This is a genomic window from Serratia sp. 22278 (genome assembly GCF_052045405.1).
Lineage (GTDB): Bacteria > Pseudomonadota > Gammaproteobacteria > Enterobacterales > Enterobacteriaceae > Serratia > Serratia marcescens.
In genome coordinates, this window is record NZ_JBQEOW010000001.1 from 55,580 (window position 1) to 283,867 (window position 228,288).

At 58.4% G+C, this 228,288-nt stretch carries 202 protein-coding genes, 1 pseudogene and 1 other annotated feature (1 of these 204 running past the window's edge); of the genes and pseudogenes, 110 read left to right on the forward strand and 93 right to left on the reverse strand.

Annotated features, from left to right (window positions below; all coding sequences use genetic code 11):
• Positions 1–1,199, forward strand: the 3' portion of a protein-coding gene (betA, locus tag ACTJJ6_RS00275; protein WP_049299841.1) for a choline dehydrogenase. 469 nt of this gene lie to the left of the window's left edge; only the last 1,199 of its 1,668 coding nucleotides appear in the window; its start codon lies beyond the left edge, outside the window; it ends in the stop codon at positions 1,197–1,199.
• 107 nt (positions 1,200–1,306) lie between these two features.
• Here the strand turns inward: betA and ACTJJ6_RS00280 are convergent, their stop codons facing one another.
• The 3 genes from ACTJJ6_RS00280 to ACTJJ6_RS00290 all read right to left on the reverse strand — a co-directional run bounded on the left by ACTJJ6_RS00280 (position 1,307) and on the right by ACTJJ6_RS00290 (position 4,441).
• Positions 1,307–2,932 carry an FMN-binding glutamate synthase family protein gene (locus ACTJJ6_RS00280; RefSeq protein WP_015377182.1) on the reverse strand — a complete coding sequence of 542 codons (1,626 nt, stop codon included), beginning with the start codon at positions 2,930–2,932 and terminating at the stop codon, positions 1,307–1,309.
• A 180-nt stretch (positions 2,933–3,112) separates the two neighbouring features.
• The gene (locus ACTJJ6_RS00285; protein ID WP_004939094.1) at positions 3,113–3,703 is read right to left on the reverse strand and encodes a LuxR family transcriptional regulator; all 591 of its coding nucleotides are present in this window, start codon (positions 3,701–3,703) and stop codon (positions 3,113–3,115) included.
• Between the two features lie 21 nt (positions 3,704–3,724).
• Entirely contained in the window at positions 3,725–4,441 is a 717-nt protein-coding gene (locus ACTJJ6_RS00290; RefSeq protein WP_016928483.1) for an EAL domain-containing protein, read from the reverse strand.
• 514 nt (positions 4,442–4,955) lie between these two features.
• Between ACTJJ6_RS00290 and ACTJJ6_RS00295 the strand changes: the two genes are divergently transcribed.
• The 4 genes from ACTJJ6_RS00295 (at position 4,956) to ACTJJ6_RS00310 (ending at position 9,928) form a co-directional block, all read left to right on the forward strand.
• A complete protein-coding gene (locus tag ACTJJ6_RS00295; protein WP_004939088.1) occupies positions 4,956–5,483 on the forward strand; it encodes a fimbrial protein in 528 nt (175 codons plus the stop codon).
• A 66-nt stretch (positions 5,484–5,549) separates the two neighbouring features.
• Positions 5,550–6,233, forward strand: a complete 684-nt coding sequence (locus ACTJJ6_RS00300; RefSeq protein WP_016928482.1) for a fimbrial biogenesis chaperone — start codon at positions 5,550–5,552, stop codon at positions 6,231–6,233.
• Positions 6,234–6,260: 27 nt separating this feature from the next.
• On the forward strand, positions 6,261–8,876 hold the full coding sequence (locus ACTJJ6_RS00305; protein ID WP_028127938.1) for a fimbria/pilus outer membrane usher protein: 2,616 nt from the start codon (positions 6,261–6,263) through the stop codon (positions 8,874–8,876).
• A gap of 11 nt (positions 8,877–8,887) precedes the next feature.
• The gene (locus ACTJJ6_RS00310; RefSeq protein WP_016928480.1) at positions 8,888–9,928 is read left to right on the forward strand and encodes a fimbrial protein; all 1,041 of its coding nucleotides are present in this window, start codon (positions 8,888–8,890) and stop codon (positions 9,926–9,928) included.
• 76 nt (positions 9,929–10,004) lie between these two features.
• Here ACTJJ6_RS00310 and ACTJJ6_RS00315 read toward each other — a convergent pair whose 3' ends face one another.
• The 5 genes from ACTJJ6_RS00315 to ACTJJ6_RS00335 all read right to left on the reverse strand — a co-directional run bounded on the left by ACTJJ6_RS00315 (position 10,005) and on the right by ACTJJ6_RS00335 (position 15,736).
• Positions 10,005–10,463: a helix-turn-helix domain-containing protein gene (locus tag ACTJJ6_RS00315; RefSeq protein ID WP_004939075.1), complete on the reverse strand. Its 459-nt coding sequence runs from the start codon at positions 10,461–10,463 to the stop codon at positions 10,005–10,007.
• A gap of 205 nt (positions 10,464–10,668) precedes the next feature.
• On the reverse strand, positions 10,669–12,249 hold the full coding sequence (mqo, locus tag ACTJJ6_RS00320; protein ID WP_016928479.1) for a malate dehydrogenase (quinone): 1,581 nt from the start codon (positions 12,247–12,249) through the stop codon (positions 10,669–10,671).
• Positions 12,250–12,710: 461 nt separating this feature from the next.
• Positions 12,711–14,138, reverse strand: coding sequence for an alkaline phosphatase (gene phoA / locus ACTJJ6_RS00325; RefSeq protein ID WP_016928478.1), 1,428 nt, complete (start codon positions 14,136–14,138; stop codon positions 12,711–12,713).
• Positions 14,139–14,270: 132 nt separating this feature from the next.
• Complete coding sequence (locus ACTJJ6_RS00330) at positions 14,271–14,978, reverse strand: glutathione S-transferase N-terminal domain-containing protein (RefSeq protein ID WP_016928477.1); 708 nt, start codon at positions 14,976–14,978, stop codon at positions 14,271–14,273.
• 74 nt (positions 14,979–15,052) lie between these two features.
• On the reverse strand, positions 15,053–15,736 hold the full coding sequence (locus ACTJJ6_RS00335) for an ArsR/SmtB family transcription factor (protein ID WP_440801664.1): 684 nt from the start codon (positions 15,734–15,736) through the stop codon (positions 15,053–15,055).
• Positions 15,737–15,898: 162 nt separating this feature from the next.
• On the opposite strand from ACTJJ6_RS00335, the gene ACTJJ6_RS00340 reads away from it, so the two are divergent.
• Positions 15,899–16,246, forward strand: a complete 348-nt coding sequence (locus tag ACTJJ6_RS00340; protein WP_049299838.1) for an antibiotic biosynthesis monooxygenase family protein — start codon at positions 15,899–15,901, stop codon at positions 16,244–16,246.
• A 34-nt stretch (positions 16,247–16,280) separates the two neighbouring features.
• Here the strand turns inward: ACTJJ6_RS00340 and ACTJJ6_RS00345 are convergent, their stop codons facing one another.
• Positions 16,281–17,012, reverse strand: coding sequence for an isochorismatase family protein (locus ACTJJ6_RS00345; RefSeq protein ID WP_049299837.1), 732 nt, complete (start codon positions 17,010–17,012; stop codon positions 16,281–16,283).
• Between the two features lie 132 nt (positions 17,013–17,144).
• Between ACTJJ6_RS00345 and ACTJJ6_RS00350 the strand changes: the two genes are divergently transcribed.
• Both ACTJJ6_RS00350 and ACTJJ6_RS00355 read left to right on the forward strand, forming a co-directional pair.
• Positions 17,145–18,041: a LysR family transcriptional regulator gene (locus ACTJJ6_RS00350; RefSeq protein ID WP_143778760.1), complete on the forward strand. Its 897-nt coding sequence runs from the start codon at positions 17,145–17,147 to the stop codon at positions 18,039–18,041.
• A gap of 168 nt (positions 18,042–18,209) precedes the next feature.
• Entirely contained in the window at positions 18,210–18,707 is a 498-nt protein-coding gene (locus tag ACTJJ6_RS00355) for an AAA family ATPase (protein WP_440801667.1), read from the forward strand.
• Between the two features lie 32 nt (positions 18,708–18,739).
• Here ACTJJ6_RS00355 and ACTJJ6_RS00360 read toward each other — a convergent pair whose 3' ends face one another.
• The 4 genes from ACTJJ6_RS00360 to ACTJJ6_RS00375 form a co-directional block, all read right to left on the reverse strand.
• The gene (locus tag ACTJJ6_RS00360) at positions 18,740–19,246 is read right to left on the reverse strand and encodes a GNAT family N-acetyltransferase (RefSeq protein ID WP_280630761.1); all 507 of its coding nucleotides are present in this window, start codon (positions 19,244–19,246) and stop codon (positions 18,740–18,742) included.
• 62 nt (positions 19,247–19,308) lie between these two features.
• Positions 19,309–19,566: a YjhX family toxin gene (locus ACTJJ6_RS00365; RefSeq protein WP_004939031.1), complete on the reverse strand. Its 258-nt coding sequence runs from the start codon at positions 19,564–19,566 to the stop codon at positions 19,309–19,311.
• Positions 19,567–19,799: 233 nt separating this feature from the next.
• Entirely contained in the window at positions 19,800–20,270 is a 471-nt protein-coding gene (cynS, locus tag ACTJJ6_RS00370) for a cyanase (RefSeq protein WP_004939029.1), read from the reverse strand.
• A gap of 20 nt (positions 20,271–20,290) precedes the next feature.
• Entirely contained in the window at positions 20,291–20,944 is a 654-nt protein-coding gene (locus ACTJJ6_RS00375; RefSeq protein WP_016928470.1) for a carbonic anhydrase, read from the reverse strand.
• Between the two features lie 114 nt (positions 20,945–21,058).
• On the opposite strand from ACTJJ6_RS00375, the gene cynR reads away from it, so the two are divergent.
• Positions 21,059–22,009: a transcriptional regulator CynR gene (cynR, locus tag ACTJJ6_RS00380; protein WP_342148866.1), complete on the forward strand. Its 951-nt coding sequence runs from the start codon at positions 21,059–21,061 to the stop codon at positions 22,007–22,009.
• Here the strand turns inward: cynR and ACTJJ6_RS00385 are convergent.
• Together ACTJJ6_RS00385 and ACTJJ6_RS00390 are read right to left on the reverse strand one after the other, a co-directional pair.
• Positions 21,933–22,364 (reverse strand): hypothetical protein, encoded by a 432-nt coding sequence (locus tag ACTJJ6_RS00385; protein WP_171453636.1) that lies wholly within the window; start codon positions 22,362–22,364, stop codon positions 21,933–21,935. The genes cynR and ACTJJ6_RS00385 overlap by 77 nt on opposite strands.
• A gap of 58 nt (positions 22,365–22,422) precedes the next feature.
• Positions 22,423–22,890: a winged helix-turn-helix transcriptional regulator gene (locus ACTJJ6_RS00390; RefSeq protein WP_156865363.1), complete on the reverse strand. Its 468-nt coding sequence runs from the start codon at positions 22,888–22,890 to the stop codon at positions 22,423–22,425.
• A gap of 63 nt (positions 22,891–22,953) precedes the next feature.
• Here ACTJJ6_RS00390 and ACTJJ6_RS00395 point away from each other — a divergent pair, with 63 nt between their 5' ends.
• Together ACTJJ6_RS00395 and ACTJJ6_RS00400 are read left to right on the forward strand one after the other, a co-directional pair.
• A complete protein-coding gene (locus ACTJJ6_RS00395) occupies positions 22,954–23,181 on the forward strand; it encodes a tautomerase family protein (protein WP_004939015.1) in 228 nt (75 codons plus the stop codon).
• Positions 23,182–23,317: 136 nt separating this feature from the next.
• Positions 23,318–24,910, forward strand: coding sequence for an ABC-F family ATPase (locus ACTJJ6_RS00400; RefSeq protein WP_028127944.1), 1,593 nt, complete (start codon positions 23,318–23,320; stop codon positions 24,908–24,910).
• A gap of 51 nt (positions 24,911–24,961) precedes the next feature.
• Here ACTJJ6_RS00400 and moeB read toward each other — a convergent pair whose 3' ends face one another.
• Both moeB and moeA read right to left on the reverse strand, forming a co-directional pair.
• Positions 24,962–25,717, reverse strand: coding sequence for a molybdopterin-synthase adenylyltransferase MoeB (moeB, locus tag ACTJJ6_RS00405; RefSeq protein ID WP_440801676.1), 756 nt, complete (start codon positions 25,715–25,717; stop codon positions 24,962–24,964).
• Between the two features lie 2 nt (positions 25,718–25,719).
• Positions 25,720–26,958, reverse strand: a complete 1,239-nt coding sequence (gene moeA / locus ACTJJ6_RS00410) for a molybdopterin molybdotransferase MoeA (protein ID WP_337055440.1) — start codon at positions 26,956–26,958, stop codon at positions 25,720–25,722.
• 157 nt (positions 26,959–27,115) lie between these two features.
• On the opposite strand from moeA, the gene ACTJJ6_RS00415 reads away from it, so the two are divergent.
• The 8 genes and pseudogenes from ACTJJ6_RS00415 to ACTJJ6_RS00450 all read left to right on the forward strand — a co-directional run bounded on the left by ACTJJ6_RS00415 (position 27,116) and on the right by ACTJJ6_RS00450 (position 34,952).
• A complete protein-coding gene (locus tag ACTJJ6_RS00415) occupies positions 27,116–27,652 on the forward strand; it encodes a DUF924 family protein (protein ID WP_016928462.1) in 537 nt (178 codons plus the stop codon).
• A gap of 357 nt (positions 27,653–28,009) precedes the next feature.
• Positions 28,010–28,966 carry an isoaspartyl peptidase/L-asparaginase family protein gene (locus tag ACTJJ6_RS00420; RefSeq protein ID WP_015377209.1) on the forward strand — a complete coding sequence of 319 codons (957 nt, stop codon included), beginning with the start codon at positions 28,010–28,012 and terminating at the stop codon, positions 28,964–28,966.
• Positions 28,967–28,985: 19 nt separating this feature from the next.
• Entirely contained in the window at positions 28,986–30,860 is a 1,875-nt protein-coding gene (locus ACTJJ6_RS00425; RefSeq protein WP_049299830.1) for a dipeptide ABC transporter ATP-binding protein, read from the forward strand.
• A 23-nt stretch (positions 30,861–30,883) separates the two neighbouring features.
• Complete coding sequence (gsiB, locus tag ACTJJ6_RS00430; protein WP_016928459.1) at positions 30,884–32,419, forward strand: glutathione ABC transporter substrate-binding protein GsiB; 1,536 nt, start codon at positions 30,884–30,886, stop codon at positions 32,417–32,419.
• Between the two features lie 52 nt (positions 32,420–32,471).
• Positions 32,472–33,392 (forward strand): glutathione ABC transporter permease GsiC, encoded by a 921-nt coding sequence (gsiC, locus tag ACTJJ6_RS00435; protein WP_016928458.1) that lies wholly within the window; start codon positions 32,472–32,474, stop codon positions 33,390–33,392.
• 9 nt (positions 33,393–33,401) lie between these two features.
• Entirely contained in the window at positions 33,402–34,310 is a 909-nt protein-coding gene (gene gsiD, locus ACTJJ6_RS00440) for a glutathione ABC transporter permease GsiD (RefSeq protein ID WP_004938994.1), read from the forward strand.
• Positions 34,311–34,391: 81 nt separating this feature from the next.
• Positions 34,392–34,634, forward strand: coding sequence for a type II toxin-antitoxin system CcdA family antitoxin (locus ACTJJ6_RS00445; RefSeq protein ID WP_080116084.1), 243 nt, complete (start codon positions 34,392–34,394; stop codon positions 34,632–34,634).
• A gap of 2 nt (positions 34,635–34,636) precedes the next feature.
• A pseudogene (locus tag ACTJJ6_RS00450) lies at positions 34,637–34,952 on the forward strand (CcdB family protein).
• Positions 34,953–34,988: 36 nt separating this feature from the next.
• Here the strand turns inward: ACTJJ6_RS00450 and fghA are convergent.
• From fghA to ptrR, 3 genes are read right to left on the reverse strand one after another with little or no spacing between them, the layout of a single operon-like run.
• A complete protein-coding gene (gene fghA / locus ACTJJ6_RS00455; protein ID WP_015377214.1) occupies positions 34,989–35,831 on the reverse strand; it encodes an S-formylglutathione hydrolase in 843 nt (280 codons plus the stop codon).
• Between the two features lie 14 nt (positions 35,832–35,845).
• Positions 35,846–36,970 (reverse strand): S-(hydroxymethyl)glutathione dehydrogenase/class III alcohol dehydrogenase, encoded by a 1,125-nt coding sequence (locus ACTJJ6_RS00460; RefSeq protein WP_440802061.1) that lies wholly within the window; start codon positions 36,968–36,970, stop codon positions 35,846–35,848.
• 30 nt (positions 36,971–37,000) lie between these two features.
• Positions 37,001–37,921 carry a putrescine utilization regulator PtrR gene (gene ptrR, locus ACTJJ6_RS00465; RefSeq protein ID WP_116403718.1) on the reverse strand — a complete coding sequence of 307 codons (921 nt, stop codon included), beginning with the start codon at positions 37,919–37,921 and terminating at the stop codon, positions 37,001–37,003.
• Positions 37,922–38,026: 105 nt separating this feature from the next.
• Between ptrR and ACTJJ6_RS00470 the strand changes: the two genes are divergently transcribed.
• The 8 genes from ACTJJ6_RS00470 to ACTJJ6_RS00505 all read left to right on the forward strand — a co-directional run bounded on the left by ACTJJ6_RS00470 (position 38,027) and on the right by ACTJJ6_RS00505 (position 47,022).
• Complete coding sequence (locus ACTJJ6_RS00470; protein WP_033640883.1) at positions 38,027–39,184, forward strand: YbfB/YjiJ family MFS transporter; 1,158 nt, start codon at positions 38,027–38,029, stop codon at positions 39,182–39,184.
• Between the two features lie 244 nt (positions 39,185–39,428).
• Positions 39,429–40,094 (forward strand): GTP cyclohydrolase I FolE, encoded by a 666-nt coding sequence (folE, locus tag ACTJJ6_RS00475; protein WP_004938969.1) that lies wholly within the window; start codon positions 39,429–39,431, stop codon positions 40,092–40,094.
• A gap of 79 nt (positions 40,095–40,173) precedes the next feature.
• Positions 40,174–41,346 carry a DUF418 domain-containing protein YeiB gene (gene yeiB, locus ACTJJ6_RS00480; RefSeq protein ID WP_440801682.1) on the forward strand — a complete coding sequence of 391 codons (1,173 nt, stop codon included), beginning with the start codon at positions 40,174–40,176 and terminating at the stop codon, positions 41,344–41,346.
• A 127-nt stretch (positions 41,347–41,473) separates the two neighbouring features.
• Complete coding sequence (gene galS, locus ACTJJ6_RS00485) at positions 41,474–42,511, forward strand: HTH-type transcriptional regulator GalS (protein WP_049299827.1); 1,038 nt, start codon at positions 41,474–41,476, stop codon at positions 42,509–42,511.
• Between the two features lie 264 nt (positions 42,512–42,775).
• Positions 42,776–43,768: a galactose/glucose ABC transporter substrate-binding protein MglB gene (gene mglB / locus ACTJJ6_RS00490; RefSeq protein ID WP_004938962.1), complete on the forward strand. Its 993-nt coding sequence runs from the start codon at positions 42,776–42,778 to the stop codon at positions 43,766–43,768.
• Positions 43,769–43,867: 99 nt separating this feature from the next.
• The gene (gene mglA, locus ACTJJ6_RS00495; RefSeq protein ID WP_004938959.1) at positions 43,868–45,376 is read left to right on the forward strand and encodes a galactose/methyl galactoside ABC transporter ATP-binding protein MglA; all 1,509 of its coding nucleotides are present in this window, start codon (positions 43,868–43,870) and stop codon (positions 45,374–45,376) included.
• Positions 45,377–45,387: 11 nt separating this feature from the next.
• The gene (gene mglC, locus ACTJJ6_RS00500) at positions 45,388–46,398 is read left to right on the forward strand and encodes a galactose/methyl galactoside ABC transporter permease MglC (RefSeq protein ID WP_004938953.1); all 1,011 of its coding nucleotides are present in this window, start codon (positions 45,388–45,390) and stop codon (positions 46,396–46,398) included.
• Positions 46,399–46,629: 231 nt separating this feature from the next.
• On the forward strand, positions 46,630–47,022 hold the full coding sequence (locus ACTJJ6_RS00505) for a tautomerase family protein (protein ID WP_049299825.1): 393 nt from the start codon (positions 46,630–46,632) through the stop codon (positions 47,020–47,022).
• Between the two features lie 126 nt (positions 47,023–47,148).
• On the opposite strand, the gene sanA is transcribed toward ACTJJ6_RS00505, so the two are convergent.
• From sanA to metG, 8 genes are all read right to left on the reverse strand, one after another.
• Positions 47,149–47,892 (reverse strand): outer membrane permeability protein SanA, encoded by a 744-nt coding sequence (gene sanA / locus ACTJJ6_RS00510; RefSeq protein ID WP_440801691.1) that lies wholly within the window; start codon positions 47,890–47,892, stop codon positions 47,149–47,151.
• A gap of 169 nt (positions 47,893–48,061) precedes the next feature.
• Complete coding sequence (locus tag ACTJJ6_RS00515) at positions 48,062–49,759, reverse strand: NAD-dependent malic enzyme (RefSeq protein ID WP_004938945.1); 1,698 nt, start codon at positions 49,757–49,759, stop codon at positions 48,062–48,064.
• A 221-nt stretch (positions 49,760–49,980) separates the two neighbouring features.
• Entirely contained in the window at positions 49,981–50,865 is an 885-nt protein-coding gene (gene cdd / locus ACTJJ6_RS00520; protein WP_440801694.1) for a cytidine deaminase, read from the reverse strand.
• Between the two features lie 137 nt (positions 50,866–51,002).
• Positions 51,003–51,698, reverse strand: a complete 696-nt coding sequence (locus ACTJJ6_RS00525) for a CidB/LrgB family autolysis modulator (protein ID WP_440801696.1) — start codon at positions 51,696–51,698, stop codon at positions 51,003–51,005.
• Positions 51,695–52,102, reverse strand: coding sequence for a CidA/LrgA family protein (locus ACTJJ6_RS00530; RefSeq protein WP_115435788.1), 408 nt, complete (start codon positions 52,100–52,102; stop codon positions 51,695–51,697). Before ACTJJ6_RS00530 ends, ACTJJ6_RS00525 begins: the two co-directional genes overlap by 4 nt.
• A 138-nt stretch (positions 52,103–52,240) precedes the next feature.
• Positions 52,241–53,452, reverse strand: coding sequence for an MFS transporter (locus tag ACTJJ6_RS00535; protein ID WP_240429752.1), 1,212 nt, complete (start codon positions 53,450–53,452; stop codon positions 52,241–52,243).
• Positions 53,453–53,583: 131 nt separating this feature from the next.
• Positions 53,584–54,651 carry a sugar ABC transporter substrate-binding protein gene (locus ACTJJ6_RS00540; RefSeq protein ID WP_049299821.1) on the reverse strand — a complete coding sequence of 356 codons (1,068 nt, stop codon included), beginning with the start codon at positions 54,649–54,651 and terminating at the stop codon, positions 53,584–53,586.
• Positions 54,652–54,874: 223 nt separating this feature from the next.
• Entirely contained in the window at positions 54,875–56,902 is a 2,028-nt protein-coding gene (gene metG / locus ACTJJ6_RS00545) for a methionine--tRNA ligase (RefSeq protein ID WP_028127949.1), read from the reverse strand.
• Positions 56,903–57,061: 159 nt separating this feature from the next.
• On the opposite strand from metG, the gene apbC reads away from it, so the two are divergent.
• Positions 57,062–58,174: an iron-sulfur cluster carrier protein ApbC gene (apbC, locus tag ACTJJ6_RS00550; RefSeq protein ID WP_016928441.1), complete on the forward strand. Its 1,113-nt coding sequence runs from the start codon at positions 57,062–57,064 to the stop codon at positions 58,172–58,174.
• A 44-nt stretch (positions 58,175–58,218) separates the two neighbouring features.
• Here the strand turns inward: apbC and ACTJJ6_RS00555 are convergent, their stop codons facing one another.
• Complete coding sequence (locus ACTJJ6_RS00555) at positions 58,219–58,848, reverse strand: phosphatase PAP2 family protein (protein WP_016928440.1); 630 nt, start codon at positions 58,846–58,848, stop codon at positions 58,219–58,221.
• Positions 58,849–59,076: 228 nt separating this feature from the next.
• Here ACTJJ6_RS00555 and udk point away from each other — a divergent pair, with 228 nt between their 5' ends.
• The 4 genes from udk to dcuC all read left to right on the forward strand — a co-directional run bounded on the left by udk (position 59,077) and on the right by dcuC (position 63,830).
• On the forward strand, positions 59,077–59,718 hold the full coding sequence (gene udk / locus ACTJJ6_RS00560; RefSeq protein WP_004938922.1) for a uridine kinase: 642 nt from the start codon (positions 59,077–59,079) through the stop codon (positions 59,716–59,718).
• Positions 59,719–59,843: 125 nt separating this feature from the next.
• A complete protein-coding gene (gene dcd, locus ACTJJ6_RS00565) occupies positions 59,844–60,425 on the forward strand; it encodes a dCTP deaminase (RefSeq protein ID WP_004938917.1) in 582 nt (193 codons plus the stop codon).
• Between the two features lie 44 nt (positions 60,426–60,469).
• Positions 60,470–62,302, forward strand: coding sequence for an outer membrane assembly protein AsmA (gene asmA, locus ACTJJ6_RS00570; protein WP_440801704.1), 1,833 nt, complete (start codon positions 60,470–60,472; stop codon positions 62,300–62,302).
• A gap of 175 nt (positions 62,303–62,477) precedes the next feature.
• The gene (gene dcuC, locus ACTJJ6_RS00575) at positions 62,478–63,830 is read left to right on the forward strand and encodes an anaerobic C4-dicarboxylate transporter DcuC (RefSeq protein ID WP_015377222.1); all 1,353 of its coding nucleotides are present in this window, start codon (positions 62,478–62,480) and stop codon (positions 63,828–63,830) included.
• Between the two features lie 31 nt (positions 63,831–63,861).
• Here dcuC and ACTJJ6_RS00580 read toward each other — a convergent pair whose 3' ends face one another.
• Complete coding sequence (locus ACTJJ6_RS00580) at positions 63,862–65,445, reverse strand: TerC family protein (protein WP_016928437.1); 1,584 nt, start codon at positions 65,443–65,445, stop codon at positions 63,862–63,864.
• A 611-nt stretch (positions 65,446–66,056) separates the two neighbouring features.
• On the opposite strand from ACTJJ6_RS00580, the gene galU (ACTJJ6_RS00585) reads away from it, so the two are divergent.
• The 18 genes from galU (ACTJJ6_RS00585) to ACTJJ6_RS00670 all read left to right on the forward strand — a co-directional run bounded on the left by galU (ACTJJ6_RS00585) (position 66,057) and on the right by ACTJJ6_RS00670 (position 88,441).
• Positions 66,057–66,953 (forward strand): UTP--glucose-1-phosphate uridylyltransferase GalU, encoded by an 897-nt coding sequence (gene galU / locus ACTJJ6_RS00585; protein ID WP_028127951.1) that lies wholly within the window; start codon positions 66,057–66,059, stop codon positions 66,951–66,953.
• A 53-nt stretch (positions 66,954–67,006) separates the two neighbouring features.
• The gene (galU, locus tag ACTJJ6_RS00590) at positions 67,007–67,900 is read left to right on the forward strand and encodes a UTP--glucose-1-phosphate uridylyltransferase GalU (protein WP_016928435.1); all 894 of its coding nucleotides are present in this window, start codon (positions 67,007–67,009) and stop codon (positions 67,898–67,900) included.
• Between the two features lie 448 nt (positions 67,901–68,348).
• Positions 68,349–69,485, forward strand: coding sequence for a polysaccharide export protein (locus ACTJJ6_RS00595; RefSeq protein WP_016928434.1), 1,137 nt, complete (start codon positions 68,349–68,351; stop codon positions 69,483–69,485).
• Between the two features lie 14 nt (positions 69,486–69,499).
• Complete coding sequence (locus ACTJJ6_RS00600; protein WP_016928433.1) at positions 69,500–69,934, forward strand: arsenate reductase/protein-tyrosine-phosphatase family protein; 435 nt, start codon at positions 69,500–69,502, stop codon at positions 69,932–69,934.
• 12 nt (positions 69,935–69,946) lie between these two features.
• Positions 69,947–72,094, forward strand: coding sequence for a tyrosine-protein kinase Wzc (gene wzc / locus ACTJJ6_RS00605; protein ID WP_028127952.1), 2,148 nt, complete (start codon positions 69,947–69,949; stop codon positions 72,092–72,094).
• Between the two features lie 87 nt (positions 72,095–72,181).
• Positions 72,182–72,871, forward strand: coding sequence for an acylneuraminate cytidylyltransferase family protein (locus tag ACTJJ6_RS00610; RefSeq protein WP_016928431.1), 690 nt, complete (start codon positions 72,182–72,184; stop codon positions 72,869–72,871).
• 3 nt (positions 72,872–72,874) lie between these two features.
• A complete protein-coding gene (locus ACTJJ6_RS00615) occupies positions 72,875–75,115 on the forward strand; it encodes an N-acetylneuraminate synthase family protein (RefSeq protein ID WP_016928430.1) in 2,241 nt (746 codons plus the stop codon).
• Positions 75,116–76,357: an oligosaccharide flippase family protein gene (locus ACTJJ6_RS00620; RefSeq protein ID WP_016928429.1), complete on the forward strand. Its 1,242-nt coding sequence runs from the start codon at positions 75,116–75,118 to the stop codon at positions 76,355–76,357. It begins immediately after the preceding gene.
• Positions 76,351–76,857, forward strand: coding sequence for an acyltransferase (locus tag ACTJJ6_RS00625; protein ID WP_071525944.1), 507 nt, complete (start codon positions 76,351–76,353; stop codon positions 76,855–76,857). Before ACTJJ6_RS00620 ends, ACTJJ6_RS00625 begins: the two co-directional genes overlap by 7 nt.
• A gap of 47 nt (positions 76,858–76,904) precedes the next feature.
• Positions 76,905–77,921, forward strand: a complete 1,017-nt coding sequence (locus ACTJJ6_RS00630) for a hypothetical protein (RefSeq protein WP_016928427.1) — start codon at positions 76,905–76,907, stop codon at positions 77,919–77,921.
• A gap of 28 nt (positions 77,922–77,949) precedes the next feature.
• Positions 77,950–79,089 carry a glycosyltransferase family 4 protein gene (locus tag ACTJJ6_RS00635; RefSeq protein ID WP_440801711.1) on the forward strand — a complete coding sequence of 380 codons (1,140 nt, stop codon included), beginning with the start codon at positions 77,950–77,952 and terminating at the stop codon, positions 79,087–79,089.
• Entirely contained in the window at positions 79,089–80,423 is a 1,335-nt protein-coding gene (locus ACTJJ6_RS00640) for an O-antigen ligase family protein (protein WP_016928424.1), read from the forward strand. Before ACTJJ6_RS00635 ends, ACTJJ6_RS00640 begins: the two co-directional genes overlap by 1 nt.
• 31 nt (positions 80,424–80,454) lie before the next feature.
• The gene (locus tag ACTJJ6_RS00645; protein WP_440801714.1) at positions 80,455–81,513 is read left to right on the forward strand and encodes a glycosyltransferase family 4 protein; all 1,059 of its coding nucleotides are present in this window, start codon (positions 80,455–80,457) and stop codon (positions 81,511–81,513) included.
• On the forward strand, positions 81,513–82,577 hold the full coding sequence (locus ACTJJ6_RS00650; protein WP_049299818.1) for a glycosyltransferase family 4 protein: 1,065 nt from the start codon (positions 81,513–81,515) through the stop codon (positions 82,575–82,577). Before ACTJJ6_RS00645 ends, ACTJJ6_RS00650 begins: the two co-directional genes overlap by 1 nt.
• Before the next feature lie 70 nt (positions 82,578–82,647).
• The gene (locus ACTJJ6_RS00655; protein WP_318669911.1) at positions 82,648–84,063 is read left to right on the forward strand and encodes a mannose-1-phosphate guanylyltransferase/mannose-6-phosphate isomerase; all 1,416 of its coding nucleotides are present in this window, start codon (positions 82,648–82,650) and stop codon (positions 84,061–84,063) included.
• Between the two features lie 63 nt (positions 84,064–84,126).
• Entirely contained in the window at positions 84,127–85,500 is a 1,374-nt protein-coding gene (gene cpsG, locus ACTJJ6_RS00660; RefSeq protein ID WP_028127956.1) for a phosphomannomutase CpsG, read from the forward strand.
• 128 nt (positions 85,501–85,628) lie between these two features.
• Positions 85,629–87,023, forward strand: coding sequence for an undecaprenyl-phosphate glucose phosphotransferase (wcaJ, locus tag ACTJJ6_RS00665; RefSeq protein WP_049299854.1), 1,395 nt, complete (start codon positions 85,629–85,631; stop codon positions 87,021–87,023).
• A 92-nt stretch (positions 87,024–87,115) separates the two neighbouring features.
• Positions 87,116–88,441 carry a cellulase family glycosylhydrolase gene (locus ACTJJ6_RS00670; protein ID WP_050487525.1) on the forward strand — a complete coding sequence of 442 codons (1,326 nt, stop codon included), beginning with the start codon at positions 87,116–87,118 and terminating at the stop codon, positions 88,439–88,441.
• Positions 88,442–88,660: 219 nt separating this feature from the next.
• Here ACTJJ6_RS00670 and ACTJJ6_RS00675 read toward each other — a convergent pair whose 3' ends face one another.
• Positions 88,661–91,651 (reverse strand): beta strand repeat-containing protein, encoded by a 2,991-nt coding sequence (locus ACTJJ6_RS00675; protein WP_079450991.1) that lies wholly within the window; start codon positions 91,649–91,651, stop codon positions 88,661–88,663.
• 641 nt (positions 91,652–92,292) lie between these two features.
• Between ACTJJ6_RS00675 and ACTJJ6_RS00680 the strand changes: the two genes are divergently transcribed.
• The 4 genes from ACTJJ6_RS00680 (at position 92,293) to galE (ending at position 98,302) form a co-directional block, all read left to right on the forward strand.
• A complete protein-coding gene (locus tag ACTJJ6_RS00680) occupies positions 92,293–94,065 on the forward strand; it encodes a type I secretion system permease/ATPase (protein ID WP_028127960.1) in 1,773 nt (590 codons plus the stop codon).
• Between the two features lie 52 nt (positions 94,066–94,117).
• Positions 94,118–95,449, forward strand: coding sequence for an HlyD family type I secretion periplasmic adaptor subunit (locus ACTJJ6_RS00685; protein ID WP_016928416.1), 1,332 nt, complete (start codon positions 94,118–94,120; stop codon positions 95,447–95,449).
• Between the two features lie 2 nt (positions 95,450–95,451).
• The gene (locus ACTJJ6_RS00690) at positions 95,452–96,828 is read left to right on the forward strand and encodes a TolC family outer membrane protein (RefSeq protein WP_016928415.1); all 1,377 of its coding nucleotides are present in this window, start codon (positions 95,452–95,454) and stop codon (positions 96,826–96,828) included.
• Positions 96,829–97,285: 457 nt separating this feature from the next.
• Entirely contained in the window at positions 97,286–98,302 is a 1,017-nt protein-coding gene (gene galE / locus ACTJJ6_RS00695; protein ID WP_049299815.1) for a UDP-glucose 4-epimerase GalE, read from the forward strand.
• Between the two features lie 60 nt (positions 98,303–98,362).
• Here galE and ACTJJ6_RS00700 read toward each other — a convergent pair whose 3' ends face one another.
• The 5 genes from ACTJJ6_RS00700 to ACTJJ6_RS00720 are packed head-to-tail and all read right to left on the reverse strand — an operon-like array spanning position 98,363 to position 104,141.
• Positions 98,363–99,502 (reverse strand): glycosyltransferase family 4 protein, encoded by a 1,140-nt coding sequence (locus tag ACTJJ6_RS00700; protein ID WP_028127962.1) that lies wholly within the window; start codon positions 99,500–99,502, stop codon positions 98,363–98,365.
• Between the two features lie 30 nt (positions 99,503–99,532).
• Complete coding sequence (locus tag ACTJJ6_RS00705; protein WP_049299813.1) at positions 99,533–100,621, reverse strand: glycosyltransferase; 1,089 nt, start codon at positions 100,619–100,621, stop codon at positions 99,533–99,535.
• A 7-nt stretch (positions 100,622–100,628) separates the two neighbouring features.
• Positions 100,629–101,522, reverse strand: a complete 894-nt coding sequence (locus tag ACTJJ6_RS00710) for a glycosyltransferase family 2 protein (protein WP_157783257.1) — start codon at positions 101,520–101,522, stop codon at positions 100,629–100,631.
• A gap of 50 nt (positions 101,523–101,572) precedes the next feature.
• Positions 101,573–102,844: an oligosaccharide flippase family protein gene (locus ACTJJ6_RS00715; RefSeq protein WP_016928410.1), complete on the reverse strand. Its 1,272-nt coding sequence runs from the start codon at positions 102,842–102,844 to the stop codon at positions 101,573–101,575.
• Complete coding sequence (locus tag ACTJJ6_RS00720) at positions 102,825–104,141, reverse strand: hypothetical protein (protein ID WP_228009658.1); 1,317 nt, start codon at positions 104,139–104,141, stop codon at positions 102,825–102,827. The genes ACTJJ6_RS00715 and ACTJJ6_RS00720 overlap by 20 nt, the downstream gene beginning before the upstream one ends.
• Positions 104,142–104,406: 265 nt before the next feature.
• Between ACTJJ6_RS00720 and gndA the strand changes: the two genes are divergently transcribed.
• Positions 104,407–105,813 (forward strand): NADP-dependent phosphogluconate dehydrogenase, encoded by a 1,407-nt coding sequence (gndA, locus tag ACTJJ6_RS00725; RefSeq protein WP_004938815.1) that lies wholly within the window; start codon positions 104,407–104,409, stop codon positions 105,811–105,813.
• A 75-nt stretch (positions 105,814–105,888) separates the two neighbouring features.
• Here gndA and hisIE read toward each other — a convergent pair whose 3' ends face one another.
• From hisIE to hisL, 9 genes are all read right to left on the reverse strand, one after another.
• The gene (hisIE, locus tag ACTJJ6_RS00730) at positions 105,889–106,509 is read right to left on the reverse strand and encodes a bifunctional phosphoribosyl-AMP cyclohydrolase/phosphoribosyl-ATP diphosphatase HisIE (protein ID WP_049299812.1); all 621 of its coding nucleotides are present in this window, start codon (positions 106,507–106,509) and stop codon (positions 105,889–105,891) included.
• Positions 106,503–107,279 carry an imidazole glycerol phosphate synthase subunit HisF gene (gene hisF, locus ACTJJ6_RS00735; RefSeq protein ID WP_016928406.1) on the reverse strand — a complete coding sequence of 259 codons (777 nt, stop codon included), beginning with the start codon at positions 107,277–107,279 and terminating at the stop codon, positions 106,503–106,505. The genes hisIE and hisF overlap by 7 nt, the downstream gene beginning before the upstream one ends.
• Positions 107,261–107,998 (reverse strand): 1-(5-phosphoribosyl)-5-[(5-phosphoribosylamino)methylideneamino]imidazole-4-carboxamide isomerase, encoded by a 738-nt coding sequence (gene hisA, locus ACTJJ6_RS00740; protein WP_420277014.1) that lies wholly within the window; start codon positions 107,996–107,998, stop codon positions 107,261–107,263. The genes hisF and hisA overlap by 19 nt, the downstream gene beginning before the upstream one ends.
• A 5-nt stretch (positions 107,999–108,003) precedes the next feature.
• Positions 108,004–108,594 (reverse strand): imidazole glycerol phosphate synthase subunit HisH, encoded by a 591-nt coding sequence (gene hisH / locus ACTJJ6_RS00745; RefSeq protein ID WP_004938803.1) that lies wholly within the window; start codon positions 108,592–108,594, stop codon positions 108,004–108,006.
• Entirely contained in the window at positions 108,594–109,661 is a 1,068-nt protein-coding gene (gene hisB / locus ACTJJ6_RS00750; protein WP_016928404.1) for a bifunctional histidinol-phosphatase/imidazoleglycerol-phosphate dehydratase HisB, read from the reverse strand. Before hisB ends, hisH begins: the two co-directional genes overlap by 1 nt.
• On the reverse strand, positions 109,658–110,746 hold the full coding sequence (gene hisC, locus ACTJJ6_RS00755) for a histidinol-phosphate transaminase (protein WP_033640854.1): 1,089 nt from the start codon (positions 110,744–110,746) through the stop codon (positions 109,658–109,660). The genes hisB and hisC overlap by 4 nt, the downstream gene beginning before the upstream one ends.
• Positions 110,743–112,050: a histidinol dehydrogenase gene (gene hisD, locus ACTJJ6_RS00760; protein ID WP_049299811.1), complete on the reverse strand. Its 1,308-nt coding sequence runs from the start codon at positions 112,048–112,050 to the stop codon at positions 110,743–110,745. Before hisD ends, hisC begins: the two co-directional genes overlap by 4 nt.
• A 4-nt stretch (positions 112,051–112,054) precedes the next feature.
• Positions 112,055–112,954 (reverse strand): ATP phosphoribosyltransferase, encoded by a 900-nt coding sequence (gene hisG / locus ACTJJ6_RS00765; RefSeq protein ID WP_004938793.1) that lies wholly within the window; start codon positions 112,952–112,954, stop codon positions 112,055–112,057.
• Between the two features lie 71 nt (positions 112,955–113,025).
• Positions 113,026–113,152: a sequence feature (His leader region), on the reverse strand.
• Entirely contained in the window at positions 113,128–113,175 is a 48-nt protein-coding gene (hisL, locus tag ACTJJ6_RS00770) for a his operon leader peptide (protein WP_100396937.1), read from the reverse strand. (Overlaps the previous feature by 25 nt.)
• 229 nt (positions 113,176–113,404) lie before the next feature.
• On the opposite strand from hisL, the gene ACTJJ6_RS00775 reads away from it, so the two are divergent.
• A complete protein-coding gene (locus ACTJJ6_RS00775; RefSeq protein ID WP_016928401.1) occupies positions 113,405–114,229 on the forward strand; it encodes an SDR family oxidoreductase in 825 nt (274 codons plus the stop codon).
• On the opposite strand, the gene ACTJJ6_RS00780 is transcribed toward ACTJJ6_RS00775, so the two are convergent.
• Complete coding sequence (locus tag ACTJJ6_RS00780) at positions 114,226–115,149, reverse strand: LysR family transcriptional regulator (protein WP_049299810.1); 924 nt, start codon at positions 115,147–115,149, stop codon at positions 114,226–114,228. The two genes, ACTJJ6_RS00775 and ACTJJ6_RS00780, sit on opposite strands and share 4 nt — an antisense overlap.
• 249 nt (positions 115,150–115,398) lie before the next feature.
• Between ACTJJ6_RS00780 and speB the strand changes: the two genes are divergently transcribed.
• From speB to ACTJJ6_RS00795, 3 genes are all read left to right on the forward strand, one after another.
• Positions 115,399–116,331: an agmatinase gene (gene speB / locus ACTJJ6_RS00785; RefSeq protein ID WP_049299809.1), complete on the forward strand. Its 933-nt coding sequence runs from the start codon at positions 115,399–115,401 to the stop codon at positions 116,329–116,331.
• Between the two features lie 77 nt (positions 116,332–116,408).
• The gene (locus ACTJJ6_RS00790) at positions 116,409–117,794 is read left to right on the forward strand and encodes a sodium:solute symporter (RefSeq protein WP_094142993.1); all 1,386 of its coding nucleotides are present in this window, start codon (positions 116,409–116,411) and stop codon (positions 117,792–117,794) included.
• Between the two features lie 103 nt (positions 117,795–117,897).
• Complete coding sequence (locus ACTJJ6_RS00795) at positions 117,898–118,707, forward strand: nitrilase-related carbon-nitrogen hydrolase (RefSeq protein WP_440801730.1); 810 nt, start codon at positions 117,898–117,900, stop codon at positions 118,705–118,707.
• Between the two features lie 74 nt (positions 118,708–118,781).
• Here ACTJJ6_RS00795 and ACTJJ6_RS00800 read toward each other — a convergent pair whose 3' ends face one another.
• Both ACTJJ6_RS00800 and ACTJJ6_RS00805 read right to left on the reverse strand, forming a co-directional pair.
• Positions 118,782–119,765 (reverse strand): magnesium and cobalt transport protein CorA, encoded by a 984-nt coding sequence (locus tag ACTJJ6_RS00800; protein ID WP_015377262.1) that lies wholly within the window; start codon positions 119,763–119,765, stop codon positions 118,782–118,784.
• A gap of 11 nt (positions 119,766–119,776) precedes the next feature.
• Positions 119,777–120,196, reverse strand: coding sequence for a GNAT family N-acetyltransferase (locus ACTJJ6_RS00805; protein ID WP_151254353.1), 420 nt, complete (start codon positions 120,194–120,196; stop codon positions 119,777–119,779).
• A 131-nt stretch (positions 120,197–120,327) separates the two neighbouring features.
• Between ACTJJ6_RS00805 and ACTJJ6_RS00810 the strand changes: the two genes are divergently transcribed.
• Entirely contained in the window at positions 120,328–121,428 is a 1,101-nt protein-coding gene (locus ACTJJ6_RS00810; RefSeq protein WP_440801733.1) for a PQQ-dependent sugar dehydrogenase, read from the forward strand.
• 13 nt (positions 121,429–121,441) lie between these two features.
• Here the strand turns inward: ACTJJ6_RS00810 and ACTJJ6_RS00815 are convergent, their stop codons facing one another.
• Complete coding sequence (locus ACTJJ6_RS00815; protein WP_440801736.1) at positions 121,442–122,062, reverse strand: glutathione S-transferase family protein; 621 nt, start codon at positions 122,060–122,062, stop codon at positions 121,442–121,444.
• Between the two features lie 89 nt (positions 122,063–122,151).
• Positions 122,152–122,808, reverse strand: a complete 657-nt coding sequence (locus ACTJJ6_RS00820) for an HAD family hydrolase (RefSeq protein WP_016928389.1) — start codon at positions 122,806–122,808, stop codon at positions 122,152–122,154.
• Positions 122,809–122,915: 107 nt separating this feature from the next.
• Here ACTJJ6_RS00820 and ACTJJ6_RS00825 point away from each other — a divergent pair, with 107 nt between their 5' ends.
• Together ACTJJ6_RS00825 and ACTJJ6_RS00830 are read left to right on the forward strand one after the other, a co-directional pair.
• Positions 122,916–123,152: a hypothetical protein gene (locus ACTJJ6_RS00825; protein ID WP_100225598.1), complete on the forward strand. Its 237-nt coding sequence runs from the start codon at positions 122,916–122,918 to the stop codon at positions 123,150–123,152.
• On the forward strand, positions 123,097–124,119 hold the full coding sequence (locus ACTJJ6_RS00830; protein ID WP_440802064.1) for an isopenicillin N synthase family dioxygenase: 1,023 nt from the start codon (positions 123,097–123,099) through the stop codon (positions 124,117–124,119). Before ACTJJ6_RS00825 ends, ACTJJ6_RS00830 begins: the two co-directional genes overlap by 56 nt.
• Positions 124,120–124,178: 59 nt before the next feature.
• Here the strand turns inward: ACTJJ6_RS00830 and ACTJJ6_RS00835 are convergent, their stop codons facing one another.
• Positions 124,179–125,324 (reverse strand): trans-sulfuration enzyme family protein, encoded by a 1,146-nt coding sequence (locus ACTJJ6_RS00835; protein WP_016928387.1) that lies wholly within the window; start codon positions 125,322–125,324, stop codon positions 124,179–124,181.
• Positions 125,325–125,336: 12 nt separating this feature from the next.
• Positions 125,337–126,704 (reverse strand): pyridoxal-phosphate dependent enzyme, encoded by a 1,368-nt coding sequence (locus ACTJJ6_RS00840; RefSeq protein WP_193842681.1) that lies wholly within the window; start codon positions 126,702–126,704, stop codon positions 125,337–125,339.
• A 467-nt stretch (positions 126,705–127,171) separates the two neighbouring features.
• Here ACTJJ6_RS00840 and ACTJJ6_RS00845 point away from each other — a divergent pair, with 467 nt between their 5' ends.
• Positions 127,172–128,377, forward strand: a complete 1,206-nt coding sequence (locus ACTJJ6_RS00845; protein WP_015377270.1) for a serine hydrolase — start codon at positions 127,172–127,174, stop codon at positions 128,375–128,377.
• 102 nt (positions 128,378–128,479) lie between these two features.
• Here ACTJJ6_RS00845 and ACTJJ6_RS00850 read toward each other — a convergent pair whose 3' ends face one another.
• The 3 genes from ACTJJ6_RS00850 to ACTJJ6_RS00860 all read right to left on the reverse strand — a co-directional run bounded on the left by ACTJJ6_RS00850 (position 128,480) and on the right by ACTJJ6_RS00860 (position 130,370).
• Complete coding sequence (locus ACTJJ6_RS00850) at positions 128,480–128,971, reverse strand: fimbrial protein (RefSeq protein ID WP_228009660.1); 492 nt, start codon at positions 128,969–128,971, stop codon at positions 128,480–128,482.
• Between the two features lie 19 nt (positions 128,972–128,990).
• Complete coding sequence (locus ACTJJ6_RS00855) at positions 128,991–129,962, reverse strand: fimbrial protein (protein WP_228009661.1); 972 nt, start codon at positions 129,960–129,962, stop codon at positions 128,991–128,993.
• A gap of 78 nt (positions 129,963–130,040) precedes the next feature.
• Positions 130,041–130,370, reverse strand: a complete 330-nt coding sequence (locus ACTJJ6_RS00860) for a hypothetical protein (protein ID WP_016928383.1) — start codon at positions 130,368–130,370, stop codon at positions 130,041–130,043.
• 664 nt (positions 130,371–131,034) lie between these two features.
• Between ACTJJ6_RS00860 and ACTJJ6_RS00865 the strand changes: the two genes are divergently transcribed.
• The 9 genes from ACTJJ6_RS00865 (at position 131,035) to ACTJJ6_RS00905 (ending at position 139,443) form a co-directional block, all read left to right on the forward strand.
• Positions 131,035–131,556 carry a fimbrial protein gene (locus ACTJJ6_RS00865; RefSeq protein WP_004938731.1) on the forward strand — a complete coding sequence of 174 codons (522 nt, stop codon included), beginning with the start codon at positions 131,035–131,037 and terminating at the stop codon, positions 131,554–131,556.
• Positions 131,557–131,634: 78 nt separating this feature from the next.
• Positions 131,635–132,171, forward strand: coding sequence for a fimbrial protein (locus tag ACTJJ6_RS00870; protein ID WP_016928382.1), 537 nt, complete (start codon positions 131,635–131,637; stop codon positions 132,169–132,171).
• A gap of 46 nt (positions 132,172–132,217) precedes the next feature.
• Entirely contained in the window at positions 132,218–134,752 is a 2,535-nt protein-coding gene (locus ACTJJ6_RS00875) for an outer membrane usher protein (RefSeq protein WP_075205891.1), read from the forward strand.
• 81 nt (positions 134,753–134,833) lie between these two features.
• Positions 134,834–135,598 carry a fimbria/pilus periplasmic chaperone gene (locus ACTJJ6_RS00880; RefSeq protein ID WP_016928380.1) on the forward strand — a complete coding sequence of 255 codons (765 nt, stop codon included), beginning with the start codon at positions 134,834–134,836 and terminating at the stop codon, positions 135,596–135,598.
• 71 nt (positions 135,599–135,669) lie between these two features.
• Complete coding sequence (locus tag ACTJJ6_RS00885; RefSeq protein WP_033640839.1) at positions 135,670–136,308, forward strand: fimbrial protein; 639 nt, start codon at positions 135,670–135,672, stop codon at positions 136,306–136,308.
• A 50-nt stretch (positions 136,309–136,358) separates the two neighbouring features.
• Positions 136,359–136,913 carry a fimbrial protein gene (locus ACTJJ6_RS00890; RefSeq protein WP_028127969.1) on the forward strand — a complete coding sequence of 185 codons (555 nt, stop codon included), beginning with the start codon at positions 136,359–136,361 and terminating at the stop codon, positions 136,911–136,913.
• Positions 136,914–136,937: 24 nt separating this feature from the next.
• Positions 136,938–137,360: a hypothetical protein gene (locus ACTJJ6_RS00895; RefSeq protein WP_016928377.1), complete on the forward strand. Its 423-nt coding sequence runs from the start codon at positions 136,938–136,940 to the stop codon at positions 137,358–137,360.
• The gene (locus tag ACTJJ6_RS00900; RefSeq protein ID WP_440801746.1) at positions 137,357–138,745 is read left to right on the forward strand and encodes an FKBP-type peptidyl-prolyl cis-trans isomerase N-terminal domain-containing protein; all 1,389 of its coding nucleotides are present in this window, start codon (positions 137,357–137,359) and stop codon (positions 138,743–138,745) included. Before ACTJJ6_RS00895 ends, ACTJJ6_RS00900 begins: the two co-directional genes overlap by 4 nt.
• On the forward strand, positions 138,742–139,443 hold the full coding sequence (locus tag ACTJJ6_RS00905) for a helix-turn-helix domain-containing protein (protein ID WP_152903345.1): 702 nt from the start codon (positions 138,742–138,744) through the stop codon (positions 139,441–139,443). Before ACTJJ6_RS00900 ends, ACTJJ6_RS00905 begins: the two co-directional genes overlap by 4 nt.
• 17 nt (positions 139,444–139,460) lie before the next feature.
• On the opposite strand, the gene ACTJJ6_RS00910 is transcribed toward ACTJJ6_RS00905, so the two are convergent.
• The 4 genes from ACTJJ6_RS00910 to deoC form a co-directional block, all read right to left on the reverse strand.
• Complete coding sequence (locus ACTJJ6_RS00910) at positions 139,461–140,828, reverse strand: L-serine ammonia-lyase (protein WP_016928374.1); 1,368 nt, start codon at positions 140,826–140,828, stop codon at positions 139,461–139,463.
• A gap of 93 nt (positions 140,829–140,921) precedes the next feature.
• Positions 140,922–142,220: an HAAAP family serine/threonine permease gene (locus tag ACTJJ6_RS00915; protein ID WP_004938697.1), complete on the reverse strand. Its 1,299-nt coding sequence runs from the start codon at positions 142,218–142,220 to the stop codon at positions 140,922–140,924.
• Positions 142,221–143,199: 979 nt separating this feature from the next.
• Positions 143,200–143,964 (reverse strand): DNA-binding transcriptional repressor DeoR, encoded by a 765-nt coding sequence (gene deoR / locus ACTJJ6_RS00920; protein ID WP_049299038.1) that lies wholly within the window; start codon positions 143,962–143,964, stop codon positions 143,200–143,202.
• A 151-nt stretch (positions 143,965–144,115) separates the two neighbouring features.
• Positions 144,116–144,796: a deoxyribose-phosphate aldolase gene (gene deoC, locus ACTJJ6_RS00925; RefSeq protein WP_016928371.1), complete on the reverse strand. Its 681-nt coding sequence runs from the start codon at positions 144,794–144,796 to the stop codon at positions 144,116–144,118.
• Between the two features lie 219 nt (positions 144,797–145,015).
• Here deoC and ACTJJ6_RS00930 point away from each other — a divergent pair, with 219 nt between their 5' ends.
• Positions 145,016–145,849 (forward strand): hypothetical protein, encoded by an 834-nt coding sequence (locus tag ACTJJ6_RS00930; RefSeq protein ID WP_049299039.1) that lies wholly within the window; start codon positions 145,016–145,018, stop codon positions 145,847–145,849.
• 36 nt (positions 145,850–145,885) lie between these two features.
• Here the strand turns inward: ACTJJ6_RS00930 and ybjG are convergent, their stop codons facing one another.
• Both ybjG and ACTJJ6_RS00940 read right to left on the reverse strand, forming a co-directional pair.
• On the reverse strand, positions 145,886–146,491 hold the full coding sequence (ybjG, locus tag ACTJJ6_RS00935; RefSeq protein WP_028127970.1) for an undecaprenyl-diphosphate phosphatase: 606 nt from the start codon (positions 146,489–146,491) through the stop codon (positions 145,886–145,888).
• 5 nt (positions 146,492–146,496) lie between these two features.
• Positions 146,497–147,231 carry a phosphatase PAP2 family protein gene (locus ACTJJ6_RS00940; RefSeq protein WP_033634209.1) on the reverse strand — a complete coding sequence of 245 codons (735 nt, stop codon included), beginning with the start codon at positions 147,229–147,231 and terminating at the stop codon, positions 146,497–146,499.
• 292 nt (positions 147,232–147,523) lie between these two features.
• On the opposite strand from ACTJJ6_RS00940, the gene eco reads away from it, so the two are divergent.
• Positions 147,524–148,036, forward strand: a complete 513-nt coding sequence (gene eco / locus ACTJJ6_RS00945) for a serine protease inhibitor ecotin (RefSeq protein WP_016928367.1) — start codon at positions 147,524–147,526, stop codon at positions 148,034–148,036.
• 471 nt (positions 148,037–148,507) lie between these two features.
• Positions 148,508–148,876 (forward strand): hypothetical protein, encoded by a 369-nt coding sequence (locus ACTJJ6_RS00950; RefSeq protein ID WP_071796762.1) that lies wholly within the window; start codon positions 148,508–148,510, stop codon positions 148,874–148,876.
• 456 nt (positions 148,877–149,332) lie between these two features.
• Here ACTJJ6_RS00950 and ACTJJ6_RS00955 read toward each other — a convergent pair whose 3' ends face one another.
• Entirely contained in the window at positions 149,333–151,021 is a 1,689-nt protein-coding gene (locus tag ACTJJ6_RS00955) for an aspartate:alanine antiporter (protein WP_004938680.1), read from the reverse strand.
• A gap of 294 nt (positions 151,022–151,315) precedes the next feature.
• On the opposite strand from ACTJJ6_RS00955, the gene ACTJJ6_RS00960 reads away from it, so the two are divergent.
• Positions 151,316–151,705, forward strand: coding sequence for an inner membrane protein YbjM (locus tag ACTJJ6_RS00960; RefSeq protein ID WP_004938679.1), 390 nt, complete (start codon positions 151,316–151,318; stop codon positions 151,703–151,705).
• A gap of 39 nt (positions 151,706–151,744) precedes the next feature.
• Here ACTJJ6_RS00960 and ACTJJ6_RS00965 read toward each other — a convergent pair whose 3' ends face one another.
• Positions 151,745–152,008, reverse strand: coding sequence for a GrxA family glutaredoxin (locus ACTJJ6_RS00965; protein WP_004938676.1), 264 nt, complete (start codon positions 152,006–152,008; stop codon positions 151,745–151,747).
• A gap of 230 nt (positions 152,009–152,238) precedes the next feature.
• On the opposite strand from ACTJJ6_RS00965, the gene ACTJJ6_RS00970 reads away from it, so the two are divergent.
• The 9 genes from ACTJJ6_RS00970 to rlmC all read left to right on the forward strand — a co-directional run bounded on the left by ACTJJ6_RS00970 (position 152,239) and on the right by rlmC (position 160,506).
• Entirely contained in the window at positions 152,239–152,553 is a 315-nt protein-coding gene (locus tag ACTJJ6_RS00970) for a YbjC family protein (RefSeq protein WP_016928364.1), read from the forward strand.
• 54 nt (positions 152,554–152,607) lie between these two features.
• Entirely contained in the window at positions 152,608–153,510 is a 903-nt protein-coding gene (rimK, locus tag ACTJJ6_RS00975; RefSeq protein ID WP_016928363.1) for a 30S ribosomal protein S6--L-glutamate ligase, read from the forward strand.
• Positions 153,511–153,646: 136 nt separating this feature from the next.
• A complete protein-coding gene (locus ACTJJ6_RS00980; RefSeq protein ID WP_004938666.1) occupies positions 153,647–154,126 on the forward strand; it encodes a YbjN domain-containing protein in 480 nt (159 codons plus the stop codon).
• A 404-nt stretch (positions 154,127–154,530) separates the two neighbouring features.
• Positions 154,531–155,640, forward strand: coding sequence for a spermidine/putrescine ABC transporter substrate-binding protein PotF (gene potF, locus ACTJJ6_RS00985; RefSeq protein WP_015377292.1), 1,110 nt, complete (start codon positions 154,531–154,533; stop codon positions 155,638–155,640).
• 122 nt (positions 155,641–155,762) lie between these two features.
• A complete protein-coding gene (potG, locus tag ACTJJ6_RS00990) occupies positions 155,763–156,896 on the forward strand; it encodes a putrescine ABC transporter ATP-binding subunit PotG (protein ID WP_004938650.1) in 1,134 nt (377 codons plus the stop codon).
• Between the two features lie 24 nt (positions 156,897–156,920).
• Positions 156,921–157,883 (forward strand): putrescine ABC transporter permease PotH, encoded by a 963-nt coding sequence (gene potH / locus ACTJJ6_RS00995; RefSeq protein ID WP_016928361.1) that lies wholly within the window; start codon positions 156,921–156,923, stop codon positions 157,881–157,883.
• Positions 157,880–158,725 carry a putrescine ABC transporter permease PotI gene (gene potI, locus ACTJJ6_RS01000; RefSeq protein WP_016928360.1) on the forward strand — a complete coding sequence of 282 codons (846 nt, stop codon included), beginning with the start codon at positions 157,880–157,882 and terminating at the stop codon, positions 158,723–158,725. The genes potH and potI overlap by 4 nt, the downstream gene beginning before the upstream one ends.
• Positions 158,726–158,829: 104 nt before the next feature.
• On the forward strand, positions 158,830–159,309 hold the full coding sequence (locus tag ACTJJ6_RS01005) for a YbjO family protein (protein ID WP_028127974.1): 480 nt from the start codon (positions 158,830–158,832) through the stop codon (positions 159,307–159,309).
• A 69-nt stretch (positions 159,310–159,378) separates the two neighbouring features.
• Entirely contained in the window at positions 159,379–160,506 is a 1,128-nt protein-coding gene (gene rlmC, locus ACTJJ6_RS01010) for a 23S rRNA (uracil(747)-C(5))-methyltransferase RlmC (protein ID WP_151254362.1), read from the forward strand.
• Here the strand turns inward: rlmC and ACTJJ6_RS01015 are convergent.
• The 8 genes from ACTJJ6_RS01015 to ACTJJ6_RS01050 all read right to left on the reverse strand — a co-directional run bounded on the left by ACTJJ6_RS01015 (position 160,503) and on the right by ACTJJ6_RS01050 (position 165,755).
• Positions 160,503–160,787: a type II toxin-antitoxin system RelE family toxin gene (locus tag ACTJJ6_RS01015; protein WP_015377296.1), complete on the reverse strand. Its 285-nt coding sequence runs from the start codon at positions 160,785–160,787 to the stop codon at positions 160,503–160,505. The genes rlmC and ACTJJ6_RS01015 overlap by 4 nt on opposite strands.
• Entirely contained in the window at positions 160,777–161,028 is a 252-nt protein-coding gene (locus tag ACTJJ6_RS01020) for a type II toxin-antitoxin system Phd/YefM family antitoxin (protein WP_004928423.1), read from the reverse strand. Before ACTJJ6_RS01020 ends, ACTJJ6_RS01015 begins: the two co-directional genes overlap by 11 nt.
• A 101-nt stretch (positions 161,029–161,129) precedes the next feature.
• The gene (gene artJ / locus ACTJJ6_RS01025) at positions 161,130–161,864 is read right to left on the reverse strand and encodes an arginine ABC transporter substrate-binding protein (protein ID WP_015377297.1); all 735 of its coding nucleotides are present in this window, start codon (positions 161,862–161,864) and stop codon (positions 161,130–161,132) included.
• A gap of 198 nt (positions 161,865–162,062) precedes the next feature.
• On the reverse strand, positions 162,063–162,731 hold the full coding sequence (artM, locus tag ACTJJ6_RS01030) for an arginine ABC transporter permease ArtM (RefSeq protein ID WP_033637817.1): 669 nt from the start codon (positions 162,729–162,731) through the stop codon (positions 162,063–162,065).
• Complete coding sequence (artQ, locus tag ACTJJ6_RS01035; protein WP_028127976.1) at positions 162,731–163,447, reverse strand: arginine ABC transporter permease ArtQ; 717 nt, start codon at positions 163,445–163,447, stop codon at positions 162,731–162,733. The genes artM and artQ overlap by 1 nt, the downstream gene beginning before the upstream one ends.
• A gap of 9 nt (positions 163,448–163,456) precedes the next feature.
• Complete coding sequence (artJ, locus tag ACTJJ6_RS01040) at positions 163,457–164,188, reverse strand: arginine ABC transporter substrate-binding protein (protein ID WP_004928409.1); 732 nt, start codon at positions 164,186–164,188, stop codon at positions 163,457–163,459.
• A 32-nt stretch (positions 164,189–164,220) separates the two neighbouring features.
• A complete protein-coding gene (gene artP, locus ACTJJ6_RS01045) occupies positions 164,221–164,949 on the reverse strand; it encodes an arginine ABC transporter ATP-binding protein ArtP (protein ID WP_016928352.1) in 729 nt (242 codons plus the stop codon).
• 263 nt (positions 164,950–165,212) lie between these two features.
• Positions 165,213–165,755 carry a lipoprotein gene (locus ACTJJ6_RS01050; protein WP_028127978.1) on the reverse strand — a complete coding sequence of 181 codons (543 nt, stop codon included), beginning with the start codon at positions 165,753–165,755 and terminating at the stop codon, positions 165,213–165,215.
• Positions 165,756–165,914: 159 nt separating this feature from the next.
• Between ACTJJ6_RS01050 and ACTJJ6_RS01055 the strand changes: the two genes are divergently transcribed.
• Positions 165,915–166,238, forward strand: coding sequence for a heavy metal-binding domain-containing protein (locus ACTJJ6_RS01055; protein WP_004928400.1), 324 nt, complete (start codon positions 165,915–165,917; stop codon positions 166,236–166,238).
• Between the two features lie 49 nt (positions 166,239–166,287).
• Here ACTJJ6_RS01055 and ACTJJ6_RS01060 read toward each other — a convergent pair whose 3' ends face one another.
• The gene (locus ACTJJ6_RS01060; RefSeq protein WP_440801759.1) at positions 166,288–167,769 is read right to left on the reverse strand and encodes a DUF3300 domain-containing protein; all 1,482 of its coding nucleotides are present in this window, start codon (positions 167,767–167,769) and stop codon (positions 166,288–166,290) included.
• Between the two features lie 187 nt (positions 167,770–167,956).
• Here ACTJJ6_RS01060 and ACTJJ6_RS01065 point away from each other — a divergent pair, with 187 nt between their 5' ends.
• Entirely contained in the window at positions 167,957–168,793 is an 837-nt protein-coding gene (locus ACTJJ6_RS01065) for an N-acetylmuramoyl-L-alanine amidase (RefSeq protein ID WP_440801762.1), read from the forward strand.
• Here the strand turns inward: ACTJJ6_RS01065 and ACTJJ6_RS01070 are convergent, their stop codons facing one another.
• Together ACTJJ6_RS01070 and ACTJJ6_RS01075 are read right to left on the reverse strand one after the other, a co-directional pair.
• Positions 168,794–169,804 carry an NAD-dependent epimerase/dehydratase family protein gene (locus tag ACTJJ6_RS01070; RefSeq protein WP_049299051.1) on the reverse strand — a complete coding sequence of 337 codons (1,011 nt, stop codon included), beginning with the start codon at positions 169,802–169,804 and terminating at the stop codon, positions 168,794–168,796. It lies immediately after the preceding gene.
• 158 nt (positions 169,805–169,962) lie between these two features.
• Positions 169,963–171,402, reverse strand: coding sequence for a DUF2867 domain-containing protein (locus ACTJJ6_RS01075; protein WP_440801765.1), 1,440 nt, complete (start codon positions 171,400–171,402; stop codon positions 169,963–169,965).
• A 150-nt stretch (positions 171,403–171,552) separates the two neighbouring features.
• Between ACTJJ6_RS01075 and ACTJJ6_RS01080 the strand changes: the two genes are divergently transcribed.
• A complete protein-coding gene (locus tag ACTJJ6_RS01080; RefSeq protein WP_028127981.1) occupies positions 171,553–171,900 on the forward strand; it encodes a DUF1294 domain-containing protein in 348 nt (115 codons plus the stop codon).
• On the opposite strand, the gene ACTJJ6_RS01085 is transcribed toward ACTJJ6_RS01080, so the two are convergent.
• The gene (locus ACTJJ6_RS01085) at positions 171,901–172,728 is read right to left on the reverse strand and encodes a MurR/RpiR family transcriptional regulator (RefSeq protein ID WP_028127982.1); all 828 of its coding nucleotides are present in this window, start codon (positions 172,726–172,728) and stop codon (positions 171,901–171,903) included.
• Between the two features lie 167 nt (positions 172,729–172,895).
• On the opposite strand from ACTJJ6_RS01085, the gene ACTJJ6_RS01090 reads away from it, so the two are divergent.
• Both ACTJJ6_RS01090 and ACTJJ6_RS01095 read left to right on the forward strand, forming a co-directional pair.
• Positions 172,896–174,452 carry a PTS transporter subunit EIIC gene (locus ACTJJ6_RS01090; protein ID WP_115435810.1) on the forward strand — a complete coding sequence of 519 codons (1,557 nt, stop codon included), beginning with the start codon at positions 172,896–172,898 and terminating at the stop codon, positions 174,450–174,452.
• Complete coding sequence (locus tag ACTJJ6_RS01095) at positions 174,449–175,144, forward strand: N-acetylmannosamine-6-phosphate 2-epimerase (RefSeq protein ID WP_004928379.1); 696 nt, start codon at positions 174,449–174,451, stop codon at positions 175,142–175,144. The genes ACTJJ6_RS01090 and ACTJJ6_RS01095 overlap by 4 nt, the downstream gene beginning before the upstream one ends.
• Positions 175,145–175,172: 28 nt before the next feature.
• Here the strand turns inward: ACTJJ6_RS01095 and ltaE are convergent, their stop codons facing one another.
• From ltaE to ACTJJ6_RS01120, 5 genes are all read right to left on the reverse strand, one after another.
• Positions 175,173–176,189, reverse strand: a complete 1,017-nt coding sequence (gene ltaE, locus ACTJJ6_RS01100) for a low-specificity L-threonine aldolase (RefSeq protein WP_440801768.1) — start codon at positions 176,187–176,189, stop codon at positions 175,173–175,175.
• A 75-nt stretch (positions 176,190–176,264) separates the two neighbouring features.
• Positions 176,265–177,986: a ubiquinone-dependent pyruvate dehydrogenase gene (poxB, locus tag ACTJJ6_RS01105; RefSeq protein ID WP_197758102.1), complete on the reverse strand. Its 1,722-nt coding sequence runs from the start codon at positions 177,984–177,986 to the stop codon at positions 176,265–176,267.
• 198 nt (positions 177,987–178,184) lie between these two features.
• Positions 178,185–179,186 (reverse strand): NADH oxidoreductase, encoded by a 1,002-nt coding sequence (hcr, locus tag ACTJJ6_RS01110; RefSeq protein ID WP_440801770.1) that lies wholly within the window; start codon positions 179,184–179,186, stop codon positions 178,185–178,187.
• 55 nt (positions 179,187–179,241) lie between these two features.
• Positions 179,242–180,891: a hydroxylamine reductase gene (hcp, locus tag ACTJJ6_RS01115; protein WP_440801773.1), complete on the reverse strand. Its 1,650-nt coding sequence runs from the start codon at positions 180,889–180,891 to the stop codon at positions 179,242–179,244.
• A 181-nt stretch (positions 180,892–181,072) separates the two neighbouring features.
• Positions 181,073–181,969: a lysine exporter LysO family protein gene (locus ACTJJ6_RS01120; RefSeq protein ID WP_004928363.1), complete on the reverse strand. Its 897-nt coding sequence runs from the start codon at positions 181,967–181,969 to the stop codon at positions 181,073–181,075.
• Between the two features lie 187 nt (positions 181,970–182,156).
• Between ACTJJ6_RS01120 and ACTJJ6_RS01125 the strand changes: the two genes are divergently transcribed.
• Entirely contained in the window at positions 182,157–183,815 is a 1,659-nt protein-coding gene (locus ACTJJ6_RS01125) for an ATP-dependent endonuclease (RefSeq protein ID WP_016928338.1), read from the forward strand.
• A gap of 14 nt (positions 183,816–183,829) precedes the next feature.
• On the opposite strand, the gene ACTJJ6_RS01130 is transcribed toward ACTJJ6_RS01125, so the two are convergent.
• Complete coding sequence (locus tag ACTJJ6_RS01130) at positions 183,830–184,783, reverse strand: VirK/YbjX family protein (RefSeq protein WP_016928337.1); 954 nt, start codon at positions 184,781–184,783, stop codon at positions 183,830–183,832.
• A 194-nt stretch (positions 184,784–184,977) separates the two neighbouring features.
• Between ACTJJ6_RS01130 and macA the strand changes: the two genes are divergently transcribed.
• Entirely contained in the window at positions 184,978–186,093 is a 1,116-nt protein-coding gene (gene macA / locus ACTJJ6_RS01135) for a macrolide transporter subunit MacA (RefSeq protein ID WP_028127988.1), read from the forward strand.
• The gene (gene macB / locus ACTJJ6_RS01140; protein WP_440801777.1) at positions 186,093–188,039 is read left to right on the forward strand and encodes a macrolide ABC transporter ATP-binding protein/permease MacB; all 1,947 of its coding nucleotides are present in this window, start codon (positions 186,093–186,095) and stop codon (positions 188,037–188,039) included. The genes macA and macB overlap by 1 nt, the downstream gene beginning before the upstream one ends.
• Positions 188,040–188,126: 87 nt before the next feature.
• On the opposite strand, the gene cspD is transcribed toward macB, so the two are convergent.
• On the reverse strand, positions 188,127–188,348 hold the full coding sequence (gene cspD / locus ACTJJ6_RS01145) for a cold shock-like protein CspD (RefSeq protein WP_004928349.1): 222 nt from the start codon (positions 188,346–188,348) through the stop codon (positions 188,127–188,129).
• Positions 188,349–188,703: 355 nt separating this feature from the next.
• On the opposite strand from cspD, the gene clpS reads away from it, so the two are divergent.
• Both clpS and clpA read left to right on the forward strand, forming a co-directional pair.
• Positions 188,704–189,024, forward strand: coding sequence for an ATP-dependent Clp protease adapter ClpS (gene clpS, locus ACTJJ6_RS01150; RefSeq protein WP_004928347.1), 321 nt, complete (start codon positions 188,704–188,706; stop codon positions 189,022–189,024).
• Positions 189,025–189,051: 27 nt separating this feature from the next.
• Positions 189,052–191,331 carry an ATP-dependent Clp protease ATP-binding subunit ClpA gene (gene clpA, locus ACTJJ6_RS01155; RefSeq protein ID WP_004928343.1) on the forward strand — a complete coding sequence of 760 codons (2,280 nt, stop codon included), beginning with the start codon at positions 189,052–189,054 and terminating at the stop codon, positions 191,329–191,331.
• Between the two features lie 205 nt (positions 191,332–191,536).
• Here clpA and infA read toward each other — a convergent pair whose 3' ends face one another.
• The 5 genes from infA to trxB form a co-directional block, all read right to left on the reverse strand.
• The gene (infA, locus tag ACTJJ6_RS01160; RefSeq protein ID WP_002211347.1) at positions 191,537–191,755 is read right to left on the reverse strand and encodes a translation initiation factor IF-1; all 219 of its coding nucleotides are present in this window, start codon (positions 191,753–191,755) and stop codon (positions 191,537–191,539) included.
• Positions 191,756–191,860: 105 nt separating this feature from the next.
• Positions 191,861–192,586, reverse strand: coding sequence for a leucyl/phenylalanyl-tRNA--protein transferase (gene aat / locus ACTJJ6_RS01165; RefSeq protein WP_016928334.1), 726 nt, complete (start codon positions 192,584–192,586; stop codon positions 191,861–191,863).
• Between the two features lie 29 nt (positions 192,587–192,615).
• Positions 192,616–194,355: a heme ABC transporter ATP-binding protein/permease CydC gene (gene cydC / locus ACTJJ6_RS01170; protein WP_143778791.1), complete on the reverse strand. Its 1,740-nt coding sequence runs from the start codon at positions 194,353–194,355 to the stop codon at positions 192,616–192,618.
• 2 nt (positions 194,356–194,357) lie between these two features.
• Positions 194,358–196,124: a heme ABC transporter permease/ATP-binding protein CydD gene (gene cydD / locus ACTJJ6_RS01175; RefSeq protein ID WP_440801781.1), complete on the reverse strand. Its 1,767-nt coding sequence runs from the start codon at positions 196,122–196,124 to the stop codon at positions 194,358–194,360.
• 237 nt (positions 196,125–196,361) lie between these two features.
• The gene (gene trxB, locus ACTJJ6_RS01180; protein ID WP_440801784.1) at positions 196,362–197,333 is read right to left on the reverse strand and encodes a thioredoxin-disulfide reductase; all 972 of its coding nucleotides are present in this window, start codon (positions 197,331–197,333) and stop codon (positions 196,362–196,364) included.
• Between the two features lie 654 nt (positions 197,334–197,987).
• On the opposite strand from trxB, the gene lrp reads away from it, so the two are divergent.
• The 5 genes from lrp to serS all read left to right on the forward strand — a co-directional run bounded on the left by lrp (position 197,988) and on the right by serS (position 205,873).
• Positions 197,988–198,482, forward strand: a complete 495-nt coding sequence (gene lrp / locus ACTJJ6_RS01185; RefSeq protein ID WP_004928318.1) for a leucine-responsive transcriptional regulator Lrp — start codon at positions 197,988–197,990, stop codon at positions 198,480–198,482.
• A 120-nt stretch (positions 198,483–198,602) separates the two neighbouring features.
• The gene (locus ACTJJ6_RS01190; protein ID WP_440801786.1) at positions 198,603–202,307 is read left to right on the forward strand and encodes a DNA translocase FtsK 4TM domain-containing protein; all 3,705 of its coding nucleotides are present in this window, start codon (positions 198,603–198,605) and stop codon (positions 202,305–202,307) included.
• A gap of 198 nt (positions 202,308–202,505) precedes the next feature.
• A complete protein-coding gene (gene lolA, locus ACTJJ6_RS01195; protein WP_015377319.1) occupies positions 202,506–203,117 on the forward strand; it encodes an outer membrane lipoprotein chaperone LolA in 612 nt (203 codons plus the stop codon).
• A gap of 67 nt (positions 203,118–203,184) precedes the next feature.
• Entirely contained in the window at positions 203,185–204,471 is a 1,287-nt protein-coding gene (locus ACTJJ6_RS01200; protein ID WP_048796507.1) for a replication-associated recombination protein A, read from the forward strand.
• 109 nt (positions 204,472–204,580) lie between these two features.
• Entirely contained in the window at positions 204,581–205,873 is a 1,293-nt protein-coding gene (serS, locus tag ACTJJ6_RS01205) for a serine--tRNA ligase (RefSeq protein ID WP_016928328.1), read from the forward strand.
• A 53-nt stretch (positions 205,874–205,926) separates the two neighbouring features.
• On the opposite strand, the gene ACTJJ6_RS01210 is transcribed toward serS, so the two are convergent.
• Positions 205,927–206,292 (reverse strand): DUF1801 domain-containing protein, encoded by a 366-nt coding sequence (locus ACTJJ6_RS01210; RefSeq protein ID WP_049300517.1) that lies wholly within the window; start codon positions 206,290–206,292, stop codon positions 205,927–205,929.
• Between the two features lie 163 nt (positions 206,293–206,455).
• Between ACTJJ6_RS01210 and ACTJJ6_RS01215 the strand changes: the two genes are divergently transcribed.
• Positions 206,456–207,607 (forward strand): MFS transporter, encoded by a 1,152-nt coding sequence (locus ACTJJ6_RS01215; RefSeq protein ID WP_028127990.1) that lies wholly within the window; start codon positions 206,456–206,458, stop codon positions 207,605–207,607.
• Between the two features lie 48 nt (positions 207,608–207,655).
• On the opposite strand, the gene pflA is transcribed toward ACTJJ6_RS01215, so the two are convergent.
• From pflA to ycaO, 4 genes are all read right to left on the reverse strand, one after another.
• A complete protein-coding gene (gene pflA, locus ACTJJ6_RS01220) occupies positions 207,656–208,396 on the reverse strand; it encodes a pyruvate formate lyase 1-activating protein (protein WP_016928325.1) in 741 nt (246 codons plus the stop codon).
• Between the two features lie 281 nt (positions 208,397–208,677).
• Positions 208,678–210,960 carry a formate C-acetyltransferase gene (gene pflB / locus ACTJJ6_RS01225; RefSeq protein WP_016928324.1) on the reverse strand — a complete coding sequence of 761 codons (2,283 nt, stop codon included), beginning with the start codon at positions 210,958–210,960 and terminating at the stop codon, positions 208,678–208,680.
• A 54-nt stretch (positions 210,961–211,014) separates the two neighbouring features.
• Positions 211,015–211,875 carry a formate transporter FocA gene (gene focA, locus ACTJJ6_RS01230; RefSeq protein WP_004928284.1) on the reverse strand — a complete coding sequence of 287 codons (861 nt, stop codon included), beginning with the start codon at positions 211,873–211,875 and terminating at the stop codon, positions 211,015–211,017.
• 461 nt (positions 211,876–212,336) lie between these two features.
• Complete coding sequence (gene ycaO / locus ACTJJ6_RS01235) at positions 212,337–214,100, reverse strand: 30S ribosomal protein S12 methylthiotransferase accessory factor YcaO (RefSeq protein WP_033640817.1); 1,764 nt, start codon at positions 214,098–214,100, stop codon at positions 212,337–212,339.
• A gap of 148 nt (positions 214,101–214,248) precedes the next feature.
• On the opposite strand from ycaO, the gene ansB reads away from it, so the two are divergent.
• The 9 genes from ansB to lpxK all read left to right on the forward strand — a co-directional run bounded on the left by ansB (position 214,249) and on the right by lpxK (position 226,551).
• Positions 214,249–215,295, forward strand: a complete 1,047-nt coding sequence (ansB, locus tag ACTJJ6_RS01240; protein WP_016928322.1) for an L-asparaginase 2 — start codon at positions 214,249–214,251, stop codon at positions 215,293–215,295.
• A gap of 302 nt (positions 215,296–215,597) precedes the next feature.
• Positions 215,598–216,683 carry a 3-phosphoserine/phosphohydroxythreonine transaminase gene (serC, locus tag ACTJJ6_RS01245; RefSeq protein ID WP_028127991.1) on the forward strand — a complete coding sequence of 362 codons (1,086 nt, stop codon included), beginning with the start codon at positions 215,598–215,600 and terminating at the stop codon, positions 216,681–216,683.
• Between the two features lie 113 nt (positions 216,684–216,796).
• Positions 216,797–218,083: a 3-phosphoshikimate 1-carboxyvinyltransferase gene (gene aroA / locus ACTJJ6_RS01250; RefSeq protein WP_016928320.1), complete on the forward strand. Its 1,287-nt coding sequence runs from the start codon at positions 216,797–216,799 to the stop codon at positions 218,081–218,083.
• Positions 218,084–218,345: 262 nt separating this feature from the next.
• Positions 218,346–219,035: a (d)CMP kinase gene (gene cmk / locus ACTJJ6_RS01255; protein WP_028127992.1), complete on the forward strand. Its 690-nt coding sequence runs from the start codon at positions 218,346–218,348 to the stop codon at positions 219,033–219,035.
• 184 nt (positions 219,036–219,219) lie between these two features.
• On the forward strand, positions 219,220–220,893 hold the full coding sequence (gene rpsA, locus ACTJJ6_RS01260) for a 30S ribosomal protein S1 (protein ID WP_004928267.1): 1,674 nt from the start codon (positions 219,220–219,222) through the stop codon (positions 220,891–220,893).
• A gap of 62 nt (positions 220,894–220,955) precedes the next feature.
• On the forward strand, positions 220,956–221,240 hold the full coding sequence (ihfB, locus tag ACTJJ6_RS01265) for an integration host factor subunit beta (RefSeq protein WP_004928264.1): 285 nt from the start codon (positions 220,956–220,958) through the stop codon (positions 221,238–221,240).
• A 315-nt stretch (positions 221,241–221,555) separates the two neighbouring features.
• Complete coding sequence (locus ACTJJ6_RS01270) at positions 221,556–223,787, forward strand: ComEC family protein (protein ID WP_440802068.1); 2,232 nt, start codon at positions 221,556–221,558, stop codon at positions 223,785–223,787.
• Positions 223,788–223,822: 35 nt separating this feature from the next.
• Entirely contained in the window at positions 223,823–225,571 is a 1,749-nt protein-coding gene (gene msbA / locus ACTJJ6_RS01275) for a lipid A ABC transporter ATP-binding protein/permease MsbA (protein WP_110146850.1), read from the forward strand.
• A complete protein-coding gene (gene lpxK, locus ACTJJ6_RS01280; RefSeq protein WP_016928316.1) occupies positions 225,571–226,551 on the forward strand; it encodes a tetraacyldisaccharide 4'-kinase in 981 nt (326 codons plus the stop codon). Before msbA ends, lpxK begins: the two co-directional genes overlap by 1 nt.
• A gap of 2 nt (positions 226,552–226,553) precedes the next feature.
• On the opposite strand, the gene hglS is transcribed toward lpxK, so the two are convergent.
• Entirely contained in the window at positions 226,554–227,960 is a 1,407-nt protein-coding gene (hglS, locus tag ACTJJ6_RS01285) for a 2-oxoadipate dioxygenase/decarboxylase HglS (protein WP_016928315.1), read from the reverse strand.
• Between the last annotated feature and the right edge of the window lie 328 nt (positions 227,961–228,288).

Sequence of the window (228,288 nt, forward strand, 5' to 3'; positions counted from 1 at the left end):
TGTTCCACGCCATGGTGGAAGCCGGCGTACAGGCGGGCTATCCGCGCACCGACGATCTGAACGGTTACCAGCAGGAAGGATTCGGCCCGATGGACCGCACCGTGACGCCGAAAGGGCGCCGCGCCAGCACCGCCCGCGGTTATCTTGATCAGGCGCGTTCACGGCCGAACCTGAAGATCGTCACCCATGCGCTGACCGACCATATCGTGTTCGACGGCAAGCGCGCAGTGGGCGTCAACTATCTGCAGGGCGACAGCAATCAGCTGACCCATGCCAAAGCGCGCCGCGAAGTGCTGCTGTGCGCCGGCGCCATCGCCTCGCCGCAAATTCTGCAGCGTTCGGGCGTCGGCCCGGCGGCGCTGCTGAAAAGTCTGGACATCAACGTGGTGCACGATCTGCCGGGGGTGGGGGAAAACCTGCAGGATCACCTGGAGATGTACCTGCAGTACGCCTGCAAGAAACCGGTGTCGCTGTACCCGGCGTTGCAATGGTTTAACCAGCCGAAGATCGGTGCGGAGTGGCTGTTCAACGGCACCGGCATCGGCGCCAGCAACCAGTTCGAGGCCGGCGGTTTCATTCGCAGCCGCGCAGAGTTCGCCTGGCCGAACATTCAGTATCACTTCCTGCCGGTGGCGATTAACTACAACGGCAGCAACGCGGTGAAAGAGCACGGTTTCCAGGCGCACGTCGGTTCGATGCGTTCGCCGAGCCGCGGCCGGGTGCAGGTGAAATCGAAAGATCCGCGCCAGCATCCGAGCATTCTGTTCAACTACATGGCGACCGAACAGGATTGGCAGGAGTTCCGCGACGCTATCCGCATCACGCGCGAAATCATGGCGCAGCCGGCCTTGGACGAATACCGCGGCCGCGAGATTAGCCCAGGGCCGGAGGTGCAGACCGACGAGCAGTTGGACGCCTTCGTGCGCGAGCACGCCGAAACCGCCTTCCACCCGTCCTGCTCGTGCAAGATGGGCGAAGACGAAATGGCGGTGGTCGATGGCCAGGGCCGGGTGCACGGCATGGAAGGATTGCGGGTGGTGGATGCGTCAATCATGCCGCTGATCATCACCGGCAACCTGAACGCCACCACCATCATGATCGCCGAGAAGATCGCCGATCGCATTCGCCAGCGCACGCCGCTGCCGCGCAGCACCGCCGACTACTACGTCGCCGGCGATGCGCCGGTGCGCAAGCAGTAACCGACACGCCCTCTCGCCGTTGAGGGGGAGGGCCGCCGTAGCAAGCAACCCCTCTCCATATGCTCTTCCCCAGGCGAGGGGGCAACTCTCTTTTATCCCTTATCCCATCATGCCGCCGGCAGCGAGATCGCCTGATCGAAACTGGTGGGCGTCGCCATGCGCCACATGCGGGCGTAGAACTCGCTTTTGATCTCCGGCTGCAGCAGCGCGCCGGGCTCCAGGTAGTAATAGATATCGGCGTACACCTTGATCTCGGTCGGCGTGATGCGGCGCAGCATATGGTGCGAGGTCAGCTGCTCCGGGCGGCTGACGCCGGCCGCCGCCAGCATGTCCGCCAGCGCTTTCACCGTATTTTGATGGAAGTGGTAGACGCGTTCCGCCTTGTTCGGCACCACCAGCGCCTTTTGCCGCAGCGGATCTTGCGTCGCGACGCCGGTCGGGCAGTGGTTGGTGTGGCAGCTTTGCGACTGGATGCAGCCGACGGCGAACATAAAGCCGCGCGCCGAGTTCACCCAGTCGGCGCCGAGCACCAGCACGCTGGCGATGTCAAAGGCGCTGATGATCTTGCCGCTGGCGCCAATCTTGATTTGGTCGCGCAGGCCGCAGCCCACCAGCGTGTTATGCACGAACAGCAGCCCTTCGCGCAGCGGCATGCCCATATAGTTAGAGAGTTCGAGCGGCGCGGCGCCTGTGCCGCCTTCCTTGCCGTCCACCACGATGAAGTCCGGCAGGATGCGGGTGTGCAGCATCGCCTTGACGATGGCGACGAACTCCCACGGGTGGCCGATGCACAGCTTGAAACCGACCGGTTTGCCGCCTGACAGCTCGCGCAGCTGTTGGATGAACTGCATCATTTCCAGCGGGGTGGTGAAGGCGCTGTGCGAAGCCGGCGAGATGCAATCCACGCCTTCCGGCACGCCGCGGGTGGCGGCGATTTCCGCATCCACCTTCTTCGCCGGCAGAATGCCGCCGTGGCCGGGTTTAGCGCCCTGGCTGAGCTTGATTTCAATCATTTTCACCTGCGGGCTTTGCGCCTGTTCGGCAAAGCGGCGCGGATCGAAATGGCCGTCGGCGGTGCGGCAGCCGAAATAGCCGCTGCCCAGCTCCCACACCAGATCGCCGTTGTTTTCGCGGTGATAGCGGCTGATGCTGCCCTCACCGGTGTCGTGGTAGAAGTTGCCCTTGGCCGCGCCGAGGTTGAGCGCGCGGATGGCGTTGGCGGAGAGCGCGCCGAAGCTCATGGCCGAAATGTTGAAGATCGACGCGGAGTAGGGCTGGCGGCAATCGGCACCGCCGATGGTGATGCGGAAACTGGTTGGGTCGGCGGCTTCCACCGGCCGCATGGAGTGGCCGATGCACTCATAGCCGGTTTGGTAGACGTCCAGCAGGGTGCCGAACGGTTTGTCACCCATCTCATTTTTCGCACGGCGATACACCAGCGTGCGCTGGGTGCGCGAAAACGGGATCTCTTCATTATCCTGCTCGAGGAAATACTGGCGCAGTTCTGGGCGGATGAACTCGAAGAAGAAGCGCAGGCGGCCGATGATCGGGTAGTTGCGGCAGATGGCGTGGCGCTGCTGCGTGAGATCGTAGATACCCAGCACCATCAGGCAACCGCAGGCCAGGGCCGGCAGCCAGAACCACGGATGGTTGTGCATCATGATCAAGAAAACCAGGGTGAGCAAGATGCTCAGCACAAAGCAGGTATAGCGGCTGAATAAGGACGACTTCATAACATCTCCTGATGTTTATTTTAATCCACACGACATGACTCACGGATAATCCGTGTGCAAATCGTAACCAACAGGAGAGGATGTTGTGTGTCTGTTGCTGCTTTGTCGCCGGTTGTTACATTAATTTAACCTGGCGGAAGGGGGTTGCCGCGCGGCGTGCCGCGCAACAAGCCAAGATATTTATTTTCCGGCGACGAAGATGGTGCTCATGCTGCGCAGCCGCAGCTTTTTCATCGCGCTGTATTTTTGCGAGAAGATGGTTTTCGGGTGCGTGCCGCGTTTTTCCGCAATGTGCAGCAGGCTGTCGCCGCGCAGCAGATTGAAGATCACGTCGCTTTCCGCCGGGCTGAGCTCGCGGGTTTTCTGCACCCGGATGCCGCCCGGTTCCTTGCTTTCCAGCAGCCGCTGGATTTTTTCCTGCAGCGAATAAAGCGGAATGCGGGTAGAAACCAACTCAACGGAAATCCCTAGGATCGACAGCAGTTTCACTACGCGCTCGTCGTCATAGAACACCAACAGGCGCGTCTTGCTGTTGTATTGCTGGTGCAGGGACACCAGGCTTTCTATCACGTTGACGCTCTGTTCCAGGTTTTGCGAGGTGAAAATCAGCGCGATATCGTGCTTGGTGATCTTCTCCGCTTTGGCGCCGCCATGCATGAAATCGGAAAACAGGCGGATATCGTACGCGCCGTAGTGTTTCTTCAGCAGCACCGACAGGCCAACATAGCTGTACTTACACTCACTAATCACAAGAACGTTGTTTTTAGACATAGGGCAAACACCAATACCGAGTTAAAAGTATTCAGCTGTAAGAAGCGAGTTCAAATCCTTGATGCTGGATTCCTTCCACAGCTTTCCCTGCAGTGCGTAATATGGCATTTCATCCAGCCATTTCTTGTGTTCGGGAGTTTCAACTCCTTCGATAATTACCTTGTAATGATTAAGGTAAAAGAAGCGCAGTAACGCGCGCATCAAGCCCTCGCCGCCGGACTTTTTCATAAAGTCCCAAAGCAAAAAACGGTCGAGCTTAACGAAGCGGAACTGGCTGTTGTACAACGCGGAAAAACCCGCATAGCCAGAACCAAAATCATCGAGCCAAAATGAATAACTATTCAATGACGGATCGCCGTGCACGCGATCTTTCACCAGCCGGGTTGAATTCTCGCTGATCTCAAAATGAATACAGCGCAGGGCATTAATTCTTTCGGCAAAGTGAGTATTCGCCAGCGATTGCAGGGAATAATCGTCAACATTCAAAGTGGCTATCACTTGGTTTTCATGAAACCAGTGTTTGTATTTATCGATCAGATTGATCTGATCCATCAAAATCTCAATCCGGGTTGCGCTGTCGGCGTGACGAAAGAACTGTTCAGGAGAAAAATGGGCGTATTCGCTATTAAACGTAAAGCGAGACAGACATTCAACGGCCAGCAATTGTCCCGATTTCGCGAACATTGGCTGAAAAACATAATTAATGCCGTTATTTTTCTCTCTGAAAGAACCGCTCATTTCCCAATCCTTGGATTGATATTTAACTTGTTGATTTTTAATGGTTAAAAAGAAAGTTACTCCAGGTTTATTGGTAAATTTCTTATTTAAAGCGTCAGGATGGCCGAAACGTGTCGACAGACCATTAAACGCGTAATTCGTGCCAAAGTCCAAACGTCGCAATCTGTTACTAAATGTAAATATTCGGGATAATATTCTGATTTTCAGGCCTTAACGCAAAATCTTGAACTCTGCAGCTTTCCCAAACACAGATTATTCCTATTCATATGAATCGTCAACATCGATCGATAGGTATCCGCCGATAGTTTATTCCTATCAAGAGGGGGCTTATGAATGTTTTAAACGATTTAACATTAAGAATATGCTTAGTCTATATTTCGTCCGGCAATGAGTTCATCGAGGCAACGCTCCTTTTCAGCAAGGGAGTGCTATCGCTGAGTGTATGCTCAGTGGCGGCAATATATATATAAGCCCGCCACTGAATCGATTATTTTATTGTTCTATGGAGCTGGAAATGAAAAAAGTATTATTGCCTTTGGCTGCCCTGGTATTGTCTGCAACTGCTTCCAACGCAATGGCAGCAAACGGCAACGTTAAATTCACCGGTGAAATTGTACAGTCCACCTGTAAAGTTGTTGATAAAGACCAGAATAAAGAAGTTTACCTGGGTAAATATCCTACCACCGCTTTCCCAACTGCCGGTTCTACCAGCGGTGCTAAAGCTTTCGATATCAGCCTGGAGAAATGTGAAGCGGGTAACTACACCCTGCGTTTCGACGGTAACACCCCAGCCGGCCACCCAGAGCTGTTGGCTGTAACTGGCGGCGCGACTGGCGTTGGCGTTGAAATTCTGGATAACAACGGTTCTACTCTGCCAATCTCTCAGGAAGTGGCTACCCCAGCTACCGTAACCGTTGCTGCTGATGGCGATAACCCAGGCGCTGCGACTTTCAACCTGCGCGCTCGTTACAAATCCTTCCAGGATCTGGTAACTGCCGGTCAGGCAAACTCTAACGCTACCTTCACCATCGAATACAAATAATTCGCTGGCAGGATAGATAGAGTTATTGGCCAAGGATGGCTAAATTTTGAGAGTTGAGACATTCCGATGAAAAAAATTCTGACTGGTATTTTATTCGCATTCTCTGTTAATGCCTTTGCCGGCATTCAGGTTGATGCGACGCGTGTCATCTATAACAGTGCAAGTAAATCCGCATCGCTCTCAATCAGCAATGACAGCGACGATACCTACATGGTGCAAACCTGGCTGGATACTGGCGATGCAAGCCAGATGCCTAAGAATTTGCCGATCGTGGTGACGCCACCCATTTTGAAGCTGGCTGCCAAGAAAGACGCCATTTTGCGTTTTATCTATTCCGGCAGCGGTTTGCCGCAGGACAGAGAATCTCTGCTCTGGGTCAACGTACAGGAAATTCCGCCAACGCCTAAGCAAGATAACGTGCTGCAGGTGGCGATCCGTACCCGTATCAAACTGTTCTATCGCCCGGATTCGTTGAAAACCAACCTGCAACAGCAGGCGGAAGCGCTGAAGTGGAAGCGCCAGGGCGGCAATTTAGTCGTGACTAACGATGGCCCGCTGTTCGTCACGCTGGGCGTGCTGAACCTGAAGAGCGGCGGCAAGAGCTGGAAAGTGAACGCCGACATGGTCAAGCCACACGACAGCCTGCGCATCTCCCTGCCTCAGGGGGCGCAATCAGCCAACACTATGTCGTTTACCTATATCAACGACTATGGCGGTCACACCGAGATTAAAAACGTCGCACTGAATTGATTTGAAGCACTTCAAGGAATGAAAGAAATGGCACACAAAAGAATAACAACCCTCGCGCCAAAACGTTTGGTGAAGCTGATTAATGGTGTAATTTATTTTTCTGCTGTGCCTTTTTCATTCTCACAGATGGCCATGGCGGAGGAGCAGTTCAACACCTCCTTCATCCATGGCGATGACAATATCGCCCAGGTGGCGTCGTTGGCCAGCGGGGATGATATTCTGCCGGGTAAATATCCGTTTGATATCTATCTCAACGGGCAGCGTATCGATCACCGCGAAATCGAGTTCAAGAAAGAATCCAAAGACTCTCCGGTAGCGCCGTGCCTGACGGCGGTGGACTACCAGGATTACGGCGTAAAGCTGCCCGGCGATCTGACCACCGCCGGTGCCGCGCAATGCTACGCATTGCCACAACAGATCTCCGGCGCCAAGCTGAGCTATGACGCCGCCGTACAGCGTATGGATCTGGAAGTGCCGCAGGTGTTTCTGATCCCGCGCCCGCAAGGCGCCATTTCGCCGAAAGTTTACGATCGCGGCATCAATGCCGGCTTTGTTAACTATAACTTTAGCGGCACTCATAACCGCTACGGCAACAACCAGAACGACAAGACTTCCGACTATTACTTCCTGAGCCTTAATAATGGCCTCAATATTGGCGATTGGCGCCTGCGCAACAACTCGACGTTGAACCAACAGTCGGGCGCCGGTACGCATTGGAAGAACATTTCCAGCTGGGCGGAAACGGACATCGTTTCTCTGCGCAGCCGTCTGGTGATCGGCCAGACCAACACTAATAACAATGTTTTCGACAGCATTCAGTTCCGCGGTGTGCAGATGTCCAGCGCCGACGACATGCTGCCGGAAAGCCAGCGCGGCTATGCGCCGGTGGTGCGCGGTGTGGCGACGACCAACGCGCGCGTTGAAGTGCGTCAGAACGGCTATACCATTTACAGCACCAACGTGCCGCCAGGGCCGTTTGCGCTGACGGACATTTTCCCAAGCACCCTGAGCGGTAACCTGGACGTGACGGTTATCGAAGCCAACGGTTCGAGAACCTCTTTCGTCGTGCCGTTCTCCTCGGTGCCGAACATGCTGCGCGAAGGGATTTGGAACTATCAGCTGACCGCCGGTAAATACCACGACGGCACCAGCCGCTATCAGCCCAAGTTTGTCCAAGGCACCTTGTCGCACGGTATGGCGTATGACATCACGCCTTACGGTGGCGTGCTGGTGGCGGAAAACTACCGTTCAGCGGTCGTGGGCCTCGGTAAAAACCTGGGGAACTGGGGGGCTGTCTCTTTTGATATGTCCTATTCCGACACCAACCTGGTGAACGGCGATGACAAGCAGGGGGAGAGTTTCCGTTTCCTGTATTCCAAGTCGCTCAACGATTGGGGGACGGAATTCCGCATTGCCGGTTACCGTTACTCGACCTCCGGCTATTATGATTTCTCCGATGCGGTTGCCGAGCGCGAACGCTATGAGAACGGTTATTACCGTAACGATTACTACGATCAAAACGATCGCAACCTGGGCGTGCCGGACTGGGCGGAATCTCGCCGTCGCAGCTATTACACCAGCCGTTTCAACAACAAACGCCAACGTGTTGAGCTGTCTGTCAACCAGCGCATCGCCGGTAATTCGACGCTGTACGCCAACGTCAGCAACCAGTCTTACTGGGGCGGATCCGGCGAAGACCGCACCGTACAAACCGGTTTCAACAGCAGCTATAAAAATATCAGCTATGGCGTCTTCTATCAGGACAGCCGCAGCAACTACGGCTATAAAGACCGCAGCGTCAACCTGACCGTATCGATTCCGTTCAGCTTCTTCAGCAAGGATTCGTCGGACATGACCGCCAGCTTCAACGCCGGCCACAGCAAGCAGAGCGGCAATACCTACAGCGCCGGCCTGAGCGGCACCGCGCTGGATGACAACCGCTTGAACTATGCGGTGCAAAGCGGTCATGATCGTTATTCGGGCCAAACCAGCTCGGCCAACGTCGGTTATCAGGGCAGCATGGGGACCATCAATGCCGGTTATAGCTACAGCAAAGATTATCAGCAGTCTTCGTTGGGCGTGGCGGGCGGCATCGTCGCACACTCCGGCGGCGTGACGTTGACCCAGCCGCTGCAGAATACGTTTGTGCTGGTGGAAGCCAAAGACGCCAAGGGCGTTCGTATCGAAAACCAACCGGGTGTCGCCATCGACCGCTTCGGTTACGCGGTGATGACCTCTGCGTCGCCATACCGCCATAACCGCGTGGCGCTGCGCACCGAAGATATCGGCAACGGCCTGGATATCCCGATGGCGGCGAGAGACGTGGTGCCGACTTACGGCGCAATCACCCGCGTGAAGTTTGAAACGCACACGGGCCAAAGCCTGTTGGTACACAGCAAGATGGCCGACGGCAGCGTACCGCCGATTGGCGCCAACGTCTTCAGTGCGGACGGCAAGAACAACGGTACTGTCGGTACCAACGGCGATATTTATATTTCAGGGGCTTCCGCAGGGGATCGCCTGCTGGTGAAATGGGGCAACGACGCGGGCGAAAGCTGCTCACTGGTGGTGCCGGAATTGAAAGCGGCGACCGAACAGCTGATGGGTTATCAGGAACTTTCGCTGACCTGCGGAAAACCGTAAAAGGAAAGGATATGTCTTCTTTGTTAAAGCACAAGAATCTCGGGTTGGCGGCTGGGCTGCTGGTCACGCTGGGCGCGTTTTCGCAGAGCAGCTATGCGCTGTCGTGTAAGCAGAACGGCAGCATTCGCCAGGATATCGTGCTGGATAAAGCCATCAAGGTGTCGACCGCCAATACCGCGCCGGGCGCGTTGCTGTGGCGTTCGCAGACCTTTACCTCGACCTTCCAATGTACGGATGACTGGAACAACCCGAAAGGGGAAAATGCCTACCTGTACTGGGATCCTCAGTCCCGGATGAGTCAGATCCATAATTCGATCGAAGTGGGTGTCACTTATCAGGGGATCGATGTCAAACCGACTAAAGGCGCACGTCAGGACGTCGGTCCCGGCACGGAATGCCGCCGTTCGGGCAGCCGTTGTTTGTCTCCGGCCAGATCGCTGACGGTAACCGTGTCTTACGCCATCTATATTAAAGCAACCGGCAAGGCGCCGCCGGCCGGCGGCAAGATCAACGACAACAACTCGTACTCGGTGTTCCAGGTTGATGGCGTCGGCGGCTTGAACGGCACGCCGAACAGCAACTTTAACGCCTACATTTCCGGGCTGGGCAACATTCAGTTTATTTCCTGCAACCCGAAAATCACCGTGGTGGCCAACAACGGTTCGACGGTGAACTTCGGCACTATCCCGCGTCAGAATGCGGTGGTGGGCAAAATCGAGAAGCAGGTGCCGTTCTCGGTGGCCGCCAATATGTCCGATCCGACGACCGGACAGGACTGCCAGGGGGAGACGCTGCAGGCCAGCTTCAGCAGCACTTATCCGCTGCAGGATAACAGCGTGATCCTGCCGACCAGCGACAGCGGCTTCGGTATTTTGATCTCGCAGGCGGCGACGCCAAATACGCCGATCATGATGAACAGCCCGGTCGATCTGGGCCTGGTCAACGGCACCATCGTTGAAAAGAACTTTATGGCCAGCCTGAAATGGTTGAGCACCAACCCGAAAGTGGGGCCGTTCAGCGCATCGGCGAATATTGACGTCACCTTCAAATAATTCGGTGCCTGGTCAATAAAAGAAAGGGTTCAGTTCTCGCGAACTGAACCCTTTTTTGTGCCTTATACCGCGCTGATTAACGCAGCCCCATCCAGCTGGTGCAAACGCCTTCCGGCGGTTTGCCGGCGTACCAACGGGGCAGCGTAGGGGCATCATGGCGCGGTTCGGCCTGCATTTCTATCGGCTGCGCCGGCCATTCTGCGACGTCCCAGCGGGTGGTGCGGCGATACACTGCTGGGGTTTTGCCGAACTGTTTCTTGAAGGCGCGCGAGAACGAAGGCTGAGAGTCGAAATGGTATTGCAGGGCGATATCCAGGATCGGGCGTGGGGTGGAGCGCAGCGCCTGCGCCGCCTGTGACAGGCGCCGCTCGCGGATATAGCTGCCGAGCGCGTGGCCGGTGGTGCTGCGGAACATGCGCTGCAGGTGCCATTTGGAGTAGCCCGACTTGGCGGCGACGTTATCCAGCAGCAGCGGCTGATCCAGATGAGTTTCAATCCAGTCTAGTAAATCGTGAATGATATTGACGCGATCCATGGTTTTAGTTCTCCCGCAAAAACGACATTCAGGTCACAGTGACTTAGCTTAATTATCCAAGTATATTCTTTGATAATAGGCGTGAGTGCGCCGTTACGCAAGGGTAAACCGGGGGTAAAAAGGTGGCCAAAAATGCTCTTTGAATGGCAGGGAGATAAAAGAAAGGCCGCATAAAGCGGCCTTTTCAGTAGGAAGTGACGGAAAATCAGTTAGTTTCCGGTTTCACTTCAATGTAGTTCAGACCCAGTACGCTGCTGGTGTAACCGCGGATCTTGTTGGTCATCTCGATATCGCCGTTCAGCTTGTGGCCGTAGGACGGGATGATCTCTTTCAGCTTGCTCTGCCATTCCGGCGTCGCCACTTTGTCTTTGAACACGGTTTCCATCAGGTGCAGCATGATTGGCGCAGCGGTGGAAGCGCCCGGCGAAGCGCCCAGCAGAGCGGCGATGCTGCCGTCTTCAGAGCTGACGACTTCGGTGCCGAACTGCAGCACGCCGCCTTTATCCGCGTCTTTCTTGATGATCTGCACGCGCTGGCCTGCGGTCCACAGCTTCCAGTCTGCCTGCTTGGCGTCCGGGAAGTACTCTTTCAGCGCGGCGAAGCGATCGTCGTCGTTCATCATCAGCTGGCCGACCAGGTATTTCACCAGATCGAAGTTATCCAGACCGACGTGGGTCATCGGCATCAGGTTCGAGGTGCTCAGCGAGTGCATCAGATCGAACAGCGAACCGTTCTTCAGGAACTTGCTGGAGAAGGTGGCGAACGGCCCGAACAGCAGCACGCGCTTGCCGTCCAGCATGCGGGTATCCAGGTGCGGCACGGACATCGGCGGCGAACCTACGCTGGCCAGGCCATACACTTTGGCCAGGTGCTGGTTGGCGATCGCCGGGTTGGTGGTGACCAGGAACTGGCCGCCGACAGGGAAGCCGCCGTAGCCGTCGGCTTCAGGGATGCCGGATTTCTGCAGCAGGGTCAGGGACGCGCCGCCTGCGCCGATGAACACGAACTTGGCGTTAACGGTGGTTTCTTTGCCGTCGCGGTTCAGATCGGCAACGGTCACGCTCCAGGTCTGATCGGCGTTGCGTTTGATGTCGCGCACTTCGTGGCTCAGGTTCAGCTTGAACTTGTCGCTGGCGCTTAGCGCGTCAACCAGCTGGTGGGTGATCACGCCGAAGTTAACGTCGGTACCCAGCGGCATGCGGGTCGCGGCGATTTTCTGCGCCGGATCGCGGCCGTTCATCACCAGTGGCGCCCACTGTTTGATTTGCGCAGGGTCTTCGGAATATTCCATGCCGCGGAACAGGGTGCTGTGCTGCAGCGCCGCGTAGCGTTTACGCAGGAAGTTGACGTTGTCGTCGCCCCACACGAAGCTCATGTGCGGCACGCTGTTAATAAAGGATTTCGGATCTTTCAGGACATTGTTTTTCACCTGATAAGACCAGAACTGACGGGAGATTTCGAAAGACTCGTTGACCTTCACCGCCTTGCTGATGTCGATGGTGCCATCGGCTTTTTCCGGCGTGTAGTTCATTTCGCTGAAGGCGGAGTGGCCGGTACCGGCGTTGTTCCAGCCGTTGGAGCTCTCTTCCGCCACGCCGTTCATGCGCTCATACATGTCGATGGTCCAGGTCGGCTCCAGCTCATGCAGATAGGTACCCAAGGTGGCGCTCATGATGCCGCCGCCGATCAACACCACGTCGACGGTTTTATTCTTCTCTTCAGCCGCCGCCTGCTGCGTAACGCCAAACAGGCTGAGACTGAAAATCAGGACGAGTAATTTTCTCATTGAATTAAATCTCTTGTGTGTAAATTCTACTCATTGCAGGTGAAAGAATTTAGCGGGAGTTACCCTGGAAAATAATGAAGCCGACCGCCCGGCGTGAGCCGATAGGCAGCGATAATGCCTTTTTGTTAATAGGGTATTTAACGAAAAGTGAACTATTGCAGGCCGTCCGGATGCAAATTGATCGGTTCACGTTACTGGCGGGGTATTATTGTTTGCGAGAATGTTAAAAACTACTTTTGTAACTAAAAAAAATGAATATAAGCAAAAATAGGCCGGTTGCTGTCGCAGTAATAAACAAAGAGGGGGGAGAGGCCGTATAACCGCGTTATTTTAGGGGGTTAATTGACGCGCAATTAAACGTTATTTCGTTATCACACAATAATTGCGGTTAAATTGCAAATACCTATCGGTAACCAATAATAAATGGCCGCCGTTGCGGGCGGCCATCGTGCGGAAGGCGGTTACTGGATGCCCATCGCATCGCGCATGGTGAAGAATAGATCGGTCTGATCGGTCAATCCCACCACGTTGGCGGCGTGCGGACCGTAGGCCGCGACGCGCAATTGGGTGCCGGTGTGCCCCTGCGATTCTTCTTCCGAGTTGCCGTAGCTGAGGGTCATCGGCGCGCCGTCTTTGGTGGTCAGCAGTTGGGTCAGGCCCGGCGCTTTGGCGCCGGCGGCGACGATCTGGCTGGAGTGCGCATGGTCGGCGGTGACGATCACCAGCGTGTTGCCGTCGGCGCGGGCGAAGGCCAGCGCTTTTTGCACCGCTTCGTCCAGATCGACGGTTTCACCAATCTGCCCGCACGGGTTGGCGGCGTGATCCTGCTTATCGATCGACGCGCCCTCGACCTGCAGGAAGAAGCCGTTCGGGTTATCTTTCAACAGCGCGATCGCTTTTTCGGTCATCGCCGCCAGCGTTGGCGTGGCCGCGGTGCGCGCCGGGTTGTTTTCGCAGGTTACCGCCGGCTTGTCGAGGTTGCCGTGATAGCTGGCTTTCGGCCCCAACCAGCGCACCGGCATGTTGCCGTCGGCGAACAGACCCAGCAGCGGTTTTTGCTGGTTGGCCAACGTAACGGCCTGCAGCTCATCCGCGTTGCTCACCCATTGGTAACCCTGCGCCGCCGCCTGATCTTTCAGCGATTTTCCTTGCCATTCGCCGCTTTTCGCCAGCTGGTTGAAGGACTTCGCGCCGCCGCCCAGCGTGACGTCGGCGCGGGTCTTCAGCAACTGCTCGGTAATGGAGCCGCGGCCGCCGTTTTCCAGCGCGTTAGCGGCGCATTTCTCGCTGGTTTCCTCCGGGCCGTAGCATTTGCGCGAGGTGACGTGCGACACCAGCGCCGCTGGCGTAGCGTCTTGCAACTCGGCGGTGGAGACGTTGCCGGTGGCCTTGCCGGCCGCCTTGGCGATCTCCAGCAGCGTCGGCTGATCTTTGCCGTTCACGTCCACGCCGAGCGCGCCGTTATAGGTTTTCACCCCGGTGGTCCAGGCGGTGGCGGAGGCGGCGGAATCGGTCACGTAATCCGGCTTGTGGGTTTTCTTGTCCAGCGAGTAGTGGGTGTATTGCCCGGTCAGCGGCAGGGCGTCGATGCCCTTGAAGTAACCGCCTGCGCCTTCAGCGTAGTTGCGCGCGGCGGTGATCTCGGAATCCCCCATGCCGTCGCCGATCAGCAGTATCACGTTTTTCGCCGTTTTGTCCGACAGCGACGCCTTCAGCGCGGCGGTCTGATCGCCGGCCAGACGACGGGCGCCGCCCGGTTCGGCGAGGTTGCCGCGCGCGGCGCGCTCGGTCAGGCCATCGGTATTGGCCGAGGTTTCCGCCGCGATGGCGGAGGAACAGAGCAGGGCGGACAGCACGGCGCCGGCGAGCAGGGATACAGCAGGTTGCATGGGGTAAGCTCCTTGTCGTAATACAACAATATAAATAACATCAAATTGTTACGTAAGGAGAGTAGAGCAGAGGGATGACAATTTTATGACAGCGAAAGGCGGGATGGCCCGGCGGCCACCCCGTTTGGCGTCTCAGGCCGTGCGCGCCGGAATAGCCAGCCCGCGCTGCACCGCCGGCCGCGCCAGACCGCGCTCCAACCACTGTGCGACGCGGGGGAAACTGTCGAACGCCACCAGTTCGCGCGCCTCATAGAAGCCGATCAGGTTGCGCACCCAGCCCAGCAGCGAGATATCGGCGATGGTGTACTCCGCGCCCATGATCCAGTCGCGGCCCTCCAGGCGCGTTTCCAGCACGCCGAGCAGGCGTTTCGATTCGTTTTTGTAGCGCTCCAGCGGCCGCTTGTCTTCATATTCGCGCCCGGCGAATTTATGGAAGAAACCGAGCTGGCCGAACATCGGGCCGACGGCGGCCATCTGGAAGAACACCCACTGAATGGTTTCGTAACGCTGCGCCGGATCCTGCGGCAGGAAACGGCCGCTCTTTTCCGCCAGGTAGAGCAGAATGGCGCCGGATTCGAACAGCGGCAGCGGCCGGCCGCCGGGGCCGTCGGGATCGATGATCGCCGGGATCTTGCCGTTCGGGTTCAGCGCCAGGAATTCCGGCGTCCAGGTCTCGTTGTTGCCGATGTCGATCAGGTGCGCTTCATAAGGCAGGCCGATCTCTTCCAGCATGATGGATACTTTGACGCCGTTCGGTGTCGGCAGAGAGTAGAGCTGCAGCCGTTCCGGATGTTGAGCCGGCCAGCGTTTGACGATCGGGAATTGGGTGGAATCGAGCATGGAAACTCCTCGGGTTGGCGGGGTCGCTTAAGCGTACCCCTAGAGTATTGCAGTAAAACTACCCTGTCGCCGGGTTACACCGTGAGGTCAAAATGTGCGGCCAGCGCTTTTTTACCGGCGGGGGTCAGCTGCAGCTCACGGCTGTCGAGCCGGCGAAGGATCCAGCCGCGTTGGATAAAGACGGCCAACAGCGCTGCGCCCAGCGCGCCGCCGAGGTGAGATCGGCGTTCGCTCCAGTCCAGGCACCCGCAGGCGAAGCGGCGGCGGGTGGGGGCGGGCGAGCAATCGACGCCCAGCCGCGTCAGCGCGGCCTGACCGGCGTCGCTTAACCGGTAGTCTTCTTCGCCGGTCAGCCAGTTCAGCGCATGCAGCCGATCGTGCAGCTTCACCGCCACCTCGCCCGCCATATGGTCGTAGCAGGTGCGAGCATACTGCAGCGAGGTAGGCGTGCTGCTCTTCATCGACGGGCGCGGCACGCCCGCCAGCGCCATCAGGCCTTCCAGCGCTGCGGCCACCGGTTGCCCGGCCAGCCGGAAATAGCGGTAGCGCCCCTGTTTGACGCAGGCAATCAGCCGCTGCTCCAGCAGTTTCGCCAGGTGTGCGCTGGCGGTAGACGGGGCGACCTCGACCGCCGCGCTGAGCTCGGTGGCGGTGTAGGCGCGCCCGTCCATCAACAGGCACAGCATGCGCGCCCGGGTGCGGTCGGCGATGGCGGCGCTCAGCGCCGCTAAACGATCTTCTATCTCGATGTTATGCATACTTCGAGATTAGACGAAGTATGACTGCTCGTCCATCGCTAACCTGTGGTTATCGCACTCTGGTGCTGTGTGTCTGCGTTCGCTGGGTATTGATGAGCGGGCGTTGGGCGCCATTCTTACAATGCGCGCGTGCCGGAATTTTACCGTTGAGAGGAGACGAGGATGATCGCCGTGATTTTTGAACTGCAGGCCGCCGACGGGCAGCGGGAGACCTACCTGGAGTTGGCGGCGGCGCTGAAGCCGCTGCTGGCGCAGATCGACGGATTCATTTCCATCGAGCGTTTTCAAAGCCTGGCCGATCCCGCGCGCCTGTTGTCGCTCTCCTTCTGGCGCGACGAGGTGGCGGTGCAGCAGTGGCGCAATCTCGAACAGCACCGGGCGGCGCAGGCGCGCGGCCGTGGCGAGGTGCTGGCGCAGTACCGGCTGCGGGTGGCGGAGGTGGTGCGGGACTACGGGCTGGAGAGCCGCGACCAGGCGCCGCAGGATAGCCGTGGCTATCACCGCACCTGAAAAAAGCCCGCCGGCGGCGGGCTTTCTTCGTCCGTTATTTCGCTTCGCTGCCCACCTTCATCGCCCCGGCGTAGCTGGCGCCCATCCCCCAGGCGGCACCGTGGTCGCGGGCGATCTGCAATACGCCTCCCGCCGTGGCTTTGCGGCTCCAGTCCTGCTGCCATTCCAGCATCAACGCCACCCAGTTGATGGGCGTGGCGCCCGCCTGTATCAGGCGCTGCATGGCGTTGTTTTGGCTGTCTGGCGTAATGTCGCCGGTGACGTCCGACAGGATATAAACTTCATACCCCTCGCCCAGAGCAGACAGCGCCGGCAGCATCACGCAGCTGGCGGTCCACAATCCGCCGATGATGATTTTCTTGCGGCCGGATTGTTTGATCAGATCGACCACGCGCCGATCCTGCCAGACGTTGATGGCGGTGCGATCGTACACCTGCAGGTCCGGGCGTGCCTGCGTCACCTGCTGGAATACCGGCCCGGCGAAGCTTTTGGCGTTGGCCGAGGCCAGAATGGTCGGCACGTTGAACACCTTGGCGGCCTTGGCGATGCCGGCGGCGTTATTCACCAGATTGGTTTGATCGATAGAGGAAATGGTCATGCCGAACATGTCCTGCAGATCGACCAGCAGCAACAGGCTGTTGTCGGCGGTCAGCGGTTGCACATAACCCGCCTGGCGGCTATCGGCGGCGGGGGATTGCGCCAGCGCGGCGACGGGGGCGACGGCGGCGCTCAGGCCGAGCATCAGGGCGAACAGGGTCTTTTTCATTATTAACTCCATGATTATCAGTAGATTAAATTCACTTCCCACTCAGGGAAGCGGTTGAATGAAGTCTACTGAGGTTGTTGAGGTTAATAATCTGTGTTTTATTGAATTAATAATTAACCCATAGGACATAATATGGACGTGCTACTGACGATGCGCGCCTTTCGCCGCGTGGTTGAGCGCAACAGTTTCTATAAGGCGGCGGAGGATCTGGCGATCACGCCGGCGGCGTTGAGCAAGCAGATTAAGCAGTTGGAAAATCGGTTGGGGACGCTATTGCTGGTGCGCACCACCCGCAGCATGAGCCTGACCGAAGCCGGGCAGCTCTATTACCAGGAAGCCTGCCGGTTGCTTGGCGAGTTCGACGCGCTGGAGCAGACGGTTGCCGCCAGCGCGCAGCAGGTCTCCGGCACGCTGCGGGTCAATGCGCCGCTCTCGTTCGGCCTGACGGTGCTGTCGCCGCTGCTGCCGCCGTTTATGCAACGCTACCCGCAGCTGCAGGTGGAACTGACGCTGGACGACAGGGTATTGGACGTGGTGGCGGCCGGTTTCGATATTTCCTTGCGCATTCGCCGCCGACTGCCGGATTCTTCCCTCAGCGCCCGGGCGCTGGGTGACGTGCACCAGCGAATTTGCGCCGCGCCCGGCTATTTGGCGCAGCACGGCGTGCCGCAAACGCCCAATGACTTGCCGCGGCACAGCTGTCTGGCCTATTCCCTGGCGGAAAAGCCGGGGCAGTGGCAGTTCACCGCCGGCGAGGAGAGCCTGAGCGTGACGTTCACTCCCCGGCTGATCGCCAACAACAGCCTGATGCTGCGGGATATGCTGATGGCGGGACTGGGCATCGGTTCGCTGCCGTCGTTTGTGGCGGATCCCGAGATCGCCGCCGGCAGATTGGTGCGGCTGTTCCCTGAACAGATTGCCGACGTGCATCAGGTTTTCGCGGTTTACCCGACGCGCCGGCATCTGCAGCAGAAAGTGAGTTTATTCACCGAGTTTGTGCGAGAACAGGGATTGATGACGGCGAATTGACAACGGCGCACGGTTGTCATATTCCTTAGTTATGAAAAGATCCTATCGCCCATTCGCGCAAATTATTATCACCATGCTTCGTGTGGTGGGATAGCGCGTGTGTCGCCAATAAAAACCCGCCGGCAGGCGGGTTTTTTTATCCCCTTCCGGCAACGACCGGAGAACGTCATGAAAACCTACCCTGCAGTTTTACACCTGATGTGCGGCAAGGCCGGCGCAGGCAAATCGACGTTGGCGCAGCGTTTGGCCCAGCAGCCGCAAACGCTGTTGCTGAGCGAAGATGCATGGCTGGCGACGCTGTATGAACAGGAGATAGCCAGCCTGCAAGACTACGCGCGCTGCTCCGACCGGTTGCGGCGGGCGCTGGGCGGGCACCTTGTTCAGCTGCTGCGCGGCGGTTGGTCCGTGGCGCTCGATTTCCCGATGAATACGCCGGACAGGCGGCGCTGGGCCAAAGCCTTGGCGGAGGAGGCCGGCGTCGCGCACTGCCTGCACTTTCTCGACGTCAGCCATGCGCAATGCCTGAACCGGATAACGCTGAGAAATGCGCGCGGCGAACACCCGTTTACACTCAGCGAGGCGGAGTTTGAGCACCTGGCGCAGTATTTTGTTCCCCCGGCGGAAGAGGAAGGGATGACTATCTTGCGTTATGGCGAACGGGACTGAAAACCGGCGCCATGACGGCGCCGGCAACAGGGTTACGCTTTGGCGTTAAACGCGGCGTGGAATGCGACTTCCGCGCACGGCAGCGTGCCCTGGAAGGCGATGGCGCGGAAGTAGTCTTGCGGCACGCCCGGCAGGGTCAGCGCGTCTTGCGCCTGGAAGCCGAAACGGCCGTAATAGTTCGGCTCGCCCAGCACCACGCAGCCTGCGGCGCCGCGTTCCTGCAGCTCGGCCAGCAGCCGGCGAATAAGCCGGCTGCCGATCCCCTGGTTCTGACAGGCCGGTAGCACCGATACCGGCGCCAGCCCGTACCAACCAACGGCGCCGTTGCTGAGCACGACCGGTGAGACGGACGCGTGCCCGATCGGTGTGCCATTGCGTTCGGCGACCAGCGACAGGGTGAGTGCTCCTGCTGCGCGCAGCGCATTGACGATAAACTGCTCGGTGTGGCTGCTGTGTTCGGCGTGCAGGAATGCGGCGGCGGTCAGGGTGGCGATGGTGCCGACGTCGGCCGGCGTTTCGTGGCGTAACGTGATGTTCATGGTTGTATCCTGATTCAATAAGGCTGAGCCGACCGGGCTGCCTGCCCGGCCGGTATCGATGATTAACGGTTATCCAGCTGCGCCCGCACGGCCTTGAGCCCGGCGAAGGTGACGCGATAAGGGCGTCCCTGGCGAGAGAGGATCAGGCGTTTGGTTTTGAGCTTGGTGAAAACGGCCAGCGAGCAGTCGGCCAGGCCGAGCCCTTCGCGGGTGTAGCATTCGACGTGGGTGACGCGACCGGCGTCGTTGCGGGTGAAGGCGATATAGCCGCCTTTGGCCAACACGTGCAGCACGCGTTGTTCCGCTTTGGAAATGTTCATGTTGGGAGATCCTGTAATAACCCCAGATACGCGCATCCCCGCGCAAACGCGCGTCGGATACGTCAGAGTCCCTCGCCATACGGCAAGGAAGCGACTATCGGGTGGTTACAATCTCCAACATACAGGCCTCGGGCAGTGAAAAACGCCAGGGCGGCGTTTCAGCGCAGTTAATGTAGCCAATGGCCGGTTGGCTGTCAATTTGCCGGCGACACGGGCCGCCGGCGCAAGGCCAATCAGAAAGGCTTGGTCGGCAGGTATTTGCCGTCCAGGGTGATCACTGCGCGTTCGCCGCCGTCCGGATCGGCGACCTTCTTGATATCCAGCTTGAAGTTGATGGCGCTGATGATGCCGTCGCCAAACTGCTCGTGCACCAGCGCTTTCAGCGTGGAGCCGTAGACCTGCAGCATTTCATAGAAGCGATAAATGGTCGGATCGGTCGGCACGCCGCCGGGAATGCTGCCGCGCAGCGGGATGGTTTGCAGCAGCTGCACCGCCTCTTCGTCCAGCCCCAGCTTGGCCGCCACCGTGCGCGCCGCCGGTTCCGGCAGCGCGTGCTGCCCCAGCAGGGCGGCGGTGACAAACGCCAGGCTGAGGCCGGTGCCCTCGGCCAGCGCTTCGAACGTCAGGTTATGGCGGATCTTGGCGGCCATGATGGTGTCGGTGAGCGCTTCGCGCGGGGCGGCGTTGTGCAGAGAGTGTGTCATGTTAGCTCCTTATTGTAGGCTTAAAAACGGGCGATCGCCGGGGTGGCGGTCACCTCGGGATGGGTAGCGAGCGGCACGAAGCGGCGGGTTTCGCCGTCCAGCGCCTCGATAGCGCCGCTGGCGATGTCATAGACCCAGCCGTGCAGCGCCAGGCGGCCCTGATCCAGCGCCAGGGCGACGGAAGGGTGCGTTTTGATGTTGTTGAGCTGGGCGATGACGTTCTCGCGCACCATCGACGCGACCCGCGCCTCGTCGGAGGCATGCGGATAAGCCTGATTGACCGCCTTGGCGGAATCGGCGTAACGCAGCCAGCCGGCCACCGTCGGCAGGTGATCCAGGCACTGGCAGGTGGCGATGGCGGTCATCGCGCCGCAGTCGGAGTGGCCGCAGATCACGATATCTTCCACGCCCAGTGCGGCGACGGCGTACTCGACCGAGGCGGTCACCCCGCCGGGTTCGGGGCCGAAAGAAGGCACGATGTTACCGGCGTTGCGGATCACAAACAGATCGCCCGGCTCGCGCTGGGTGACCAGCTCCGGCACCAGGCGGCTGTCGGAACACGAGATAAACAGGGTGCGCGGGTTTTGGCGGGTCGCCAGCCGCTGAAACAGCGCCGTGCGTTCAACAAAGGCTTCGCGCTGGAACTTCAGGAAGCCTTCAATCACCTCTTTCATCCGTTTCTCCATTGGGTGTCGTTATGCGATGGCGGCATGATGAACGCTTCTGGCTATAGGGTCTAAGACCCATTTATAATGTCGGCTATAGGTTTTACTAATAGCTGGGGCGCTATGCTGCTGCGACACATCCGTTATTTTCTGGCCGTTGCCGAACAGGGCAACTTCACCCGCGCCGCCGAAGCGCTGCACGTCTCGCAACCGACGCTCTCCCAACAGATCAAACAGTTGGAGGATACGCTGGGAGCGCCGTTGTTCGATCGCAGCGGCAGAGCCGTGCGCCTGACCGACGCCGGTGAGGCCTGGATGCGCTATGCGCGGCTGGCGCTGCAGGATCTGGACGCCGGCGCGCGGGCGATCCATGACGTAGCGACGTTGGCGCGCGGCCATTTGCGGCTGGCGATGACCCCGACGTTCACCGCCTATCTGGTGGGGCCGGCGATCGATGCGTTCTACCGCCGCTATCCGGGGATTACGCTGAGCATTGAGGAGATGACGCAGGAGCGGATCGAGGCGCTGCTGGCGCAGGATAGGTTGGATCTGGGGATTGCCTTCGAGATGGCGCAGTCGGCGGAGGTAGAAGCCATGCCGTTGTTCAGTGAGACGCTGGAACTGATGGTCGGCGCCGATCATCCCCTGGCGGCGCGGCGTCGGCCGCTGACGCTGGCGGAGTGGCAACATCTGCCGCTGGCCTTGCTGAGCGGCGACTTCGCCACGCGGCAGTTTATCGATCGCTACTGCACACAGCTGGGATTTCGGCCGCAGGTGGCGGTGGAGGCCAATGCGCTGGGCGCCATTGTCGAGATCGTGCGGCGCGGGCAGCTCGCCACGCTGCTGCCGGCCGCGATTGCGCGCGAGAACCGGCAGTTGAAAAAGGTGGCGCTGGCCAACGCCATGCCGGCTCGGCAGGCGGTGTTGCTGCAGCGTAAAGACGCTTACCGCAGCGCCGCCGCACAGGCATTTATCGCCGTTTTGCAGCAACAGGGCGTTACGCCAACGCCCCCCAGCGCTGCGTCATCCCCAGCAGATGCACCAGCCCGAAGCCGAGGCAAATCAGCGAGCTGACGACGATAAAGCGTTGGCTGCGGCCGGTGTCGCGCAGGGCGAAAGGGCCGGCGACGCCGCGCAGCAGGTAGATAAAGGTGATGATAAACAGTGTGGGCCGCAGCAGCGGCAGCGGCGCGATCAGGCCCGCGCCGGACAGCGCGTAAAGCGCCCAAATAAACAGCACCAGCGCGATACCGGCGGTGACGACGGCCGGGAACTTTTTACCCGCTTCCGCCGCCTTAATGAAGCGATCGCCGGCGCCGCACAGCCGATAGCCGCGCGGCCCGGCGGCGATCACCCAAATATGCAGCAGGGCGGCGATGGCGCTCAGCGCAGCGCCGATCAGCAGCGCGGTGTTATAGAGGTGTGGCATGGTTCAGCATCCTTGTCCTAAATCAGTCTGGTATCAAGCTTAGACCAGAATGGGTAAGTCAGGCCCGGGGGAGCTCAACGGCCGACATTTGCAGCGCGTCTTCAGGCACCACGCGGGCCTGCGCATCGATAAATGCCAGCTGCACCGGCAGCCCGCTGTGTTTATCCACCAGTTGAACGTGGGGGGTGTCATGCAGAATATGCCGGTGGCCCCATGCCATCAGCGCAACCAGGATGGGCCCCAGGCTGCGTCCCTTGTCCGTCAAGACATATTCATGTCGCTCACGCTCGCCCGGCTCCCGGTAAGCGCGTTTGGCCAACAGTTCTTGTTCTACCATGGCATTCAGACGGTTGCTCAACGCCTGGCGCGAAGCGCCGATATTCTCGCGCAGCTCTTCAAAACGGCGAACGCCGTAGAATGATTCGCGCAGGATCAGCAACGTCCAGCGATCGCCAAGCAGGTCCGCGGCCTGCGCCAGCCCGCACAGGGCAAGAGAAACGGTAGGGAGATCGGGAGATTTTGACATGGGCATTTTCCTTCGCTAGTCTAAGTCTTGTTTTTAGACTTATCTATATTCAAGGAGAGTATAATGCCATTTGTTAATGTGCAAACGGTGAAAGGCATGCTGGATGAACGGCAAAAAAGCGAATTGCTGTCCCGCATTACCGATCTGTTGGTGGAGATAGAAGGGCGAGGCGATCCGGCGTTCAGGCAGTCGGTTTGGGTCAGAATCGATGAACATGCGCCCGAACAATGGAGCCTGGGCGGTGTGCAGCCGACGGCGGCGATGATTGCCGCGAAGTTCCCGCCGCGTTAATTCAACTATGCCGCCTGCGAAAAGGATAGGATGCCGCAGGCGCTCAAAATGTCACCGAAACTTCCCGCGATCTCTGCACCCCGTTGTGGCATAATGCGCGCCAAATCACATTCCCTATGTATAAAGAGCGAGCGCTGTGTTAAGCACTAACAACATCACCATGCAGTTCGGCAGCAAGCCGTTGTTTGAAAACATCTCTGTCAAATTCGGCGGCGGCAACCGTTACGGCCTGATCGGCGCCAACGGCTGCGGCAAGTCCACCTTTATGAAAATCCTCGGCGGCGATCTGGCGCCGAGCGGCGGCAACGTGTTCCTCGATCCGAACGAGCGCCTGGGTAAACTGCGTCAGGATCAGTTCGCCTTTGAGCAGTACAGCGTGCTGGATACCGTGATCATGGGCCACACCGAACTGTGGGCGGTGAAGGAAGAACGCGACCGCATCTACGCATTGGCGGAGATGAGCGAAGAAGACGGCTATAAAGTGGCCGATCTGGAAGTGGCCTACGGCGAAATGGACGGCTACAGCGCCGAAGCGCGCGCCGGCGAACTGTTGCTCGGCGTGGGTATTCCGGTGGAGCAGCACTACGGCCCGATGAGCGAAATCGCGCCGGGCTGGAAGCTGCGCGTGTTGCTGGCGCAGGCGCTGTTCTCCGATCCGGAAATCCTGCTGCTCGACGAACCGACCAACAACCTGGACATCGACACCATTCGCTGGCTGGAAAACGTGCTCAACGAGCGCAACAGCACCATGATCATCATCTCGCACGACCGTCACTTCCTGAACATGGTCTGCACCCACATGGCGGATCTGGACTATGGCGAACTGCGCGTTTATCCGGGCAACTACGACGAATACATGACCGCCGCCACCCAGGCGCGTGAGCGTCTGCTGGCGGACAACGCCAAGAAGAAGGCGCAGATCAATGAGCTGCAATCGTTCGTCAGCCGCTTCAGCGCCAACGCCTCCAAATCCAAGCAGGCCACCTCGCGCGCTCGTCAGATCGACAAGATCCAACTGGAAGAGGTGAAAGCCTCCAGCCGCCAGAACCCGTTCATCCGCTTCGAGCAGGACAAGAAGCTGTTCCGTAATGCGCTGGAAGTGGAAGCGCTCACCAAGGGCTTCGATGATGGCCCGCTGTTCAGCAAGCTGAACCTGATGGTGGAAGTGGGCGAGAAGGTCGCGGTGCTGGGCGCCAACGGCATCGGTAAAACCACCCTGCTGAAAACGCTGGTGGGCGACGCGCAGCCGGACAGCGGCACCGTGAAATGGTCAGAAAACGCCCGTATCGGTTACTACGCGCAGGATCACGAATACGAGTTCGACGACACCCTGAGCGTGTTCGACTGGATGAGCCAGTGGAAGCAGGAAAAAGACGACGAGCAAGCGGTGCGCAGCGTGTTGGGCCGTCTGCTGTTCAGCCAGGACGACATCAAGAAGAAAGTGAAGGTGCTGTCCGGTGGTGAGAAGGGCCGCATGCTGTTCGGCAAGCTGATGATGCAGCGCCCGAATATTCTGGTGATGGACGAACCGACCAACCACCTGGATATGGAATCCATCGAATCGCTGAACATGGCGCTGGAGATGTACGAAGGCACGCTGATCTTCGTCTCCCACGACCGTGAGTTCGTCAGTTCGCTGGCGACGCGCATTCTGGAAATCACCCCGAACAAGGTGATCGACTTTACCGGCAACTACGAAGACTATCTGCGCAGCCAGGGCATCGTATAACCCTCGCGGCAACGCATCAGGGCGGGAATTATCCCGCCCTTTTTTTATCCGTCATTCCCCGCCGCACACTTCGCAGTGCGGATCCTTCGGCAGTTTCATTTCGCGGAACTGCATGCTCATCGCATCGAACATTAACAACTTGCCGCGCAGCGGCTGACCATAGTCGGCCAGCAGCTTTATCGCTTCCATCGCCTGCAGGGTGCCGATGGTGCCGACCAGCGGCGCCATCACGCCCGCTTCGACGCAGGTGAGGGCGCTGTCGCCGAACAGCCGGCTCAGGCAGCGGTAGCAGGGTTCGCCCGGCTGATAGGTGAACACGCTGAGCTGGCCTTCCATGCGGATCGCCGCGCCGGAAACCAGCGGTTTGCGCTGCGCGTGGCACAGGCGGTTCAGCGCGTCGCGCGCCGCCACGTTGTCGGTGCAGTCCAGCACCAGATCGCTGGCGGCGATCTCTGCCGCGACCGCGTCATCTTCCAGATGGCCGTCGATGGCGTCGATGCGGATATGCGGATTGATGGCGCTCAGTTCCTGCCTGGCGGAGCTGACTTTACTCTGGCCGATGCGATCGTCGCGGTGCAGGATCTGGCGCTGTAGGTTGGAGAGCGAGACGGTGTCGAAATCCACCAGCACCAGATGGCCGACCCCGGCCGCCGCCAGATAAGGCGCGGCGGCGCAGCCCAGCCCGCCCAGCCCGGCGATCAGCACGCGGGCGGCCTTCAGCTTCTCCTGGCCGTCGAAGTCAAAGCCGCGCAGCACGATCTGGCGGTTGTAACGCAGCGCTTCGGCGTCGGTCAATTCCGGCAACATGTTCAGCTCCTCAGCAGGGCGTTGAACGGCTCGATCTCCACCGTTTCACCCGCCGCCACCGAACCGCGTTCGCGCTCCAGCACGATGAAACAGTTGCCCTGGCTGTAGGAGCTGAAGACGTGCGAGCCCTGGTGGCCGGTAGTGCTGACCTCCAATTCGCCCGCGGCGTTGCTGCTGAACACCCCGCGCTGGAAATCGAGGCGGCCCGGCGATTTCTTCAGCGGCGTCAGCGCGCGGGCGCGCAGGCGCGGCGGCAGGCGCCAATCGCTGTGGCCGGCCAGTTTCGCCAGCAGCGGTTGCACCAGTTGGTAGAAGGTCAGGGCGGCGGAAACCGGGTTGCCAGGCAGGCCGCAGAACCAGGCGTGGCCCAGTTTGCCGAAGGCGAACGGTTTGCCGGGTTTGATCGCCAGCTTCCAGAAGCTGACCTGGCCCAGTTCATCGAGCATCTGTTTGGTGTAGTCGGCTTCGCCGACCGAGACGCCGCCGCTGCTGATCACCACATCGGCCTGGCTGTTCGCCTGTGTGAAGGCGTCGCGCAGCGCATCGCGATCGTCGCGGATAATGCCGAGATCGAGCACTTCACAGCCCATCTGCTCCAGCATCAGGCGCACCGCGAAGCGGTTAGTGTCATAGATCTGGCCCGCCTGCAGCGGCTGGCCGACCGGCTGCAGCTCGTCGCCGGTGGAGAACACCGCCACCTTCAGCTTACGCATCACCTGCACTTCGGCGACCCCGAGCGAGGCCAGCAACGGCAGCTGCGCGGCGCCCAGCTTCACGCCGGCCGGCAACACGCTGGCGCCTTGGCGAATGTCTTCACCCGCCAAACGGATATTCTGGCCGGCTTCTACCGGGGCGGTAAAACGCACGCCCTGGTCGCTCACTTCGGCCTGTTCCTGCATGACCACGGCGTCCGCCCCGGCTGGGATCGGCGCGCCGGTCATGATGCGCACGCAGCTGTTGGCCGGCCATTCACCGTCGAACGGCGCGCCGGCGAAAGCTTTCCCGGCGACCGGCAGCGGCGCATTGGCCGCCAGATCGGCGAGGCGCACCGCATAGCCGTCCATCGCCGAGTTGGCGAACGGCGGCACGTCGAGCGGCGAGACCACCGGCGCGGCGGTGATGCGGCCGGCGGCGGCGGTCAGCGCGACGGATTCGGTCTGTTGCAGCGGGGCGATCTGCCCGAGCATTTTTTCCAGCGCTTGCTCCAGGGAGATGAGATCGGAAGTATGGCAATGATCCATAAGGGGAACTCCGTAATCAGGGTGCGCAATGATAGCGACAAAGTGCGGGTATTATGGCAGAGAACGCCGGGGGGGAGAACGGGTTATGCCCGCCATCTTTCGCACTGCGGCGTCAGGGCGATCGGGTATAAACTGCGAAAAACAGAGGAGGATCATGATGCATAAACAGGTTATCGAGTTCTGGTTCGACGAGATCGAACCGATCATGTGGTTCAAAAAGGACGATGATTTCGATCGTCTGCTGCACAGCCGTTTCGGCGAAATCTGGCGGGCGGCGGCGGCGGGGGAGCTGGCGCACTGGCGCGACACCATCGAAGGGCGCCTGGCGGAGGTGATCGTGCTCGATCAGTTCAGCCGCAACCTGTTCCGCGGCACGCCGCAGTCGTTCGCCTGCGACGGCATGGCGCTGGTCCTGGCGCAGGAGGCGATCCGCAGCGGGGAGTGCGAACGGCTGAGCCGCGAGCAGCGCGGCTTCCTTTATCTGCCGTTCATGCATTCGGAATCGCCGCTGATCCACCAGCAGGCGCTGGTGTTATATACCGAGCTCAATAACGGCGACCAGCTGGAGTTCGAGCTGCGGCATAAGGCAATCATCGATCGTTTCGGCCGCTACCCGCATCGCAATGCGATATTGGGGCGCACCAGCACGCCGGAAGAAGAGGCCTTTTTACAGCAGCCAGGATCGGGTTTTTAATCGTCGGATCATCTGCGCCCGGCCGGGCAAAAACAGCAGGCCGGGCGCCGCAATAAGCGTGACTCAGCGCGAACGTTTATTTCATTACGCTCTACCGCTATTTCCTCTCGCGAAGTTACCAATAATCCCAGCCGCACTGTCAGCGGTTTACCGCTTTTTATAACCTGCTGTTTTTATTCCAATAAGCTATTTCAAGGTGCGAAATGGTCTAAGCGCGCTACGCTAAAAGCGGGGCGTGGACGTTATGCTGTACTTCCACTGTAGGACTAAATAGAGTCGAAAAAGACTGAATAATAATGATACCGCGTTCAGCTTATTCGCTGCGCAACGGCGGGATTAACACAGGGTGTCAGGCAAATGAGCAAACCAGTGATTGCCATTCATGGCGGCGCGGGCGCAATTACCCGGGCGGCGCTGAGTGCGGAAAAAGAACGGCAGTATATCCAGGCGCTGTCCGAGATCGTGGCCGCCGGGCAGGCGGTATTGGCGCAGGGCGGCAGCGCGCTGGACGCGGTGACCGAAGCGGTGCGGCTGCTGGAGGAATGCCCGCTGTTCAACGCCGGCAAAGGCTCGGTGTTTACCCATCAGGGCACCCACGAACTGGACGCCTGCGTGATGGACGGCCGCACCTGCGACGCCGGCGCTGTCGCCGGCGTCAGCCATATCCGCAACCCGGTGCTGGCGGCGCGCGCGGTGCTAGAAAACAGCGAACACGTGCTGTTTGCCGCCGAAGGCGCCGAGAAGTTTGCCGCCGCCCACGGCCTGGAAATGGTTACTCCCGACTTCTTCTTTACCCAGGAACGCTTTGATCAGCTGCACCGCGCCCAGGCGGAGCAAGGGCGGGTCTTGCTCGATCATGACGGCGCGGCGCAGGCCGGGGATCCGCTCGATCCCGATCGCAAATTCGGCACCGTCGGCGCGGTGGCGCTGGATGCGCTGGGCAACCTCGCCGCCGCTACTTCCACCGGCGGCATGACCAACAAGCAGGCCGGGCGGGTAGGCGACACGCCGATCATCGGCGCCGGTTGCTATGCCAACAACGCCACCGTGGCGGTCTCCAGCACCGGCACCGGCGAAATCTTCATGCGCGGCGTGGCGGCCTATGACGTCTCCGCCCTGATCGAATACGGCGGGCTCAGCCTGCAAGAGGCCAGCGATCGGGTGGTGATGGAGAAGCTGCCGGCGCTGGGCGGCAGCGGCGGCATGATCGCCGTCGATCGCCACGGCAATATCGCGCTGCCGTTCAACAGCGAGGGGATGTACCGCGGTTTTGGCTATGTCGGCGATGCGCCGTCCGTCGGGATTTATCGCTAAGCGTTCACCGGGAGGGTGTATGACCGACGTTTCATTCCGGCCCGCCGGCGACGGGCTGTCATTGCCGCCGCAGCGGGTGCTGGCGGTGCGCGATCTGAGCATCAGCTTTCCTCAAGCGGACGGCGCCGTAGACGCGGTGCGCAACCTGTCGTTCGATCTCGATCGCGGCGAGACGCTGGCGATCGTCGGCGAGTCCGGCTCCGGCAAATCGGTCACTTCGCTGGGGCTGATGCGGTTGGTGGAGCAGGGCGGCGGGCGTATCGTCAGCGGCGCCATGACGCTGCGCCGGCGCGACGGCGGGTTGCTCGATTTGGCGCGCGCCTCGCAGCGCACGCTGCGCACGGTGCGCGGCGCCGACATGGCGATGATCTTCCAGGAGCCGATGACCTCGCTCAACCCGGTGTTTCCGGTCGGCGAGCAGATCGCCGAATCGCTGCGTTTGCATCAGGGCATGGACCACCGCAGCGCGCGCCAGGAGGCGCTGCGCATGCTCGATCTGGTGCGTATTCCGGAGGCTAAAGAGGTGCTGGGGCGCTACCCGCATCAGCTTTCCGGCGGCATGCGCCAGCGGGTGATGATCGCCATGGCGCTCTCCTGCAAGCCGGCGTTGCTGATCGCCGATGAACCCACCACCGCCCTCGACGTCACCATTCAGGCGCAGATCCTGCAGCTGATCCGCGTGCTGCAACAGGAGATGCAGATGGGGGTGATCTTCATCACTCACGACATGGGCGTGGTGGCGGAGATCGCTGACCGGGTGCTGGTGATGCGCCGCGGTGAGCAGGTGGAACAAAATCGGGTGCGCGAGCTGTTCGCCGCGCCGCAACAGGCCTATACCCGGGCGCTGCTGGCGGCGGTGCCGAAGCTGGGGGCGATGGCCGATCGGCCGCTGCCGGCGAAGTTTCCGCTGCCGGATGGCGAGGGCGATGCCGCGCCGCAGGATACCGTGCCGCCAGACGCTGCGCCGATCCTGCGGGTGGAGCATTTGGTCACGCGTTTTGATCTGCGCGGCGGGCTGTTCAATCGGGTCACTCGCCGGGTGCACGCGGTGGAAAACGTCAGTTTCGATCTTTACCCCGGCGAGACGCTGGGGCTGGTGGGCGAGTCCGGTTGCGGCAAGTCCACCACCGGGCGCTCTTTGCTGAAGCTGGTGGACAGCCAAAGCGGCACCATTACCTTCGCCGGGCGGCGAATCGATCGGTTGAAGGGATCGGCGCTGCAGCACCTGCGGCGCGATATTCAGTTCATCTTTCAAGATCCTTACGCCTCGCTCGATCCGCGCCTGACGGTCGGTTTTTCCATCATGGAGCCGCTGTTGGTGCATAACGTGATGCGCGGCCGCGAGGCGGAACGGCGGGTGGCCTGGCTGCTGGAACGCGTCGGCCTGTTGCCGGAACATGCGCGCCGCTATCCGCATGAGTTTTCCGGCGGTCAGCGTCAGCGCATCTGCATCGCGCGCGCGTTGGCGCTGAACCCGAAAGTGGTGATCGCCGACGAGGCGGTCTCGGCGCTGGACGTGTCGATTCAGGCGCAGATCGTCAATCTGCTGCTCGATCTGCAGCGTGAGTTCGGCATCGCTTTTCTGTTCATTTCACACGACATGGCGGTGGTGGAGCGCATCAGCCACCGGGTGGCGGTGATGTACCTCGGGCAGATCGTCGAGATCGGCCCGCGGCAGGCAGTGTTCGACAATCCGCAGCACCCCTATACCCGCAAGCTGATGGCGGCGGTGCCGGTGGCCGATCCCGCACATGCTCACAAACGGCAGCCGCTGCCGGCCGATGAGATCCCCAGCCCGGTGCGCGCACTGGGCGATGAACCCGTTACCGCACCGCTGGTGCAGGTTGGCGCCGGGCACTTTGTCGCCCGCCACCCGATCGCCGGTGCTTTTTAAAGACCTCAGGAGAGACAAGCGACATGAAGCACACATTCAAACGCAATGCGCTGTTGGCCGCCGTACTGCTGGCGGCGGGAACCGGCCCGGTCTGGGCGGCGAAGGACGCGGTGATCGCCGTGGCCTCCAACTTCACCACCCTCGATCCTTACGACGCCAACGACACGCTGTCGCAGGCGGTGGCCAAGTCTTTCTATCAGGGGCTGTTCGGCTTCGACAAGGACATGAAGCTGGTAAACGTGCTGGCGGACAGCTATGAGGTCAGCAAAGACGGCCTGACCTACACCGTCAAACTGCGCCAGGGCATCAAATTCCACGACGGCACCGCGTTCAACGCCGAAGCGGTGAAGATCAACCTCGATCGCGCCAGCAACCCGGACAGCCACCTCAAGCGCTACAACCTGTTCAAGATGATCGACAAAACCGAAGCGGTGGACGCCAATACGGTGAAGATCGTGCTGAAGGCGCCGTTCTCGGCGTTCGTCAACAACCTGGCGCACCCGGCGGCGGCGATCATCTCCCCGGCGGCGCTGAAGCAATACGGCAAGGAAATCGGTTTCCACCCGGTGGGCACCGGGCCGTATCAGTTCGTGACCTGGAACCAGACCGATTTCGTCAAGGTGAAGAAGTTCGACGGCTACTGGCAGCCGGGGCTGCCGAAGCTCGACAGCATCACTTGGCGCCCGGTGGTGGATAACAACACCCGCGCGGCGATGCTGCAGACCGGCGAGGCGACCTTCGCCTTCCCGATCCCTTACGAGCAGGCCAAGGTGCTGGAAGGCAACGCCAAGCTGGACGTGGTGGCCGCGCCGTCGATCCTGCAGCGTTACATCAGCATGAATGTCACCCAAAAGCCGTTCGATAACCCGAAGGTGCGCCAGGCGCTGAACTACGCCATCAATAAGGACGCGCTGATCAAGGTGGCGTTCGCCGGCTACGCGGTGCCGGCGGAAGGACCGGTGCCGCCGGCGATCGATTTCGCCGCCCGCTATAAGCCGTGGCCGTACGATCCGGCCAAGGCGCGCGAGCTGCTGAAAGAGGCCGGCTACCCGAACGGCTTCACCACCACGCTGTGGTCTTCCCACAACCACAGCACCGCGCAGAAGGTGCTGCAGTTCACCCAGCAGCAGCTGGCGCAGGTGGGGGTGAAAGTGACGGTGACGGCGATGGACGCCGGGCAGCGCGCGGCGCAGGTGGAGAGCGTCGGGGTGAAAGACACCGGCGTGCGGCTGTTCTACACCGGCTGGTCGGCCTCGACCGGGGAAGCGGACTGGGCGCTGTCGCCGCTGTTCTCTACCCAGGCGGCGCCGCCGAAGCAGTTCAACACCGCGTTCTACAGCAATCCGCAGGTGGACAAGGATCTGACCGACGCGCTGGCGACCACCGATCGCGCCGAGAAGCAGAAACTGTATCAGGACGCGCAGGATCGCATCTGGGCCGACGCGCCCTGGATCTTCCTGGCGACCGAACGTCTGTTGTCGGCCAACAGCAAACAGCTGAGCGGCTTCTACGTGATGCCGGATACCTCGTTCAACTTTGATAACGCCGATCTGAAATAAGGCGCCCATCCCCGCCTGCGGCCAGACGGCGGCGGGCGGGGGAAGGAATGAGATGCTCAATTATTTTCTGAAACGATTGCTGGGTCTGATCCCGACGCTGCTGATTGTGGCGGTGCTGGTGTTCCTGTTCGTCCACCTGCTGCCGGGCGATCCGGCGCGGCTGGCGGCGGGGCCGGAGGCCGACGAGGCGGTGGTGCAGCTGGTGCGCAAGGATTTGGGGCTGGATAAGCCGCTGCCGCAGCAGTTCGCGCACTTCTTCGGCAACGCGCTGCGGGGCGACTTCGGCATCTCGATGGTGTCCAAGCGCCCGGTGAGCGAAGAGATCGCCTCGCGCTTTATGCCGACCTTCTGGCTGACCGTCGCCAGCATGCTGTGGGCGGTGGCGTTCGGTCTGGCGATTGGCGTGGTGTCGGCGGTGTGGCGCAACCGCTGGCCGGATCGCCTCGGCATGACGCTGGCGGTGTCGGGGATCTCGTTCCCGGCCTTTGCGCTCGGCATGCTGCTGATGCAGGTGTTCTCGGTCGAGCTGGGGTGGCTGCCGACGGTGGGCGCCGACAGCTGGCGGCACTACATTCTGCCTTCGATCACCCTGGGGGCGGCGGTGGCGGCGGTGATGGCGCGCTTCACCCGCGCTTCGTTCGTCGAGGTGTTGCAGGAGGACTACATGCGCACCGCGCGCGCCAAGGGCGTGCGGGAAAGCGTGGTGGTGATGAAGCACGGCCTGCGCAACGCGATGATCCCGGTGGTGACCATGATGGGGCTGCAGTTCGGCTTCCTGCTCGGCGGTTCGATCGTGGTGGAGAAGGTATTCAACTGGCCGGGGTTGGGGCGCTTGCTGGTGGATTCGGTGGAGATGCGCGATTACCCGGTGATCCAGGCCGAGGTGCTGCTGTTCTCGCTGGAGTTCATCCTGATCAACCTGCTGGTGGATATGCTGTACGCGGCGATCAACCCGGCGATTCGTTACCAATGAGGATGCGGCATGATTAAGCATTGGCGGCGTAACGCTGCACTGAAGGCGATGCCGCTTATCGACCCTGACGCGGTACGCACGCCGTGGGGCGAGTTTTGGCGGCGTTTTCGCCGCCAGCGGGCGGCGCTGGTCGCCGGTCTGTTGGTGCTGCTGCTGATCGCGGCGGCGCTGCTGGCGCCTTATCTGGCACCGTTCGATGCGGAAAACTATTTCGATTACGACCGGCTGAACGAAGGGCCTTCGCTGATGCACTGGCTGGGTGTCGATTCCCTCGGGCGCGATATCTTCAGCCGCATCCTCATGGGCACGCGCATTTCGCTGGCGGCCGGGGTGTTCTCAGTGCTGGCGGGCGGGGCGATCGGCACCTTGCTGGGGCTGCTGGCCGGCTACTATGAGGGCTGGTGGGATCGCCTTACCATGCGCGTCTGCGACGTGCTGTTCGCGTTTCCCGGCATTTTGCTGGCGATCGGCGTGGTGGCGATCATGGGCAGCGGCATGGCCAACGTGATCGTCGCGGTGGCGATCTTCAGCATTCCGGCCTTTGCTCGCCTGGTGCGCGGCAACACGCTGGTGCTGAAGCACCTGACCTATATCGAGTCGGCGCGCAGCATCGGCGCCTCGGACTGGACCATCATCCTGCGGCACATTCTGCCGGGTACGTTGTCGTCGATCGTAGTCTATTTCACCCTGCGCATCGGCACCTCGATCATCACCGCCGCCAGCCTGTCGTTTCTGGGCCTGGGCGCCCAGCCGCCGACGCCGGAGTGGGGGGCGATGCTCAACGAGGCGCGCGCCGATATGGTGATCGCGCCGCACGTGGCGATTTTCCCCAGCCTGGCGATATTCATCACCGTGCTGGCGTTCAACCTGTTGGGCGACGGATTGCGCGACGCGCTCGATCCGAAGCTGAAGGGGTGAGGGTATCGCTGAATTGGCATACCCCTGTTTCACGAGTACAATTGATGAAAATTTGAGCCGTGTATATTACAGGGATGAGGAATGGATATGGCAAATAACAATGTGACGAAAAAGACAGTCAACGTAACCATCGATCGCGATCTTTTCCAGCGCGCAAAATCCCTGGGCGTCAATGAGTCATCCGTATTGACAGACGCATTGAGCGTTCGTGTCAGGGACATTGAGATTCAACAGTGGCGCGAGCAAAATCGCGCGGCGTTAGAAGAACTTAATCGTATCACTGAAGAAAATGGTTTGTTGTCTGATGAATATCGGACATTTTGAATATGCAGTTTACCGTATATGACAATACGTATCCGGCATCAGCCTATCCCTACTTACTGGACGTTCAAAGCGATCTTATTGATGTCCTCTCGACCCGGTTAATGATCCCTCTTTATGCTTTATGCTTTGGATAACGTCAGGGTTAAAATTTCTGCACGTTTATGCCCGGAGATTGAGGTAAACGGCGAAAAGTTTCTCGTTATGACGCATGAGATGGCTGCCGTACGTATTTCACAGCTCGGGAAGGCCGTTGGTAATGCCAATGAGCACAGGAATCAAATTAAAGCTGCCATCGATTTTTTGATTGATGGCTTTTGAAGAAATCCGGGCGGTTTAACCGCCCGGATTTTTTTATCAGCGGAACAGGTGCTCGGCGTGGAAGCGCAGGTGATCTTCCACGAAGGTGGCGATGGTGAAGTAGCTGTGATCGTACCCCGGCTGAATGCGCAGCGTCAGCGGCCAGTCGCGCTGGCGCGCCAGTTCGGCCAGCCGCGCCGGCTGCAGCTGATCGGCAAGGAACTGGTCGTCGTCGCCCTGGTCGATAAGCACCGGCATTTTCTCCGCGCCGCTGGCCAGCAGATGGCAGCTGTCGTACTGCAGCCACTGGCTCTCGTCGCTGCCCAGATAGGCGGTGAAGGCCTTGCGGCCCCACGGCACCTGGCACGGGTTGACGATCGGCGCGAAGGCCGATACCGAACGGAAGCGCTGCGGATTGCGAAACGCCATCATCAGCGCGCCGTGGCCGCCCATCGAGTGGCCGAAGATCGACTGACGATCGCTGACGCTGAAGTGCTGTTCGATCAGCGCCGGCAGTTCGGCGCTGATGTAGTCGTACATGCGGAAGTGACGATCCCACGGCGCCTGGGTGGCGTTCAGGTAGAACCCGGCGCCCTGGCCCAGATCGTAGCCTTCATCGTTCGGCACCTCGTCGCCGCGCGGGCTGGTGTCCGGCATCACCAGCACCAGGCCCAGCTCGGCGGCGATGCGCTGCGCGCCGGCTTTCAACGTGAAGTTCTCGTCGTTGCAGGTCAGCCCCGACAGCCAGTACAGCACCGGCGGCGGGTTATCATCGCGCGGCGGCGGCAGGTAGATGCTGAATGTCATGTTGCAATTCAGGCTCTGCGCCGCGTGGCGATAACGCTGTTGCCAGCCGCCGAACATGCGGTGCTCTTCGAGAAGTTCCAATGACAACGTCATCTCTGCCTCCTGGCTTATTGGTCGAAGTGGATAACGGTGCGGATCGATTTGCCTTCGTGCATCAAATCGAACGCTTCGTTGATCTGCTCCAGCCCCATGGTGTGGGTGATAAAGTCGTTCAGCGCAAACTCGCCGTTCAGATAACGCTCGACGATGCCCGGCAGCTGCGAACGGCCCTTGACGCCGCCGAATGCCGAACCGCGCCAGACGCGGCCGGTGACCAGCTGGAACGGCCGGGTCGAGATCTCTTCGCCGGCGCCCGCGACGCCGATGATCACCGATTCACCCCAGCCCTTGTGGCAGCACTCCAGCGCGGAACGCATCACGTTGACGTTGCCGATGCACTCGAAGGAGAAGTCGACGCCGCCGTCGGTCAGCTCGACGATCACTTCCTGAATCGGTTTGTCATAGTCTTTCGGGTTGATCAGATCGGTAGCGCCCAGCTTGCGCGCCAGATCGAACTTGCTGGTGTTGATGTCGATGCCGATGATGCGGCCCGCGCCGGCCATCTGCGCGCCGATGATCGCCGACAGGCCGATGCCGCCCAGACCGAAGATCGCCACGGTGTCGCCCGGCTGCACTTTGGCGGTGTTCATCACCGCACCCATGCCGGTGGTGACGCCACAGCCCAGCAGGCACACCTCTTCCAGCGGCGCTTCCTTGTTGATTTTCGCCAGTGAAATCTCCGGCACCACGGTGTATTCGGAGAAGGTGGAGGTGCCCATGTAGTGGAAGATCGGCTTGCCGTCCTTGAAGAAGCGGGTGGTGCCGTCCGGCATCAGGCCTTTGCCCTGAGTGGCGCGGATCGCCTGGCACAGGTTGGTCTTGCCGGATTTACAGAATTTGCACTCGCCGCACTCCGGGGTGTAGAGCGGGATCACGTGATCGCCGACCGCCACGCTGGTGACGCCTTCACCGACCGCTTCCACCACGCCGCCGCCCTCGTGGCCGAGGATCGCCGGGAACACGCCTTCCGGATCTTTGCCGGACAGGGTGTAGGCGTCGGTGTGACAAACGCCGGTGGCGACGATCCGCACCAGCACTTCGCCTTTTTGCGGTGGCATCAGCTCGACTTCTTCGATCTTCAGCGGCTGGTTCGGGCCCCAGGCAACGGCGGCGCGGGTTTTGATCATCTCCATCATAGTCTCCTCAGTGGTTTTCTTTTTAAATCAGGCGATATCGACAACGTCTGATAAATCGTTGGGGGTGCTTTCATCAACAGCGGCGGTTTCCGTCTGTTCAATAATCAATTCTTTCAGCGCGCGCACGTTTGGCCCGAACGCGTCGCGGCGCCACAGCAGCCAGGTGGCGGTGTCGGCCACGTCCGGCGGCAGGGTGTGAACCCGAACCCGCTCATGGCCCGGCAGCAGGCTGAGCACCGAATGCGGGATCATCGCCAGCCCGGCGCCGCTGGCGACGCAGGCCAGCATGGCGTGATAGGACTGGATCTCCATGATCTGCCCCGGCCGCGCGCCTTCGCGCTTGAACCAGGCTTCCAGCCGCAGGCGGTAGGAGCAGCTGGCGCGAAAGGCGAACAGCGTTTCGCCGTTGGCGTCTTTGGCGCTGTAGATCGGCGCGTGATCGAGACAGGAGATCACCACCATATGTTCAGGATAGGCGATACAGCCGTTCAACTCGTCATAAGGCACCGGCCCGTCGACCAGGGCGGCCGCCAACGTGCCGGCGCGCACCCGATCGGCGATTTCGCCGGAGGTGCCGGTGGTCAGCGACAGTGAAACCTGCGAGAAGCGCTGGTGGTAAGCCGCCAACAGCGAGGGCAGGCGGGTGGCGGCGGTGCTTTCCATCGAACCGAGGGCGAAGTTGCCCGCCGGTTCGCCGGCGTGGGTGATGCTCATCGCCTCGTCGCTCAGCGCCAGGATGCGATTGGCGTAGCACAGAAAGTTATGGCCCATCGGCGACAGGCGCAGGCGCTGTTTTTCGCGGATAAACAGATCGGCGCCCAGCTCCTGCTCGAGCTGGCGCAGCCGGGTGGTCAGATTCGACGGCACGCGGTGCAGCTGCTCGGCGGCGCGGGCGACCGAGCCGGTTTCCGCTACGCAGCAGAACATGCGAAGCTGGGTCAGATCCATAATATTCTCGTTTCGTGATGAACTTGATTAGTATTATTCAGTTTTTGTGAGTTTAATACTGCGGCATGATACTGGCAACTTTCTTTTAACCTTTTGGATGCCGATATGGCTTTACGTATTGCCTTGAGCGGGTTTGCCGCGCTGATCGTTGCGATGGGCATTGGCCGCTTCGCTTTCACCCCGCAGGTGCCGCTGATGATCGCGGAACATCAGTTCAGCCTGACCGGCGCCGGGCTGGTGGCGGCGATCAACTATTTGGGCTACTTGTGCGGCGCCTACGACGCGATGCGCGCCACGCGCCACGTCGAGCGGCGCCTGTGGCTGGGCGTATGGGGCGCGATGGCGCTGACGCTGCTGTCGGCGCTGGCGCAGGATGAATGGACGCACGGCGCGCTGCGCTTCGTCATCGGCTGGGCCAGCGGCTGGGCGATGGTGCTGGTGGCGGCCTGGACCAACGAGCGGTTGGCGCACTACGGCCGGCCGGCGCTGAGCGCGGCGGTATTCGCCGGGCCGGGTGCCGGCATCTTCCTCAGCGGCATGCTGGCGGTGGGCATCAACGCGCTGGGGCTGACGGCGGCGCAGGCCTGGCTGGTGTATGGCGGGCTGGCGCTGGTGCTGGTCGGGGGGATTAGCGCCTTTCTGCCGCGCAGCGGCGAGCTGCATCGCCCGGACGTGGCCCCGGAGCCGCTGCTGCTGACGCCGGCGCTCAAACGCCTGGTGTGGAGCTACAGTCTGGCCGGCTTCGGCTACATCCTGCCGGCGACCTTTTTGTCGCAGATGGCGGCGGCGCGCTTTCCCGCCAGCCTGTTCGCGCAATTCGTCTGGCCGGTGTTCGGCGGTGCGGCGGTGCTGGGGATTGTCATCGGCATTCTGACCCGCCATCGGCTGACCACCCAGACCCGGTTGGCGATCACGCTGTGGATACAGGCGGTGGGCGTGCTGAGCGCCGAAGTGGTGCCGGGCGTGGCCGGCCTGGCGCTCGGGGCGCTGCTGACCGGCGGCGGTTTCCTCTGTGTGGTGCAACTTGCTCTTCAGCACGGGCGTGAGCTGGCGCCGCGTCATGCGCGTTACATGGCCGGACTGTTGACCACCGGTTATGCGATCGGCCAACTGGTCGGGCCGATGTTGTCGGCGCTGTCGACCGCCATGACCCATCGACTGGAGCCGGCGCTGTATGTGGCGGTGGCGGCGCTGTTGGCGGCCGGGGGGCTGGTGGTGAATACCCCGGCGCGGCGGTTGGCGCAAAAAACGGCGACTCGGTGATTAAAATCCATACAAAAAGCATGGAAACCCGCAGCCGGCCCGATTGTGCTAAATGCGAATATTTCACCTGCGGATGAAGCACTATCGCTGGATAATCGCCGCGCTCTCATCTACAGTGGGGGCAAAATCTTGACCGGGTTCACGTTATCCACCACGAAAACTCTGCCGTCACGAGAGCAAGCAATTCGCCGGCCGCACGCCCTACCAGGCCGCCGGCGGGTTCCGTCCGCAGGAGAACAAATACATGACATCATTAAGTAAAGAAGCCGCGCTGGTGCATGCGGCACTGGAAGAGCGTGGTCTGGAGACGCCGCTGCGCGGGGAAGTGCTGGATCGCGAAACGCGCAAGCGTCGCATCAAAGAGCACATGACCGAAATCATGCAGCTGCTGAATCTCGATCTGTCCGATGACAGCCTGGCGGAAACGCCGCATCGCATCGCCAAAATGTATGTCGACGAGATCTTCTCCGGGCTGGACTACGCCAACTTCCCGAAAATCACCGTCATCGAGAACAAGATGAAGGTGGATGAGATGGTGACGGTGCGTGATATCACGCTGACCAGCACCTGTGAACACCACTTCGTGACCATCGACGGCAAGGCTACCGTGGCCTATATCCCGAAAGACTCGGTGATCGGCCTGTCGAAGATCAACCGCATCGTGCAGTTCTTCTCCCAGCGTCCGCAGGTGCAAGAGCGCCTGACCCAGCAGATCCTGGTCGCGCTGCAGACTCTGCTCGGCACCAATAACGTGGCGGTATCGATCGATGCGGTCCATTATTGTGTCAAGGCGCGCGGCATTCGTGACGCGACCAGCGCCACCACCACCACCTCGCTGGGGGGGCTGTTCAAGTCCAGCCAGAATACCCGCCAGGAGTTCCTGCGTGCGGTGCGTCATCACCAGGGGTGATGGCGTTGCGGGGCGACCCGCAAGACGACAACAGGCGCCTGCGGGCGCCTTTTTCATGAGCGGAAGACAGCGATAAAAAATGAACAGTCATCCTCTGCCGCGCATCGCCACGCTGGACTGCGTGCGCGGCATCGCCATCCTCGGCATTTTATTGCTGAACATCAGCGCTTTCGGCTTGCCGAAGGCCGCCTACCTCAACCCGGCCTATTTGGGGATGCCGTCATCGCGCGACGCCTGGACCTGGGCGTTGCTCGATCTCTTCGCCCAAGCCAAGTTCCTGGCGATGTTCGCGCTGCTGTTCGGCGCCGGGCTACAAATGCTGCTGCGGCGCGGCAAAAGCTGGATCCGCGCGCGCTTGTCGTGGCTGGTGCTGTTCGGCCTCGCACACGCGATCTTCCTGTGGGACGGCGACATTCTGCTGGCCTACGGGCTGATCGGCCTGGTGTGCTGGCGCATGATCCGCGAAGCCAAAGAAACCGTCCAACTGCTGAAAACCGGCGTGGTGCTGTACTTGATTGGCGTGGCGGTGCTGCTGCTGCTCGGCTTCGTCTCGCACGGTGAGCCGGGCAGCTTCTGGCAGCCGGGCGTGGCGGAGTTGCAGTACGAGAAGTTCTGGAAGCTGCAGGGCGGTTTCGAAGCCTGGCGTAGCCGCGCCGATTTGCTCTCCTCCAGCCTGCTGGCCATCGGCGCGCAGTATGGCTGGGAGCTGGCGGGGCTGATGCTGTTCGGCGCCGGGCTGATGCGCAGCGGCTGGCTGCGCGGCAGCTACTCATCCGGCTATTACCTGCGGCAGGCGGCGTGGCTGCTGCCGCTTTCGGTGCTGATCCAGCTGCCGGCGGTGGTGCTGCAATGGCAGGTGCAGTGGGACTATCGCTGGAGCGGATTCCTGCTGCAGGTCCCGCGCGAGCTGGGCGCACCGCTGCAGGCGATGGGCTATCTGGCGCTGTGTTACGGTTTTTGGCCCGCACTGTCGCGCCTGCGCATCGCCCGCTGGCTGACCCTGGTGGGGCGTATGGCGTTGAGCAACTACCTGCTGCAAACGCTGATCTGCACCACGCTGTTTTATCGTTTCGGCCTCTATGAGCAGTTTGACCGGCTGCAGCTGTTGGCGTTCGTGCCGCTGGTCTGGCTGACCAACCTGGCGTTTTCCGCACTGTGGCTGCGTTACTTCGAGCAGGGGCCGATGGAATGGCTGTGGCGCAAGCTGACGCAGCTGGCCGCCGGCGCAGCGGAACCCAGGACGCTGAAGTGAGCGCCCGTCGGCAGGTTAAAAAAATGTATGTAAACGTTTTCTTTCCTGTGACGTAATTCACGCAGAGCAGCGGGCCAATCGGGGTAGGATAGCGCCACCGGCCACAACCCCGATTTCAGGATCCCGCATGCCTCCAGTTCATCCGATCACCATTCGCGACGTGGCGAAACGCGCCGGGGTCTCCGTGGCGACCGTCTCCCGCGTGCTGAACCACAGCGCGCTGACCAGCAAAGAGACGCGCGAGCAGGTGCTGCAGGCGGTGGCGGATCTGGGCTATCGCCCCAACGCCAACGCGCAGGCGTTGGCGACCCAAAGCAGCGATACCCTGGGCGTGGTGGTGATGGACGTCTCCGATCCGTTCTTCGGCGCGCTGGTGAAAGCGGTAGACACGGTGGCGCAGAAACACCACAAGTATCTGCTGATCGGCAACAGCTATCATCAGGCGGACAAAGAGCGCCACGCGATCGAAGTGCTGATCCGCCAACGCTGTAACGCCTTGATTGTTCACGCCAAAGCCCTGAGCGACGCCGAGCTGATCGGTTTTCTGGAGCAGGTGCCGGGCATGGTGCTGATCAACCGGACTATCCCCGGCTATGAGCCGCGCTGCGTCGGGCTGGATAACGTCTGCGGCGCAGAAATGGCGATGCGTCTTTTGCTGTCGCAGGGCCATCGGCGCATCGGCTATCTGGGCTCCAATCATCCGATCGAAGACGGGCCGCTGCGCCAGCAGGGCTATGCGCAGGCGATGGCCGCCGCCGGGCTGGCCACGCCCGACAACTGGCGTGCCTATGGTTCGCCGGATCTGCAAGGCGGCGAGGCGGCGATGGTGGAGCTGCTGGGGCGCAACTTACAGCTGAGCGCGGTGTTCGCCTACAACGACGCCATGGCCGCCGGCGCTATGGCGGTGTTGAAAGAAAACGGTATCACGGTGCCGCAGCATTTCTCGCTGATCGGCTTCGACGACATCCCCATCGCGCGTTACACCAGCCCCAAACTCACCACGGTGCGCTACCCGATCGTCTCGATGGCCACGCTGGCCACCGAGCTGGCATTGCAGGGCGCAGCAGGCCTGGCGGAGCCGCAGGCCGGTCATCTGTTCATGCCGACGCTGGTGCGGCGCCATTCTGTCGCCCCCTGGCAAAGTGAGGCGACGGTCACTCTCTGACGATTTAATCTTGTGTAACCGTTTTCAATCTGTGAGAAAATTCACAGAATATTAACATCGCGCCGTCTATGCTCTAGGCGTTTTCCGGCGCAAAGGCCCTTGCCGCTGCAACCTTTATCTCGCGCTGACACAGCATTTCTCGGAAATAACAAGATCCACGGACGACAGGTGTTGAGTGGAAATCGCCAGGCCTGGGGTGTGCGCACTGCCGGTGACCATTGGCTCAAAGACGAGTAATACCCTACACAGAACCGGAGACTGACAATGAATAAGAAGGTTTTCACCCTGGCCGCCATGGCCGCAGCCATGATGTTTGGCGCCGCAGCCCATGCTGACACCCGTATTGGCGTCACGATTTACAAATACGACGACAACTTCATGTCGGTGGTGCGCAAGGCGATCGAGAAAGACGCCAAGGCTTCACCGGACGTTACCCTGTTGATGAATGACTCGCAGAACGACCAGTCCAAGCAGAACGATCAGATCGATGTGCTGCTGGCCAAAGGCGTGAAAGCGCTGGCGATCAACCTGGTCGACCCGGCCGCGGCGCCGGTGGTTATCGATAAGGCGCGCGCAAACGATATCCCGGTGGTGTTCTACAACAAAGAACCTTCCCGCAAGGCATTGGACAGCTATGACAAGGCATATTACGTCGGCACCGACTCCAAAGAGTCCGGCGTGATCCAGGGCGAACTGATCGCCAAACACTGGCAAGCCAACCCGGCCTGGGATCTGAACAAAGACGGCCAGATCCAGTTCGTATTGCTGAAAGGCGAGCCGGGCCACCCGGATGCTGAAGCGCGCACCACCTACGTGGTGAAAACGCTGAACGAAAAAGGCATCAAGACCCAGCAGCTGCAGATGGATACCGCGATGTGGGATACCGCGCAGGCGAAAGACAAGATGGATGCCTGGCTCTCCGGCCCTAACGCCAACAAGATCGAAGTGGTGATCGCCAACAACGACGCCATGGCGATGGGCGCGGTGGAAGCGCTGAAAGCGCACAACAAGACCAGTATTCCGGTGTTCGGCGTCGATGCGCTGCCTGAAGCGCTGGCGCTGGTGAAATCCGGCGCGATGGCGGGCACGGTGCTGAACGACGCCGACAACCAGGCGAAGGCCACCTTCGAGCTGGCGAAAAACCTGGCGGCGGGCAAGCCGGCCACCGAAGGCACCCAATATAAAATCGAAAATAAAGTCGTGCGTATTCCTTACGTCGGCGTAGATAAAGACAACCTGTCTCAGTTTGTTAAATAAGAATTGAGATCCCGCTAAGACCCCGCCTGCGGCGCCAACACCAGGGATACCGCCGGCGGGGATGTTTACGACTGCAAGATCGTTAAGCCAGGTGTATTTATGGCCGATAGCTCACGCGAATTTTTGCTGGAAATGACGGATATCTGTAAGTCATTTCCCGGCGTCAAAGCCTTGGACAATGTCAATTTACGCGTCCGTCCGCACTCGATTCACGCCCTGATGGGGGAGAACGGCGCGGGGAAATCGACGTTGTTGAAATGCCTGTTCGGCATTTACAAAAAAGACAGCGGCAGCATTGTATTTCAGGGCCGGGAAATCGATTTCAAGAGCTCGAAGGAAGCGCTGGAACACGGCGTTTCGATGGTGCATCAGGAACTGAACCTGGTGCTGCAACGCACCGTGATGGACAACATGTGGTTGGGACGCTACCCGACCAAAGGCCTGTTCGTCGATCAGGACAAGATGTTCAAAGACACCCAGGCGATCTTCGACGAGCTGGATATCGACATCAACCCGCGCGAAAAGGTGGGCAACCTGTCGGTGTCGCAGATGCAGATGATCGAGATTGCCAAGGCGTTTTCCTACGACGCCAAGATCGTCATCATGGATGAACCGACCTCTTCGCTGACGGAGAAAGAGGTCAATCACCTGTTCACCATCATCCGCAAGCTGAAAGAACGCGGCTGCGGCATCGTCTATATCTCGCACAAGATGGAGGAGATCTTCCAGCTGTGCGACGAGATAACGGTGCTGCGCGACGGCCAGTGGATCGCCACCCAGCCGCTGGAAGGGCTGGATATGGACAAGATCATAGCCATGATGGTCGGCCGCTCGCTGAGCCAGCGCTTCCCCGACAGGCAAAACACGCCGGGTGAGGTGATCCTCGAGGTGAAAAACCTGACGTCGCTGCGCCAGCCTTCGATCCGCGATGTGTCCTTCGATCTGCATCAAGGGGAGATCCTCGGCATCGCCGGGCTGGTGGGCGCCAAACGCACCGATATCGTCGAGACCCTGTTCGGCATTCGCGAAAAGGTGGCGGGCACCATCAAGCTGCACGGCAAGGCGATCGACAACCACAGCGCCAATGAAGCGATCAACCACGGCTTTGCGCTGGTGACCGAAGAGCGGCGATCCACCGGGATTTACGCCTACCTCGACGTGGGTTTCAACTCGCTGATCTCCAATATCCGCAATTATAAAAACAAGCTCGGCCTGCTGGATAACGCGCGGATGAAGAGCGACACCCAATGGGTGATCGATGCCATGCGGGTGAAAACGCCGGGGCATCACACCCATATCGGCTCGCTGTCCGGCGGCAATCAGCAGAAGGTGATCATCGGCCGCTGGCTGCTGACGCAGCCGGAGATCCTGATGCTGGATGAACCGACGCGCGGCATCGACGTGGGCGCCAAGTTCGAGATTTATCAGCTGATGACCGAACTGGCGAAGAAGGGCAAGGGGATCATTATCGTCTCGTCCGAAATGCCGGAGCTTTTGGGGATCACCGACCGTATTTTGGTGATGAGCAATGGTCAGGTTGCGGGCATCGTTAACACCAAACAGACCTCGCAAAATGAAATCTTACGTCTCGCCTCCCTGCACCTTTAAGGATCGGAATTATGAACGCGCTAAATAAAAAAACCTTATTTACCTATTTCAAGGAAGGCGGCATTTACGTGGTGTTGCTGGTGCTGTTGGCCATCATCATCATTCAGGATCCTACCTTCCTCAGCCTGATGAACCTGAGCAACATCCTGACGCAGTCTTCGGTGCGCATCATCATCGCGCTGGGCGTGGCAGGGCTGATCGTGACTCAGGGCACCGACCTGTCCGCCGGGCGGCAGGTGGGGTTGGCGGCGGTGGTGGCGGCCACGCTGCTGCAATCGATGGATAACGTCAACAAGGTGTTCCCGCACATGGAAACCTGGTCGATTCCCCTGGTCATCCTGCTGGTGTGCGCGGTCGGCGCGGTGATCGGCCTGGTTAACGGCCTGATTATCGCCTATCTCAACGTGACGCCGTTCATCACCACCTTGGGCACCATGATCATCGTCTACGGCATCAACTCGCTGTATTACGATTCGGTCGGCGCGTCGCCGGTCGCGGGCTTTGATCCGAAGTTTTCCACCTTTGCCCAGGGCTTCTTGCGCTTCGGCGACTTTAAGCTGTCCTACATCACCTTTTACGCGCTGATCGCCATCATATTCGTCTGGATCCTGTGGACCAAGACCCGCTTCGGCAAGAACATCTTCGCCATCGGCGGCAACCCGGAAGCGGCCAAGGTGTCCGGGGTCAACGTGCCGTTGAACCTGATCATGATCTATGCGCTGTCCGGCGTGTTCTACGCCTTCGGCGGCTTGCTTGAAGCGGGACGCATCGGCAGCGCCACCAATAACCTCGGCTTTATGTATGAGCTGGACGCCATCGCCGCCTGCGTGGTGGGGGGCGTCTCCTTCGCCGGCGGGGTGGGTACGGTGTGGGGCGTGGTGACCGGGGTGATCATCTTTACCGTCATCAACTACGGTCTGACCTATATCGGCATCAACCCGTACTGGCAGTACATCATCAAGGGCAGCATCATCATCTTCGCCGTGGCGCTGGACTCGTTGAAATACGCCAAGAAGAAGTAGGTTTACCGCAGTACAGACAACAAGGCCGGCCTATTGCCGGCCTTGTTACGTTGGGGCGCTGTACGGTGCCAGGCAAAATAATAAGGCATTATTTGGCAATGGCTGGCGAGGTATCTCGGGATATCGCCTGATCTTAGGCTGGATTGGTTACAGCGTGACACAGTTTTCGGGCTACCAACGCGGTATGAAGTCAGTAAACTTGTTTCACCTACCGTTTCCGGGGAGCAAACTATGCCTGTATTTACCATTACGCTGAAAAGCCGTAATACGCTTGATAAGAAAAGAATTTCATCAGCTATTCACGCGGCGGTAGTAAAAACCGGCTATCCTGCGAACGATCAATTTCAGCGCTTTATCCGTCTTGAGGAAGACGATTTATATGTGGATCCCACTTATCCTGACTTGGATTCCCCCCGCAGCGCCAACTTCGTGTTGATTGAAGCCATGCTTTCCTCTGGTTCCCCTGACGCCCGCAAACATTTGCTCTTGCAATCACTGGTACAGGAACTCGCCCTGATTGGACTGGACAGCAATGATCTGATGGTCCTCTTCATTGAATTGGACCGTTTGAATAGTTCATTCGGCGGTGGCAGAAGGGCATCCCCGCTTTCAATGCCGCAATAAGCTGTCAGCGTACGTAGAGAGCGCTTTACGCAAATCATCCGGTATTCGTTAACACGGTGTTTTCTCTCGGATAATACGCCCTTTTAGCGTATTGCCGAGGCGCGTGTCAAACCCTCTGCCGGATGATTAAGGCTGTTTGGCTCTCTGCTTCTCTTCTTTCAGCTTGTGCTCCAGCTCAACCAACTGTTCCGGTGACACGGCGGGATAGCCCTGGGCGTCTTCCGGCACGGTGTGCATAGCGGAGATTGGGATAAGCGGGCCGAGGAAGCGCGGTTCGCGCTTGAGGATGTACAGATCGGTCAGCGCGCCCAGGCGAGCGAAGATCTCGCGGGCGCGCACCGTCATCATGTCTTTCGGCGACGGCACCGCGTAACACTGCGCCTGAATGCCCATGTGCAGGGCGATGAATAGCGCGCGCTCGCAGTGGAAGCGCTGGGTGATGATGATGAAATCGTTGGTGTCGAACACCTTGCGGGTGCGCACGATGGAGTCCAGGGTGCGGAAACCGGCGTAGTCCAGCACGATATCGCTCGGCGCCACGCCGGCGGCGATCAGATCGCGCCGCATGGTCATCGGTTCGTTATAGCTTTGCTGGGCGTTGTCGCCGCTTAGCAGCAGGTATTTCACCTTGCCGCTGTTATAGGCGTTGATCGCCCCCTGAATGCGGTAACGGTAGTACTGGTTGATCACGCCGGTGCGGTAATACTTGGCGGTGCCGAGCACCACGCCGACCTGGCGGTGCGGCAATTCCTGCAGTTCGTCGTAGACGTAAGACGCGGTTTTCCAACTGATCCAGCGATCGAGCGCAATAGCCGAACCCATCAACACCGCAATGATGATGAACAGGCTGATGATCAGGCGTTTCCACATGTTGTTGCCTTACGCGCGCCGGGCTGAAAAAGATGGATCAAGGCTACTTTACCTGACCGACCGACGCAAGACGCGAACCGCCTGAAGCACGCGCGCCGCCGCATTTTTCGGCGGTTTTGCCGCACAAAAAAGCCCGGCGGAGCCGGGCTGGGTCATTTCAGCTCACCATTCAGAACGAGGTGCGCTTGTAGCTGCGGTACTGCGGCCGCCAGAAGTTGTGCTCGATGGCTTTCGACAGCGCATCTTCGGAGGTGACGATCGCCACGCCCTGCAGCTGGGCGGCTTTACCCACTTCCATGGCGATGCACTTCGACACGCCCTGAATATCGTCGATATTCGGCAGCAGCGCGCCGTGGCCGTCGGTGGCCAGCGGCGAACAGTCCGCCAGCGCGCGGCTGGCGGCCATCAGCATGGCGTCGGTGACGCGAGTGGCGCCGGAGGCCAGCACGCCCAGACCAATTCCCGGGAAGATGTAGGAGTTATTGCACTGGGCGATCGGGTACAGCTGCTCTTTATAGCTTACCGGCGCGAACGGGCTGCCGGTCGCCACCAGGGCGGCGCCGTCGGTCCAGTTGATGATGTCTTCCGGACGGGCTTCCACGCGCGAGGTCGGGTTGGACAGCGGCATCACGATAGGGCGTTCGCAGTGCTTGTGCATCTCGCGGATCAGCTCTTCGGTAAACAGCCCCGGCTGGCCGGACACGCCGATCAGAATGGTCGGCTTGGCGTTGCGCACCACGTCCAGCAGCGAGATGGCGTCGCTGGCGGTTTCCCAACCGGCCAGATTGTCGCTCTTCTGCACCAGCTTGCTCTGGAAGTCGAGCAGGTTCGGCAGTTTGTCGGTCAGCAGGCCGAAACGGTCAACCATGAACACGCGGGCGCGCGCTTCGTCTTCGCTCAACCCTTCGGACTTCATCTGCGCGATGATCTGCTCGGCGATGCCGCAGCCGGCGGAACCGGCGCCGAGGAAGGTGACGGTCTGATCGCGCAGCTGGCTGCCGGCGGCGCGGCTGGCGGCGATCAGGCTGCCGAGGGTGACCGCGGCGGTGCCCTGAATGTCGTCGTTGAAGCAGCAAATCTCGTCGCGGTAGCGGTTCAACAATGGGGTGGCGTTGTTCTGCGCGAAGTCTTCGAACTGCAGCAGGACGTTCGGCCAGCGGCGTTTGACCGCCTGAATAAACTCTTCGACGAAGGCGTGGTACTCCTCGCCGGAGATGCGAGGATGGCGCCAGCCCATGTACAGTGGATCGTTGAGGCGCTGCGGGTTGTTGGTGCCGACGTCCAGCACCACCGGCAGCGTGTAGGCCGGGCTGATGCCGCCGCAGGCGGTGTAAAGCGACAGCTTGCCGATTGGGATGCCCATGCCGCCGATGCCCTGATCGCCTAGGCCGAGAATACGCTCGCCGTCGGTGACCACGATCACCTTAACGTTCTGCTTGGTGGCGTTTTGCAGCATGTCATCGATGCGATCGCGGTTCGGGTAGGAGATGAACAACCCGCGCGCACGGCGATAGATATCGGAGAAGTGTTCGCAGGCCTCGCCGACGGTCGGGGTGTAGATGATCGGCATCATCTCACTCAGGTGCGAGTCCAGCAGACGGTAGAACAGGGTTTCGTTGGTGTCCTGGATGTTGCGCAGGTAGATGTGCTTATCGTTATCGTTCTTGAAATCCTGATACTGACGGTAGGCGCGTTCCACCTGTTCTTCGATGGTCTCCACCGCTTCCGGCAGCAGGCCGTGCAGGTTGAAGTGGCTACGTTCTTCCTCGGTGAAAGCGCTGCCTTTGTTCAGCAGCGGAAATTCCAGCAGAATCGGGCCGGCGTAAGGGATGTAGAGCGGGCGTTTGCTTTCGTATTCTAGTTCCATCAGTTTTACTCTTCACGTATCAGATAACTGTATTGCCGACGATCCTAAAAGATAAAGAGAAGATGTACAGCATTTGTTGCCCGATGATGAACCAGGTTGGCGTAATTATCGACAATCAAATGATTTTTTAACTAAAGAAAGTCTCTCTGGCGGCGTCGGGGCATTGTATTTGGCGGGCGGGGCTGTTAGCGGCGGAACCGGATGGCCCCGCCGTTGTGCGCTTAGAAGGCGGCGCGGCTGACGTTTTGGCAACCCAGCGCCGCCAGGGTGGCGCGGGTGGCGTCCCATTGGCTGAGGATCGCCTCCTGCGGCTCGACCAGTACGGCGCGGCGGATGTTCAGGCAGTCGCCGCCGGAGAGGTTCAGCAGGATCAGCGCGGCCTGCAGCGGCGGCAGGCTCGGGTTAAAAGCGGCGTTTTCCGCATAGCGGCCGGCGTAGAGGCTGCCGTCCTCCGTTTCCAGCGCTACGCCGCTGTGGGCGTTGCTGTACGGAGCATGGCTCTGATTGGCCGCCGACAGCGCCGCCTGCGTCAGCGCATCGTCCAGCGCCAGTCGGTGGCCGTGATCGACCTTGTCCATCAGCAGCGAAGCGATATCCAGATCTTTCGGGCCGAAGGCGTCCGGCAGATAGTCCGCCAGCGTGGCCGGTGCGCGGCCCGGCAGACGGATCTGCAGTTCGCCGCCGCTGTTCAGTTCATTCATAAACTGGCGGCAATGGCCGCACGGCGTGTAGTTGACGGTGATCGAGGCCAGCGCTGGCTCACCGCGCAACCAGGCATGGGTAACCGCGCACTGTTCCGCATGCACGGTTTGCTGCAGCGGGGCGCCGCTGAATTCCATATTGGCGCCGAAATAGAGGTTGCCGCTTTGCCCGCGCGCGATGGCGCCGACGTGGAAATGCGATATCGGGGTTAACGAGCAGGCCGCCGCCAGCGGCAGCAGCGCGAATGCCAGTGCGTCATCGTCCAACCCGCAGCCTGAGCGGATCGCCGCCGCTTGCTCGGCCGTGAACATCGCCGGAAAGTCGGACGCGTCCAGATAGGGCTGCAGGGCGGATTGCAGTGTCGCGGGCAGTGCGCTGAAAGCGGTGTGAAAACGCGGATGCATAGAAAGTCTCTCTACGGGTTAACGGGATAACATTCTAGGCAGGCCAGAGACATTAAAGTGTGATTAATGTCTCTTAATTAATGAAATTAATGCAATGGAATACATAAATGCGAGATGTATCGCAAGTTTCACCCTGATCAACCGAACAGATGCAGCAGCACCGGAAACACAAACGGCACCAGCAGCGAGGTGATGATGCCGCAGATGACCAACGCCAGCGAGCCGAAGGCGCCCTCCTGATAGTCCATCTCCGCGCAGCGCGCGGTGCCCAGCGCGTGGGAAGCCGTGCCCATCGCCAGGCCACGCGCCGAGGGGGTGGTGATTTTCAACAGGTTGAACAGCGTGTGGCCGAACACGGCGCCGAGGATGCCGACGAAAATGACGCAAACCGCGCTGATCGCCGGAATGCCGCCGAGCGAGTCCGCGACGGCCATCGCGATCGGCGTAGTGACCGATTTCGGCAAGATAGAGGCGGCGATTTCCGGCGTGGCGCCCAACCACAGGGCGATGGCGCCGCCGCTGATCATGGCGGTCAGGCTGCCGATGAAGCACACCGTGATAATCGACTTCCAGCGTGCGCGGATTTGGTGCAGCTGCTCATAGAGCGGGAAGGCCAGCGCGACGACCGCCGGCTGCAGCAGATCGTTGAGGATTTTGCTGCCCTGAAAGTAGCGCTCATAGGGAATGCCGGTGAGCAGCAGCAGCGGGATGATCACCGCCATGGACACCAGCAGCGGGTTGAGCAGCGGCATATTCAGCTTGCGCGCCAGCCAGCGCGCGCCAAAATAGACCGCCAGCGTCAGCGGCAACGACCACCAGATTTCATGGATCATGAATTGTCCTCCGGGTCGTCGGGCTTGCCGGCGATGCGGCGCTCGCGATGAAAATAGTGTGAGGTATAGCCGACTACCACCAGCACCATCAGCGTGCTGATGAGGCAAGAGATAACCAGCGGGCCCAGATGCGCGACGATCTGGTCGTAATATTTCATCACCCCGACGCCGATCGGCACGAACAGCAGCACCATATAGCGGATCAGCAAATGGCAGCCGGGTTTAACCCATTTGGCTGGCATAATCTGGGTTGAGAGCAGGGCGAACAGCAGCAGCATGCCGATGATGCTGCCGGGAATGGCGAACGGCAGCAGCGCCGCCACCGCGTTGCCGACGAACAGACACAGGTAGATGAGGAGCAGAGCCCTCAGGTATTTCCAGCACAGTGTGAGCACGTTGGCCATTGTCTTTTCCCGTTTAACTGATGTATTCATCATACAATTAAACTGTGAGCCATGCCACAGAGCGCACCATGAATTCTCGCTATGGGTGCTATGCCCGAGCGGCGGGTTGACAGCCCGTATTGGCCGCTGCCTGCGGGATCAGCGTACGTCTTCGGCCGCCGCCGTGTGTTCTGCCAGCCGGTGGCCGAGGAAGAAAAACAGCAGGCTGAGCAGGGCGGCGACGATCAGCATCACGAACATCAACGGCGGCGCGGCATAGCTGAGCAGCACCCCGCACAGCACCGGGTTGATGGCGCCGCCCAGCGCGCTGAGGTTTTGTACCCCATAGTAGCTGCCTTTCAGGTGCGGCGGCGCGATAAAGTCGATAAACATGTATTCCACCGGGATAACGATGATTTCGCCGAGGGTAAACACCGCCATCGCCGCCAGCCATAGCCAGACCGCCTGGCCGGCCGCCATGAAACCGAGCAGCCCGACGATGAAAAACAGCGTGCCCAGCACCAGCCAGCGCAGCATGTTTTCCTGGCGCATGCCGCGGCTGAGCAGGTATTGCAGGGCGATGACGATGCTGGCGTTGACGATCATCACCAACCCAATGATTTTGTAGGCGAACTCGGCGCTGGAGACGGTGATCAGGTACTGCGACAGATAGCCGGTGAACTGACCGAACACCACGGCGCCCAGGGTGCTGCCGAGGGTGAAGTAGATAAGCCGCCGATCGCTTCGCAAGATGGTCAGCGTCTGACGGAAGTTGGGGAGCGTGGCCGGTACAGCGGCGGCAGGCGTTGCGCGCTGTTCCCGGCCGCGCAAGCGCAGGCTCAGTGCCGCCACCGTCGCCAGCGCCAATCCGCCCGACAGATAAAACGGCAGCAACGGGCTAAGCCCGGCCACCAGGACGCCGAGCGCAGAGCCGATCGCCCAGCCGACGTTGACCAGCGTGTAGTTGATGGAAAAAGCCTTGATGCGCTGCTCGACCGGCAACCCGTCGGCGAAACAGGCCTTAATGGTGATGCTTAGCACCGAATAACAGGTATGCAAGATGGCCAGCACCACGATCACGCCGCCGGGGCGCGGGATCCAGGGAATGGCGAAAAAGCTCAGCGCAAACAATACAATCGACAGCAGGATCAGGCGGTTTTTGCTGAATTTGTCCACCAGATAGCCGCCGTACAGGCTGGCAAGGATGCCGAGGGTGAGGCTGACGCCCAGAATCACGCCCACGCTCTTCGGCAGCAGATGGAAATGTTCGGTGAGGTAGATGGTGATGAACGGCAGCGTAACGCCGCGGCCGATGGTCAACACCAGCGAACTGGCCAGCAGTACGTTGATCAGCGAGGGGAATCCCTTCATTTGAGGCCTGTTTATGCATACAGTTATTGGGCGATGCAGATAACATAGCGTATTTTGGCGAGGACGGAAGGGGAAAGCCGATAATTAGTTTAAAAACAGAGGCTGCGTCGGCAGCCTCGTCAAAAACAGCATTATTTACCGTGTTCGGCCTGCAGCGTGGCGAACCACGGCTGAACGAAATCGCTGCTGGTGCCCCAGCCGGGGATGATCTTCGCCAGCCCGGCGACGTTGACCGGCCCCGGCTGCGCCAGCAGCAACGCCTGCGGAATGACCGCCGCTTTGAATTGATAGCTGTCCGGCGTGCTTTCCCCGGCGATCTTGTTAGCCACCAGGCGCAGGTTGACCGCGCCGATCAGCTTCGGATCCACCGCCACGCTGACCTGCCATGGGCTGCCGGCTTCGCGCATCAGCTGCAAGTCCTGGTTGGAGATATCGATGCTGTACAGTTTGATTTCGGTGCGGCCGTTCTCTTTCAGCGCCTTGTAAGCGCCCTGGGTGAAAGCGTCCCAGGTGCCCCAGATGGCGTCAATCTTGCCTTTCGGGTATTTCGCCAGCACCGCACCCACTTTATTGGCGGTATCGCCCTGCACGTCGGATGAAACCGCGCCAATCGATTCCAGCTCGTGAATGCCCGGATGCTGTTTCAGCAACTGCTGATAGGCGGCCTGGCGACGCTCCATCGGCGGGAAGCCTGCTACCCAGAGTTTGATGATGTTGGCCTGGCCGTTGAAATCCTTCACCAACTGGCCGAACGAGGCGTTAGCCAGCGAAGCGTCGTCCTGCTGCGAGACGGTGACGCCGGGAACGTGGCCGCCGACGTCGGTATCGAACGCCGCGACGGCGATGCCGGCCGCCGCGATGCGTTTAACCAGGTCGGTGGAATAGGGGGCTCGCCCCTGCGAGAGAATAATACCGTCATATTTCTGGCTGATAGCCTGGTTGACGAAGTCCTGGAAGCGCGCATCGTCGCCGTTGCTGAGGAAGGTGTCCACCTTGAAGCCCAGCTTGCGCCCTTCCTGAATGGCGCCCGCCAAAAATTGCGTGGTGTTGTCGTCGGATCCGAGGTTGCGGATCACCGCGATGCGCACCGGCCCTTGATGTTGAGCGATGGCGGCCGGCACGGCGGCGTTTTCCGCCGCCTGCAGCGGCAGGGCGGCCAGCAGGCTGAGGGCGAGCAGCGAAGACGTGAGGTTTTTCATTATTATAGGCTCCAAAAAAGCAGGGGAAACGACCCCGGTGAAGAGTGGTTATAGCAATCTTTCTGTCTGGACGTCTATTCGTTGTGTGGGAGCATCATAGCCGGATGCAGCGTGCGAGGGAATCAGGGCGGTTATGACTTTTTCTTACTGTTTATAACGTTGGCGACGGATCAATAAAAAAGGGCCGAGCAAGCTCGACCCTCGATGTTACGCGCTGGCGCGGTTACTTGACCTGCATGCCAGGCTGCGCGCCGCTGTCCGGGCTCAGCAGGAAGATCTCTTTCCCACCGGGGCCTGCCGCCATCACCATGCCTTCTGAAATGCCGAAGCGCATTTTGCGCGGCGCCAGGTTGGCGACCATGATGGTCAGGCGGCCTTCCAGCGCTTTCGGATCCGGGTAAGCGGAGCGGATGCCGGAGAAGATCTGGCGCGATTCACCGCCCAGGTCCAACTGCAGTTTCAGCAGTTTGTCGGAGCCTTCGACAAAGTCGGCGCTCTTGATCAGGGCGATGCGCATGTCCACCTTGGCGAAGTCGTCGAAGGTGATGGTTTCCTGAATGGGATCATCGGCCAATGGACCGGTCACCGGTTTGGCGGCGGCCATGTCTTCCTTCGAGGCGTTGACCATTTCGCTGACCTTGTCCAGATCGATGCGGTTGAACAGCGCTTTGAACGCGTTCACCTGATGGCCCAGCAGCGGTTGCGGGATCGCGTCCCAGCTGAGCTCGGCGTTGAGGAACGCTTCGGCGCGTTCGGTCAGCGAAGGCAGCACCGGCTTCAGGTAAGTCATCAGCACGCGGAACAGGTTAATGCCCATCGAGCAGATGGCCTGCAGATCGGCATCGCGGCCTTCTTCCTTCGCCACCACCCACGGCGCCTGCTCATCCACGTAACGGTTGGCCAGATCGGCCAGCGCCATGATTTCGCGGATCGCGCGGTTGAACTCGCGGCCGGCGTAGGCTTCGGCGATGCTCTGCGCCGCGTCGACGAAGGTCTGGTACAGCGCCGGATCGGCCAGGCTGTCGGCCAGTTTGCCGCCGAAGCGCTTGTTGATAAAGCCGGCGTTGCGTGACGCCAGGTTCACCACCTTGTTGACGATGTCGGCATTCACGCGCTGCACGAAGTCTTCCAGATTGAGATCGATGTCATCAATGCGTGAAGAGAGCTTGGCGGCGTAGTAATAACGCAGGCAGTCGGCGTCCAGATGCTGCAGGTAGGTGCCGGCCTTGATGAAGGTGCCGCGCGATTTGGACATCTTGGCGCCGTTCACCGTCACGTAGCCGTGCACGAACAGGTTGGTCGGTTTGCGGAAATTGCTGCCTTCCAGCATCGCCGGCCAGAACAGGCTGTGGAAGTAGACGATATCCTTGCCGATAAAGTGATACAGCTCGGTGGTGGAGTCTTTGCGCCAGAACTCGTCGAAGTCCAGATCGCCGCGCTTGTCGCACAGGTTCTTGAAGGAACCCATGTAGCCGATCGGCGCGTCCAGCCAGACGTAGAAGTATTTGCCCGGCGCATCCGGGATTTCGAAGCCGAAGTAAGGCGCATCGCGGGAGATGTCCCACTGCTGCAGACCGGATTCGAACCACTCCTGCATCTTGTTCGCTACCTGCTCTTGCAGCGCGCCGGAGCGCGTCCACGCCTGCAGCATTTCGCTGAAGGCCGGCAGATCGAAGAAGAAGTGCTCCGAGTCGCGCATCACCGGCGTCGCGCCGGAAACTACGGACTTCGGATCGATCAGTTCCGTCGGGCTGTAGGTGGCGCCGCACACTTCGCAGTTGTCGCCGTACTGATCCGGCGATTTGCATTTAGGGCAGGTGCCCTTCACGAAACGGTCCGGCAGGAACATGCCTTTCTCCGGATCGTACAGCTGAGAAATGGTGCGGTTCTTGATAAAACCGTTTTCTTTCAGGCGGCTGTAAATCAGGGTGGACAGCTCACGGTTTTCATCGCTATGGGTCGAATGGTAGTTGTCATAGCTGATGCCAAAGCCGGCGAAATCCTGTTGGTGCTCCTGGCTCATCTCCGCGATCATTTCTTCCGGTTTCACACCCAGTTGCTGCGCTTTCAGCATGATCGGCGTGCCGTGCGCGTCGTCCGCGCAGATGAAATGCACTTCGTGGCCGCGCATTCGTTGGTAACGCACCCAGATATCCGCCTGGATGTGCTCGAGCATGTGGCCGAGATGGATGGAACCATTTGCGTACGGTAGCGCGCACGTCACCAATAATTTTTTCGCGACTTGAGCCATAGTGAGAACTTGCTTTCTGTAATGAATAAAAGGGCCTTCGATGTTAACCGATCGCGCCCTTCGCTGCTAGGGCGGTTTCTTACAGGTTATACGCGCCAGCTACCGGGCAGTTCTGATATGCTTAGCCGGAAGCGACTCATTCAAAATCAAGGAGCCGGGATGAACGCAAAATCCCCTGAGCAGACCAACCCCGAAGTTCTGCGCGCCCTGGTGACCGGTGTACTGGCCGCCTTTGAACACCCGACGTTGAAAAACAACCTGACCGCGCTGAAGGCTATTCATCACTGCGCATTATTGGACGACGTACTGCATATCGAACTGACGATGCCGTTTGCCTGGCAGAGCGGTTTTGAAGCGCTGCAGGCGAGCGTCGGCCCTGAGCTGTTGCGCGTGACCGGCGCCGCCGCCATCGACTGGAAGCTGAAACACGATATCACGACGCTGAAACGCGCCAACGGCCAAGCCGGGATCAAAGGCGTGCGCAACATCATCGCCGTCAGCTCCGGCAAAGGCGGGGTGGGGAAATCCAGCACCGCCGTCAACCTGGCGCTGGCGCTGGCCGCCGAAGGCGCCAAGGTCGGCATTCTGGACGCCGACATTTACGGCCCGTCGATCCCCAATATGCTGGGCACCGAACATGAGCGGCCGACTTCGCCGGACGGGCAGCACATGGCGCCGATCATGGCGCACGGCCTGGCGACCAACTCCATCGGTTATCTGGTGACCGACGACAACGCCATGGTGTGGCGCGGCCCGATGGCCAGCAAGGCGCTGATGCAGCTGCTGCAGGATACGCTATGGCCGGATCTGGATTATCTGGTGCTGGACATGCCGCCGGGCACCGGCGACATTCAGCTGACGCTGTCGCAGAACATTCCGGTGACCGGCGCGCTGGTGGTCACCACGCCGCAGGATATCGCCCTGCTGGATGCCGCCAAGGGCATCGTGATGTTCGAGAAAGTGCATGTGCCGGTGCTGGGCATTGTCGAAAACATGAGCGTGCACATCTGCAGCCACTGCGGCCACCATGAGCCGATCTTTGGCACCGGCGGCGCCGAGAAGCTGGTGCAGAAATATAACAGCCGTCTGCTGGGGCAGATGCCGCTGCACATCTCGCTGCGCGAAGATCTGGATCGCGGTACGCCGACGGTGATCAGCCGCCCGGAGAGCGAATTCGCCGACATGTATCGTCAACTGGCCGGCCGCGTGGCCGCGCAGATGTATTGGCAGGGTGAAGCGATCCCGACGGAGATTGCCTTCCGCGCGCTGTAATCTGCCTATGGCGATGAAAAACCCGGCTTAAGCGCCGGGTTTTTTTATGGGATGCGGGTAGGGTTGTGCAAATCTGCCCGGGTATAAGGGCGTTCGATCTGCGCCAGCGTTTTGGCGATATGTTCCAGCAATCCCTGGGTGGGGGCCGGCTGCCGCTGTCCCATCAGCGCCAACGGCAAGGCCAGCGCGATGGCCAAATGCGACCAGGCAAGCTGTGGTCGCGCTTTCCCTCGCTGCAGCCATAGAAACAGCGCGCTGGCCAGGTAGCCTAACATCAGCCCGCTGATGACCTCGGATACCGAATGCACGCGGATTTCCAGGCGCGACACGCCGATGGTGAAAGGCAATATCCATCCGGTCACCAGCGCGATGCTGCGCACCGGGTGGGAAAATCGACCGGTTAAAGCCCAAAGCAGCGGCGGCCAGATGCTGGCCGCGAGGGCCGAATGGCCGCTGAATCCGGTGAAATCATAACTTGCGCTACCAATGCCCCAGCCCATAAAGGCCAACTTGGACAGGCAGACCAGTCCGCCGGTGAAACCGAAAATCAGCGCCCATTGCCAACCTGCAACGCGGGTGGCGGGCGATGCGAGCAGCAATAAAAACAGAATCAGCGCGCAGGGCAGCAGCAGCATGCTGTCGCCGAAAAAAGTCAAAAAATACCAATCCAGCACATCATTCTCCGATGAAAGACTACGGGGTCCCTAAGTCAGCGCAGGAGTGTAACCTGTTGCGGGGCATTGCCCTAGCCGTGAGATTCTTAAAATGCCGCGTGCCCGTGGCGTGGCAGCCCGAATTCACCCGCCGCCGCGCAATATACAGTGGCGCAATCCCCGGCGACTCCCTATAATTGTCGCGTTTTAGTTCCCCCCTTCACACTATGAAATCAGGTCTTTAATTTTATGACTGACAATCCGCATCAGTGCGTCATTATTGGTATAGCTGGCGCATCTGCCTCCGGAAAAAGCCTTATCGCCAGCACGTTGTACCGCGAACTCCGCGAGCAAGTCGGTGATGAGCACATCGGCGTTATTCCAGAAGACAGTTACTATAAAGACCAGACTCACCTGACCATGGAAGAACGGGTCAAAACCAACTATGACCACCCGAGCGCCATGGATCATAACCTGCTGTTCCAGCATCTGCAGATGCTGAAGGCCGGTAAGGCGATCGAGCTGCCGCTGTATAGCTACACCGAACACACGCGCAAGAAAGAAACCGTCCACCTGGAACCTAAAAAAGTGATCATTCTGGAAGGGATCTTGCTGCTGACGGATATCCGTTTGCGCCAGGAGATGAACTTCTCGATCTTCGTCGACACGCCGCTGGATATCTGCCTGATGCGCCGTATGAAGCGCGACGTCAACGAGCGCGGTCGCTCGATGGATTCGGTGATGGCGCAATACCAGAAGACCGTGCGCCCGATGTTCCTGCAGTTTATCGAACCTTCCAAACAATACGCCGATATCATCGTTCCGCGCGGCGGCAAAAACCGCATCGCGATCGATATTCTGAAAGCCAAAATAAGCCAATTCTTTGAATAATGCCGCTTAATGGCCGGAAATGCGCATTTCCGGCCGACGGCCAACTATTTGCACCCCGGCGTAGACCTTTCGCCCGTTGTGTGGCAATTTTTGTTTAGTTACGCGTTTTGATGGAGAAGAAAGACATGAGACTGTGCGACCGCGATATAGAAGCCTGGCTGGATAGCGAGAAACTGGTGATTTCGCCGCGCCCGCCGCTCGAACGCATCAACGGGGCCACAGTAGATGTCCGTTTGGGCAATCAGTTCCGCGTGTTCCGCGGCCATACAGCGCCGTTTATCGATCTCAGCGGGCCGAAAGATGAAGTCAGCGCCGCGCTGGATCGCGTGATGAGCGACGAGATTGTCCTGCCGGAAGGCGAGGCGTTCTTCCTTCATCCCGGCGAACTGGCTCTGGCGGTGACGTTCGAATCCGTGACGCTGCCGAACGATCTCGTGGGTTGGCTCGACGGCCGTTCTTCTCTGGCGCGTCTGGGGCTGATGGTGCACGTGACCGCGCACCGTATCGATCCGGGCTGGCACGGGCGCATCGTGCTGGAGTTTTACAACTCCGGCAAGCTGCCGCTGGCGCTGCGGCCGGGGATGCTGATTGGCGCCTTGAGCTTTGAGCCGTTGTCCGGCCCGGCGGCCCGGCCATATAACAGCCGGCAGGACGCAAAATATCGCGATCAGCAGGGCGCAGTAGCCAGTCGAATCGACAAGGACTAACGGCGCGGGATGCACCGTCGGTGTGGCGCTGACAAGAGGGTGGCATGAGAAGATTACTGACGACATTGGCGATTTTACTGGTGGTCGTGGTGGCGGGAATGTCCGCGCTGGTACTGCTGGTCAATCCGAATGATTTTCGCGGTTACATGGTCAAAAAGGTCGAGCAGAAGAGCGGCTACCAGCTAACGCTTGAAGGCGACCTGCGTTGGCATATCTGGCCGCAGCTCAGTATTTTGGCCGGGCGCATGACGCTGACCGCGCCGGGTGCCAAGGCGCCGGTGGTGAGCGCGGAAAACATGCGCCTTGACGTCAAACTGTTGCCGCTGCTGTCACATCAGCTGTTTGTGAAACAGGTGATGTTGAAAAATGCCGTCATTCGTCTCACGCCCGACAGTGAAGAGCACTCACAAGTGGACGCCCCGATTGCGCCGGCCGGCAGCGGCGCTGATGCGGCAGACACGGCCTGGAAGTTCGACATCGATAACTTGCGCGTCGTGGACAGCCTGCTGATTTGGCAGCGTGCCGACAACGCGCAAATCAATGTTCGGGACATCAATCTTACCCTGCAGCAAACGGAGAAACGGCAGGCGCAGCTTGAACTGTCCAGCCGGGTCAACCGCGATCAGCGCGACCTGGCCTTCAGCATGACGGCCGATATCGATTTGCAGCAGTTCCCGCACCAGATCGGCGCCAAAGTGACCCAGTTCAATTATCAACTGGCCGGGGCGGACATTCTTAACGGCGGCATTCAGGGCGAGGGCAATGCCCAGGTAGTCTATCAACAGACGCCGGCGCAGATTGCCGTCAGCCAACTGAACGTCAGCGCCAACAACAGCCAGTTGGCCGGCGATATCAGCGCCACGCTGGGGGCGGTGCCGGGCTATGTGGTGAATCTCAATTCGGCTAACCTCGATCTCGACGCGCTTTCCGGCTGGCAATCCAGCACCAATACCGCCGAACAGCCCGCCGTGACCGCCGCGCCGGTGATCGCCAGCCAGGTCGACGATCGGCAGCAGAACCTGGAAGCGCTGCGCGATTTCAATGCGCAGTTGAACCTGCAAGCGGCGCAGTTGACCTATCGCGGTATGAACGTCACCCAATTGGCCGTTGCCGCGGACAATCAACGCGGCCTGCTGACGCTGCATAAGCTTGCCGGGCACTTGGCCGGCGGTGATTTCTCCTTGCCGGGATCGCTCGACGCACGCGGCAATAAACCGGTCATCAGCGTGCAACCGACGCTGAACCAAATTGAGCTGGGCACGGTGCTCAAAGCTTTCGACATGCCGCAGATGCTGACCGGCAAGTTCAGCATGAAAGGGGATCTGACCGGCGATCGCCTCTCTTCACAGTCATTTGAGCACCGCTGGCGCGGTACGGCGCAGCTGACGATGCAGGATGCGCAACTGCACGGTTTGAACATCCAGCAACTGATCCAACAGGCCGTGGCGCGCAATGACAACAGCGTGCGCGGTCAAGACAGCTATCAGCGCTATACCGAAGTCAAAAATGTTTCGGCGCAAGCTACCCTGAACCAGGGCACGGTCAAACTCAGCGGCCTGACGGCGGATTCGCCTTTGCTGGCGCTGACCGGCGCCGGCAGCATCGATATGCCGGGCAAACAGTGTGATATGGCGCTTAACGTGCGCGTCACCGGCGGTTGGCAAGGGCGCGGCGAGCTGATCGAACAGCTGCAAAAAACGCCGATCCCGCTGCGGGTCTACGGGCCGTGGCAACAGCTGAATTATCAACTGCAGGTCGATCAGGTGCTGCGTAAAACGCTGCAGGATCGGGCCAAGGATGCGCTGAACAAGTGGGCTGAAAAGAACAAGGGTTCGCGCGAGGGTCAGGATTTGAAAAAGCTGCTCGACAAGCTGTAATCCCTCCTGACGCGGGCCGTTTTGCGGCCCGCGTCAGTATCGACGTTTCCCGCGATAATTTCCCTCCGTTACCTTGATGAAGGTCATGAAGACCCGCGATCAATTTGTGCAGAGTAAGGGCGCATTCTGCTATGACTATGCGCCTGAGCGCGAAAAAATGACGAGTTGAGGAAACATGATAGAGCTTCTTATTGGCGCGGCGGTGGCGGCGGGCGTGGGCCGTTATATCATCAAAGGGTATTCCGCCACGGGCGTCTTGATGGTGGGAGGGCTGCTGCTGCTTGGCATCAGCGCCCTGATGGGGAAAACGCTGTTGCCGTCCGGCGCCGCATCTACCGGCTGGCGCGCGACCGATATGATCGAGTACGTCAAGATCTTGCTGATGAGCCGCGGCGGCGATCTGGGCATGATGATCATGATGCTGTGCGGTTTCGCCGCCTATATGACGCATATCGGCGCCAACGACGTGGTCGTCAAGCTGGCCTCGCGCCCATTGCAGATGATCAATTCGCCTTATCTGCTGATGGTGGCGGCCTATTTTGTCGCTTGCCTGATGTCATTGGCGGTTTCTTCCGCGACTGGACTCGGCGTATTGCTGATGGCGACGCTGTTCCCATTGATGGTGAACGTTGGCATTAGCCGCGGCGCCGCGGCGGCCATTTGCGCTTCGCCGGCGGCGATTATCCTGGCGCCGACTTCCGGCGACGTGGTGCTGGCAGCCAAGGCGGCGGAAATGCCGCTGGTGGACTTCGCGTTCAAAACCACGCTGCCTATCTCGATTGCGGCTATCGTCTGCATGGCCGTGGCGCACTTTTTCTGGCAGCGTTATCTCGATAAGAAGAGTGATGAACAGCACCACATCATGGACGTCAGTGAAATAAAAACGCATGCGCCGGGGTTCTACGCGATATTGCCGTTTACGCCGATCCTCGGCGTGCTGATCTTCGACGGCAAATGGGGGCCGGAGCTGCACATTATTACCGTGTTGGTAGGGTGCATACTGTTGGCGGCTGCGATCGAGTTCGTGCGCAGCTTCAGCGCCAAACAGGTATTCAGCGGCCTGGAAGTGGCGTATCGCGGTATGGCGGATGCATTCGCCAGCGTGGTGATGCTGTTGGTGGCCGCGGGTGTCTTCGCGCAAGGGTTGAGTACCGTCGGTTTTATCAGCGGGTTGATCGGGTTGGCGCAGTCGTTCGGTACCGGCGGTTTGATCATGATGCTGGTGTTGGTGGTGATCACCATGCTGGCGGCCATGACCACCGGCTCCGGCAATGCGCCGTTCTATGCGTTTGTCGAACTGATCCCGAAACTGGCGGCACAGATGGGCGTGAATCCTGCCTATCTGGTGATCCCGATGCTGCAGGCCTCTAATCTCGGCCGTACGCTGTCGCCGGTTTCCGGCGTGGTGGTGGCGGTCTCCGGCATGGCGAAAATCTCGCCGTTTGATGTGGTGAAGCGTACTTCAGTGCCGGTAATTGTCGGGTTGGTGGTGGTGATCGTGGCGACGGAGCTGCTGGTTCCCCAGTAAAAGGAAGGCCGGGCGATGCCCGGCCTCGATGTTAAACCTCGTACTCCTCCGGTGGAGGCGGCGGGGTGATCTTCACTTTCAGGATGCGGTGGCTGTTGACCTCCAATGGTTCGAACAGGTAGTCACCGATCTTGATTTGTTCTCCTTCTTGCGGCACGCGCTGGCTGTGTTCCATCAACAGCCCCGCCAGCGTATGGTATTCGCGCTTTTCTTCCAGCGGCATCGGCAGATACAACACCAGATCTTCCAGCGGCATATAGCCGTTGGCGGTCCAGCTGCCGTCCTCGTTTTGCTGAATGTCGTGGCGTGCGTCCACCTCTTCGCCGGCCTCCGGCAGGTTGCCGGCGATGGTTTCCATCACGTCCGTCAGGGTGACGACGCCTTCGACAGAGCCGAACTCATCGACCACAAAGGCAAAATGCGTCTGCGCCTGGCGGAATTGCTCCAGGGCGCTTAACAGCGTGAGCTGCTCCGGGAAGATTAACGGTTGGCGTATCAGCGCTCGCAGATCCAGCGGCGCCTGCGCCAGTTGCTGTTTGAGGACGTCGATGGTGTGGATCACGCCCAGCGGTTCGTCGCTGGCGCTGCTTTCCACCACCACGATGCGCGTGTGCTGATTACGTTCCAGCAACTGCGTCAGCTTTTCCTGCGGATCGTTCAGCTCAAGGTATTCGACGTCGTGACGCGAGGTCATGATGCTACTGACCGTGCGCTGCGCCATGCCGAGTACGCGTTCGATCATGCGCCGCTCTTGCTGATTGAAGATCTCGCCGTTTTCGCTGTCGCTGTCCGCCAGCAGGTTGGCGGAATGGCTGTCGACTTCCGCTTCTTCATGTTTGCCGCTCAGCATGCGTAGCACCGCTTCGGCGGTGCGTTCACGCAGCGGCCGCACCTTCGACAGGAAGCGACGGCGGTTGAACTGCGCCAGCTGGTTCAGCGCCTCGATCATGACCGAGAAGCCGATCGCCGCGTAGAGGTAGCCTTTAGGAATGTGATAGCCAAAGCCCTCCGCCACCAGGCTGAAACCGATCATCAGCAGGAAGCTCAGGCACAGAATGACGATAGTCGGGTGAGCGTTGACGAAGCGCGTCAGCGGTTTGCTGGCCAGCAGCATCAGGCCGATGGCGATACAGACCGCGATCATCATCACCGCCAGGTGATCGACCATCCCCACCGCGGTGATCACCGAGTCGAGCGAGAAAACGGCGTCCAGCACCACGATCTGCGCCACGACCGGCCAGAAACGTGCGCCTTTGCGCGCGCCGTGCTGCTCTTCGTCCTTGCCTTCCAGCCGCTCATTGAGCTCCATGGTGGCTTTGAACAGCAGGAATATCCCGCCGACCAGCATGATCAGATCGCGGCCGCTGAAGGGGTGCTCCGCGACGATGAACATCGGTTTGGTCAGCGTCGCCAGCCACGAGATGGAGGCGAGCAGCGCCAGACGCATGACCAGCGCCAGCAACAAACCGACGACACGGGCCTTATCTCTTTGTTGTTTTGGTAATTTGTCCGCCAGAATGGCGATGAAGACAAGGTTGTCTATACCCAGCACGATTTCCAGCACGACCAAAGTGGCCAGGCCGGCCCAAATTGTTGGATCAGCGATCCATTCCATACGCCCAATTTCACCTGTAAGTTCTACGGCTTATGCCGCACGGGAATGATGGGCGTTGAGGCGGCAAAATTCAACTTTAATCGGGAGGATGTGGTTCAGAACAGGAGGATTGCCGTAAACATCGATCGGCGCCGAGCGGCCAAAGGAATCAAGGGCCTGGGGAGCAAATATCTACCGGGATGCCATGCGCTCAGAAAAGAAACGCCTTATTAAATTTATTTAAATCAAAACATTAAAACAATTTTCTTTGGCTATGATTCTTATCGGTATGCGGCACGAGTAGTCTTATTCTGAAAACGGCTGACTGGGGGGATCTAAGGCTTGTATCACTTAGACATTAGTATAAGAATCTTAGTCATATAACGGCAGTAACTAACATTGTTTGGTTATAAAGGCACCGGTTTTTTTATTTTTTTGTGAACAGCATGACAGTTCAAACGAAGAATGAGTGCCGCTTTGCATAAAAATTGCCTGGCTCATGCAATGACGTGGGGGGATGCGTCATTAACAGTACTTTGGTAGCTGCAAGCCAAGGGCGGTAGCGTGCCCGATTGGATCCCCTTGTTCACGCTGCACAGATGAATGCAGCGCTACGATGAATTGGAATGAAAATGCAAACAAGACTTAAGGCAGTGATCCCCGTTGCGGGCTTGGGAACCCGTATGTTGCCGGCGACCAAGGCTATCCCTAAAGAAATGTTGCCCGTGGTCGATAAGCCCTTAATTCAGTACATTGTTGCTGAATGCGTGGCGGCGGGGATTAAAGATATCGTATTGGTCACGCATTCATCGAAAAACGCGATTGAAAACCATTTTGACACTTCGTTTGAGCTGGAGGCCATGCTCGAAGCGCGCGTGAAGCGCCAACTCCTGAGTGAAGTGCAAAGCATTTGTCCCCCGGATGTGACCGTGATGCAGGTGCGTCAAGGACAGGCGAAAGGGTTGGGGCATGCGGTGCTGTGCGCCAAACCAATGGTGGGTGATGCTCCTTTCGTTGTGCTGTTGCCTGATGTTTTATTGGATGATTCTACGGCGGATTTGCGCAAAGAAAATCTGGCTAAAATGATCCAACGTTTTGGTGATACGGGTTACAGCCAAATCATGGTTGAACCTGTGCCGGAACAAGATGTGTCCAAATACGGTGTGGTAGATTGCGCAGGCGCGACGATCGCCGCGGGAGAAAGCGCACCGATGACGGCGGTGGTTGAGAAGCCGGCCCGCGAGGATGCCCCTTCCAATCTGGCCGTCGTCGGCCGGTATGTGCTTGCCGCCGATATTTGGCCGCTACTTGAGAAAACCCCTCCCGGCGCGGGTGATGAGATTCAACTGACCGATGCGATTGCGATGCTGATGGATGAACAAACGGTTGAAGCATTCCATATGAGCGGTAAGTCCCATGATTGTGGCGACAAGTTTGGCTATATGAAGGCGTTTGTGCAGTACGGTCTGCGTCACGGTTCGGAAGGTGAAAATTTCAGCCGCTGGCTGAAGCAGACGTTGGGAAAGTAACAGGCTGTCGCCACTGCGGCTGAAAGCGATCACGAGATTGAATGAGGTCTACCATGACGAAGTTGAAAGCGGTTATTCCCGTTGCCGGATTGGGCATGCGTATGCTGCCGGCGACCAAAGCGATTCCGAAAGAGATGTTGCCAATCGTTGATAAACCGTTGATTCAATACATTGTCAACGAATGCGTCGCGGCGGGGATTAAAGAGATCATCCTGGTGACGCATTCTTCCAAGAACGCCATTGAAAACCATTTCGATACCTCATTCGAGCTGGAGGCGATGCTGGAGGCACGCGTGAAACGGCAATTGCTGGATGAGGTGCAGTCGATAACGCCAAAAGGCGTGACGCTGATGCACATTCGCCAGGGGCAGCCAAAAGGACTGGGACATGCCGTTCTCTGCGCTAAACCGTTGGTCGGTGATTCTCCATTTGTCGTTCTGTTGCCGGACATCTTGCTGGATGACGCAAAAGCCGATTTGAAGAAAGACAACCTGTCACACATGATTGCGCGCTTTGAGCAGAGCGGCCTGAGCCAGGTTTTGGTGCAAAAGGCAGACGAACACGTACTGCATGATTATTCCGTGGTTGAGTGTGAGGCCAGCAACCTGAAACCGGGTGAAAGTGCTCGTATCACATCGATTATTGAAAAACCGGCGCCGGAAACCAAGTTGGAATCCAACTACTCTGCGGTAGGGCGCTATGTCTTGTCCGCCGATATTTGGCCGCTGCTGGAGACCACGGAACCGGGAGCCTGGGGGCGTATTCAACTGACCGATGCGATTGCAGAATTGTTGAAACACAAACCGGTAGAGGCGACGGAGCTGGTGGGGGAATCGTTCAACTGCGGTGAAAAACTGGGTTACCTTCGCGCTTTTGTCACTTATGGGTTGCGTCACCCAACCCAAGGCAAAGCTTTCCGTGAATGGGCTGAACAGCTGTCGCTTTGAGTAAAACTTCTCGCTTCTCTCGATGAGGGCCGTTGCCATCATGGCGGGAGAAGCTAGAATAGTTGTTGAATTTTGGGGAATTTCACTGTCCCATTTTTTATATTAGTATACATTTTACTGCGATTATCCGAGTTGCTATGGCGAGAGAGTTTTATGCGGTATGGCCATGTGCTTATGACAAGTCGCTGTTATTAATAAAAAATTAAAGTTTAAACTCGCCTCCGCACTGATTTTTACCGGTGCTGGGCATCACAGTTTATTTATCCTGCTCATAATAGCTTTGCTCTTATCAACGGCAGATAAACGTTCTCGATAATTGCAAACAGAGCCCATGTTTTGAGACGGCGCAGCAAGCGACAGACAGTTTGATAAGGTTACAGAGACGCTGCCACGGTTGGCGCGCATAGTAGCTTTGCAGATACATTTACTTGAAAGTGATGATAATTTGATGGCAAAACGACAATTGAAAGCGATATCACTATTGATATCGATTAGCGTAATCAGTGGATGCACTGTTTTTCCTGGAACCCATTTATCGACCAGCGGAAAAGACGTCGTAAAACAAGAAGATGCTGACTTCGATATCGATAAACTGGTCAACATTTACCCTATGACACCGAAGCTGTTGGACTCAATGCGTCCGACACAGGTGGTTGCTCAGTCGAATGCGCAGCTGGATGCATCGTTGCGTACGTATGAGTACCGGATCGGGATCGGCGACGTCCTTAACGTTACCGTCTGGGATCACCCTGAGCTGACCACGCCTGCGGGGCAATACCGCAGCGCCAGCGACACAGGCAACTGGGTACACTCCGACGGCACGATCTTCTATCCTTATATCGGTAAGGTAAACGTGGTGGGTAAAACCGTTACCCAAATCCGCGATCAAATCGCCTCCCGTTTGGCTCAGTACATCGAAAGCCCGCAGGTTGACGTCAATATTGCCGCTTTCCGCTCGCAAAAAGCTTACGTGACGGGCGAAGTTACCAAATCCGGACAGCAGCCGATCACCAACGTACCTTTAACTGTGATGGATGCGATTAACGCCGCTGGCGGTCTGACTGAAAATGCCGACTGGCGCAACATCGTTCTCACGCACAATGGAAAAGAGCAGAGTCTGTCGCTGCAAAAGCTGATGCAGAATGGCGATCTGACCCAAAACCGCCTGCTTTATCCTGGGGATATTCTGTATATTCCGCGCAACGACGATCTTAAAGTGTTTGTTATGGGTGAAGTTAAGACCCCTGCGACGCTTAAAATGGATCGCAGCGGCATGACGTTGACGGAAGCGTTGGGGAATTCTCAAGGGATAAGCCAAGCTGCGGCCGATGCGACCGGCGTGTTCGTTATCCGGCCATTGCACGGAACGCAGGGCGACAAGCTGGCTAATATTTATCAGCTCAATATGTCCGATGCGACAGCATTGGTAATGGGGGCTGAATTCCATCTGCAACCGTATGACATTGTTTACGTGACGGCAGCGCCAATCGCGCGTTGGAACCGTCTGATCGTTCAGTTGGCACCAACCATCGATAGCTTCAACAATCTCACGGAAGGCTCACTGCGTATCCGCAACTGGCCGTAGTAGGGGGGTTAGCCATGTTTGATTCTATCTTGGTTGTCTGTGTAGGTAATATTTGCCGCTCCCCCACGGGGGAGCGTCTCTTGAAGCGGCATCTGCCGGAAAAAGAGATCGCTTCCGCAGGCATCGGCGCCTTGGTTGGCAAAACTGCGGACAAGAGCGCTATTTCCATTGCGGAAAAACATCAGCTGTCGTTAGAGGGCCATGAAGCCAGACAGTTGACGAAAGAAATGTGCCGGGAATATTCATTGATTCTGGTTATGGAGAAAGGGCATATCGATGCCGTTTGCCGTTTGGCTCCGGAGGTCAGAGGCAAAACCATGCTTTTCGCCCATTGGTTGGGACAGAAAGAAATTCCCGATCCCTACAGAAAGAGCGCTGAAGCGTTTGAGTTTGTTTACCGCCTTCTTGATGATGCAGCCCAAAAATGGGCCCAGGCATTAAATCGTTAACCAGAGATTACAATGACTGATAATACGAAACCAGGCTTATCAACAGCCAATAATCATGATGAGATTGATCTAAGTCGCTTGTTGGGAACTTTAATTGATCACCGCTGGCTCATCATCGGGATTACTGCGTTATTCTCTGTTGCCGGGATCATTTATTCACTGTTCGCGACTCCGATATATCAAGCTGACGCGATGGTTCAGGTTGAACAAAACGTCGGTAACTCGTTGGTCAACGACCTATCCCAAATGCTGCCGAACAGTCAACCGGGCTCTTCCACGGAGATCGAGCTGATAAAGTCACGCATGGTGACGGGCAAGACTGTCGATGATCTGAACCTTGAAACGGTGGTGCAGCAAAAATACTTCCCGGTATTTGGTCGCGGCTGGGCCCGCTTGACGGGAACCGAACCTGCCAAAATTGCGTTGTCCCGCCTCAATGTGCCAGCCAACTCAGACGATCTTGAGCTGGAATTGACGGTGATCGATGCAAAGAACTATGTGTTGAGCAATAACGGCACCGAGATTATCAAAGGGAAAGTCGGTGCGCTGGAAAGCGGCCATGGGGTTTCCTTGCTGGTAAGCGATATTTCAGCGGAGCCAGGCACCGTATTTGAAGTCGCCAAGTTGGCGCGACTGGTTGCGACCAATAATCTGTTGGATGCATTGACCGTTGAAGACAAAGGCAAAGATACCGGCGTTTTGGCGTTGAGCTTGACCGGTGACGATCCGATATTAGTGCGAAACATTCTTGACAGCATCAGCAAAAATTATCTGTTGCAGAACGTCGAGCGTAAATCGGAAGAGGCCGCTAAAAGCCTGGATTTCTTGAAAGAACAACTGCCGGAAGTTCGCAGCTCGCTGGATAGCGCCGAAGATAAGCTCAACCGTTTCCGTCAGGCGAATGATTCTGTCGATCTGTCACTTGAAGCGAAGTCTGTTCTTGATACGATCGTGGGGGTTGAGGCTCAACTGAATGAGCTAACGTTTAAAGAAGCGGAAATCTCCAAACTTTATACCAAAGAACACCCCGCTTATCGTGCACTGATGGAAAAACGCGCTACGCTGCAGCAAGAAAAAGACAAGCTGAACAAGCGTGTCAGCGTCATGCCGAAAACCCAGCAGGAAATTTTGCGCTTGACCCGTGATGTGCAGGCCGGGCAAGAGATTTACATGCAGTTGCTGAATAAACAGCAAGAGCTGGGGATTACTAAAGCGAGCACGGTTGGTAACGTGCGAATCGTGGATCCTGCCGTTACGCAGCCTCGTCCGGTTAAACCGCAAAAAACCATTATCGTACTGATAGTCACGTTGCTTGGTGGCTTGTTCTCGACGGGTTTTGTATTGCTTAAAACCATGCTGCATCGCGGCATCGAAAGCCCGGAACAGCTGGAACAGCAAGGGATCAACGTTTACGCCAGTATTCCGCTGTCTGAATGGCAGCAAAAAAGCGACCGCGAAACCATGCTGTCCGGCAAGCGCAATAGCAACAGGAGTTACACCCTGCTTGCCGTGGGCAATCCGGCCGATCTGGCGATCGAAGCCGTTAGAAGCCTGCGTACCAGCCTGCATTTTGCCTCCTTGGAGGCCAAAAATAACGTTCTAATGATTTCGGGCGCCAGCCCAAGCATCGGTAAAACGTTTGTCAGTATCAACTTGGCAGCCGTTATCGCTCAGGCGGGGCAACGTATTCTGGTCGTGGACGCCGATATGCGTAAAGGCTACGCCCACTCACTGTTAAACTGTGAATTGGGCGTAGGGCTGTCTGATGTATTGTCAGGACAAGCGACAGCGCAGCAAGCGGTCAAAAAGACCTCGATTGAGAATCTTAGCTTTATCTCGCGTGGCAAGATCCCACCGAACCCGTCAGAGCTGTTGATGCACAACCGCCTGACGGAATTCCTGGAATGGGCGGGCAAAGAGTATGACATCGTTCTGGTCGATACCCCGCCGATCCTGGCGGTGACGGATGCCGCGATTGTCGCACGCAATGTAGGCACTACCTTGTTGGTCGCGCGTTATGGCGTGAACTCGCTGAAAGAGATCGAAGTGAGTATTCGTCGCTTCGAGCAAAACGGCATGGAAATTAAAGGTATTATCCTTAACGCCGTAGAAAATAAATCGGGTAGCGCCTACGGCTACTACGCTTACGAGTATAAATAAATCCCCTTCTAAGAAAAAGCTCCTCGTAATGAGGAGCTTTCTGATTCATTCAAAGTAATTAGTAAAATCCAATTTCGGAGAGAATAAATGAGTAATCTTGCAATTATTCCGGCAAGGGGTGGGTCTAAGGGTATTCCCAAGAAAAATATTAAAGAAATTGCAGGTAAACCATTAATTGCCTGGAGCATAGAGCAGGCACTAAATTCTTCGAGTATTGAGCGCGTTATTGTTTCAACAGATTGTGAGGATATTGCTGCTGTAGCCAGGGAATATGGCGCAGAAGTGCCGTTCATGCGCCCAGCTCATCTCGCGAACGATACCGCCGCGACGGAACCTGCACTTTTGCATACCCTGGAATGGTTGGCTGAACATGAGAATTACCATCCAGACTATACCGTCTTGCTGCAGGCAACCTCTCCTGTACGTAAAGATGATGCGATTGATTCTGCAATCAAAAAGATTATCGAAAAAAAAGCCGATTCATTACTGAGTGTATGTGAGTTTTGGCATTTCCTGTGGGAAAACGAAGACAATCCGAAAGCTTATTACGATTATTTAAACCGTCCGCGTCGGCAAGATATTAAGCCTGAAAATATCAAACTCAAAGAAAACGGTTCTATTTACGTTACGAGAAGTGACATTCTCCTCAGCACCGGTAATCGTCTTGGCGGTAAAGTCATTGCGCATAAGATGTCTGAAGAGGAAAGCTTTGAAATTGACACCCTGCTGGATTGGGCGGTTGTTGAAGTAATTTTGAAAAATTGGAGTGGGAGATAATTCATGTTAATCCAGAAAAAGATATCTGATTTTTTAGTGTTTGAAACAGAATCAATCATTAAAGCATTAGAAAAAATCAACTCGAACAAAAAGCGAATCATTTTTGTTGTCACTGAAGACGGCAAGCTGTGCGGCTCTTTTTCTGACGGTGATTTCCGCCGCTGGATCACTAATGGTGATTTCGATCTGAGTCGCGAAATGTCAGAAGTGATGAACCAGAACGTTCGCTATAAAAAAGTGGACGCGCCACGTAACGAGATTGACTCACTGTTTACGAATGGCGTTGACGTATTGCCGCTGGTTGATGACTATCGGCGTCTGGTCGCTGTGGCGCTGCAAAGCGAAAAAGGCCTGACGATCGGCAAGCACACCATCACTGAAACTTCGCCGACTTACATTATTGCTGAAATTGGCAACAACCATAATGGCGACATCAAGTTGGCTAAGCATCTGGTTGACCTGGCGGTTGACGCGGGGGCCGATTGCGTTAAATTCCAAATGCGTGACCTGAGCTCGCTATATAAGGGCGGCAACGATAAAGACAAATCAGCCGATCTTGGCGCGCAGTACACGCTGGATTTGCTAAGAAAATTCCAGTTGAGCAATGAAGAACTGATCGAAGTGTTCGATTACTGCAAGGAGAAGGGGTTGACCCCGCTCTGTACCCCTTGGGATCTGAAGAGCCTTGAAATACTGGAAAACTACGGTATGGAAGGTTATAAGGTCGCTTCCGCCGACTTCACCAACCACGAAATGTTGGCCGCGCTGGCTGCTACAGGCAAACCGCTGATTTGTTCTACCGGCATGTGCAGCGAAGCGGAAATCAAAAGCTCGGTTGATTTTTTGAAATCCAAAGGCGCCGAGTTTGTGATTCTGCATTGCAACTCAACGTATCCGACGCCGTTTAAAGACGTCAACCTGGCCTATATCAAGCGTCTGCAGCAGGTAACGGGTTGCCTGGTGGGCTATTCCGGCCATGAGCGCGGTATTTCCGTGCCGATCGCCGTTACTGCCTTGGGCGCACGCGTGATCGAGAAACACTTCACCATCGACAAATCTATGGAAGGCAATGACCATAAAGTGTCTCTTTTACCACCTGAGTTCAAAGAGATGGTTGTGCGCATCCGCGAAGTTGAAGAGTCCATGGGCAATGCCGGCGAGCGTACTATCACCCAAGGGGAAATGATCAATCGCGAAACTCTGGCGAAGAGTTTGATTATCAATCGCGATCTGAAAAAAGGCGAAATCATTACCCGCGAGATGGTAGAGGTGAAGAGCCCGGGCCAGGGTCTGCAGCCTCTGTATCTGGAGCAATTGGTCGGCAAGAAAGCCAATCGTGACCACGAAAAAGGCGGTTACTTCTACGAGTCAGATCTGAATGATGTAGCGATAGAGGCTAAGGACTATGACTTCAATCGTCCGTTCGGCATTCCTGTGCGCTATCACGATTACGGCAAGCTGAAGAATAAATCCAACCTGGATTTCGTCGAATTCCACCTGAGCTATCAGGACATGGAGCTGGATTTGACCGAATTCTTCTCCGGCGCTGAAGATATCGGTTTTGCGGTACATAGCCCAGAGTTGTTCGCCAACGATCATATTTTGGACTTGGCAACGGATGATCCTGCTTATCTTGCCCATTCGATCAAACAGTTGCAGCGTGTCTGTGATGTGACTCGCGCATTAAAGCAGTATTTCCCGAAAACTGAGCGTCCGGTCATCGTGGTGAATGCGGGGGGTTTCAATACCACCGGTTTCTTGCCGAAAGAGTCGCGTCAGGCGATGTACGAACGTATTGGTGCCGCTTTGGGGGAGATCAATCAAGAAGGCGTTGAAATTATCATCCAAACGATGCCTCCATTCCCATGGCACTTTGGTGGCCAGAGCTACCACAACCTCTTTGTCGATCCGGACGAGATTAAAGCGTTCTGTGAAAAATACGGCTATCGTATTTGCTATGATACGTCGCACTCCATGATGGCTTGCAATTATTACCAATGGGATCTTCATGACTTCACCCAGAAAGTCGGCCCTTATACCGCGCACATGCATATTGTTGATGCACTGGGTGTGGATGGTGAAGGGGTTCAGATCGGTAAAGGTGATGTGAACTTTGACGAGCTGGCGGATGATCTGCGCCGCTATGCGCCGGGCGCGCAATTTATTCCGGAAGTGTGGCAGGGGCACAAAAACCAAGGGGAAGGGTTCTGGCATGCGCTTAACTTCCTGGAAAAGTATCTGTAAATGAGTAAAGCCATTATGGGGGCTGCGGCTTTGTCGATAGGGGATATTCTCGGCAAAGTCATCGGCTTCATCATATTGCCTTATTTGACAGCACACCTTGGCGCGTCGGGGTACGGCGCGCTGACTCTGTATTTGTCCGTTATTCAGATCTTGATCATTTTCATTTCGTTCAGTGGTCAAGGTCTGTTGCCGGTCAAATATATGCAGGAGGGGGAAGGGAGCTCCCTGGTGTTCCGCAGAGATAACATCACCTTGGCTGTCGCGTCGAGCGTGCTATTGGTGGCTATATTCTACATAGTCACACTGGTCACCAAGATCTCAGTTTCTTTTAGTGATGGTTTTCTGGTTGTTTTAGCGTCTCTGGCACAAGCGCTGAACTTTATCAATTTATCGCATTTGCGCATTAGTCAGACCTATAAAGTTGCGGCTATCGGTCAATTTTTGCTTTCCGCATTCAATGTTTTGTTCACGATCGCCCTTTTTGAAATGATAGCGGCGACGCCAGGACAACGTTTGATAGCGATCGCGGCATCATTTTTCAGCATTCAGTTAGCCTATGAGTTCTTTGTCTACCGGAAGAGAGCGGTTAAACGCAGCGAGCTCGAGCCGTCGCGTAAACGTTATAAGGAAATCATTAGCTATGGAGTATCCTTATTACCGCATCACGGTAGTTATTGGATTAAGTCATCGGTAGATCGGTTCTTTATCGCTCATTACATGAGCACTGCTGTTGTGGGGGTTTATGGCTTGGCATTCCAGCTAACCTCCATCGTTATGCTTTTTTTTGGTGTAATCAATCAGGCGTTCCAGCCATTTATTTACCGCAAACTTAAAGCGAACGATTTTCGAGGCGTGGAGCTTATTCAATATGGATACACGGCTCTGGTTATTGTCTCATGTGTTATTTATTTCTTCATTCTGCCGTTTGCTTTTCCATATTTATTTAATGCTGAATTCAATAGCGCAATTTATTACTTCAACATACTTTTGCCTGGAACTGCATTTTTATCGATTTATTATATTTTTACGCACTCACTGTTTTACTATCGTAAAAATAAATTAATATCGATTATTACTATGGGCTCGATGATTACGCATTTGATTGGTATCTTTGTCATCACCATGACGGAAATAAAAGTTGAGTATTTCTGCCTGGTTTATGCAATTTCCAGTTTTTATGCATGTGCAGTGACTTTTTATTGTGGCAAGCGACAGATCGGCATTGAGAGGAAAAGATGCTAGCAAGTCTTAAACGATGGTTGCGAAACTTACGTAAGCAGCGTTATCGCTCAAAAGTTATCAGAGTGGCTGAAAGCTGCGGCCGCGATCCGAAAGTCAATTTTTTAACTGTGGTTAATAACAAAACCCGGCTTGGCAACAACTTCAACTCTAATGGCTTGACGGTGGTCGGCAAGGGCAGGGTTGTTATTGGTGATAATTTCCATTGTGGTTTTGGCTGCGTGCTAATTACAGAAAATCATAATCATCATGGAAACGCTATTCCCTACGATAATACTTATGTGCTGAAGGACACGCACATAGGAGATAATGTGTGGTTAGGAATCAATGTCATTGTTCTTCCTGGCGTCAGCATTGGTGAGGGGGCGATTATCCAAGCCGGCAGCGTGGTGGTTAAAAATATAGAGCCTTACGCTATAGCCGGTGGCCATCCTGCCAAACCCTTTTCGCAACGTGATGTTGCTCATTATCTGCAGCTTAAAGCTGAAGGCAAATTCCATTGAACGGCAACTAAACATTCATGCCCGTAGCTTAATCGGATATTAGAAATATGAGTAAGTACATTGCGTATATCGAGTCACCGCTTCAGGCTTTTAATCTCATTGAATATCTTGATGCGAATGACATCATGCTCGATCTGCTGATTGTCAATAAGCGCTCGGCCAATTCCGCGTTGAATCATGGGCAGATCGTGTATCTGCTGAAGATGATTAAGCATCGCTCCTTGAAAACCATTGATGCTGAGGGGAATTTGGGCAATGCTTTTGACATTAAGCGGCAATTGAAGAGCGCGACTTCAGTAGTGAGTGCGAAGGAAACTGTCACTTTGATCGCCGGTGAGTACCGCGCCAGAGTTTTTTGGATTTTGGCGCATAAGTACCCAAAAAGGGATGTAGTTCTACTGGATGACGGTACGGCAACGCTCAGAATTAAACGTTACAATAATGTCACTACTCGGAGCATCGTAAAGTCGGTTTTCCTTAAGTCACTTGGCATGACCAATAATGAGCGCGAAAAAATAACCTTTTTCTCTGTGTATGACATTGAAGGCAATGTTTCAAAACGCGATGTGGTCATTAAACACAGTTACCAAAACTTTAAGGCTAAACTGGCCAGCCTTCCTGATGGCAAGAACAGAGTCTTCATTATAGGCACGCCGCTTTTTGAGGCGGGGGTAACGTCTGTTGATGATATTGATTTGACGCTTAAAATGATAAGCGATTTAAAGTCAAACCAGACTGATGCCGAACTGGTTTATATTCCTCATCGCCGCGAACGTGAAGAGAAAATAGAGGAAATCAGAAAGCATGTAGAGGTTCGTCGCTTGGACTTTCCCTTTGAGGTTTATCCGATTGTGGCTGGGGAGAACGTCAGGTCTATAGCCGGTTTTTATTCATCATTGTATGATAATCTTGTAAAGATATACGATGAAAAAATAAAAATAACCGCTTATGTTCTCGATGAGAAAGTTTTGTCGCCAGAGTGGGTCGGATTCGTCGGCGCAATTTATAAAAACTATGAGAGTTATGAAAACGCGGACATTACGCTGATTAAAAACAAACTTTAATCTTATAAATTATATTTTGGTGATGGGAATGAAGATTGCTTTAATTAACACGCTTTATGCTCCTTATAAAATAGGTGGTGCTGAGGTATCAGTCCAACTATTGGCTGAAAGTTTGCAACGGGCCGGGCATGAGGTTGGTGTATTTTGTCTTCATGAACTTGATGAGGTAAAGTATGACACTCTTAATGGCGTGCATATTGCCTATTTACCTCTCAAGAATGTGTACTGGCCGTTCAAGGCATCAGCTGCAAGCAAATTAAAAAAAGCGGTGTGGCACCTACTCGATTCTTATAATCCATTTATGGCTCGAGCCATGCGCAACGAGCTACGCAAGTTTTCTCCGGATGTGGTGCATACCAACAACCTCAGCGGGTTTTCCGTTGCTGCGTGGCGAGTGGCCAAGAAGTTGGGGGCGCGCGTGGTGCATACGACTCGCGATTATTATCTATTCCACCCCAATGGCACGTTGTTTAAACATGGCCAAAATATGGATGTACAGTCGCCTGCAGTGCGCATCACCTCTTATCTAAAGAAAAAAGCCAGTCAGCGCGTGGATGCTTTTGTTGGTATAAGTAAATATATTTCCGCCTTGCATCAGCGAAATGGATTTGCTCGCAACGCGGTGCATACGCATATCTACAACCCTGTCGCGGCGATAGACTACGTACCGACCGTCAGCGAAAAGGTCAGGATCGGTTTTGTCGGTCGTCTCACCGAAGACAAAGGGTTTGATGAGTTTTGTGCTCTGGCAAAACAGGCCAGCGGCGATCCCCTGGTTGCATTCTACGCCGCCGGCAGATTCAACGGTGACGCTTCTGGCGAGAAGTTGAAGGGGTTGGCGTTGGAAGCAGGCATTCATTTGCTTGGCTTTATCAAGATTGAAGAGTTTATGACGCAGATTGACGCCGTTGTTCTACCGACGCGGTGGAATGAACCCTTTGGGCGGACAGTTGCGGAATCAGCCATCTCTGGTAAGGTTGTGTATACGTCTTTCAATGGTGGAGTGGCTGAAATCGCCGCTTTTTACGACAACATTTTCGAGCTAAAAGATTTTTCTGTCGCTAGTGTGGTAAGCGTCGTTAGAGAAAATAACAATAAATCGCGTCGTTCGTTTTTTGAACTGGAAAAAATAACCGATGCCTATGAGAGTGTGTATAGAGGGTCATAATGAGAGTATCGACAAAGTCGCTGGTTGTTTTTCTTTTGCTGACGTACATGGCATTGCTCTCATTGAACGGCGTCGTGACCGTCGCTGCGTATATGTCGACCAGGGCACTTTTGTTATATAAAGATTTTTTTGCCATGGCAGTTCCAGTTTTCGTACTAATACTACTTTTTGCGCGTAATCCTACCGTGTCAAAACAGTGTAGAAGCGTATTGGTCTTTTTCTTGTCAATGGTAGTCTTCTCGTTAGTTTATATTCTTTTTAGTATGATTGCCGGAAGATTTGATTTCTTCCGTTCTATAGTTCAGTTTCGCTTAGAGTTGCTTACATTCGGTTCTTTTTTCTTCGCGGCCGTTTTACTTCTTTTTGAATATAATGAACGTGTCGAAATTGTTAATAAAATCATCAAGTACTATATTTTCTTTGCCGTATTGAATGCGCTTTTTGCAGTCGCCGAATCCAGCTTGGCAGGCCTGCTTTATGCGCTAATCGGTTTTGACCCAGGCCCGCAGTTGACACAGTTTGGTAAAGAATATGGTCTTCTGCTGCGCACTATCCAAGGTCAATTACGTGCTTTTGGTTTGCTCACCGGGCCATTCAGCCTCAGTGAATATCTGTTCTTTGCACTGGTGTTATCGCCTTATGTAAGCGTAAAACATCGCAAAAAGTATATTCTTCTCACTATGGTAGGGATCGCATTTTCAACATCGAAAACGGCGATCATTATGGCGCTGCTTTATATCATGTTCCTGATGTTGAGACGCTTTTTCTCTCAACGTTTTAGCCTGAACTCAGTTACCATGGTAACGATGGTCTTGTCACTGTTCTTTTATATTACGACAACCAATTACAGTATTTATGAGATGATATTTCCGAAGGAGAATGCTTACGCGGAGAACAGCATTTTACTTCGTACAGTCAATATAGAGGCCGTGCGAGCTGACAGTGAATATTCGCCATTTATCGGTGCTGGGTATGCTGTGAATGGCAACGCAGTGATTGGTGATGACAATACGAACTCAATCCCGCTTGACAGTATGTATATCTACATGTTGTCGAATTACGGGAATGTCGGCATCATTATTCTTGTTATCGTTGCGTCGGTTATTCTTGGCATTCTTTATCAACGTACTCGTCTTGGCCTTAACCCCAGTATTTACCTATACTGGATGATCTCGCTATCGATGAACTTTGTTTATAATAACCCGTTGACAAACTATCCAGGCTACATATTCCCAATTATTATCTCAATCTTGTTATTGTCGATTAGAACGCCCGAGACGGGGGCCGTGAGTCGGTCAAAGAAGAATGTAGGCTATATTCAATCGCTACATTGACGCGATATTATTTAAAGTTACGAGGTAATTAATGATCTATGTCAATGCGCGATTTTTAACGCAGGATTTGACAGGTGTTCAGCGGTTTGCTCAAGAAACATGTCTTGCGCTGAGTAAAATTAGGCATGATGTCATTTTTGTATCGCCACCTAATATTATTCATCACGATATCGCGTCGCAATTGAATGTTCAGGTAGTGGGTAAGAAAAGTGGCCACTTTTGGGAGCAGTTGGAGCTTCCTGCTTTTTTAAGGAAAAAGAAAAGTCCGCTTCTCATTAACCTTTGTAATACGGCACCGATCTTTTATCGTAATAAAATTGTTACTCATCACGACATTATATATAAACGCTATCCGCAAAGTTACTCTGCAAAATTTCGTTTTGTTTATAATAATCTAGTCCCTCTGATGCTACGTCACAGTAAGGCGTTGATCACGGTTAGTGAGTTTTCTAAAAAAGAAATTAGCCAGGCGTTTGACTACCCATTAAACAATATTTACGTAATCTATAATGCGGTCTCTGAGCAGTTTAAACCTGCTGCGCCAGTATCCGATACAGAGCGCCCCTATTTATTGGCTGTTTCGTCTCCAAATTATCACAAAAACTTTCATGGTCTGATTGCCGCTTTCTCTAAAATGGCAAACAGCCAGGATGTAACACTGAAAATCATTGGAGCCGCCAATAAGAACTTCGCGGATGTGGGGGTTTCGACAAAAGAAGCTGCGGCGAACGATAACATACAGTTTTTGGGGCGGGTGAGCGATCAACAGCTTGTCGAACTCTATTCTCATGCTCGTGCCTTTGTGTTTCCTTCTTTATATGAAGGGTTTGGCATTCCTCCGTTAGAAGCACAGGCCTGTGGCTGCGCGGTAGTATCGTCCAATCGCGCTTCTTTGCCCGAGGTGTTGTTGCAGAGTGCATTGTACTTTGAGCCAGAGAATATCCCGGAAATGCAACAGGCACTGGAGCGGATTATACAGGATGAAGCGTTGCGCCAAACTTTAATCGCTGAGGGTTTTGAGAATGTCAAACGTTTCGATTGGATGCGTTCGGCTGCAGCGTTGAGCGAGATAATGACGAGAGCTATGTAATGAAAAAAAAAGTGCTGCATGTTGCCGAAACAGTGAAAGGTGGCGTCGCTACGGTAATTAGACAACTTGTACAGCAAAATGATGAATTTGATTTTTACTGTGTGTTGCCCGATAGCCAATACCGCGAGATCGGGGCTTTCCCTGATGAAAAAATGAAGGTATTTTCGCGCACCGGGAGAAATATCCCTTCATTTATCTCTTTGGCTATTAACTATATCCAGTTAGTGCGTAAAGAAAAACCGGATGTCATTCACGTCCACAGTACTTTTGCAGGGGTTGTTTGCCGGTTGTTAACGCCATTGGTAAGAATGACGTGCAAACCCAAAATTATTTATTGCCCACATGCTTTTTCTTTCCTGATGGACACATCAGAAAAGAAAAAAAAGGTCTATGCCAAGATAGAGAAAGTACTGCAAAAGAATACCGATGTGATCATCTGTACCAGCGAATATGAGAAAAGAACGGCACTGATGGCCGGAATGGATCCGGGCAATTTGACCGTGGTTTATAACGGCGTAGAGCCTCCTGTCGCGTTGTCCGATGAGACTAACCCTTATCATCAAGATAAAATCAATATATTGTTTGTTGGCCGCTTTGATTACCAAAAAGGATTTGATTTGGTTCAGCAGATTGCCGATAAACTGGATGACAGATTTTTAATCACGATCGTCGGCGGCAATGTGCATGCGAAAGAACAACCTGCGCCTCATGTCCGAATGGACTTTAAAGGCTGGTTGACGCCTTCAGCGATGGCTCCTTATTTCACTTATGCGGATGTGTTGTTGATGCCAAGCCGCTGGGAATCGTTCGGCCTTGTCGCCGTTGAGGCAGAGAGCTATGGGTTGCCTGTGGTCGCCAGCCGCTGCAGTTCATTGCCGGAGGTGGTGAATGAAGGTGTTACGGGCTATCTGTTTACGACCAATGCAGCTGATGAGGCCGCTGAAATACTGAGTACTCGCGACAAGCGCGATTGGGGTGCAATGAAAGCAGACTGTGTCGATTTCTACAATGCTAATTTCACTTCAGAAAAAATGGTATCCAATACCTACCGTCTTTACAGATAATCGATACATCCACGTTTTTTGGAATGAAAATAAATTTTTTTCCTATTATATTTAATCGGTGAGAGTAAAAATGAGTAACCTTTATCCTGTTATTATGGCTGGGGGAACAGGAAGTCGCCTGTGGCCGCTTTCTCGTGAATTATTTCCCAAACAGTTTTTAGCACTGTGCAACGAGTTTTCCATGTTGCAAACAACGGTCATGCGGCTTAAAGGGTTAGACATTATTGATCCTCTTGTTATATGTAACGAAGAGCATCGTTTTATCGTGGCTGAACAGCTACGACAAATAACGCGTTTGTCACATAATATTATTCTGGAGCCGGTAGGGCGTAATACCGCGCCGGCGATTGCGCTCGCCGCTTTGCAGGCCGTTTCCAGCGGTGACGATCCGCTGATGTTGGTATTGGCCGCGGATCACGTCATTCAGGACGAAGAGATTTTCCGCGACGCGGTGAATCAGGCTATTCCTTATGCTGAAGCGGGTAAACTGGCTACTTTCGGCATAGTACCGACGGGCCCGGAAACGGGCTATGGGTATATTCAAAAAGGTGCCAGCATCGACGGTTCCAGTATTTGCGGCGTTTCGCGGTTCGTTGAAAAACCTGATCTTGATACTGCGCAGCAGTATCTGACCAGCGGTGAATATCTCTGGAATAGCGGTATGTTCTTGTTCAAAGCCAGCCGTTACCTGGAAGAATTGGGGCGCTTCCGCCCAGATATTTTGGACGCGTGTAAGCTGTCGCTCGCGCATCTGACCCCTGATATGGACTTTATCCGCGTTGATCGAAACGCTTTCATCGCCTGCCCGGATGAGTCTGTCGATTATGCCGTGATGGAACAGACTGCAGATGCTGTCGTCGTGCCTCTGGACGCGGGGTGGAATGACGTCGGATCATGGTCTGCGTTGTGGGAAATCAGCGAAAAAGACACAAAAGGGAACTCTACTTTCGGTGATGTTCTTGAGCATAACTGTTCAAATAACTACATTCGCGCGGAGCATAAATTGGTGGCCGCTGTTGGGGTGAACAATCTGGTTGTGGTTGAAACCAAAGACGCCGTGTTGATTGCCGATAAAGATAAAGTGCAAGACGTGAAGGAAATCGTCAATCAGCTGAAACGGCAAAAGCGCTCCGAAAGCAAACAGCACCGTGAGGTTTATCGTCCATGGGGCAAACATGATGCGATTGCGCAAGGCGATCGCTTCCAGGTTCGCCGCATTACCGTGAAGCCTGGTGAGAAATTGTCCTTGCAGATGCATCATCATCGCTCGGAACACTGGGTAGTGGTGTCAGGCACCGCCAAAGTGCATACCAATGGAAAAATGCAACTCATCAGTGAAAACGAATCCATTTATATCCCTCTTGGGGTTGAACATTCTCTCGAAAACCCGGGAAAAATCCCGTTGGATTTGATTGAGATTCAATCGGGTGCCTATTTGGGCGAGGACGATATCGTGCGAATCGGCGATTCCGCTCAGCATAATTAAGAATTTTGGTGCGGCGGATATTTGAGCCGCATCGCTGTATTTACATTTGGTAAGGATCTCAATATGTCTCAATCATTGACTTGTTTCAAAGCATACGACATTCGCGGGCAACTAGGTGAAGAACTGAACAGCGATATCGCCTATCGTGTCGGCCGTGCCTATGGAGAGTTTTTGCAACCTCAAAGCGTTGTCGTCGGGGGAGACATTCGTTTGACCAGCGAGGAACTAAAACTCGCGTTGGCTGAGGGGCTACGCGATGCTGGGGTTAATGTTCTGGATATTGGCGTCAGTGGGACTGAAGAAATCTATTTTGCCACTTTCCACTTAGGTCTCGATGGTGGCATCGAAGTGACGGCCAGCCATAATCCTATGAATTACAATGGAATGAAGCTGGTGCGCAGCCAAGCCAAGCCGATCAGCGGTGATACCGGTTTGCGCGATATTCAGCGCCTGGCGGAAAATAACAGCTTCGCTGCGGTTGATCCGGCCAAGCGCGGTAGCTACGAAAAAATATCGATTGAAAAAGAGTATGTGGATCATCTGCTGGGCTATGTGAATACGGCTAACTTCAAACCGTTGAAGCTGGTGGTCAACTCCGGTAACGGCGCGGCCGGTCACGTCATCGATGCTATCGAATCGCGTTTCAAGCAGCTTCAGGTGCCGGTTGAGTTTATCAAGGTTCATCACCAGCCTGACGGCAATTTCCCCAACGGGATCCCTAACCCGTTGCTGCCGGAATGTCGGGAAGATACGGCGCAAGCCGTGCGCCAGTATAAGGCGGATATGGGGATCGCGTTTGACGGTGATTTCGATCGCTGCTTCTTGTTCGATGAGAACGGTGGATTCATTGAAGGTTACTATATCGTTGGCCTGCTGGCCGAGGCGTTTCTGGAGAAAGACGGCGGGGCGAAAATCATCCATGACCCACGCTTGAGCTGGAACACCATTGATGTGGTCAAGCAGGCGGGCGGAGTGCCGGTGATGTCGAAAACTGGCCATGCATTCATTAAAGAACGTATGCGCCTGGAAGACGCCGTATACGGCGGCGAGATGAGTGCCCACCATTACTTCCGCGACTTTTCATATTGCGATAGCGGCATGATCCCATGGCTGTTGGTTGCGGAGTTGCTGTGCATTAAAAACAAGACGCTCGGGGAGTTGGTCGGGGATCGTATGATCGCGTATCCAGCATCGGGTGAAATTAATAGCAAACTGCAAAATCCAAAAGCCGCGATCGAAAGAGTATTAAATCGCTATCGGCCTACGGCGCTGGAATTTGACACGACCGATGGCATTAGTCTGGAATTTGCAGATTGGCGATTTAATTTACGCAGCTCGAATACTGAGCCGGTGGTGCGTTTGAACGTCGAGTCGCGAGCCAATCCTGCACTGATGCAGAAGAAAACAGAGGAAATACTGGCCTTGCTTCGAAGCTGATCTCTGGTTTTAAAGCTATATTCTAATGCTGGGCGGGCGGTATACGGCCCAGCATTGCGAAGTGATATAGGTACCAGAGAAAACTAACAAAAGGCATCTATACTATGATAGTTAATAGGCAGTTATCTATGAACGGTTTCCGTCGGGGTGTGTTGCATACTAATGCGTCTCTTACTTCAATGCTTCAGCGCTTCTCTGATATTTTCGTTATCTTTAGCGGATTGTACTTATCCTGCTTAATCTCCGGTGCCGCATTCAGCATGCAGCACTGGATTATGGTATTAATTTCGATCGTCATCTTCCAAATGATTGGTGGTATTACTGATTTTTATCGATCATGGCGTGGTGTGCGTGCGGGTCTGGAAATCCAGCTCATTTTGCAAAACTGGTCGTTGAGCCTGCTGTTGACGTCGGGCACGGTGGCGTTGATAAATGTGTTCAACAACGAATATTCCATTTATATCCAATGGTATCTGTTGGTGTGCTGCGGTTTGATCATTACGCGCAGCGTGATCCGGCTGCTCTTGGGATACATGCGCAATATTGGTTTCAATACCCGTAATGTGGCCATCATGGGGGCGATGCCCGTCGGCATTCGCCTGGCAGAGTCTTTGCGTGATGCTCACTGGATGGGATTTAAAGTGTTGGGCATTTACGACAATGATAATTCTCCATTGAACAGCAAGATTGAGCGCTGTGGCGACTTGTCTCAACTCGTCAGCGATGCAAAATGTGGGCGTATTGATCGGGTATATATCGCAATGTCGATGGAGCAGGAAAAATTGATCAAAGATACGATTGCGGATCTTTCTGATACGACCTGCTCAGTGATGCTGATTCCTGATATCTTTACGTTCAATATATTACAGTCGCGTTCTGAAGAAATTAATGGCGTCCCTGTCGTTTCATTGTTTGATACCCCGATGAGCGGGATTAATCAGGTGATTAAGCGTATTGAAGACATCATTCTGTCAATATTTATTCTGCTGTTCATATCTCCGGTTCTGTTGCTGATCGCCGGTATGGTTAAGTTTACCTCTACCGGCCCGATCATCTTCAAACAAAGGCGTTATGGCATGGATGGTAAGGCTATCGAGGTATGGAAGTTCCGTTCGATGACCGTGATGGAAGATGGCGATAAAGTCGTTCAAGCGAAAAAAGGGGACTCGCGTTTAACACCGGTCGGCGCCTTCTTGCGACGCACCTCGCTGGATGAACTGCCGCAGTTTGTCAATGTATTGAAAGGCGACATGTCGATCGTAGGTCCAAGGCCGCATGCCGTGGCACATAATGAGCAGTATAGAAAGTTGATCAACGGCTATATGCTGCGCCATAAAATGAAGCCAGGCATTACGGGATGGGCTCAAATCAATGGTTGGCGTGGCGAGACGGATACGTTGGAAAAAATGCAAAAGCGCGTTGAGTTCGATTTGGACTATATCCGTAACTGGAGCGTTTGGTTGGACATTAAAATCGTCTTCCTGACCATTTTCAAAGGATTCATTAATAAAGCGGCGTACTGAGGTTTTCTCCGAGCGTCGCGCCCGGGAAATGCGGATTTCCTGATCTCTGGGGTATTGAGACGATTCATTTTTCTTTTAAAACTGGAGGTCAGATGTTGACTAAATCAAGCCGTAAACGGATGCGTCGCCAGGGACCCGCCGCATCGCTGGCTCTCGCATTGCCGCTGATGTTCATCAGTGCGAATGCGTTGGCTTTCGAAGTCGGGGTGCATGCGCATTTTCGCTGGTATCCCAACGATCCGGATAAATATTTGGAGCTGATCAAGCGATACGGTTTCACGTCGTATCGTGCGGATTTTCCCTGGAGCGGGTTGGAACAGCAAAAAGGGCAGTATGTCATAACCGGCAATATGCAAAAGGCTGACCAAGCGTTTAATGATGCTCAGGCGAAATTCGGTCTGAATGGGTTATTAGTATTGGCGTACGGTAACAAGCTTTACGATCCATCGGGTTATCCAACCACCCCTGAGGCCATTCAGGCATTCGCCAATTATGCGTATTGGACAGCGTCTAAATACAAGGGCAAGATCAAGTATTACGAGATCTGGAACGAATGGACGAATGCCACTGCAATTAAGCCAAAGCCGCGGACGCCTCCGCCGCCGGAAGTTTTCGTCGCGCTGGTGAAAGCAACGGCGGCTGCGGTGAGAAAAGCCGATCCCAACGCAATTGTCATTACGGGAACGGCTAACCCAACAGGCACTCGCGATCCTTCCTGGGTTGATAACATCGTTAAACTCGGCGTGTTGAATTACGTTGATGGCTTCTCTATCCACCCTTACTCGTATGGCAACGATAATTACGCTATACGGGCCCCTGAGGGGAACCTCGGCGTCGTGGATAAATTTGAGGCCCGGCTTGCAAAGGCAGCAGGTAAGACGGTGCCGATTTATATCACGGAAATTGGCGTGCCAACCTATGACGGTAAAGGCGGGTTATCAAAAGATGTGGCCGCGCAATATGTGGTGAAATATACCTTCCTGGCCAAATCGCGTCCCTTTATTAAGGGGGTATGGTGGTACGATTTGCTCGATGATGGCGACAACCCGAAAATCAACGAACATCGATTTGGGTTGCTGACGCGGAACGGCCAACCGAAGCCGTCGATGCTGGCTTTAAGTCAGGTGGCAGATGTTGCGCGATCCTATTCCGTCGAAAAATATCAAGTGCTGCCGGGCGGGAAAATCTCCATAGCCCTGAAAGGCAATAATCAGCATGCGATGCTTTTCTGGCAGGAAAAACCGGTGAGCCAACCTGCAAGCGGCATTTCTTCAAGCCTGCGCAGTTTTATGTCTGCTGAAGCTCCGCAAAACCAAAGTGCCACACCGCTCAAAGAGGTTCAGGGGAATACGGCCGCACCCGATGGTGATGTACCGGTAATGATGCGCTCCAGTGCCCCTATAGCATCGCCTTGGTAGGCTATCGAGAGCGCCGTACGCGCCGTGAATAAAAAACCGCAAGCTTAATAAGCTTGCGGTTTTTTTTTATCCAGGATTAAGCGACGCGCTTCTTCATCACTCGCCGACATTGACGCCAATAAAAAGCCAGCCGGCATAGCCGGCTGGCATCAGTACACGTATTGCATTTCCCCTCGCGGCGCTGAATAAAAATCAGCTCGCTCGGTGATGGCGCTACGCTTACGCGTAGTGCAGCGTATCCACCAATTGCTGGTGGTTCTGCCCGGTCAGGTATACCACGGTATCGTTGAGATCCAGCGTATGGTTATCGTTGTTGTCGATAATCACATAAGAGCTGGCAGTATTACCGCCACCGCTGAATACTACGGATGCCACACCCACTTTCGACGTCAGCGAGTTGCTGCTGTCCAGACCGAGAATGCCGCCCAGCAGGCCGATAACGCCGTTGGTCAAACCGCCCACCAGAGTCCCCAACAGCGCATCCAGTGTGTCTGCGGAACGTGTGCCGTAGTCCGCGACCGCCGTGCCGGTGGCGTCATTGGAGATAGTCAGGCCGCCATGGTTAACATCGACAATCTTGTCTTTGAGGCTGCTAAAGTCCTTGATGGTCACACCCGCCTGGGTGTTACTCGCCTTGATGTCATAGGTGTTGGCACCTGCGCCACCGGTCAGCGTGGTGTTGCCAATCACGCCCAGGGTATCGGCAGCACTGGAACCTTCTACGGTCATTTGGTAACCGTTCAGGCCCAACGCCGTCAACACCGGCGCCAACAGGTTGGTGGTAATGACGCTCAGCGGCAGAATGTTCAGCAACTGAATGATGATACCGTCACCGGTACCGCCATGGCTGGAGTCGAGATTCAGACCCGCGGTGTTGGTGGACGCATTGATATCACGCACGTTGCTGAAACCGCTGCCCAGCGTCAGATCCAGCGCGTGGTCACCGGTCACGTTGATGGTCTGAACCTGCGCATTGGTGCCGGCCAAGGACAGAATGTTATCGAAGTTGCCGGTACCACCTGAGGCCACGTTCACCGTGCTCAGCGCGGTACCCAACAGGGCGCTGCTGCTGCTGTTGAGGGTGATGGCGCCGGCATTCACGTTGGCAGAGCTCACAGCATCGAAGTTGATGTTGAAGTGATCGGTGGCGTTCTGCACGAAGGTGAAATTCAGCGTACTGGCGGAGGTCGCGTCCCCTTTCACTTCCAGCTGCGCGGCGTTGCCGCCGGCGGCGTTGATGACGTTGACGTTAGCCAGACCGGAGATCACAAATCCTTGCGTGCCCAGATTAGTGGTCGCCGCGTTCTGCGTAATCGTGCCGCCGGTAGTGCCTTCAACCGTAGATGTACCGTTGGTCAGCCCAAAGTCAAAGGTGTTGGTTGGCGTAGTCACGCTGGTGGTGGTCGGTGAACCAATCAGCGGTGTCGTAATCAGCGTACCAACGGACTTGCCGATGTAGCCGGTCAGGTCGATCTTCTCGAAATTCGAGAAGTTATTGGCGTTGCTGGTCACTGTGCTGGTGCGAACGCCCAGGGCGTTCTGGTTGGTCACCACGGTTTTGGTAATGAAGTTGGCGGAGATGGAGTCCGTACCCGCGCCGCCGTCAGCCTTAACCGTGTTGGCCACGCTGTTCGCACCGCCCGAAACCCCGTTCCCAGCCCAGTGCAGGCTGTCGTTGCCGGCGCCAAGGTTAAACTGCGCCGTGCCGGCCGCAATGTTTGCCGCCGATGTGACGACTACGTCATCCGCACCCGAACTGGCATTCAGGATGACGTTGCCGTTATTGACGGTGATATCTACGCCTGGATTAACGCCGTTGTCAGACAGGTTGACCGTTGCTGCGCTGGTGCCGTTAATGGTCAGATTCGCCAGATGGTCGGCGAACTTCAGGTTCACGATGCTGGCGGCATTGGCGTTCAGTTGCACATCCGTCAACACTGCCGTTTCGGCATTGCTAATTTGGTGAGATGCGCCGGTGTTGACGGTGCCCGTCGCGTTGCCGCCGGCGGCCGTTGCCGTCAGAGACGCAGCGGTTTTGTACAGCAGGCTGGTACCGATATCGTATTCGAAGCCATGCTGCTGAGTGACGGTGGCACTGTCAGTGGCGATGGAGTTGCGCAGGTCGTTGATAATGGCCTGCGTGATGGTCGTTTTGCTCCCCAGCGCACCATAGCTGGCTAATTGCGCAGCGGTGGCGGCGGTGCCATGCACCAGGGTAAAGATATGCTGAACAAAATCATCGCCAGTCAATTGAGCGCCTTTCTTTTGCGACTCTGCGGAATTGATCAGGGTAGTGATGACTTGTGCATAAGTCTTACCGGCAAACAGTTCTTTGCTCCAGGTGTCCAGCCCGCTGGCATCGACGCCACGGCCCGGTATTGCCAGGAAGGCGGCTGCGACTTGTTCTTGATAGTTCAGGGCCGGCAGTTCACCCGGTTGCCACACGTGCGTCGCCGCCTGGAAGTGTTGTTGGGCCGTGGTATCGCCGGCGGCAACGGTGCCCTTCAGTGCTGCGATCACTTGAGCGACGACATCGCCGCGAGTCGAACCGCCACTCAGCAAGGCAAGATAGCTGCTGCTTTCGGCCGAGGTCGGTGCGCGTTCATAGCTATTTTGGAAGATGGCATTGATGAAATCGCTATCGCTTAACGTTTTCAGCGGGCTGTTGTTCACGAAGGTTTGTGCGACTGCCGCCAGCGTTTTGCCGCCCTGCGCCAATACGGTTCCCCAGTAGGTAATGCCGTCCTGAGTTTGCGTTAAGCCCACGACATGGAAAACACCCTGGACGTCAGCTGCGCCGGCCGACGATGCGGCGGTTGCGACTGGGAACAGGGTTTTTTCGACTTGGGCTTCGAAATTGCTCTGTGCTGTCAGCAGCGTTGAATCAAAACCGCTGTAGCTGAGTACGTCGTTAATCACCTTGGCGACGACGGACGCCGTGGTGGGGTTGCCCGCTAAAAGATCGGCGAGCACGCTGCTGCTAGGGGCGCTGCCGTTCACTGCGGTGTATATTTTGGTTACGATCTGAGAAGCCGTCAGACCGTTCAGGCTTGCGGTGCCTGCAATGAATTTTTGCGCAACTTGTTCCAGAGAAAGTGCAGAAGTTTCAATTTTCTGCGAGTAGTAATCTAACGCCGCGGTGTCAATATTCTTTCCAGAGATTGCAAGGAAAAAAGCAGCCGCTTTTTGCTGTGCTACTAATGTGGCCATACGTTACCCCTTTGGATGTACCCATTTTCTACGGACATAAGAAAGATGTGACCGGCCCCCCATAGCCGTGCCAGGAAGAGGTTTGGTCAGATTTTTTAGTATTAAATCTTGTAAAAACAACGGCATATAAAAATGACACACTAATGCCAATTGTTGCTTTCACGATTTAATCAAAGGAGCTGATGAGATTTTTGTCAAGGTTATAGGATTTTTTTTATTTTTTTGATTTTTGCTTTTCTATAACCAATTGTGATCTCAATTAATCCTGTGGGTTTGCTGTGTAAAATTAATGTTTTTATGTCTAAGATAATCACCTTTGGCTTTTTAACATTGGGGATTATTAGATTTCTAATGATTTAACTGGCGTGGCATCGGGAATGGCCTCGTTGATGCACGGCGGATGCGATGTGATGCCATATTCGTTTAGCCTTTGCTAACTTTTTGCTTTGTATTGTTTTTTTTTGTTCTTTTTGGCACATGTTTTTTTCATCTGCCAGCCTTGCTGGAATTCCATATATGTATCTATAGTTAATGAAAAAGCATCTGCAGTCTTGAGCATGTTTGGGGCTTTTTTTGTGAGGTTAATCTCATAAATATCAATGCGGATTGGACTGACAGTGCACATGATGTAAGGGCAGAAAGTGAATCAATTTATACCGCGCAATGAAATTGCGGATGTTATACGGACTCGCAGTAAGGTTTTTTGGACCGTTGGCATATTTACCGCATTTATTAATTTATTAATGCTAGTTCCTTCTATCTATATGCTCCAGGTTTACGACCGGGTGCTTCCTTCGCGTAATGAAATCACGCTGTTGATGCTGACGCTGATCATGTTGGGCATGTTCGGCATGATGTCGCTGTTGGAATACGTGCGCAGCATGGTGGTGATCCGTATCGGCAGTCAGCTGGATATGCGTCTCAACACGCGAGTCTACACTGCGGCCTACGAGGCGAATCTGAAAAACGGTTCTTCCGACGCCGGCCAGATGCTGAGCGACTTGACCAATCTGCGCCAATTCCTCACCGGCAGCGCGCTGTTCGCCTTCTTTGATGCGCCGTGGTTTCCGATCTATCTGTTGGTGATATTCCTGTTTAATCCTTGGTTGGGGCTTTTCGCCCTGGTCGGTGCGCTGTTGCTGATCGCATTGGCGGTGATCAACGAAATGGTGTCGAAAAAGCCGCTGGCGGAGGCCAGCAAGCTGTCGATTATGTCCGGTACGCTGGCCAGCACCAATCTGCGAAATGCCGAAGTGATCGAGGCTTTGGGGATGTTGCCTAACCTGAAACGCCGGTGGTTCGGTCTGCACCAGCGGTTTTTGAACAGTCAGCGCATCGCCAGCGAACGCGCATCGCGGGTCACATCGATCACCAAGTTTGTGCGCATGTCGCTGCAATCGCTGGTGCTGGGGCTGGGGGGCTGGCTGGCGATCGATGGGCACATCACGCCCGGTATGATGATCGCCGGCTCCATTCTGATGGGGCGAACGCTGGCGCCGATTGAGCAGGTTATTAACGTCTGGAAGAGCTACAGCGCGGCAAAGCTTTCTTATGGCCGGTTGGTCAAGCTGCTGGAAACGCACCCGCAACGTGGCACCGGTATGTCCTTGCCGCGTCCGGAAGGGGTACTCGCAGTAGAAGGCGTCACCGCCACGCCGCCGGGCTCCAAAGGCGATGCGGTATTGCATAACGTGACTTTTGCCATCCAGCCCGGTGACGTGCTGGGGATCATTGGCCCGAGCGCGTCGGGGAAATCGACGCTGGCGCGTTTGCTGGTCGGCATTTGGCCGGTCAGTGAAGGGATTGTTCGGTTGGATAATGCCGACATCTATCAGTGGAACAAGGATGAATTGGGGCCGTATATCGGCTATCTGCCGCAGGACATTGAGCTGTTTGCCGGGACTATCGCCGAGAATATCGCTCGCTTTAACGATATCGATTCAGAGAAAGTCATTGAAGCCGCTAAGCTGGCCGGTGTGCACGAACTGATCCTGCGTTTCCCTAACGGCTACGATTCGGTGCTCGGCAACGGTGGCGCTGGGTTGTCCGGTGGACAGAAACAGCGTATCGGCCTGGCGCGCGCATTGTACGGCGACCCTTCGCTGGTGGTATTGGATGAGCCTAACTCCAATCTGGATGATGCGGGCGAGAAAGCGTTGAACCAGGCCATTATGTTCCTCAAGCAACGTAATAAAACGGTGGTTCTGATTACCCATCGCACCAATTTGCTGTCGATGACCAGCAAGTTGTTGCTGTTGGTGAATGGCAACGTCAACGCGTTCGGCCCGACTCAACAAGTGCTTCAGGCGTTGGCCAATGCGCAAAAGGCGCAGACGCAACAGCCTCAGCAAGCGGTGAGGGCGGTAAATTCTGAGCCGGATGAAGGCAACATCCCAAAAACGCAAATTAATTAAGCCGTGAATTGCCTGATGGCTTCATTGCCGTCCGCAGTGTAAAGGAGTTGGTATGTCGACGCATATTGGCGAGCCGCAAGACTCGTATATTGAAGAGATCCCGCAGGATGAACGGCGGTTTACCCGGATGGGCTGGCTGGTAGTGGGAATTGGTCTGTTCGGATTTTTGGCTTGGGCAGCGTTCGCGCCTCTGGATAAAGGGGTGGCATCACCGGGATCGGTAACCGTTTCCGGCAACCGCAAAACGGTGCAGGCCCCGGCCAGCGGCATCATCAAGAATATTGCGGTGAAAGACGGCGACAAGGTGAAAGCCGGTGAGGTTCTGGTGCAATTGAGCCAGGTGCAGGCGCAGGCTCAGGTTGATTCGCTGCGCGATCAGTACTACACCACGCTGGCCACCGAAGGGCGTTTACTGGCTGAACGCGATGGTCTGAGCAAGGTCACTTTTTCCCCTGTTTTCACCCAGGTTAAGGATCAGCCGCGCGTGGCCGAAATCATCGCGTTGCAAACGCAGCTGTTCGCCTCTCGCCGCCAGGGGCTGCAAAGTGAAATTGACGGTTATAAGCAGTCGATGGATGGGATCCGCTTCCAGTTGAAAGGCCTGCAGGATTCGCGCGCCAACAAGCAGATCCAACTTTCCAGCCTGCGTGAGCAGATGAACAGCATGAAGCAACTGGCGGCGGACGGTTATTTGCCGCGCAATCGTTATCTGGAAGTCCAGCGCCAGTTCGCTGAGGTGAACAGCAGCATCGATGAAACCATCGGGCGGATTGGTCAATTGCAAAAGCAGCTGCAGGAATCTCAGCAGCGCATCGATCAACGCTTCGCCGACTATCAGCGCGAGGTCAGGACGCAACTGGCGCAAACCCAAATGGACGCCAGCGAGTTCCGCAACAAGCTGCAAATGGCCGACTTCGATCTGGGCAACACCGCCATCATCTCACCGGTGGATGGCACCGTGGTCGGATTGAATATTTTCACTCAGGGGGGCGTCGTGGGAGCGGGTGACCACCTGATGGACGTTGTGCCCAGCCAGGCGACGCTGGTAGTGGATTCTCGCCTGAAAGTCGATTTGATCGACAAGGTGTACAACGGGTTGCCGGTGGATCTGATGTTTACCGCCTTCAACCAAAACAAAACCCCGAAAATTCCGGGGACGGTCACGTTGGTTTCCGCCGACCGCCTGGTCGACAAATCCAATGGAGAACCTTACTACCAGATGCAGGTCACGGTCTCGCCGGAGGGCATGAAGATGCTCAGTGGCGAGGACATCAAGCCGGGGATGCCGGTCGAGGTGTTCGTGAAAACGGGCTCGCGCTCGCTGCTGAGCTATCTGTTTAAACCTATTTTGGATCGCGCTCATACTTCATTAACCGAGGAATAATTTTGATTCAATCAAAACGACAGGCTGCCGGTCTGGTTATCGGCACCCTTTTGTTTGCGATATCTGCGCCGGTTTATTCGATAGGGATTTTAGACGCATATTCGCTGGCATTAGAAAAGGACCCGACCTTCCGGGCGGCTATAAAAGAGAAAGAAGCGGGAGATGAGAACGAAAACATCGGTAGGGCGGGGCTGCTGCCGAAGGTGTCGTTGAACTATCAGAATTCACCGCGCAATTGGCAGACGCAAAAATATCCGCAGAGCGACTTTTTCGGCAATGTTTCGGAGGTCACCCGGCGGCAGCAATATCGCAGTTATTCCAGTTCGATCACGCTGACGCAGCCGCTGTTCGATTATGAAGCGTACGCGCGCTACAAAGCCGGCGTGGCTCAGACGATGATGTCGGACGAGCGCTATCGCGGCAAGTTGCTGGATCTTGCGGTTAGGGTGATTAACGCCTATGTCGAAGTGGCCTATTCCAAGGATCAAATCGCGTTGGCCGAAGCGCAAAAGGCGGCTTACAAGGAACAGTTGACCTTGAACGATCGCCTGATGAGCGCCGGTGAAGGCACCATTACCGACGTATCGGAAACCCAGGCGCGCTACAGCCTGGCCGAAGCGCAGGTAATCGAAGCGCGCGATGCGCTGGACGCCGCCCAGCGCGAATTGGAAGTGATTATCGGCATGCCGCTGAACCAACTGGATGAATTGCAGGTTTTGCGTCCGGGCAAGTTTAAGGTGGCGCCGCTGATCCCGTCCAAGTTCGAAGAGTGGCAAAAGATCGCGCTGGAGAACAACCCGGTGTTGGCCGCGTCGCGTCATGGCGTGGACGCCGCCAAGTATGATGTCGAAAGGAATCGTGCGGGCTTTATGCCTCAGGTTCAGCTGTATGCTTCGCATTCGGAAAACGACTCCAGCAGCGATAATACGGTTAACCAGAAATACCGTACCGACAGCATCGGCGTGCAGGTCAGCATGCCTATTTATTCCGGCGGCGGCGTTTCGGCGTCGACCCGGCAGGCCGCGGCGCGCTATGGCCAGGCGATGTATGAAATGGATGCACAGACGGGCACCACGCTCAACGATCTGCGCAAGCAATACAATTTGTGCATCAGCAGCCGCGCCAAGGTGGCGGCCTATGAGTTGGCGGTACAATCGGCTACGACACAGGTGACGGCGACTCGGCAGAGCGTACTGGCCGGGCAACGCGTCAACGTCGATGTGCTCAACGCCGAACAGCAGCTCTATAGCGCCCAGCGCGATCTGGCTTCCGCCAAGTACGCCTACATCAAATCATGGATCACCTTGCTGAGCGATTCCGGTACGTTGGATGAAAAAGATGTTATGCGGGTCGCGCAGTATTTTGCCCGCAGTCGCTAGTCCGGTTTTGCGATGAGGCGAGTATTTATCTGAAAGGGAGCAGCGTTAAGCTGCTCTTTTTGTTTTGTTGCGTTATGTTATCGGTCGGTGGCCGCAGGCCTGATTTTCGTTCGTTTGCCAGAGGGGCGATGGCACTGTATCAACCGGTTGTATTCAATCGCTGCCTCCGGCGCAGTTAAGCTGTGTGATAACGCAGAGAGCGCGGCGTGCTAGCGGTTTTAATCCGTGTTTTTCAGCACGCAGTGATGGCTGAGTTCGGCCTGAACGGCTCTCAGGTGCCAGAGTCATGACGCGACGAGAGAGAGCGACCGTTGCCGTTTATGGTGCTTTACGGTCGATGAGCCGTAAACCTTTGATGATCGAAAAGGATGCGTGATTCTACGTTTTATTTAAAATAAGCCTATGGCTTTAGACGGCTGTTTTTCTTGAGCGCGTTGGGCGCGAGTGAGGGGTTTGTATGGCGGTTTTAGTTACTGGCGGAGCCGGCTACATCGGTTCACATACAGTTTTGATGCTGTTGGAGCGCGGTGAAGAGGTGGTGGTATTGGATAATCTGTCGAACTCGTCAGCGGAGTCTTTACACCGCGTAGAGAAACTGACGGGAAAAGCCGCCGTGTTTTACCAAGGTGATGTTCAGGATGCGGAATGCTTGCATCGCATCTTTGAAGCGCACTCGATTACCGGCGTGATCCACTTCGCCGGTCTTAAGGCAGTAGGGGAATCTACGCGTAAGCCGCTGGAATACTACCAGAATAATGTCACCGGAACGTTGGTGTTACTGGACGCTATGCGCCGCGCCGGCGTGTATGCGTTTATCTTTAGTTCGTCCGCTACCGTTTATGGTGCCCATTCACCGGTGCCTTATGTCGAGACGACACCGATCGGCGGAACGACAAGCCCTTATGGCACGTCGAAGCTGATGGTGGAGCAGATCCTGCAAGATGTCGCCAAGGCTGAGCCGCAATTTTCGATTATTGCCTTGCGCTACTTTAATCCGGTAGGCGCCCATGAGTCGGGGTTGATCGGTGAGGATCCTAACGGTATTCCCAATAACCTGTTGCCCTACATCTCGCAGGTGGCCATCGGCAAACTGGAAAAGCTGGGTATTTTCGGCGGGGATTATCCGACGACCGATGGGACGGGAGAGCGCGACTACATCCATGTCATGGATCTGGCCGAAGGCCACCTGAAAGCGATGGATCATCTGCCTAAGCTCCGCGGATTTAAGGCCTATAACCTTGGGGCTGGTGTAGGGCACTCGGTACTGGCGATGGTGCAGGCATTCGAAAAAGCGTCGGGGGTCACGATCCCTTACCAAATATTACCGCGTCGCGAAGGCGATCTGCCTGCCTTCTGGGCGAACGCCGATCTGGCTTATCAGGAGCTGGGGTGGAAAGTGAGTCGGGGTATCGATGACATGATGCGCGATACCTGGAACTGGCAGAAGAAAAACCCTAAAGGGTACCGTGACTGATTGTCTTCGGTATCACGACCTGAATGATGCCGACCGGCATCATTCAGGTTTGGCTTGACATCACCGAGTTTGAGGAATCTCCAGCAATTCCAATAGGCGATTATTGACTTTGTCTGCGTCAAATCTTTCTTGGGCCAATTGATAACTGGCAAGTCCCATATCCGTTATCTTTTGTGGGTTTTCGATCAATTCGCACATCTTTTCCGCTAGCTCAGCATGTGACCAGCGTTTGACTAAATAACCGTTAACGCCTTGAACTACTGTTTCCCGACAACCCGGCACATCCGTGCTTAAAACGGCACGTCCCATGGCCATTGCTTCCTGAGTACTACGCGGGATCCCTTCGCGATAGTAGGAAGGTAAAACGAAAACGCTGGACTTCGCAATCCATTCCGCCACGTTTGAAACATGGCCTGGGGCGATGATGATATCGTCTTCAATTAAATTATTCAGGCATTTTACTGTTAAGCTACCTGGGTTTTGCGTATCTATCGCGCCTAACATATAGAAGCGAGTTTCTGGGTATTTAGCTTTAACTATTTTTGCGGCGGCGACGTATTCGTGAACCCCTTTTTCGGCCAACAAACGGGCGATAAAGATGAAGGAAACGGGGGACGTCGGAGGGGGCGTGAAAGGATAGTCAGCCAGATTCAAACCGATACCGCCTAAGACATGTGCCTGCTTGACGTTGATTTTGCAGTTAACCAGCAGATCATGACGATCGTCAGGATTCAGAAGAATGAGCGCATCAAGGCTTGGGAAGATACAACGGTAGAGCATGACCTGAATCTTTTTTAAAAGCCTTACTTTCCTGCTCACACCTTGCGGCTGTTCAGTAAATAGGTAGCCCAAGCCTTCCAGCATCGCGTAACGTTTTTTAACGCCCGCCATGACTGCCGCCAAAGTGCCAAAGATGCTGGGTTTAGAAAAGTAGGAAAAAACCAGGTCGGGAGCTAAACGCTTTAACTGTTTGCTAAGCGCATAGGTATCCAGGAAATCTTTTAGCGGATTGAGGCCTGTCCGGCTGAATTTATAGTCAACCGGTATCGCTCCCAGATTTGTAACCTGCATGCGTGTGTTGTCATCATAATCCAGAGCCAGGGCGTAAACCGTATGCCCCTGCTGGTGCAATGACTTTATCAGATCGGCTCTAAAGCCAACCACACAATTTGCTGCTGTACCTATTAGTGCTATTTTCATAAAAACCTTATCAATATACCGCCAAAGCCATTAATTATTGTTTTTTAGCTCTGTATAAATACATTCCCACTGTGTAACTATTTCATCTAAAGCGTATTTTTCTTTGACACGTCGTCGAGCATGCTGACCTAAATGTCGCCTATCTTGCAAGGACATCCTTTCTATCGAAGCCATGGCATTGGCGAGCGCTTCAGGGTCTTTGATCGGAACCAGCAAACCATTCTCGCCCGTATTGCCGATGATTTCTCCGGGGCCGCCGCTATTGGTGACGACGACAGGAAGTTCAGAAGCCATCGCTTCAGCGACGACCAAGCCATATCCTTCCCATTCCGATGACAAGACAAAACCATCGACCTGGCGATACAGTTGCTCAATATCATTACGAACGCCAAGAAATTCAATGCGTTTTTCCAATCCAGCCTGCTCAACCTGTCGTTGTAAAGTTTCAAACAATGGGCCTTGGCCGGCGATCAGTAGTTGGCTGTCTGAGAGTTTGCCAAAGGCCGCAATCAGCGTCGGGTAATCTTTCTGTTCGACCAGACGCCCGACGGCCAACCAGCGGAAAGGGCGCTCTAAAGAGGCGCTGTGTTCTTTCCCTGGGCTGAACTTGGCAGTATCAATTCCATTGGGAATGGTACGAGTATTGCGTGCCTTGAAAACGCGTTCGCCAATAAACCGGCGTGTGGCCGCTTCGCTGATCGTTGTGTTCAACTGGCTGAGCGGGTTGGTCAGGCGATATGCCCAATCGCGAATTTTTCCGCCTTCATGTGTGTTGTGCGCCGTGCAAACTAATTTCAAAGAAGGCGTGAACAACCGCACCAGGCGAGCCAACAGGTTCGCGTGCACCATATGGCTGTGTACGACATCCGGCCGATTGCGCAACAGTTCCTTGCGCAAGCGGAGCAGTGCGAGCGGCAAGTCTTTACCTGAACGCATGCCCAGATCATGGAGTGGGACGCCGGCGGTGGCCAATCGATCGACAAATACTGCAGATGTCGGTGGTATCAATGAGATCAGGCGCACTTGATGGCCGCGCTCGGCCAATTTCTCGAGCAGCGTGACAACTTGATATTCGGCGCCGCCGATCTCAAGACCGGTGATCACGTAGTCTATACGCATCGCTGTTTTACCCTTGGCGCTGACGATAAGAAATGAATAACTTCTTGATCAGAGAATGCGGTAACCAACTGATCGTCCATAAAGCCATTTTTAACTTGTCGCCGAGCGGAGCATTTTTTAACGATTGGCGTGCCGTCGCACACTGTCGGTTAAGCAAGCTATAGGTAATATGCGCCAAACGTATCCGGCGAAACTCCTCGGGATGATCGCGCTGCAGCCGCTCGCCGAAATCGGCCAGCGCCATTTCAGCCAGTTGCTGGTGGTAGGCGGCCTTGCTGATTTGCGATGAAAAATGCGTCAAGCGCACTGTGGCATCGTTGGAAACCCGCACCAACGGCCGATCATACGAAGGAATACCGAATTTCTCCGCAACTTTCCACCACAGCAGGTGTTCGCCACCGGCGCGATTTTCAGGATAGCGTAAGCCGGTGCCTAAAAATTGTTCACGATCAAAAACGGGCGTGAAATCGCCGGTAATGGTTTTGTTCACGTAGTCATCGAAAGTGATCAGACGAAATTCTTCTTTCTGATTTTTCTTGCTGACGGCAAATTGATACACCGGATACATCGACGTTTCAGGGTCGGGTAGACGTGCGGCCAAATACTCAGCCGTACCGGGTTCGAGCGTATCGTCATCGTCAAGCATCAAGACCCAGGGGGAGCTAGCCAACGCTAAGCCTTGCATGCGAGCGGGACCAGGGCCGCCGTTGACGGGCATGCGATGAAAGATCAGGTCGTCTATAGCAAGTTCCGGCTGCGCTGTCGTGGACGCGTCGTCAACCACTATGATTTGTATCTTGTTGTGCCTATTCCTTTCGGTCACAACGGAATCCACTGCGCGCGCGAGCAGATCTGGGCGGTTATAGGTAGTTATAACCACGCTTAGGGCAAAGTTACTCAAACTGGCTTCCTTCACAATCGAGAATAAAGCAATGACTCATGACTATCCTGTTACTGTCGGTGCCGCAATCGGGCAAGTGTAGGTGTTTGTGGCGCGACACCTGACGGTTTTCGACAGAATAAAAAAAGCAATAAGGAAAACATGGTTATCTCTGCAACCAAGAAGGCGATAGTCATGCCTAATCCGCCTAATGTGGGAACCAGGAGGAAGGCAAGCAGGCAGATTATCGCTATATTGATCATCATGACCCGGCTGGCAACTTGCTCTTTACCGCCAGGTATAAACCACAATATGGCCAACGCCATGCTGCAAATGCGTAAAGGGACAACCCATACCAAAATGCTTAATAGCTCAATGGCATCCTGATAGCCGGGGCCGAAGATGGTATTCACCAGCCAACCGGCTAGCCAAACGGTCAGCAGAGCGAAGGCGATCGTTACGGTGAACAACGCTCCCAGCGCGAGGGTAACAACCCGTTTTGCGGTATGCGTCGAGTCGGATTGCAGTCTGACCAGATGGGGAAACGCAGCATTCAGAACGGGGGCTGCTAAACCGCTCGCAGCTCGAACCAGTTTTTCGGCGGGCACAAAGGCGCCAACCGTACGAGCTCCGCCCAATAATCCCAGTAGTGTAGACGCGATCGACCCCATGATGCTTTGAGCCCCTTTGTATAAAAAGAGTTCCCAGCTTTCACGCAGAACGGTAACGGCACCGCGAAAGCTGATGCGACCTAAACCAGTGGAGCGCATCATCAGCAAGGTTGGAAGTAGGGTGTTAATGATGCCCACAGTGGCTTGAATCATGAGTACACGTTGAGCGTGTTGTGGTGAGGACACCAGCAAAATGGTAAATAAAAGCCCCGTGCTGCGTAAGCCTAAATCCAGCAATGCCGGCAAAACCAGTTTTTCGATCCCGACGTAGTACCATAGCGGTGTAAAACCGAACGCCAGAATGAATAGCGATATCCACACGAACCAATGATGAGGGATCGTCGTGGCACCGGAGCCTGTCAGGATCAGGACGGCTACGGCGACACCAACGGCCATACTGAGCAGCAGTTTGGCAAACAACACATTGCTTACCAACTGAGCCAGCTGTTGCTTGTTTTCTCTGATCTTGACAACGGCACGCGCGGCGCTGAAATTGAAGCCGAATTCAACAAATACCGAGGCTGTCAGAGCGATGCCTAGCGCATAAAGCACTTGCCCGTAGTTTTGTTGGCCTAGAGCGCGAGCCAGTACGGGCAATTCGATAAGCGGAATGAACAACCCGCCTATTTGTGCCAGCATTAACCAAAAGGTATTAGTCGCGACGCGGGACATGGCATATCACAATAGAAATTGCGGTTAAAACGATGGCCCATTCGGTTAACTCATTGCTGAGGGGGTGGAAACATCCCATGAACAAGAACAGAGCCAGCACCGATAAGGGACTCAACATAGACTCGAAGCGTTCGACAAAAAGCTCCCGCTTTTCGAAGACGAATTTCAGACCGTAATAGAGAGGAGTCAAAATAAACAGCAGGTAGCCGATGAACGATAAAACGCCCTCATCAGCCAATAACTGAAGATAGGTCATGTGAATCACGCTGTCGGCGCCAAAATCATCGACCCGAGTGCTGCCAAAACCGCCTCCCCAAGGGAATTTATCTACGGTTTGCTGCCACCCGGTGTGCAGCATTTGCAAACGTATACTGTTGTCGCCTTTGACCAAACGGTCTGCCGTCGTTTCTTTTGGCGCGGCCAAAGTTTCTTCGAGAGTATGACTAATACTGAGGTTGGCCGTATCGGCATGATTGCTCGTGCGCTTCTCCATCAATTGAACAAGCAGTTTGTCATAATCTCCTGAAACCCAGCCCAAGAGTACGGGCTGAATAAGTGAGAACGACAGCAAGGTCACGACTATCAGGCTAAGATGACCGCGCACAGGCTGGGTTTGCACGCGAGCAAAGAAGGCAATCATTGCCAAGGCTCCCCATACTAACGCCAGCCACAGCATAGAGGTACGGCTACCGTCAAGCGCCATGACCAGCACTGCGCCGAATGCTAACAGCACATTGATAAAATTGGTTTTTTTTAAGCAGCGCCAAACAGCAAAAGGCCATACAAAGGCGCCGATTTTCCAAATGACACCGGGCCAACTGGCGAGCCACCCCATGCGTCCATCGCCTAAAATCACCATCGCGTCAAGTTGGCGGAAGAGCGCCAAAAGTATCAGCGGCACCAATGAAATGACGAGTGTGATGCTAAGCGCTTTTTCAAGCAAAGCGGATGAGAGCGGGGAAATTAGCAACAGGCAGAGAAGTGCAAACATGAAAGCGACGTATTTCGCCAACGTATACAGCCCTGTGCCGTGATTCATCACCGCCGCTATAGCTATGCCTGCCATAAACAGCAGCCAGCCTATCATCATGGGCTTGTAGTTGCGCAGGTTGCGCAGTCGTGCGCGAACCGTTTGCGCCGGCGAAAGAGGTGAGGCCATCAATGAGGTGGCAGCCGCAGCGGACAGCAACATCAACTGGATGAGCCAATTAAAATTGCCGCCAATATAAATCTTAATCGTTCCCAACATTGAGAACACGATGAAAATAATAGAGAAAATGCTGGAAAGTACGCGCACTTTTGACCCCAACTGTGATTTAACTGCGAGATTGTACAGGATCCGTGCTCGTCATCAATAAACCTTCACCTTTAACACGCAATCTTCCTGCATTTTTTAGTGACTTCAGTCGCTGTGCTTGACTGTTTTAGCAGCATTCTTTGTCAACCGTCTATCGCACCAATCACTACCCACACGAGGCAATCCTGAGTTAACATGTGTGCCACATCACAAAACCTGCTGGCCGACGTTGCCTGCAGGGTCATCCTCAGACAGGAGTTCCTAAATGTCCAAGCAACAAATCGGCGTTGTCGGCATGGCGGTAATGGGCCGCAACCTCGCGCTGAACATCGAGAGCCGTGGTTACACCGTTTCCATTTTCAACCGTTCTGGCGACAAAACTGACGAAGTGATCGCTGAGAACCCGGGCAAAAACCTGGCGCCGTATTACACCGTTGAAGAGTTTGTCGAATCGCTGGAAAAACCGCGCCGCATCCTGCTGATGGTGAAAGCGGGCGAAGCAACGGATAAAACCATTGCCTCGCTGACTCCGCACCTGGACAAGGGCGATATCTTGATCGACGGCGGCAACACCTACTATCAGGACACCATCCGCCGTAACCGCGAACTGTCCGACCAGGGCTTCAATTTCATCGGTACCGGCGTTTCCGGCGGTGAAGAGGGCGCGCTGAAAGGGCCTTCCATCATGCCTGGCGGCCAGAAAGAAGCTTATGAGCTGGTGGCGCCGATCCTGGAGAAAATCGCTGCGGTTGCGGAAGGCGAGCCTTGCGTGACCTACATTGGCGCAGACGGTGCCGGCCACTATGTGAAGATGGTGCACAACGGCATCGAATACGGCGACATGCAGCTGATTGCCGAAGCCTATTCTCTGCTGAAACAGGCGCTGAATCTGAGCAACGAGCAGCTGGCCGAAACCTTCGCCGAATGGAACAAGGGCGAACTGAACAGCTACCTGATCGACATCACCAAAGACATATTCACCAAGAAAGACGAAGAGGGTAAATACCTGGTCGATGTGATCCTGGACGAAGCTGCCAACAAAGGCACCGGCAAGTGGACCAGCCAGAGCTCGCTGGATCTGGGCGAACCGCTGTCGCTGATCACCGAATCGGTGTTCGCGCGCTACCTGTCCTCGCTGAAAGATCAGCGCGTTGCCGCGTCTAAAGTGCTGACCGGCCCGAAAGTGGCGCCGTTCACCGGCGACAAAGCTGAATTCATCGAGAAAGTGCGTCGCGCGCTGTATCTGGGCAAGATCGTGTCCTACGCGCAGGGCTTCTCTCAGCTGAAAGCCGCGTCTAAAGAAAACAACTGGGATCTGCACTACGGCGAAATCGCCAAGATCTTCCGCGCCGGCTGCATCATCCGCGCCCAGTTCCTGCAGAAGATCACCGACGCTTACGCGGCGGACGCCGATATCGCCAACCTGCTGCTGGCGCCATACTTCAAGCAAATCGCCGACGAGTACCAGCAGGCGCTGCGTGACGTGGTGGCTTACGCCGTGCAGAACGGCATTCCTACGCCAACCTTCTCCGCCGCGATCGCCTACTACGACAGCTACCGTTCTGCGGTGCTGCCGGCGAACCTGATCCAGGCGCAGCGCGACTACTTTGGTGCGCACACCTATAAACGTATCGACAAGGAAGGCGTGTTCCATACCGAATGGATGGAATAATCCCGCCCGTTGAGCGATAAAAAAAGCCGCCGAGGTTAACGCCCGGCGGCTTTTTTTATTGCGCGTGATTTAACGTCACGCTTTTTTCTGATGCCTTTCGCGCAGCCGGCCGATCACCGCGCTCATATCCAAATCCTGGTCCTGCAGCAGCACCAGCAGGTGATAGATCAGGTCCGAAGCTTCGTTGGTCAGCTCTTCGCGATCGTTGACCGTGGCGGCCAGCGCGGTTTCCACGCCTTCCTCCCCGACCTTCTGCGCGATGCGCTTGGTGCCGCTGGCGTACAGGCTGGCGGTGTACGAGCTGTCCGGGCTGGCGTGCTTGCGCTCCGCCAACAGCTGTTCCAACTGATAGAGGAACGTCCAGTCGCTGGCGGCCGGGTGGAAGCAGCTGCTGTTGCCGAGGTGGCAGGTCGGGCCGATCGGGGTGGCCAATATCAGCAGCGTGTCGTTATCGCAGTCCGGCGTGATGCTGACCACCTTGAGGAAGTGGCCGGAGCTTTCACCCTTGGTCCACAGGCGCTGCTTGGTGCGCGAGAAGAAGGTGACGTTGCCGCTTTGCTCGGTGGTCGCCAGCGCTTCCGGCGTCATGTAACCCAGCATCAGCACTTCGCCGGAAACGGCGTGCTGCACGATGGCTGGCATCAGGCCGTCGGTTTTTTCCCAGTCCAGCTGGTTTCTCTGTTGTTCTGTCAGCACACGCGAATCTCCACGCCTTGTTCGACCAGGAACCTTTTCAGTTCGCCGATATTGATGATTTGTTTGTGGAACACCGATGCCGCCAGCGCACCGTCGACGTCCGCATCGCGGAACGCTTCCAGGAAGTGCGCCATGGTGCCCGCGCCGCCGGAGGCGATCAGCGGCACCTTGCAGGCCTCGCGCACCCGGCGCAGCTGCTGCAGATCGTAACCGTTGCGCACGCCGTCCTGGTTCATCATGTTCAGCACGATCTCACCGGCGCCGCGGCGCTGCACTTCCTGCACCCAGTCGAGGGTTTCCCACTGGGTGATTCGGGTGCGGCTCTCGTCGCCGGTATATTGGTTGACATGATACTTGCCGGTTTCACTGTCGAACCAGGTGTCGATGCCCACCACGATGCACTGCACGCCAAAGCGTTCAGCCAGGCGGCTAATCAGCTCAGGATCGGCCAGCGCCGGCGAGTTGATCGAAATCTTGTCGGCGCCGAAAGACAGGATCTGGCTGGCGTCCTCGGCGCTTTTAATGCCGCCGGCGACGCAGAACGGAATATCAATCACCTCCGCCACGCGCGACACCCAGCTTTTGTCCACCACCCGGCCATCGCTTGAGGCGGTGATATCGTAAAACACCAGCTCGTCCGCGCCTTCTTGCGCATAGCGCTGCGCCAGCGGCACGATGTCGCCGATGATTTCGTGGTTGCGGAACTGCACGCCTTTCACCACTTGCCCGTCTTTAACATCCAGGCACGGGATTATCCGTTTTGCCAGCATGCGATCGCCTCCTCAACGCTAAATTTACCTTCCAGCAGGGCGCGCCCCACGATCACGCCGGCAACGCCGCTGCCGCGCAGCTGGGCGATGTCGTCCAGATTGCCGATGCCGCCCGAGGCCTGGAAGGCCACCTGCGGATAACGGCGGCTGATCGCCTGATACAGCGCCACGTTGGAACCGGCCAGCGTGCCGTCGCGCGAAATATCGGTGCACAGCACGTGCTTGAGCCCGTAGGGCAGGAACTGCTCCACCACCTGTTCCAGCGTGGCGTCGGAATCTTCTTGCCAGCCGCTGATGGCCACGCGTTTTACGCCCTGTGCGTCGATGCGCACGTCCAGCGCCAGCACCAGCGCGTCGGCGCCGTAGCGCTCGAACCAGCTCTGCACCAACTGCGGTTGTTTCACCGCGGTGGAGCCGATCACCACGCGCGTGGCACCGGCCTCCAGCAGGGCGCTGACGTCTTGCTCGTTGCGGATGCCGCCGCCGACCTGCACCGGCACCTCAACCCCCGCCAGCAGTTTGCGCAGCAGCGGGATCTGGCGCGCCGCCGGATCCTTGGCGCCGGTCAAATCGACCAGGTGCAGCACCTGGGCGCCCTGTTGTTGATAGTCCTGCAGGCGCAGCAGCGGATCGTTGCCGTAGTCGCGCTGTTGGCCGTAATCGCCCTGATGCAAACGCACCACGTTGCCGTCGATCAAATCCAAAGCCGGAATAATCATGCTGCCTACATCTCCAGAAAGTTTTTCAACAGTTGCGCGCCGGCCGCTCCAGAACGTTCTGGATGAAACTGCACGCCGAAGAAATTGTCTTTTTGCACGGCGGCGGTGAAGGGCTCGCCGTAGTTCGCCTGGGCGATGGTGCTGGGGCATATCGGCATCGCATAGCTGTGTACGAAATAGAAGTAGGCGCCATCATCGATGCCGCGGAACAGATGGTGGCCCGCCTGCGCGGACACCTGGTTCCAGCCCATGTGCGGCAGCGGCAGGCCGAAGTCGGTCATCTGCTTCACCGGCGTATCGATGAGGCCGAGCGTGGTCACACCGCCGTTCTCTTCGCTGCTGGCCGCCAGCAGCTGCATGCCGAGGCAAATGCCCAGCACCGGCTGCGTGCAGGCCCTGATCAGTTCGATCAAATCGCGCTCGCGCAGCTGATCCATCGCCGCCTGCGCGGTGCCGACGCCTGGCAGGAACAGCTTGTCGGCGCGCAGCACGATCTCCGGATCGCGGCTCACCTCCGGCTGATAGCCCAGGCGCCGCACCGCGTAGGTGACGGAGGCCAGGTTGGCGCAGCCGGTATCCAAAATCACCACGTTCATCACAGCACTCCTTTCGAACTCGGCAGGGTATTGCCCTCGACGCGGATCGCCTGGCGCAGCGTGCGGCCAAACACTTTGAACAGGCTCTCGACCCGGTGGTGGTCGTTTTTGCCCTTGGTCTTCAGGTGCAGCGTGCAGCCCATGGTGTAAGACAGCGAACGGAAGAAGTGCTCGACCATTTCGGTGCTGAGATCGCCGACGCGCTGATAGTTGAACTCGGCTTTGTACTCCAGGTGCGGGCGGCCGGAGATATCCAGCGCGCAGCGCGCCAGGCATTCGTCCATCGGTAACACGAAGCCGAAGCGGGCGATGCCGCGCTTGTCGCCCAATGCCTTGTTCAGCGCTTCACCCAGCGCCAGGCCGGTGTCTTCCACCGTGTGGTGATCGTCGATATACAGGTCGCCTTTAACGTCGATCTCCATGCGGAAGCCGCCGTGGGTGGCGATCTGATCCAGCATGTGGTCGAAGAAGCCGACGCCGGTTTTGATTTTGCTGCCGCCTTCGCGATCCAGCCACACGTTGACGTCGATCTGCGTCTCTTTGGTCACGCGGTTAACCCGCGCGTGACGGTCACGCAGGGTCAGCTGGCGCACGATCTCTTTCCAACCCAGCACGCCGCGCTGGTAACGCAGCCCCTGGATGCCCATATTTTCCGCCAGCTGCACATCGGTCGGCCGATCGCCGATCACGTAGCTGTGTGCGGTATCGAGCACGCCGGGTTCCAGGTAGCCCTTCACCAGCGCGGTTTTCGGCTTGCGGCAGTCGCAGTTGTCCGCCGGCAGGTGCGGGCAGATCAGCACATCGGTGAACTGAATGCCCTGGGAGCTGAGGATCTGCATCATCAGGTTGTGCGGCGGATCGAAGGTTTCCTGCGGGAAACTGGCGGTGCCGAGCCCATCCTGATTGGTGATCATCACCAGCTGATACCCCGCCTGTTGCAACGCCAGCAGGGAAGGGATCACGTCTGGCTCGAGCGCCAGCTTGTCCAGGCGGTCAACCTGGAAATCTTCCGGTGGCTCGGCGATCAGCGTGCCGTCACGATCGATAAAGAGGATTTTTTGGCTCACATTGGCTCCTGGCGAGTCTGGTTGGCGCCGGGCAGGGCGGACAAGGCGTCTACCACGCGTTGACATTCGTCGCGGGTGCCTATGGTGATGCGCAGGCAGCCGGACAACCCGGGCTGTTTGTTTTGGTCTCGTAAGATAATGCCCTGATCCCACAAGCTTTTAAACACATTACTTGAGGCGGTGAAGCGGGCCAGCAGGTAATTGCTGTCGCTGGCGAAAACCTGCTCGACGCAGGCGCATTTCTCCAGCTGTTGCTGCAGCCAGCTGCGGGTGGCTGCGATGTCGGTGACGCGCTGGCGCATGGTGCGGATACCTTCCTCGCTCAGCGCCTGCGCGGCGATATCCGCCACCGGCGTCGAGAGCGGGTAAGGCGCGATCACCTTCAGCAGCAGGGCAATCAGATCTTCATTGGCGAGCGTAAAGCCGCAGCGCAGGCCGGCCAGCGCAAAGGCCTTCGACAGCGTGCGCAGAATAGCCAGGTGCGGATAGTCACTCAGCCAGCCGGCCACCGAAGCCTGCGGGCAAAACTCGATATAGGCTTCGTCCACCGCAACGATCGCCTTGCCTTTGGCCAGCTCCAGCAGGCTGCGTAGATCGTCCGGATCGATCAGGTTGCCGGTTGGGTTGTTCGGGCTGCAGACGTAGATCAGCTTTACGTTGTCCAGGCTGTCCGCGATGGCCGGCAGATCCAGCTGCCAGTCTTCTTTGGCGGCCACGGTGCGGCGCTCCACGCCGAAGGTTTCGGCGCTGACGGCGTACATGCCGTAGGTCGGCGGGCAGAACAGAATGGCGTCTTTGCCCGGCTCGCAGAAGGCGCGGATCAGCAGCTCGATGCCTTCATCGGCGCCGCGGCTGACCAGCACCTGCTCTTTCTTCACCCCGGCATAGGCGGCGTAGCGTTCGATCACCTGCGCCGGCTGGCACTCCGGATAGCGGTTGAAGGTTTGCGCGGTCAGCTGGAATTCCGGGGCGATCGGGTATTCGTTGGCGTTCAGCCATACGTCGCCCTTGCCGCCGAGGCGGCGCGCCGATTGATAAGGGGTCAGCTCGCGAACGTTGGCGCGCGCCAGTTTTTCGATGCTCATGCTTGCTCCTTCAGGGCGGCGACGCGCAGGGTCACGGCATTCTTGTGGGCGATCAACTGCTCGGCGGCAGCCAGCGTCTCGATGGTGGCGGCCAGGTTGCTGAAGCCCTGCGGCGTCAGTTCCTGCACCGTCATGCGTTTTTGAAAATCGGCCAGCCCCAGGCTGGAGCAGGTGGCGGTGTAGCCGTAGGTCGGCAGCACGTGGTTGGTGCCGGAGGCGTAATCGCCGGCGGACTCCGGCGACCAGTCGCCGAGGAACACCGAACCGGCGCTGGTGATGCCGTCCACCAGTTCACGCGCATTGCGGGTCTGAATAATCAGGTGCTCCGGGCCGTAGCGGTTGCTGATCGCCACGCACTCGGACAGATCGCGCGCTACGATCAGGCGGCTGCTCGCCAGCGCCTGACGGGCGGTCTCGGCACGCGGCAGCTCGGCCAGCTGGCTTTCCACCGCGTCGGCCACCGCCTGCGCCATCGCCGCGTGCGGCGTCAGCAGGATCACCTGCGAATCCGGGCCGTGTTCGGCCTGCGACAGCAGATCGGAAGCGACGAATGCCGGGGTGGCGCCGGCGTCGGCGATCACCAGCACCTCCGAAGGGCCGGCAGGCATGTCGATGGCCGCGCCGTCGAGGCGCTGGCTGACCTGCCGCTTGGCTTCGGTCACGAAGGCGTTGCCCGGCCCGAAGATCTTCGCCACGCGCGGCACGCTCTCGGTGCCGAACGCCAGGGCGGCGATCGCCTGCGCGCCCCCGACCTGAAACACTTCCTGCACGCCGCACAGCTGCGCCGCATACAGGATCTCATCGGCGATCGGCGGCGGCGAGCACAGCACCACCCGGCGGCAGCCGGCGATGCGCGCCGGCGTCGCCAGCATCAGCACGGTGGAGAACAGCGGCGCCGATCCGCCGGGAATATACAGACCCACCGAGTCGATAGGGCGGGTCACCTGTTGGCAGCGCACGCCCGGTTGCGTTTCGACGTCCACCGGCGGCAGTCGCTGCGCGTTGTGGAAGGTTTCCACGTTGGCGACGGCAACCGCCATCGCCTGTTTGATGTCGTCGCCCAACCGCGCGGCGGCGGCGGCGATCTGCTCGGCGCTGACGCGCAGCGCCGAGACTTCCGCCTTGTCGAAACGGGCGCTGTAGTCGCGCAGCGCCCGATCGCCGTTGGCCTTCACGTTGTCGAGGATTTCGCTCACCGTGCGGGTGATACTGTCGGAGGCGGCGATTGCCGGGCGCATCAGCAGCTCGGTCTGGCGTTCGGCGCTGCTGGTCGCCCAATCGATCGGCGTGTTGAAGGTCGACATGGCGTTACTCCATCATCTTTTCAATCGGCAGCACCAGAATCGAGCTGGCGCCGAGCGCTTTCAGTTTTTCCATGGTTTCCCAGAACAGGGTTTCGCTGCTCACCATGTGCATCGCCACGCGGTTCTGCGCGCCGGCCAGCGGCAGAATGGTCGGGCGCTCGGCGCCCGGCAGCAGCGCGACGATCTCGTCCAGTTTCTCGCTCGGCGCGTGCAGCATGATGTATTTGGATTCACGCGCCTGGATCACGCCCTGAATGCGGGTCATCAGGCGATCGATCAGCTGCTGTTTGGCTTCCGGCATTTCGCCGTCGCGCTGGATCAGGCAGGCCTTGGAGCGGTAGATCACCTCCACTTCGCGCAGGCCGTTGGCCTCCAGCGTGGCGCCGGTAGAGACCAGATCGCAGATGGCGTCGGCCAGGCCGGCGCGCGGCGCCACTTCCACCGAGCCGTTCAGCAGGCAAGATTTGAAGCGCACGCCCTGCTTGTCGAGGTATTGCTTCAGCAGGTGCGGGTAAGAGGTGGCGATGCGGGCGTCCTGCAGGCTTTGCGGGCCGGTGTATTCGGCGTCGAGCGGGGTGGCCAGCGACAGGCGGCAGCCGCCGAAATCGAGGCGGCGCAGGGTGAAGTAACGCGGGTCTTCGCCCTGGGCGCGGCGGCTGAGCAGTTCTTCTTCCAGCACGTTTTCGCCGATGATGCCGAGATCGACCACGCCGTCCATCACCAGGCCCGGAATATCGTCGTCGCGCACGCGCAGGATATCGATCGGCATGTTTTCTGCGAAGGCGATCAGACGCTGTTGCTGCAGGTTGATCTTGATGCCGCAGCGCGCCAGCAGCTCCTGGGATTCATCGCTCAGGCGGCCCGACTTCTGCATTGCGATCCGTAAACGTGTCTTGTCCAGCATGGTAACCTCTGTTTAATCTGTAATTTTATGAATTTATTGTAAAAACTATTCTTTTCTGTCTGTCCGGAGCCAAAAAAAAACCCTCGGAAGAAATCTTCCGAGGGCTCTCTCTTGCGTTCTGCGCGCCACTGGAAGATTAACAAACCGTCTTCCAGCACTCATCGCCTGAAAGACTAGTCAGGGTGATGGTGATGATGGTGGTTGAACTGAACGCGTGTCATGGTGTTTTTCTCTAATCAAAAGCCGGTAAAAACCGTATGCCAATTAAGCTAAACTATCCGCTGTCCACCGCGCAACCCTTTTTTAACGTCATAAATTTAATTTATTGAAACAGGTTAGGTTATTAGCCACAGACGGCTTTACCTGACCTTAAGCCGGGCAGATTGTATCGCCGTGCGCAGTGGCGTAGCCTTAGGGGTAGGGCGCTGCGATCTTCAGGAGAGGAAGAGGATGAAAAAGGTAGCCATTATTGGTTTGGGTTGGCTGGGCATGCCGTTGGCGCTGTCGCTGATGGGGCGCGGGTATGACGTGGTCGGCAGCAAAACCACGCCGGACGGCGTCGAGGCCGCGCGCATGAGCGGCATCGAATGTTACCAACTGGAGCTGACGCCGGAGCTGGTGTGCGATCCGGACGATCTGGAATCGCTGCTGCGTGTGGATGCGCTGGTGGTGACACTGCCCGCTCGCCGCACCGTCGAAGGCAGCGAAAACTATTTCAATGCGGTGCGCATGCTGGTGGACAGCGCGATGGCCTTTGGCGTGCCGCGGGTGATCTTCACCAGTTCCACCTCGGTGTACGGCGAAACTGCCGGCACGCTGCGCGAAGAGTCGCCGCTGCGGCCGGTCTCGCCGTCGGGCCGGGTGTTGGCCGAGCTCGAACGTTGGTTGCATGAATTGCCGAATACCTCGGTGGACATTCTGCGCCTGGCGGGGCTGGTGGGCGCCGATCGTCACCCCGGCCGCTTCCTGGCGGGAAAACTCGACGTGAAGGGCGGTTCGCAGGGGGTAAATCTGGTGCACCAGGACGACGTCATCGCCGCCATCCAACTGTTGCTGAAGCTGCCGAAGGGGGGCCACGTGTACAACCTGTGCGCGCCGCGTCATCCGGCCAAACGCGAATTTTATCCGGCGCTGGCCGAGCAGTTGCACCTGGAGCCGCCGCAGTTCGCCGACGAGGCGGAGCAGGATGAGCGACTGGTGGACGGCAACCGCATCTGCAACGAGCTGGGTTTCGAGTACCAGCATCCCGATCCGGCGCGCATGCCGGTCAGCTAAACGTCATCATGCCCCGCAAATGCGGGGTTTTTTTCGCCAGCGCGCACCAAATCCTCCAGCAGCGCGTTCAACGCCTCGTCGGGCTGGACGGGGCGGCTGACCAGGCTGAGCGTGGCGCGGTAAGAGAGCGCTGCGCCGCCCAACTGCCGCAGCAGCCCCTGTTCCACCCAGCGCGCCGCGTAGTGGGTGGGCAGATAGCCAAGACAGGTGCCGCTCAGCACCAGATGGGCGACGCTTTCCATATGGTGAGCCACCGCCGCCAGATGTGGCGGCGCGATCGGGCACAGCTGCTGCGCCAGCAGGTAGCCGCGCTTGACCCAGCGCGCGTTTTCAATCTGCTCGCGCTCCGGTTCTTCCACCGCGAACAGCGGGTGATCCTCACTGCAATAGATCGCCTGCGTCTCCTCCAGCCACGGCTGATAACGCAACGCTTCCAGCTGTTGGCCGAAGTAGCCGATGCCCAGATCGAGCTGCCGGTGCAGCAGCCCTTGCTCAATCTCGTTCGGCGAACAGATGCGGCACTGCAATTGCACGTCCTGATGTCGGCGCTGGAAGTGTTTGATGGCCTGGCTGAACGGATTGCCCGGCAGCGAAACCAGGTTATCCACCAGACCGATTTGCAGATCGCCGGTCAACAGGCCGTTCAGCGACTGGCTGACCCGGGTGAAGTCGCGGGCGGCGTTGAACAGCGAGCGGCAGGCGATCAGCATGCGTTCGCCCTTGGGCGTCAGCCGGAAGCCGGAGCGCCCGCGCTGACACAGGCGAAAACCCAGCCGGGTTTCCAACGAGGCCAGGTGGGTGCTGATGGTGGATTGGTTCATCAGCAGCGCTTCCTGCGCGGCGCTGACACCCTGGGCTTCCGCCACTGCGACGAACACCCGCAGCAGTTTCAGATCGATATCGCTTAGGTTGGTGAGCATCGCCCCCTCCGCAGAACGTCGGCCGGTTAACCCATTTTTAACATCGAAGAAATAGGTGCGGCGCTGAAGATATGGCCTTCCTTATGGCATGAATTTTAAATAAAAATCAATACTTCAATAAGTTAGTTGCATCGCGTTTTTCGATGTTTACATGCAAAAGCGGGAATGGTAGCCGAGGTGGCCAACGGGGTAGCCTGCGAATGTTGCTCAAATGTTTCAATCCATCGCAGATAAAGACAAGGAAACGCCATGCTGAACCAACCCCAAAGCGGTAACGATATGCCGCGCTTTGCAGGCCTCCCCACCATGATGCGCCTGCCCGCGGCCGAACAGGCGCGCGGTCTGGACGCCGCCTTCGTCGGCGTTCCACTCGATATCGGCACCTCCAACCGCAGCGGCACTCGCTATGGCCCGCGCCAGATCCGCCAGGAATCGGTGATGATCCGCCCCTACAACATGGGTACCGGCTCTGCGCCGTTCGAACGGCTGCAGGTGGCCGATCTGGGGGATGTCGCCATCAACCCCTACAGCCTGGCGGACAGCGTGCAGCGCATCGAGGCGGCTTACCACGAGATCCTGGCGCACGGCTGCACGCCGTTGACGCTCGGCGGCGATCACACCCTGACGCTGCCGGTGCTGCGCGCCGTCGCCCGTCGTCATGGCCCGGTCGGGCTGATCCACGTCGATGCGCATTCCGATACCAACGAGGAGATGTTCGGCGAACAACTGGCGCACGGCACCACTTTCCGCCGCGCGTTCGAGGAGGGGCTGCTGGCGCCGGAAAAGGTGGTGCAGATTGGCCTGCGCGGCAGTGGCTATGCGGCGGACGACTTCGACTGGTCACGCCGCCAGGGCTTTCGTGTGGTGCCGGCCGAGGCCTGCTGGCACCGGTCGCTGACGCCGCTGATGGCGGAGATCCGCGAGCAGATGGGCGAAGCGCCGGTTTATCTCAGTTTCGATATCGACGGGCTGGATCCGGCCTTCGCGCCGGGCACCGGCACGCCGGAGGTCGGCGGGCTGTCGGTTTGGCAAGGTCTGGAGATCGTGCGCGGCTGCCGTGGGTTGAACCTGGTCGGCGGCGACGTGGTGGAAGTGTCGCCACCTTACGATCGCTCCGGCAACACCGCGCTGCTGGCCGCCAACCTGCTGTTTGAAATGTTGTGCGTGCTGCCGGCCCGTTGAGGCCGGCGCACTGACCCTGCCGGCGGAGCGGTTGCGTCGGGGCCCCTGATAACAATAACTACGGAGTGGAGGTACCCATGAATCTCGATCTGCTGGTCGTGGTGTTTTACTTTCTGGTGATAGGCGCGGTGGGATGGATGGGCATTCGCCGCGCCAATTCCAAAGAGGCGTATCTGGTGGCCGGGCGCAACCTGGGGCCGGGGCTGTATCTGGGCACGCTGTCGGCGGTGGTGCTCGGCGGCGCGTCGACCATCGGCAGTGTCAAGCTCGGTTACACCTACGGTATCTCCGGCGTCTGGCTGTGCGGCGCGCTCGGGCTGGGCATCGTGGTGCTGAGCCTGGTGCTGGCCAAGCCGCTGCTCAAGCTGAAGCTGTATACCGTCAGCCAGGTGCTGTCGCGGCGCTATCACCCGGCGGCGCGGGTCACCAGCGGCGCGATCATGCTGGCGTATGACCTGATGGTGGCTGTGACCTCGATCATCGCCATCGGCAGCGTGATGCAGGTGATGTTCGGCCTGTCGTTCAGCGCATCCATCCTGCTCGGCGGCGGGCTGGTAGTGCTGTATTCGACGCTGGGCGGCATGTGGTCGCTGACGCTGACCGACATCATTCAGTTCATCATCATGACCGTCGGCATGATGCTGGTGCTGATGCCGATGAGCATCGTCAAGGCCGGCGGCTGGGAGGCGTTCACCAGCCTGCTGCCCGCCGGTTACTACCAACTGTCGTCGATCGGGCTGGACACCATTCTGGTGTTCTTCCTGATTTACTTCTTCGGCATTCTGATCGGCCAGGACATCTGGCAGCGGGTGTTCACCGCCCGTAGCGCCAATGTGGCGCGCTTCGCCGGGCTGGGGGCGGGCGTCTATTGCGTGCTGTACGGCGTGACCGGCGCGCTGATCGGCATGGCCGGCAAGATCGTGCTGCCGTCGCTCAGCAACACCGACGGCGCCTTCGCCGCCATCGCGCAGGCGGTGTTGCCGGTTGGCGTCAGCGGGCTGGTGGCCGCCGCGGCCTTAGCGGCGCTGATGTCCACTGCCAGCGCCTGCCTGTTGGCGTCTTCGACCATCGCGCTGGAGGACGTGCTGCCGGCCATCCGCCGTAAACCTTCCGGCGGGCTGGCCGCCGGGCGCTTCACCACGCTTTTCATGGGCGCGGTCATGCTGGGGCTGGCGTTTGTGGTGCGCGACGTGTTGGCGGCGCTGACGCTGGCTTACAACCTGTTGGTGGGCGGCATGCTGATCCCGTTGGTAGGGGCTATCTTCTGGCCGCGCGCCACCAGCGCCGGCGCCATCGCCAGCATGCTGACCGGCAGCCTGTGCGTGGTGGGGCTGATGATCTGGCACGGCATCGACGCCAACAGCCCGATCTACGGCGGTCTGCTGGGCGGCGGCGTCGCCTTCGTGCTGGGCAGCCTGCTGAGCCGCCCGGCGCCGCAGCTGGAGACTCAAACTGAACGCTGAGGGCGAGCCGGGCTTTTATCACGGCGCCTTTACTGATTTACTGAGGAGCAGGGCGCATCGCCGCCCTGTCGGTTTAACGGTGAAGGTAAGGAGAAGGTGAGTCATGGGTACGATCAGCGTCGCATGCTGCCAGTTAGCGTTGCGGGTAGGGGAAGCGGATCACAATCGGGCGCTGTCCGCCCAGGCTATCCGCCGGGCGGCGCAGCGCGGCGCCAACGTCATCGTGTTGCCGGAGTTGGTGAACAGCGGCTACGTGCTGCGCGATAAGGCGGAGGCGCTGGCGTTGGCCGAAGCCGAGGACGGGCCTAGCCTCAGCCTGTGGGGGACCCTGGCGCGCGAGTTGGATGTGGCGATCGTCGCCGGTTTCTGCGAGCGGCTGCCCGATGGCGGGGTGGCCAACAGCGCGGCGTTGATCGATGCGCAGGGCGTGAGGGCGATTTACCGCAAGGCCCACCTGTGGCATGAGGAGAGCACGATCTTTACCCCCGGCGATCGGCCGCCGCCGGTCGTCGAGACGCGCTTTGGCCGGTTGGCGGTGATGATCTGCTACGATCTTGAATTCCCCGAATGGGTGCGTCTGCCGGCGCTGGCCGGCGCTCAGCTGCTGTGCGCACCGGTCAACTGGCCGCTGGCGCCGCGCCCGCAGGGCGAACGGCCGGCGGAGATGGTGAAGGCGCAGGCCAACGCCGCCGTCAATCGGCTGTTCATCGCGGTGTGCGATCGTTGCGAAACGGAACGCGGCGTTGCGTGGATCGGCGGATCGGCGATCGTCGACGCCGATGGCTATCCGTTGACGCAGAGCCTGACAGGCGAAGGCATGGTGCTGGCATCGATGGATATCGGCGCGGCCGATGACAAACACATCGGCCGCCACAATCACGTGCATCGCGATCGGCGGCCGATGCTGTATTGAAGCGGCGGGGCGGTCGGCGGATCCGGCTGCCCCGCCGATCGTTTCTCCGGCGGGAAAATCCGCCGTTTTGGCGCTTACAGCCAGCCTGACTTCTTCAACTTCTGATACAGGAAAATACAGCCGACGGCGGTCGCCCCCAGCGTGGCGTGATAGGCCCACGGGAATTTCAACTCCGGCATGTCGGCGAAGTTCATGCCGTACAGGCTGAAGATCACCGTCGGGATAGCCAAAATCGCCCCCCAACCCGCCAGCCGTTTCACCACTTCGTTTTGTTTGACCGTCACCAGCGCCAGGTTGACGTGCATGGCGTTGGTCAGCATTTCGCGCATGTCGTCGATGTTGCTGACCACCTGATGCGCGTGATCCTGCACGTCGCGCACGTAGGCGCGCAGCTCTTTCGGGATCACCTCTTCGTGCAGGCGAATCAGCTGGTTGCAGATTTCATCCATCGGCAGCGCGGCGTTGCGCAGCGCCAGCAGGTGGCGGCGCAGGGTATAGACGTTCTCGATCGCCGCCTGATCGAACTCCGACTGGAACATGTTGGCTTCGATGTTCTCGATGGTGCTCTCGAAGCGCGTCACCACGCTGCGGTAGTTATCCACCACGAAGTCCAACACCGAATAGAGGGCGAAGCCCGGCCCGCGGCACATCTGCTTGTGGTTCTCTTCCGCTTTGGCGCGGATCGGCGCGTAACTGGGCGAGGCGCCGTGGCGCACCGTCACCAGAAAGTTTTTGCCGACGAAGAAGTGGGTTTCGCCGTATTCGATTTCGTCGTGCTCGCCCCACTGCGCGGTTTTCACCACGATGAACAGCGAGTCGCCGTAGGTCTCCAGCTTCGGCCGCTGGTGCGCGCACAGCGCGTCTTCGATCGCCAAATCGTGCAGGCCGAACTCCTCCTGCACCTTGCGCATAAACGCCGGCTCCGGCTGCCGCAACCCCAGCCAGACGAAGGTGTCCGGCTGTTTGACCACCTCGCTGATATCGTCGATGGTCACTTCGCCCAGCCGTTGGCCGGCTTTGTACGCCACACAGTTCACCACCATGCTTTTGCTGTCCATCTGTCCATCCATCAATCAGTCAGGGTTTTGGTAAGAAAATAGCACTCGTGTTCCACCGGATACTCTTTCAGCGTCATTTGCAGCTGATAGCCGAGCTTTTCGTAGAACGGTCGCGCCTGGAAGCTGAAGGTGTCGAGACGGGCGTAGCGGCAGCCGCGCGCCTGCGCCTCGTGCTCGGCGGCGCGCATCAGCCGGCCGCCGAGGCCGCTGCCGCGCTGGGTATCCGCCACCCACAGCCACTCGACGCTCAGCCAGTTGCCCCAGGTTTCGGCGGTCAGCCCGCCGATCACCGTGCCGGACTCGTCGCGCGCATAGACGCTGAGCGGCTTGCGGTGGCTGGCGTCGATATGCGGCAGGTTGTAAGCGCGCAGGCCTTGCCTGATCGCATCGAGGGTATGTTCGTCAATCGCGTCGGTAACGGTAATGTCCATTTTTCCTCCTGGGTTATGGATTAACTTAAGCACACTGCGGCTAAAAGGCAACCCGTTGAAATGTAATGTAAACACCCATTCCGATGGGCTGGACTACACTAAACGGGTCATTTCATCTTCAGGAGGACGCCATGCCCCGATTGACTCTGCTGGCCGGTTTGCTGCTGTGCAGCGGCCTGCTGCACGCCGCGCCGACGGTCAGCCAATTGCAGGACAGCCTGGAACACCCGTGGTCGCTGGCCTTCTTGCCGGCGGAACAAGGCCTGCTTATCACCGAACGGCCCGGCCGGCTGCGGCTGTGGCAGCAAGGCAAAGGCCTGTCGCCGCCGATCGCCGGCGTGCCGCAGGTCTACGCCGAAGGACAGGGCGGCCTGCTGGAGGTGTTGCCGGCGCCCGACTTCGCCGCCAGCCGCCGGGTGTACCTGAGCTTCGCCGAATCGGGCGAGGGCGGCAAAGCCGGCACGGCGGTCGGCTATGGCCGCCTGAGTGACGACGGCGCGCGGCTGGAAAACTTTAAGGTGATCTTCCGTCAGCAGCCCAAGCTGTCGGTCGGCAATCACTTTGGCGGCAAGCTGGCGTTCGATCGGCAGGGCTACCTGTTTATCGCGCTGGGCGAAAACAACCAGCGGCCGACGGCGCAGGAGACCGACAAGCTGCAGGGCAAGCTGGTGCGGCTGACCGCCGAGGGCGCGATACCACCGGATAATCCCTGGGTCGGCCAGGCAGGTAAACGCCCGGAGGTCTGGTCTTACGGCCACCGCAATCCGCAAGGGCTGGCGTTGAACCCGTGGAGCGGCGCGATCTGGGTACACGAGCACGGCCCGCGCGGCGGCGATGAGCTCAATATCCCGCTGCCGGGTAAAAACTACGGCTGGCCGCTGGCCACCTACGGCATCAACTATTCCGGCCAGCCGATCCCGGAGGCCAAAGGAGAACGGGTGCCCGGCACCGAACAACCGCTGCACTATTGGCGAGTCTCGCCCGGCCTCAGCGGCATGGCGTTCTATGACGGGCAGCGTTTCCCCGCCTGGCGTCACTCGCTGTTCATCGGCGCGCTGGCGCAAAAGGCACTGATTCGCCTGACGCTGGAGGGTGACAAAGTGGTGGCGGAAGAGCGGCTGCTGGGCGATCGCGGCGAACGCATCCGCGAGGTGCGCAGCGGGCCGGATGGCTATTTGTATCTGCTGACGGACGAACGGGACGGCAAGCTGCTGAAGGTCGGGGCGTCGTAACGCCCCGAACGCGTCAGGTGAGCTCGCTCATCACGCCGCGCTGATAGGCCGGGCGAGCGCGCAGCTGCTGATACCAGCGCTCCATGTTCGGTCGCGGGCGGCGGGCGATCGGCATCTCGAACCAGCCGTAGGCGAAGCTGCCGAGCGGGATATCGCCGAAGCCGAATGCGTCGCCGGAGAGGTAAGGCTGGTGCGCCAGCGTCTGTTCAATGACGTCGAAGTGTTTTTCCAGCGTGGCGATCGCCGCTTCGATTTTCGCCATGTCGCGTTGCTCCGGCGCGGTGCGGATCAGGCCCCAAAAGACGATGGTGAAGGCCGGAACGATGGTCGAGGTGGTCCAGTCCATCCATTTCTCGGCGGCGGCGCGCGCCTGCAGATCTTGCGGATAGAACGTCGCGTCGCCGAATTTCGCCGCCAGGTAGCGCACGATGGTGTTGGACTCCCACAGCACGAAGTCATCGTCCTGCAGTAACGGCACCAGGCCGTTCGGGTTCAGCGCGCGGTAACTCTCTTCGTTGACCTTGCCAAACGCCCCGCCGGCGTTGATGTGGGTATAGCTCAGCCCCAGTTCGGCGGCGCACCACAGCACCTTCCTGACGTTGTTCGAATTCTCACGACCCCAAATGGTCAGCATGGGATAACTCCGTTAGCGGATTAAAGACCCTTAATACCTACGCCACAATGCGCTTTTTGTCACACCGCAGGGCATTTTTTGTCTGCCGATCAACGCTCCCAGCGGCACACTTCCCAGCCGCGCTCCGCCGCCAGCGCGCTCAACTCGCTGTCGGGGTTGATCACCGTGGCGCTGTCGACGAATTGCAGCATCGCCTTGTCGTTGAGGGAGTCGCTGTAGCCGTGGCTGTGCTCGAACTTCAGGTGCGGATGCTGCGCCAGCCAGTGTTGCAGGCGGATCACCTTGCCCTGTTGGTAGGTCATGGTGCCGTAGGTGTGGCCGGTGAAGCGGCCGTCGCTGATTTCCACGCCGATCGCCAGCGCATCGTCGGCGCCGAGCTGTTCGGCGATCGGCGCCACCAGGTGTTCGCCGGTGGCGGAGATCACCAGGATGCAGTCGCCGCGTTCGCGGTGCCACTGCAGGCGTTCACGGGCGGCGGGATAGACGCGCGGCAGGATGTCGCGCCGGATGTAGCGTTGCACCCAGCCGGCCACGGTTTGCACGCTCAGGCCGGTCAGCGGCGCCAGCGTGGCCTGCATGTAGTCCTCCATCGACAGCTTGCCCTGATAATAGAGCTGCATCAGCTGCTGCTCCTGCAGTTCCAGCTCCGCCGGCGCGAAGCCCTGGCCGACCAGCCAGCGGATCCACAGGCTGGCGCTGTCATCGTCAATCAGGGTTTCATCCAGGTCGAATAAGGCTAAATCCATCAGTATTTCTCCGGCAGGCAGGGTATGAGGTCGTTTACAGGATAGCGGATAGCGCACGTCGCCAGCCAGCGGCGTCGGCGAAATTGCGCAGAGCATAAGAAACATTGATGACGGTTTTGCGACAGTTTGTTGAACGTTTGCATAACTTAGAACGCAACAATATTGGCCGTCCCGGCGAGCGCGATGGTAACTATGGGGCAAATGCAGCTACCCGCCAGGGAGTGACAATGTTGATTATTCGCCTGTACGGCAGCCCGATCGTGATCGGGGAAGAAGAGGAACCGCATGATGACGCACCTGACGACGCTGAAGACGTTGCCGCTGCTGGATCTTTCGCAGCTTGACGGCGATGCGCGCCAGCGGCGCGCCTTTCTCGACGATTTGCGCGCGGCGGCCCGCGACGTCGGTTTTTTCTATCTGCGCGGGCACGGCGTGGACGGCGCGTTGAATGCGCAACTGCAGCACGCCGCGCGGCAATTTTTCGCCCTGCCGGAAGCCGACAAGCTGGCGGTGCAGATGGTGCATTCGCCGCACTTTCGCGGTTACAACCGGGCGGCGGCGGAGCTCACGCGCGGGCAGCCTGACTGGCGCGAACAGTTCGATATCGGCGCCGAACGCCCGGCGCTGACGCTGGCTGATGACACGCCGCGCTGGGCGCGTCTGCAGGGGCCAAATCAGTGGCCGGCGGCGCTGCCGGCGCTGAAACCGCTGCTGCTGGAGTGGCAACAGGCGATGACCGCCATGTCGCTGCGGCTGCTGCGCGCTTTCGCTTTGGCGCTGTCGCTGCCGGAGCAGGCGTTCGATCGCTTGTACGGCGAGAAGCCCAACGAGCACATCAAACTGATCCGCTACCCGGGGCGGGACGCCACCGCCAGCGCACAGGGCGTCGGCGCGCACAAGGACTCCGGTTTTCTCAGCTTCCTGCTGCAGGACGCGCAAAAAGGGCTGCAGGTGGAGGTCAGCGAGGGGCAGTGGATAGACGCACAGCCGCGTGAAGATACCTTCGTAGTGAACATCGGCGAGCTGCTGGAGCTGGCGACCAACGGCTATCTGCGCGCCACGGTGCACCGGGTGGAAACGCCGCCGGCGGGGAGTGACAGATTATCGATCGCGTTCTTCCTCGGCGCGCGTCTGGACGCGGTGGTGCCGCTGTACCAACTGCCGCCGCAGCTGGCGGCGCAGGCGCGCGGCCCGGCCAGCGATCCGCTCAACCCGTTGCTGCGCGACGTGGGGTATAACTACCTGAAAGGCCGCATCCGCTCCCATCCCGATGTGGCGCACCGTTTTTATCAGGACGTCATCGGCGTCTGAACGACGGGCGTAAAAAAGCCCGGCGCGTCGGCCGGGCTGATCGTGCGCTGATGCGGCGATTATTCCGCCAGCGCCTGCTGCAGATCGGCGATCAGATCTTCCACATCCTCTATCCCCACCGACAGGCGCACCAGCTGCGGCGTGATGCCGGTTGCCAGGCGCTGTTCCAGCGGAATGGAGGCGTGCGTCATGCTGAACGGCTGGCTGATCAGGCTTTCCACGCCGCCCAGGCTTTCCGCCAGGGTGAACAGGCGCGAACGCTGGATGACCCGGCGCGCATAGGCGTCGTCGCCTTTCAACCGTACCGAGATCATGCCGCCGAAGCGCGTCATCTGGCGTGCCGCCAGCGCATGCTGCGGATGGCTCGGCAGGCCGGGGTAGTAGACGTTTTCCACCTGCGGCTGGCTCTCCAGCCACTGGGCGATACGCAGCGCGCTGTCGCTGTGGCGCTGCATGCGCAGGGCCAGAGTGCGAATGCCGCGCAGCGTCAGGAAGCTGCTGAACGGATCGAGAATGCCGCCGACGGCGTTTTGCAGGAAACCGAGCTGTTCCGCCAGCGCCGGGTTATCCCCCACCGCCGCGACGCCGGCCACCACGTCGGAGTGGCCGTTGAGGTATTTGGTGGCGGAGTGCACCACCACGTCAAAGCCCAGATCCAGCGGACGCTGCAGATACGGCGAAGCGAAGGTATTGTCCGCCACGCTGATAAGCTGATGCTTTTTAGCGATCGCGGCGATGGCGCTCAGATCCGCCAGTTTCAGCAAGGGGTTGGTCGGGGTTTCCACCCAGATCATTTTGGTATCCGGTTCGATCGCCTGTTCCAATCGGGCGAGATCCGCCGGCGCCACGTAGGTGACGCGCAGGCCGGCGGTGCGGCTGCGCACTTTTTCCAGCAGGCGATAGGTGCCGCCGTACAGGTCGTCCACCGCGATCAGGTGGCTGTCTTTATCGAGCAGCTCCAGCACCGTGGAGCAGGCCGCCAGGCCGGAGGCGAAGGCGTAACCGCGGCTGCCGCCTTCCAGTTCGGCGATGGCGCTTTCCAGCGCGGTGCGCGTCGGGTTGGCGCTGCGGGAATATTCATAGCCGGTATGTTCGCCCGGCGCCGGTTGGGCGTAGGTGGAGGTGGCGTAAATCGCCGGCATCACTGCGCCGGTCGCGTCCGGGGTGTAACCGGCGTGAACGGTCAACGTATCAAACTTGGCCATAATGGGTCCTTATTAACGTAATTTTTGGCGCCAGGCGTTAAGCACGTCTGTGCGGGTAATCAGGCCGAGGAAGCGCTCGCCGTCGAGCACCACCGCGACGTGGCCATGGTTGAAGGTGGCCTGTAATTCCTCGTAGCCGGCTTCCTTTTGCAGCGTATGGACCTGTTTGGTCATCGCGCTGCCGGCCGGCAGGCTGAAGTGGGCGGCGTCGGCCTGGACGGCGTTCAGCAGATCCCACTCATCGATCAGACCGACCACCCGATCGCCTTCCAGCACCGGCAACTGAGAGATGTCGTACAGCCGCATGCGGGCGTGCACGATCGCCAACGTATCGTCCGGCGCGGCGGAAACGGCGGCGCCTTCGTCGTGGCGGTAGGCGATCAGATCGCGCAGATCGCCGTGTTGCGGTTTGCTCAGCAGACCCTGTTCCAGCATCCAGTGGTCGTTATACATTTTAGACAGGTATTTGTTGCCGCTGTCGCAGACGAAGGTCACCACCCGCTTGGGTTCGGTTTGCGCGCGGCAATAACGCAGGGCGGCGGCCAGCAGGGTGCCGGTGGAGGAGCCCGCCAGCACGCCTTCCTTGCGCAGCAGCTCGCGCGCGGTGGTGAAGGCTTCGGCGTCGCCGATGCGGTAAGCATTGCGGACCTGGTCAAAGTCGCTGAGCGGCGGGACGAAGTCTTCGCCGATGCCTTCCACCAGCCAGCTGCCCGCTTCGCCGATGTGGCCGTTGTCGAGATAGTCCGCCAGTATTGAACCCGCAGGGTCGGCCAGCACGAATTCCGTCTGCGGCGAAACCTCGGCGAAATAGTGGCTCAGCCCGCCCAGCGTGCCGCCGGAGCCGACGCCGACCACGATGGCGTCCACGTCATGCTCCATTTGCCGCCACAGTTCGGGCGCGGTGGTGGTGGTATGGGCCGCCGGATTGGCCGGGTTGTTGAACTGATCGATATAAAAGGCGCCGGGGATCTCCCCGGCCAGACGTTTGGCGTAATCCTGATAGTAAGCCGGATGCCCTTTGCCGACGTCCGAGCGGGTCAGCAGCACTTCCACGCCCAACGCGCGCAGGTGGAAGATCTTCTCGCGGCTCATCTTGTCTGGCACCACCAGCAGCAGCTTATAGCCTTTCAGCGCCGCTACCAGCGCCAACCCCAGGCCGGTATTGCCGGCGGTGGCTTCGATGATGGTGCCGCCCGGCTGCAGTTTGCCGTCGCGCTCGGCCTGTTCGATCATCGACAGCGCCACGCGGTCTTTGATCGAACCGCCGGGATTCTGGTTCTCCAGCTTGACGAACAGCCGGCATGGGCCGGTATCGAACTGGGTCAGTTCCAGCATCGGGGTATTGCCAATCATCTCGATGACGGAATGGGGGATTGCCATGACTCATCTCCAGGATTATTCGGTATAAAAGTCTTTGTGCGGATGATAGCGCTGAGGATAAGCGCTTTAAAAAGAACAAATAACGGTTCTATATGCCATTATGGAATATATTAATCTTTTTTAGACGTATGGATGCGCAGATGTTTAGCGGTGCAGATGCTTGGCCGTGTAGCCGTGGGTGGATGCAAAAATGCGCGTCGCGATGCTTTTTTGAACGATAAGCGGGGGGCTGCGTACAGTTATGTAAAAATGCTGAAAATTCACGCTAAACCCTGCAAAAATAAGATAAATCACATAAACTCACAGCAAGGGCATTTTCGGTGCGTTGTGTTACCCGCTACGGGCGCCGCAAGGGGTTGCGGCCGGCACGCGCGCACCGGGCCACTCTCGCTGGTTGGCTTAAAACGTGAACATGTTTGAAAGTTAACGCTATTTCAATGGTTTTGAATGGACACTCTGGCGACGTCATGATGAAAAAAAACTTATCCACTTCCCTGAAAAAACTGACCTTCAGCGTAGGCATCCTGTTGCTGGCCGCCCCGGCCGTGCACGCGGCTGAGCCGCCGGCGCCGCCGCAGGTAGACGCCAAGGCCTTCATTCTGATGGACTACAACAGCGGCAAGGTGCTGACCGAAGGCAATGCCGACACCCGTCTCGATCCCGCCAGCCTGACCAAGATCATGTCCAGCTACGTGATCGGCCAGGCGATCAAGGCCGGCAAGATCAAGCCGGAAGACATGGTCACCGTCGGCAAAGATGCCTGGGCGCCGGGTAACCCGGCGCTGCGCGGTTCTTCGCTGATGTTTATCAAGCCCGGCGATCAGGTGCCGGTGCTGGAACTGAATAAAGGCATCGTGATCCAGTCTGGCAACGACGCCAGCATCGCGCTGGCGGACTACGTGGCGGGCAGCCAGGATTCGTTCGTCGGCCTGATGAACAACTACGCCAAATCTCTGGGGCTGCAGAATACCCATTTCCTGACGGTGCATGGTCTGGATGCGGAAGGGCAGTACAGCACCGCGCGCGACATGGCGCTGTTGAGTCAGGCGCTGATCCGCGACGTGCCGGACGAATACGCGCTGCATAAAGAGAAAGAGTTCACCTTCAACAAGATCCGCCAGATTAACCGCAACCGTCTGCTGTGGAGCAGCAACCTGAACGTTGACGGCATCAAGACCGGCTACACCAGCGGCGCCGGTCACAACCTGGTGGCGTCCGCCACCGACGGCCCGATGCGTCTGATCTCGGTGGTTTTAGGCGCGCCGAGCGATCGCGTGCGCTTTAGCGAGAGCGAAAAGCTGCTGACCTGGGGCTTCCGCTTCTATGAAACCGCGACGCCGATCAAGGCCGATAAGCCGTTCGTCACCCAGAAAGTGTGGTTCGGCGACGTCAGCGAAGTGCCGCTCGGCGTGGCGAAAGACGCTTCGGTCACCATTCCGAAAGGGCAGATGAAAAACCTGAAGGCCAGCTACAAGCTGACCCAACCGACGCTGGAGGCACCGCTGGCGAAAAACCAGGTGGTCGGTACCATCGATTTCCAGCTGGACGGCAAGACCATCGAGCAGCACCCGCTGGTGGCGATGCAAGAGGTGAAAGAGGGCAACTTCTTCAGCCGCATCTGGGATATGGTGATGATGAAGCTGAGCCAGTGGTTCGGCGGGATCTTCGGCTGAATAGCCTGATGTGGGAGCGCCCCGGGCGCACCATCCTCGACCAAGCCGCAACGGAGACGTTGCGGCTTTTTTTATTTTCAGTATCCGGCCGAAGCGGCGCTATTAAAAATAGTCCACCAGCATGGTGGCTCCGCTGGAGAAGTCACCTTCCGCCAGGGTGACGGCGCTGTTTTTCACCGGCACCGCATCAAGCGTCGGCGGATTGGCGTAGTCGATGTTCAGCGGCGTATTGATGGCGAAAGCCTTGCCGTTGGCCAGCAGTTTGATGCCCAGCCCATTGACGCTGCTGTTCAACACGCTGCTGTCAAAGGCCGCCGCGCTGCCCATGATCTTCATTTTCAACTGGCGGCTGTTATCCAGAAACTCACACTTGATGCTGTAATCGATGCGTTGCATATAGCGATTACCGTCGATACGTTTGATGCCGACCTTGCCGAAGTCGATATCGATGGTGCGCCCGTCGTTGATCACGCAAGGCGGAGGCGCCACCACGGTGGCGGTGATACTGACCTTGGTGCCCTGGTCGGCGGCCTGGGGGGCGGCGCTGATCACACCCAGCGTAAACAGCAGAGCGCAGCGCGTTTTCCTCATCATGTTCATTCGGGTTCCCGTCTCAAGGTGCGCTGAAGATCAGCGTGGCCGAGCCTGACATCGGACCGGTGGCGATACTGGTGTAAGGCACATTGTTCTTCACTGGCACAAAGGTGACGGTGTCGTTGCCCAGCCCGTTGACGATGCGCGTTCTGAACGTATTGTTGGGTTTCACCACCGCGCCATTGTGCACCATGGCTACGCCGACATTAGGATTGGAGGTCTTGATGAAATCGCTGGAGAAGCCGCTGGCATCGCTGACCATGCGAACCAAAATGTCTTGTGTCGCGCTCTGATCGTCACACCGGTAGCTGAGCGCCTTGTCCTGTTTGAGTTGGGCGTCGCTGGCGCTCTGCGTGAGGAAGTCCTGGCGGATCTGCCCAAAGTCGACGTTAATCTGCTGGCCGTTGTTGATAGTGCAACTGGTGGTGACGAAGTAGGCGTCGTTGTCGGCGATCAGGCGCCACCGGTAAGGCCCACACTTTGGGCAACCTGACTGGTCATTTTTTTGTTCAAAGTTGATTTGGCCGATGACGTCGCCCTTGTTCACCTTGATATCCTGCGTCGGCGAACGGTTGAGCACGATGTAAACCCTGATGGAAATGCTGGCACTGTTTAGGCCGGTAATCGTCATCACCTGGATACCTGATTGGATCGGGGATAAGTAGTCGGTGCCGTTGATTGTCATGCCGTTGGCAAGCGTACCGAAAATGGCGGTGTTCATCGACAACGCCGGGCTGCCGGTGAGTAAAATATCTTTCCAGCTGGCGACGTCGTTTTTACAGGTCACCTGGCTGACGTTGACGATTTCATTTTTCCCGATGGACAATTCAGGGCCTATCTTTACCCTGACGTCGACCGGCGTCATTGAACCACCCTGACCAATGCTCCCGCCGTCGGAGGTTTTACAAGTAAATGCATTGGCGTTACCAATGAGTACGAAGAAAGATAATGCCAGGCAGTGTTGTAAAAATAGGATGGTTGTTTTTCTCACAATAATATCCCGATTATATAGTGTCATTTGGTTAGGTGCCGCCATGAAATAGGGCTAATTAGGCTGACTGTGCCGGCGTTATTCCGTTAAACGAGAATAAGGCGCATCTATTCCTGGTATTTCCTTGTTGCCAGCTGGCAGTAGGGCAGTGGGGTACCACCTCAACGAGTTGTTGATGGAGCCGTCCGTTACGAGCACTTCTTGTTTGGCGACGAGCTCCAACAGCAGTAGCCGGGCGCGGTAAACCCCGACGTTGACGGCGTTGGCCAGTTGCCGGGTAGACAACCACAGATGCTGAGGTGGCAGTCCGGTGTCGGGACATTGACGGGGCGACTGCGCGAATAATGTTTGCAGCAGATCGTGCTGCAATTGCCGTATTTCCTTTTGTTTTGGAGATAACGCTTCCATAGCACTTCCTCTGTATTTCGATTGCTGTATTCCTAAGAAAAAACAAAGTTTCACTGCCTACCAATAACGAGGTAAATCGCGAATCAAGAAAAATCCTATCTATTTATCAGGATTGAAAAAAAGGGGGTTCCCACTCCGTTCTTACCTGTTTGCAGGCTGGGGGAGTGTCACGCAGAAACCTAAAGTTTTGGTTTATTATATTCACAAAGAGCTGCTTTGCGATCTGATTAATTGTGAAACAGAGAAAAACAGGATATTGCACTATAAAAGTATTTTTTACGATCTATGAGCCTAAAAATAACACTAAATTAACTTTAATTAGGAAATAAATTGCGAATGTTCGTCTTGATCAAAAAAAGACTTTTTTTGCTGGTGGGCATTTGCCAGAATATTCATCGCCAGACAAGAAGGGCGGGTTAGAAAGTATTGGTCTCTGCTTGTTGTGATTTCGTTTATTTTTATATGACGAGTTCATTAATGGGCAGGCCGCTGCAGACTTGCCGTTATCGACGTGTTTATTGTCGGTATTTTTGGGTTTTGGCAGTTAACCAACCAGCAAGATGCTAAAGAATCAGGGCTGCGCATATATAAGCGCGAGCAGATTTCCTGTTGCTCTTTTTCTTGATTGGAATATGCATTTTTTCTTATAAGGAATATAGGTTCTATGAAACTTAACAAAATCATGATGGCTGCAGTGATTGCATTTGGCGCAAGTTCTTTTGCACAGGCAGCCGATCAGGGACACGGTAAAGTGACCTTCACGGGTTCTATTATTGATGCGCCATGCTCTATTGCACCCGAGTCTATCGATCAGACCGTAGATCTGGGCCAGGTTTCTAACGTGGCGTTGAAAAACGGTGGCAAATCCAACCCGCGTCCGTTTGAAATCAAGCTGGAGCAGTGTGATACCACTACGCTGAAAACCGTTAAAACCACCTTCAGCGGCATTGCATCGTCAACCAACAAGGATCTGTTGGGTATCGCGGGGACCGCCAGCGGCGCCGGCGTAGCAATCACTTATGGCGGCCAGCCGATCAAACTGGGTCAGGCGACTGCGGCACAGACGCTGAATACTGGCAACAACAGCCTGAACTTCGCCGCTTACCTGCAGGGTGAAGGCGCTTCCGCAGCCATCGTTCCGGGCGATTTCACCGCCGTAGCCGACTTCACTCTGGCTTATCAGTAAGTGAGACAGCAGGCTTAATCAACCAGGCATGGGGTACGCCGCATGCCTGGTGACTCTCTGTGTCAAAGGAATGTCGCGATGTTTTTTTCAAGGAATCGAGCGGGTGCCGTTCTTTTGGCGTCGTTGGCGTTTGCGCCCGGCAGTGCAATTTCCGCCGCACAGGGGTGGGGCAAAGTCAGTATGCACGGCGCCATTATCGACACTGCCTGCGCCATTGCCGCCGGCAGCCGCGATCAGACTATCGATATGGACACTCTTCCTATCGGACAGATCATTCGTGACGGCCAGGGGATGACTAAACCTTTCAGTATTGAATTGGTTAATTGCATTTTGGAACGTCCGGAAAACAAGCCTGATTGGAAATTCTTTCAGGTCACGTTTGACGGTTTGGCGGAAGGCGTTTTGTTTGGCGTACAGGGCGATGCGCGCGGCATCGCATTGAAGATAAAAGACAGCCGCGGCAGGCCGGTTATTCCAGGGGAGCCATTGCCGATGGAGGGAATAATACCGGGGAGCCGAGTGCTGAATTATTCCATGACGTTAATGCCGAATCACCAGCCGTTGAAGGTGGGAGCGTATTTTTCCACAGTGCGTTTTAAGCTGGATTATTTTTGATTTTTTCTCGTACTGACGGTTAATTCGTTATTGAAAGGACTTTATTATGCTTTCACCGGCAGGGAAGTTATTTCGTCTTCAGGCCTTGGGGCTCTGTGTCGCCCTTTCTCTGGGAAATCCGATCGCGTTGGTTTATGCCGCCGACGTTATTCAATTCAATACTGACGTCTTGGACATCAACGATCGTAAAAATATCGATCTGAGCCAGTTTACGCGCAGCGGCTACATCATGCCGGGCGTTTATACCATGGTGGTGCACGTCAATAAGAACGACCTGCCGGAACAGCCGGTGACGTTTATGGCGCCCGAGAACGATCCTAAAGGCAGCGAAGCCTGTCTTTCGCCGGAGTTGGTCAACCAACTGGGGCTGAAAGAAAAACTGTTGAGCACGCTGAACTGGACGCACGGCGGCCGTTGCCTTAACGCCTCCAGCCTGGCTGGGATGGAAGCCCGCGGCGATCTTGCCAGCTCCTCGCTGTACCTCAATATTCCTCAGGCCTATCTGGAATACAGCTCGGAAAACTGGGATCCGCCTTCGCGCTGGGATGACGGTATTCCCGGGCTGCTGTTTGACTATAACGTCAATGCTCAAACGCAAAAACATCAGAAAGGCGGCAGCAGTTACAGCCTGAGCGGCAACGGCACCGGCGGCGCCAATCTGGGCGCCTGGCGTCTACGCGCCGATTGGCAGGCTAATCTCAACCATCAGACCGGTTCTTCTCAGTCGACCGACAAACAGTTCGACTGGAGCCGCTATTACGCCTATCGGGCTATTCCGGCGCTGCGCTCGCGGCTGACGATGGGGGAGGATTATCTGAACTCCGACATTTTCGACAGCCTGCGTTTTACCGGCGTCAGTCTGCGATCCGACGACAGCATGTTGCCGCCCAACCTGCGCGGCTATGCGCCGGAAGTGACGGGCGTGGCGAAAACCAACGCCAAGGTGGTGGTCAGCCAACAGGGGCGCGTGCTGTATGAGACGCAGGTGGCGGCGGGGCCATTCCGCATTCAGGACATCAACGACGCGGTTTCCGGCGAGCTGGACGTACGCGTCGAAGAGCAAGACGGCAGCGTGCAGGAGTTCAAGATGAACACCGCCAACATCCCTTATCTGACGCGACCGGGTACGGTGCGTTACAAGCTGGCGACGGGCAAGCCGTCGGAATGGGGGCATCACCTGCGCGGGCCGATGTTCGGCACCGGTGAGTTCTCCTGGGGCATCAGCAACGGCTGGTCGCTGTACGGCGGGGGCATCGCCGGCGGCGATTACAACGCGCTGTCGCTGGGGATCGGGCGCGATCTGATGGCGCTGGGGGCGTTGTCGTTCGATGCCACGCAGTCGCGTGCGCGCTTGCCGCAGGAGGGCGCTCTGACCGGCGGTTCGTACCGGTTGAGCTATTCGAAGAACTTCGACCAGTACGACAGCCAGATCACCTTCGCCGGCTACCGCTTCTCCCAGGAGGACTTCATGAGCATGGGGGACTACCTCGATGCGCGTTACGAAGGAGGACGCAGCGGCAAGAGCAAGGAAATGTACACCATCACCTTCAACAAACAGTTCCGCGATCTGGGGTTGAGCACCTATCTCAACTACAGCCACCAAACCTACTGGGATCGGGCGCCGAACGATCGTTACAACCTGATGGTATCGCGCTACTTCGATATCGGCGATTTCAAAAGCGTCAGCGTGTCGCTGTCGGCCTACCGCAACCGCTATAACGAACGCAATGACGACGGGATGTATCTGTCGCTGTCGCTGCCCTGGGGCAGCGCGGGCACGCTCAGTTACAACATGACGCTCGATCGCGAAGAGAACGCCCACCGGGTCGGTTACTACAACCGGGTCGATGAACACAACAACTATCAGATCAGCGCCGGCGCCGCACGCAGCGGGGCGACGGCCAGCGGCTATTACAGCCATCAGGGCGATATGGCGCAGATCAACGCCAACGCCAGCTACCAGGCCGGCCGCTATAGCGCCGTCGGCATCGGCGCGCAGGGCGGCCTGACGATGGCGGCGGAAGGGGCGGTGCTGCACCGTGTCAATACGCCGGGCGGCACACGCTTGCTGCTCGATACCGAAGGCGTCGCCGGCGTGCCGGTACGCGGCTACGGCAGTACGGTGCTGACCAACCGTTACGGCAAAGCGGTGGTGGCGGATGTAAACAGCTACTACCGCAATAAGGCCAGCATTGATCTCAACAGCCTGAGCGACAACGTCGAGGCGACGCGTTCCGTGGTGCAGGCCACGTTGACCGAGGGAGCCATCGGCTACCGCAAGTTTGAGGTGATTGCCGGCGAGAAGGCGATGGCGATCGTCAAACTGGCGGACGGCAGCGAGCCTCCATTCGGCGCCACGGTGTTGAATGCCCGTAAACAGGAGACCGGCATCATCAATGACGGCGGCAGCGTTTACCTGTCCGGCCTCAACCCCGGCGAGCGCATGAGCGTGCATTGGAACGGCGCGGCGCAGTGTGAAATCCAGCTGCCGGCGCCGTTGCCGGCCGAAATGCTGATGAACACGCTGCTGCTGCCTTGCCGTCCTCTTGCCGGCAACAAGCCGGCGGCTGACGCCAACTGACTTACACCCGGCGGAGTGCGCTCCGCCGCTAAACCGCCGGGGCGGGATTGCCCGCCTTCGGCCGACTGGAACCGTGAAGACATGATGAATCTGACTATGACCAGAAAGACCGTTTCCCTTGTGGGCCCGCTCGCCGCCGCATTGACGCTCGGCGCGGTCGGCCTGCCCGCTCATGCGGCTATCGCGCTGGATCGCACGCGCGTGATTTTCGACGGCGACCTGAAAACGGTCAGTCTCAACATCAGTAACCAGAACAAACAGTTGCCGTATCTGGCGCAGGGGTGGATCGAAGACGATCGCGGCAACAAAATCCAAAGCCCTTTCACCGTGTTGCCGCCGGTGCAGCGGGTGGAGCCGGGCAAACCGAGCCAGGTGAAGATCCAGTCGCTGCCGGCCGCGCGTCAGCTGCCGCAGGACAGGGAGACGCTGTATTACTTCAACCTGCGTGAAATCCCGCCGCGCAGCAACAAGCCGAATACGCTGCAGATAGCGTTGCAGACGCGCATCAAAATGTTTTATCGCCCGGCGGCGCTCGCCCCGAAGAAGAACGCGGCGCCGTGGCAGGAGCAGCTGACCCTGACCCGGCAGGGTGACACGTACGTGGTGAACAACCCGACCCCGTATTACGTGACGATCGTTGAGGCGAGCGCCGGCAAGGGCGGGAAAGGGGCGGCGGGCTTTGAACCGTTGATGGTGGCGCCGAAGGCCAATGCCCCGCTGAACGTCTCCGCCGCGAGCCTCGGCAACGCGCCGTCGCTGGCGTACATCAACGATTACGGCGGGCGGCCGCAGTTGAACTTCCGCTGCGCCGGCAATGCCTGCCAGGCCGTGCCGGCCGCCAAATGACGAGCCGCGCGCAGGCAGGAAAGACAGAGTGAACACAGCGGAGTGAACGAATCATGCAACGAAAGATCCCCATGCTGTTGGGAAAGGCCTATGAGCGCCATCAGCGACGCACTATCGGCCTGACGGTATTGGCCGCGCTGATGGTGCCGCTGACGGCGGGCGCGATGCTGATGCTGATGCCGCCGGCCCGCGCGGTAGACAATTGGGACGTGGAGGGCGCGAACGGCACGCTCCACGTCTACGGCGCGTTGACGGAAAGCGCCTGCAGCCTGGAAATGACCACCGCTCGTCAGGAAGTGTGGTTGGGTGAGACGGGAACGGCGCACTTCCAGCGCCCGGGCGATCGCGGCACGCCGGTGGCGTTCGAGCTGACGCTGAAAGACTGTCTGCGGGCGCCGGCGAGCAACCGCGACGCCTGGACCGGAGTGCTGGCCTGGAGCGGCAGCCAGCCTGCGGTGTCCGTGGCGTTTGCCGCGCCGACGGATGACGACGCGCCGGGGTTGGTCAGGGTCGCCGGCGTTACCGGGTTGGGGTTGCAGCTGGCGGATGCCACCGGCCTGCCTGTGCGCCTCGGCGCGCGTAACAAACCGGTATTGCTGACGCCGGGACAAAACACCCTGATGTACACGGTGACGCCGGTGCGCACCCCGGCGACGCTGAGCGCCGGCGCTTACCGTGCGGCGATCGATTTCCGGCTTTACTACGACTAATACGCCGCTTGCGCCTGGTCGGCGCAAGCGCAACCAAAGGGAGTGGCGTCATGCGCGCGACAGAGACGAACCGGCGCCGGAGCGCGCTGTTGGGGGCTGGCATGGTCATGGCGGCCGGCATAATGGCGCAGTCGGCGACTGCGGCGGAAAACATGCGCTTTCACGGCACGCTGGTGGCCGAGCCGTGCGTCATTCAGCCAGGGGATGAGGACATTCCGCTGGATTTCGGCACCATCGTCGACAAATACCTGTATCTGAACACCCGCTCCCACAGCCAAACCTTCGCGTTGCACCTGACCGAGTGCGATCTCAGCCTGGGCAATACGGTGGCTATCACGTTTACCGGCACCGAGAACGCCAAACTGCCCGGCCTGTTGGCGTTGGATGCCGGCAGCCTGGCGTCGGGGATCGGCATCGGGCTGGAGGACAGCAGCGGCAAGGCGCTGCCGCTCAATCGCGCCAGCGATAAATTCCGCCTGAATGCCGGCAACACCACGCTTACGCTGCAGGCTTATGTGCAAGGGGAGCCGGAGGCTATCCAGACGAAGTCCATCGGCCGCGGCACCTTCAGCGCGGTGGCCACTTTTACGTTGGAATACGAATAAGCGTCTACAAGGACAAGAAACGCAATGATGAGAAAGCACGTCAATCACGCCCTGCGCATGGGGCTGCTGTGCCTGTTGGCGTTGAGCGCCGCCGCTTGCCAAAGCCAAAAGTCGGGCAAGCCCGCCGTGAACACTAAAAATCAGGTTGTGCAACCTCCGTCAGAAGAGGCTTTGCGCAAGCAGCGTGAGGCCGAGCAACTGCAGCAGTGCCAGCAGCAACTGGGGGCATTGCGCGCGATCGACGAGAAACAGTATCAGCGCTATAAGCAGGCCTTCGACAGCCTGATGAGCGGCGCTTCGCAGTACGCCAGCCTGCGCGCCAGGGTAAACGGCGACACGCAGGCGACGGTGGATGCGCTGTATCGCTATAAGGTCAACTATCTGTGTGCCGGGGTGAATCAGGCGGTGTTGACCGGCTTGGCGGATCGCGGGGAGCAGATTAAATGAGGCTGCGCCTGCTGGGCTGCGTCGCTCTGCTGTTCTCCGGCGTCGCGCTGGCGGACGACGGCGTGCCGGCGCTGCTGCAGTTTGCCGAGCAGTATCAACGGCAAAACACCGTGCCGACGAACGAAAAAGCGGCGCCAGCCGACCGCGGGGCGGGACAAAAAAGGCCTGAGCCGGCAAAGCGCACGTCGGGCGCCAACCAGCCTGCTTCATCGGCCAAAGCTTTTACGCTGACCCAGGAATTATTGGCGCGTGACCAACAGCTGGCGCGTCAGCGAATGGAACTGACGATGTTGCGCCAGGAACTCGCCGCGTTGCGGGCGGAGAAAGCGACGCCATCCGTCGCGACGTTGCCGGACTCGTCAACGCTTCAGCAGTGGATCGCCGGGCTGGGCGCCGCCTGGCGCGGTTCGCCCGATGCGCAGCGCGCCGAGGCGCTGTTGCGTCAGGCGACGCAGGAAACCGCCAAAAGCAGAGCGGCGGCGGCGCAGGCCGAACGGCGCGTTACCGAGCTGGAATCTGCCGCGCAGGCATCGGCACAGACGCTTGCACTACGCCAACGCGAGCACCAGGAGGCGTTGCACGCTCTGCGCGCCGCGTTGGAAGAGAGCGAGCAGAAGCGGGCCGGTGAGCAGAAAGTGACCCAGCAGACGCGCGAAGCGCTATTGGCGCTGCATAAGCGGCTGCAATGGGAAGTGACGCCGGAGCAGTTGAAGGATGAACGCAAGCGTTTGTCCTATGCGGCGGGCAGTGCGCTGGGGCGGGACATTCAGGGGGTAGTGGCGGCGCGTCAAAGCTGGGGCGTACCGGTGGACCGCGACAGCCTGTTGGCGGGCGTCATCGATAGCGTCTCGGGGCGTTTGCGGCTGCCGCCGGATGAACTGGATGCGCTGACGGCGCAGGCGGATGCCGCCGCCGTGGCCGCGCGTGAGAAACGCGTTAACGAACAGCGGCGGCGTGATGAAGATTACCTGGCGCGATTCAGTCAACAAAAGGGCGTAAAGCAGTCGGCGATGGGCTTTTGGTATCGGGTGGATTACGCCGGGGAGGGCGCGCTGGCGCCAACGGCGGTGGTCGATGTGGTCGTGAAGGAGAAGTTGACCGACGGTATGGTGATCCAGGATATGGAACTGAGCGGCAAGGTTCTGTCGCAACCGCTGTCCGAGTATCCGCCGCTGTTCAGGGAGGCGATAAGCCATCTGCACAACCACGGTTCGCTGACGATGGTTGTGCCGCCGGCGCTGGCCTACGGCGAAACCGGCTACCCGCCGAAAGTGCCACCTAACGCCACCATGATTTATGAATTACGCATCGACAACAGTCAGGCGCCGGCAAAGGGCGCTCAGGCGGTTAAACGGGAAGCCGGAACGGCGGGAGGGCAGGGATGAACACGATGATAAAAATCGCGCTATTTGATGAAAACCGTTACTTCAGCGCCGGCTGGCAGGAGGCTCTGGCGCTGCACTTCAGCACTTACGGCAAGCGCACGCTGTTACTGGATGCGCCGCAGGTTCACGAAGCCGATCTGGTGTTCTGCTATTTTCCTCCCGGCGTGCAAAGCTGTTTTTGTCACTTCTTTGAGACGCAGACCGCGGGGCGCAAAACGCTGTATTTCTCGTTGCGAACGCCGGAGGGGCGGCATAAGCGCACCGTTGGGAACCGTTGCGCGCTGGAGGCCGGTGTTATCTACCACGATACGCCGTTGGTCTCGGCGCTGTATCAGGTGAGCGCCGAGCTGGAGCGGCGCAGCAAATGGCCGAGCAGGCCGGGTTGTGGCAGGAACTGCATATGCCAGCACCGCGGCCTGACGCTGCGCGAACAGGAGATCATGCGCTGTATGACGCGGGAGATGGGGGTGACGCAAATCGCACGGATGCTGGACATCAGCGTGAAAACCGTCAGCAACCACAAGATGAGCGTTATGCGCAAAATGGGATTCCGGCGTAATGCCGAGCTTTATGGGTGGCTGCGACACAGCGCCCGTCCCGGCGCCATAGGGCTCGAACCGGCATTCAGCCGGGCGTTGCGGCAGGGAAGGAACGGCATTGAGACGGCGCCGGCCAAATCGGACCGGCCGGCGCCTTAAGTGCCTTACCGTGGCGATCAGTTGCAGGCCACGACCTTGATCGCCAGCCCGCCCTGTGAGGTTTCGCGGTATTTGGCGTTCATGTCTTTGCCGGTTTCGTACATGGTTTCGATGACCTTATCCAGACAAACCCGCGGTTCGCTGGTGCGGCGCATCGCCATGCGCGCGGCATTGACTGCCTTGACGGCGGAAATGGCGTTGCGTTCGATGCAAGGCACCTGAACCTGGCCGGCGAGCGGATCGCAGGTCAGCCCCAAATGGTGCTCCATGGCGATCTCTGCCGCGATGCACACCTGCGCCGGGCTGCCGCCCAGCAGCTCGGTCAACCCGGCCGCCGCCATCGAACAGGCGACGCCCACTTCCCCCTGACAGCCCACTTCGGCGCCGGAGATCGAGGCGTTCATCTTGTACAGCGCGCCAATCACCCCGGACGCCAGGAAATAGCGGGTGTAGGAGTTGGCGTTCACCGGGCGGATGAACTTGTCGTAGTAGGCCAGCACCGCAGGGATGATGCCGCAGGCGCCGTTGGTCGGGGCGGTAACCACGCGGCCACCGGCGGCGTTCTCTTCGTTGACCGCCAGCGCGAACATGTTGATCCAATCGACCACGTTCATCGGGTCGATATTGTTCTTGTCTCCGGTCACCAGAATGCGGCGCAGCGCGGCGGCGCGGCGCGGCACTTTCATCGGGCCGGGCAGCAAACCTTCGGTGTTGATGCCGCGCTCAATACCGGCGCTCATCACCTGCCAGACGTCGGCGAAGTGCGCGTCGATATCCGCTTTGCTGCGCAGCGCCAGCTCGTTCTGCATCACCAGGCCGGACAACGACAGCCCGGTCTCTTTGCAATGCTGCTGCAGATCGTGCGCCGATTTGAACGGGTAGGGCACCGGCGTGGTGCCCTCGGCGGACTGGCCGAAGTGCTCTTCGTCGACGATGAAACCGCCGCCGATCGAGTAATAGGTTTTGCTGTGCAGCAAGCGTTCACCGGCGAAGGCGCGGATGCGCATGCCGTTTTCGTGCAGCGGCAGGTTATCGCCGTGGAAATTCATGCCGCCATGCTGCGGGAAATCCACCTCGTGGTGGCCGTTGGCCAGCGGCAGGCGGCCGCGCTGTTCGACGTCGCGGATAAAGCCCGGAATGCTGTCGATGTCCACGTCGTGCGGCAGGTTGCCGGCCAGGCCCATGATGATGGCGATATCGGTATGGTGGCCTTTACCGGTCAACGACAGCGAACCGTACACGTCGACCACCACGCGGGTGGTGTCCTGCAGCTGCTGGTGGGCGATCAGATCGTCAATGAACTGTTTGCCGGCTTTCATCGGACCAACGGTGTGAGAACTGGATGGGCCAATGCCAATTTTGAAAATATCGAAAACGCTGACCATGGTCTCGCCTCCTTCTTCAGGTTTCAGGCGGTGAATACGGGAAATGGGGGCAGTGCGGGAGGGCCGGCGCGCAGCGGCGCCGGCCGGACGTGATTAGCCGAGCAGGCTGAACACGATAGCAGAGATGGCGATCAGACCCATCACAACCACAAATACGTTGCTGATGTGGCCGCTGTACTTGCGCATGGCAGGCACTTTACGGATGGCGTACATCGGCATCAGGAACAGCAGCATGGCGATGATTGGGCCACCCAGGGTTTCGATCATGCCCAGGATGCTCGGGTTCAGGGTGGCGACGATCCAGGTGGTCACCAGCATGAAGATAGCGGTCATGCGGTTCAGCTTGGCGGTGCTGACGGTTTTTCCGCGGCTCTTCATTGACTTGGCAACCAGGCCGTTGAAGCCTTCACGGGCGCCCAGGTAGTGGCCCAGGAACGATTTGGTGATGGCGACGAAGGCGATAACCGGCGCGATGTACTCGATCATCGGGTTGTTAAAGTGGTTAGCCAGGTAAGACAGAATCGAGATGTTCTGCGCCTTGGCTTCCGCCAGGTTTTCCGGCGTCAGGCTCAGCACGCAGCTGAACACGAAGAACATCACGGTCAGCACCATCATGATGTGCGCGTAAGCCAGAATGCGGGAGCATTTCTTCTCGGCGTCCGCGCCGTACTCTTCGCGTTTGGCGACGGCGAAGGCGGAGATGATCGGCGAGTGGTTGAAGGAGAACACCATCACCGGGATCGCCAGCCACAGAGTCATGATCAGGCCGTGACCCATGCCGGTACCGCTGCCGGACAGCGACACGTTTTCGAAGATGGCGCCGGTCCAGTTAGGGATCAGGTATACCGCCAGCAGCATCAGCACCGCTACGAACGGGAAGACCAGGATGCTCATGGTTTTCACGATGGCCTGCTCACCGAAGCGCACGATGGTCATCAGGCCGACGATCAGGATCAGCGACAGGATGGCGCGCGGCGGCGACGTCATGCCCAACTGGTGGGTGATGAAGCTGTCGACGGTATTGGTGATCGCCACGCTGTAAACCAACAGAATCGGGTAGATGGCGAAGAAGTACAGCAGGGTGATCAGTTTACCGGCGGTGATGCCGAAGTGCTCTTCCACCACGGCGGTGATGTCTTCACCGGGATTTTTGCCGGACAGAACGAAACGGCACAGGCCGCGGTGGGCAAAGAAGGTCATCGGGAAAGCGATGATGGCCATGATGATCAGAGGAATCAAACCGCCGATGCCGGCGTTGATGGGCAAGAACAGGACGCCTGCGCCGATGGCGGTGCCGTACAGGCCCAACATCCACATGGTATCCGTTTTACGCCAGGTACTGCTGGAGCCCGAGGCCGCAGAGGCAATTGTGCCGGTCTGTGTAGTGTCCATAAATATCTCCGAAGTGAACACGAATTTAAAATTAAAAGGCAAAACTTAAGGTTAAACCGTCAAACGTCCTATTCAGGCAACGCTTGCGGTAAGAATCAGGTGTTGCTTGCGGGGATGTTTTGGCGTCCCCCTGGTTGTTTATTGCGTTCATTACCAAGGCACAGCGCCGGGTAATTCACTAAAGACTTTTCACCTTCACGGGTGATAAAAGTCGTTACCGCTGCCGACAGGTCATTGCCTGTCGATTTTTGTTGGCGGCAAGATAACGATTTACAGTAGAAACAACCGTGATCCTGCTCTCAAATGCGTAATATGTGCAGTTATCTGCTTTTTCATCGATTTTTCGCGCATTTGTTGCACATTTGTGTAAGATTTTGTGCTGAGAACGCTCTCATAAAAATTTCTGCGATTATGTGGCTTGTACAATAATTAGCCGGATAAAGCGCTGTGCTCAGCAGCAAGCCGAGCAATATATTTTATGCGTGGTTTTGGATCTAGCTAAAAACCCGGATTAAGCAGTTTTAGTGATGTGGATCACATTGTGTTTTTAAGGTGAATTGAATTCATGTTTTTGTTTTTAATCATTTTTATTTAAAATTCACCGCTAGTAACGAAGGGAAATTACTTACGTGGTTAGCGGATAAAAATGCGTAACCATTCATCATATAAATAACAGATACCTAACAGGTATTGGTGAGATTTGCTGCAATCGCGTAAACCGCCGTTTATTTAAACTTCCTGGCCTTTGGCACGATTTATCATATAAAAGCCATAAATAGCCGTTAATTCACCCAGCCGACCGCGTGTTTAGCCTGCGAAAAAATAATCACTCGGGTGAGCTGTTGCATTTTATTAACCTGATGTTGCGTGCGGATAAGCGAAAAACGTGAATTGATTGCGCATTATTTGTTCATTTTTCGGCGGGGAAAGAGGGATATCGACGCGGTGCGCCGTCGGTTATGACGGCGCTGAAGGCGGATTAATAGCGGATAGCGATGGCGTTGTCGTTGAAGAACGCCAGGAAGTCGGCGCCCGGCTGGCGATCGGTGATCACCCGATCGAACTGCGTCAGCGGGCCGATGCAGGCCGGCTTGGTTTTTCCGAACTTGCTGTGGTCTGCCACCAGGATCTTTTGCTGCGCCATCGCCATGGCGCGATGCTTCATCTCCAGCTCGTCGAAGTTGAAGCAGGTGGCGCCGTGCTGCAGGCTGAGGCCGGCGGCGGAGATAAAGGCGATGTTCGGGCAGATGTGCTCGAGCTCGTTGCGGCCGCCGACGCTGGAAAAGATGTAGTTGTTCGGCTTGAACTCGCCGCCGCACAGAACCACCTTGCAGTTCGGTTTGTCCTGCAGCGCCAGGAAGGTGTTCAGCGAATGACACACGGCGGTGAAAGCCAGCTCGTCGGCGATGGCGTCGATGATCGCCGGGGTGGTGGTGCCGCAGTCAAAAAACACCGTGTCGTTTTCATTGATCAGCGGCGCTGCCAGCAGTCCGATGCGCCGTTTCTCCGTGACCTGTTTGGCTTTTTGATCGGAAACGAAGTAGTTGGTCACGCCGTTGCTGCGCGGATCGGTCACCACGTAGCCGCCGAGCAACACCACGGCCGCCGGTTCGGCGCTCAGATCGCGGCGAATGGTCATCTCCGAGACCCCCAGCAGCGCGGCGGCTTCTTTCAGGTGGATCTTGTCAGCGCGTTTTAACGCCTGAACTAACCGGTTGATACGTTCTTCGCGCCGCGTTTCCATAGATCCGTCTTCCCACAGGTAATAGAGATAAAAGGCGAGCCGGCATTTCCGACGCTAAACACAACGATGCGGGGCAATATCGGGCCGCATCAACCGCCCGTATTGTCCCGCATCGGAGTGTATGGCCATGCCCGTCAGGGCAAGCCGACGATCAGTAACTGCCCGCCGCCGGCTGGGCGCCGGAGACGATGGCGACGCCGGAGCTGGTGCCGATACGCGTGGCGCCGGCTTTAATCATCTTCTCGGCGGTGGCGCGATCGCGCACGGCGCCGGAAGCTTTCACGCCCATTTCGCTGCCCACGGTCTCGCGCATCAGTTTGACGTGCTCTTCCCGAGCGCCGCCGGTGCTGAAGCCGGTGGAGGTTTTCACGAAGGCGACATCGAGTTCGCGACACATTTCACAAACCTGGACGATCTGCGCATCGCTGAGCAGGCAGGTTTCCAATATTACCTTCAACGGGATCGCCGCGCAAACCTCGCGCACGGCGGCGATGTCGGCTTTCACTTCGTCCAGCAGGCCGCTTTTCAACCAGCCGACGTTGATCACCATGTCGATCTCTTGCGCGCCGGCGGCGATCGCCGCTTTGGCTTCAAAGGCTTTGGCGACGGTCAGGCCGGCGCCCAGCGGGAAACCGATCACCGAGCAGACTTTCACGGTGCTTTCCTGCAGCAGCTGTGCCGCCAGCGGCACATAGCCGGAGTTGACACATACCGCATAGAAGTTGTGCTGCTGCGCTTCTTCGCACAGTTTGGCGATCTGCATTTCGGTGGCGTCCATGGCCAGCAGGGTGTGGTCAACATAGCTGGCGTAATCGATGCTTTCGGTGGTCATCGCGGTTCCTTAGTGAAGTTGAGAAAATAGCATAGATAGGTAATGTGAAAATAATAACATTTCAACATCGATAAACCTAGCGGGATTTGAAAAATGTCGACGAGATCATAGTTACTTCACTGTTATCTGTATAACTTAGGGGAGGATTATTTGTTATTTTAATAACATTTTCAGTGGCTGCTCGCGGCCTGCACGGGCGAAACGTCGAGGGGAAAAAAGATGGAGATCAACATCGATCTGGCTCCTGAAGCTTTCGGGACGCATCGGCAGGAACTGTTCCGCAACGCGGATTTCGCGGTGAGCGCGCATCGCTGCGCAGAACGCGGGCTGATGCTGACGCTGGCGAATTGCCGTGGCGCGCTGAGGGTTTTACCGTATCAGGGCCTCGCGATCTGGGACGCTGAGTTTGACGGTCATTCGCTGAAATCGGGCCGCCGCAGCACGCGGGGCGCCGGAAGAAAGCGCGCTGACGACGCCGCGTTCTGTCCCGCCTGGCCGGGTCACGACGGCGCGCCGATCCAGATGCAACGCGTGTGGCTGCAGCTGGCGGGCGATGAGCTGACGTTGCACGGTGAAGGCGAGCGGTTGGGCGAGCGTTGGCGCATCGGCCCGGCGCTGCGTCTGGCGGCCCAGAGCGCGCAGTTCGCCATAGAGATGAAGATTACCAACCTGGGCGAGCGGCCGCAGCCGCTGCGCTATGTTTGCCGCCTCAACTATGATTGCATTCCCGACGCGGTATTCCGCCAGAACCTGCCGACGCCGGCTTTGTCAGGGGATACGATCGGGCAGGAACTGCTGTGCTCCGACGATCTGACGCGCTACGTGGATCAGGCCGAGTTCTTTATGCTGGCGCCGCAAGGCCGGCGCTATGTGACGCGTTTTGCCACCGGGCAATTCAACTATGGCCTGCGGCGCATCGCTGTCCAGGGCAACAGGCGGCTGCTTGCTTTTATCCAGCCGGCAAACTGCCGCCCGAATGCGCCAGAGGGTGAGGGGGTGATGCTGGGAGCGGGAAAAACGCGGGCGTTTTGCGTGACCACCGGCGTGGTGTGAAAGCAGGGGCGGTAACGCCCCTGTCATGTTATGCGGTTATTCTTTCACCCAGCCGCGGCGAATGGCGAAGGCAAACAGGAAGCGATACAGACGCGACAGCTTGTCGGCGAGGACATCACCGAACAGATTCCATACCAGCTGAGCGAACAGGCAGCCGACCAGGCCGAGCAGGAAACCGCCGACCATATCCAGCGGCCAGTGCACGCCGAGGTAAACGCGTGACCAGGCGATGCCGACGGCGACAATCATCAGCAGCGCGCCGGACCAGACCCGGTGCCAGAACAGGAACGCCAGTGCAAAGGTAAAGATGGCGGTGCCGTGATCGCTGGGGAACGAGCTGTCCGGCGCGTGCGCCAGGAAGGTATAACCCACGCCGGCGACGAACGGACGCTCATGCGGCAGCAGCGCGCCGATAGCGGAGGCGGCAAGCATGGCGAACAGCAGCGCGATCGTGGTTTTCGCCACCACTTCGCGCTGTGAAACCAGCTGGCTTCGCGGCCCCCACAGCCACAGCCCGACGATCAGCAGCGGCACGATAATGATAAGATCGCGCGCCAAAAAGGTGGCGAAATCGATCATCCATTCGGGAGATGCCGGGGTCGCATTGATCCAGGCGAAAAGAACATGGTTTAACTGCTCCATAACCGTTACCTCATCTTGCGGCGCCAATAGCCGCTAATCATCCAATAAATAGCCAACTGGCTTAACCAAACCCACCAACCCGCCCACAGGTTATGGGTAAGAAAATGTGCGCCGCGCATGATCTGACCAAAGCCCATCAACATGCCGAGCGCAATGCCGCCACACCAGCAGCACCAGGCCAGGCGCGGGCGCTGCGGATAAAACAGGAAAAACAACGCCATGACCGCGAAACCGCTCGAGGCGTGCCCGCCGGGGAAACAGCGACCGGGGCCCGGCAGCGCCGGTACCGCGCCGAATAAAGGGAAGGACATCGCCTTGCCGCCGTACTCGATCAGATCCCACGGACAGGAGTGCGCGCTGGTGGCCTTGAGAATGCCCACCACCAGCGGGCCGATGCCGAGAAGCAGCATGCTGACAATCAGGCGCGCGCTGCGGCGATAGATGCCCCAAAACAGCGTGAGCACCGCTCCCACGATCACTATCTGCTTCAACAGACGGTGATTGATCAGATCCAGCCAATAATTGTTTTGCCACGGGAAATGCCCGCTGGCGGCATCGTACCAATAATTGCTGATCGCCCAGTCCAGCTGTTCGTTGCGGGAGAGCCACAGGAATACCAAACCGCTGATCAGCAGGCCAAAAACTTGCCAACGGTAAAAGGATGTCGGCAGGGAGTAAAGGGCGGTTGTCTTAATTTGCTGTGCCGTTGAGGATTGATTTAATGACGATTCTGGATTCACGCGCAGGCTCGGTGACAGGATTGAATAGCGCCACTGTAATAATTCTGTCTTAAGAAAACCTTAGTCCTGCGGCAAGAGAACCCTATCTGATGCACCCGCTTGGGCGCCGGTCAGCGCGTGTTTTTCTCGTATTAACCGGCGGTTTTTTGGGGTATTACTCCGGTTAATGGGTGGCATCAGGCGATTGTCACTATTTATCTCCTATTGTAAAGAATATTAAACTTGTGGCGAGCGTGGCGGTAGTGTATTAGTTTATAAGCGGATTATTTGACAAAAAGTGTAGGGATAAAACATGAACAAGGCATCCGTTGTATTTTCCGGCCTGCTGATGGCCGTTTCCGCCGGCGCTATGGCGGCGACCTCTGGCGATGACGCAGACATGAGCAAACAGCCGCTGGAAAAAGTCGCGCCTTACCCGAAAGCCGAGAAGGGCATGAATCGCCAGGTGATCTACCTGCCGAAGCAAGAACACGAAGAGAACTACAAGGTAGAGCTGCTGATCGGCAAGACGCTGGAAGTGGACTGCAACCGCCATATGATCGGCGGCACGCTGGAGACCAAAACCCTGTCCGGCTGGGGTTACGACTACCTGGTGCTGGAGAAGCTGTCTGAACCGGCCTCGACCATGATGGCCTGCCCGGACAACACCAAGACCAAGCAATTCATCGCCGCCAACCTGGGCGACGCCGCGATGCAGCGTTACAACAGCCGCCTGCCGATCGTGGTGTATGCGCCGAAAGACGCGGAAGTGAAATACCGCATCTGGAAAGCCGAAGATACCGTAAGCCAGGCTGAATCAAAGTAATCCGCGATTAGCGCTGTGAATACATGATCTTGTACAAAGCCGTTTGAAGAGCATTTTGCAATTATATGCGGCTCTTCAGGCGGTTTTTTATTTTCAGTCAGGAAAGCCGAGTGCTTAGCCAAATTTTTTCAACCTACAGAGGGAAAATAGAAAGTGACTCAAGCTAACAAGGTTAATATCCTTGGTTTAAGGGCATTTTTTTAATTCTCACTCGCAATATCCTCATTTTTATCCCCCTTTATCTCTGATTATATTGTTGTGAATTGCAATTATTTGGCTAATAACAAACCGTTTCGGTTACATAAATAAAAATATTATTATTAATCATTTTATTGTTGTTTTATTGATTTTATTTAATGGCAAAGGGATGGAAATTAATTATTGTGCTGCTAGATTCATCAATGTAATTAGCTCCACGGCAATTACATTGTTCGCTAATTAATATCTAAAAAAACTTACGAGGATATTCCAATGGCTGATTGTAAATGCAATGAACAAGATCCGCATGCTCAAAATGAACATGTTGCTGATTTTACTGCGGTTGGATTTTCGCAAAAAACACCGGCGCCGGTACCTGTAGACCTTAAGCAGCAGGGGGTATTGGCGCTTAAACTTTCGGTTTGCGTTGGGGCCAGTTATAACCCAGCAAACAACCAAATTTGTTTTACCATTCCTATCTACGGTGACTTTTGCGTTTCTTCGCCTATTCCAATTCCCATTGGTGGGCAGCTTAAAGTGTGCGCAGAGACCTGTGGTTCCTTTATTCCTACGGGGTTGAAGGCCACTATTTATCTGAACGGTTCCGTTCTGTTCTCTGTCGTTCTTTTTGGCGCTTGTTAATGTAAAAAGAAAAGCAAGGCACCTTAGATGTCTTGCTTTTTTTGATATTAAGATATTGATAAGGCCGTTGTTGGGTTCAGACCCAATTGCTAATTAATACAGCCACTCCGTTCTCACTCTTTCTGCAATCAAACCTTGGGAAATGCATTGTTTGATAGCCGACCGCCCGACACTAAACGTTAAGAGAAACGATGTTTCAGGAAGGCGCGGACGCGCTGTACGTCGTCAGTTGAGGTGTTGCTGCCATCTGATGGTGGTCCCGCGGGCGGCGGCGTGCAGGCAACAAAAAACCCGATAATCTTGAACCTAAAAGGCGGGATTATCGGGCTCCACAAAATGGGGACATCAAAGAAAAGCAGTGGCACTAATTCAGACTGCGGCCCCCAACGAAAGTTCTGGCCGGCGACAAAAAAATCAAAATATTTTTATCGCCGATCCATCTCTCCCGCTAATCGATCAGCCGAGTATGCCCGGCCATAGCACCACGATGAGAGAACCCGCCAGCGTTAACAGCACGTTAGCGATGGCGTAGGTGCCGGCATAGCCCAGCGCCGGGATGTTGCTGCGCGCGGTGTCGCTGATGATCTCCATCGCCGGCGCGCAGGTGCGGGCGCCCATGATGGCGCCGAACAGCAGGGCGCGGTTCATGCGCAGCACGTAGGCGCCGAACAGGAAGCAGATAATCACCGGCACCAGGCTGACGATAAGCCCGGCGATCAGCATCTGGCCGCCGACCGCGCCCAGGCTGTGGCCGATGCCGGCGCCGGCGCTCAGGCCCACGCCCGCCATAAACACCATCAGGCCGAATTCTTTCACCATGTTCAGCGCGCCCTGCGGAATATAACCGAAGGTCGGGTGGTTGGCGCGCAGGAAGCCGAGCATGATGCCGGACATCAACAGGCCGGCGGCGTTGCCGATGCCGAACGAGAAGTTGCTGAACTGAATGGTGATCTGGCCGATCAGCAGGCCGATGATGAAGAAGGCGCAGAACGCCAGCAGATCTGTCACCTGGCTGTGGATCGAGATAAAGCCAATCTTCTCCGCCACGCTCTTCACCCGGCGCGCGTCGCCGCTCACCTGCAGCACGTCGCCCTTGTTGAGCACGATGCTGTCGTCGATTGGCATTTCGATCTGGCTGCGGATCACGCGGTTGAGGAAGCAACCGTGGTCGGTCAGCTTCAGCTGGCTCAGGCGTTTGTTCACCGCGTTGCTGTTCTTCACTACGATCTCTTCGGTCACGATGCGCATGTCGAGCAGATCGCGGTCGAACACTTCCTTACCGTTGCGGAAGCTCGGATCCAGCCGCGCGTGGGCGTCCGGATAACCGACCAGCGAGATCTCGTCGCCCACCTGCAGCACCGCGTCACCGTCCGGGTTGGCCAGAATGCCGTTGCGGCGGATGCGTTCAATGTAGCAGCCGGTCTGGCGGTAGATGCCCAGTTCGCGCAGGTTCTTGCCGTCGGCCCAGGCCACCAGCTCGGGGCCGACGCGATAGGCGCGGATCACCGGCAGGTAGACCTTGCGCTGGCTGTCGGTGTCCAGGCCGCGTTCGCGGGCGATCTGCTGGGCGGAGGTGGACAGATCCTGGTGCTGCAGCTTCGGCAGGTAGCGCGCGCCGAAAATCAGGCTGACCAAGCCGATCAGGTAGGTGAGGGCGTAGCCGAGGCTCAGATGATCCTGCGCCGCCAGCAGCGCCGGCCCGTTGACGATGGTGTTGCGCAGCGTATCGCCGGCGCCCACCAGCACCGGCGTCGAGGTCATCGAGCCGGCCAGCATGCCGGCGGTCAGGCCGATGTCCCAGTGGAATAGCTTGCCGAGGCCGATGGCGATCACCATGGCCGAACCGACCATCACCAGCGCCAGCATCAGGTAATTCTTGCCGTCGCGGAAGAAAATCGAGAAAAAGTTAGGCCCGGCTTCCACCCCGACGCAGAAAATAAACAGCATGAAGCCGAGGTTCAGCGCCTCGGTGTTAATGGCGAAGTGTTGCTGGCCGAGCAACAGGGAAACCACTAAAACGCCAATGGAATTACCGAGTTGGACGGAGCCCAGACGGAGTTTACCGAGGCACAGCCCCAGCGCGAGTACCACGAACAGTAACAGAATGTAGTTACCGTTTAACAAACTAGCGACGTTTATGTTCACGGAGGATAACTTATTGTTTACCAGTAAGTGCTTGATATAGATAACTATAAGAGATAAATTCAGCCTTAAAACGACGTCATAAATCACCACCAGCAGAAAGCGAAGCGAACCATCGTTCGGCGGCGTTCATTCTAGACGCTATGACCGATGACAGCCAGCACAGAAAGCTGATTTCCTGCGCCGCCGGGCGCATTTAACTCTCTTTTGACCAAGGAAAAAATTCGGTTCAGCGTCACCGCACGGGTGACCGGGCCGATTTCTATTGATGCGGTAATTGGGCGGGGGAGAATTCGCATGACGAGTTATCGATATTGGCTGGGCATTCTCAGCTGTTTTCTGTTGTTCAGCCTGGTGTTTCTCGGCCAGCAAACCGGCCTGTTCGGCAGCACGGATCATGAGCACCACGGTGAAACCGGCCTGCTGCTGTTTGTGATCCCCGGCGCAATCGCCAGCTATTTGTCGAGCCGCAAGCGGCTGCTGTGTCCGTTGCTGGGGGCGCTGTATGCATTGCCGCTGTGCCTGCTGATCCGCCACTTCTGGCTGACGCCGTCCTATTCGTTTTGGCAGGAATTGGCTTACGCCACCAGCGCGGTGTTTTGGTGCGTGTTCGGCGCGATGCTGATGCTGTTCGCCCTCGGTCTGTTGCACACGCTGCAGCAGCTGCACCGGCGGCAGCGGCAATAAAAAAAGGCGCGTTAAGCGCCTTTTTTGTCGTTCAAAAACTTACTGGAACAGGTTCAGGTGTTCTTTAGCGTAAGCTTCGAAATCGGTGCAACCGCCGATGTGCTTCTCGTCCAGGAAGATCTGCGGCACGGTTTCAACCGGTTTACCGACGGTTTTTTCCAGATCGGCCTTGGTGATGCCTTCCGCGTGGATGTCAACGTAACGGAAGTTGAAATCGTCGCGTTCTTCAGTCAGTTTTTCCGCCAGTTCTTTAGCGCGGACACAATAAGGACAGCCAGGACGCCCGAAGATTACTGCAAACATGCAACGCTCCTTAATTGGATTTTCGATAAATTATTCGCGATTGCAACGACATCCCGTCACCGAAAAAGTCATTACCTGCGTCAGATGGCGCCTACTATGCCCGTTGAGGCGGTGAAAAAAAAGCAGGAATTACCTGTTAATCTGATTCATGTAACCAATTAGTCAGCCGGGGCTGTCGCCGTCGACGGGAATTCACTACACTGGGGGCAGACCTTCTGGAGAGGAAAAATATGCGTTCATTCGGTGACTTACCGCGCCCGGTGCTGGTGTTGGAAGGGGTGGGCATCGTGATGCTGGTGCTGGCCTACCTCAGCATTCACGGCCACCTGCAACTGCCGGGTTGGCTGGCGTCGCAGCAGGCGGCGGTCGGCATGATTTTCCTCGGCGTGGCGCTGATGGTGCCGGCGGCGGCGTTTCTGGTATGGCGCGTGGTGCAGGGCTTCGGGCCGCTGATGCGCGGCGGGTTGCCGCCGGAAAACGATCGCCGCAAACCGCAAGATGCAGACGCATCGAAAGATAATCAGGATCGCGATCCGCGCGCCTGAGCGCCGCGGCCGCTAACCCGCCTGCCGGGCAGGCGTTGGCTTTTGGGGTGACGAGTGAAAATTGCCATTCTTTCTCGCGACGGATCGCTCTATTCATGTAAGCGGCTGCGTGAAGCGGCGGAAGATCGCGGGCACAGCATCGATATCATCGATCCGCTCTCCTGCTATATGAACATCAATCCGGCGGCGCCGACCATTCATTATCGCGGCCGTCAGTTGGAACGTTACGATGCGGTGATCCCGCGCATCGGCTCCGCCATCACCTTTTACGGCACGGCGGTGCTACGCCAGTTCGAGCTGCTCGGCAGCTACCCGCTCAACGAATCCGTGGCCATTACCCGTGCCCGCGACAAGCTGCGTTCGCTGCAACTGCTGGCCCGGCAGGGCATCGATCTGCCGATCACCGGTTTCGCCCATTCGCCGGACGACACTGGCGATTTGATCGAGCTGGTCGGCGGCGCGCCGCTGGTGGTCAAGCTGGTGGAAGGCACGCAGGGTATCGGCGTGGTGCTGGCGGAAACCCGTCAGGCGGCGGAAAGCGTGATTGACGCCTTTCGCGGGCTGAATGCCCACATCCTGGTGCAGGAGTACGTGCGCGAGGCGCAGGGGCGCGACGTGCGCTGTCTGGTGGTGGGCGGCCGGGTGGTGGCCGCCATCGAACGGCAGGCCAAGCCCGGCGAGTTTCGCTCCAACCTGCACCGCGGCGGCACCGCCCGCAAGGTGACCATCACCGCCAGGGAGCGGGCGATCGCGGTGAAAGCGGCGAGCACGCTGGGGCTGGACGTCGCCGGGGTGGATATCCTGCGCGCCGAACGCGGCCCGCTGGTGATGGAGGTCAACGCGTCGCCGGGGCTGGAAGGGGTGGAAACCACCACCGGGCTGGACATCGCCGGCATGATGATCGAATACATTGAGCAGCGCGGCCGGCCGGGCTTCCGCCTGAAGTCCGGCGGTTAACGGGGTGGGCGGAGCGCATTTCCCGCCGTGCAATATCTGAATTAGTGAATTAAGCCGCATTGATCGTGGCGTATCGGGTGAATATTCCGTAAGCTATGCGCCTTTTCGCGTATTGAATATTGTGAGGCTGGTTATTATGGATTCACTCATTGTCCCCGATTTGGCGCTGTTGCGGCGCTGGCTGGATCAGTCGGGCATTTCTTTCTTTGAGTGCGATTCCTGCCAGGCGCTGCACCTGCCGCACATGCAGAACTTCGACGGCGTGTTCGACGCCAAGATAGATCTGGTGGACAACGTCATTCTGTTCTCCGCGCTGGCCGAAGTGAAGCCGACCGCGCTGATCCCGCTGGTGGCGGACCTGAGCCAGATCAACGCCAGCTCGCTGACCATCAAGGCGTTTGTCGATATTCAGGACGACAACCTGCCGAAGCTGATCGTCTGCCAGTCGCTAAGCGTGGCGGTCGGCATCACCTACGAGCAGTTCACCCACTTCATGCAGCAGGGCGAAGAGCAGGTCTCGATGGTGATCCTTGAGGCGCGGGCGAACGATCTGCTGTTTATGGGTGACGAAGAAGAGATCCCCGCTGGCGCCGTGCGTCAACCGATGCTGCACTGATCCTCGCCATACCTTAAGCATGCCGTCGCTCCGGCGGCATGCTGCCGTGACGCCTCTCCGCAATAAAATATTCTGCACTTTGGCCTTTGCCGCCCGATCTTTCTCGCCTTTTGCGCCGTTAATGGCGTATCACATAGAGAAAACTGCATAAAAAATCGATAAAAGGCGTTTTTTACCCTGGGGGCTGGCGGGTTACGATGGCAGCGGCTATGCTGCTGATTCTGCAAAGGGCTTGCGATTCCCCTTGTGACCACGCGAGCAGGGCAGTGAAAAAGGCGCATGCAATCATATGCATAGCCATTCAGTTCGCGGTTGCAACGATTGCGCTCAATCAGGAAAGGTTTTGTATCGCTGCAGATACAAGTTCAATTCTATGATTCACCCTGTTTTGGAGGAAGTTACGGATGGTCACCCAACGTAAAAAGTGGTTATCGGGTGTGGTTGCCGGCCTGTTGATGGCCGCGTCCGTCAATGCGTCAGCCGAAGAGAAAACGCTGCACGTGTATAACTGGTCCGATTATATCGCGCCGGACACTTTGGCTAATTTCCAGAAAGAAACCGGCATCAAAGTGGTGTACGACGTCTTTGACTCCAACGAAGTGTTGGAAGGCAAACTGATGGCGGGCAGCACCGGTTATGATCTGGTGGTTCCTTCATCCAACTTCCTCGAGCGCCAGTCTCAGGCCGGCATCTTCGAACCGCTCGACAAGAGCAAAATGCCCAACTACAAGAATCTCGATCCCGAGATGCTGAAGCTGGTTGCACACAATGACAAAGACAACAAATACGGCATCCCATACCTGATGGTGACCACTGGCATCGGCTATAACGTCGACAAGGTGAAGGCGGCATTGGGCAAAGACGCGCCTGTCGACAGTTGGGATCTGATCCTCAAGCCGGAAAACCTCGAGAAGCTGAAAAGCTGCGGCGTCTCCTTCCTCGATGCGCCGAGCGAGGTTTACGCCACCGTGCTGCACTACCTGGGCAAGGATCCCAACAGCACCAATGCGGCGGACTACACCGGCGCGGCCAACGATCTGCTGCTGAAACTGCGGCCGAACATTCGTTACTTCCACTCTTCTCAGTACATCAACGATCTGGCTAACGGTGATATCTGCGTGGCGATCGGCTGGTCCGGCGACGTGATGCAGGCGGCCAACCGCGCCAAAGAGGCGAAGAACGGCGTGAACGTGGCCTACGCGATCCCGAAAGAGGGGGCGCTGACCTACTTTGACATGTTCGCCATGCCGGCGGACGCCAAGAACAAAGACGCCGCGTACCAGTTCCTGAACTTCCTGATGAAACCTGACGTGATGGCGGGCATCAGCAACTATGTCTATTACGCCAATGCGGTGAAAGATTCCACGCCGCTGGTGAACGCCGAAGTGCGCGAGAACCCGAATGTCTATCCGCCGGCCGATCTGCGCGCCAAGCTGTTCACGCTCAACGTGCAGTCGCCGAAGCTGGACCGTGTCATTACCCGCGCATGGACTAAAGTTAAAAGCGGGAAGTGATGATGGGGGGGATACCCCCATCGTCGGTAAACCGGCAGGCGGGTGCTCCCCGCCTGCATTGCCGTTTTGGGCCACGGCGCTCGCCGTGGTTTTGTGCCGCTTTACGCCGGAGAGCACCCCGATTGAACGACGCCATCCCTCGTCCTCAAGCCAAGTCGCAGAAGGTCTTCACCCCTCTGCTGGAAATCCGTAACCTCACCAAAACCTTCGACGGGCAGAATGCGGTCGAAGACGTCAGCCTCACCATCTACAAGGGCGAGATCTTTGCGCTGCTTGGCCCGTCCGGCTGCGGCAAGTCCACCTTGCTGCGCATGCTGGCCGGCTTTGAACAGCCGACGGAAGGGCAGATCGTGCTCGACGGGCAGGATATGTCGCATGTGCCGCCGTACCAGCGGCCGATCAACATGATGTTTCAGTCGTACGCGCTGTTCCCGCACATGACCGTGGAGCAAAACATCGCGTTCGGCCTGAAGCAGGACAAAATGCCGCGGGCGGAGATCGCCGAACGGGTGGCGGAAATGCTGGCGCTGGTGCACATGCAGGAGTACGCCAAACGCAAACCGCACCAGCTTTCCGGCGGCCAGCGGCAGCGGGTGGCGCTGGCGCGCAGCCTGGCCAAGCGGCCGAAGCTGTTGCTGCTGGATGAACCGATGGGCGCGCTGGACAAGAAGCTGCGCGATCGCATGCAGCTGGAAGTGACCGACATTCTCGAGCGCGTCGGCGTGACCTGCGTGATGGTGACGCACGATCAGGAGGAGGCGATGACCATGGCGGGGCGCATCGCCATCATGAACCGCGGCAAGTTCGTGCAGATCGGCGAGCCGGAAGAGATCTACGAGCATCCGAATAGCCGCTTCAGCGCCGAATTTATCGGTTCGGTCAACGTCTTCGACTGCGTGCTGCAAGAGCGCCACGACGATGCGCTGATCCTGCAAAGCCCGGGGCTGCGCCATGCGATCAAGGTGGATCCGGACGCCTCGGTGGTGGACGGCGTGCCGATCCAGGTCGCGCTGCGGCCGGAAAAGATCCTGCTGTGCGAACAAGTGCCGGAAGACGGCTGCAACTTCGCGGTGGGGGAAGTGGCGCACATTTCCTATCTAGGCGATCTGTCCATCTACCACGTGAAGCTGCACAGCGGGCAGATCATCAGCGCCCAGCTGCAAAACGGCCATCGTTTCCGCAAGGGGATGCCCACCTGGGGCGATGAAGTGCGTCTATGTTGGGAAACCGACAGCTGTGTTGTGTTGACGGTGTAGTGGAGCTGGTGAGGAGTAACCCGTATGTCCCTGCTTTCTGAACGCACGCCGGAACCGCCGGCCAAAACGCCGGCCACCCTCAAGGCCTTGTTCCATCGCCTGCTGATGGCTCACGGCCGCAAGCTGGTAATCGCATTGCCGTATTTATGGCTGACGCTGCTGTTTATGCTGCCGTTCCTGATCGTGTTCAAGATCAGCCTGGCTGAGCTGGCGTTGGCGGTGCCGCCTTACACCGAGCTGATGAGCTGGGTGGACGGTAAGCTGAACATTGCGCTCAACTTCGCCAACTATCTGCAGCTGACCGACGATCCGTTGTATATCGATGCCTACCTGCAGTCGCTGCGCGTGGCGGCGGTCTCGACGCTGTGCTGCCTGATCATCGGCTATCCGCTGGCCTGGGCGGTGGCGCACAGCAAGGCGTCGACCCGCAACATTCTGCTGTTGCTGGTGATCCTGCCTTCCTGGACTTCGTTCCTGATCCGCGTTTACGCCTGGATGGGGATCCTGAAAAACAACGGCACGCTGAATAACTTTCTGATGTGGCTAGGGGTGATCGACCAACCGCTGGTGATCCTGCACACCAACCTGGCGGTGTATATCGGCATCGTTTATTCCTATCTGCCGTTTATGGTGCTGCCGATTTACACGGCGCTGATCCGGCTGGATTACTCGCTGGTGGAGGCGTCGCTGGATCTGGGGGCGCGGCCGCTGAAAACCTTCTTCAGCGTGATCGTGCCGCTGACGCGGGGCGGCATCATCGCCGGTTCGATGCTGGTATTCATTCCGGCGGTGGGGGAGTTCGTGATCCCGGAACTGCTCGGTGGGCCGGACAGCATCATGATCGGCCGCGTGCTGTGGCAGGAGTTCTTCAATAACCGCGACTGGCCGGTGGCCTCGGCGGTCGCCACCATCATGCTGCTGTTGCTGATCGTGCCAATTTTGTGGTTCCACAAACACCAGAACAAGGAAATAGGGGGGCAGGAATGAACAACTTGCCGGTAGTGCGTTCACCGTGGCGCATCGCCATCCTGACGATCGGTTTTACCTTCCTGTATGCGCCGATGCTGATGCTGGTGATCTACTCCTTCAACAGCTCCAAGCTGGTGACGGTGTGGGCCGGCTGGTCCACGCGCTGGTATACCGAATTGTTCCACGATTCGGCGATGATCAGCGCGGTGGGGCTCAGCCTGACCATCGCTGCCGCCTCCGCCACCGCCGCGGTGGTACTGGGGGCCATCGCCGCCGTGGTGATGGTGCGATTCGGCCGCTTTCGCGGTTCGACCGGCTTCGCGTTTATGCTGACCGCGCCGCTGGTGATGCCGGACGTGATCACCGGCCTGTCGCTGCTGCTGCTGTTCGTGGCGATGGGGCATGCCTTCGGCTGGCCGTCAGAGCGCGGCATGTTTACCATCTGGCTGGCGCATGTCACCTTCTGTACCGCTTATGTGGCGGTGGTCATCAGCTCGCGTCTGCGCGAGGTGGATCGCTCGATTGAAGAGGCGGCAATGGATCTGGGGGCGCCGCCGCTGAAGGTGTTCTTCGTCATCACCTTGCCGATGATTGCGCCGGCGCTGATCTCCGGCTGGATGCTGGCGTTTACCCTGTCGCTGGACGATCTGGTGATCGCCAGTTTCGTCTCCGGCCCGGGCGCCACCACGTTGCCGATGCTGGTGTTCTCCAGCGTGCGCATGGGGGTGAATCCGGAAATCAATGCGCTGGCCAGTCTGATCCTGCTGGTGGTAGGCATCCTCGGCCTGATCGCCTGGTGGTTTATGGCGCGCTCGGAAAAACAACGATCGCGTGAATTGCAGCGGGCGGCCCGTAGCTGAATCGTAACAAACCTGCTATTTTTGCAATCAATAAGTATTGCAACTAACTACCTGACTTTACATGCGCCACCTGTATAGGTGGCGCGTCGTAGCGGAACACGGATATGTCAGACATGCTGAAAAGCGGGCAGGGAATGGGATCGACTTCGGATGCGCCGGTGCCGGTGATGGTGGCGGGCACCGCCATGGTGGCGATCAAGTGTATCAGCGTGGTGCTGCTGCTGGGCGAGCTGGGCGTCGACGGCGCGCAGGAGTTCGTCAACACCAGCGCGCAGGCGTGGGATTCCACCTTTATCTTTCTGGCCGGCCTGATGCTGCTGTGCCTGCAAATCAGCTGCGGCTTTGCGGTGATGCGCGGCCGCAATTGGGGGCGCTGGGGCTATGTGGCCTGCCAGTGCATCGTGGTGCTTTACCTGCTGTTGGCCACCATCGGCAGCGTCTTCCCCGAGGTGTTCACCGTGGAGGGGGAAACCAGCGGCCAAATCCTGCACGTTCTGATCCTGCAAAAGATCCCCGACGCGGTGATCCTGGCGTTGCTGTTCGTTCCTGCCGCCAGCCGCCGCTTCTTCACCGCGCGCAAGTGAGATTTTAGGCGCGCGGAGTGGTAAACTCTGCGCCCTTAATTCGTCATCCTGAACTTCACGGTAATCTTCATGCATTGCGCTTTGTATACGGCGGGCACCTGCCGTTCCTGTCAGTGGCTGGAAAAGCCCTATCCGCAGCAACTGGCCGACAAACAGCATCACCTGCACTCGCTGCTGGCCGGGCGCGACGTCGCACAGTGGCTGCAGCCGGCGGCGGGGGAACTGAGCGCATTTCGCAATAAAGCCAAGATGGTGGTCAGCGGCAGCGTGGAGCGTCCGCTGCTCGGCATGCTGCACCGCGACGGCACGCCGGTCGACCTGAGCGATTGCCCGCTGTATCCCGCCGGCTTTGCGCCGATGTTTGCGGTGCTGAAAAGCTTCATCGCCCGCGCCGGCCTGACGCCGTATAACGTGGCGCGCAAACGCGGCGAGCTGAAATACCTGCTGCTGACCGAAAGCACGCTCGACGGCGGCGTGATGCTGCGCTTCGTGCTGCGCTCGGAAACCAAGCTGGCGCAGCTGCGCGCCGCGCTGCCGTGGCTGCAGCAGCAGCTGCCGCAGCTCAAGGTGATCTCCGCCAATATTCAGCCGGTGCATATGGCGATCATGGAAGGGGAGCGCGAGATCGCGCTGACCGAACAGCAGGCGCTGGAGGAACAGTTCAATCAGGTGCCGCTGTTCATCCGCCCGCAAAGCTTCTTCCAGACCAACCCGCAGGTGGCCGCCGAATTGTATGCCACCGCCCGCGACTGGGTGCGCGCGCTGGGTATCGACAGCATGTGGGATCTGTTCTGCGGCGTCGGCGGTTTCGGCCTGCACTGCGCGCAGCCGCAAACGCGGTTGACCGGCATCGAAATCAGCGCGGAAGCGATCGCCTGCGCGCGCCAGTCGGCGCAGCGGTTAGGATTGTTGCAGGTCGATTTTCAGGCGCTCGACTCCACCCGCTTCGCCACCGCCGAAGGCCAGGTGCCGCAGCTGGTGCTGGTCAATCCGCCGCGCCGCGGTATCGGCCAGGCGCTGTGCGATTATTTGAGCCGGATGGCGCCGGATTACATTCTGTATTCCAGCTGCAACGCCGAGAGTATGGCGAAAGATATCGAGATGTTGCCGGGGTACCGCATCGAACGGGTGCAGCTGTTCGACATGTTCCCGCATACCGCGCACTACGAAGTGTTGACGCTGTTGGTGCGGCGTTAAAGGCGCTTTTTGGCAGCCGTGTAAGCCGCTGAACGTTCGCGTTTGCCCACAGACAGGACCAGAACCACGATCTCCGTTTCCATGACGCGATATACCAAACGAAAGCCTGAGGCTCTGAGTTTGATTTTGTAGCAATCAGGCAAACCGGCGAGTTTGTTGGCGGGGATGTGGGGATTAACCAGCACCGATGCCAGCTTTTTTTTGAACTGTTCCCGGATCACCGGGGACAGTTTTTTAAATTCCTTCAGCGCATGTTCTTCGAATTCAAGCTTATAAGTCATCCAAATTGACCTTAATGCGTTTGCCGTTCATCCGTGAACGAACGATTTCAGCGAGTTCGATATCTTCCAGGTACTCCGCGATCGCCTCCCAGGTTTCCGGAGAGACGTAATATCCCGAAATCTTACCGTTGGTCAGGACGGCGACCGGTTGCCCTTGTGCCTCTTTAAGGGCGGCGTTGGGCGATTTCTTAAAATCGCTGATGCTGACTGCCGAGTCGGCAAGAATGGGTTGAACCGTCATGATGTTATCCTTGATGCTAAATTCAGTATCAAATTTAGCACTAACCGGATGGGGTGGCAATTAGATGGAGCCGCCGAAGGAGGGCGACTCCACACGCGGACTTACTGCGGGAACCACTTGTCGTTGATGGCTTTGTAGGTGCCGTCGGCCTTGATGGCGTCCAGCGCGGCGTTCAGCTTGGCCAGCAGCGCCTGGTTATCCGGGCGCACCGCGATGCCGAGACCGGTGCCGAAGTATTGCGCATCGGTGATGTGCTCGCCGACCGGCGCCAGCTGCGGGTTGGTTTTCAGCCACTCGTTCACCACGGCGGTGTCGCCGAACACGCCGTCGATACGGCCGTTTTTCAGCTCCAGAATGGCGTTCTGGTAGCTGTCGTAAGAAACGGTGTTAATCTCCGGGTGCTTGTCCTGCATGTATTTCTGGTGGGTGGTGCCGTTTTCCATGCCGAGCTTTTTGCCTTTCAGATCCGCCAGCGAGCTGAACTTGCCTTTTTGCGCGATCACGATCGCCGAGTTGGCGTAGTAAGGTTGGGTGAAGGCGACCTGTTTGCTGCGCTCCGGCGTGATATCCATCCCGGAAATCACCGCATCGTATTTCTTGAATTTCAGCGCGGCGATCAGGCTGTCGAATGCCTGGTTGGTGAAGGTGCACTGCGCCTGCATCTGTTTGCACAACGCGTTGGCCAGATCGATATCGAAACCGACGATCTGGTTGTTGGCGTCCAGCGATTCGAACGGCGGGTAGGTGGCGGAGGCGGCGAAGCGGATGGTTTCGGCCGCGGTGGCGTTAAAGGTCATCCCGGCCAACATCGTCGCGGCAAGCAGCAGTTTTTTCATGCGTAGAGCTCCTGTCTGGATCCTGAAAGTGATTATTCGCTATCGTTTGTTTTTACTGGTAATCGCCAGAGGTTTTTACGTGTGCGTCTGCTGATAACCCTGCCATTGAGTGAATTAAAATGCAATATAAATGATTAAATATTGCTATGGGGATAAAAAAAGCCCCGCTCAGTGGCGGGGCTTAGGGGGGAGGTGGCCTCAGTTACGGCGCTCAAACGCCAGCGCGCGGCGTTCCACCAGGCGCATCAGCAGCGTCAGCAGGCCGTTGACGCACAGGTACACCAGGCCGGCGGCGCCGAACACCATCACGTCGTAGGTGCGGCCGTACATCAGCTGACTGTAGCCCATCACTTCCATCAGCGTGATGGTGTAAGCCAGCGAGGTGCTTTTGAACACCAGCACCACTTCGTTGGAGTAAGACGACAGCGCGCGTTTGAAGGCGAACGGCAACAGAATGCGCAAGGTCTGCCGGCGCGACATACCCAGCGCTTCGCACGACTGCCATTGCCCGGCGGGAATGGCGCGCACCGCGCCGTAGAACAGCTGCGTGGTGTAGGCCGCGCTGTTCAGCGCCAGCGCTATCATCGCGCACAGCCAGGGCTGCGACAGCAGGTTCCACAGCCACGGATAGTCGCGGATCGCCGGAAACTGACCGGGGCCGTAGTAGATCAGGAAGATCTGCACCAGCAGCGGCGTGCCGGTGAACAGCGTCACGTAGATCTTGACCAGCGGCGTCAGGATTGGCGTTTTCAGCGTTAGGATCACCGTCAGCAGCAGCGACAGCACCAGCGCGACGATCAGCGCGGCGACGGTCAGCGTCAGGCTGGTATGCAGCCCTTTGAGGATTTCCGGCAAATACTCAATCATCAGACCGGCCCCCGCTCAAAGCGCGTGGCGCGCAGCTCAATGCGTTTGATGACGTATTGGCTGAACAGCGTCACCAGCAGGTAGATGGCCGCCGCGATCACATACCAGGTAAAAGGCTCCTGGGTGCGGGTGGCGATGCTCTTGGTTTGCAACATCAGATCGTTCACGCTGATCAGCGACACCAGCGCGGTGTCTTTCAACAACACCAGCCACTGATTGCCGAGGCCGGGCAGGGCGTGGCGCCACATCTGCGGCATGATCAGGCGAAAGAAGATCGCCGCCTTACTCAGTCCAAGCGCTTGACCGGATTCCCACTGCCCCTGCGGCACCGCTTTGAGCGCGCCGCGCAGCGTCTGCGAGGCGTAGGCGGAATAGAGCAAGGCCAGGGCGATCACCCCGCACAGGAACGGGCTGACTTCGAAATTGTCGATCGCCAGCTGAATCGGCAGCTGGAACAGACCGAGGTTGAGGGTAAAGCCGTCGGAGAGCATCAGCAGCAGCTGCGACGAGCCGAAATAGATAAACAGCACCACCAGGATTTCCGGCAGGCCGCGCAACACGGTCACCCAAGCGGTGCCGAGCCAGCTGACCGCTTTCCAGCGGGACGATTCCCATACGGCGAACAGCATCGCCAGAATCAGCCCGAGGATCAGGGCGCAAACGGCAAGGCCGACGGTCATGCCGGCGGCGCTTGCTAAAGGTTGTAATTCATTCATTTGGGTGTATTACTGCTGGAACCATTTTTTGTAGATGGTTTCATAGGTACCATCCTGCTTGATCTTGTCCAGAGCGGCGTTGAACTTGCCCTGCAGATCGGTATTCTTCTGGCGCACCGCGATGCCGAGGCCGGTGCCGAAGTAGTCTTTGTCGGTCACTTTGGCGCCCACTGCCGCCAGCGCGTCATTCTGCTTCAGCCACTCGTTGACCACCGCGGTATCGCCGAACACCGCATCAACGCGGCCGTTCTTCAGATCCAAAATGGCGTTCTGGTAGCTGTCGTAAGGCACGGTGGTGATTTCCGGGTGCTTGTCGGTCAGGTATTTTTGGTGGGTGGTGCCGTTTTGCACGCCTACTTTCTTGCCTTTCAGCGCCGCCACGTCGGCGATTTTTCCTTTCTGCGCGATGAACAGCGCCGAGTTATCGTAGTAAGGCTTGGTGAACAGCACCTGCTTCTCACGCTCCGGCGTAATGTCCATGCCGGCCATCACCGCATCGAAACGCTTGAACTTCAGGCTCGGGATCAGGCTGTCGAACGCCTGGTTGGTGAAGGTGCACTCGGCCTGCATCTCTTTGCACAGCGCGTTGGCCAGATCGACATCAAAACCCTGAATTTTGTTGCCGGCGTCAATAAATTCAAATGGAGGATAGGAGGCTTCGGTAGCGAAACGGATGGTTTCGGCTGCGGAGGCGGAAACGCTGATGCCGGCCAGAACGGCGGCGATTATTAGTTTTTTCATCGCAAAATCCCCAAATTACAGCAAGTTAATTGTTAGTGTGATAAGTAGTTGGCAAACTCGGTGGTCCGTGGCTGCGCAAAGTGGCTGCTGTCGCCTTGCTCCACCACGTGGCCGTTTTCCATGTACACCACGCGGCTGGCGGTCTTGCGCGCCACTTCCACTTCGTGGGTGACGATCACCTGCGTGATGCCGGTGCCGGCCAGTTCGCGAATGATGCTGACGATCTGAGCGGTGATTTCCGGATCCAGCGCCGCGGTCGGTTCATCGAACAGCAGCACCTGGGGTTCCATCATCAGGGCGCGGGCGATCGCCACGCGCTGCTGCTGGCCGCCGGAAAGGTGCAGCGGGAAGCGATCGGCGAAGTCGGTCAGGCGCAGACGCTTGAGCAGCTTGTCGGCGCGCTCCATCGCCTGAGCCTTGGTCAGACCCAGCACGCGGCAAGGCGCCTCGATCAGGTTCTGAACCACGGTGAGGTGAGGCCACAGGTTGTATTGCTGGAAGACCATGCCGACGTTTTGACGCAGTTCGCGAATGGCTTTCTCGCCCGGCGCCTGTTTGAAGTCGAATTGGTTGCCGGCGATCTGCAGTTGGCCCGAACGCGGCATTTCCAGCAGGTTCAGCACCCGCAGCAATGAGCTTTTCCCGGCGCCGCTTGGGCCAAGCAGCACCAGGGTTTCCCCGGCTGGACAATCCAGCGTGATGTCAAACAGCGCCTGGTGAGCGCCGTAATAGCAATTGATACCGTTAAGTTGAATACTCATGCGCCAGAATTGAATAGACATTGATGCCGCAAATGTTAACTTCCGCAGAATACTTATGCAATCTTTGTGCGTTAAAATTTATGAGTGTGCGGCGGGACAGTAAAAGATTAGCACAAGATACCGCGACTCAAGCCGAGGGAGGGGATTTGTGGCGCAGGCTGTGATATCGGTAGCGAAATTTTTTCTATTGGACGAAATTTGAGCGACTGGCGGACGGCGGGGATGACCGACGCGGCAAGCCCGCGTCGGCCGGGGAAGGCGGGTTACTGGTTTTCCAGCACCTGGCGCACGCTGCCGTTGGTGGCGTGCGCTGGAACATTCAGGTAGCGAATATCATCAACCACCCAGCAGGTGCCTTCGCGCACCATCAGCACTTCGTCTTGCCAGTTCACGGTGCTGTTGGCGTCTTTCTGGTAGCTCAGATCAACGCGCAGCGGGATGTTCTTCGCATCGGTGTTAGGAATGGTCGAGGCGCTGGCGACGGAGGCGTTGCTTGGCCCTTGCGCATTGCCGGAGAACAGATCGCCGGTTATCCGGTGCTTGCCCGGGTTTTGAGCGGCGCTGACCAGATCCTGATACAGCACTTTGCTCAGATAGGGCTGCAGCTGCGCCAGGCGGTTGCTGTCCGGCAGGCCGGCGCCCTGCTGGATGCGCAGGTCATAGAACTTTTGCGCGACCGTATCCGGGCCGCCTTCCACACAGCTGCCGCTGCGGGTGCCGATATCCTTGTATGCCGGTTCCACCGTGGTACAGGCACTCAGCAACAGCGCTAAGGGTAAAACAGCCGCAATCGTTTTTGTTTTCATCTTATTACCTTATGTGAAAGTCTCTACCATGAAGACCGATAGCTTACAGTATAAATGCGTTTTTTGGCCTTGCATTCGTACTGCGTGCCATTGATTAAGCGAACATAATGCCAATCTTCTGGTCATAGATACGTTGAATTAATCAAACAAGGAGTTCTGATGCAGCTTTCAACTACCCCGACCCTGGAAGGGTTTACCATCACCGAATACTGCGGCGTCGTCACCGGCGAAGCGATCCTCGGCGCCAACATTTTTCGTGATTTCTTCGCCGGCGTGCGCGATATCGTCGGCGGCCGCTCGGGCGCTTATGAGAAAGAGCTGCGCAAGGCGCGCCTGATCGCATTCGAAGAGCTGGAAGACCAGGCGAAAGAGCTGGGCGCCAACGCGGTGGTCGGCATTGATATCGATTATGAAACCGTTGGCAAAGACGGCAGCATGCTGATGGTGACCGTCAGCGGCACCGCGGTGAAAGTCAGCCGCTAACGCCATTCCCCGCGCCCCGGCCGTTTCGCCGGGGCGACATCCTGTAGGTTCATCCCACCTTGTGCTGCTCGGCGATCGGGCGGTGTTCCTGCGGTTTCACCGGCGCCGACGCTTGGCGATGCGGCATTGGCTGAACGGACGGCTGGTGGATCTGCGGCGCCGGGGCAGGATGCGGCATGATGCGCGCTTGCGGCACCGGTGCCGGGCGCACTAACGCCGGATGCAGCGTTGCGGCCGGTTCGCGCGCCCCCGGCTGAACGACGTGCGGCACTATCTGAACCTGGGGGTGCACGGCGGATGGATGCAGCGGCGCAGCATGCACGGCCATCGGCTCCTGCGCGTGGGGCGCCGCCGGCGCGGTATGCGTGAACGCCGGAATGCTCCTCGGTTGTTGCACATGGGGCGCGTTGACCGACTGTTGCACGTGCGGCGCGGCCGCTACCGGCTGGGTGTGCGCAAAGGTCGGCAGGGTCATCGGCGCATGGGCCGCAGGCGCGACACGCGGCTGCGCGTTAGGCGTCGGCGGGTTGAAATGCGGCGTCGGTGCGGCGGTCGTATTGTTGTAGTTATTCACTGTATGGATGCTGCGATTCACATTGTTCACGTTGTTATATTGGTTGATGTTCGTGACGCGATTCACCACGGTGGTGGAATGCGATACGTAGGGCGCATCGCGGTAGACCACCGGTTGGCGTCGATCGTCCCAGCGCATATCCCAGCTGTGCCAACCGCTGTTGTGCTGATTGAACAATGAGGCGACCGCAATGCCGACACCGAAGCTGATCACGCCGGCCGCCAACATGTCGCCGCCGCTGTAGCCCGAAGGTTGATACCGATAGCTCGGATAAGCTGGGATCGGCGTGCCGTAGGCCACCCAGGGATCGTAATGCGGGACGTAAACCGTATCCGGCTGGCTGGGTTCGATGACGATGGTTTCGCCCGGCGCCGCCACCACGCGCTGGCGATAGGGCTGCTGCTCAACGTAACGGGGGGTGGGGGCCACGACGATGCGCTGCTGCGGGGTGTTTTTCAGCGTGCCTTGGCTGGCCGCCCGTTGACGCATCACCTGAATGGCGTTCATCACGTCGGTGGGATCGTTCAGGTAGGCGCTGCCCAGGGCGGTGGTCCAGGGGATGTTTTTCGCCATTTGATCGAGCACGTCGGGGAATTGCACCAGGCCGCGCACGCTGGGATCCCAAGGCTGAGCGTCGGCCGCTGAGCTGAGCGCCGCTGGTTGCAACCCGCGGTTTTGCGCCAGCCAGGCATCCGCGGCGCTGATTTGGTCAGGATAACCCGCGCCGGCCAACACCTGCGCCAGCAGCTTGTCGGGGAACAGCGCCACCGGGCTGACCAACTGGTACAGCTGGTCGGCGGTCAGCGGCGTATAGGCCGGCGCGCTCACATTGGCGGCGGATGCAGCCGAGGGCGGCGCGCTCCCGCCCATCGCATCGGCGACTTTTTGCCGATCGCAGCCGCTGAGCGGCAGCATGGCGGCACAGAGCAACCAGGACAGATAGCGTGGCGTGAACATGTTCGACTCCGCTCTTTCAGCGCAGATGATACTTTGAGACTATCATGGGCGGGAAAGGCCGCCAGTCGGGAGCAACACTCGCTTGCACATCGGCGTTGTCTGTCATTATTTCTCGACGAACGTGATGATTGGATACAGGTCAATCGCGTCGCGTTACATCTCTCACGGACGCCAATCAGGAGGATAAGTGAAAATTTGGCCAGGGATCATCGCCGCCGCGCTGTTGGCGGGGTGCCAAAATCCGCAACAGGACACGCTCGTCGATCGCGGCGCTTACCAGCTCGAGACGCTGCACCAGGCGCAGGGCGCCGATCGGCGCATTCGCTTTTTGGTGATGCACTATACGGCGGAAGACTTCCATTCATCTCTGAAAACGCTGACCGATGAACACGTCAGCGCGCACTACCTGTTGCCGGCGCATCCGCAGCGCGAACACGGCAAACCGACGGTGTACCGGCTGGTGCCGGAAGCGATGCGCGCCTGGCATGCCGGCGCCAGCGCCTGGCGCGGCCGCAGCAACCTCAACGACACCTCGATCGGCATCGAAATCGTCAACAAGGGGTTCACCCGCAGCATGCTGTTCACCCATTGGCAGCCTTATACGGCGGAGCAGATCGCCGTGCTGATCCCGCTGAGCCGTGACATCATCCAACGCTATGGCATCCAGCCGCAGGACGTGGTGGGGCACAGCGACATCGCACCGCAGCGCAAACAGGATCCCGGCCCGCTGTTCCCCTGGCGGCAACTGGCGCAGGCCGGCATTGGCGCCTGGCCGGACGAGGCAGACGTGCAGCGACTGCTGGCGGGGCGAGACAGACAGGCGCCGGTGCCGATGGCATCGCTGCTCAATAAACTGGCGCGTTACGGCTACGCGGTTGATTCGTCGTGGGATGCGCGGCAGCAGCGCAATGTGCTGGCGGCGTTTCAGATGCATTTCCGGCCCGACGATGTTCGCGGCGAGCCGGATGCAGAGAGTGAGGCGATTATCGATGCGCTGCTGGTGAAGTACGGCGCGTGGCGTTGATTACAGGCCGTGCAGTTTGCCGTGATCTTTCAGCCAGCGGGCGGTGCGCGCGATGCCTTCTTCCAGCGAGACGATCGGCTGATAGCCCAGCTCTTGCTGCGCGCGAGTGGTATCGAGCGTGAGGTCGAAGTTGAGTTTGGCGACGCCGTAGTGGGTCAACACCGGCTCCTTTTCGCTTTTGCTGCCCAGGCGCTCCATGCCGCGCGCCATCATGTCGAGCATCGGGTAGGGGACGGAGCGGATGCGACACTTCATGCCCAAATCGTCGATCAGCTGCTGCACCACGGTGCGAAGCGGACGCGGCTGCTGGTTGGTGATGTTGTAGGCGCGGCCGGACGGCGTGTCTTCTTTTAGCGTCGCCAGCCACATGGCGTGCACCGCGTTCTCCAGGTAAGTCATGTCCACCATCGCCGCGCCGCCGCGCGGCAGCAGCAGGTTGCCGTAGCGTTTGATCATTTGCAGCAGCCGCGGCAGCATCACCTTGTCGTGCGGCCCGAACAATCCCTGCGGGCGCAGAATGGTGAAATGGGTCTGCGGATTGGACAGCGCCAACTGCTGGATCACCTGCTCGCCGGCGGCCTTGCTGCGCGCGAACTCATTGGCGTAGCGCTGCGGGCGGAAGTCTTCGGTTACGTTGCGGTGATGGTGGTAATCGAAATAGATCGCCGGGGAAGAGATGTGAATGAACTGCGCCACGCCATAGGCCGCCGCCCATTCGCCGAGGCGGCGGGTGGCGCGGACGTTGGCCAGTTCGAAGGCTTCTTCGGTGCCCCAGGGCGAGGTAAAGCTGGAACAGTGCCACAGCACGTCGACGTCCGCCAGCATCGCCTTGGCCTGCGAAGAGATCAGGTTGGTGAGATCGGCATGAATGAAATCCGCGCCCATTTTTTCCAGCAGGCCGCCCATCGCCTGGTTGCGGCCGGTGGCGCGCACTTTGATGCCCTGACGGCGCAGATATTCAACGGCGTTACGGCCTAACCCACTGGTGGCACCGGTGACCAATACCTTCATAACGGACTCTATTCTCACCCAAAATCGGAATACCGGCGGGCGCTTGCGGCGCTCCCAGCAAATAAGATGCCATTCTTCCGTGATTTCGTGCGCTATGCAATCGGAAAGCCCCGAAGCACAGCGGCAAACTGTGCGGTTGATCGACAAATGAACGGCGTTCAGCGCTGTTGGCGGTCCAGGTTCTCGGCAAGCTCGGCGATGCGCTTCGCCATGCCGCGGAAAATGAACAGATGCGCGGGCATCATGGCGAACCAATACAGCAGCCCGCTGAAGCCGGCCGGATGCCACCAGGCGCGCACGTCCAGCGTGCGGCGATCGCCGCGATCGGTGATGGTGAAGCTCAGCCGCCCCAGGCCGGGCGCCTTCATGCCGAACAGCAGCGCCAGCTGCCGCAGCGGCTTCAGCGTGATGACTTTCCAGCCGTCGATCTCGTCGCCCAGCGCCAGGGCCGCGCGCGCCGGGCGGCCATAGACCACGCCGTTGCCGATCATGTCGTCCATGCGGGCGCGGATCCGCCACAGGATATTGGCGTAGAAATAGCCTTCCTCGCCCCCCAGCTGCTGCACCGTTTGCCACAGGGCCTGGCTGGAGGCGGCGGTGTCCAGCGCGCAACCGGCCTGTTTGGGGTAGTAGCCGTAGCCAGGGCGCCAGCGAGCCCGCGCCGCCGGATCGTAGCCCCAGTCGGCGGAGTCGACCACTTCCAGTTCGCGCTGCAGCGTGGCGGTGACCGCCTGATCAAAAGTGTGCAGGCGCTGCGGGATCAAGGCTTGCAGCGGCCGGCCGTCGGCGGGCAGATCGTGCTTCAGCCCCTGGATCAGCGCGCGGGCGATCGGCGTTGGCACCGAGGTGATCAGGCTGATGAACCACACCGAAATCAGCCGCGTCGGCAAGGGGATCGGGATCAGCCAGCGCCGTTTGCCGCTGATGGCGATAAAGCGTTGGAACATGTCCTGATAGCTGAGGTATTCCGGCCCGGCGACGTCGAAGATGCGGTGTTCCTCCGCCGGGTGCGCCAGCAGATCGGCCAGGTAAACCAGCAGGTTCTCCAGCGCCACCGGCGACGACTTCGAGCGCACCCAGCGCGGCGGCGTCAGCACCGGCAGGTTATAGACCATGTCGCGCATCACTTCGAACGCCGCCGAGCCGGGGCCGACGATGATGCCGGCGCGCAGCTCGGTCACCGGCACGCCGCTCTGGCGCAAGATCTCGCCGGTCAGGCGGCGGGCCTCCAGGTGCGGCGAACTGTCGTCGTTCGGCTGCAGCGCGCCGAGAAAGATCACCTGCTTGACGCCGGCATTGCGCAGCGCGTCGCGCAGATTTTCCGCCGCCTGGCGCTCCTTCTCGATAAAGTCGTCGCCGTCGCCCATCGCGTGCACCAGATAGTACAGCGTATCTATCTCCCACAGCGCCGCGCTCAGGGTGTCCGGGCGGTACAGATCGACATACAGGCAGTTGACCTGCGGCCAGTTCTGCTCCTGCAGCCACTCGATGCGCCGCGCGGCGGCGGTAATCTGGTGCCCCTGTTCGATCAGGTGCGGGATCAGGTTCTGGCCTATATAGCCGCTGGCTCCAAGAACCAGTACGCGTTGGGGTGTCATCGGGCCGCCTTGTGCGGTGAAAGAATCGCAGAACGACAGGATGCCAAATTCAGGGTTTAAATGCACTTTTTGTATGGGTATAAGCCGGTTGCATCCGCCGCGGCGCAGGTTCACACTACGCGCCCCTTATCGCACGAAAAACCGAATGCCATGAAGCTCAATGTGATTTGTTACGCCCTGCTGGGCCTGGCGCTGATCGCCAGTTTTTTCTCGCCGCATCCGGTGTGGATGGGGTTGCTGCTGGCGAACCTGCTGACGTTTCTGATCTACGGCGGCGATAAGCTGGCGGCGCGCAAGGGATGGCGACGAGTGCCGGAGGCGACGCTGTTGCTGTTCGGCGCGCTGGGCGGGTGGTTGGGCGCGCTGCTGGCGCAGCAGCTGTTTCGCCACAAAACCCAGAAACAGCCGTTTAAAACCTGGTTCATCCTCAGCGTGGCGCTCAATCTGGCGGCGGTGCTGGGGCTGTGGTACTGGGTTTACGGCCGCTGGATCTTCTGATTACAGCAGCAGCGGCAGAGTCGCGCTGGCGGTGGTCTGCATCGCCTGAGCGTAGGCGGGATCGCGCTGAGTCAGTTCGGCGATCATCAACTCCACCAGCAGCATGGCGCCGACCTTGGCCGGCAGGGCGCCAGCGGTCAGCGGCCCTTCCGGTTTGGCCGCCACCAGCAGCGTATCCGCCATCTTGGCCAGCGGGCTGCGTTGGGTATTGCTGACGGCGATCACGCGTGCGCCGCGCCCTTTGGCCAACGTCACCGCATGCAGCACGTCCTTGGTTGAGCCGGAGCTGGAGATGACGATCAGCAGATCCCGCTCACTCAGCGAGGCTGCATTCATCGCCGCCCGGTGCATGTCGCTGAACAGCTGCGCCGGTTTGCCGAGGCGCAACAGCTTGTAGTGCAGGAAGTCGCCGATGATGGCGCTGGCGGCGACGCCGTAAATCTGCACCGAAGCGCAACGTTGCAAGCTGTCCGCCGCCTGTTGCAGCGCCTGCGGATCCAACAGCGCGCCGGTATCCCGCAGCGCCTGTACGCTCTCTTCCACCAAATTTTCCGCCGCGCTTTGGCGCGTCGCCGCTTCCGGCTGGCTTTGTTGCAAGCTGAGGGCCAGCGCCATTTTAAATTCGGTATAGCCTTTGCAGCCGAGATGGCGGCACAGCCGCGTGACGCTGGCTTCGCTGGTGGCGCTTTCACGCGCCAGTTCGGTGATGGTCAGGTAAACGGCGCGGGAGGGCTCCGCAAGAAGATAGTTGCCGAGCTTTTGCAGCGTGGGGCTGTACCCTGCCAAATCCTGCCGCAGCCGCAATAACAAGTTGCCTGTATTCATCACGTTACCTTTCTGAGTATTCCCGTTTCTATTGTGGCGGAAAGACGCCGCGGCTCGCCAGTGAAATCGACGGATTGTGAAGCCGATCATCGTTATGAATAAATTTTTCATTAAAAATATTATTTTGTGGTAAAAATTTTCATCATAAAAATGATATCGGGGGAAAATTTATGTCAACACCAGAATTGCCGCGCTCCGGCGGCTGGTTCGAAAAAGCCCAGCTGTTCGGCAAGTCGTTCATGCTGCCGATCGCCGTGCTGCCGGCGGCCGGCCTGCTGTTGGGGATCGGCGGTGCGCTATCCAATCCCAATACCGTCGAGGCGTATCCCTTCCTCGATGTCGGCTGGTTGCAAAGCATATTTACCGTGATGGCCAGTGCCGGTGCTATTGTGTTCGCCAACCTGGCGGTCTTGTTCGCGGTCGGCGTGGCGGTGGGGCTGGCCAAAAGCGACAAGGGCACGGCGGGGCTGGCCTCGCTGATCGCCTATCTGGTAATGAACGCCACCATCAATGCGCTGTTGAAAATCAACGGCACGCTGGCCACGCAGAACGCGGGCGCGGTGGGGCAGGGAACGATTCTCGGGATCCAGACGCTGGAGACTGGGGTGTTCGGCGGGGTGGTCATCGGTTTGGTGACCTGGTATCTGCACGGCCGCTATAACAAGATAGCGCTGCCACCGTTCCTGGGTTTTTTTGGCGGCTCGCGCTTTGTGCCGATCGTCAGCTCACTGGCGGCGATGGCGGTCGGTGCCCTGATGACGGTGGTGTGGCCGCATTTCCAACAGTTGATCTTCGGCATGGGCGGGCTGGTAGACGCCAGCGGCTATCTCGGTACCTTTATCTACGGCTTCGTATTGCGCATGCTCGGGCCGTTCGGCCTGCATCACATCTTCTATCTACCGTTTTGGACCACCGCGCTTGGCGGCAGCGAAGTGATCAACGGACAGCTGGTGGAAGGCACACAGCGCATTTTTTTCGCCCAGTTGGCCGACCCGAATACACAGCAGTTCTACATTGGCACGGCGCGTTTCATGTCCGGCCGTTTTATCACCATGATGTTCGGCCTGGTCGGTGCCTGCCTGGCGATGTACCAGAGTGCGCGTCCCGAGAACCGCAAACGCGTCGGCGGACTGTTGCTGTCGGCTGCGCTGACTTCGTTTCTGACCGGCATCACCGAACCTATCGAATTCTCGTTCCTGTTTGTCGCACCGGCGCTGTACGTGGTGCACGCGCTGTTCGACGGCCTGGCGTTCATGATCGCTCACATCCTGCATATCACCATCGGCCAGACGTTCTCCGGCGGCTTTATCGATTTCATGCTGTTCGGCGTGCTGCAGGGCGAAGCGAAAACCCACTGGATGTACGTCCCGCTGGTCGGTGTGCCTTGGTTCTTCCTGTACTACTTCACGTTCCGTTTCCTGATCCTGCGCTTCAACTTTAAAACGCCGGGGCGCGAGGCGGAAGCTGCGCCGGAAGCGGTGATGACGGGCACCGAACGCTCGCAACAGGTGCTGGCAGCGCTGGGCGGCAAAGAGAATATCGTCGAACTGGATTGTTGCGCCACGCGATTGCGCGTGACGGTGAAACAGAGCCGGCTGCTGGACGAAAGCGGGCTGAAAGCCAGCGGCGCACGGGCGGTTATCGTTCGCGGCAACGGTGTTCAGGTGATCTACGGCCCGCACGTCACCATCATTAGAAACGAAGTCGAGGAGTTGTTGGATTTATGACGCTTTCCATTTTGCAGCAGATTGAGGGGCGCCTGGTGGTGTCTTGCCAGGCGCTGGACGACGAGCCGCTGCACAGCGATTTTATTATGTCGCGCATGGCGCTGGCGGCCGAGCAAGGCGGCGCGGCGGCGATCCGCGCCAACGGCGTCGAAGACGTCAACGCTATCATGCGCACGGTGGCGCTGCCGGTCATCGGCATCATAAAGCGCGATTATGCGGGCAGCGACGTCTACATCACGCCGACCCTGCGCGAAATCGATGAGTTGATGGCGGCGGCGCCGCAGATGATCGCGCTGGACGCCACCGGCCACCCGCGGCCGGGGGAGTTGCAGCTGGCGGCATTGGTCGCCGCGATCCGCGCCAGGTATCCCCGGCTGTTGCTGATGGCGGATATCGCCACCCTGGAGGAGGCGCAAGAGGCCGCCAGGTTGGGCTTCGACTGTGTGGGCACCACGCTGTACGGCTATACCGCCGAAAGCCGGGGCGCCCGACTGGCGGATAACGATTTCGGCTTTCTGCGTGCGGTGCTGGCGGCGGTATCGGTGCCAGTCATCGCTGAAGGCAATGTCGAAACGCCGGCGATGGCCGCGCGCTGCCTGAGGCTGGGGGCGCATGCGGTGGTGGTGGGCGGCGCCATTACGCGCCCGCAGCAGATCACCCGCCGCTTTGTCGACGCCATCGGCGGGCGATAAGAGACTCCCGGCGCACCGGGAGGGGAAATCAGGCGTGCTGCTGAAGAAACTCCCGCCACAGTTCGACCACCCGCTGCAGATCCTGACGGCTGACGTCGAGGTGGGTCAGAATGCGCGTCAGCGGGCCACTGCTGATCAGCACGCCGCGTTCGCGCATCCACGGACCGAATTTGGCCGCCAGCGCCGGCGGTTGGCGCAGGTACAGCACGTTGGTCTGCGCGCCGGGAGCGGCGATCTCCACGCCGATCTGCCGCAGCTGTTGCTCCAGCCAGACCGCGTTGTCATGGTCTTCGCGCAGCCGTGCAACGTTATGCTCCAGCGCGTAGAGACCGGCCGCCGCCAGGATGCCGGCCTGACGCAGCCCGCCGCCGGTCATCTTGCGCCAGCGCAGCGCGCTCTGAATGAAGGCCTCGCTGCCGCACAGCAGCGATCCGACCGGCGCGCCCAACCCTTTCGACAGGCAAATGGTGAAGGTGTCGCAGTATTGCACGATCTCTTTCAGCGGCAGGTTCAGCGCCACGGCGGCGTTGAAGATGCGCGCGCCGTCGATATGCAGCGCCAGCTGCCGCTCGCGGGTAAACTGCCACGCCTGCTGCAGGTAGGCCTGCGGCAGGACTCGGCCGCTGATGGTGTTTTCCAGGCTCAGCAGCCGGGTGCGGGCGAAGTGGATATCGTCGGGTTTGATGGCGGCGGCGAGCTTGTCCAGCGGCAGCGTGCCGTCGGCGTCGGCCTCGATCGGCTGCGGCTGAATGCTGCCCAGCACCGCTGCGCCGCCGGCTTCGTATTTGTAGTTGTGCGCCTGCTGGCCGACCAGGTATTCATCGCCGCGCTGGCAGTGGCTCAGCAGCGCCACCAGGTTGGCCTGGGTGCCGCTGGGCAGAAACAATGCCGCTTCTTTGCCTGACAGGCGCACCGCCTCGGCCTCCAGCGCGTTGACCGTCGGGTCATCGCCGTAGACGTCGTCGCCGACCTCTGCCTGAGCCATCGCCTGGCGCATGGCGGCGCTGGGGCGGGTGACGGTGTCGCTGCGTAGATCGATAAGCATAGGGTTCCTGGAATGTAAGGGAGAGGAAAAGGGTACATGGCATCATATACCCTTTATTTTATCGGGGCAGCTTGCTTAGCGCAGCCAGTTGGTTTTCGCCAGTTCAACCACTTCGTCGCCGCGGCCGTTGATGATAGCGCGCAGCATGTACAGGCTGAAGCCTTTCGCCTGTTCGAACTTGATCTGCGGCGGCATTGCCAGCTCTTGCTTGGCGGTGACCACGTCCAGCAGCGCCGGGCCGGGGTGCGCCAACATCTCCTGCAGCGCGCCGTCCAGAGCGGAGGCTTTTTCCACGCGGATGCCCTTGATGCCGGCGGCGTTGGCGATCGCCGCGAAGTCCGGATTATGCAGATCGGTGCCGTCGGTCAGGTAGCCGCCGGCCTTCATCTCCATCGCCACGAACCCCAGCACGCTGTTGTTGAACACTACGATTTTCACCGGCAATTTGAGCTGCGCCAGCGACAGGAAATCCCCCATCAGCATGGTGAAGCCGCCGTCGCCGCACATGGCGATCACCTGTTTATCCGGCGCGGTGGCCTGAGCGCCGATCGCCTGCGGCATGGCGTTGGCCATCGAACCGTGGTTGAACGAACCGAGCAGGCGGCGCTTGCCGTTCATTTTCACGTAGCGGGCGGCCCACACCGTCGGCGTGCCGACGTCGCAGGTGAAGATGGCGTCGTCGCTGGCATAGTGGCTGAGCTGCTGCGCCAGATATTGCGGGTGGATCGGCTGGTCGTCGTTGGCGGTCGCCAGCCCGTCGAGATCCTTGCGCGCGTTGCGGTAATGCTCCAGCGCCTTGTCGAGGAACGCCCGGTCACGCTTCGGTTCCAGCTGCGGCAGCAGGGCGGTGAGGGTGGTGTGGATATCGCCCACCAGCGCCATATTGACCGGGCAGTGCGCGCCGATGCTGCCGGGGTTGATGTCGATCTGAATGATGTTGGCGTTGGTGGGGTAGAACGCGCGATAGGGGAACTGGGTGCCGAGCAGCACCAGCGTGTCGGCGTTCATCATCGCGTGGTAGCCGGAAGAGAAACCGATCAGCCCGGTCATGCCGACGCTGTAGGGGTTGTCCCATTCGATATGCTCTTTACCGCGCAGCGCGTGCACCACCGGCGCCTGCAGCAGCTCGGCCAGCTTAACCACTTCATCGTGCGCGCCGGCGCAGCCGCTGCCGCACATCAGGGTGATGTTCTTCGCCTTGTTCAGCGTTTCCGCCAGCTTGTTCAGCTCGCTCATCGGCGGCTGCACCAGCGGCAGCGCCGGGGTATGCCAGGTCACGGCCGCGTCTTCCGGCGCCATGCGCAGCGCCACGTCGCCCGGCAAGACGACCACCGACACGCCACGATTGAGGATCGCCTTGCGCATGGCGATCTCCAGCACGCGCGGCAGCTGTTCCGGGTTGGAGACCAGTTCGCAATAGTGGCTGCATTCGCGGAACAGCTCCTGCGGATGGGTTTCCTGGAAGTAGCCGCTGCCGATTTCGCTGGAAGGGATATGCGCGGCGATCGCCAGCACCGGCACATGGTTGCGGTGGCAGTCGAACAGGCCGTTGATCAGGTGCAGGTTGCCGGGGCCGCAGGAACCGGCGCACACCGCCAACTGGCCGGTAAGCTGGGCTTCGGCGCCGGCGGCGAAGGCGGCAACCTCTTCATGGCGGGTGCCCAGCCATTCGATGGTGCCCATGCGGTGCAGGCTGTCGCTAAGGCCGTTGAGCGAATCGCCGGTCACGCCCCAAATGCGTTTGACGCCTGCTTGATCCAGCGTTTTGGCGATCAGTGTGGCTACGGTTTGCTTCATGGTTCCCCCAAACAAGGTTTGAAAAACGATGTGGACTCGATCCGGTGAGTGGCAGCAGAACAACTGCAAGCATAGCTTACCGGCTGTGGACGAGATGCGGTCAGGAAGGGTAAAGAGCGTAGGACGGGGAAAAGTGTAACCGGGCTGAAGAGGGGGAACTTGCCGATAAATGCCCCATCGCGGCGATGGGGCCAGGGATCACGCCAGCGTGACATCGCCCTGCAGTTGGCAACTACAGGCCAGCACGTAGCCCTGCGCGATTTCTTCCGCGCTCAGCGTCATGGCGCTGGTGGTGGTGTAGTCGCCCTCGAGGATGCGGGTTTTGCACGAGCCGCACACCCCGGCGCGGCAGGCGGCGTTGACCGGCAGGGCATGGGCCTCCATCGCCGCCAGCAGCGTGCTGCCGACCGGCACGCGGAATTCGCGCAGCGGGCGGGCGGCGCGCAGCGTCAGCCCTTCGGTGGCGTCGGCCTGCGCCGTCGGCGTGTGGAACAGCTCTTTATGGAAACGCTCGGCCGGCACGCCGAGCCGGCGGCAAAGCAGCTCCACCTGATCCATGTAGGGCTCGGGGCCGCAGGTCATCACCGTGCGTTCGGCGATATCCGGCGCCGCCTGCCGCAGCGTCTGCTCATTGATGCGGCCGCTGAGGTAGCCGGGTTGCAGATCCTGCTCGGCCATCAGCGTCAGGCGCAGCTGCGGATGGGCGGCGCACAGCGCGCGCCATTGAGCGGCGAAAATCGTGTCGGCGGGGGTGCGCACGTTAACGATCGCGGCGATATCGCAGGCCGGGCGGTTGGCGGTCAGCCAGCGGCACATCGAGACGATCGGCGTCACGCCGCAGCCGGCGGCCAGCATCAGATAACGATCGGCCGGGTGGCGCTCGCAGCTGAATTCGCCCTGCGCGTCGGACAGCCACAGCGTGTTGCCGGGCTTGACCTCTTGCGTCAGCCAGCGCGATCCGACGCCGTCCGGCAGGCAGCGCACGCTGATGCTGAGAAAGCGGCTCTGGCCGGGCGAGGAGGAGAGCGTATAGGCGCGCAGCGTCTCCTCGCTGTTGCGAATGCTGACCAGCGCGAACTGGCCGGCCTGGTAAGGATAGAAAACGTCGCAGATCAGGTTCAGCGTCCAGACGTCGGCGGTTTCACGCCGGATGGAATGCACCTGCATGCGGTTCGGGCAAAGCGGAGTGGGTTGAGTCATCGGGCACCTCAAAAAGCAAAGGGGCCGGCGCAGGCGGCCCCATAACGTAACGGCATCAGGCGAGCAGCGCGGCGATATCCTGCTCGACGGTGGTGATCGGACGCAGGCCGAATTTCTCGTTGAGGATCGCCATCAGATTGTCGGTCAGGAAGCCCGGCGCGGTCGGGCCGGTGACGATGTTTTTCACCCCCAGCGACAGCAGCGTCAGCAGAATGACGATCGCCTTCTGTTCAAACCACGACAGCACCAGACTCAGCGGCAGCTCGTTGACGCTGCAGCCGAGCGTGTCCGCCAGCTTGACCGCCAGCATGATGGCGGAGTAGGCGTCGTTGCACTGGCCGACGTCCAGCAGGCGCGGCAACCCCTCCAGCGTGCCGAAGTCCAGCTTGTTGAAACGGTACTTGCCGCAGGCCAGCGTCATGATCAGGCAGTCTTGCGGCACGCTGCGGGCGAAGTCGGTGAAATAGCTGCGTTCGTCACGGCTGCCATCGCAGCCGCCCACCAGGAAGACGTGGCGCAGTTTTTTCTGCGACACCAGGTCGATGACCGTGTCGGCGGCGTTCAGCAGCGTCTGGCGGCCGAAGCCGACGGTGATCAGGTGCTCGATCTCGGTATAAGGGAAACCGTTCATGCCCTGCGCCTGGCGGATCACGGCGCCGAAGTCGTCGCCTTCCAGATGGTTGACGCCCGGCCAGCCGACGATGCTGCGGGTCCAGATGCGATCGCCGTAGTTGCCGACGTTAGGATCGATGATGCAGTTGGAGGTCATCACGATCGGGCCGGGGAATTTGGCGAATTCCGTCTGCTGGTTTTGCCAGCCGCTGCCGTAGTTGCCCACCAGGTGCTTGAATTTTTTCAGTTCCGGATAGCCGTGTGCCGGCAGCATTTCACCGTGGGTGTAGACGTTGACGTTTTGCCCTTCGGTTTGCTCGAGCAGCATGCGCAGATCTTTGAGATCGTGGCCGGAAATCAGAATGGCTTTCCCGGCTACAGGGCGCACGTTGACCGCGCTGGGCTGCGGATCGCCGTAGGCCTGGGTCTCACCGCGATCGAGGATCGCCATCACGTTGAAGTTCATCTTGCCGATGCCCATGGCGTTGTTCAGCAGGGTATCGACGTCGCGCGGCCGGGTGCCGAGCCAGGCCATGAAAGCGTGGTAGTCGGCATAGAGCTGTTCGTCGAACTGGCCGAGCACGTGCGCGTGTTCCATATAGGCCGCCGCGCCTTTCAGGCCATACAGACACAGCAGGCGCAAACCGTGTACGTCGTCGCCGACCTCGGCCTTGTCGCTGTCGAGGGCAAACTGCGCCGCCTGCTGCAGCAGTGCAGGCATAGCGTCGCCGGCCAGCTGCAGCGCCGCCATCGGGTGATCGACGCGCACGCCGGCATCCAGCAACCGGCAACGGGCGGCCAGCGAGTCGCGCAGCAGCAGGGTTTCCCGTGCGTAACCGATGATGCGCTGGGAGTCGAAGTTAACGTTGGTCAGGGTGGAGAAGAAGGTGCGCGGGGCGAAGCTGTCGATTTCGTGGTCGACGATGCCCAGCGAACGCGCCTGCAGCGCCCAGGCGGAGAGGCCCTGCAGCGCCGCCACCAGCAGATCCTGCAGATCGGAGGTTTCCGCCGTTTTGCCGCACATGCCCTGAGCATACGCGCAGCCGTTGCCTGCCGGGGTTCGAATGGTTTGTTCACATTGCACACAGAACATAGTCGCTTCCTTTTATTTTTAAAGTTGCATTTGTAATGCTTGTTTAAAAGCATAGATCGGCGATCGGGGTTGCAAAAGGCTTTTGTGCGACTACTGCGGGCAAGTTTGATTTAGCGCAATTTTGCCGTGCGGATGGGAATGATTACGCTTTGGGGGCCGGGTGGCCCCCAAGGGGAAAGGATCAGGAGAACAGGGCGATCAGCACCGGCGCCAGCAGGCTCAGCAGGAAGCCGTGCACGATGGCGGGCGGCACCATGTCCAGTCCGCCGCTGCGCTGCAGCACCGGCAGGGTGAAGTCCATCGAGGTGGCGCCGCACAGGCCGAGGGCGGTGGAGCGGCTGCGGCGCACCAGCGTCGGGATCAGCATGATCGCCACCAGCTCGCGCGCCAGATCGTTGAAGAACGCGGCGCTGCCCATCACCGGGCCGTAGGCGTCGGTGATCAGAATGCCGGACAGCGAGTACCAGCCGAAGCCAGAGGCCATCGCCAGCCCGGCCTTGACCGGCAGCCCCAGCAGCTGCGCCGCCAGCGCGCCACCGGCCAGCGACGCGACGGTCACCACCAACGCCACCAGCGTGCCGCGGCGGTTGAGCACGATCTGGCGCAGCGTCATGCCGCTGTTGCGCAGCTGAATGCCGACCAGCAACAGCAGGAAGATCAGCGCATATTCGCTGCCTTTATGGGCGAACTGCAGCCATTGCCACTGCGTCAGGCCGAGCAGGAAGCCGCCGAGCACCACGCCGCACAGCTTGAGCGACTCCAGCGCCATGTGCACGCGCGAAGGCAGCTTTTCCTGTTTATGGCTGCTGCGCCACGGCATGCGCCGCTCCAGCAGCGCCAGCAACAGCAGATTGGCGCAGAGAATGCAGAAGAAGAACACCGCGCTGTACTGGAAGATCAGCACCAGGTTGCTGCTGAGATCTTCCATAAACGCCAGGCTGATGCCCATGAAAAACAGGATCACGTACACCATCCAACTGAGCAGCCGGTTGATCAGCACCAGCAGCGGGCGATGGCGTAAGGGAATAAGGTAACCGACAATCAGCGGTAACAGAATAATCAACAGTCCTGAGTACATGGTGCAGCTTGTGTCCTTGAGTTTTGAGGCGTGCCGAACGGCGGCGAGGAGCACACGCTAACCAAAAGCCCGGCCGGAGTAAAGCGGCAGATTTGACGCTGGCCGCTTGACCTGCAAGGGGTTTTTTGACCATGCTCTGTGAAGGTCGCCTCATTGAAGAGGCGACGGCGCGCACGGGAGGCGGCGGATGTTCTTGGAGCGTATCGAAATTGTAGGTTTTCGCGGCATTAATCGGCTGTCGCTGATGCTGGACGACAACACGCTGTTGCTCGGCGAAAACGCCTGGGGTAAATCCAGCCTGCTGGATGCGTTGACGCTGCTGCTGGCGCCGGAGCAGAAGCTGTATCGGTTTGAAGCGCACGATTTCCATTTCCCCCCCGGTGAAGAGTCAGCCAAAGAGCGCCACCTGCAGGTGGTGTTCACCTTCTGCGAAAAAGACATCGGCCATGCGCACCTGCCGCGCTATCGCCACCTGACGCCGCTGTGGGTCAAGGGCGAAGATGGCCTGAGCCGCATCCATTACCGCTGCGAGGGCGAGCTGGCCGACGACGGCACGGTGTGCACCTGGCGCGGTTTTCTCGACGCCGACGGCAACGCCTTTCAACTGCACCATATCGAACAACTGGCCCACGCCATTATCCGGATCCATCCGGTATTGCGCCTGCGCGACGCGCGCTTTATTCGTCGCCTGCGCCCCAGCAGCCTCGGCGATGAACGCAAACCCGATACCCAGGCGCTGGCGCAGCAGTTGGATCAGCTGACGCGCGAGCTGGTGCGCAATCCGCAGAAGCTGACCAACGGTGAGCTGCGCCAGGGGCTGGCGGCGATGCAGCAGCTGCTGGAGCACTATTTCGCCGAGCAGAGTTCGCAGGTGACGCGGCCGCGCCGCCGCGGCGGTGAACCGGAGCAGGACGCCTGGCGCGCGCTGGACGGCATCAACCGCATGGTGGCCGAGCCGAACAGCCGCAGCATGCGCCTGATCCTGCTGGGGATGTTTTCCACCCTGCTGCAGGCCAAGGGCGACGTCAAGCTGGATCCCCATGCCCGGCCGCTGTTGCTGGTGGAGGACCCGGAAACTCGCCTGCACCCGATCATGCTGTCGGTGGCCTGGGGACTGCTCAATCAGCTGCCGCTGCAGCGCATCACCACCACCAACTCCAGCGAACTGGTGTCGCTGGTGCCGGTGGAGCACGTCTGCCGGCTGGTGCGCGAGTCGGGGCGGGTTGCGACCTACCGTCTCGGGCCGCGCGGGCTGAGCGCCGAAGACGGGCGGCGCATCGCGTTTCACATCCGTTTCAACCGGCCGTCGTCACTGTTCGCCCGCTGCTGGCTGCTGGTGGAAGGCGAGACCGAAGTGTGGCTGCTGAACGAGCTGGCGCGCCAGTGCGGCTATCATTTCGAGGCGGAAGGGGTGAGGGTCATCGAATTCGCCCAGTGCGGCCTGAAGCCGCTGCTGCGCTTCGCCCGCCGCATGGGCATCGAGTGGCATGCGCTGGTGGACGGCGACGAGGCAGGCAAAAAGTACGCCAATACCGTGCGCAGCCTGCTGGACAATCATGAAGACAACGAACGCGATCGGCTGACCGCGCTGCCGGCGCCGGACATGGAGCACTTCATGTTCCGCGAAGGGTTCGGCCCGGTTTATCACCGAATGGCGTCGGTGCCGCTCAACGCGCAGATGCCGGTGCGCAAGGTGATCCTGAAAGCGGTTCACCATTCGTCGAAACCGGATCTGGCGATTGAGGTCGCGATGCAGGCCGGCGAATGGGGCACGGACTCGGTGCCGCCGCTGCTGAAGAAAATGTTCTCACGGGTAATCTGGCTGGCGCGCGGCCGGGCGGACTGACAGCCCGCCGGGCGTCATCGGGCGCAGAAATGCGCCGCCAATTCCTGTTCCAGCGCGTCCAGCAGCTGATAGCGACGGCGATACTCGGCGCGCTTCTTGCTGGCAATCTCTTCGATAGGTTTGCGGGCGATGCGCTCGGGCAGCAGGAAATAGCCGCTGTCGAGCGGTTTGGCGCCCATCGACAGCCAGAACTGATCGTAATCGGCGTGCAGTTGGCCCTTCTTCTTACTCTGGTAACGCCAGTTTTGATAGATATGGGTGGCATTGCCGACGGCTACGATCTGGCGGATGCCGAGATGCCGCGCCAGCGTGCAAATGCCCTCCAGCACCAGCCGTTTAGGGAACAGACCGTGACACTCCTTGGTGGTGTGCTGGATCTCGGCGTGCGGCACCTCATGGTTCGCGCCCTGCAGGCCGCCAATGAACAGCGTCGGCTGCTGCTGATAATGCATCAGCGCAAAGGTGATTTCCGCCAGCATCACGCCGTTGGCGTTGCGCAGCAGCAGCGTGGCTTCCCCTTCCTTATTCAGTTTGTCGATCGCCGCCAGTTCCAGCGCGATCGGCGCTTCGTTTTTGCCCATCGCGCGGGCCAGCACGAAAGGCTGTGGGCCGAGGTGGCCGAGACGCATCTTCAGCGGCATGCGCTGCACGATGAGATCGTAATGATCGCGCAGGGCGAACAGGCATTCGATCTTGCTCATGTTGGCCGCCAGGTAGGGGCGATGCAGCTTGCACGGCAGGTTCGGCTGCGCGCTCAGGATCTCCTCCCGCAGCGGGTTGCTGGCCAGGGTGCTGAGCAGGCCGCTGGTGGTGCGCCAGTTGAGCAGCGAACGGCCGAGAAACTTCAGGCGAAACGAGGTTTTTTTCCAGGCGTTGCTCGGTGCCTTTTCGCCATTGATCAGCGCCGTCATCAGTTGCCAGCCGTTAAGCGGCCGGGCGGAGGCGAGTGGGTAGCTGAGCTGTGACATGATGAAATCCTTGGCTGTGTTGAATGGCGTTATTTCATCAAGGTTTCACTAAACGGGAGTTCAATGCTGAACTGTAACCAGGCGTGTCTCCACATTGTGTTGAGCTAAGGTTTAGTTATTCCCTACGTTGCATGCTAATTTAGCTCCGCCGCCGCAATGGGCGGTTGATATTCACAAGCACAGGCAGGTCCATTTTGACAGGGTTTAAAGGACATAAACGCCGCTGGATACTCGTTCTGGCGGTGATTGCGGCGATTGCCGCGGCGGCCGTTTGGCACTTCCGCCATCCGGCGCCGACCGATTTCAAAACGGTGAAGGTCACAAAACGCGATCTGCAGCAGAACGTGTTGGCGACCGGCCAGCTGGACGCGGTGCGCAAGGTTGACGTCGGCGCGCAGGTCAGCGGGCAGTTGGAAAAACTGTATGTCGAGATCGGCGACAAGGTGAAAAAAGGCCAGTTGCTGGGGGTTATCGATCCGCAACAGGCGCAGAACAGCATTCGCGAAGGCGAGGCGACGCTGCGCGAACTGCATGCGCAACTGCTGCAGGCGCAGGCCGAACAGCAACTGGCGGCGGTCACGCTGCAGCGCAACCAGGCGCTGGCCAGGCTGCAGGCGGTGTCGCGTCAGGATCTGGATCAGGCGGCGACGCAGTTGGCGGTGAAGAAGGCGCAGGTGGGCACCATCAATGCGCAGATCGCGCGGAATCAGGCCAGCCTGGACACCGCCAAGATCAACCTGGCCTACACCCGCATCGAAGCGCCGATGGATGGCGACGTGGTGCAGATCACCACGCTGCAGGGCCAGACGGTGATCGCGGCGCAGCAGGCGCCGAACATTCTGACGCTGGCGGATCTCGGCACCATGCTGGTGAAGGCGCAGGTGTCGGAGGCCGACGTCATTAACCTCAAGCCAGGTCAGAAGGCCTGGTTCACGGTGCTGGGCGATCCGACCCGGCGCTTCGACGGCGTGCTGAAAGACATTCAGCCGACGCCGGAAAAGGTCAACAACGCCATCTTCTATTATGCGCGTTTCGAAGTGCCCAACCCGGAAAGGCTGCTGCGCTTGCAAATGACGGCGCAGGTGCATATTCAGCTGGCCGGCGTCCAGCAGGCGCTGGTGATCCCGCTGGCGGCGCTGGGCGATCAGATCGCCGACAATCGCTACCACGTCTCGGTGTTGAAACAGGGCAAGGAAGAGAAGCGCGAGGTGGCCATCGGCCTGCGCAACAATATCGACGTGCAGATCCTCCGCGGGCTTGAGGCGGGCGATGAGGTGATCGTCAGCCGCGGCGGCGTGGAGGCCGGCTGATGGCGGCGCTGTTGCAGCTGAGCGGCATTCGCCGCAGCTACCGTTCCGGCGAGCAGACGGTCGAGGTGCTGAAGGGGATCAGTCTGAGCATCGACGCCGGTGAAATGGTGGCGATCATGGGGGCTTCCGGCTCCGGCAAATCGACGCTGATGAACATTCTCGGCTGTCTGGACAAGCCGAGCGCCGGCGTGTATCGGGTGGCCGGGCAAGATGTGGCGACGCTGAGCGACGATGCGCTGGCGCAGCTGCGGCGCGAGCATTTCGGCTTTATCTTTCAACGCTACCATCTGCTGCCGCACCTGAGCGCGGCGCACAACGTCGAGGTGCCGGCGGTGTACGCCGGGCTGGGCAAAGCGGCGCGGCGCGAACGGGCGGAGGCGCTGTTGCGGCGGTTGGGGCTGGGGGAGCGCGTCAACTATCGGCCGAGCCAGCTTTCCGGCGGCCAGCAGCAGCGCGTCAGTATCGCCCGCGCGTTGATGAACGGCGGGCAGGTGATCCTGGCGGATGAGCCGACCGGCGCGCTCGACAGCCATTCCGGCGAAGAGGTGATGGCGATCCTTAAACAGTTGTGCGCCCAGGGGCACACGGTGATCCTGGTGACTCACGATCCGGCGGTGGCGCGTCAGGCTGAACGGATCATCGAAATCCGCGACGGCGAGATTATCGCCGACTCGCGGCCGGCACCGCAGGAGAATGCGCAGGCCAAGCCGCTGGCGCTGGCCGCCGCAGCGCCTTCCTGGCGGCAGATGGGCGGCCGCTTCCGCGAGGCGCTGATCATGGCCTGGCGCGCGATGGCGGCCAACAAGATGCGCACCGCGCTGACCATGCTCGGCATCATTATCGGCATCGCCTCGGTGGTGTCGATCCTGGTGATCGGCGACGCCGCCAAGCAGATGGTGCTGGCGGACATCAAATCCATCGGCACCAATACTGTCGATATCTATCCCGGCAAGGATTTCGGCGACGACGATCCGACCTACCGGCAATCGTTGAAATACGGCGATCTCGATGCGCTGCGCGAACAGCCTTACATCAGTGCGCTGTCGCCGAGCATCAGCAGCAGCATGCGGCTGCGCTTGGGCAACGTCGATGCGGCGGCCAACGTCAACGGCGTCAGCGAGCAGTTCTTCCGTGTGTACGGCATGAGCTTTACCCAGGGCGTCGGCATCGATCCGATGCAGGTGCAGTCGCAGGCGCAAACGGTGGTGATCGACGCCAATACCCAACGGCGGCTGTTCCCGCACCAGAAGAACGTGGTGGGGGAAGTTATCCTGGTGGGCAACATGCCGGCGACGGTGGTCGGCGTGGCCAAGGAGAAGCAGTCGATGTTCGGCAGCAGCAAGACGCTGAACGTGTGGGTGCCGTACAGCACCATGGCCAACCGGCTGATGGGCAACAGCTATTTCGATTCGATCACCGTGCGCATCCGCGACGGTTACGACAGCAAGGAAGCGGAGCAGCAACTGTCGCGCCTGTTGACGCTGCGCCACGGCAAGAAGGACTTTTTCACCTATAACATGGACAGCCTGGTGCAAACCGCGGAGAAAACCACCCGCACGCTGCAGCTGTTCCTGACGCTGGTGGCGGTGATTTCGCTGGTGGTCGGCGGCATCGGCGTGATGAACATCATGCTGGTGTCGGTGACCGAGCGCACGCGCGAGATCGGCATCCGCATGGCGGTGGGCGCCCGTTCCGGCGACGTGCTGCAGCAGTTTCTGATCGAGGCGATATTGGTCTGCCTGGTGGGCGGCGCGCTGGGGATTACGCTGTCGTTCGCCATCGGCCTGGCGGTGCAGTTGGTGTTGCCGGGGTGGCAGATCAGCTTCCCGCCGGCGGCGTTGCTGAGCGCGTTCCTCTGTTCCACCGGCATCGGCGTGGTGTTCGGCTATCTGCCGGCGCGCAATGCCGCGCGGCTGAATCCGATCGATGCGCTGGCGCGAGAGTAAGTAAAGGGCATAAAAAATGCCAGTCACACGGCGGCTGGCATTTTTATCGCAGTCAGGGGCAAGGCAGCGCGACGCTGCCGGAAGCGTTCAGGACAGCGCCTCGCTTTCCACCGGCACAATAAGACTGGCATGGTTCCCTTTCGGCCCTTGATGCACGTCGAAGCTGACCTGCTGGCCCGCCTTCAACGTTCTGTAACCATCCATCTTGATGGTGGAATAATGCGCGAAAATATCTTCGCCGCCGCCGGCTGGGCAGATGAAGCCAAAGCCTTTGGCGTTGTTAAACCATTTAACAGTACCCGTCTCCATGCTTTTACATCCCTCGCAACGCTATTTTAAGTGAGATGAATAACTGAATTCGCACCCGCCGTGGGCGGGTAGCAGGGTGGACAAGGGGTGGTTAAAAGACCACCAGCCACGAATTTACACTCTAGAGCAAATGATCGGGGCGTCAAGGGATCGGCTTTTGTCGGCGGGGAGCAGTTCACCAAAGTTTGAAGCAGGTAACGCTATTGCCACGATTCAGTCACAATTGGCCCGTTTTTTTGCGCACGTTACAGTGCGGCGGGACGATGCCGAAGATGATAAAATAGTAACTATCCCCACTTTGAATAACCGAAACCTGCCCCCATATCAGAGGGCAGAGCAGAGAAGATGAGCAGCGATGGGCAATAACAACGACTGGCTAAACTTTGAACACTTGGCCGAAGAAAAACAAATCGATGCGGTAAAACCGCCGTCTATGTATAAAGTTATACTTAACAACGACGATTACACACCGATGGAATTTGTGATTGACGTTCTGCAAAAGTTCTTTTCTTATGATATTGAACGCGCAACGCAACTGATGCTCACGGTCCACTATCAAGGCAAGGCGATCTGTGGTGTTTTTACCGCCGAGGTGGCGGAAACCAAAGTCGTCCATGTGAACCGGTACGCAAGGGAGAACGAGCATCCGTTGCTTTGTACGCTGGAAAAAGCCTGAATAAGGCAATCTATTGGGGAGGTGCTTATGCTCAATCAAGAACTGGAACTCAGTCTCAACATGGCTTTCGCCAGGGCGCGTGAGCACAGACACGAGTTTATGACCGTGGAGCACCTGTTGCTGGCGTTGCTGAGCAACCCTGCCGCGCGAGAAGCGCTCGAGGCATGTACGGTGGATCTGGCCGCGTTGCGCCAGGAGCTGGAAGCCTTCATCGAACAAACCACACCGACGCTGCCCGCCGGCGAAGAGGAGCGCGACACTCAGCCGACGCTCAGCTTCCAGCGCGTGTTGCAGCGCGCGGTCTTCCATGTGCAATCTTCCGGCCGCAGCGAAGTGTCCGGCGCCAATGTATTGGTGGCCATCTTCAGCGAGCAGGAGTCGCAGGCGGCTTATCTGCTGCGCAAGCACGACGTCAGCCGTCTCGACGTGGTGAACTTCATTTCACATGGCACGCGTAAAGACGAGCCGGGCCAAGCGCCGAATGCGGAAAACCCGGTGAACGAAGAGCAGTCCGGAGGGGAAGACCGTATGGAAAACTTCACCACCAACCTCAATCAGTTGGCCCGTGTGGGCGGCATCGATCCGCTGATCGGCCGCGATCGTGAGCTGGAGCGCGCGATTCAGGTGCTGTGCCGCCGTCGTAAAAACAACCCGCTGCTGGTCGGCGAATCCGGCGTGGGCAAGACCGCCATCGCCGAAGGTCTGGCCTGGCGTATCGTGCAGGGCGACGTGCCGGAAGTGATGGCGGACTGCACGCTGTATTCGCTGGATATCGGTTCACTGCTGGCCGGCACCAAATACCGCGGCGACTTCGAGAAACGCTTCAAGGCGCTGCTCAAGCAGCTGGAGCAGGATCAGAACAGCATCCTGTTCATCGATGAAATTCATACCATCATCGGCGCCGGTGCGGCTTCCGGTGGGCAAGTGGATGCCGCCAACCTGATCAAACCGCTGCTGTCGAGCGGCAAGATCCGGGTGATCGGCTCGACCACCTACCAGGAGTTCAGCAACATCTTCGAAAAGGATCGCGCTTTGGCGCGCCGCTTCCAGAAGATCGATATCACCGAACCGACGGCGGAAGAGACCGTTCAGATCATCAACGGCCTGAAGGCCAAGTATGAAGCGCACCACGACGTGCGTTATACCGCCAAGGCGATCCGCGCCGCGGTGGAGCTGTCGGTGAAATACATCAACGATCGCCATCTGCCGGACAAGGCGATCGACGTGATTGACGAGGCGGGCGCCCGCAGCCGGTTGATGCCGGCCAGCAAGCGCAAGAAAACCGTTAACGTGGCCGATATCGAATCCGTGGTGGCGCGTATCGCGCGCATCCCAGAGAAAACCGTGTCGGCCAGCGATCGCGACGTGCTGAGAAACCTGGGCGATCGCTTGAAGATGCTGGTATTCGGCCAGGATCAGGCGATCGAAGCGCTGACCGAAGCGATCAAGATGAGCCGCGCCGGTCTGGGCCACGAGCGCAAGCCGGTCGGTTCCTTCCTGTTCGCCGGGCCGACCGGGGTCGGGAAAACCGAGGTCACCGTTCAGTTGGCCAAGGCGATGGATATCGAGCTGCTGCGTTTCGACATGTCCGAGTACATGGAGCGGCATACCGTCAGCCGTCTGATCGGCGCGCCTCCGGGCTACGTCGGTTACGATCAGGGCGGGCTGCTGACCGATGCGGTGATCAAGCATCCGCATGCGGTGGTGCTGCTCGATGAGATCGAGAAGGCGCACCCGGACGTGTTCAACCTGCTGTTGCAGGTGATGGATAACGGTACGCTGACCGACAACAACGGCCGCAAGGCGGACTTCCGCAATGTGATCCTGGTGATGACCACCAACGCCGGGGTGCGGGAAACCGAACGCAAGTCGATTGGTCTGGTGCAGCAGGACAACAGCACCGACGCGATGGAAGAGATCAAGAAGGTGTTTACGCCGGAGTTCCGCAACCGTCTGGACAACATCATCTGGTTCAACCATCTGTCTACCGAGGTGATCCAGCAGGTGGTCGACAAGTTTATCGTCGAACTGCAGGCGCAGCTGGATGCGAAGGGTGTCTCGCTGGAAGTGAGCGACGAAGCGCGCGATTGGCTGTCGGTGAAGGGTTACGACCGTGCGATGGGCGCTCGTCCGATGGCGCGCGTCATGCAGGAAAACCTGAAGAAACCGTTGGCCAACGAGTTGCTGTTCGGTTCGCTGGTGGACGGCGGTTCCGTGAAGGTCGAGCTGGACAAGGACAAGAAACAGCTGACCTACCACTTCCTCAGCGCCGCCAAGCGCAAAGCGGACGAGGGCGCGGTGCACTAAGGCCGCCTTCAGGCAAAGAAAAAGCGATGCTTCGGCATCGCTTTTTTTATGGGTGAGATTCACCGTACAACAGAAACGAGTGAGCCCTCTCAGTTTACCTGCGCACCTGCAACCCGTTGTGTAACGTCGCTGCGGGGGTAAACGGAAAGGGCTCCCGAGGGATTACATCCTCGATGCCGCCAGCGTGTGGCGCGCGGTGAGCCGATTAACGGCTACGGAAGACAATGCGGCCTTTGCTCAGGTCGTACGGGGTCAGCTCTACAGTGACTTTGTCGCCCGTCAGGATGCGGATATAGTTTTTACGCATTTTACCGGAGATGTGTGCGGTTACCACGTGCCCGTTTTCCAATTCAACGCGGAACATGGTGTTCGGCAGCGTATCAAGAACGGTGCCCTGCATTTCAATATTGTCTTCTTTGGCCATCGAATCCTCTAGGTCTAACTACCTTAGTTTTTAACCGGCAAGATAATGCCGAAAAACCCCCATTATGTAAAGATGTGTCGGTGAACATTGCACCGTTTCCACCAATTAGTTTACTGGATAGGGCGGTTCAACCGGCTGTGGGGATATGACTTGCGGCTCCCAGCACGCCGGTGCCAAAGGCCGCCGTTGAAGGGTGCTGAGCTGCTGCAAGAATTGACGGCGCGGAATTTCACGCGCGCCAAGGCGGGCAGTGTGAGCGTTCAGCACCTGGCAGTCAATCAATTCCCCGCCATAAGCGGCAAAATGGCGGCAAAAGGCCATCAATGCGCATTTTGAGGCGTTGGTGACGCGGCTGAACATCGATTCGCCGCAGAACAACGCGCCCTGCGCCACACCGTACATGCCGCCGACCAGTTGATCATCCTGCCATACCTCCACCGAGTGCGCGTAGCCGAGGCGATGCAGATGCTGATAGGCGCGCTGCACCTCCGGGCCGATCCAGGTGCCTTCATTCGGCCGGTGGGCGCAGGCGGCGATCACCGCGGCGAAGTCGTGATTAAGCGTGATGCGAAACGGATCGTGGCGAAGAAAGCGTTTCAGGCTGCGGTTGAGATGAAACTCGGCCGGGAACAACACCGCACGCGGATCGGGTGACCACCACAGAATCGCTTCCCCCGGCGAGTACCAGGGGAAGATGCCGCGCTCGTAGGCTGCCAGCAGCCGCGGCGCCGTCAGGTCGCCGCCGATCGCCAGCAGGCCGTTGGGATCGCGCAGGGCGCCCTCAGGCGAGGGAAACGCCAGCGACTGGGGGGAAAGCTTAACGATGCGCATACAGGGTTTCTGCGTCCTCTACGGGCCGATTACGGCGCCAGGTTGCTGATACGGTTGCGAAAGCGGGCATAGCGGCCCTGCTGGCGCATTAGGGCGGCGTGATCGCCCTGTTCGACAATTTGGCCGTCATCCATTACGCAAATGCGATCGAGATGCTCCAGGCCGTACAGGCGGTGCGTCACCAGGATCAGCGTCTTGCCCTGACAATGCCGGCGCAGCAGCGCCAGGATCTGCTGTTCGGTTTCGGCGTCCAGCCCTTCGGTCGGTTCGTCAAGCAGCAGCAGCGGGGCCGGATGCAGCAGCGCGCGGGCGATGCCCAGGCGGCGCTGTTCGCCGCCGGACAGCTGCCGGCCGCCTTCGCCGAGCCAGGCGTTCAGCCCGCCGTCGCCGGCCAGCAATTTGCCGAGCCCCACCTGCTGCAGGACGTCACTCAAATGAGCGTCGTCGGCATCCGGTGCGGCCAGCCGCAGGTTTTCCCGCAGCGTATCGCTGAAGATATGCACTCGCTGGCTGACGACCGTGGTCATTCGACGCAGGGTGGTTTCATCATAATCTTCCAGCGGTTCGCCGTTGAGCAGAATTTTTCCGCCGTCGGTGCGCCAGGCGCGGGTCAGCAGCTGCAGCAGGGTGGACTTGCCGCAGCCGGTGCGGCCGAGCAAGGCGATGTGTTCGCCGGCCGCGACTTCGAGCGTGACGTCGCGCAGCACCGGCTGCGGCTGATCGGGGTAGGTGAAACTCAGCTGCCGCAGGCTGAGCTGCGCCCGGTCGGCGGCGGCCGGACCGGCGGCGGGGAAGGTGACTTCCGGCTGGCGATCGATGATCTGTTTGACCCGCGTGGCGGAGGCGATCACCTGGCCGAGGTGCTGGAAGGCGCCGGCCACCGGCATCAGCGCTTCGAACGACGCCAGCGCGGCGAAGACAAACAGCGCGATCAGCGCGCCGGGTTGGGTATCGCCGCCGATGCCGGCGGCGGTCAGCCACAGCAGCAGCGTCACCGTCAGCCCGCTGGCGAGGATCATCAGCGCCTGCGCCTTGCCGCTCAGCGAGGCTTGCTGCCACTGGCGGCGTTGCCACAGCTGTTCGGTGGCATTCAGCGTCTGGCGGAAGTCGTTGACGGCGCCGAACACCACCAGCTCCGCCTGCCCCTGCAGCCAGGCGGTCAGGTCGGTGCGGTATTGGCCGCGCAGGGCGGTGAGTTGCCCGCCGATCGGTTTGCCGGCGCGATAGAACACCGGCGGCACCAGCAGCAATAGCAGCAACAGAATGCCGCCCAGCGTCAGGGCGAGCGCAGGATCCAGCCAGCTCAGGCCGTAGGTGACGACCAGGATCACCACCGCCGCGCTGATCAGCGGCGAGATCACCCGCAGATAAAGATGATCCAGCGTGTCCACGTCCGCCACCAGGCGGTTGAGCAGGTCGGCCTGGCGGAAACGGGCGATGCCGCCCGGCGTCAGCGGCAGGAGCTTGCTGAAGGTGAACACCCGCAGGTGCGACAGCACGCGGAAGGTGGCGTCGTGGCTGACCACGCGCTCGGCGTAGCGCCCGGCGGTGCGGAAGATCGCCGCGCCGCGCACGCCGGCGGCGGGCAGCATGTAGTTGAAGGTCAGCAGGCCCGCCAATCCGGCCAGCGAAGAGGCGGCCAGGAACCAGCCGGAGAGCGCCAGCAGGCCGATGCTGGCCAGCAGAGTGACGATCGCCAAAAGGATGCCCAGGCTAATCAGCAGGCTATGGCGGCGATACAACGCCAAAAACGGCAGCAACACGCGCATGATTAAAGCTCCCCGCGGCGGTGGGCGATCAGAGTGGCGAACAGGCCCGGCTGGGCGCTGAGGGTGGCGTAATCGCCCTGTTGCACGATGCGCCCGTTATCCATCACCCAAATCTGATCGTAGTCTTCGGTATCTTCCAACTGGTGCGTCACCAGCAGGGTGGTTTGCTGATGCGAAGCGGCATTCAACGCCTGCATCACCCGTTGTTCGCTATGGGCATCGAGGCTGGCGGCCGGTTCATCCAGCAGCAGCAAGCGGCGCGGGCCGATCAGCGCCCGGGCGACCGCCACGCGCTGCGCCTGGCCGACCGACAGGCGGGCGGCGTTGTCGCCCACTTCGGTGTCGAGCCCCTGCGGCAGATACGGCAACAGCTCGCTGACGTAGGCGTGTTCCAGCGCCTGCTGCAGCTGCGTTTCATCGGCCTGCGGGCAGCCCAGCAGGATATTGGCGCGCAAGGTTTGCGCCGGCAGGTGCGGGTTTTGCCCGACCCAGCTCAGCTGCTGCCTCCAGTTCTCTGCGGACAGGTCACGCAGTTCGATGCCGTTGACGGTCAACGATCCACGGTAGGGCAGGAAGCCGAGCAGCAGATTGAGCAGCGAACTTTTGCCGGCGCCGCTCAGCCCGACCAGCGCTACGCGCTGCTGCGGTTGCAGGGTGAAACTCAGCGGCCCGGCCAGCAACACGCCGTTCGGCGACAGGATTTCCAACGCGTTCGCCTGCAGCGTCAGCGGTTGATCGGCGGGCAGCTGCCGCGTGCCGTTGCCCATCTGCTCGCCTTCGGCGCTGAGGAAGGTTTCCAGCGCTTCCGCCGCGCCGACCGCCTGCGCTTTGGCATGGTAGAAGGTGCCGAGATCGCGCAGCGGTTGGAAAAACTCCGGCGCCAGAATCAGCACCAGAAAACCGGAAAACAGCGTTACGCCGAGGCCGTAGCTGCCGAAATTGAGTTCGCCGAGGTAAGAAAAGCCAAAGTACACCGCCACCACGGCGATGGAAATCGAAGCGAAGAATTCCAGCACGCCGGAAGAGAGGAAGGCCATGCGCAGCACTTCCATGGTGCGGCTGCGGAAGTCTTCGGAGGATTTGGCGATCTGCGCGGTTTCGGCCTGCGCGCGGTCGAACAGCCGCAGGGTGTCCAGGCCGCGCAGGCGGTCAAGGAAGTTGCCGCTCAATCGCGCCAGCGCCACGAAGTTGCGGCGGTTGGCGTCGGCGGCCCCCATACCGACCAGCGCCATGAACAGCGGGATCAGCGGCGCGGTCGCCAACAGAATCAAACCGGCGGCCCAATTGATCGGGAAGACGGCGATCAGGATCAGCAGCGGGATGAAGACCGCCAGATACATCTGCGGCAGATAGCGCGAGTAATAGTCCTGCATATCCTCGATCTGCTCGACGATGATGCTGGCCCAACTGCCCGCCGGTTTGCCCTGGATCCAGGCCGGGCCGAGCTGCTGCAGCTTATCCAGCACCTGCTGGCGCATGCGCTGACGGATCACCTGGCCACACAGGAAACCGACCCGCTCTCGCAGCCAGCTCAACAGCGCCCGCAATGCGAACGCGGCGGCCAGCCAGATAAACGAAGGGAGCAGCTGTTCGCGTGGGGTATGTTCGATGATCAGGGCGTGCAGCAGGCTGGCCAGCAGCCACGCCTGCGCCACGATCAGCAGGCCGCTGAACAGCCCCAACAGCATGGAAAGGCGCAGCCAACGCTGCGCCAACGAACTCTGGGTTTTAAGCCAACGGGTTAACTGTTGCTGTCTGGTTTTTTTCATCAGATATGCGTCTGCGTCGCCGGCGCCCGTTTGTTACGGGCTGGGTTAACGTACTGTTAAATAATAGTGTTTGGCGCAATCGGCGACAAACAAGCGAGGTCCCATGTTACCTCGTCACCCGGCAGACTGAAAATAATAAAGCGGCCAAATGTGGCTATAACAGACGCGAGAAGGGGGGCGGAGGGGGAAACAAAAAAAGCGGCTCGAGAGCCGCTTTTTGCTGATGGCGAGTAAGTCTTAGCAGACTTCTGCGCCGGCGATGCCGTCCAGATAACGCTCTGCGTCCAGCGCCGCCATGCAGCCGGTGCCGGCGGAGGTGATCGCCTGACGGTAGATGTGATCCATCACGTCGCCCGCGGCGAAGACGCCGGGGATAGTGGTTTGGGTCGCATTGCCGTGAATACCGGACTGCACCTTGATGTAGCCGTTTTCCAGCTCCAGCTGACCGCCGAAGATGCCGGTGTTCGGGCTGTGGCCGATGGCGATGAACACGCCGGCCAGTTCCAGCTCACGGGTTTCGTTTTCCGCTTTGGTACTGCGGATACGCACGCCGGTCACGCCCATTTCATCGCCCAGCACTTCGTCCAGCGTATGGTCGGTGTGCAGCACGATGTTGCCGCTCTTCACTTTTTCCATCAGCCGGTCGATCAGGATTTTCTCCGAACGGAAGCTGTCGCGACGGTGGATCAGGTGAACCTCGGCGGCGATGTTTGACAGGTACAGCGCTTCTTCAACGGCAGTATTGCCGCCGCCGACCACCGCGACTTTCTGGTTGCGGTAGAAGAAACCGTCGCAGGTTGCGCAGGCGGAAACGCCTTTGCCCTTGAATGCGTCTTCGGAAGGCAGGCCAAGATAGCGGGCGGAGGCGCCGGTCGCGATGATCAGCGCGTCGCAGCTGTATTCGCCGCTGTCGCCGAACAGGCGGAACGGACGCTGCTGCAGATCGACGCTGTTGATATGATCGAAGACGATTTCAGTTTGGAACTTCTCCGCGTGCTCGCGCATGCGCTCCATCAGCGCCGGACCGGTCAGGCCGTCGGCGTCACCCGGCCAGTTTTCCACTTCGGTGGTGGTGGTCAGCTGGCCGCCTTGCTCCAGACCGGTGATCAGCACCGGATTCAGGTTGGCGCGCGCCGCGTAGACGGCGGCGGTGTAACCGGCCGGGCCGGAGCCCAGAATCAGTAATTTGCTATGTTTAGCCGTGCCCATGAATAACCTCTTTATTCCACAATGGCGGACAATGAAGCCGATTGTAGGGAAAATGGCGCAGTAAAAAAAGCGCCGGGCGACGTTGTTAACGATTTGTATGATAGTTGTCGCCTATTAATGCATCCGCTGTCGGCAAATCGTACGCCGAACGCAGAAATTTACCTTATCAAAGCCGCATTCGGCCGCCGAATCGCCAACCGCGCAAAAACGGCGCATTCTGCGGCTTCAGCCGCTCCCCGCCGGGGTTTATCTGCCAGCGATTCATAACCAAAAATGGGATGCAGACTTTTCGTGACGGTACGTTGTTCTGATTTTGCTTCTTTTACTTTGACAATCCGCTGCGCATTTGCGAAAACATCATAGGAAGAAGAAATTATCCCCGTAACACCAGCAAATCGTACGTATTTGCGCCGCGAGGCGGCAATGCGCGATGGGTGGGCGGAGCAGAGCGCGCAAGCGTTTGCTGATTTTTTCTCGACCTAAACGTCGTTACCTGCGTCGCGCGGGGTTGGACAGACAGGCTGCGCGGCGTGGAATGATGGTAGTGAAGAAGCATATGACAGGCATCGGGTCTTCGCTTGGAACGAACCCTTACACATTGACGTTGGCTAGGGTGTGGCAAGTGCACGGAAGAAAATAAGAGAGACAATAATAATGGCAGACAACAAGAAACGCCCGGGTAAAGATCTTGACCGTATCGACCGCAACATCCTGAATGAGCTGCAGAAGGATGGGCGTATTTCGAACGTCGAGCTTTCGAAGCGCGTGGGGTTATCCCCGACACCATGTTTGGAACGCGTGCGCCGTCTTGAGCGCCAGGGTTTCATTCATGGCTATACCGCATTGCTTAACCCGCATTATCTGGATGCGTCCCTGCTGGTTTTCGTGGAGATCACGCTGAACCGCGGCGCGCCGGATGTGTTTGAGCAATTCAACTCGGCAGTGCAGAAGCTTGAAGAGATTCAGGAGTGTCATCTGGTTTCCGGCGATTTCGACTACCTGTTGAAAACCCGCGTACCGGACATGTCGGCTTACCGCAAATTGCTGGGCGAAACCTTGCTGCGTTTGCCGGGGGTTAACGACACCCGTACCTACGTAGTGATGGAAGAAGTGAAACAGAGTAACCGTCTGGTTATCAAAACACGGTAAGGTGCAGGTGCAAAACCTGATTAAATTGGTTACACTCCTGTTTATTCATACAGTTTCGGCGCCGGGGCAGTTTCTCGGCGCTGTTGCTATGTCAGCTAACAGGAACCTGGAGAGCCTTTCTTGAGCCAGGAATATACAGAAGATAAAGAAGTTACCCTGAAAAGACTCAGCAGTGGCCGGCGTTTGCTGGAAGCTGTGCTTATCGTGGTAGCGATTTTTGCCATTTACCTCATGGCTGCGCTGGTCAGTTTCAACCCGTCTGACCCAAGCTGGTCGCAGACCGCGTGGCATGAGCCGATTCACAATCTGGGCGGCGGTGTCGGGGCCTGGTTGGCCGATACGCTGTTCTTCACCTTCGGGGTGCTCGCCTACGCGATACCGCCGATCATGCTGGTCTTGTGCTGGGCGGCTTATCGCCAACGCAGCAACAGAGACTACATCGACTATTTCGCGCTTTCCCTGCGCCTGATCGGCACCCTGGCGTTAGTGCTCACCTCCTGCGGGCTGGCGGCGCTGAACGTCGACGATCTCTATTACTTCGCTTCCGGCGGCGTGATCGGCAGCCTGCTGAGCAACGCCATGTTGCCGTGGTTCAACGGCATCGGCGCTACGCTGGCGCTGTTGTGCGTATGGGCGGCGGGGTTGACGCTGTTTACCGGCTGGTCCTGGCTGGTGATCGCCGAGAAGATCGGCGGTGCGGTGCTGGGCGTCGCGACGGTGATGACCAATCGCTCACGTCGCGAAGAGCGCTATTTTGAGGATGACGAGCGTTACGTTGACGACGAGCCTGAGCAGGCAGGGAAGGGCGCCGCCGCAGCGGTTGCCGCGACCGCCGCCGGAGCCGAGGCCGCCGATGACGACGTGCTGTTCTCCGCGCCTTCGGTCACCGAAAGCGCCAAAGCGGCGGCAGAAGACGCCGCCGATCCGTTGCTCAGCGGCCTGCGCGCCGACGATGACGAGCTTGAAGCAGAAGCCGCACCCATCGCGCCGGCGGCTTCGCCTGCACCGGCGGTGAAGGCAGAGATCCACGAGCCCGTTGCTGCGCCGATCGCCGCTCAGGCGCCGTCGGTAACGGTGGCGCCGGCCGCGCCGGCCTCGGTCAATCAGCACCCGGTGAGCGCCCCGGCGCAAGACGCTACGCCGCCGCTGTATTCCTTCGAGATCCCGGAAGAAACGCCTGCGCCTAAGGCGACGCGTCCTGTCGATCCTTATCAGGATGACGATGAGCCGCGCCTTGGCAACTGGCAAGAGCCGGTCGCGCCGCAGCCGCCGGCGCGTTCTCCCTTTGATTTTACCGCCGCACAGCGTGACAGCGTCGACATCGGCAGTTCGAGCGGTTTCAGCGCCACCGGCGCCAAACCGCAGCCGGATACGGCGGCAGCCGCTGCTGCTGCGGGCGTCGCAGCGGCGACCTTTATGCCGGCCTTCACGGCGACCAGTGACGGCAATCCGCAGGTTAAGCAGGGCATCGGCCCTGAGCTGCCGCGGCCGAACCCGGTGCGCATCCCGACCCGTCGCGAACTGGCTTCCTACGGCATCAAGCTGCCTTCACAGCGTGCGGCCGAACAGGAACAGCGCCAGACAGAGGCGGAGCCTCAGCAGCCGGCGGCGGTGAACCCGCAGGACGAAGAGGCGCTACAGGAAGCCGCGCTGCGTCAGGCGTTTGCCGAGCAGCAAAGCCAGCGCTATGGCGAAAGCTACGCGTCTGAGCAACAAGATGACGAGAGCGCATTGCAGGAAGCCGAGCTGAGCAAGGCGTTTGCCGAGCAGCAGCACCAACGCTACGGCGAAGGCTATCAACAGGACGACGAAGAGGCGCAGCAAGAGGCCGCGCTGCGCCAGGCGTTTGCCGAGCAGCAGCAGGCGCGCTACGGCCAGCAAGCATCTGCTCCGCAGGCGCCGGCCGCCAGCCCGATCGATACCCGCAATGCTTTCAGCTTCTCGCCGATGGCGGATCTGGTGGACGATGGCCCGAGCGAGCCGATGTTCACGCTGTCCCCGCAGCTTGAAGAGCGCATTGAACAGCAAAGCGAGCAAGAGGACGATGTGCCGTTCGGTCAGTTTGAGCCGGCGGCGCCGGCTGCCCAACCTCAGCAATCGCACCCGCAGCCTCAACAATACCAGCAGCCGCAGCAACAGCAGCATCAACAGCCGTCGCAGCAGCAATATCAGCAGCCGCAGCAACAGCAGTATCAACAGCCGTCGCAGCAGCAATACCAGCAGCCACAGCAACCGGCGCAGCAGCAGCCTCAGCAAGCTCAGGCAGAGCAACATCCGGCGATGGACAGCTTGATTCACCCGTTCCTGATGCGCAACGATCAGCCGCTGCAGAAGCCGACCACGCCGCTGCCGACGCTGGATCTGCTGACCGAAGCGCCGAAAGAGGTGGAGCCGGTCGATTCCTTCGCGCTGGAACAGAAGGCACGCCTGGTAGAGGCCAGCCTGGCCGATTACCGCGTGAAAGCCGACGTGGTAGACATCCTGCCGGGGCCGGTGATCACCCGCTTCGAGCTGGATCTGGCGCCGGGGGTTAAAGCGGCGCGGATTTCTAACCTGTCGCGCGATCTGGCGCGCTCGCTGTCGACTTCGGCGGTGCGCGTGGTGGAAGTGATCCCTGGTAAGCCTTATGTCGGTCTGGAGCTGCCGAACACCAAACGTCAGACGGTGTATCTGCGCGAAGTGCTGGATTGCCCGGCCTTCCGCGACAATCCGTCGCCGCTGTCCATCGTGTTGGGTAAGGACATCTCCGGCGAACCGGTGGTGGCGGATCTGGGTAAGATGCCGCACTTGCTGGTTGCCGGTACCACCGGTTCCGGTAAATCGGTCGGGGTCAACGCCATGATCCTGAGCATTTTGTATAAGGCCACGCCGAAAGAAGTGCGCTTTATCATGATCGACCCGAAAATGCTGGAGCTGTCGGTTTACGAAGGCATCCCGCATCTGTTGACCGACGTGGTCACCGACATGAAAGACGCGGCCAACGCGCTGCGCTGGTGCGTGGGCGAAATGGAACGCCGCTACAAGCTGATGTCAGCCCTGGGTGTACGTAACCTGGCCGGCTACAACGAGCGCGTCGATCAGGCCGAAGCGATGGGGCGTCCGATCCCGGATCCGTTCTGGAAGCCGACCGACAGCATGGACATCACGCCGCCGGTGCTGGAGAAAGAGCCGTACATCGTGGTGATGGTCGACGAATTCGCCGACCTGATCATGACGGTGGGCAAGAAGGTTGAAGAGCTGATTGCTCGCCTGGCGCAGAAAGCGCGTGCGGCGGGCATCCACCTGGTGCTGGCGACCCAGCGTCCGTCGGTGGATGTGATCACCGGCCTGATCAAGGCCAACATTCCGACGCGTATCGCCTTTACCGTGTCGAGCAAGATCGACTCCCGCACCATCCTCGATCAGGGCGGCGCCGAGTCCTTGCTGGGGATGGGCGACATGCTCTATCTGGCGCCGAACTCCTCGATTCCGGTGCGTGTACATGGCGCATTCGTGCGCGATCAGGAAGTGCACGCGGTGGTCAAGGATTGGAAAGCGCGCGAGCGGCCCCAATATAAAGAGGGCATTCTCAGCGGCGGCGAAGACGGCGAGGGCGGTGCCGGCGGCGGCATGGACGGCGACGAAGAGCTGGATCCGCTGTTTGACCAGGCGGTGGATTTCGTGGTGGATAAACGCCGCGCCTCCATCTCCGGCGTACAGCGCCAGTTCCGCATCGGCTATAACCGCGCGGCGCGCATCATCGAACAGATGGAGGCGCAGGGCATCGTCAGCGAGCAGGGGCATAACGGCAACCGCGAGGTGCTGGCGCCGCCGCGGCACGATTGATGGTCGCTTAGCCATTGCAATTTAATAAGAAAGGGCCGCTTAAGCGGCCCTTGTGCAAAGAAGCGTAAACCCGTTTCTTCTCGGAACATTGGCCTACCGGCCGATCGCCGGCTTCAGGTAAAGTAACGGGAGTAAAGGGTTGATTGACCCGCACGGCGTCGCCCTGCGGTTAACGCATTTCATAAGGTATCTGGAATAATGAAAAAACTGTTAGTTGCCTGCTGTCTGCTTTCGGGATTCGCTTCTACCTCCGTGCTGGCCGACGCCGCACAGGATCTGCAAAGTCGCCTGGCGAAGGTGAACAGTTTCCACGCCAGCTTCTCGCAAACCGTGACCAGCGCCGAAGGCGCCGCGGTGCAACAGGGTGAAGGCGAGCTGTGGGTGAAGCGGCCGAACCTGTTCAACTGGCACATGACGTCACCCGATGAGAGCGTGCTGGTCTCCGATGGTCAAACCCTGTGGTTTTACAACCCGTTCGTCGAGCAGGTGACGGCGACCTGGTTGAAGAACGCCACCGGCAATACGCCGTTTATGCTGATTACCCGCAATAATGCCAGCGACTGGAAACAGTACAACGTGAAGCAAAAGGGCGATGATTTTGAATTAACGCCGAAATCCGCCAGCGGCAACCTGAAGCAATTCGCCATCAGCGTGACCAACAGCGGCACCATCCGCAGCTTCGCCGCGGTGGAGCAGGATGGCCAGCGTAGTGCTTATACGCTGAAAAGCCAGCAGAACGTCGCCGCCGATCCGGCCAAATTCAAATTTACCCCGCCGAAGGGGGTGACGCTGGACGACCAGCGCCAGTGAGGTGCAAGTGAGTAATAATCTGTCGCTCGATTTTTCCCAGAACGAGTTCCAGCCGTTGGCCGCGCGCATGCGGCCGACCACGCTGGCGCAGTATATCGGCCAGCAACACCTGCTGGCCGCCGGCAAGCCGCTGCCGCGCGCCATTGAGGCCGGGCAACTGCACTCGATGATTTTATGGGGGCCGCCGGGCACCGGGAAGACGACGTTGGCAGAGCTGATCGGCCGTTATGGCCAGGCGGATGTCGAACGGATCTCTGCCGTGACCTCCGGCATCAAGGAGATCCGCGAGGCGATCGAGCGGGCGCGGCAAAACCGCGACGCCGGCCGCCGCACCATCCTGTTCGTCGACGAAGTGCACCGCTTTAACAAAAGCCAGCAGGACGCTTTCCTGCCGCATATCGAAGACGGCACCATCACCTTTATCGGCGCCACCACCGAAAACCCGTCGTTCGAACTGAACTCGGCGCTGTTGTCCCGCGCCCGCGTTTACCTACTGAAGGCGCTGACCGCCGAAGATATCGGCCAGGTGCTGGATCAGGCGATGAGCGACAAGGCGCGCGGCTTTGGCAATCAGAACGTCGAGCTGCCCGCGGAAACGCGCCGCCTGCTGTCGGAGTTGGTGGGCGGCGATGCGCGCCGGGCGCTGAACAGCCTGGAAATGATGGCGGACATGGCGGAGATCGATGCCAAAGGCGTGCGGGTGCTGACGCCGGAGTTGCTGAAAGAGGTGTCGGGCGAGCGCAGCGCGCGCTTCGACAACAAGGGCGACCGTTATTACGACCTGATTTCCGCGCTGCATAAATCAGTGCGCGGTTCGGCGCCGGACGCCGCGCTGTACTGGTATGCGCGCATCATTACCGCCGGCGGCGATCCGCTCTATGTGGCGCGCCGTCTGTTGGCGATTGCCTCTGAAGACGTGGGCAACGCCGATCCGCGCGGCATGCAGGTGGCGATCGCCGCCTGGGATTGCTTCACCCGCGTGGGGCCGGCCGAGGGCGAACGCGCCATCGCGCAGGCGATTGTTTACCTGGCCTGCGCGCCGAAAAGCAATGCGGTTTACACCGCGTTCAAGGCCGCCATGCGCGATGCCAAAGAGCAGGCCGATTATGACGTGCCGGAGCACCTGCGCAACGCGCCGACCAAGCTGATGAAGGAGATGGGGCTGGGGGCGGAATACCGTTACGCCCACGACGAACCCAACGCCTACGCCGCCGGCGAGAACTATTTCCCGCCCGAAATGGCCCATACGCGCTACTACCAACCGACCTCGCGCGGGCTGGAAGGGAAAATCGGCGAAAAGTTGGCATGGCTGGCTGAGCAGGATCAAAATAGCCCGACAAAACGCTACCGCTAGCGTGGCCGTTGCGGTAAGGTTAGCGGGTATCACTCTTCTTTTATGCGGCTATAAATCAGCCGCATAGAACAACAACACTTCTTTCAATAACAACAAGCACAGGATTAGCATGCTCGATCCCAATCTGCTGCGTAATGAGCTAGACGCAGTCGCCGTCAAACTGGCTCGCCGAGGCTTTAAACTCGATCTGGATCTGCTGCGTTCGCAGGAAGAACGCCGCAAAGTTCTGCAGGTAGAAACTGAAACGCTGCAAGCGGAACGCAACTCCCGATCGAAATCCATCGGCGCGGCCAAAGCGCGTGGGGAAGACATCGAGCCGCTGCGTCGCGAAGTGAACGAGCTGGGTGACAAGCTGGATGCCGCCAAGGCGGCGCTGGATGCGCTGCAAAGCGAGATCCGCGATTACGCTCTGACGCTGCCTAACCTGCCGGACGACGCGGTGCCGGATGGTAAAGACGACAGCGAAAACCTGGAAGTCACCCGCTGGGGCGAACCGCGCCAGTACGACTTCGCGGTGCGCGATCACGTCGATCTGGGCGAAATGGCCGGCGGGCTGGATTTTGCCGCCGCGGTTAAGCTGACCGGTTCGCGTTTCGTGGTCATGAAAGGGCAAATCGCCCGCATGCACCGCGCGCTGTCCCAGTTCATGCTGGATCTGCACACCGAGCAGCACGGCTACCTGGAGGCCTACGTACCTTATTTGGTCAACCACGCCACGCTGTATGGCACCGGCCAACTGCCGAAGTTCGGCGAAGATCTGTTCCATACCCGCCCGCTGGAAGAAGAAGCCGACAGCAGCAACTACGCGCTGATCCCAACGGCGGAAGTGCCGCTGACCAACCTGGTGCGCGACGAGATCGTGGAAGAGGAAACTCTGCCGCTGAAGATGACCGCGCACACGCCATGCTTCCGTGCGGAAGCCGGTTCTTACGGTCGCGATACCCGCGGTTTGATCCGCATGCACCAGTTCGACAAGGTCGAGATGGTGCAGATCGTCCGTCCGGAAGATTCGATGGATGCCCTGGAAGAGCTGACCGGTCACGCGGAAAAAGTGCTGCAGCTGCTGAACCTGCCTTACCGCAAGGTGCTGCTGTGCACCGGCGATATGGGCTTCGGCGCATGCAAGACCTACGATCTGGAAGTGTGGTTGCCGGCGCAGAACACCTACCGCGAGATCTCGTCCTGCTCCAACATGTGGGACTTCCAGGCGCGTCGCATGCAGGCGCGTTGCCGCAGCAAGGCCGACAAGAAGCCGCGTCTGGTTCACACGCTGAACGGCTCCGGCCTGGCGGTCGGCCGTACGCTGGTGGCAGTGCTGGAAAACTACCAGCAGGCCGACGGTCGCATTCAGGTGCCTGAAGTGCTGCGTCCTTATATGGGCGGCCTGGAATATATTGGCTAAACGGCAAGCTACGAGAAAAAAGCGCCTGCGGGCGCTTTTTTTATGTCGAGAATTCAGTCTGTCGCCAGCGCGTAGGCCTGTTTAATGTAGTCCGCCAGATGCTTGCTTTTCACCTCGGCGAGCGAGTGGAGCTTGATGTGCCGCCGATATTGGCCGTTGCCTTCGAGCTGATGATGGCTGTCTACCAGCCGGTAGCCGTGACCGAACTCCACCGTGACGTGGTGGCGATAGGCGAAAACGCCGCAGAAAAATTGAGTATGCGAGAACATGATGCCGCCGTATTTGACCGATTCGGTGACGCCACTGCCGCTTGTCGCGGCGATCCGACGTACCTGCTGCACAATGGCCAGCAGCTCATCGTGCGTGCTGCCGATGTCCGCCAGCAGGGTCTCTACCGCAGCATCATTTGCGTGACTCATCTTGCTTCTCCATCGTTAAATTCGCTCTGCGCTGAGCATAGCGCTTTTCCAGCCGATTAGCCGGAAACAAATCGTGCGGTGGAATGATAAGAGGCGATTGACTTTTTTATCGCCAGTGGCATGATGCGCGCACTCTCATTGCGCGTTCGGTCACAATTTCACTATGTCCGCATACTCCCGCCCAGTGCTCCTATTGCTCTGCGGCCTTTTGCTGCTCACGGTATCCATTGCCGTTTTGAATACGTTAGTGCCGCTTTGGTTAACCCATGCCCAGCTGTCAACCTGGCAGGTGGGAATGGTCAGCTCCTCTTATTTCAGCGGTAACCTCTTGGGCACGTTGGTGGCGGGCAGACTGATCCAGCGCGTCGGCTTTACCCGCAGCTATCATCTTTCTTGTCTGGTGTTCGCCGCGGCGACCGCCGGCATGGTGCTGTCGATCGATTTCTGGAGCTGGCTGGGCTGGCGCTTCTTCGCCGGCGTCGGTTGCGCCTGGATCTGGGTGATCGTGGAGAGCGCGCTGTTGCGCAGCGGTAACCTGAGCAACCGTGGCCAGCTGCTGGCGGCCTATATGATTGTCTATTACCTCGGTACGGTGACCGGCCAATTGCTGTTGAGCATGACCTCGACCGAATTGCTGCACGTGGTGCCGTGGGTGACCGCCATTGTGATCAGCGCGATGTTGCCAATGCTGTTTGCGCGGGTAAACCGCCATGAAGACGAGCCGCAGCAGGCGGCGGTATGGACAATGTTGAGACGCCGCAGCGCGCGCCTGGGCATCAACGGCTGCATCATCTCCGGCATCGTGCTCGGTTCGCTGTATGGCCTGATGCCGCTGTATCTCTCCCATCAGGGCATGAGTGACGCCAACGTCGGTTACTGGATGGCGCTGCTGGTCAGCTCCGGCATCGTCGGGCAATGGCCGGTCGGGCGCCTGGCCGATCGTTACGGGCGCCTGCTGGTGCTGCGCATTCAGGTGTTCGTGGTGATCCTCGCCAGCGTGGCGATGCTCGGCAACTACGCCATGGCGCCTTCACTGTTCATCCTCGGCTGTGCCGGCTTTACCCTGTATCCGGTGGCGATGTCCTGGGCCTGCGAGAAGGCAATGCCGCATGAACTGGTGGCGATGAACCAGGCGCTGCTGATGAGTTACACCATCGGCAGCCTGCTGGGCCCATCGATGACGGCGCTGCTGATGCAAAACTACTCCGATCGCGTGCTGTTCGTGATGATCGCCGCCGTGGCGCTGGTTTACCTGCTGATGCTGCTGAAAAAGCAGAAGCCGGATCGCCACCACACGCCGTTCGCCGCCGCCTGAGCATAAAAAAACCGGCCATGAGCCGGTTTTTCTTTTGGCGTGCGCCAATCAGTAAATCACTTTGTGGCCGTAGCTTTCCAGGATGCCTTTGACGCGATCCATGGTCTCGGCCTTCGGCGGGTGCACACCGTCCAGTTTGTACTCTTCCCCCATCGCTATCCATTTGTGCTTGCCCAGCTCGTGGTAAGGCAGCAGCTCGATTTTCTCGATGTTGGTCATGTCTTTGGTGAACTCGCCCAGCAGGTGCGCCGATTTATCGTCGTCTGACCAGCCCGGCACCACTACGTAACGGATCCAGGTGCGCTGATTGCGTTTCGCCAGGTAGCGGGCGAATTCCAACGTGCGGTGGTTGGAGACGCCGACCAGATTCTGGTGGATATCGTCGTTCATCTGTTTCAGATCCAGCATGACCAGATCGGTGGTGTCCAGCAACTCGTCGATCACCGGATCGTAGCGGCGCACGAAGCCATTGGTGTCCAGGCAGGTATTGATGCCTTCGGCGTGGCAGGCGCGGAACCAGTCGCGCACGAATTCAGCCTGCAGGATCGCCTCGCCGCCGGACGCGGTCACGCCGCCGCCGGAGGCATTCATGAAGTGGCGGTAGGCCACCGCGTCTTTCATCAGCTCTTCGACGGTCACTTCTTTGCCGCCGTGGGTGTCCCAGGTGTCGCGGTTATGGCAATAGAGGCAGCGCATCAGGCAGCCCTGGAAGAAGACGATAAAGCGGATCCCGGGCCCATCGACGGTGCCGCAGGATTCGAAGGAGTGGATGCGACCAGTTACTGACATTGCGGGTTTTTCTCCAATATTGACTGTCAAACGCAGTCTAAAAATAGGCGCGTGGCCGCCGGCCAGGTATCTGCGATGCAGTGGCGGGGTGAGCCCGCCACCGGGGGTAATGATGCCTGTCGGCCGGTCAGTTGCCGGATAACTGTTTTGCCGGCTATCCATCCAGTATAGATGTCCGGCAAAACAGACTCGTACAGAGTCAGGGGAGAGCGGTGGGAGAAAAGGGCCGGCAGAACCGGCCCCGACGTTGGCACCGGGCGGTTTCCCGCCCGGTTGGCGCATTACATCGTTTGAGTGAAGGTACGAGTAATGACGTCCTGCTGCTGCTCTTTGGTCAGCGAGTTGAAGCGCACGGCGTAACCGGAGACGCGGATGGTCAGCTGAGGGTACTTCTCAGGGTTTTCCATCGCGTCCAGCAGCATTTCGCGGTTCATCACGTTGACGTTCAGGTGCTGACCGCCTTCGATGGAGGCTTCATGGTGGAAGTAACCATCCATCAGGCCTGCCAGGTTGGCTTTACGCACGTCGTCGTCTTTACCCAGCGCGTTAGGCACGATGGAGAAGGTGTAGGAGATCCCGTCTTTCGCGTAGGCAAACGGCAGTTTGGCTACCGAGGTCAGGGAGGCTACTGCGCCTTTCTGGTCGCGGCCGTGCATCGGGTTGGCGCCTGGGCCGAACGGTGCGCCGGCGCGGCGGCCATCCGGGGTGTTACCGGTTTTCTTGCCGTACACCACGTTGGAGGTGATGGTCAGTACGGACTGAGTCGGTACCGCGTTGCGGTAGGTGCGCAGTTTCTGAATTTTCTTCATGAAACGTTCCACCAGGTCGCAGGCGATGTCATCGACGCGGGCGTCGTTGTTACCGAACTGCGGATACTCGCCTTCCACTTTGAAGTCGATAGCCAGGCCGTCTTCGTCGCGAATGGTGGTGACTTTCGCGTACTTGATGGCGGACAGGGAGTCGGCCGCAACGGACAGACCGGCGATGCCGCAAGCCATGGTGCGATAAACGTCACGGTCATGCAGCGCCATCAGCGCAGCTTCGTAGCTGTACTTGTCGTGCATGTAGTGAATGATGTTCAGCGCGGTCACGTACTGCTTGGCCAGCCAATCCATAAAGTGATCCATGCGCGCCATGACTTTGTCATAGTCCAGCACTTCGTCCATCATCGGCGCTTCTTTCGGGCCGACCTGCATTTTCAGTTTTTCGTCAACGCCGCCGTTGATGGCGTACAGCATGGTTTTCGCCAGGTTGGCGCGGGCGCCGAAGAACTGCATTTGTTTGCCGACGATCATCGGGCTGACGCAGCAAGCGATGGCATAGTCATCGTTGTTGAAGTCAGGGCGCATCAGGTCGTCGTTTTCGTACTGAACGGAAGAGGTGTCGATGGACACTTTCGCCGCGAATTTCTTGAAGTTCAGCGGCAGCTTCTCAGACCACAGGATGGTCATGTTCGGCTCCGGAGACGGCCCCATGGTGTACAGGGTGTTCAGGAAGCGGAAGCTGTTTTTGGTGACCAGGGTACGGCCGTCGACGCCCATACCGGCCAGGGACTCAGTCGCCCAGATTGGGTCGCCGGAGAACAGCTCATCGTACTCAGGGGTACGCAGGAAGCGCACCATACGCAGTTTCATCACCAGGTGGTCGATCAGTTCCTGCGCTTGTTCTTCGGTCAGTTTGCCCGCCTTGATGTCGCGTTCGATGAACACGTCGAGGAAGGTGGACACGCGGCCGAAGGACATGGCGGCGCCGTTCTGGGATTTCACCGCGGCCAGGTAGCCGAAGTAGGTCCACTGCACCGCTTCTTGCGCGCTGGTGGCCGGGCCGGAGATGTCGTAGCCGTATTTGGCGGCCATCTCTTTGATCTGAGCCAGAGCGCGGTGCTGTTCAGCGATCTCTTCGCGCAGCTGGATGGTCATTTCCAGGTCTTCGCCGTTTTCCAGTTTTTCCTGCAGCGATTTGAACTGGTTCAGTTTGTCGGCCATCAGGAAGTCGATGCCGTACAGCGCCACGCGGCGGTAGTCGCCGATGATGCGGCCGCGGCCGTAGGCGTCTGGCAGACCGGTCAGCACGCCGGATTTACGGCAGTTCAGGATGTCTTTGGTGTAAACGTCGAATACGCCCTGGTTGTGGGTTTTACGGTATTCGGTGAACACTTTTTTCAGCTGCGGATCCAGCTCGCGGCCGTACACTTTGCACGAACCTTCGACCATTTTGATGCCGCCGAACGGGATCAGCGCGCGTTTCAGAGGGGCGTCGGTCTGCAGACCCACGATGGTTTCCAGCTCTTTGGCGATGTAACCCGCGTCGTGAGAAATGATGGTTGAAGCAACGTTGGTGTCGAAATCAACCGGCGCATGAGTGCGGTTTTCCAGTTTGATCCCTTCCATAACCTTGTCCCACAAGGTGGTGGTGGCTTGAGTTGCGCCAGCCAGGAAGGATTCGTCACCTTCATAAGGCGTGTAGTTTTTCTGGATGAAGTCACGAACGTTGACTTCATTCTGCCAGTCACCCTTGCTGAAACCTTCCCAAGCGTTGGCTAATTTCTCGTTAAGTTCGGTCATTGTACACCTACCTTTGATTGTGGATTTCTAACTCTGCGCGCGGTAACTCACAGCTTAGTGCTGCTCGCGGCCCCCGCGCAGATAAATTACCCAGTAAGTCAACCCAACCAGCAGACCGCCGCCGATGATGTTACCGAGGGTGACCGGAATCAGGTTGTCGATGATGAAGTTGCTTACTGTCAGATGAGCGAATTGCTCAGGTACCGCCCCTACGGCTTGCCAGAACTCCGGCGTGGCGAAGTGTTTGACCACGATGCCCATAGGGATCATAAACATGTTGGCGATGCTGTGTTCGAAGCCGCTGGCGACAAACATCCCGACCGGCAGCACCATGGCGAGCATCTTGTCGGTCAGGGTGCGGCCGGAGTAGCTCATCCAGACCGCCAGGCAGACCATCAGGTTAGCCAGAATGCCGAGGCAGACGGCTTCGATGAAGGTGTGATGCAGCTTATGGTCTGCGGTTTGCAGGACATTCAGGCCCCACTGGCCGTTGGCGACCATATACTCGCCGGAGAACCAGATCAGCGCCACGAAGAACAGCGCGCCGACCAGGTTGCCGAGATAAACGTTCAGCCAGTTGGCGCCCAGCTGGCCCCAGCTGATGCGGCCGCTGGCCTTGGCGATGACGATAAGTACGGTAGAAGTGAACAGGTCGGCGCCCGACACCACCACCAGCATTAACCCGAGAGAGAAGCAGATGCCGCCGACCAGTTTCGCCAGCCCGAAAGGTACGCCGGCGGTGCCGGTGGTCGCCGTGATGTAGAAGACGAAGGCGATGGAAATGAAGACACCGGCGGTGATCGCCAAATAAAACGTTTTCAGCGGATGTTTGGTGGCTTTATACACGCCGGCATCTTCAGCGATTTTCGCCGTTGCTGCAGGTAAAATCAGATCGAAGGGGCTGTCAGTTTTCAAACTAACTCTCGCTCTTAAGGGTTAAAACAACGCAATGAGATACTAGCAAAGCAGTATAGGGGAAAATTTGATTTGGATCATAAGGCGGGGAAGTAGAGCGGCGAAATGGCGTGTTTTTTGTGTGGTTTTTATGGTTAATTTATTGATTTTTAATGAAAAACATTTTTTTAATGTTTGCAAATTTTTTTGAATCCACCGAATGGTCGGCATAGAGTAAAGTTAAATTTTTAGGCGTTTTGTCGCCGCGCGGCGCTGAAAGTTTAATTATCGGTTAATTATTATTTCACCGTCCGGCAACAATTGACGGTTTATTTATTTTTATGGCCGTTTAACCGCCTATTTCCCGGCGAAAAAATAAAACCGAATGCGTTGAAATAAACCGCAAAAATGAAAACGCCGCAACGGAGTGCGGCGTTTGGCAACAGGGGTACTCCCAAAGTGGTGGCACCCCCTGATGATGCTTAGGCCTTGGCCCAGTGGCGGCGTTTGGCCGCCTGCAGCTTCTCGTAAGCCGCCAGCAGCGCCTGATGCGCCGGCAGCGCCTTCAGATCGGCATCGACGGCGAACAGCCCGTTGAAGCGCTCTTCACCGCTGATGGCGGCGGAGGCGGCGTCGACCGCTTCCTGGCCGTACATTTTCACGAACGCGGTATAGTATTGCGCCGCTTCGCGTTCAGGCTCCTGCGCCAGCAGCAGCAGCGTTTGCAGGCAGCGGTAGTAGTTGCTGCGCGCCGGGCTCAGCACCGAGGCGTTGAAGTCCTGCGTCCATTCGGTCCAAATCAGCGCCTGATCCAGATCGCCGCCCGCCAGCGCCAGCATCGACTTCAGCTCGCCCACGCGCAGGGTATGCCAGGCGTTGTCTTTGCCGCTGGCAATGCCCAGCAGTTCGCGTACGCGGGTGAAATCGTCCAGCCCTTCGTCGTCCAGCTGCTCGATCAGCGCCAGGTATTCTTCCGGCTCCCACTCGCTGCCCGGCAGCGCCAGCAGCGTATCGCGCAGGTGCGCGCCCATGCTGTTGTTGGCCAGCAGCAGGTCTTCCGCCGGGTAGATATCGGACATGCCCGGCACGATGATGCGGCAAGCGTAGACGCCCAGGTGCTCGTAGTCGGCGATGTACACTTCCGCGTCTTCCTTGTCGAAGATGCTCATCAGGGTGGCGAACTCTTCCTGCGTGCTGCCGCTGAAGTTCCAGTCAACGAACGGGTAATCGGCATCCTGTTTGAACAGATCCCAGGAGATCAGGCCGCTGGAGTCGATGAAGTGCGTTTCCAGGTTGGTGTGTTCCGCCACTTCTTCGTCATCGAAGGTCGGCGCGGTGAACACGTCGAGATCTTTCAGGCTGCGGCCCTGCAGCAGTTCGGTTACCGTGCGCTCCAGCGCCACGCCGAAGTCCGGATGCGCACCGAATGAAGCGAAGCAGGTGCCGTTGGTCGGGTTGAACAGCACCACGCAGATCACCGGGTAGTTGCCGCCCAGCGAGGCGTCATAGGAGAGGATCGGGAAACCTTCCTCTTCCAACTTGGCGATGGCTTCCACCACGCCCGGGTAGCGGTTCAGCACTTCGTCCGGGATCGCCGGCAGGCTGATGGATTCGGCGATGATGCGGTTTTTCACATAACGCTCGAACACTTCCGACAGGCCCTGCACGCGCGCTTCGTTGGCGGTGTTGCCCGCGGACATGCCGTTGGAAACATACAGGTTGCCGATGATATTCATCGGGATGTACACGGTTTGCTGGTCGGACTGACGGGTAAACGGCAGCGCGCACACGCCGCGATCGGCGTTGCCGGATTGCAGATCGACCAGATCGCTGGCGCTCAGCTCTTGCTGCGGATCGTAGAAGGCGTGCAGGCGTTCGTCGAGGATGCCGGCCGGCAGCGCGTCGTCTTCAGGGATCGGGAACCATTTCTCATTCGGGTAGTGCACGAAGTCGCCTTCGGCGATCTGCCGGCCCAGATAGAAATCGGCAAAGAAGTAGTTGGTGGACAGGCGCTCGAAATATTCACCCAGCGCGGAGGCCAACGCGGCTTTTTTGCTGGCGCCTTTGCCGTTGGTGAAGCACAGCGGGCAATCGCGATCGCGAATGTGCACCGACCACACGTGCGGCACCGGGTTCAGCCAGGAGGCTTCTTCGATGTTGAAACCGAGGTCGCTCAGTTTCTGCTGGAAACGGGCGATGGAGTCTTCCAGGGCGGCGTCTTTACCGGGGATAAAAGTTTGCGTCATTGTCTTCACTTTTTGCGCGTACTAAAAACGCGCAATGATACGGGGTTTTACGCTGGAGCTCCACGTATTCCTAAAGCGGTGGCAAAGTCACAGTTTTTTTAAGGATAAAGGCCATAATTCAGCGAGTTATCTGTCACGGAGAAATCTAATGAAATCAGTGAAACTCAGCGTGTTAACCCTCTTGTTGACCGGCGTCAGCGCTTCGGCGCTGGCGCTGCCCAACATCACCCTGCTGGCGACCGGCGGCACCATCGCCGGCGGCGGCGATTCGGCGACGAAATCCAACTATACCGCGGGCAAGCTGGGCGTCGAGGCGCTGGTCGATGCGGTGCCGGCGCTGAAAAACATCGCCAACGTGCGGGGGGAGCAGGTGGTGAACATCGGCTCGCAGGACATGAACGATCAGGTCTGGCTGACGCTGGCGAAGAAAATTGACGCCGACTGCGGCAAAACCGACGGCTTCGTCATCACCCACGGTACCGATACGCTGGAAGAGACGGCCTATTTCCTCGATCTGACGGTGAAGTGCGACAAGCCGGTGGTGCTGGTCGGGGCGATGCGGCCGGCGACGGCGATGAGCGCCGACGGCCCGTTCAACCTGTATAACGCGGTGGTGACGGCGGCGGATCCGCAATCGGCCAACCGCGGGGTGCTGGTGGCGATGAACGACACCGTGCTGGACGCGCGCGACGTCACCAAGACCAATACCACCGCCGTGCAGACCTTCCAGTCGCCGAACTTCGGCCCGCTGGGGTACATCCACAACGGCAAGATCGATTACCAGCGTTCGCCGCAGCGCAAGCATACCCGGGAGACGCCGTTCGACGTCAGCAAGCTGAACGAGCTGCCGAAGGTCGGCATCGTCTACAACTACGCCAACGCCTCCGATGCGCCGGCCAAGGCGCTGATCGCCGAAGGATATCAGGGCATCGTCAGCGCCGGGGTCGGCAACGGTAACCTGTATAAAACCGTGTTCGACACCTTGGCGACGGCGGCGCACAACGGCGTGGCGGTGGTGCGTTCTTCGCGCGTGCCGACCGGCGCGACCACCGAGGATGCGGAAGTGGACGACGCCAAATACGGCTTCGTGGCCGCCGGCACGCTGAATCCGCAAAAAGCGCGCATTCTGCTGCAGCTGGCGCTGACGCAAACCAAAGACGCGAAGCAGATCCAGCAGATGTTCAATCAGTACTGATCGTTTTCTCTCCTGCGGGGGCCGTCCGGGCTCCCGCAGCCATCTCGGCTGAATACAGCATAAAACACCGCGTTAACCCGCTGAATTTCCCCATGTCGCAGGGTTTTATCGTCCAAACAATCGCGACGGCCGCAGAGCCTGTCATCACCCGGCGCGACCGTTTGCCGCCGACGGGCGAATAAGCGTTGCAGCCATGGGGCGTGAGTGATAAAACCGATGGGTTGGTTAACGCGAGCGTTAGCTTCGGGCATCTTTTCGACAGGTCGCTTTTCTGCGGCGAACAGTGAATGTGGTGAGGGGAAATGACTCAGGTTTATAATTTTAGCTCTGGCCCGGCGATGCTGCCGGTGGAAGTGTTGCGTCGTGCGGAACAGGAACTGTGCAATTGGCACGGCCTGGGCACGTCAGTGATGGAGATCAGTCACCGCAGCAAAGAATTCATCGCCGTTGCCGAGCAGGCGGAACAGGATCTGCGCGATCTGCTGAAAGTCCCCTCCAACTATAAAGTGCTGTTTTGCCACGGCGGCGCCCGCGCACAATTCGCCGCGCTGCCGCTGAACCTGCTGGGCGACAAGGCCACCGCCGACTATATCGACGGTGGTTATTGGGCGCACAGCGCCATCAAGGAAGCGGAAAAGTATTGCACCCCGAACGTCATCGACGTGAAAACCCGCATCGACGGCCTGAGCGGCATCAAGCCGATGAAAGAGTGGCAGCTGAGCAACGACGCTGCTTACGTGCATTATTGCCCGAATGAAACCATCGACGGCGTGGCCATCGATGAAACGCCGGACTTCGGCGACAAAGTGGTGATCGGCGATTACTCCTCGACCATTCTGTCCCGCCCGCTCGACGTCAGCCGCTTCGGCGTGATTTACGCCGGCGCGCAGAAAAATATCGGCCCGGCCGGCCTGACGCTGGTGATCGTGCGCGACGATCTGCTGGGCAAGGCGCGCAAAGAAGTGCCGTCTATCCTCGATTACACCGTGCTGGCCGAGAACGACTCGATGTTCAACACCCCGCCAACCTTCGCCTGGTACTTGTCCGGGCTGGTGTTCAAATGGCTGAAAGAGCAGGGCGGCCTGGTGGAGATGCAAAAACGCAATCAGGCCAAGGCCGAGCTGCTGTACGCGACCATCGATAAATCCGACTTCTACCGCAGCCAGGTGGCGATCGCCAACCGTTCCTGGATGAACGTGCCGTTCCAGCTGGCCGATGCGGCGCTGGACAAGGTATTCCTCAGCGAAGCCGAGGCCATCGGCCTGCAGGCGCTGAAAGGCCACCGGGTAGTTGGCGGCATGCGTGCTTCTATTTACAATGCCATGCCGCTGGCCGGCGTGCAGGCGCTGACCGACTTCATGACCGACTTCGAACGTCGTCACGGTTGATTCCGTCAGCCCGCCAGGCGCGGGCTGCTCAGGCTGTTGTCCTTTTGCATTAAAGCGGCTCCGGCATTATTCCGGAGCCGTTTCGTTTATCAGAATTGGAGAGTTTTGTTCACATGGTGGATTCCCTGACGTTACAACCGGTCGCCCTGGTCAATGGCACCGTCAACTTACCCGGCTCGAAGAGCGTTTCTAACCGCGCTCTGCTGCTGGCGGCGCTGGCGGAGGGAACGACCCGGCTGACCAACCTGCTGGACAGCGACGATGTGCGTCATATGCTGAATGCGCTGCAGGCGTTGGGCGTGAACTACCGGCTTTCCGCCGACCGCACCGTGTGTGAAGTGACCGGCGTGGCCGGGCCGTTGGTGGCCAACCAACCGCTGGAACTGTTCCTCGGCAATGCCGGCACCGCGATGCGCCCACTGGCGGCGGCGCTGTGCCTTGGTGAAGGTGATGTGGTGCTGACCGGGGAACCCCGCATGAAAGAACGCCCGATCGGCCATCTGGTGGACGCGTTGCGCCAGGGCGGGGCGCAGATTGATTACCTTGAGCAGACCGATTACCCGCCGATTCGCCTGCGCGGCGGTTTCCAGGGCGGCGACGTCACCGTTGACGGCAGCGTCTCCAGCCAGTTCTTGACCGCGTTGCTGATGACCGCGCCCCTGGCGCCGCAGGATACGCAGATCCACATCAAGGGCGAGCTGGTTTCCAAGCCCTACATCGACATCACGCTGCATCTGATGCGCACCTTCGGCGTATCGGTGAGCCACGACAACTACCGGGTATTCCATATCCAGGGGCGCCAGACGTATATCGCGCCGGGCGACTACCTGGTTGAGGGCGACGCTTCTTCCGCCTCTTACTTCCTGGCGGCGGCGGCGATCAAGGGCGGCACCGTGCGCGTGACCGGCATCGGCCGCAAAAGCGTGCAGGGCGACACCAAGTTCGCCGACGTGCTGGAGAAAATGGGCGCGCGCATCACCTGGGGCGACGATTTCATCGAGTGCAGCCGCGGTGAACTGCGCGGCATCGACATGGACATGAACCACATTCCGGACGCGGCGATGACCATCGCCACCGCGGCGTTGTTTGCCGAGGGGCCTACCACCATCCGCAATATCTACAACTGGCGGGTGAAGGAGACCGACCGTCTGGCGGCGATGGCCACCGAGTTGCGTAAAGTGGGGGCGGAAGTGGACGAAGGCGAAGACTACATTCACGTCGTGCCGCCGGCCAAACTGCAGTTCGCCGAGATCGGTACCTACAACGATCACCGCATGGCGATGTGCTTCTCGCTGGTGGCGCTGTCGGATACCCCGGTCACCATTCTCGATCCGAAATGCACCGCGAAAACCTTCCCGGATTATTTCGAGCAGTTGGCGCGCATCAGCCAGCCGGCGTAGTAACCCGTCAAATCGTTTCTTTTAAGGCCCCTTTGTGGGCCTTTATCGTTTTTAACCTTCGGCGACCGGCGTTTCTTCTATACTTTTTCGCGGTTGTGCGCTTATTTTCAACAACCGGACAGTTCCAGGGTAACAGATTGCCGTAGGGCAGCGTATAATACGCCACCGTATTTGCCCCTGATTGGGCAGGTGGCAGAGCGCACGGGCTTCGAGTCGAAGCGCGCCGTGTCTCTGTGAGGTTTTCTACCTGAAGGAGAGAGAAATGACGGCTACAGCCCCGGTGATAACCGTTGATGGACCAAGTGGCGCAGGCAAAGGCACGCTGTGTAAAGCGTTGGCCGAGTCCCTTGGTTGGCGTTTGCTGGATTCTGGCGCGATCTACCGCGTGCTGGCGCTGGCGGCGTTGCATCATCAGGTGGATATCACTTCTGAGGAAGCGCTGGTTCCGCTGGCCGCACATCTCGATGTTCGCTTCGTTGCCCAGGACGGCAAGCTGCAGGTGATTTTGGAAGGTGAGGACGTCAGCAATGAGATCCGCACCGAAACCGTCGGCAACACCGCGTCGCAAGCGGCGGCGTTTCCGCGCGTGCGCGAGGCGTTGCTGCGCCGCCAGCGCGCGTTTCGCGAGGCGCCCGGCCTGATTGCCGATGGCCGCGACATGGGCACGGTGGTGTTCCCGGACGCGCCGGTCAAGATTTTCCTCGACGCCAGCTCGGAGGAGCGCGCGCACCGCCGCATGCTGCAGTTGCAGGAGAAGGGCTTTAATGTTAACTTTGAACGTCTTTTAGCCGAGATAAAGGAACGGGACGACCGTGACCGTAATCGGCCTATCGCGCCTCTGGTGCCCGCTTCTGACGCCCTCGTACTGGATTCTACCAGCATGTCGATAGAGGAAGTGATCCAGCAGGCGTTGACGTATGCACAGAAAGTGTTGGCGTTGCCGCAGCAATAAGCGCGGCGGCGCTATTGGCTTTTTGTCATATTTGTCATAGCGGTATCGCAATATATCGGGTAAAATTTTACCCCTGTAACCTTAAACCCTGTCGGCATGGAGCCAATGGCGGGGTATGTGAAACAACCCCATTCGGCGGGACGCTAAATGGACGTTAAACTAAAGAACCCTGAAGATTAACAACATGACTGAATCTTTCGCTCAACTCTTTGAAGAATCCTTAAAAGAAATCGAAACCCGCCCGGGTTCCATCGTTCGTGGCGTCGTTGTTGCTATCGACAAAGATATCGTACTGGTTGACGCCGGTCTGAAATCTGAGTCTGCCATCCCGGCTGAGCAATTCAAAAACGCCCAGGGCGAGCTGGAAATCCAGGTTGGTGACGAAGTTGACGTTGCTCTGGATGCTGTTGAAGACGGCTTCGGTGAAACCCTGCTGTCCCGTGAGAAAGCTAAGCGTCACGAAGCTTGGATCACGCTGGAAAAAGCCTACGAAGAAGCTGAGACTGTAACCGGTGTTATCAACGGCAAAGTGAAGGGTGGCTTCACCGTCGAGCTGAACGGCATCCGCGCGTTCCTGCCAGGTTCCCTGGTTGACGTGCGTCCGGTACGTGACACTCTGCACCTGGAAGGCAAAGAGCTTGAGTTCAAAGTCATCAAGCTGGATCAGAAGCGCAACAACGTTGTCGTTTCTCGCCGTGCGGTTATCGAATCCGAAAACAGCGCTGAGCGCGATCAACTGCTGGAAAACCTGCAGGAAGGCATGGAAGTTAAAGGTATCGTTAAGAACCTCACTGACTACGGTGCATTCGTTGATCTGGGCGGCGTAGACGGCCTGCTGCACATCACTGACATGGCTTGGAAACGCGTTAAGCACCCAAGCGAAATCGTCAATGTTGGCGATGAAATCACTGTTAAAGTGCTGAAGTTCGACCGCGAGCGTACTCGTGTATCCCTGGGCCTGAAACAGCTGGGCGAAGATCCATGGGTTGCTATCGCGAAACGTTACCCAGAAGGCACCAAGCTGACTGGCCGTGTAACCAACCTGACTGATTACGGCTGCTTCGTAGAAATCGAAGAAGGCGTTGAAGGTCTGGTACACGTTTCTGAAATGGATTGGACCAACAAAAACATCCATCCGTCCAAAGTTGTTAACGTGGGCGACGTAGTGGAAGTGATGGTTCTGGACATCGATGAAGAACGTCGTCGTATCTCCCTGGGCCTGAAGCAGTGCAAATCCAACCCATGGCAGCAGTTCGCAGAAACCCACAATAAGGGCGACCGCGTTGAAGGTAAAATCAAGTCTATCACTGACTTCGGTATCTTCATCGGCCTGGACGGCGGCATCGACGGCCTGGTTCACCTGTCTGACATCTCCTGGAACGTTGCAGGCGAAGAAGCAGTACGTGAATACAAGAAAGGCGACGAAATCGCTGCGGTTGTTCTGCAAGTTGACGCAGAGCGCGAGCGTATCTCCCTGGGCGTGAAGCAACTGGCTGAAGACCCGTTCAATAACTACCTGTCTATGAACAAGAAAGGTGCTATTGTTACTGGTAAAGTCACTGCAGTTGACGCCAAAGGTGCTACAGTTGAATTGGCAGGCGGCGTAGAAGGTTACCTGCGTGCATCTGAAGCCTCTCGCGACCGCATTGAAGATGCAACTCTGGTTCTGAACGTAGGTGACGAAGTTGAAGCTAAATTCACCGGCGTTGACCGTAAGAACCGCGTTGTAAGCCTGTCCGTACGTGCTAAGGACGAAGCTGACGAGAAAGACGCCATCGCAACTGTTAACAACAAACAGGAAGAAGGCAACTTCTCTAACGCAATGGCTGAAGCTTTCAAAGCGGCTAAAGGCGAGTAATGACGGGGGGCGGTCGCTGACCGCCCCGATACGGTAGTTTAGCTGCAAAGCTTGGAGGTACTATGACCAAGTCTGAACTTATTGAAAGACTTGCTGGCCAGCAATCTCATATTCCGGCGAAGGCCGTTGAGGATGCAGTGAAAGAGATGCTTGAGCACATGGCCGCAACGCTGGCCGAGGGCGAACGCATTGAGATCCGCGGATTCGGCAGTTTTTCTCTTCACTACCGTGCCCCGCGTGTAGGCCGCAACCCGAAAACCGGTGACAAAGTAGAGCTGGACGGTAAATACGTTCCTCACTTCAAGCCAGGCAAAGAGTTGCGTGACCGCGCCAATATCTATGGCTAGTCGCTGACTGATCATAGCGTTGTTGCTTGAAAAGAATATAAAACGGTGCCTGTAAGGCGCCGTTTTTTTTCGCCTGCAATTCTCCGCGATATGCTCGCGAGTTGCGGACTACGCCGCATTTACGATGTGGCTCCTGCATAGATCTCTCTTATCCTGCCATGTTCACCGCATCTTCGTTAAAGCCTGCTGGCGGTGACATGTCGCCTGAATGATCCTGCTTGCTTGCCGTGATGCGCTTTTGCTCATGGCGGAGCCGATGGGAGAAGAGCGATCAAAATTTCGCTGGATCTGGCGATACTCGCCGTTATCTGCGGCATCCTGCCGCTGTTGGTTTTACCGCAGTTGCCTGAGCAATGGCAGCTGTGGCCGCTCGTGCTTGTTGTCTGTTTACTGCTGCGCACGCGCAGGCCATTCTGCCGCTATTTGGCCTGCCTGGGATTGGGATTCATATGGGCGGTTTTCAACGCCGGCAGCCTGATCGGGCAAATGGATCGCTTAACTCGCATGCCGGACGTGACGGCGGTGGTGCAGGTGAGCAGCGTCGCGCTGGAGCCCGCCGCCAGTAAACAGACGCTGATGCGCATCGAGCGGGTCGACGGTCATTGGTTGGCGCCTGCGCTGGCGTTTACCACGACGTGGGCTCCCGAACAGCAGCGGCTATGCGCCGGGCAGCGTTGGCAATTGAAACTGCGCCTGCGGCCGGTACATGGCAAGCTCAATGAAGGCGGATTTGACAGCCAACGTTGGGCGATCGCCCAGCGCCAACCGTTGACGGGCCGGGTCAGGCAGGCTCGTTTGCTGGATGGCGATTGCGGGCTGCGCCAGCGCATCATCAGCCATGCGGAAACCAACATCGGTGAATTGCGTTACAAGGCGGTATTGCTGGCGCTGGCGTTTGGGGAACGAACCGCGCTGGAGCAGGCTTTGCGCACGCTGATGCTGAAGACCGGCATCGCTCACCTGATGGCCATTTCAGGGGTGCATGTGGCGATGGTCGCCATTTTGTTCTGGGCCGCGTTGCGCGCGCTGCAGTTTTTTCTGCCCGCCCATTTGATTGGCTATCGCTTTCCATTGGTCGCAGGCTGGGTGGCGACGCTGATCTATGTTTGGTTGGTGGGCGCCCAGCCGCCGGCGGTGCGTACCGCGTTGGCGATGACGCTGTGGATGCTGCTGCGCTTGCGCGGCGTTCATTGTTCTTCCTGGCAAGTGTGGTTGTGGTGTATCGGGCTGATTTTGCTGTGCGATCCGTTGGCGGTTTTGTCAGACAGTTTCTGGCTGTCGGTGCTGGCGGTGGGGTGTTTGATTTTTTGGTTTGAATGGGCGCCGCTCGGTGAGCGATTCCGGTCGGCCTGGTATTGGGCGCCGGTGCGTTGGCTGCATATTCAGCTGGGTATGACGTTGTTGCTGGTGCCGATGCAGGTCGCGCTGTTCTTAGGTCTGACGCTGACCTCGCTGCCCGCCAATCTTTGGGCGGTGCCCATCGTCTCATTGGTGACGGTGCCGTTGATTTTGCTGGCGGTGATTGGCGGCGTCCTCCCCTCGCTAAGTTACGGGCTTTGGTGGTTGGCAGATTTCACGTTGAGCGGGGTGTTTGTGCCGCTGCATTACCTGCAACGCGGTTGGGTGGATTTGGGAGCCGCCTCGCTGCTGGCCAGCATAGCGGGATGGCTTATCGTTATCTGCTGGCGTTTTCATTGGTGGTGGCGCTATGCGCCGGGGCTGGCGGCGGTGGCGGTATGCTGCGTGTTGTGGCGTGGCAAAGCGCCGGACTATCGCTGGCGCGTCGATATGCTTGATGTCGGGCACGGGTTGGCGGTGGTTATCGAGCAAAACGGCAAGGGGATACTGTACGATACCGGCGATCGTTGGCCCGCGGGCAGCGCCGCCGAACGGCATATCTTACCGATGCTGAACTGGCGGAATATTGAACTGGAGCAGATCATTATCAGCCATATTCACCTCGATCATATCGGCGGGCTGCCGGTGATGCGGCGGGCATTTCCTCAGGCGACGGTGCGCAGCCCGATACGCGGGGAAGGACACTTGCCCTGCGTCGCCGGTGAGCGTTGGCGCTGGCAATCGCTGCAATTCGAGGTGCTGTGGCCACCGAAAACGCGCAAAAGGCCGGTCAATGACGACTCCTGCGTGATCCGCATCGACGATGGGCAATACAGTTTGCTGCTCACCGGTGATGCGGAAAAGAAGGCGGAGGAGCAGCTGTTACGGTTGCGGCGCGATCGTTTGGCTGCCACGGTGTTGCAGGTGGGGCATCACGGCAGCAAGACGTCTTCTACGCCGCCGTTTCTGCGCGCGGTCAATCCCGAAGCGGCGCTGGCGTCCGCATCGCGTTACAACAAATGGCGATTGCCGGCGCGGAAAGTGGTCGCCAGATACCGGGCAAATGACATTCAATGGCGCGATACGACGCGCTCCGGTCAGTTATCGGTACTTTTTTTCGACAACGATTGGCAAATTAAAGGCTTTCGCGAACAATTAATGCCCCGTTGGTACCATCAGCGGTTTGGCGTAGAGGGTGATAATGAGTAAAATAGGCCGCTATTTCTTCCGATGCTGGTATTTGCATGATGAATGATAAAGATCTCTCGACCTGGCAGACGTTCCGTCGACTCTGGCCGATGATCACTCCTTTTAAGACCGGGCTGATTGTGGCCGCCATTGCGTTGATTATGAACGCAGCGGGGGACACGCTGATGCTGTCTCTGCTTAAACCGTTATTGGACGATGGGTTTGGAAAAACCGACAGCAGCGTGCTGGTGTGGATGCCGCTGGCGGTGATTGCGCTGATGCTGATGCGCGGCGTGACCAGCTTTGTTTCAAGCTACTGCATTTCCTGGGTTTCCGGCATGGTGGTGATGCAAATGCGTCGCCGCCTGTTTGGCCACATGATGAGAATGCCGGTGGCCTTCTTCGATCAGCAGTCCACCGGGACTTTACTGTCGCGCATTACCTATGATTCCGAGCAGGTGGCTTCCTCCTCTTCCAGCGCGCTGGTGACCGTGGTGCGTGAAGGAGCCTCGATCATTGGCCTGTTCATCATGATGTTCTACTACAGCTGGCAGCTGTCGGTGATCCTGATCGTGCTGGCACCGATCGTCTCCATCGCCATTCGCCTGGTGTCCAAGCGTTTCCGCAACATCAGCAAGAACATGCAGAACACCATGGGGCAGGTGACCACCAGTGCCGAACAGATGCTGAAAGGCCATAAAGAAGTGCTGATTTTCGGTGGCCAGCAAGTAGAAACCGAGCGTTTTAACTCGGTGAGCAACCGCATGCGCCAACAGGGCATGAAACTGGTTTCCGCGTCTTCCATTTCCGATCCGATCATTCAACTGATTGCTTCGCTGGCCCTGGCGTTCGTGCTGTTTGCCGCCAGCTTCCCAAGCGTGATGGAAACCCTGACCGCCGGTACCATTACCGTGGTGTTCTCGTCGATGATCGCGCTGATGCGTCCGCTGAAGTCGCTGACCAACGTCAATGCCCAGTTCCAGCGAGGGATGGCGGCCTGTCAGACGCTGTTCTCCATTTTGGATATGGAACAGGAAAAAGACACCGGCACCCGCGAAGTGAAGCGTGCGAAAGGCGACATCGAATTCCGTAACGTCACCTTCTACTACCCGGCCAAAGACACGCCGGCGCTGCGTGATATCAACCTGAAAATCGCTGAAGGCAAGACCGTCGCGCTGGTGGGCCGTTCCGGTTCGGGTAAATCCACCATCGCCAACCTGTTGACGCGCTTCTACGATATTCAGGAAGGTGAAATCCTGATGGATGGTCACGATCTGCGTGAATATACCCTGGCCTCGCTGCGCAATCAGGTGGCCTTGGTCTCGCAAAATGTGCACCTGTTCAACGACACTATCGCCAACAACATCGCCTATGCGCGCGAGAGCGAATACAGCCGCGAGCAGATTGAGAAAGCGGCGGAAATGGCGTACGCGATGGACTTCATCAACAAGATGGAAAACGGCCTGGATACGGTGATCGGTGAAAATGGCGTGATGCTGTCCGGCGGCCAGCGCCAGCGCATTGCCATCGCGCGTGCTTTGCTGCGCGATTGCCCGATCCTGATCCTGGATGAGGCGACGTCTGCGCTGGATACCGAGTCCGAGCGTGCCATTCAGGCCGCGCTGGACGAACTGCAGAAAGACCGCACTTCACTGGTGATCGCGCACCGTCTGTCGACCATTGAGAAGGCGGACGAGATCCTGGTGGTGGAGGACGGCCGCATCGTCGAACGCGGTGAACACGCCGAGTTGCTTGAGCGCCAAGGCGCCTATGCGCAGCTGCACCGCATGCAGTTTGGTCAATAATGATTGAGCGCATCTGGTCCGGCGGTTCGTTGCTTTATCTGGCGCTATTGCCGCTCTCGTGGCTCTATGGCTTGTTCAGTTGGCTGATCCGTCTCAGTTACCGCTGCGGCCTGCGTAAAAGTTGGCGTTCGCCGGTGCCGGTAGTGGTGGTGGGTAACCTCACCGCCGGCGGCAACGGCAAAACGCCGATGGTGATTTGGCTGGTGGAACACCTGCAACAGCGGGGCTATCGCGTTGGCGTGGTGTCACGCGGCTACGGCGGCAAGTCGGCGGTTTATCCGCTGGTGCTCGGTCAGAATACGTCGACCCGCGAGGCGGGCGATGAGCCGGTGCTGATTTATCAACGTACCGGTGCGCCTGTGGCGATCGCGCCCAAGCGAGCCGAGGCGGTGCAGGCCCTGCTACAACAACAGCCGCTGGATGTGATCATCACCGACGACGGTTTGCAGCACTACGCTTTACAGCGTGACTTCGAGCTGGTGGTCATCGACGGCGTGCGTCGTTTCGGCAACGGCTGGTGGTTGCCGGCCGGGCCGATGCGCGAGCGTGCCGCGCGGCTTGGCAGCGTCGATGCGCGCGTCGCCAATGGCGGCGTGGCGCAGGCCGGGGAAATTGCCATGCGCCTGCAGGCGCGTGATGCGGTGAACCTGCTGAGCGGTGAACGTCGCCCGGCGGCTGAGCTGCCGCGCGTGGTGGCGATGGCCGGCATCGGCCATCCGCCGCGTTTCTTCGCGACGTTGGAAAAGTTGAACGTCGAAGTCGTACAGGAAGTGGCGTTTGCCGATCATCAGGAATATCAGCAGGAACAGCTGGCGGCGCTGGTTGCAGCCGATCAAACGCTGTTGATGACGGAGAAGGACGCGGTGAAGTGTCGCGCCTTTGCCCAGCCTAATTGGTGGTATTTGCCGGTTGATGCGGTGCTACCTTCCGCTCAGGCTGAGCAATTGCTGCAGGATATCGAATCTCTGCTGACTAAGTAATCTCAGGATGCCAGCGTGGCAAGTCCCAAGGCTTGCGCGCAGGCTTCCAGCGAACGCTGCTGGGTTTGCTGATACAGCGCCAGCTCGTCGATCACCTCACTGCCCAACGCTTGTTCAAACGCTGCCCGGCTGGAAGCGGCGTTGTACTGCGCGTGGCGGCTGTCGCCCAGGTTTGACTGGAAAATCCCCGCCGCGCTGACCGGCAGAAAATCTTCATACACCAGAGGCTGGAAGCGAACGTGTTCTTTCTCGATCAGTTGTTCCAGGGTGCTGTGCTTATCCAGCGACTCTTTGGCCGCCAGGCCGCATTCGGTCGGGAAATAGCGGAACCAGGCCAGCTGTTGCTCACGCAGCGTGGCGTAATCATCCGGAAACGCCCGGAAGTTTTCCTCCAGCAGTTGATAGTAGCGCTCGGCATTCTTCTCGCTCGGCGGCGCCTGCAACGCATCGTTGGTCGCCTGCAGCAAACGGTCGTAAAGTTCGCGTCCTTTAGGCGTTAGCGCCACGCCGCGTTGTTCGATCTCGCCGAAGCGCGCGGTATGGTGACCGGCGACGGCGTGCCCGTCGTGCTCAACGAAATCGACGCTTTCTTCCAGCGCTTTGAAGCTGGTTTGGCGGAGCAGGATCGCGCGGCGGCGGCGCGGCGGGCCCTCGATGACCGCTTTGGGCGTAATACCGCGGCCGGGCATCGCTTGCTGAACGCGATCGATATCCAGCGTGCGTGGTGTCAGGTGGTTGATATGCGGCCCTTTAAACGCCACCACGTCGGCGATCAGGCGATGCTGATCGTGCAGCTGCCGGTATTCTTCGGCGCTGACCGTCGCCTGGTTGTGCCAGCGGAAGGTTTCCAGCGCTTGTTCGACAAATTCTTGCGCCTGCACTTCATTCAGCCCGCCTTGCGCTTCCTGCAGCGCGATCAGCTCCAGCGCGCGATCGGTAAAGATACGGCGGCGCGCCAGCAAGCGCTCGGCCAGCGCACGCAGCGCGGGATCTTCTATCAGTTCCAGGCGCAGCAGGGAGGTGAACACGCGGAAAGGACTGATCTGCAGCGCGTCTTCGTGTATGGCGCGAAAAGCGGTGGAGTGCACCGGAACGCCCGCCACCGATAGATCATAGTAACCGACCGGCGCCATGCCCATCACCCGGAACAGGCGGCGCAGGGTGGCCAGTTCGTCCGCCGTACCGACCCGGATCGCGCCGTGGCGCTCCATGGCCAGGCGTTCGATCTCGCCGGTGATTTGCAGTTGATGAGCCAGTGCGGCATCTTCGCGCAGAACCTGTCGGTTGGTTTCCGCCACCAGCTCCAGCAGATCGCCGTACAGCGGTACCTCTTTTTGATACATGTCCGACATCGCGTGAGAGAATCTGGCGCGGATTTCATTAGGTGAAACGAACTGCTGGGCGGTCATGCGCATAGCTCCTTGATTCAGCATAATCTGAAAAATCGTGTTTTTAGCGGCAAAAGTGCTGGCGAAAAAGCCGTCTGCCTTGTTTTCCCCTCAAGTTTAGCCATCTGATTTGGGATTTGTTATAGCAGCGTCAAGCATATTAGAGTTTTATGCGTTAGCTCTCATTTGCAGCGCTCAGACGGGCAAATGATGCTCCGGTGAGGAGAGGAACGCGGTGGATCGGCCGCGGCGAGCGTTAAATTAAGTCATGTATATTCAGGGGGATAAAAATAAATTCGGCGTAATGATGAATTTATTGCAATAAACCTCTTGTGCATTCACCATTTTT

What these genes read in the sequence shown, in the direction of transcription:
- ACTJJ6_RS00280 (WP_015377182.1), bottom strand. Translation starts at nt 2,932, where the DNA reads ATGAAGTCGTCCTTATTCAGCCGCTATACCTGCTTTGTGCTGAGCATC.
- ACTJJ6_RS00285 (WP_004939094.1), bottom strand. Translation starts at nt 3,703, where the DNA reads ATGTCTAAAAACAACGTTCTTGTGATTAGTGAGTGTAAGTACAGCTAT.
- ACTJJ6_RS00290 (WP_016928483.1), bottom strand. Translation starts at nt 4,441, where the DNA reads ATGAGCGGTTCTTTCAGAGAGAAAAATAACGGCATTAATTATGTTTTT.
- ACTJJ6_RS00295 (WP_004939088.1), top strand. Translation starts at nt 4,956, where the DNA reads ATGAAAAAAGTATTATTGCCTTTGGCTGCCCTGGTATTGTCTGCAACT.
- ACTJJ6_RS00300 (WP_016928482.1), top strand. Translation starts at nt 5,550, where the DNA reads ATGAAAAAAATTCTGACTGGTATTTTATTCGCATTCTCTGTTAATGCC.
- ACTJJ6_RS00305 (WP_028127938.1), top strand. Translation starts at nt 6,261, where the DNA reads ATGGCACACAAAAGAATAACAACCCTCGCGCCAAAACGTTTGGTGAAG.
- ACTJJ6_RS00310 (WP_016928480.1), top strand. Translation starts at nt 8,888, where the DNA reads ATGTCTTCTTTGTTAAAGCACAAGAATCTCGGGTTGGCGGCTGGGCTG.
- ACTJJ6_RS00315 (WP_004939075.1), bottom strand. Translation starts at nt 10,463, where the DNA reads ATGGATCGCGTCAATATCATTCACGATTTACTAGACTGGATTGAAACT.
- mqo (WP_016928479.1), bottom strand. Translation starts at nt 12,249, where the DNA reads ATGAGAAAATTACTCGTCCTGATTTTCAGTCTCAGCCTGTTTGGCGTT.
- phoA (WP_016928478.1), bottom strand. Translation starts at nt 14,138, where the DNA reads ATGCAACCTGCTGTATCCCTGCTCGCCGGCGCCGTGCTGTCCGCCCTG.
- ACTJJ6_RS00330 (WP_016928477.1), bottom strand. Translation starts at nt 14,978, where the DNA reads ATGCTCGATTCCACCCAATTCCCGATCGTCAAACGCTGGCCGGCTCAA.
- ACTJJ6_RS00335 (WP_440801664.1), bottom strand. Translation starts at nt 15,736, where the DNA reads ATGCATAACATCGAGATAGAAGATCGTTTAGCGGCGCTGAGCGCCGCC.
- ACTJJ6_RS00340 (WP_049299838.1), top strand. Translation starts at nt 15,899, where the DNA reads ATGATCGCCGTGATTTTTGAACTGCAGGCCGCCGACGGGCAGCGGGAG.
- ACTJJ6_RS00345 (WP_049299837.1), bottom strand. Translation starts at nt 17,012, where the DNA reads ATGAAAAAGACCCTGTTCGCCCTGATGCTCGGCCTGAGCGCCGCCGTC.
- ACTJJ6_RS00350 (WP_143778760.1), top strand. Translation starts at nt 17,145, where the DNA reads ATGGACGTGCTACTGACGATGCGCGCCTTTCGCCGCGTGGTTGAGCGC.
- ACTJJ6_RS00355 (WP_440801667.1), top strand. Translation starts at nt 18,210, where the DNA reads ATGAAAACCTACCCTGCAGTTTTACACCTGATGTGCGGCAAGGCCGGC.
- ACTJJ6_RS00360 (WP_280630761.1), bottom strand. Translation starts at nt 19,246, where the DNA reads ATGAACATCACGTTACGCCACGAAACGCCGGCCGACGTCGGCACCATC.
- ACTJJ6_RS00365 (WP_004939031.1), bottom strand. Translation starts at nt 19,566, where the DNA reads ATGAACATTTCCAAAGCGGAACAACGCGTGCTGCACGTGTTGGCCAAA.
- cynS (WP_004939029.1), bottom strand. Translation starts at nt 20,270, where the DNA reads ATGACACACTCTCTGCACAACGCCGCCCCGCGCGAAGCGCTCACCGAC.
- ACTJJ6_RS00375 (WP_016928470.1), bottom strand. Translation starts at nt 20,944, where the DNA reads ATGAAAGAGGTGATTGAAGGCTTCCTGAAGTTCCAGCGCGAAGCCTTT.
- cynR (WP_342148866.1), top strand. Translation starts at nt 21,059, where the DNA reads ATGCTGCTGCGACACATCCGTTATTTTCTGGCCGTTGCCGAACAGGGC.
- ACTJJ6_RS00385 (WP_171453636.1), bottom strand. Translation starts at nt 22,364, where the DNA reads ATGCCACACCTCTATAACACCGCGCTGCTGATCGGCGCTGCGCTGAGC.
- ACTJJ6_RS00390 (WP_156865363.1), bottom strand. Translation starts at nt 22,890, where the DNA reads ATGTCAAAATCTCCCGATCTCCCTACCGTTTCTCTTGCCCTGTGCGGG.
- ACTJJ6_RS00395 (WP_004939015.1), top strand. Translation starts at nt 22,954, where the DNA reads ATGCCATTTGTTAATGTGCAAACGGTGAAAGGCATGCTGGATGAACGG.
- moeB (WP_440801676.1), bottom strand. Translation starts at nt 25,717, where the DNA reads ATGTTGCCGGAATTGACCGACGCCGAAGCGCTGCGTTACAACCGCCAG.
- moeA (WP_337055440.1), bottom strand. Translation starts at nt 26,958, where the DNA reads ATGGATCATTGCCATACTTCCGATCTCATCTCCCTGGAGCAAGCGCTG.
- ACTJJ6_RS00415 (WP_016928462.1), top strand. Translation starts at nt 27,116, where the DNA reads ATGCATAAACAGGTTATCGAGTTCTGGTTCGACGAGATCGAACCGATC.
- ACTJJ6_RS00420 (WP_015377209.1), top strand. Translation starts at nt 28,010, where the DNA reads ATGAGCAAACCAGTGATTGCCATTCATGGCGGCGCGGGCGCAATTACC.
- ACTJJ6_RS00425 (WP_049299830.1), top strand. Translation starts at nt 28,986, where the DNA reads ATGACCGACGTTTCATTCCGGCCCGCCGGCGACGGGCTGTCATTGCCG.
- gsiB (WP_016928459.1), top strand. Translation starts at nt 30,884, where the DNA reads ATGAAGCACACATTCAAACGCAATGCGCTGTTGGCCGCCGTACTGCTG.
- gsiC (WP_016928458.1), top strand. Translation starts at nt 32,472, where the DNA reads ATGCTCAATTATTTTCTGAAACGATTGCTGGGTCTGATCCCGACGCTG.
- gsiD (WP_004938994.1), top strand. Translation starts at nt 33,402, where the DNA reads ATGATTAAGCATTGGCGGCGTAACGCTGCACTGAAGGCGATGCCGCTT.
- ACTJJ6_RS00445 (WP_080116084.1), top strand. Translation starts at nt 34,392, where the DNA reads ATGGATATGGCAAATAACAATGTGACGAAAAAGACAGTCAACGTAACC.
- fghA (WP_015377214.1), bottom strand. Translation starts at nt 35,831, where the DNA reads ATGACGTTGTCATTGGAACTTCTCGAAGAGCACCGCATGTTCGGCGGC.
- ACTJJ6_RS00460 (WP_440802061.1), bottom strand. Translation starts at nt 36,970, where the DNA reads ATGGAGATGATCAAAACCCGCGCCGCCGTTGCCTGGGGCCCGAACCAG.
- ptrR (WP_116403718.1), bottom strand. Translation starts at nt 37,921, where the DNA reads ATGGATCTGACCCAGCTTCGCATGTTCTGCTGCGTAGCGGAAACCGGC.
- ACTJJ6_RS00470 (WP_033640883.1), top strand. Translation starts at nt 38,027, where the DNA reads ATGGCTTTACGTATTGCCTTGAGCGGGTTTGCCGCGCTGATCGTTGCG.
- folE (WP_004938969.1), top strand. Translation starts at nt 39,429, where the DNA reads ATGACATCATTAAGTAAAGAAGCCGCGCTGGTGCATGCGGCACTGGAA.
- yeiB (WP_440801682.1), top strand. Translation starts at nt 40,174, where the DNA reads ATGAACAGTCATCCTCTGCCGCGCATCGCCACGCTGGACTGCGTGCGC.
- galS (WP_049299827.1), top strand. Translation starts at nt 41,474, where the DNA reads ATGCCTCCAGTTCATCCGATCACCATTCGCGACGTGGCGAAACGCGCC.
- mglB (WP_004938962.1), top strand. Translation starts at nt 42,776, where the DNA reads ATGAATAAGAAGGTTTTCACCCTGGCCGCCATGGCCGCAGCCATGATG.
- mglA (WP_004938959.1), top strand. Translation starts at nt 43,868, where the DNA reads ATGGCCGATAGCTCACGCGAATTTTTGCTGGAAATGACGGATATCTGT.
- mglC (WP_004938953.1), top strand. Translation starts at nt 45,388, where the DNA reads ATGAACGCGCTAAATAAAAAAACCTTATTTACCTATTTCAAGGAAGGC.
- ACTJJ6_RS00505 (WP_049299825.1), top strand. Translation starts at nt 46,630, where the DNA reads ATGCCTGTATTTACCATTACGCTGAAAAGCCGTAATACGCTTGATAAG.
- sanA (WP_440801691.1), bottom strand. Translation starts at nt 47,892, where the DNA reads ATGTGGAAACGCCTGATCATCAGCCTGTTCATCATCATTGCGGTGTTG.
- ACTJJ6_RS00515 (WP_004938945.1), bottom strand. Translation starts at nt 49,759, where the DNA reads ATGGAACTAGAATACGAAAGCAAACGCCCGCTCTACATCCCTTACGCC.
- cdd (WP_440801694.1), bottom strand. Translation starts at nt 50,865, where the DNA reads ATGCATCCGCGTTTTCACACCGCTTTCAGCGCACTGCCCGCGACACTG.
- ACTJJ6_RS00525 (WP_440801696.1), bottom strand. Translation starts at nt 51,698, where the DNA reads ATGATCCATGAAATCTGGTGGTCGTTGCCGCTGACGCTGGCGGTCTAT.
- ACTJJ6_RS00530 (WP_115435788.1), bottom strand. Translation starts at nt 52,102, where the DNA reads ATGGCCAACGTGCTCACACTGTGCTGGAAATACCTGAGGGCTCTGCTC.
- ACTJJ6_RS00535 (WP_240429752.1), bottom strand. Translation starts at nt 53,452, where the DNA reads ATGAAGGGATTCCCCTCGCTGATCAACGTACTGCTGGCCAGTTCGCTG.
- ACTJJ6_RS00540 (WP_049299821.1), bottom strand. Translation starts at nt 54,651, where the DNA reads ATGAAAAACCTCACGTCTTCGCTGCTCGCCCTCAGCCTGCTGGCCGCC.
- metG (WP_028127949.1), bottom strand. Translation starts at nt 56,902, where the DNA reads ATGGCTCAAGTCGCGAAAAAATTATTGGTGACGTGCGCGCTACCGTAC.
- apbC (WP_016928441.1), top strand. Translation starts at nt 57,062, where the DNA reads ATGAACGCAAAATCCCCTGAGCAGACCAACCCCGAAGTTCTGCGCGCC.
- udk (WP_004938922.1), top strand. Translation starts at nt 59,077, where the DNA reads ATGACTGACAATCCGCATCAGTGCGTCATTATTGGTATAGCTGGCGCA.
- dcd (WP_004938917.1), top strand. Translation starts at nt 59,844, where the DNA reads ATGAGACTGTGCGACCGCGATATAGAAGCCTGGCTGGATAGCGAGAAA.
- asmA (WP_440801704.1), top strand. Translation starts at nt 60,470, where the DNA reads ATGAGAAGATTACTGACGACATTGGCGATTTTACTGGTGGTCGTGGTG.
- dcuC (WP_015377222.1), top strand. Translation starts at nt 62,478, where the DNA reads ATGATAGAGCTTCTTATTGGCGCGGCGGTGGCGGCGGGCGTGGGCCGT.
- ACTJJ6_RS00580 (WP_016928437.1), bottom strand. Translation starts at nt 65,445, where the DNA reads ATGGAATGGATCGCTGATCCAACAATTTGGGCCGGCCTGGCCACTTTG.
- galU (WP_028127951.1), top strand. Translation starts at nt 66,057, where the DNA reads ATGCAAACAAGACTTAAGGCAGTGATCCCCGTTGCGGGCTTGGGAACC.
- galU (WP_016928435.1), top strand. Translation starts at nt 67,007, where the DNA reads ATGACGAAGTTGAAAGCGGTTATTCCCGTTGCCGGATTGGGCATGCGT.
- ACTJJ6_RS00595 (WP_016928434.1), top strand. Translation starts at nt 68,349, where the DNA reads ATGGCAAAACGACAATTGAAAGCGATATCACTATTGATATCGATTAGC.
- ACTJJ6_RS00600 (WP_016928433.1), top strand. Translation starts at nt 69,500, where the DNA reads ATGTTTGATTCTATCTTGGTTGTCTGTGTAGGTAATATTTGCCGCTCC.
- wzc (WP_028127952.1), top strand. Translation starts at nt 69,947, where the DNA reads ATGACTGATAATACGAAACCAGGCTTATCAACAGCCAATAATCATGAT.
- ACTJJ6_RS00610 (WP_016928431.1), top strand. Translation starts at nt 72,182, where the DNA reads ATGAGTAATCTTGCAATTATTCCGGCAAGGGGTGGGTCTAAGGGTATT.
- ACTJJ6_RS00615 (WP_016928430.1), top strand. Translation starts at nt 72,875, where the DNA reads ATGTTAATCCAGAAAAAGATATCTGATTTTTTAGTGTTTGAAACAGAA.
- ACTJJ6_RS00620 (WP_016928429.1), top strand. Translation starts at nt 75,116, where the DNA reads ATGAGTAAAGCCATTATGGGGGCTGCGGCTTTGTCGATAGGGGATATT.
- ACTJJ6_RS00625 (WP_071525944.1), top strand. Translation starts at nt 76,351, where the DNA reads ATGCTAGCAAGTCTTAAACGATGGTTGCGAAACTTACGTAAGCAGCGT.
- ACTJJ6_RS00630 (WP_016928427.1), top strand. Translation starts at nt 76,905, where the DNA reads ATGAGTAAGTACATTGCGTATATCGAGTCACCGCTTCAGGCTTTTAAT.
- ACTJJ6_RS00635 (WP_440801711.1), top strand. Translation starts at nt 77,950, where the DNA reads ATGAAGATTGCTTTAATTAACACGCTTTATGCTCCTTATAAAATAGGT.
- ACTJJ6_RS00640 (WP_016928424.1), top strand. Translation starts at nt 79,089, where the DNA reads ATGAGAGTATCGACAAAGTCGCTGGTTGTTTTTCTTTTGCTGACGTAC.
- ACTJJ6_RS00645 (WP_440801714.1), top strand. Translation starts at nt 80,455, where the DNA reads ATGATCTATGTCAATGCGCGATTTTTAACGCAGGATTTGACAGGTGTT.
- ACTJJ6_RS00650 (WP_049299818.1), top strand. Translation starts at nt 81,513, where the DNA reads ATGAAAAAAAAAGTGCTGCATGTTGCCGAAACAGTGAAAGGTGGCGTC.
- ACTJJ6_RS00655 (WP_318669911.1), top strand. Translation starts at nt 82,648, where the DNA reads ATGAGTAACCTTTATCCTGTTATTATGGCTGGGGGAACAGGAAGTCGC.
- cpsG (WP_028127956.1), top strand. Translation starts at nt 84,127, where the DNA reads ATGTCTCAATCATTGACTTGTTTCAAAGCATACGACATTCGCGGGCAA.
- wcaJ (WP_049299854.1), top strand. Translation starts at nt 85,629, where the DNA reads ATGAACGGTTTCCGTCGGGGTGTGTTGCATACTAATGCGTCTCTTACT.
- ACTJJ6_RS00670 (WP_050487525.1), top strand. Translation starts at nt 87,116, where the DNA reads ATGTTGACTAAATCAAGCCGTAAACGGATGCGTCGCCAGGGACCCGCC.
- ACTJJ6_RS00675 (WP_079450991.1), bottom strand. Translation starts at nt 91,651, where the DNA reads ATGGCCACATTAGTAGCACAGCAAAAAGCGGCTGCTTTTTTCCTTGCA.
- ACTJJ6_RS00685 (WP_016928416.1), top strand. Translation starts at nt 94,118, where the DNA reads ATGTCGACGCATATTGGCGAGCCGCAAGACTCGTATATTGAAGAGATC.
- galE (WP_049299815.1), top strand. Translation starts at nt 97,286, where the DNA reads ATGGCGGTTTTAGTTACTGGCGGAGCCGGCTACATCGGTTCACATACA.
- ACTJJ6_RS00700 (WP_028127962.1), bottom strand. Translation starts at nt 99,502, where the DNA reads ATGAAAATAGCACTAATAGGTACAGCAGCAAATTGTGTGGTTGGCTTT.
- ACTJJ6_RS00705 (WP_049299813.1), bottom strand. Translation starts at nt 100,621, where the DNA reads ATGCGTATAGACTACGTGATCACCGGTCTTGAGATCGGCGGCGCCGAA.
- ACTJJ6_RS00715 (WP_016928410.1), bottom strand. Translation starts at nt 102,844, where the DNA reads ATGTCCCGCGTCGCGACTAATACCTTTTGGTTAATGCTGGCACAAATA.
- gndA (WP_004938815.1), top strand. Translation starts at nt 104,407, where the DNA reads ATGTCCAAGCAACAAATCGGCGTTGTCGGCATGGCGGTAATGGGCCGC.
- hisF (WP_016928406.1), bottom strand. Translation starts at nt 107,279, where the DNA reads ATGCTGGCAAAACGGATAATCCCGTGCCTGGATGTTAAAGACGGGCAA.
- hisA (WP_420277014.1), bottom strand. Translation starts at nt 107,998, where the DNA reads ATGATTATTCCGGCTTTGGATTTGATCGACGGCAACGTGGTGCGTTTG.
- hisH (WP_004938803.1), bottom strand. Translation starts at nt 108,594, where the DNA reads ATGAACGTGGTGATTTTGGATACCGGCTGCGCCAACCTGGCCTCCGTC.
- hisC (WP_033640854.1), bottom strand. Translation starts at nt 110,746, where the DNA reads ATGAGCATCGAAAAACTGGCGCGCGCCAACGTTCGCGAGCTGACCCCT.
- hisD (WP_049299811.1), bottom strand. Translation starts at nt 112,050, where the DNA reads ATGTCGACCTTCAACACGCCGATCGATTGGGCGACCAGCAGCGCCGAA.
- hisG (WP_004938793.1), bottom strand. Translation starts at nt 112,954, where the DNA reads ATGCTGGACAAGACACGTTTACGGATCGCAATGCAGAAGTCGGGCCGC.
- ACTJJ6_RS00775 (WP_016928401.1), top strand. Translation starts at nt 113,405, where the DNA reads ATGAAAAAGGTAGCCATTATTGGTTTGGGTTGGCTGGGCATGCCGTTG.
- ACTJJ6_RS00780 (WP_049299810.1), bottom strand. Translation starts at nt 115,149, where the DNA reads ATGCTCACCAACCTAAGCGATATCGATCTGAAACTGCTGCGGGTGTTC.
- speB (WP_049299809.1), top strand. Translation starts at nt 115,399, where the DNA reads ATGCTGAACCAACCCCAAAGCGGTAACGATATGCCGCGCTTTGCAGGC.
- ACTJJ6_RS00790 (WP_094142993.1), top strand. Translation starts at nt 116,409, where the DNA reads ATGAATCTCGATCTGCTGGTCGTGGTGTTTTACTTTCTGGTGATAGGC.
- ACTJJ6_RS00795 (WP_440801730.1), top strand. Translation starts at nt 117,898, where the DNA reads ATGGGTACGATCAGCGTCGCATGCTGCCAGTTAGCGTTGCGGGTAGGG.
- ACTJJ6_RS00800 (WP_015377262.1), bottom strand. Translation starts at nt 119,765, where the DNA reads ATGGACAGCAAAAGCATGGTGGTGAACTGTGTGGCGTACAAAGCCGGC.
- ACTJJ6_RS00805 (WP_151254353.1), bottom strand. Translation starts at nt 120,196, where the DNA reads ATGGACATTACCGTTACCGACGCGATTGACGAACATACCCTCGATGCG.
- ACTJJ6_RS00810 (WP_440801733.1), top strand. Translation starts at nt 120,328, where the DNA reads ATGCCCCGATTGACTCTGCTGGCCGGTTTGCTGCTGTGCAGCGGCCTG.
- ACTJJ6_RS00815 (WP_440801736.1), bottom strand. Translation starts at nt 122,062, where the DNA reads ATGCTGACCATTTGGGGTCGTGAGAATTCGAACAACGTCAGGAAGGTG.
- ACTJJ6_RS00820 (WP_016928389.1), bottom strand. Translation starts at nt 122,808, where the DNA reads ATGGATTTAGCCTTATTCGACCTGGATGAAACCCTGATTGACGATGAC.
- ACTJJ6_RS00825 (WP_100225598.1), top strand. Translation starts at nt 122,916, where the DNA reads ATGACGGTTTTGCGACAGTTTGTTGAACGTTTGCATAACTTAGAACGC.
- ACTJJ6_RS00830 (WP_440802064.1), top strand. Translation starts at nt 123,097, where the DNA reads ATGACGCACCTGACGACGCTGAAGACGTTGCCGCTGCTGGATCTTTCG.
- ACTJJ6_RS00835 (WP_016928387.1), bottom strand. Translation starts at nt 125,324, where the DNA reads ATGGCCAAGTTTGATACGTTGACCGTTCACGCCGGTTACACCCCGGAC.
- ACTJJ6_RS00840 (WP_193842681.1), bottom strand. Translation starts at nt 126,704, where the DNA reads ATGGCAATCCCCCATTCCGTCATCGAGATGATTGGCAATACCCCGATG.
- ACTJJ6_RS00845 (WP_015377270.1), top strand. Translation starts at nt 127,172, where the DNA reads ATGATGAAAAAAAACTTATCCACTTCCCTGAAAAAACTGACCTTCAGC.
- ACTJJ6_RS00850 (WP_228009660.1), bottom strand. Translation starts at nt 128,971, where the DNA reads ATGATGAGGAAAACGCGCTGCGCTCTGCTGTTTACGCTGGGTGTGATC.
- ACTJJ6_RS00860 (WP_016928383.1), bottom strand. Translation starts at nt 130,370, where the DNA reads ATGGAAGCGTTATCTCCAAAACAAAAGGAAATACGGCAATTGCAGCAC.
- ACTJJ6_RS00865 (WP_004938731.1), top strand. Translation starts at nt 131,035, where the DNA reads ATGAAACTTAACAAAATCATGATGGCTGCAGTGATTGCATTTGGCGCA.
- ACTJJ6_RS00870 (WP_016928382.1), top strand. Translation starts at nt 131,635, where the DNA reads ATGTTTTTTTCAAGGAATCGAGCGGGTGCCGTTCTTTTGGCGTCGTTG.
- ACTJJ6_RS00875 (WP_075205891.1), top strand. Translation starts at nt 132,218, where the DNA reads ATGCTTTCACCGGCAGGGAAGTTATTTCGTCTTCAGGCCTTGGGGCTC.
- ACTJJ6_RS00880 (WP_016928380.1), top strand. Translation starts at nt 134,834, where the DNA reads ATGATGAATCTGACTATGACCAGAAAGACCGTTTCCCTTGTGGGCCCG.
- ACTJJ6_RS00885 (WP_033640839.1), top strand. Translation starts at nt 135,670, where the DNA reads ATGCTGTTGGGAAAGGCCTATGAGCGCCATCAGCGACGCACTATCGGC.
- ACTJJ6_RS00890 (WP_028127969.1), top strand. Translation starts at nt 136,359, where the DNA reads ATGCGCGCGACAGAGACGAACCGGCGCCGGAGCGCGCTGTTGGGGGCT.
- ACTJJ6_RS00895 (WP_016928377.1), top strand. Translation starts at nt 136,938, where the DNA reads ATGATGAGAAAGCACGTCAATCACGCCCTGCGCATGGGGCTGCTGTGC.
- ACTJJ6_RS00900 (WP_440801746.1), top strand. Translation starts at nt 137,357, where the DNA reads ATGAGGCTGCGCCTGCTGGGCTGCGTCGCTCTGCTGTTCTCCGGCGTC.
- ACTJJ6_RS00905 (WP_152903345.1), top strand. Translation starts at nt 138,742, where the DNA reads ATGAACACGATGATAAAAATCGCGCTATTTGATGAAAACCGTTACTTC.
- ACTJJ6_RS00910 (WP_016928374.1), bottom strand. Translation starts at nt 140,828, where the DNA reads ATGGTCAGCGTTTTCGATATTTTCAAAATTGGCATTGGCCCATCCAGT.
- ACTJJ6_RS00915 (WP_004938697.1), bottom strand. Translation starts at nt 142,220, where the DNA reads ATGGACACTACACAGACCGGCACAATTGCCTCTGCGGCCTCGGGCTCC.
- deoR (WP_049299038.1), bottom strand. Translation starts at nt 143,964, where the DNA reads ATGGAAACGCGGCGCGAAGAACGTATCAACCGGTTAGTTCAGGCGTTA.
- deoC (WP_016928371.1), bottom strand. Translation starts at nt 144,796, where the DNA reads ATGACCACCGAAAGCATCGATTACGCCAGCTATGTTGACCACACCCTG.
- ACTJJ6_RS00930 (WP_049299039.1), top strand. Translation starts at nt 145,016, where the DNA reads ATGGAGATCAACATCGATCTGGCTCCTGAAGCTTTCGGGACGCATCGG.
- ybjG (WP_028127970.1), bottom strand. Translation starts at nt 146,491, where the DNA reads ATGGAGCAGTTAAACCATGTTCTTTTCGCCTGGATCAATGCGACCCCG.
- eco (WP_016928367.1), top strand. Translation starts at nt 147,524, where the DNA reads ATGAACAAGGCATCCGTTGTATTTTCCGGCCTGCTGATGGCCGTTTCC.
- ACTJJ6_RS00950 (WP_071796762.1), top strand. Translation starts at nt 148,508, where the DNA reads ATGGCTGATTGTAAATGCAATGAACAAGATCCGCATGCTCAAAATGAA.
- ACTJJ6_RS00960 (WP_004938679.1), top strand. Translation starts at nt 151,316, where the DNA reads ATGACGAGTTATCGATATTGGCTGGGCATTCTCAGCTGTTTTCTGTTG.
- ACTJJ6_RS00965 (WP_004938676.1), bottom strand. Translation starts at nt 152,008, where the DNA reads ATGTTTGCAGTAATCTTCGGGCGTCCTGGCTGTCCTTATTGTGTCCGC.
- ACTJJ6_RS00970 (WP_016928364.1), top strand. Translation starts at nt 152,239, where the DNA reads ATGCGTTCATTCGGTGACTTACCGCGCCCGGTGCTGGTGTTGGAAGGG.
- ACTJJ6_RS00980 (WP_004938666.1), top strand. Translation starts at nt 153,647, where the DNA reads ATGGATTCACTCATTGTCCCCGATTTGGCGCTGTTGCGGCGCTGGCTG.
- potF (WP_015377292.1), top strand. Translation starts at nt 154,531, where the DNA reads ATGGTCACCCAACGTAAAAAGTGGTTATCGGGTGTGGTTGCCGGCCTG.
- potH (WP_016928361.1), top strand. Translation starts at nt 156,921, where the DNA reads ATGTCCCTGCTTTCTGAACGCACGCCGGAACCGCCGGCCAAAACGCCG.
- potI (WP_016928360.1), top strand. Translation starts at nt 157,880, where the DNA reads ATGAACAACTTGCCGGTAGTGCGTTCACCGTGGCGCATCGCCATCCTG.
- ACTJJ6_RS01005 (WP_028127974.1), top strand. Translation starts at nt 158,830, where the DNA reads ATGTCAGACATGCTGAAAAGCGGGCAGGGAATGGGATCGACTTCGGAT.
- rlmC (WP_151254362.1), top strand. Translation starts at nt 159,379, where the DNA reads ATGCATTGCGCTTTGTATACGGCGGGCACCTGCCGTTCCTGTCAGTGG.
- ACTJJ6_RS01015 (WP_015377296.1), bottom strand. Translation starts at nt 160,787, where the DNA reads ATGACTTATAAGCTTGAATTCGAAGAACATGCGCTGAAGGAATTTAAA.
- ACTJJ6_RS01020 (WP_004928423.1), bottom strand. Translation starts at nt 161,028, where the DNA reads ATGACGGTTCAACCCATTCTTGCCGACTCGGCAGTCAGCATCAGCGAT.
- artJ (WP_015377297.1), bottom strand. Translation starts at nt 161,864, where the DNA reads ATGAAAAAACTGCTGCTTGCCGCGACGATGTTGGCCGGGATGACCTTT.
- artM (WP_033637817.1), bottom strand. Translation starts at nt 162,731, where the DNA reads ATGATTGAGTATTTGCCGGAAATCCTCAAAGGGCTGCATACCAGCCTG.
- artQ (WP_028127976.1), bottom strand. Translation starts at nt 163,447, where the DNA reads ATGAATGAATTACAACCTTTAGCAAGCGCCGCCGGCATGACCGTCGGC.
- artJ (WP_004928409.1), bottom strand. Translation starts at nt 164,188, where the DNA reads ATGAAAAAACTAATAATCGCCGCCGTTCTGGCCGGCATCAGCGTTTCC.
- artP (WP_016928352.1), bottom strand. Translation starts at nt 164,949, where the DNA reads ATGAGTATTCAACTTAACGGTATCAATTGCTATTACGGCGCTCACCAG.
- ACTJJ6_RS01050 (WP_028127978.1), bottom strand. Translation starts at nt 165,755, where the DNA reads ATGAAAACAAAAACGATTGCGGCTGTTTTACCCTTAGCGCTGTTGCTG.
- ACTJJ6_RS01055 (WP_004928400.1), top strand. Translation starts at nt 165,915, where the DNA reads ATGCAGCTTTCAACTACCCCGACCCTGGAAGGGTTTACCATCACCGAA.
- ACTJJ6_RS01060 (WP_440801759.1), bottom strand. Translation starts at nt 167,769, where the DNA reads ATGTTCACGCCACGCTATCTGTCCTGGTTGCTCTGTGCCGCCATGCTG.
- ACTJJ6_RS01070 (WP_049299051.1), bottom strand. Translation starts at nt 169,804, where the DNA reads ATGAAGGTATTGGTCACCGGTGCCACCAGTGGGTTAGGCCGTAACGCC.
- ACTJJ6_RS01075 (WP_440801765.1), bottom strand. Translation starts at nt 171,402, where the DNA reads ATGACACCCCAACGCGTACTGGTTCTTGGAGCCAGCGGCTATATAGGC.
- ACTJJ6_RS01080 (WP_028127981.1), top strand. Translation starts at nt 171,553, where the DNA reads ATGAAGCTCAATGTGATTTGTTACGCCCTGCTGGGCCTGGCGCTGATC.
- ACTJJ6_RS01090 (WP_115435810.1), top strand. Translation starts at nt 172,896, where the DNA reads ATGTCAACACCAGAATTGCCGCGCTCCGGCGGCTGGTTCGAAAAAGCC.
- ACTJJ6_RS01095 (WP_004928379.1), top strand. Translation starts at nt 174,449, where the DNA reads ATGACGCTTTCCATTTTGCAGCAGATTGAGGGGCGCCTGGTGGTGTCT.
- ltaE (WP_440801768.1), bottom strand. Translation starts at nt 176,189, where the DNA reads ATGCTTATCGATCTACGCAGCGACACCGTCACCCGCCCCAGCGCCGCC.
- poxB (WP_197758102.1), bottom strand. Translation starts at nt 177,986, where the DNA reads ATGAAGCAAACCGTAGCCACACTGATCGCCAAAACGCTGGATCAAGCA.
- hcr (WP_440801770.1), bottom strand. Translation starts at nt 179,186, where the DNA reads ATGACTCAACCCACTCCGCTTTGCCCGAACCGCATGCAGGTGCATTCC.
- hcp (WP_440801773.1), bottom strand. Translation starts at nt 180,891, where the DNA reads ATGTTCTGTGTGCAATGTGAACAAACCATTCGAACCCCGGCAGGCAAC.
- ACTJJ6_RS01120 (WP_004928363.1), bottom strand. Translation starts at nt 181,969, where the DNA reads ATGTACTCAGGACTGTTGATTATTCTGTTACCGCTGATTGTCGGTTAC.
- ACTJJ6_RS01125 (WP_016928338.1), top strand. Translation starts at nt 182,157, where the DNA reads ATGTTCTTGGAGCGTATCGAAATTGTAGGTTTTCGCGGCATTAATCGG.
- ACTJJ6_RS01130 (WP_016928337.1), bottom strand. Translation starts at nt 184,783, where the DNA reads ATGTCACAGCTCAGCTACCCACTCGCCTCCGCCCGGCCGCTTAACGGC.
- macB (WP_440801777.1), top strand. Translation starts at nt 186,093, where the DNA reads ATGGCGGCGCTGTTGCAGCTGAGCGGCATTCGCCGCAGCTACCGTTCC.
- cspD (WP_004928349.1), bottom strand. Translation starts at nt 188,348, where the DNA reads ATGGAGACGGGTACTGTTAAATGGTTTAACAACGCCAAAGGCTTTGGC.
- clpS (WP_004928347.1), top strand. Translation starts at nt 188,704, where the DNA reads ATGGGCAATAACAACGACTGGCTAAACTTTGAACACTTGGCCGAAGAA.
- clpA (WP_004928343.1), top strand. Translation starts at nt 189,052, where the DNA reads ATGCTCAATCAAGAACTGGAACTCAGTCTCAACATGGCTTTCGCCAGG.
- infA (WP_002211347.1), bottom strand. Translation starts at nt 191,755, where the DNA reads ATGGCCAAAGAAGACAATATTGAAATGCAGGGCACCGTTCTTGATACG.
- aat (WP_016928334.1), bottom strand. Translation starts at nt 192,586, where the DNA reads ATGCGCATCGTTAAGCTTTCCCCCCAGTCGCTGGCGTTTCCCTCGCCT.
- cydC (WP_143778791.1), bottom strand. Translation starts at nt 194,355, where the DNA reads ATGCGCGTGTTGCTGCCGTTTTTGGCGTTGTATCGCCGCCATAGCCTG.
- cydD (WP_440801781.1), bottom strand. Translation starts at nt 196,124, where the DNA reads ATGAAAAAAACCAGACAGCAACAGTTAACCCGTTGGCTTAAAACCCAG.
- trxB (WP_440801784.1), bottom strand. Translation starts at nt 197,333, where the DNA reads ATGGGCACGGCTAAACATAGCAAATTACTGATTCTGGGCTCCGGCCCG.
- lrp (WP_004928318.1), top strand. Translation starts at nt 197,988, where the DNA reads ATGGCAGACAACAAGAAACGCCCGGGTAAAGATCTTGACCGTATCGAC.
- lolA (WP_015377319.1), top strand. Translation starts at nt 202,506, where the DNA reads ATGAAAAAACTGTTAGTTGCCTGCTGTCTGCTTTCGGGATTCGCTTCT.
- ACTJJ6_RS01200 (WP_048796507.1), top strand. Translation starts at nt 203,185, where the DNA reads ATGCGGCCGACCACGCTGGCGCAGTATATCGGCCAGCAACACCTGCTG.
- serS (WP_016928328.1), top strand. Translation starts at nt 204,581, where the DNA reads ATGCTCGATCCCAATCTGCTGCGTAATGAGCTAGACGCAGTCGCCGTC.
- ACTJJ6_RS01210 (WP_049300517.1), bottom strand. Translation starts at nt 206,292, where the DNA reads ATGAGTCACGCAAATGATGCTGCGGTAGAGACCCTGCTGGCGGACATC.
- ACTJJ6_RS01215 (WP_028127990.1), top strand. Translation starts at nt 206,456, where the DNA reads ATGTCCGCATACTCCCGCCCAGTGCTCCTATTGCTCTGCGGCCTTTTG.
- pflA (WP_016928325.1), bottom strand. Translation starts at nt 208,396, where the DNA reads ATGTCAGTAACTGGTCGCATCCACTCCTTCGAATCCTGCGGCACCGTC.
- pflB (WP_016928324.1), bottom strand. Translation starts at nt 210,960, where the DNA reads ATGACCGAACTTAACGAGAAATTAGCCAACGCTTGGGAAGGTTTCAGC.
- ycaO (WP_033640817.1), bottom strand. Translation starts at nt 214,100, where the DNA reads ATGACGCAAACTTTTATCCCCGGTAAAGACGCCGCCCTGGAAGACTCC.
- ansB (WP_016928322.1), top strand. Translation starts at nt 214,249, where the DNA reads ATGAAATCAGTGAAACTCAGCGTGTTAACCCTCTTGTTGACCGGCGTC.
- serC (WP_028127991.1), top strand. Translation starts at nt 215,598, where the DNA reads ATGACTCAGGTTTATAATTTTAGCTCTGGCCCGGCGATGCTGCCGGTG.
- aroA (WP_016928320.1), top strand. Translation starts at nt 216,797, where the DNA reads ATGGTGGATTCCCTGACGTTACAACCGGTCGCCCTGGTCAATGGCACC.
- cmk (WP_028127992.1), top strand. Translation starts at nt 218,346, where the DNA reads ATGACGGCTACAGCCCCGGTGATAACCGTTGATGGACCAAGTGGCGCA.
- rpsA (WP_004928267.1), top strand. Translation starts at nt 219,220, where the DNA reads ATGACTGAATCTTTCGCTCAACTCTTTGAAGAATCCTTAAAAGAAATC.
- ihfB (WP_004928264.1), top strand. Translation starts at nt 220,956, where the DNA reads ATGACCAAGTCTGAACTTATTGAAAGACTTGCTGGCCAGCAATCTCAT.
- msbA (WP_110146850.1), top strand. Translation starts at nt 223,823, where the DNA reads ATGATGAATGATAAAGATCTCTCGACCTGGCAGACGTTCCGTCGACTC.
- lpxK (WP_016928316.1), top strand. Translation starts at nt 225,571, where the DNA reads ATGATTGAGCGCATCTGGTCCGGCGGTTCGTTGCTTTATCTGGCGCTA.
- hglS (WP_016928315.1), bottom strand. Translation starts at nt 227,960, where the DNA reads ATGACCGCCCAGCAGTTCGTTTCACCTAATGAAATCCGCGCCAGATTC.